This window comes from Chitinophaga silvatica (assembly GCF_003419895.1).
Classification (GTDB): domain Bacteria; phylum Bacteroidota; class Bacteroidia; order Chitinophagales; family Chitinophagaceae; genus Chitinophaga; species Chitinophaga silvatica.
Map to the genome: position 1 here is coordinate 346,029 of NZ_QPMM01000001.1, position 230,686 is coordinate 576,714.

Consider the following 230,686-nt stretch of genomic DNA (forward strand, 5'->3'; position numbering starts at 1 on the left):
TTTAAAGCAACATTCAATATCGAGAAACCTGGAGATACTTACATAGATATGTCGGGTTATGAGAAGGGAATGGTTTGGGTGAATGGCCACAACCTGGGCCGTTACTGGCAAATTGGGCCGCAGAAAAGGTTGTATTGTCCGGCGCCGTGGTTGAAAAAAGGTGAAAATGAGATAATGATTTTTGATCAGCATCAGCTGGTGGTGAAGGAAGTGACTTCGGCGAGGGAATTATAAAAGAAATATCAATCACAATAATAAATGCATCCGTACCAGGATGCATTTATTATTTTTAAATAATTAATTATCAATGTTTTATTAAATAAAATTGACAAATTTTGAAAATTATTTTCAAAATTTGTCAATTTTATTTAAATTCGAAGAAATGATTTTTGAATGTTTGTTAATGAGGTACAAACCGGTAATCTTATTGAAGTTGAAGTTGTTGAAATAGAAGAAAAAGACTTTGAATTTCTAAGTGAAAAGGATTCTCAATTCAAAGTATTTGTCTGGAAAGAATACAAGGGGAAAGAAGTTTACAAATTGAGATTAAAGGATAGCAAGGCAATTTTAGGTTTAATGCATATTGTGGACCACCTAAATCCCAATATCGATGCAATTGAAATTAAATTACTGGAGGTTAGAAATGATAATATTGGAAAGTCAAAAAAATACGATTTTATAACTGGTTGTCTCATTGCATTTGCATGTAGAATGTCATTTATACGTGAGCATAATGGCTTCCTCTTTCTAATTCCCAAAACCAGTTTGATTAAACATTATAGCCAAAATTATGGATTAGAATATATTCCTCCTTTTGGACCAAACAAGACAGGGATTATGATTGTAAATGAGAAGTTAGCATATAGGCTAATTAAACAATTTTTGAATGAATAATAAGAGTATGAAATCGCAAAAGAAGACTGATAAATTGTCTAAGTATAAACCTGAAGATCTTGCTTCTTCTATTGTATTTCCTGGACCTGAAAATGAGAATGAAAGCAGGTTAGAGTTGGTTAGTCAATACAGAAAAGAATGGGAATCAAAACGAACACCAAAAGACCGCTTAATTTCTCAATTACTGCAACTTAAGTTTCAAATTGAAGAGGTGATTAGGTCGGATAAATATGATAAGGAAAAGCATTTTGGTTATTTCCTTAAAGAATATATTTCCTGTTTAGAAAAAAAGAATAAAGAGTTCGCTGAAGAGGTAGATGTTGATCCTACTGAATTAAGCCTCTTTATTAATAGAAGAAGGGATCCCCCAGAGAAATTTATTATTAGGTTGGAAATCCATTCTAATAAAAATTTTCCTGCTATTATGTGGTATAAATTAATTGAGAAGGAGAAAGAATATAAGTTGATGTACAATAATGATATTAGAGCAAGTGAATATGGGCATGTTAAAGGAAAATTGCGGATTTCTATTTAATAAATTAATTTATAATATATAATATATTTATTGTAAATAATTTAATTATTTGGAGCCAAATTTACTAACGCTAATCGGCTCAAGATTTGCCAAATTTTGAGCCGATTAATCAAATTAATCGGCTCAAGTAATACATTGTATTCCCTTACATCACCTTCGCCTTCAGTACTTCAAGATCCTTTTTCATCTGTGCATTTTCCTCTGTTACTTTCAGCAGATAAAGGGTAAGCTCTTCAACTTTCTCCAGTAGTTTTCGGTTCATTTCTCCTAAATCAATATCATTCTCTTTTATCTCTTTAGCACTAGGCATACCAGGTAGATGTTTGTTTTCTTTGATGAATGTTTTGACAGTGGTTAATTCGGGTAGCTTGTAATCATCAGCAAATACATAATCCGGCCAGGCTCCAGCTGCTTTTATTTTTATTTTTGTAAAAATCGCATCCCCATTTACGGCAAATTTGTAGCCTTTAGTATCGTCTGTACCTATTCCAACATTTCCATCATAGTTTATAGACAATCTGGAAGCCCCATTAGTAAATAGTTTTATGCCGCCATATCCGGATGCCAAAAGGGTAGGGCCTGTGCCTGTCCAGCTATCAAAAGCCCATTGTAAACCATAATGTGGTTGAAATTTACCATCATAAGGAAAACGGGTTGCCAGAACAGTTCCCAGATGACTACCTATTGGTATGGCAATATTACCTTCTTCGTTGATACGTAAACGTTCTTCCACACCAACCTTCCCTTTAGCAACTGTCATAATTCTTAAATAAGTCGGGTAGGATGAATTTTCTGTCCAGGCTCCGCTGCTGCGAGCTTCAATATAAGCGGCAGTTCTATAATCATATCCCGAAGGGTTTGCTCCAAATAATATCCCCCCAAATCTTTGATCGGCGGCAGTAGGAAAACCAGCATTATAAAGTCGGATAAATGCACCATTTACGTCGTTTAGAGCTGCTGTACTTGTAATACCGATGCCTGTTACTCCTGTATTAGTCACTACATGCAAGGGAAAATAAGGTTTGCTGGTTCCTAAACCAACCCATCCTATTCCATTTGCATTCAAAAGGGTATTGTTGCCATCCAGGTTAATGTTTAATGGTTTAGAGTTGAAAGTTTGAATATAGGCATTGTTGCTATCTACTCCCAGTCCAATTTTGCCTGTTCCAAATGTTAAAGTGAAAGGAAAGGTATTAACCTGGTTATAGGTGGTGCTGGTTGGTGGTACAATTTGCAAGGGAATGGTCGGTGGATTGATACCAATTCCAACCTTATCATAACTTACAATCTGTGCCTGAACAAAAGTTGGCAATATGCATGCTGCAGCAAGAATAGGGATAATTCTTTTCATTTGATTTACTTAAAGTTGTGAGGATTACGGGTTGTTTAACAATGAGGTAATTTACCAATCTAATGAGGATTTTACAAGTACTATTGCATTTACAAGCAAAAATGCTTATCTTCAGAATGGTGGTTTTTCATTTATTTACTCTCTTAAATGCCTTGCAATGGGAAAAGTTCGTAACATCCTGCAGGTGAAGGGCCATGCAGTTTACTCTATCAAACCAGACAACACGGTATTTGAAGCACTTCAGCAATTAGTAGATCACAACATCGGCGCATTAACAGTAGTAGACGACCAAAACAATGTACTGGGTATCTTTTCAGAGCGTGACTATGCTCGCCGCGTTATGCTAAAAGGACGTACCTCTAAGGAAACACTGATTAAAGAAATTATGACCGGACATCCTTTCACCGTGTCAGAAGATGATTCTATCGAGTCCTGTATGCAACTAATGACGGACAAGCACATACGCCATTTACCTGTAATTGACGACAAAAACAGACTTATCGGGTTAATTTCTATCGGTGATGTAGTAAAATATATTATCGATGATCAGCGCCATATTATTACCAGTCTGGAGGGTTACATTAAAGGCACCCATACCTAAAAAAAATACCGGTCATCATGCTCTGACCGGTATTGTGCTATGTTAAGGAAATAAGGAACGATTTATCATCCAGCTCTCTTTTGTTCATCACTTGTACCAGTTTTTCTTTCTCTTGCTGCTTTAATGCTATTGCTACCAAAGCGGTATGCAAAATAAAGATTAACGGTTCTGAACTGCCATGTATTAAAGATTCCCAGGCGTACATTACCATACTCGGCAGCTCCTCGGTAGCTTTCATTACGAAGGATATTGTTTACGCTGACTTTTACTGTGGCATTCTTATTAAGAAACTGTTTCTGGATACCCAGGTTTAGATTATACTGGCTGTATCCCCTGAATATGCTATATACAAATGGAGAGTTATAGTATGCCATTACCTCCATTTTCATGTCCTTGGGCAGCGTAATTGTATTGGTGCTGTTTATATAATAGTTCACACTGGTTGTTGTAAATGCTACCTTATTTAGATCCTCAAATCTGTATCTGTTGTAGGAAGCATCTATATTATTAGTACTCGTCCACCATTTTGTCACTTCAAATGGAAGCGTAAACAACAGGCTACCTACATCAACATTATCATAGTTCCTTTGCGTACTGATCGAGGCTTTATTGACTTCATCAAAATAAATAAATTCTTCCATCATATCAGTGGTCCGTGTATATCTGAGGGTAGCTATATACTTCTCTCTGAAAGTATATGCAAACTCCGCGATATTACTGTACTGAGGCCTCAGATATGGATTACCCTTACCATATGTATATTTATCCAGGTAGAACATAAAAGGATTTAGCTGACCATAACCCGGACGCTCAATTCTTCTCGATAAAACCAGGGTAAGTTTATCTTTTGGGTTTAAAGCCTGTTCAATTGCAATATTCGGGAAGAAGTCGGTATATGACCGTGAAACTGTAGAATTTGTTGAAAATGAATGACCGGTAGAAGAGGTGTTTTCTACTCTAAGTCCTAATTGTACATTGGTTTTGTTGATCTGCTGCTTATAACTACCATATGCTGCATAGATATTTTCTTCATATTCAAATTGATCACTCAATCTGGGAATAGTTACAAAGGCTCCATGATACAGAGAATCAAACAACATTCTGTTGGTAGTAGTTACAAAGCTTGCTTTCAATCCCGCTTCCAGCTTGGTATTCTTGTTCAATGGCCAGCTAAGGTCCGTTTTTAGGCTTTTTATGATAACCTGGTTATTATTCAGATTGCGAATGCTGTTCGGACTACTATTGAATCCAGAGTGATTATCATACATGCTATCAGTTAGATTCAAAGTACGTTGACTATTAAACTGTGCATAATCTGCATCAAAACTAATTTCTCTACCTCCGGCAGAATCAATTACGCCTTTGTAATTGAGGTTAACTGTGATGTTATCGAATTTGTTCCTATTACTGGTAAGTGAATTTAATGTCGAATCAGTGGCTTTACCGGGGCGACCCAGGTAGGTTTGACTGTATAAATCACTACTAAAACTATTTTTATATCCACTTGCTAAAACTCCAATGGTATTTTTATCATTAAGGAAATAATCCATTCCTAATTTCAGATAGTTGTTTTTAAAACGATTACGTTGAAAAATATCCTGAAAAAGGCTAGTCTCGCCACCATCTGAATCTTTAACTACTCTATCATACTTTCTGGTAACCAGTCTTGGATTATCGCCCTGGTCCAGATTTCCGAAGAGGTTAAATTTCTCTGTTCTCCAGTTGAAATTTCCCGATACACCATAACGGCCATAAACAGACTGAGTAAGGGTGGTACTGATATTGCCATTTATACCAGTCATCTTTCCTTTTTTTGTTTTTATATTGATGATCCCACCATTTCCAGCTGCTTCGTATTTCGCTGATGGACTGGTGATAATCTCAATATTGGCAATACTTTCACCAGGCATTGTTTTAAGAAGGTTAGATAATTGCTCACCACTCAGGTAAGTTAATTTACCGTCTATCATCACTGTTACACTCTGACCTTTGAGCATCACATTTTCATTATTATCAACCTGTACACCTGGGGCCCTGCGTAAGAGATCTAAAGCAGTGTTACCTGCTGCTGTAACACTGTTCTCTATATTTAAAACTGTTTTACCGGCAGAAGTTTCGATGTATGGTTTTACAGCAGTAATGTTAACTGCTTGTAAGTTTTTGCCGGAATTTGAGAGTTTTAAAGTGCCTACTTCAATAGTTTTATGGGTAGCATCTATCTTAAATGCAGGTACAAACAACGTTGTATAACCAACTTGTGACGCCTGAATGAAATAGTGTCCATCTTTAATTTTCTCAAACTGGCAGTCACCTGCTTCGGTGGTCAACTCTCCTTTTACTAATACAGAGTCTTTCACCGATTTGAGCATGATGGTAGTGAAGGGCAGGGGTTTGCCTTCTGCATCCTGGATTTTAAGTGTAATTTTTCCAGTCGGATTTTGTTGTGCAACTGCGCTTATAGCGCAGAACATAGCAATGCTAAGGGATACGACGATCTTTTTCATACTAGTATTCCTAGTTAAAATTTTTTCTCAAAAACAATAAAACCAATAAAAAAACTGATATAAAATGAATGGGTGCCTTAATTCAACCTTTGGGTTTTAAAATATAATTCCACTGCGCTTTTTACTACCGTTTGAAGTAAGCCAAAACGAACTGATTCTCGTTCAGTCACATTACTACATTCATTTGAGGGAGCAGAAGGAGTATCCTGGAAAGATCCAGGTCCGATTAGATATATAGGCAGTTTATCAGGGTTGCAAGCCGAAACAGGGTTCCGTTCTGTCATGAAGCTTGCACACACCAGAAAAAGGGCGAGCAAACTACTTAGACATAAAACTATAGCAACTTTTTTCATACCACGTTTTTTCTAAAGACGTACGGGTATAAAAAAAGTTGCACAGCGAAATAAAAAAATATGAGTACTGGATAATTTTATTTTTTCCAGAGGCGCTGAATTGTTGCAGCAGAGCGTTGTTCAAGCAGTACCTTATGGCCATTACTCACTTCTTCCAGCATAGCCGGCTGGTAATAGCGTACTGTCAGGAGTTCCAACCCTTCATTGTAAGCAATCTTAAATTGCTGGTGCAGCGTTTTAATCAGGAGCTCTATCTTTTCCGGATTATTATCGATACAGCAGGAGAAATTGATGGCTCCATTTTGCATCAGGTTAATTTTAACCTTCAGACCATGGAATATTTCGTAGATATCGCTAATCTTATCTTCTGTAATGAAGGAGTAATCCTTAGATGTAACGGTAAGCAATACCTGGTTTTTCTTTAGTACAATAATAGGTGGAAGCGTTTTGGTATCGGCTTCTTCTTTAATTACAGTTCCAGGAAGGTTTTTATCCAAAAAGCATTTCACATACAGCGGAATCTGCTTGTTTTGCAGAGGCTTAATGGTTTTAGGGTGAATTACCTGAGCTCCATAATACGCCATTTCAATTACTTCTGCATAACTGATTTCCGGAATATTTACAGTATTTGGGAAAAGTTTGGGGTCGGCATTTTTAAGGCCTTCCACATCTTTCCAGATAGTCTGGCTCTCAGCATCCAACATATTGGCAAATACGGCAGCAGAGTAGTCGCTTCCTTCCCTGCCCAGGGTGACGCTTTCATTTTGATCGGTACTACCAATGAAGCCCTGCGCTATTATGATATTGGCACTGTTAAAAAGAGGGGCTACCTTTTCAGTTACCTGTTTTTGGGTATATGCCCAATCTATATTGGCATCCCTGAAGTTATCATCAGTTCTGAAAATATCCCTTACATCCAGCCACTGATTGGTAAGTCCTATTGTATTAAAGTAGGCACTTACAATAGCTGTACTCAATAACTCACCAAGCCCAACCAATTGGTCGTAATAATAATCATAAGTGCGCATTGGCTTTTCGCCCAAAGTCCATTCAGCTTCTGTAAAGAACTGTTGTAATTGCTGGAAAAGCGGATGTTCGCGTGTTTCGAGCAGTCCTTCTGCTACCCGAAGGTGATTTTGTTCTATATTAAACAGCAGCTGGGCAGCAATTTCCCGTTTTCTTAAATAAAAACTTTCGGCTACTTTTTCCAGCTCATTAGTGGTTTTAGCCATTGCAGAAATGACAATCAGGAGCTTTTCGTCAGGAAAAGACTGTACAATCTGGCCTACTTGCCGAATACGTTCAATACTTTCTAAACTTGCACCACCAAACTTGAAAACCTTCATATGATAGTTTATCTCTTTTTAAAAAATTATTTGGCAAAGTACGGCAAGTTTAGAATTGTTTTAAAATCTCTTTACACATAAATGACAGTTTCATTAAAATAATGGCAATTGACTTAATTTTGCCTCACAAGCTAACGTTATGAATCTTAAGCAAAAAGTAATGACACTGGATGAATTTACTATCCAGGAGTTGCGTAATTATCCCGGTGCCACCGGTCAGTTATCTGGTTTACTGCGTGATATAGGGCTGGCAGCGAAACGAGTGAATGTGGAGGTTAATAAAGCGGGGATTGCCGATATCCTGGGAGAAGCAGGACGTACAAACGTACAAGGTGAGTCGGTTAAGAAACTGGATGAATTTGCAAATGAGCAGTTTATTAACTCATTGGAAACCAGTATTTATTGCTGTGGGGTAGCCTCAGAAGAGAACGAAAACTTCATCCCTTTTACAGATGAGCATTCCATGAAATCTAAATACGTGGTACTGCTCGACCCGTTAGATGGTTCCAGCAATATCGATGTAAATGTTTCTATAGGAACTATTTTCTCTGTATACCGTCGTCTTTCACCCGAAGGTTCGCCTTGCGAACTGGAAGACTTCCTTCAGCCTGGTACTCAGCAAATTGCAGCTGGCTATATTATATATGGTTCTTCTACCATGATGGTTTATGCAACCAGAAGAAGTGTACAAGGATTTACGCTCGACCCTTCCATTGGTGAATTCTGTTTATCACATCCTAACCTGAAATGCCCGGTAGAAAGTGATATCTTCTCTGTAAATGTTGGTTATTATCACCTCTATGAAGCAAAGATTCGTAGGTCTATAGACCATTTCATGGCCAGAAACGAGAACGACAGAATATATCGTCATCGCTTTGTTGGATGCATGGTAGCAGAAATACACAGAACACTCATCCAGGGTGGTATTTTCATGTACCCTGCCTTCGGAAAATATCTGTCCGGGCGCTTAAGACTTTGCTATGAATGCAATCCTATGTCTTTCATCATGGAGAAAGCAGGAGGAGTAGCTATGGCAAATGGAAAACAACGCTTGCTCGAACTTAAACCTGCCCAGTTGCATCAAAGAATTCCAATTTTCATCGGATCAAAAAAGATGATGGATACCTGGCAGCATATTGTAAACGAATAACAAAATAAAGTCGTTAGCATAAAAAAAAGACGTAGTCTCTACTCAATAGAGCTACGTCTTTTTCGTTTTTATAAAAATTTGGTATAACACTTGATAAACCTGGCTCAATTTTATAAGTCTTTATATCAATTATCTTTTTAATCATTCTTTATTTTTAATTATTAACCAGTTGTATTCTATGTTGATTTTGAAGAACCGGAGGATCTTTGTATTATTTGTTGCTTTGTTCGCAGTATTTCAGGCTAGTGCCTGTTCGAGAAGCACAGTAGCTCGGGATAGCAGCACTGCCGGAAGAGGAAGCCTCGAAGAACAGATCCTTTTTTATACTAACAGGTTCCGTCAATCCAAAGGGCTTAAACCATTGCAGTTAGATGCAACCATTAGTCAGCAGGCCCGCAATCACAGTAAAGACATGGCCAATGGAAGTACAGGTTTCGGCCACGAAGGTTTTGAGGACAGAGTTGCCGTTATCTCCAAGAAAATGGGTAGAGTAGCCGGAGCAGCAGAGAATGTTGCCTATGGCACTCTGGATGCCGAATCTGTTGTGAACGGATGGATCAAAAGCCCTGGCCACCGCAAAAATATGCTGGGCGACTATACACTTATTGGAATAGGAGCTGCCGACAAAGGTCGTATTACCTTCTTCACTCAGGTATTTATTAAACAGTAGCTCGCAGGCTCGCTGTTTTCTCGCAGAGACGCAAAGAAGCAAAGAGGCAAAGGAATTTAATCTAAAATATTCGCTTTCATCCTTATATTTCTTAATAAATTCCTTTGCCTCTTTGCTTCTTTGCGTCTTTGCGTGAAACTCCGTAACTTGGCCCCATGGAAAAGAAAAAGATCATAGAGGTAGATAATCTGGTTAAGAAGTATGGAGATTTTACCGCTGTCAAAGGAATTAGCTTTGAAGTGTACGAAGGTGAGATTTTTGGATTATTAGGCCCTAATGGCGCCGGAAAATCTACAACTCTCGAAATCATCGAAACACTGAGAGATAAAACCTCGGGTAAAGTAACGGTAGGTGGCTATGATCTTGACAAATCCCCGAATGATATCAAAAAGCTTATAGGTGTACAGCTTCAAAGTTCAGGATATTACCCTGGCCTTAATTTGCTGGAACTGATAGAAATGTTTGGAGGCTTGTATAATCAACCGGTTAAACCAATGGAATTATTGGGCATGTTTAACCTGGAAGATAAAGCCAAAGCACAATACAAAGAATTATCAGGTGGACAGAAGCAACGCTTTTCCATTGCTACCACACTTATAAACAAACCTCAGATCATTTTCCTGGATGAACCTACTACCGGTCTCGACCCTCAGGCCCGTCGCAATCTTTGGGATCTTATCCAGGATGTCCGTAATCAGGGTACTACAGTAGTTATTACTACCCATTACATGGATGAGGCAGAATTCCTGTGCGATAGATGTGCAATTGTTGATAGCGGCCTCATTATCGCTATCGATTCGCCGGATGCATTAATCGATAAACTAGTTTCTTCAGGTTTTGAAAGAAGAAAAGAAGTGAAGAAAGCGAATCTGGAAGATGTGTTTATTCACCTGACAGGAAAAGACCTAAGGGAAGAATAAAATCTTGCTATGGAAGCATTACAATACCCTATCGGCAAATTTGATCCTCCAACTGAGATCTCTGATGCCCAGCTTAAAAAGTATATCGATGATATACACTATCTCCCTCAGCTTATTGAACTGGCGGTTCAAAACCTGGATGAATTTCAGTTGCAAACACCTTACAGACCGGGAGGGTGGACCGTTGCCCAGGTAGTACATCACCTGCCCGACAGCCATATGAATGCCTATATTAGGATGAAACTGGCATTAACTGAAGAGAATCCTGACATCAAACCGTATGAAGAACAACTTTGGGCAGAATTGCCGGAAGTTACGGTTACTCCGGTGAATGTTTCTATCACGCTATTATATGCCCTGCATAAGCGATGGGTCAATACCTTTGAAAGCCTCACAGCTGCTGATTGGAATAAAACATTCCGTCACCCCGCCAATGGTACTACACAAAATCTGAAGACCCATGCCGCTAATTATTCATGGCATGGCCGTCATCATCTCGAACATATTTTAAAACTAAAGGAAAGAATGGGCTGGTAATACCTCCCAAATTGCAGGATATGAGTAATATGGACTGGAAACTCCTTTCTTCGGAGTATTTATTTAAAGACGATTGGTTAACAGCCAGAATTGATACTTGTCAGACTCCTGGCGGAAAAGTGATTACCCCGTATTATGTGCTTGAATACAGAGATTGGGTGAATGGCGTGGCTATCAGAGAAGATGGAATGGTAATTATGATCAGGCAATATCGACAAGGTATTGGTAAAACTTTATTGGAAATTCCAGGCGGTACTATGGATGAATCGGACCCGAGCCCCCTGTTTGCCATGCAAAGAGAAATGCTGGAAGAAACCGGATACGAGTTTAAGGACTGGGTTTCCTTAGGGAAAATAGCTCCTAATCCCGCATCCAGTAATAATTATACTCACTTGTTCCTGGCTACCGGTGGTGTAAAAGTCACAGACCAGAAGCTGGACCATAATGAAGAAATTGAGATAGAATTGATTTCGTTGGATGAATTGCAACAATTGGTACTTGAAAATAAATTAGAGCAAAGCCTTCATGTTACCTGTATTTTTTATGCGCTATTGCATTTAAAGAAAATGAAGATGCTTTAAGTTCTTACATTACTTCAGCTACTATAAAAAAACTACCGCATACCAATATCATGTCGTCTTTCTGCGCATGTTGTTTTGCTGCGTGTAAGGCTGCCTGTACCGAAGGATAGGCATGGCCATTTAACCCATTCGCTGCTCCCATTTCAGCCAATGCCACCTCATCGAGCGCCCTTGGTAATTGTGCCTTGCAGAAATAATAATGTGCAGTGGTCGGAAATAGTGGTAATACTTTATCTACTTCCTTGTCTTTTACGAAACCTACTACGATATGTAACTGCTGATAGTTGACATGCCTCAGTTGTTCCATTATTTCTGATATACCGGCTTCATTATGGCCAACATCCAAAACAGTTAAAGGATGGAGGTCTACAACATCCCAGCGGCCTCTTAAGCCGGTTAACTTTTTCACATGCGACAGGGCAGTAATTACGTGTTGCCAGCTGATATGCCATCCCTGCTGCTGTAACTGTTTAACGGCCGATAATACACCCATCAGGTTCTTTTCCTGGTATTGTCCGCTAAGGTCCAGCTTCAGGGTTCTCATCTGTTGTTCGGCAGTATCCAGTATTTGCACATCTAAATGCGCTTTATTGATGGTGCTTTGAGCTTCCATCCATTCCTGATCTGCAAAAACAATAGGGGAGTTATTTTCTTTTGCTTTATTGATAAATACTTCAGCTACTTCAGATTGTGTTTCACTAATTACAACAGGTATATTGGGTTTAATGATTCCCGCTTTCTCACTTGCAATCTGTGGCAAGGTGTCTCCTAATATTTGTTTATGGTCATAGCTGATATTAGTGATTACAGATAGCTCAGGAGTGATAACGTTTGTACTATCCAATCTTCCCCCTAAACCTACTTCAATAATGGCTATATCTACCTGTTGTTGCTGGAAATAACTGAAAGCCATAGCTACGGTCAGTTCAAAGAAAGAAGGTGCTATTTCAGCAATAGCTGGTTTCAGATTTTCAGTAAAGCTTGTTACAAATTCTTCCGACACCATTTCTCCATTTACTCTGATTCTTTCCCGAAAATCTATCAGGTGGGGCGAGGTATATAAACCGGTTTTGTAGCCTGCCTGTTGAAAAATTGCTGCCAGCATGTGGCTGGTAGAACCTTTACCATTGGTGCCGGCAATATGAATGGATTTAAAACTTTTATGTGGCTGTTGCAATTGGTCTAACAGCGCTATGGTATTATGCAGATCAGTTTTATAGGCACTTGCTCCAACTTTGGTAAACATGGGCAATTGTGCAAAGAGATAATCAATCGTTTCTTTGTAAGACGCCATATGGGAAAATTACAATGCTTAGTAATTATTCACCGGGCACCCCAACTGACGTTTACGCATTTTGAAAATACCCCCACCGTTAGAGTCGCCCCGGTCGAACATATTAGAGTTCAGTCGCAAAGCTACGAAAGCTGCGCCATGATCGATGCGTCTTTCAAATAAGTTGGTGAAAAGTGATGCGGCTCCTATAATCAATGGGCCGATCCGCACAGCACCACCTATATCTGCCTGTCCGTTATGGTTGATCGTAAGAGGCAGGTAGGCCCCAAAAAGACTTGTTTCATAACGGGGAGTAATGTTGAGTTGCGTAAGCGCATGGGTTTTGGTAATATCACGTTTACCTGCATTTAGGGCAACTATTGCATTAACTCCAATAAAAAACCGGTCATCAATATTATAATCTCCCATTAAATTCAAGGATGCAGGTAAAGTCATATTGAAAGTAGTATCCGACGGTACTGGTGTAAAGTAGTTGTTGAGTCGGCGTGCATACTGTTGCAGGCTTTCATTTTTTCTGTAAGTAATGTCGGATGGCACTACATGGTCTTTTGTCAGCTGTAGTGTTGCATTGTTTGCACCTTTTTGATATTTAATTCTTCCGATGTCATTAACTGAAATGCCTATACGAAATTTATATTCGTCGGCATCGGAGCTTTCATAGGTACCAAATCCGCCATTGTCGGGCCGATATTCATAAATGAAACCAATATCGGCTCCAATTCCATTATTCTGAAAGAGTTGCAGATTATTGATTGGTGATTTCTGCCAATGATCCAGTTCGGTGTTATAGCCATAATAGAGTGTGCCACTGGTAATCGCAGCATCTCTGCTATTATTGAGCGCAAAGTTGACATCTTTAACTGTGGCGTATCCTGCAGCTACTCCGCTGAGCAGTTTTAAGGTGATACCACCTTTCAATCTGCTGGTAAAACCTTGTTTGATTACTCTGGCGTAGCTGAATCCTAATTCATGCCATATGTGAGAGGAAACACCGGTTTGAGGAATAGTTAAGCTGGTGCCGGTAAAGGATGGATTCGGAAAATTTACGCCAAAGAAATTTGCAATTGGGGTGGAAACATTACCGCCATTGCTGCTGCTGCGCATCCTCCATAGAAAGGAAACTGATTGTTTGTCATCAATACTGTATAATACTGAAGGGAGCACGATTTCAGCCATTTCCCATCCGTTTTGTTTTCTATTGGCTCCCTGATCCAAAAAGTAATCTCTGTTGAGTCGGAGAGTATCGGGCATATTGAACAGTACCGATTTCGGAACGCTGATATAAGTATTACCGGCATTGATGTCGGCGCCCATTATATTAAGATCCCATTTATAACGATAACCTGCGGCGGTGGCGGGGTTGGAAATGACGCCATAGATGCCGGCATAGTTGCTGGTATTATAGCCTGTGAAGCTTTGTGCCAACGCAATATTGGCCAGTAGCATAGCAGCTACGGTGCTAAAAAAGATACGGTTAAGATTGGTCATTGTTGGCAGTAAAAAACAGGTTTCTCGATAATGCACACGTAATCTGCACTTGATCATGCTCAAATTCATAGATAGTAAGGATGTAGGATCTATATTGCATTAGCACAGGTGGCACATATCCTGTTCCTCCTAGTTAAAAAGCCTGTTTGCTATTGCTGAGTATTATTATTCTGCTTTAAAATAAAAACGGATGGTGCCGAATTGCTCTTCCGGCGCATCTGGATTGGCATTGTACTTCAATTGCCCGCTTCTTGCTGCTTTCCTGGCAATTTCAATCAATTGTGGATTACTAATAGTGCTTCCTTTCATGCTAAAAGTGGCTGAAGTAACATTACCCTGCTGATCAACTTTAATGTTAATTGCAACATACCCGGTTTCAGTACCATCATAAGTCACCTGTGGGCGACCGATAAGGCTTCTGCCATTGAGGTGGAAGTCGGAACGTCCACCACCTAATCCACCACCTCCGGTATATCCGCTGGCGTTAGGATTGCCGTTTAGTTGCCCGCGGTCTCCTGGTTTGCCGGTATTTCCTTCACCGGTAGAGCTATTGGAACCATTGGCACCATTTCCACTATGAGCATTGGTGGTAGTTCCTCCTGCGAAAACTGCCTTAGGCTTCGGAGCCGGAGGAGCAGGTTGAGGAGGCGCTTCAGTTACTTTTTTAGTAGGTTGTTTAGTTGGCTTAGGCTCAACGATTTTCTTAGGTAATTCTTTTGGCTTCTCTACTGGTTTTTCCGGCTTTTTTACTTCCGGAGCCTCTTCTTCATCCTGAGTAACAATATCTTGCGGAGGTTCGCTTACTGTTTTTGCAACTTCAGGAACGCTTTCGGCAGGAGCAGGTTCTGAGGCGGCAGAACTGGGAGGGTTAGGGTTCAGTGGTTGTTCATTTCCCATCCCTTCATCGGAAGTTCCCAAATTCACTTCCATGCCCAGATCCTGGTTAGGAGGAGGCGGAGGAGCAGAAAAACTGGCAAATACTAATGCTATTAACAGCAAAGCATGTACGGCAATGGTAACACCTGCTGCCTGAATATTTTTTTTACCGTTGTTTTCCTCCATATAAGCCATATTGAGAGCCAGTTGAGGCCAAAGTTAATATTTTGAATATAAAAAATAGCTATCTTTCAAAAAGATGGATTGCAAAACTTTACAAAAACTATGCTACTTTCAATTCATCCCTTTTTATGAGATTAATTCAGCAGGCAATTCGCCTTTATCAAAACGCTTACACTGGTTTGTCCCCCGCTATCTGGTTACTTTCAGTGGTATTATTAATAAATCGTAGTGGCACAATGGTTATACCGTTTTTAACGGTTTATCTCACACAACAACTTCATTTTACAATTGCAGAAGCAGGATTGGTAATGGCCTGTTATGGTGCCGGCGCTATTGTTGGCGCGATGCTTGGCGGCTGGCTGTCGGATAAAATCGGCTTTTATCATGTACAGTTCTGGAGCCTCTTCTTAAACGGATTATTCTTCTTTTTATTGAGCCGGCTACATACTTTTACGCATATCTGTATGCTGGCTTTTATACAGGCCTCTGTTGCCGATGCATTCCGGCCTGCAAACAGCATTGCAATTGCTACTTATAGCTCTATAGAAAACAGAACCCGTTCGTATTCTCTGAATCGTTTGGCTGTAAATCTGGGTTGGTCTGTTGGCCCGGCCATAGGAGGGATTCTGGCAAGTATCAGTTACCAGTTTTTATTTTTTGCTGATGGATTCACCTGTATTCTTGCTGCTATAATTATGAGGATCTTTTTACCTCCTATAGCTGCTCCAAAGAAAACGCCTGAGAAAAAGGAAAAAGTGAAGTCAGATGGGGTGGCAAAAGATACTATCTACTTATGGTTCATCTTTTTTACGATGATTACTTCCATTTGTCTGTTCCAGTTTTCCAGCATTATTCCTCTTTATTTCAAGAATGTGCTGCATATGAAAGAGTGGCTGATAGGATTGAATATGTCGTTCAATGGTATTCTGATTGCGGTTGTAGAAATGGTAATGGTATACAGGCTGGAAGGCAAAAAGCCTAATCTCTACTATGTTGCCCGCGGAACAATGTTCGTTTCTATGGCTTATTTACTGATTAATTTATCACCCTATTTTCATCTGCTCACTATCGCATTCATGTTTGTAATTACGTTTGGAGAGATGTTTTGCCTGCCATTTATGAATAGCTTCTGGATAGCCAGAAGTAAAGATCATAACAGAGGACAGTATGCGGCTTTATTTACCATTGCCTACTCTGTGGCAAATATTGCTTCTCCTACTGCGGGTGCTTTTGTTGTAGAACATTTAGGATTTACCTATTGGTGGCTGATTACGGCTGCCACCTGTTTAGTAGCCGGAACCGGTTTCCTCTGGCTACAGAAAAAAGTGGCAAGCGCAGCAGTAACATACAAAAATTGTTAAACGATTATCAATAATTGCAAACTGATAGCGATTTTTGATATAAAAGTAGTAATATTGGTAAATGAAAGTAGTACAATTTACTGTTCCTGTTGCAGAAGAGGGTGCGGTAGTAGTGCAGGAAGACATTCTACCTTATTTCTATAACTACCTGCATAGACATAAGGAAGCACAGGTAACACTGATTATCAAAGGCGAAGGCACATTAATCGCAGGTAACTATACCCAACCATTTAAAGCGGGCGATATCTATGTAATCGGTGCCAATCAGCCTCATATGTTTAAAGGAGATGCCAAATACTTCGAAAATCTCCAGGAAAAAAACATCCATGCAATCCATATCTTTTTCGATCACGAGCAAGCCCTGAAAGGATTGTTCAATCTACCGGAAATGGAAGTTGTAAGGAAGTTTTTATTGCTGACAACCAACAGCTTGCAACTCCCTCAGGCACATGCCGAAAAAATGGGCGAAGAAATCCAAAGAATTGCCCTGCTTACCGGTCCTGAAAGATTGCTGGCTTTCATAAGCATGTTACTGTATTTTTCTAAACAGGTGAAGGATTGGAAATCTCTGTCTACCGGCTTCTCCCGTCATTCCTACAGCGAGTCCGAAGGTCTTAGAATGAATGATATTTACCAATATACACTTGAACATTACGGAGAAAACATCACACTTGGTAAAATAGCTTCTGTAGCTCATCTTACTACTTATGCTTTCTGTAAGTATTTCAAGAAGCATACCCGTAAAACCTATCTCGAATTCCTAAATGAAGTTCGTATCAATGCTGCCTGCAAGAAAATAATTAATGGCAATTTTGATAGTATAGCTGCTGTTGCTTACGCTACCGGCTATAATAACCCAATTACATTTAACAGGGTTTTCAGAAAGGTAACCGGAATGTCGCCCACCAATTACGCGCGACAATACAGATATGAAGAAGATGCTGCTATGCAGCGATAAATATTTCTATAAAAAAAGGAAAGCGTCTCTACTCAGTAGAGACGCTTTCCTTTTTTTATTCGTATACACTAATGGGCAAAATCTTTAGAATAATCGCCGGTAATACGTTCCATCGGCGGATTAAAGTATCCAAACTTCAGGTTCGGAAACTCTTCCTGTATGAGTTCCATTAATTGCTTAATGCCCATACATTCGCCGGTTTCTGTAATACCCATACGACCGAGGTACCAATCAGGATCAATATTGAAATTACGCCATTGGATCATATCCAGATCTGTATCTCTGATCAGTTTTCTCAAAGCTTCGTATTCTTCAATACTATCGGTCATTCCCGGAAATACGAAGTAGTTGATGGAAGTCCAGCCGCCAAACGATTTAACTACTTTCAGACTCTCTACTATATCTTCGAACTTATAGTTATTCGGGCGGTAGTATGGAGTGTAATATTTCTCCTGGGCAGAGTTCATACTCACTCGAATACTGTTCAAACCTGCTTCGCATAGGAATTTTACAGCATCGGGTTTACTTCCGTTGGTATTGATATTGATACTACCTTTTGGAGTATGCTTACGTATTTCAATAATAGATTCGCGGATAGTTTCCCACATCAGCAGTGGTTCACCTTCACAACCCTGACCAAAACTTACGATCGGATAAGGAGCTGTTTCGAGGTGCGGCACTGTATACTCCACGATTTCCGCAGCGGTAGGTTTGAAACGCAAACGATCCTGTGTAGATACAATCGTTTCTTCTTCCGGCTGAAAGGAAATACAGCCTACACAGTTGGCATTACATGCAGGGGAGGAAGGAATTGGGCATTCCCATCTTCCCATGAAGTAATTTCTGGCGGCCGGGCATTCGTAAGTTAAGGCACAATTTTCTGCCAGGTGTTGCACTAATCTGTTGTGAGGATAGGCCTGCAACAACGTTTTAACACCTTGCTTTACTTTTTTGGCATCAAAACCAGCACATTCCTGACGAATATCTGATTCAATTCTGGTAGCTGGTACATAAAATTTACCATCTAACCAGCCAACTGCTGTGTAACAGAAAAGTGGAAGGGTAGGAGCATCCGGCAATGTTTCGTATGCTGCCAGATAAAAACCGGTATGCGCAGGTGGCACGAATGCTGCTACTGCCCAGCCTTTATCACATAATTCCATATCTCCGGTTTCAGCATTGATACCAATGCCTCTTCTGCCAGGCAACTCATACAGGTTTCCGCCGTCAGGTAATTCTATCCATTCTTCCGGTTCAATAGGGTAAGCATCCCAACCACTTCTACCAGTAACAATCATACTGGTATCTTCAAAGATGTTTCCCTGTCCGTCGGAATATAATATGTAAGGTGTCTGTTTTAACATTGGTAATAATTAAATCAATCTTTAACGCGCTTTTGAAAGAAAGCGTTCAATTCTTCTCTTTGTGCCGGTGTTGGTTCGTCTAATACTTCTAACTGTAATATCTTATTATTCTTATAGTCGATCGTCAGTAAGTCGTTACGCAAAATTACGTTATTCAACTCGTTCCATCCTACCAGTTTGGTACTGAAAGTAGTTGGTAAGGTAATACCTATGGTATCGAATCTGGCGAAGGCTGGCTGAAATATTTTATATTCCATCCATCCAACATATATAAGTCCTATTCCCACCAGCAACAATAACAATCCTGTTATTGGCAGTTTGTGCGACAGGAAGTATAAGCAACCTGTGAGACAAACGAATGCTTCCACTACTCTGGCCAGACTGTTAGCTTCGCTAAACTTCTTAAACCTGCGCATCATAAACGGGAAGGCGATACAGGCTAATCCTAATACCAGAAAAAAGATAGCAAGAAACCAGTTTGGATGTTCACTGGTGTAAACACCGATGGTATTAAACAGAAATAAAATACCGGTCAGCCCATGCATGATTGGCAATAGTTTAATTCTGCTACTGGTATTGGGATGCAGGATTCTTAATTTATCCATTAGTTGTGGTGTTAGCGGCAACCAGCAGGTTACACAGTTTAAACAGTACACGAGCGCCTACGTTAGCATCCCATTCGTCGTGAGAGGTGCTTACTTCATTCAGATCGAAACCAATAAGTTTACGGCCACTTTCCAATACACGTTTAAAGAGGTAAAATACCTGTTCTGCCTCGAAGCCTCCGGCTACCGGAGTACCGGTATGCGGACATAACTTAGGATCAAGTCCGTCGATATCAAAACTAATATATACTTGCTGAGGTAAGGTCGCTACAATACTATCGCAGATCGATTTCCAGGTTTCTCCTTCGTACTGTCTTTCTTTAATTTGTTTATCAAAGAAAGTAACAACACGTCCTTCACTTTCATTAATATAATCTACTTCTTCTTCGCAATAATCACGGATTCCCACCTGCACCAGCTTTTTCAGTTCCGGTACTTCAGCGAGGGCATTGTACATAATAGACGCATGAGAATACTTGAAGCCTTCGTAAGCATCTCTTAAATCGCAGTGTGCATCGATCTGCAAAATGCCAAAATCGCCCTTATGCTCACCAATAGCTTTAAAAAAGCCTAATGGAGTGCTGTGGTCGCCACCAATAAGTCCGACTAATTTACCTTTTTCCAGTAATCCTTTAGTCTGATTATATACCCACTCGTTCATGGCTTTTGTGCCATTAGCAACATCTACCAGGGTCTTTTTAAGGAATTCATTTTCAGAGATATCTCCTCCTTCTGTCAGGAATTTAAGATATAATTCAGCTTCCTTACGCAGATAATCGCTGCGCAATAATAAATGCCTGTCGGGCTCCCTCATATAAAAGCCTTGTTTCCAACCATCTTTAACATCAGCATCATAAAGATCTACCTGTAAAGATGCTTTGAATATTTGTTCCGGGCCTCTGGCGGTTCCGTTGCTATAAGAAACGGTAACTTCCCAGGGAACTGGTAACAATACCAATCTGGCTTCTTCCTCCGTGAATGGTAAGCCAAAAATGTTGTTGGACAATAGGCCAACTGAATTAGGGTCAAATTGAGATAAATCTGCCATGATAGAGTCGTACTTTTCAAAATTCGCCCGCAAAGATACTATTATGTTCTCTTACTGCTGTTTTTCCTGGAAAAAGAATTGCCTTTTATATAAATTTTGTCCGATCAACAGCATTTTGACTTAATTTTGCGGATTAATCAGGAACAAATAATTAACGGCAAAAGAAGGGAAAAGTTAAAGTCGCACTGGTAGGGGTTTTTGCAGCTAGTATATATTCAATAGGAAGATAATTTTCATATGAAAAAAACAAATATAATTCTGTTGGTGGTAATTGCCATTGCAATTGGAGTGATTGTAACTATGGTCGGAGATTTCAGTACCTATGAAACTTTCGCCACCGCTCGCGAAAAAGAAGGAAAAGAATTTCATGTGATCGGAAAGCTCGATACCCTGCAGGTTATGCACTATGATCCCATCAAGGATGCCAACTTATTCAGTTTTTATGTGCATGATAAAACCGGTGAATCTCATAAAGTTATCTTCTACGGAGCTAAACCTACAGATTTTGAAAAAGCTGAATCATTGGTATTGACCGGCAAAATGGAAGGCAACGAATTCCATTGCAACAAAATATTGATGAAATGCCCGTCTAAATATAAAGACGACCAGGTTGCCATGGGCAACAAAGAACAACTTTAAAGTATTTGGGAAGGCCTGTTGCAGAACAGTCCATTTTTTAAGGATCCCGGATTAATTATTATCTCTTAGAGGAATTTTATGAAGTTTGTAGGGGAACATTTACTGCCTGGCCAACTGGGCCACTTTTTTGCCATATTGGCGTTTGTAGCTTCTATGGTTGCTACTGTAGCTTATTATAATGCTGTTAAAATAAAAGAACCACATTTACAGGATTCCTGGAAAAAACTGGCCCGCTGGTCTTTCGTTCTTCAATCAGCTGCCGTTATCTCTGCATTTGGATGCCTGTATTATATTTTACATAATCACTATTTTGAATATAAATACGCCTGGAGAAATACCTCCCGCGATCTCCCAATGCAATATCTGCTCTCCAGCCTCTGGTCAGACCAGGAAGGTAGCTTTATGCTCTGGAGTATCTGGAATAGTATTTTAGGTATTGTATTGATCAGAACTTCCAAAAAACTGGAAGCTCCGGTAATGACCGTATTCTCCCTGTCTCAGCTTATCATGGCCAGTATGCTGCTGGGCATTTATATCCTGGACTATAAAGTAGGAAGCAATCCTTTCTTATTATTAAGAGAAGCACCTGAAAATATGGCTGCACCAATTTTCAGGGAAGCTAACTATATGGAGCATATCCATGACGGTAACGGCCTTAATGTGACGCTCCAAAACTACTGGATGGTAATTCACCCTCCAATATTGTTCCTGGGCTTTGCTTCCATGATCATTCCTTTTGCTTTTGCTTTCGCCGGATTATGGACCCGCGATTATACCGGATGGGTGAAACCAGTGCAACCATGGGCACTTTTTGCTGTAATGCTTCTGGGAACCGGTATCATGATGGGTGCCGCCTGGGCTTACGAATCACTCAACTTCGGTGGATACTGGGCTTGGGACCCTGTAGAAAATGCCTCCCTGGTACCTTGGTTAACCATGGTGGCCGGTGTGCATACCCTGTTGGCTTATAAAGCAACCGGACATTCTCTCAAAACAACTGTATTCTTCTTCTTCATTTCATATGTACTGATTCTGTATTCTTCTTTCCTTACCAAGAGTGGTATTTTAGGAGATACTTCCGTACACTCCTTTACCGATATGGGAATGACAGCTCAGTTGCTTTTCTCTATGCTCGTTTTCACAGTGCCTTCTATCGCCCTGCTGATCATGCGCAGAAAAGATATTCCATCTGTCAGAAAAGAAGAAAGCAGCTATTCCCGCGAATTCTGGCTATTTGTTGGCTCACTGATCCTCCTGATCGCTGCCATTCAGGTAACCTTTACTACCTCTATCCCGGTTTGGAATAAGCTGTTAAGCCTCACAGGCTTGAAATCCCTTTTCAAAATGGATGATATTGCACCTCCTTCTGATGTAATATTCCACTACAACAAAATCCAGATCTGGATTGCCATTGTAGTGGGTGTTTTAACAGCGATTGTGCAATTCATGCGCTATAAAGACACTCCTAAAGGTGAGATCACTAAAAAACTGGCACTCCCAACCATCATTTCCCTGGTACTAACAGGATTGATTGCCTGGAAAGGTACCATCACTTACGATGCTTACGGAGCCGGATTCCTGACAGCGATCTACCTGATGCTCTTTGCAAGCATCTATGCAGTAGTAGGAAACCTCGTTTATATCTTCACAGGTCTTAAAGGCAAATTGAAAAGCGCAGGCGCTTCAGTTGCTCACATCGGATTTGGTTTGGTATTACTGGGCGTTCTGATTTCTTCCGCCAAAAAAGAAGTTATTTCTATCGACCGTATGAAGATGTTGAATGATGGCTTCTTTAGCAAGGAAAGTAAACAGAATCCGCGCGAGAATATTATGTTGCCGAAGAATGTACCGGTATCTATGGGCGATTACCACGTTACCTATACCGGCGATTCATTGGCTGCAGGAGATCCTAAAACATACTATGTTGTAGAGTATGAAAAGAAAGATCGTCAGTCTGGCAACACCCTTGAGAAATTTACATTGTATCCGGATGCTTTTGTGAATAGAAAAGAAAATGCTATCTCTTCCAATCCGGCTTCCAGACACTACCTGACTAAAGATATCTTTACCTATGTTTCTGCCGCTCCTAATAAGGAAGAACAAGCTAAAGCAGATACTACTCCGTATATTACACACCTGATGAAACAGGGCGACTCAGTATTCTTTTCCAAAGGATTTATTGTGCTGAAAGGATTGAATACCGCACCTAAGAGCCGCAATTACCTGTCAGAACCTGGTGATTTAGCGGTAGGAGCAGATCTTGAAGTGTATACGCAAACAGACGACCACTTTAAACTGCAACCTATCTACTTTATCCGCGACAGTAGCTATCAGTACAGTGTTGAAGATACATTGGCGCCTTTAGGACTGAATGTTAGATTCTCTAAAATAATACCTGCAGAAAATAAGATCGAACTGAAAGTGAAAGAGTCTACCGATCCTTCTGACTTTATTGTAATGAAGGCTTTGATATTCCCTTACATTAATGTTCTCTGGATAGGGATTATCATCATGGTATTGGGTACGGGAATGAGCATTTACCAGAGAGCCAGAAGACTTTAGAATTTTGGATAACTGAAATTAATATATACCCTGTTTAAGATACATTTTCTTAAACAGGGTTTTTTCTTTTATAGAATATCTCTTAATTCAATCAGATTAAAGTTCTCATCATTCTTGAGAAAATCCTTTATTCCCTCTCGCTGGTAAACTGCGCTCAAATAACAGCACAGTAAAAAGCACAAAAAGAGTTAGCAATCTTCCTGATTTGTTCTATATTGCTATTACTTTGAAATTTTTTTGGAAAACCTTCGGTAGCAATAGCAACTGAAGGTTTTTTATTTATAAATTCATGATAAGTTAAAATACCAAGTCGTCAGTCTGTCCTACTTTTAATAAACCATAATAATATTAATGTAATGCCCCGTTGGTTACGTATATTCCTAATCGTTATAGCTACGCTTTCAGTAGTTTATTTTCTTGGCCCTAAGCCAGCCGCACCGGTTTATGATCATCAATTGCCAGTAGTACCTTCAGCCGGTCCGGAGCTCGACAGTTTTGTAGATCATCGCGAAGCACAACACCGGCTCAAGCCAGATAATCAGGCAAGAATTGTATGGTACGATACAGCATATCATAAAACGCCATACTCTGTGGTTTATTTACATGGCTTCTCAGCAAGCCAGGAAGAAGGAAACCCGGTACACAGAGACTTTGCCGGAAGATTCGGATGTAACCTTTACCTATCGCGCCTCGACGGCCATGGAATTGATACCAGTGATCCTTTATTTACCATGACAGCATCCGGGCTTTGGAAAGATGCAGAAGAAGCCTTGAGTATAGGAAGGGCAATCGGGGAAAAAGTGATCCTGATAAGTACTTCCACCGGAGGAACCCTGGCTTTGCAGTTGGCAGCCAAATATCCGGGAGAAGTTTTTGCATTAATTAATATGTCACCCAATATCGAAATCAACGATAATCTGGCTTTTCTGGCCAATGATCCCTGGGGCCTCCAGCTGGCCCGCCTGGTGAGCGGAGGTGATTTTCGCAAAAGCAGTGATTCTACCCCCGAGGAAGCTAAATATTGGTACAACAGCTACCGCCTGGAAGCAGTAGTACAGTTACAAAACCTGCTGGAATCGACTATGACGGACGAAACATTTGCCCAGGTTCATCAGCCGGTGCTGAATCTTTACTATTATAAAGATGAGGAGCATCAGGATAAGACGGTGAGGGTAACGGCTATTTTATGTATGAATAGTAAGTTGGGAACACCTGCCAATCTTAAGGATGCAGTGCCAATGCCCAATGTAGGTGTGCATGTTATGGGATGTTCTCTTACCTCTAAGGATATTCCGGGAGTTGAAAAAGCTATTTTCAATTTTGCACAGGATAAATTGGGTTTAAAGCCAGTTCAATAACATGATTTAGTTAGCAGGAAGTCTGAAATCTTTTATAAATTGTGGTAACATTGTAATTATTCGCAACGTTTAAAGTATATGCGTTCCTGCATCAAACAACTAATTTTTAGTGTAGCCTTGTTTTCAGGGCTTTTCCTTTGCCTGTTTAGTGCAAAGGCCCAGGAAGCGCATGGGGCAGATAAAATACCCCTGCATGCGGTAGTTATAGGAAATGATACTATTCCTACCATCACTTTATCCATCGTTGAGGTAGTAGAAAGGTTGCCCAAGGCCTTGCGTAAGGAACGTGAGAGATGGACCCGCCTTAGGAATGCTGTTTATGTCACCTATCCATATGCCCGGTCGGCAGCCCGGATTCTCAAAGACGTTAATGCCCAATTAGCGAAAATGGACCGTAAAAAGGATCGTAAAGCTTTTCTGGCATCCAAAGAGAAGGAGCTAAAAGCTCAGTTTGGTGACAAATTGGAGAATTTATCGGTTTACCAGGGTAAAGTGTTGATGAAGCTTATAGATCGGGAAACCGGTCAGAATTGCTTTGAAATTATTAAAGAACTGAAAGGAGGATTTAACGCCAGAGTTTGGCAGACAGTTGCCTTCTTTTTTGGCGGTAATCTTAAAAGTGAGTACGACAAACAAGAGGATAGAGATATTGAAGCCATTGTTCAGGAATTGGAATTATACCAACATTACCGTGCCTACAATTAATCTGCTATCTTCATAATTATTCAATATTATGAAAGCAGGAATCTTAGTTATATTTCTCAGTTTATTTTTAGGAAACCTAAAAGCATTTGCCCAGGAAGAGGGAAATGATGACCCCGTATATGTGGTTGATAGTGTGGTTGCCAATAAAGATGCTTTAGAGAAAATGGCACCCGATCAGATCGGGATAATTACTATTTCCAGAGGCTCAAAGGCTGTGATAAAATACGGTCCTCAGGCAGAAAATGGGGTAGTATATATAGAAACCAAGGTTTTTGCCAGAAACAGGGTAAATAACCTGCTTCGTAAAACTTCAGCTGAGTACGATAAGGCATTTCAGAAATACGGAAATGACAGTAGCTTTTACTTTATAGTAAATACCAAGCCGGTAACCCCCACTAATGAATCGGCCCTTATGACAGTCGATAATAAAACCTTACGCAGTATTCAGGTGATCTATGCAAAAGAACTGGAAGATAAGTACCGGGTTACTGGTCATCCGGTTGGAGTAATCATTACCAGTTCGGAAGAATAGATTCAAGACTTCAGATAATCATCATTTGTTCGGAGGAATAAATACAATACTTCAGATATAAAGCGTATGATCATTACCAGTTCAGAAAAATAGATTCACGACCTCAAATCCAAAGCGTGTGATTATCACCAGTGCGGAAGATTAAATATTTTCCCATCTTTGCATCTCAATTTACAGCATATGAAACTGGATATTCTGGCAATAGCTGTGCACCCCGATGACGTTGAGTTAGGGTGTGCCGGCACATTGATGATACATGCGCAACAAGGGATGAAGGTAGGGATAGTAGATCTGACAAGAGGTGAATTAGGAACCCGGGGCACCCCTGAACTTCGGTTAAAGGAAGCGGCCGATGCGGCAGAGATTATGGGCGTGAGTGTGAGGGAAAACCTGGGCCTGGCAGATGGGTTCTTCCGCAATGATACTATGGAACAAATGGCCATTATAACTGCCATCAGAAAATACCGCCCTGAAATTGTACTGGCAAATGCGATGGACGACAGGCATCCGGATCATGGCCGGGCAGGTAAACTGATTGCCGACAGTTGTTTTTTAGCGGGTCTTAGAAAAGTGGTTACCACTGTAGAAGGGCAGGAGCAGGAAGCCTGGCGTCCAAAACAGGTTTACCACTTCATACAGGATCGTTACCACGAGCCAGATTTTGTAATAGACATTACCCCGGTGATGGAAAAGAAGCTGGAAGCTATCAAGGCATTTAGTTCGCAATTCCTGGCTGCAAAGGATAATGAGCCGCAGACCTATATTTCGGGCAGTAGTTTTTTTGATAGTGTGATCTATCGTGCAAAGATGATGGGTAAAATGGTGGGAGTAGAATATGCAGAAGGTTATACCTCCTCAAAAATGATAGGAATAAGAAGCATGGGGGATTTGATTAATGTAACTACATGATCTGCAATATTATAATGCAGGTTTCAAAACATAAAAAAAGGACTGACGATAACCGTCAGTCCTTTAATATTTTATAAGCATGCGAACATCCTGCCCCGTTGGGGAGCTTTCCGGAACGGTCTGCAGGACCCGCTAAACACTAAATGAATAGATCTTTTGTAGCGTCGAATTCATCGTGTTTGATGATGCTGTTTTTAATAAACGGAATCAAAGCAAGTCCAATCGTGATAACAACTAAGAAAAAGTACTTTTTTTTCATATCCATGCGATTTATAATTAAACACCACTTATATAACTAAATAGCGTGCCAAAAAGTTACAGAAATGGCATAAAAATGTTAACTCATCATAAATTTTTTTTCATTATCATCCCCGAATCTACTCGTTTTAGCTGCAGTAGTAACGGGAAAGCAGATATATAGAGAATCTCAATGCCATATTCTTAAAATCTATTTGATTAGTATAGAATGTAATGTGATCTTTGCGGCGTCAAAACCAACAAATCAGATTGTCTGTAAATCAAAAAGAGATATATTTTTTATGAAAAATGTCATTTTATCCGTAGGATCAGAGTTTCCGGAATTCAAGAAAACTTCTGTAGTATCAATCGAAAAAGGTAAGGAATTTTATGAGCTGTCTTCAGAAGAACTGAAAAACTCTGGAAAATGGATGGTAATGTTCTGGTGGCCTAAGGATTTCACTTTTGTTTGCCCTACTGAAATCGCTGAATTTAACAAGCATGCACAGGATTTTGCTGACCGTGATGCTGTATTGATCGGAGCATCAACCGACAGCGAATTCGTTCACGCTGCATGGAGAAGAGATCACGAAGATCTGCGTAACCTACAATTCCCAATGCTGGCAGATACTTCTAAATCATTAGCAACTGAATTGGGTATTCTGGAAGCAAACGAAAAAGTAGCTTACCGTGCTACTTACATCGTAGATCCTCAGGGTATTGTTCGTTGGGTATCTCTGTATGATTTGTCTGTTGGTCGTAGTGTGAAAGAAGTACTGCGTGTACTGGATGCATTACAAACAGATGAACTGTGCCCATGTAACTGGAACAAAGGCGAAGCTACCTTGACTGCTTAATTTATTGATAACATCATTTAATACGGGGATGCTGGTTATGAATCTGGCATCCCTGTATTCTAAATACAATATAAGTTTTATATGTTTGCAACAACAAATCAGGATACTGCGGCTCAGCTTATGGAAGCAGTAGGGTTAACAGGTGCTCAGGTATCCACCAGGCTTCAATCTTTGGTGAATGTAGATGCACGTTATCTGAAGGATCTGAAGATTAATGTATCGAATTCACTGGCTGCTGCGACTTTAAGTAAGAAAGAAGCGTATTTAATTGGTCTGGCGGTTGCAGTTAACGAAAAGAATAGTATTTTACAGGATTCGTTTGAAAAGCTGGCAATACAGGAAGGTGCGAATGAAAAAGAGGTAGCTGAAGTGATTAGCTGTACTTCTCTGATGAATGCCAACAACGTATATTATCGTTTCAGGCACTTTGTAAATAAGGAATTTTATACAGCTACGCCGGCTGGTATTCGTATGAGTATTATGGCGAATCCGGTAACAGGGAAAGAGTTTTTTGAACTGTTGAGTTTAGTGATTTCTGCACTGAATGGTTGTGAGATGTGTGTAACTTCCCATGAGGAAGCAGTGGTAAAGCATGGTACGGAGCCACAACGGGTGTTGGAAGCAGTGAGATTGGGAGCTGTTTTGCGTAGTTTAATTGTTTTGTTATAAAAATAAAGAAAGTGGACAGATGCAAAATTTGTCCGATAATCAATTGATTATCAATAATTTGCCTTGTGTTCACTTATTTAGTAGGGGCCTTTATCAAAAGGTTTAGACCTACTTGTGAATAAATTCATTTAATAATATTTGCAAAATCCATAAAATAGTTGGACTTTTGCATTCCTAAATTTTTAGATCATGGCAAGAGTATGTCAGGTGACAGGAAAGAAGCCGATTACAGGTCACCATGTTTCCTTCTCCAACATTAAGACTAACAGAAGGTTTCTTCCTAATCTGCAAAAGAAACGTTTTTTCCTGGCAGAAGAAGACAAATGGATAACATTGAAGGTATCTGCTGATGGATTAAGAACCATCAACAAGAGAGGTTTGTACGCAGTTGTGAAGGAATTGCGTGCTGCTGGTCAGGAAATTTAATTCACAGACTCACTTAATTTGTAATACACAATGGCAAAAAAAGGTAATAGAGTACAGGTGATCCTGGAGTGCACTGAGCACAAGGCTACTGGTCTTGCTGGCACTTCACGTTACATTACTACTAAGAACAAGAAGAATACTCCAGAACGTATGGAGCTGAGTAAGTACAATCCTATCTTAAGGAAAGTAACTGTTCACAAAGAAATTAAATAATAATTGTTGGTGGTGGTGGCTGATATGCAATACAGCCATATAGCCATTATTCCATAAAAAACAATACTACAATGGCAAAAGCAGCTTCAAAGAACTCGAAAGTAAAAGATGCTAAAGCAGCAGCTGAATCAAAAGTATGGACTAAAGTTATCAGAGCCGTTCGCTCTCCTAAAACTGGTGCCTACACTTTTAAAGAAGCTATCGTGCACAAAGACAAAGTTCTTGATCACGTAAACCAGAAGTAATTCGGCTTTACTAAATTATATTATAAAAGCTGTCTCTATTCAATAGAGACAGCTTTTTGCGTTTGTTGCTCGCAAAGAAATAAAGGAAGCAAAGATGCATAAGTTTTTTGTTTTTGTTTAGAGAGCAAGAAGTTTTTCGCATTAGCTAAAGCTAAGGAAGTCCTTTATAATGATTCTTTAAAACAGCCTGTTTCTAATGCTTCTTTGCCCCCTTTCCTCCTTAGCGAGCAACATTTAACACAAAAGGCGTATTTTAGCACCCTATTATAAGGTGCAATAAATTTTATTATGAGCTTTTTCAACAAACTATTTTCCAGGGAAAAGAAAGAAAATCTGGACCAGGGCTTACAAAAGACAAAAGAAAGTTTCCTGAGCAAAATAGGTCGAGCTATCGCCGGTAAGTCCACCGTCGATACAGAAGTGCTCGATAACCTCGAAGAAGCCTTAGTTTCGGCCGATGTAGGTGTGGATACGACAGTTAAGATAATAGACCGTATCGAACAACGAGTTTCTAAAGATAAATATCTGGGAACCAGCGAATTGAACAGGATACTGCAAGAAGAAATTGCAGCACTGCTCGTAGATGCCCCAGATAGTGGATACCGCGATTTTGATGTTCCGGCAGGCAAAAAACCTTATGTTATTATGGTGGTAGGCGTGAATGGTGTAGGTAAAACTACTACCATCGGTAAATTAGCCTACAACTTCAAAAAAGCCGGTAAATCCGTTATGCTTGGTGCTGCCGATACTTTCAGAGCCGCAGCGGTAGATCAGCTGACCATCTGGAGTGAAAGGGTAGGAGTGCCAATCGTAAAACAGCAAATGGGCTCCGATCCTGGTGCCGTTGCTTTTGATACAGTTCAGAGTGGTGCCGCCAAAGATGTAGATGTAATCATTATCGATACAGCGGGCCGTTTACATAATAAACTCCACCTGATGGATGAGCTGGGCAAAATAAAAAGAGTAATGAAGAAAGTGATTCCTGATGCTCCACATGAGGTTTTACTGGTGCTGGATGGCTCTACCGGACAAAATGCATTGGAACAAGCTCGTCAGTTTACCGCTACTACTGAAGTAACTGCCCTGGCAATTACTAAATTAGATGGTACAGCGAAAGGCGGAGTGGTTTTGGCCATCGCAAATCAATTCAGGATTCCTGTAAAATATATCGGAATCGGAGAAAAAATGGAAGATTTACAAGTCTTTAATAAAGAAGCTTTTGTAGAATCTCTCTTTAGTGCAAATGCTTGATTATTAGTGTAGTTACAATATATTAACTGCAATAAAAATTCAAAACTGTTTGAAATTTTACTTTAAGTATTTTTCAATATATCGGGCTCCTTTTTGGGAGCCCGAATTTTTTTACCAACATTCACCCCATTTCTTTGTTCTTATAGATATTATTATCACTGCATTATTTTTTACATTTGATTAATTGTTCCCTTTTTGTACCCTTTTAACCAATTCGTTAGTTTATGATTATACAGCATATAGATCGAGTTGAAGAAATAACACCCGCCGAATTTAAGAAACACTACTACACCCCACGTAAGCCTGTAATCATCTCCGCTAAAGGCCTTAGCAAAAATTGGCCGGCTTATGAAAAGTGGACCTGGGATTATTTTAAATCTATTGTAGGAGAACAAACTGTAGGGGTGTACAATAATGAAAGAGCCGGAGCTAATACACTGGTAAATGGCGCCGATGACTACATCACCTTCGGAGAATATCTGGATATGGTGAAAACCGGTCCTGTTGCCCTTAGAATTTTCTTATTCAATATCTTTCAGCATGCACCGCAACTGGTGGAAGATTTCAGCTGGCCCGACTTTTATGCAAAAGGCCTTTTGAAAAAATATCCAATGTTATTCGTTGGGGGAGCTGGTTCAATTGCTCATATGCATTACGATATTGATTTATCACATATCTTCCATACACAGTTTATCGGACGTAAACGCGTATTATTATTTGAAAACAAACAATCGCCCTACATTTACAGAATGCCATTTACGGTAGAGAGCGCTGCCAACTTTGTAAACTGGAGCGAAAATCTGGATACCGAACAATATCCGGCATTAAAACATGCAAAAGGATATACCACCATTCTCGAACATGGCGATACCATGTTTATGCCGGGAGGGTATTGGCATCATATGGAATATATGGACGGAGGATTTGCCATGAGTCTTCGTGCCCTGGATTCTTCACTAATGGGAAAATTAAACGGCCTCTATCATATAGTTGGATTAAGAGGAATGAATAATCTCCTTATTAAAATGGCGCCAGTTTGGTGGTACCATTATAAAAGAAAAGTGGCCAAACAACGGGCAGATAAGCTAATCGCGCAATTGAAATAATTTTTATGCTAAGTGGCTATTATGCAGTCACTTAGCATAAATTTCTAATTATCAATTCTTTTTGCTACCTTTGCACCTTCCTTATTTCAACCCCCACTAAGACTCAAGTCACATACAGTAAGTCTGCTGTAAAAATTACAATCAGTGTCTGGGTGTCTTCGTGGCGGTAGCAGTTCAGGAACTGCTGTTAAAAACATTCGCGCTTGAAGACAAAAACTTTAAAGAAAGACAAGGTTAATATAATTACGCTTGGTTGTTCCAAAAACATGGTGGATTCAGAGGTATTAAGCGGACAGCTTAAAGCTAATGATATCGATGTGGTGCATGAAAGTGCTAAACGCGACCATAACATTGTTGTAGTAAACACCTGCGGATTTATTGACAAGGCCAAAGAAGAATCAATCAATACAATTTTAGAGCAAGTAGAATTAAAACAACGTGGTAAACTGGATAAGGTTTATGTAACAGGTTGTTTAAGCGAACGTTACCGTGGTGATCTGGAATCAGAAATTGGCGGAGTAGACGCCTGGTTCGGTACTATGGAACTGCCGCTGATTCTGAAAAAATTTGATGCTGATTACAAAGCAGAACTTATTGGTGAAAGACTTCTAAGTACTCCTTCCCATTATGCTTATTTAAAAATTGCAGAAGGCTGCAATCGTACCTGCTCTTTTTGTGCCATCCCACTCATGAGAGGTGGTCATGTTTCCAAACCAATTGAAGAACTGGTGCTGGAAGCTGAGAAGCTGGTTAAATTCGGTGTAAAGGAAATTATGCTCATTGCACAGGAATTAACTTACTACGGGTTAGATCTCTACAAAGAACGCCGCTTAGGCGATTTAATGAGAGCATTGGCTAAAGTTGAAGGATTGGAATGGATTCGTTTACACTACGCTTACCCAACCAAATTTCCTATGGAAATATTGGACGTAATGAACGAATACCCTAATATCTGCAAGTATATAGATATGCCACTCCAGCATGCTTCCAATGCCATGCTGAAAGCAATGAAGCGTCAGATTACCCGTGAAGAAATTGAAGACCTGGTACATGCCATCCGTGCTAAAGTTCCGGGAATCTGTTTACGTACCACCCTTATCGCCGGTTTCCCTGGTGAAACAGAAGAAGATGTGGAAGAACTGAAAGGATTCCTCGAAAGGATGCGGTTCGACAGAGTTGGCGTATTTACGTATAGCCATGAAGAAGGTACCAGCGCTCATGCACTGGAAGATAATATACCTGCCGAAGAGAAAGAAAGAAGAGCTCAGGAAATTATGGAAGTACAGCAGGAGATTTCTCTCGAAAAAAATCAGGAAAAAGTAGGTAAGATCTTTAAAGTAATTGTCGATAAAAAAGAAGCAGGAAGATTTCTTGCGCGCACAGAATTCGATTCCGTGGAAGTGGATAATGAAGTGATCATCGATACAACTAAACGCCTTAAACCCGGCGATTTTGTACAGGTAAAAATCACTAAGGCTTACGACTACGACCTGGAAGGCGAACTCATTTAATAATCGAATAACGATTATGGGCCCAGGGCATTTAAATGCCGGCCAGAGTTAAAAATATTTCTAACAGCCGATAGCAAAAACGCTAAAAGCTTTTTATGGCTCCCGACGGAGCCCGATTAATGCAAATCAATGACAACATTTGAATCTCTAGGCTTACAAGAGTCTATCTTGAAGGGAATTACAGACTTAGGCTTTGTTTCCCCAACTCCAATCCAGGAGCAGGCAATACCGGTATTGTTAGGAGGTGACCGCGACTTCGTTGGTCTGGCCCAGACGGGCACCGGTAAAACTGCTGCTTTTGGCCTGCCTTTATTGCAACAAATCGATCTGAAATTAAATAAAGTACAAGGTCTGGTACTCTGCCCGACTCGCGAACTTTGTTTGCAGATCACTAACGACCTTAAAAACTTCAGCAAACATCTTGGTGAAGTCGGCATCGTAGCCGTTTACGGTGGCTCCAGCATTGTTCAACAGTTAAGAGAGTTGAAAAGAGGAGTACACATCGTAGTAGCTACCCCTGGTCGTTTACTTGATATCATCGACCGTGGGGCTATCAACTTTGAAAATGTACGCTATGTAGTACTGGACGAAGCGGATGAAATGCTGAACATGGGATTCCAGGAAGATATTAATAATATCCTTTCCAATACTCCCGAAAGCAAAACAACCTGGCTGTTTTCTGCTACTATGCCACAGGAAGTACGCAGAATAGCTAAAAAATACATGGAAGATCCATTCGAATTAACAGTTGGTACCAAAAACAGTGGCAACGTTAATATCGAACACGAATATTATGTAGTGCGCCCTCGTGAAAAATATGCTGCACTTAAAAGAATTGTAGATTATAACCCGGAAATCTTCGGTATCATCTTTACCCGTACTAAAATCGAGTCTCAGGAAATCGCTGAATCTCTCATTAAAGACGGTTATAATGCCGATGCCTTACACGGTGACCTCACCCAGCAACAACGCGATAAAGTAATGAAACGCTTCCGCGAAAGAGCGTTACAGGTGCTTGTTGCTACAGACGTTGCCGCTAGAGGTATCGACGTAGATAACGTAACCCACGTTATTAACTACGACTTACCAGACGACGTTGAAAACTACACTCACAGAAGTGGCCGTACTGGTAGAGCTGGTAAATCCGGTACTTCTATCGCTATCATCAGCGGAAGAGATATAGGTAAGATCCGTCAGATCGAAAGAGTAATCCAAAAGAAATTCGTAAAAGCAGAAGTGCCAGACGGATTTGCAGTTTGTGAAAAGCAATTGTTCGGTTTAGTACATAAAGTACATAACGTTAATGTTAATGAAGAACAGATTGCTCCATATATGGAACGTATCATCGAAGAATTTGCTGAAATGTCTAAAGAGGAGCTCATCAAACGCTTTGCTTCTCTCGAATTCAACCAATTCCTCGAATACTACCAGGATGCTCCTGATTTGAATGTCAAAGAAGATAGAAAATTCGGTGAAGAAAGAGGTACCCGCAGATCTGATGGTAAATTTACCCGTCTGTTTATTAACCTCGGTTCTGTAGATGACTTCAACCGCGGCGATATGCTTCGCTATCTATGCGATAATACCGGTGTTCGTGGTAATAAGATCGGACGTATAGACCTTAAAGGTGTTTACTCCTTCTTTGAAGTAGAAAATGACGAAGTTTCTAAAGTAACTGAAGCATTTAAGAAAGTAGAATATAACGGTCGTACCGTGAGAATTGAAATGTCTCAGGATAGCGACAGACGCCCACGCTCCGGTGGTGGTGATCGCGATCGCGGTCCTCGCTCCAACGACGGACGTAAGAGAACCTGGAATGGTGAAGGTGGCGGACGTCCCGGAGGCAATCGTGAAAGATCTTTCGGTGGCGGTAGCAAACCTCCCTATAAGAAGAAGTTCTAATAGCTAGCAGGCTCGCTTTTTTCTCGCAAAGGCGCAAAGATTAATATTAAGGGGCAAAGGATTTTTGTTTTAAATTTTAAAGATCGACGCGAATATTTTTAAGAATTGCTAATTAGCTTAACTCATTAATAGAGTAAATTAACAGTTCTTAGTACCATTCGCATTGATCCCTTAAAATCATAAAACAAAAATCCTTTGCCCCTTAATATTAATCTTTGCGCCTTTGCGAGAAAAAAACGATTTCCACTTTAAAAAAATTAAACTATCTTGTTTTATCCGACACCCTAATTCACACGTTATTTATGACAGCAGCAATTAATAACGCATTACAACAGTATGTAGAGCCCTTTACCCTCTTTTCACCAGGCGATATTACCCTATTTCAGTCTGGGTCACATTATCGGCTATACGAAAAATTTGGTGCGCATCCGGTAGAAATGGAAGGCGTAAGAGGAACTTATTTTGCTGTATGGGCGCCCGATGCCGCTTTCGTTTCAGTAATGGGTGATTTTAACGGTTGGGATCATTACAAACATACACTTTACCCACGTTGGGATAACTCCGGAATCTGGGAAGGATTTGTTCCTGCAGTGGAAACCGGACAACTTTATAAATACTTTATTCGCTCCAATAGCGGAGAAGAACTGATTAAAGGAGACCCTTATGCCAATTACTGGGAAGTAAGGCCCAAAACCGCTTCTGTTGTATGCTCACTCGATTATGAATGGGATGATAAAAAGTGGATGCAGCAACGGAAATCACATAATAGCCTGCATAGCCCGTTTTCTGTATATGAAGTCCATCTTGGCTCCTGGCGTAAGCCAAACCCTGAAGACCCTGAAAGCGTTTATTCGTACCAGGAAATAGCCGAAATGCTGGTGCCTTATGTTGTGGAGATGGGTTTTACGCATGTAGAATTGATGCCGTTAATGGAACATCCTTTTGATGGTTCCTGGGGCTATCAGATTACAGGATATTTTGCACCTACCAGCAGATACGGAACACCGCAAGACTTCATGGAGATGATTGAAGCCTTTCACCTGGCAGGTATAGGCGTAATCCTCGATTGGGTACCTTCGCATTTTCCGTATGATGGACACGGATTATACAGATTTGATGGATCGCATGTTTACGAATATGCAGATATGCGTAAAGGTTTTCATCCCGATTGGAACAGTTATATCTTTAACTATGCCCGAAATGAAGTAAGATCATTCTTATTAAGCAATGCCGTTTTCTGGCTGGATAAATTTCATGCCGACGGGCTCAGAGTAGATGCTATCGCTTCCATGATACATCTGGACTATTCCAGGAAAAAAGGAGCATGGGAACCCAATGAACATGGTGGAAATGAGAACCTGGAAGCAATCAGCTTTCTTAAGAAACTGAATGAAACTATTTATGCCTTATATCCCGATGTTCAGACAATAGCAGAAGATTCTACCTCGCATTACGGAGTATCCAGGCCTACATTTATGGGCGGATTGGGATTTGGTATGAAATGGATGATGGGTTGGATGAATGATACATTGGATTATTTTAAGAAAGATCCTTTGCATCGTAAATGGTACCAGAACGATATTACATTTAGTATGGTGTATGCCTTTAGTGAGAACTATATGCTACCGTTTAGTCATGATGAAGTAGTGCATGGCAAATCACCATTAATCTATAAAATGCCGGGCGATGATTGGCAAAAATTTGCGAACCTCCGGTTGATGTATAGTTATATGTTTACGCACCCGGGTACCAAGTTGTTGTTTATGGGAGATGAGTTTGCACAGACAAGTGAATGGAACTTCAAAGGGCAGCTCGACTGGCATTTGCTTGATCATAAGACTCATCAGGGGATTAAGCTATTGGTGAAGGACCTGAACGATTTATACAGGAATCAGGCAGCATTGTATGATCAGCAATTTGATGCAAACGGATTTGAATGGATTACAGTGAATGATTATGATAACTGTATTTTAGCATATATACGAAAAGGCAAACAGGCTGACGATGTATTGTTGGTTGTGATGAATATGACACCAATAGTCAGAGAAAATTATTTAATAGGATTGCCAATAGCAGGAAGCTGGGAGGAGATTTTAAATAGTGATGCACCAAAGTATTATGGTAGTGGAGTATTAAATACAGGATTACAGAAGACTTACCCTAAAATATATAATGGCCGAGATAACACGCTGGCACTGCGATTGCCACCATTAGCCGCAACAGTTTTAAAATTGATTGTGTAAAACAAAAATTTCATACCCCAAAGGATTAAACCTTTTTACATTTAATGAATCTATTATCAGACGCCGGTGAGATTGCAATATTCCGGGGGAGGAAAGCGTTTTTATAAGATTAATCTATTTTTCAGCCAGGTATAGTCACAATCTAAATTTAAAAAAAACCATTAATTTATGAAAAACTTTCTCCGTAAACCGGTGACTGTCATTGCAATGCTTGTAGTTGCAACACTGGTATTCATGGAAGCATGTAAGAAAGACAATTCTGCTTCCCCCGACCCCATTCCTGCTAATAAACAAAGAGTGAACCTCTATCTTTCAGATGATCCTGGCTATTTCGACAAGGTGCTTTTGGATATCCGTAAAGTTGAAGTATTAGTGGATACTTGCGGAGGAAAGGACGATAATTGGGATGATAAGGATCGTTGCTGGTGGGATGAAGATCATGATCGCGACCGTAAAGACACTTGTCAGGTATGGGATTCATTGAGTATTCATCCGGGAGTATACGATTTGTTGACTTTACGTAACGGCTCAGACACATTATTAGCAGGCGGTAACGTTACAAAAGGAACAATGAAACAAATTCGCATTACTATCGGAAATCAAAATTCTCTGGTAAAAGAAGGAGTGACTTATCCGCTGAAATCGATAGCCGGACAATCTAAAATCATTGTACGGGTACGTCACAACGAATGGGATCAATTAGATGCAGATAATCTGCAATTATGGTTGGACTTTGACATTCAACGTTCGATTATTAAAGTATGGAACAATCAGTTTGTGTTAAAACCATTCATTAATGTATTTACGGTATTGAAGATGGGAAGTATATCCGGTAAGGTTACACCATGGGAAGCCTATCCGATTATTTCTATTTACAATACAAGCAAGGATACTTTATATGCAATGCCATGGAGAAATGGTGAGTATAAAGTGCGTGGTCTGAAAGTTGGAGATTGGAGTGTATTTGTAAATGCATCCAATGGATATAAAGACACTACTATTACTGGTGTGAAAGTAGAGAGAGGAAAAGATACTAAGATACCGGATATTAAACTGCACAAGTAGTTAACCTCGGCATAATAACAACAGCCTCCTGGGAAACCGGGAGGCTGTTGTTATTTTTATATGATTAAAATATTTAAATTGTGATTAAAGAAATTAATATGAAGAAACTGATAGTCGGAATACTTAGTTTAATAATCGGGGGGCAGTTAATGGGGCAGCAGTTGAAAGTGAACCAGCGTGATGCGCAAAAAAGGAAGCAGGGGCCATGGATAGAGGAAGTTGGAGAAGTAAGAGGAGAGCCAGGTTATTCCTGGGAAGGAACTTATAAGAACGATCGTAAGGAAGGAGTATGGAAGAAGACTTCCCTGGCTGGCAATCTGATTGCAGAAGAAACGTATCGCAATAATGTGTTGGATGGATATTGCAAGTATTATTTATCCAGTGGCAAATTGATGGAAGAAGGAGCATATTTAGCAACGGAGATTGATGGGCAACGCGATACGATTATGGTAATTGACCCGGTTACGAATGCAGAAACGCCAACGGAGATTATTCGTAAGGGTAATTCTGTACGCAATGGAGTTTGGAAAGTTTTTGATGAGGATCTGGGAAAGATGGTGAAGCAATATTATAAGCGTGGGGAAGTAGTGACGCCGGAGGAATTAGGGGATAGTTCGGCGCCTGTGGAGGCACCAGTTAAAAAGCCGGCGATGCAGCTGCCACATGAGGCTTCAGGCAAATCGAAAAAGAAAGGTTAGGCTGGAAATTTAAAAATGAACAGGAAGGAGGGGAAAATGAATGAAATCTATTTGTCCTTTTCTGCTTTTTTTTTGTAATTTCATAAAACAAGTTTATCAACCCATATTCCTATAGTTAACCAATTGAGTATTAATCTCTAAATCCTTATTTAACTTGTTTTAGCATGAAGAGCCTGATTATTGACCAAGAAAATTCACAGGAATTACAGGGTATTGAATATACTACCGACAAGATGGAAATCCTTTTCAGGGGTATTTTCATTTTCCTGGTATTTTGTGCACTGACCTCCATCTTTTTTCTGTCGGTTTTCTATTAAGATTATTATATAACGCTTAGGCATAAACAATTAACGCTGTCGTGTTGCTTGTACTTTGTTACAATGCATTCGCGACGGCGTTTTGACTTTGTTGGCGTAGTGGGGGATTTAGCGAGAGAGTCGTCGATCGACTTTTTTTGAGAAGATTGATATAAAATTTATTGGCGTTTTGAATTAAGTAATTGGTTTTCAATAGTCGTCGATCTCCAGGGGATTTTAGGTTATTAATGATCGACGACTTGTACGGCTTATTTTGAGAGTTGAGTTGGTGGAGGAACGAGGGTTTAGCGAGAGAGAAGTGACGGGGAATAATCAAAGCATGATGCGATGGAAATTACTTCATCATCAAGGCACGAACCTTGATTTTTTTGGAATAATCGAAGCATGATGCGATGGAAATAGGGGATGGGGAATTTGTGATTGATCCAGTAAAGACGGAATAATCGAAGCATGATGCGATGAAAATGATTTTGCCAAAAAGATGCTAGAGTAAAAAAGTACGGGAATAATCGAAGCATGATGCGATGGAAATCAGCATAAACGGAAAGAGATAAATACCACCATTTTAGGAATAATCGAAGCATGGTGCGATGGAAATGGCTATGTTTTAGGGCTTTGTCTTTCTTTAATAAATGGAATAATCGAAGTATGATGCGATGGAAATTTGCAGTCTTGGTGTCGGGTATGCTTGCCGCACGGGGAATAATCGAAGCATGGTGCGATGGAAATTTGCAGGAATATAAACAACGGACGGGAACGACTCGCGGAATAATCGAAGCATAATGCGATGGAAATGAGGTAACAAAATTACATCGTTACGGCGGAGTACAGGGAATAATCGATGCGTGGTGCGGTGGAAAATTATAGCATTCATTTTTTTTGGATCAATAATACTCCAGGATAATCGAAGCATAAAGCGATGGAAATATTACTATATTGATAACTTTCGGAGTGATGATTCTTGGGATAATCGAAGCTTGACGCGATGGAAATCGTTATCTCTATGAGATACCTACCAAAATTTTCAGAGGGATATTTGATGCATCGTGTTATGGAAATAAGGTAAGTATTGAAGTCGGTCCACTGTGGTTTAATCGAAGCAAGATGCAATGGAAACAATCCAGCAGCCAAAAATCCCGCGTCATTTTACTCGAAGTATTGCGCAATAGAATATCAAACAACAGCATAAATTTCCCGAACCTGTTTTTATCCCACTGCCCCTAAAATTACTTCTCTTTAAATCAATAAGTTGCTTAATCAATTTAGCAGCATTTTTAAATACTGCTAAATTGATTTTGTATTCTGAAACCCTTTACAGTAAAAGGTTGTAGCGTTTTATAGAATCGAATCGATAATGTGAAAGTCTTAATTGAATGTTAAGAGTTTGTTCATTTTATTCATTGTCTTCAGGCATTTTGTTTAGTCCGTTTCACCTACTAATTTTGATACTCTAAAGTTGGCATAGGTTATGAAACCGGCGCGAGATCTCTATCTGTAGTGCCTTTCCTTTTTCCCTCTGACAACTAACTTCTACTAATCTGAAGTATCTCAAAATTCCTTGGAACAACAAATGTAACCGTACCATCCGCTCCCGCTGAATCCAACTTCATCGGCTTTCCATCTACCAACACTGTCTTTCCCGAAAATGGTAATCCATGTAACACAATACGATAATTACTGTAAGCTGTCTCATAATTAATATAACACTGCTTCTTCAAATAAAACTGATCCTTATCCGAACGCTGCTTAAAGCATATGATATTATATTGCCCGTTTTTGTAGCCATAATGATCTCCCGCATCTTCATACAAAATACTTCTCACTACTTCTTCCCCAAAATAAACATCCAACAACATCTCCGTTACCGGCGTCTCATGTGTATACTGCATTACAGGATATTGCGGCAATACCGCCCCTGCCTTTACAAATAAAGGCATTTCATCCAATGGTGTCTTTACTGTAACATCATCTTTTCCTGTATATAACTGATCATTCCAGAAATAATACCATTTACCTTCCGGTAAATAAATACTCTTCTCCGTCATTCCCTTTTCACTTACATGACTTAACAACAACGAATCGCCAAACATAAATTCATGCGTGCAATTATAAGTAGCTTCATCATTTTGCGCAACAAATGCCAAAGGCCTCAACATCGGCGTTCCATAGGTAGCATATTGCCAGAAGGTACTGTACAAATAAGGTATCAACCTATATCGCAGATTAATAAACTTTGTAACCACCTTTTCATATTCGGTTCCAAAGCTCCATGGCTCCTGGTTAAAACCTGTTTCATTACTCGCACTATGTGTACGCATCAGCGGATGAAACACTGCAAGCTGTATCCATCTGGTATATAATTCTCCGTCCGGTTCTCCAATAAATCCGCCTATATCGCTTCCGGTAAAAGAAATCCCGGATACTGCCAGCCGCTGACATTGCACACTCGCCAGCCATAAATGTTCCCAGCTCGAAACGTTATCACCTGTCCAAACAGAAGACCAACGCTGCGCCCCGGAATAACAAGACCTGGTAATCAGGAACGAGCGATTAGGCATCAGATATTTCTTCATCCCCGCTGCCGTTGCCTTACTCATCAAATGCCCGTAAATATTGTGTGCCTTACGATGGCTTACTTCTTCTCCGTCATAGTCGTGCCGCACATCTTCAGGAAATGATCCCATTTCAAAAACCGCTGGTTCGTTCATATCATTCCAAACGCCCCTTACTCCAACTTCCGCCAGGCTTTTAAATAAACTGCTCCACCAATCCCTGACAACCGGATTCGTAAAGTCGGGAAACACACATTTACCCGGCCAAACATCCCCTTCCATCAGCGCACCATCTGCACGCTTACAGAAATAGTTATTTTTTAATCCTTCCTGATATACTTTATAATCCGGGTCCACTTTAATCCCCGGGTCAATTATCACCACTACTTTAAAGCCTTCTGCTGCCAGATCCCTTATCAGACCTACCGGATCGGGAAACCATTCCTTGTTCCAGGTAAAGCAACGGAAACCCTCCATGTAATCAATGTCGAGGTAAATCACATCGCAGGGGATCTGACGTTTTCTAAACTCTTTGGCTATTTCCCTGACACGGGTATCCGGATAGTAGCTCCATCTGCACTGGTGATAGCCCAAGGCCCATAATGGAGGCAATTCCGGTGTACCGGTCACTGTAGTATACGCCCGGGCAACATCCAACAAATCCGGCCCATAAATGAAGTAGTAATTCATTTCTCCGCCCCTGGCCCAGAAACTGCATACATCGGTGCGTTCTTTACCAAAATCGAAAATGGTACGGAAGGTATTGTCAAAGAAAATTCCATATCCCTTCCCATGATGTAATCCATAATAAAAAGGAATGTTTCTGTATAATGGATCAGTATCTTTCTGAAAACCATAGGCATCGGTACCATAGTTCTCTAGTCGCTTCCCTCTTAGATTTAACTCTGTTGGCTTATCACCCAGTCCGTAAAAACATTCGTTTTCCTGAATAAGCTTACTACAGTATTGAATTTTTCCTCCCTTCAATAAATAGTGCTGCCAGTGATACCCCATTTCATCCTGGTTGATCACATGACCTTCCGTATCTGTAATGGTAATCCGGAGATTGTCGCGGGCAATAAATATCTTAAGGGCATCTGTATAAATCTCAAAGGTTTCTTCCCATTCCTTTATCCCAAAAGTAATCGGAGATTCTTCCAGCGTATCGCTGGTTGCATAAGAGAAATCGCGTTGAAAAGTGCCTTCTGCGGCATATCGGAAACGAATAATCTTATCAGCAATAACCCTAACCTCCAATGTAGTTTCAGAGGTCCAGAAACTAAAATAATTACCTTCTTTTTTCCATTCCCGGATCCCATCCGGGTAATGTTTTACACCATATTTACTTGACGAGGTTTCAACTTGCATAATCTCTATTTCTAAACCTGGTATTAACAACCATGGTCTTAAATTACATAAAAAATTACAGTAGTGTATTCATTTCAGCGTTAGACTAAGATAATCTTACGTTTACGATCTAAATCGTTTAACTGGCAAAAAATAATACAATTTGAAATTTTTACTTATTAACTTCAGCTTATTAATATACTTTTTGCTTTAACCTATTTAATGGTGCACCTTTCCAGGAGCACCTTTTTCTTAATATAAAGAAATCTCTAATCTGGCTACTTTGCTTCCAACCAAATAAACAGCCGTTCCATTTCTGGCTTTCGCCACTGCATTATAACCTTCCCCGATCCTACGCCAGTTTCTTCCTCCGTCTTCAGATATATCCGTTCCATTCGTTCCGGTGCTAATTAACAGTTTATCAGTCAAATAAGCAACACATGACCTGTATCCGCCCGGTCCTTTCCCGGCTGCCTTCCAGGTTTTACCTCCATCTTCCGTAAGTATGCAATTTTCTTTTTCAAACCCTGGCTGCTGGTAATCCCCTCCAACAATAATACCTCTGTGCTGGTCATAAAACGCAACTGAAAAGGCACCTTTCGTACTGCTTCCCTGAATCAGTGGTAGCGTGTAGGCTTTCCAGTTAGTTTCTTTTATCCAGAAACGGGAAACTGAACCGCCTGTTACAAAACAAGGCTTTTTGTCTGGCCTGATAATCAGACTGGTGCCGCTGGCTGCAAAAATCGCTTCTCCCTCCCTGGCTTCAGGAAGTAGTTGCGCTTTATCACGTTTCCAGCTATTTCCCTTGTTTTGTGTCTGAATGACAATAAATTTCCCATCTATCGGATCTCCAATAGCTATTCCTTGTCGCTGATCCATAAATTGTAGTCCATCGAAGAAGATCCCTGAAGTTGTATCCAGGTGTTTTTCTTGCCAGTTGCGGCCTCCATCGATCGTGGCATAAATATGTGCCGGGCTTCCGGCATTTAGAACAATAGCGCTTTTATCGTCGAATGCATATAATGATCTCCAATCACAGCTGTCACATGCTCCTATTTTATTCCATTCCCAGGTATTTCCTCCGTCGGTGCTTCTGCCTACCTGGCTTCCTGTTCCGGAAGCCCAAAGTACTGAATCATTAACCACACTTATTCCCCTGAGGCTTTTGGCAGGTGGGGCAGGTAAAGTTTTTATACTGTATTCCTGTGCTAAAACAGGAAATTTTGACAAAATCAGGAAAAACAACAAGCTTACTGTTATGCTTTTTTTCTTCATAAAAAACGGCCACCGTAGCGCAATCAGGAAGTCCGAACCAGAGTATATCATTTAAATTCAATTTATTAAAGGGAAGAAAATTACAAAATTGTAACAAAGTGTGAGCTAGATTTATATATTTGCAAGATTACCAAGACCTGCGTTTAATTACTAAAACATAGTGCGTCAACTGTCGTCAATTATACTGTTTGTCCTGTGCTGCTATTGGAGTATCTTCTCCGGGAAAGTAAGCGCACAGGAAAAGCCATATATTTTTGACAGCTACAGCGTAAATGAAGGGCTCTCTCAAAGTACGGTCTTCGATATTATGCGCGATGATCAGGGCTTTATGTGGATCGCCACCCGCGATGGGATCAACCGCTTCGATGGTTACACTTTCAATGAATACAGATATAAACCCAGCTCTCTTTTTAAAGCCGGGGAAGGAATGGGAGAATTGGTACCAAGGGGGAGCACAGGTGACAGAGCTGTAATCAATCGGTTCGACCTGAAAGGATACAAGGGATATTTATTTTATAAAGATTCCAGACACCAGTTGTTAGTGACCCATAATAATGGAATCAGTCTGTATAATAAATACAGAAACAGCTTTCAGACACTACTCGAAGATACCTCCAACGTTAGCGCTCAGGAGCGTGATAATAATGTCAAATATTCAATTCTGGGAGAAGATTTGCCAACCAATACATTATGGGTTTGGCGCCCAATGAAGGGAATATATGTATTGGACGAAAGTTCATATGCCGTTAAAAGAATCATTTTATACCCTACACAATTCTATAAAAACGGTAATTTACCAACAGAAGTAATAAAGGATGGGAGCAATATTTGGATGAACGGAGGGGTAGGTGAATTGTTTGTCCTGAATACCAAAACGCTTAAACTTACTTCCTACTGTATTCCGGGCATTGGTGAAAAACCTTTACTGAGAAGTCTGAACAAGGATTCGCTTATTATCGTCAGCACCGGACATATCATTATTTTCAATAAACAGCGGAATAAGTTTACTGACCTTGTTGTTAATGTGGTAAATGAAAGGAATGAACCCTTTGAGCCGGCTGTTTCGGAAATCGATCAATATGGTAATGTTTGGATTGGAGGAAGTGATGGTATTTTGATCTATAACATAGCAAGAAATGAGATAATAAGGCATATTGTAAGCTTTAATACATTTGAAACACGCTCATTCAATAATGTCAGTTGCCTGTATAGAGATAGCTCCGATAATATGTGGGTGGGAACTGATGGGGATGGATTAAAAAAATATAGTCCGCATAAGAAAGTCTTCAATCTCTACAGATCTCCGTATATCACTCATAATATGGTTCAGTCTGTATACAAGCATGATGACGGAAAGCTTTATGTAGGATTGATGCGTGATGGGCTAAATGTTTATGAAGACGGAGGCCGGTTTTTGGAGAGAATATCAAATGAATTGTATCCGGGCAAATTTCCGGCGAATGATCTTGGTGCTATTTGCAGGGAAAATGCCGATAATCTTTGGCTACACTTTACCAATATGCATATTGGCTTATTCAATGTGCAAACCAAAGCTTTTCAGGATCTTACATACAAAATAAAGGCACTGGGGTTACCAGTTCAGCGGGCACCTTTTCCTTTTCTATTTAAGAGAACAAATGGAGAACTGTATTTTAATTACGGAGGATATTTATTACAGTTCGAGGGAACAGAAAGAGGGTATGAAGTAAAAATAGTGCATGAATTTGCGAATGAGTTGCTAACCTGCTATTTTGAAGATTTTCTGGGTAACCAGTATGTGGGCACCAAATCGGCATTATATGTAAAGAATGCGTATGAGAGCAGGTGGAAACTGATTTCCTTACCTCCGGGAACTACCGTAAAATCAATCAATAAAAATGCCCATAAAGACCTGTTGGTGGCAACCAATAAAGGTTTATTTGTAATCGACGCATCAAATCATATCAAGCAGCATTACAATAGTTATGATAATCCCAAATTGATCAATGACTATATGTATGGGGTGTTGTTAGATGATAAAGATAAAATTTGGGTGAGTCACAATAAGGGGATATCACAGATTAATCCGTTAACAGGAGAGATTACCACTTATAATTATGAAGACGGGCTTCAATCAAATGAGTTTAATACCGGAGCATATCATAAATCGATAGACGGAGAGCTGTTTTTTGGCGGAATAAGAGGAGTTAATGGGTTTTATCCAAAAAATTTCCGCGACAATTTATCTAATAGTAAGGTGGTTATCAGGCGAATGGAAGTGCTGGACAAACCGTATGAATCTGATACCGCCATTTCTTTGCTTAAAAAAGTAGTACTACCATATAATCAGAATACTATTGCAATTGAATTTGTTCCACTGGAATTTACCAATCCTTTAAAAAATAAGGTGCAGTATAAACTGGAAGGTGCAGATGAAGATTGGGTGCAGGCAGGTACATTCAGGATGGCACGTTATACCAACCTGCATCCGGGGAGCTACACATTTAAGGTGAGAGGATCAAATAACGATGATATTTGGAGCGCAGCACCAACTACGCTTGAAATTGTGATAAAAATTCCTTTCTGGCAATCGTTGTGGTTCCGGTTCTTACTTTTATTGCTTTTGTTGGGGATAGCATATTATTTCTCTACTTTGTATCTCGATTATAAGATCAGACATGAGAAGCTGAAACTGGAGAAAGAGCAGGCTGTAGATCAGGAAAGAGCAAGGATTTCCAGTGATATGCATGATGATTTGGGATCGGGATTATCAACCATCCGATTATTAAGTGAAGTAGCCAAGCGAAAAATTAAAGATCCGGCTCAAACCAGGGAAGTTGAAAGAATTTCTGAGACGGCAGGAGAGATGGTCGATAAAATGAGCGAGATTATTTGGGCAATGAGCTCTGCCAATGATAGCTTGGCTAACCTGATCGCCTATATGAGAAGTTTTGCAGCCGAGTTTTTGGAACATGCACACATTACACATCAGTTTTATATCCCGGAAACAATTCCGAATATTAAATTAAGCGGTGGAACAAGAAGAAATATTTATCTCGCAGTTAAAGAGTCTTTGCACAATGTGGTAAAACATGCAAAAGCAACAGAGGTGATTGTAGAGGTAAAAGTTCATAAGAATATGACTATCATGATTAAAGACAATGGAAAAGGCTTCGATCAGGAGAAAGTAAGATTATTTGGTAACGGATTGAAAAATATTCAGAAAAGAATGATGTCGGTGGGAGGAAATGCTGATATAACGTCTAACAACGGTACAATAGTTTTTCTCGATATCCCGCTAAATTAGCATACATTTGTTGATCGTAACATTTAAGTGTTATAATTCCTTTTAAAAACATGACGGTATACTCTAAGAAAAAGTCCCAGGATCATATGGACACAATTACTATTGCTATTGTGGAGGATAACCATGACATCCGTACAGCGATGGAATTGCTCATTAATGGTTCTGATGGTTATGCTTGTGTAGGGACTTTTAACAATGCGGAAACCGCCGTGGAGCAAATCCCTCAATTGATGCCGAACGTGGTGCTGATGGATTTTAATTTACCAGGCGGGATGAATGGGATTGAATGTATTGCCCAGTTGAAAAGAGAACATCCGGATATGCAGTTTATGATGCTGACGGTTTATGAAGATGATGATAAAATCTTCATGGCATTGGAAGCCGGTGCAAGCGGATACATTCTGAAAAAAACTTCCCCGGGCGAATTACTGGAGGCAATACGTGATCTCTATGATGGAGGATCTCCTATGAGTTCCCAGATTGCCAGAAGGGTCGTTGCGTTTTTCCAGAAACAGGCAAAACCAAATCCTGCTTTAGAAGCATTAACTGCGAGAGAGAAAGAAATTTTAGATCAGTTATCCAAAGGTTATCTCTATAAAGAAATAGCGAGCAACCTCTTTATCAGTATCGAAACTGTTAGACGTCACGTTCATAATATCTACGAAAAGCTCCATGTTCGTAGCAGAACTGATGCCGTAAATAAATATTACAACCGATAAAAATAGTTAAGGGATTTTGACTACCAGAAATTTACAGAAACAGAAGTGTATTCTTAATCTGAAAATTTCTGATAGTCTAAATCCCTAAGCTTTTTTTGGTTTTGATAACAAATGCACAGATAATACAACAGCAGCAATTAATAAGCATGCAAGTTTGAAAAATATACCGGTTTTCATAAGATAGGTGTTTTCGGTTAATAGAATAATATCTTTCACAATCGAACATAACACTCCCTTACAGCCTTAATTACCAGTCTGTTGTCTCTTTTACAATAAAAATGAATGAGCGTGCAGGTTATCTTAGCATCTGCCAGGAATCAAATTTCCTGATCAATCTAAGAAACTTATTACCAATGTTATTTTCCTGCTCTTTTTTGATAAGATATGAAGCTACAATTGCTCCAAGTAATACGGCAGTAATAAAGATTAGAAATAGTATTTTCATAAGGACATAGGTTAGGTTTTCAGATAGTTGACTTAACGTAAATATAATGATTTTTTTGATATAAAAGTTTTTATAGATGTTTTTTTAAATATTTTTCGGGTTGATTGATCGAGTTTTGATTAGTATGTTGATTTGCAAATAATTAGATGCTTTTGCCTCTTAAATACGACTAATAATCGATTTAAACTTTTGAAAATTAATAGCTGCCGGATTACTTAAATCAATGAAATAATTTGTTTGCCACTCTTTAGTTTTTTCTGCTTGTTTATTTTCAGGAATATCCCAATCGGTGTAAACTCTGAAACCTCTTTTTCCCTCTTTATCGTTTGTTGTTAGTATTTGTTTCTCACTTAAGATTTGCTTCGGAAAAAGGAAGAATCCAAATTGGTTTTGAAGCGCTGCAGCGATGATATAAAAATCAAAATCATCATTCACGTTAAATGGTTCCGTTATTTTGGAGGCATTTCTTTTCCATAAGGTCACAAACTGTCCTACCTTCTTAGGGGTGATTTTTGCTTTTCTGAATTTTATTTGAAGATTTTCAAGTTGAAAGTTGAATCCAAAGTATTCCTCACATTCCAGGTCTTCAATCAGGTTTGAAATTTTCAGGTTGTTTACCTGAAATATTGAATTATCTATTCGGCTTAATACTTCATTCATTGTCTGGAGGAAATTGTGTGAACGAAATTAGCAACTTTTACATCCGGAACTCTCTAATAGAACATATTCCGTCTTTAATTGGTATTTTCAATGTTGAATAGCAGCGCTATCTTTTAATATGTATGTTAGTTCTTCAAAATAATACTTATAAAAGCCCCAAAAAAAGCAACCTCAAGCGATTTGATTCTACTTTAATGAAATTTAACATCTCTTAATTTGCTGATTTACAACTTTTTAGGTATATTGTCTAACTAATACTTGGGATGATTGGCTGAATCCTTTATTTTTGCCAGCATTCTGGTTTTGCTAAAAGATTTAGTATCGGAGCAAATCAATGATAAACCCTTGTAATAATAGTATTTAGGAAATTTTAATATATGGCAAACACGGACAAAACGGATAACAAAGATCTATTTGCTTCCTATACAGAAGACTCCATACGGTCGCTCGACTGGCGGGAGCATATCCGCCTCCGGCCTGGTATGTACATTGGTAAGCTAGGAGACGGTTCCAGTATGGACGATGGTATTTACATACTGTTGAAAGAGGTGACAGACAACTGTATTGATGAACATACCATGGGGTTTGGTAAACAGATTGATATTAAAGTAACCGAACATCATGTCACCGTACGCGATTATGGTCGTGGTATTCCTTTGGGAAAAGTAGTGGATGTTGTTAGTAAAATTAATACAGGAGCGAAATACGATAGTAAAGCCTTTCAGAAATCAGTTGGTCTGAACGGGGTAGGTACCAAGGCTGTAAACGCTCTTTCCAGCTATTTTAAGGTACAATCAGTGCGCGATGGCCGCATGAAAACTGCCGAATTCGAAAGAGGTGTTCTCATCAAGGAACATAAAGAAACCGCCACCACCGAACCAAACGGTACCATGGTGACTTTCACCCCAGACGACACCGTATTTAAAAACTACCGGTTTATTCCTGAATTCCTGGAAAACCAAATCTGGAACTATTGCTTTTTGAATGCTGGTCTGACCATCAGTTTCAATGGCAAAAAATATATCTCTAAAAATGGATTGCTCGATTTGCTGCAACGCAAAACAAATGAGGAAGATCTCCGCTATCCTATCATTCACCTCAAAGGTGAAGATATCGAAGTGGCTATCACTCATGAGAACCAATACGGAGAAGAATATTATTCCTTTGTAAACGGTCAGCATACCACTCAGGGTGGTACTCACCTGGCTGCTTTCAGAGAGGCATTTGTAAAAACAGTAAGAGACTTCTATAAGAAGGATTATGAAGCTACAGATATTCGTAGCTCTATCTGTGCTGCTGTTGCCGTACGGGTGCAGGAACCTGTATTTGAATCTCAAACTAAAACAAAACTCGGATCACAGGTTGTCTATGAAAATGGCCCTTCCGTAAAAGCATTTGTTTTAGAGTTCCTGGCCAAGCATCTCGACGATTATCTGCACAGAAACCCAACTATCGCAGAAGCCTTAAAGAAACGTATTGAGCAAAGTGAACGTGAACGTAAAGAATTGGCAGGTATTAAAAAACTGGCCAACGAAAGAGCTAAAAAAGCAAATCTTCATAACCGCAAATTGCGGGATTGCCGCCTACACCTCAATGATGAAATAACCGGTAAGGATAAAGCTGAACAGGAAGCCCGCCGCTTAAATTCTACCATCTTTATTACAGAGGGTGATTCTGCCAGCGGTTCCATCACCAAATCCCGTAACGTTGAAACTCAGGCTGTATTCAGTTTGCGTGGTAAACCTTTGAACAGTTTCGGCCTTACCAAGAAAATTGTATACGAAAACGAAGAGTTCAACCTGCTGCAGCATGCATTGAATATTGAAGAAGGACTCGAAGGCCTCAGATACAATAACATCGTTATTGCTACAGATGCCGACGTAGACGGTATGCACATCAGATTGTTACTGCTTACTTTCTTCCTCCAGTTTTTCCCTGATCTGGTAAAGAACGGGCACGTATATATTCTGGAAACTCCTTTATTCCGTGTTAGAAATAAACAACAAACCATTTATTGCTACTCTGAGGAAGAAAAACAAAGTGCAGTTAAGAAACTGGGAGGTAAACCAGAAATTACCCGATTTAAAGGATTAGGTGAAATTTCACCGGATGAATTCGGTCGGTTTATCGGGGAGGATATGCATATCGAACCAATTATCTTATCGAAAGATATTCATATCCAGAAATTGTTGGAATACTATATGGGTAAAAATACCCAAACCCGTCAGGAGTTCATTATAAACAACCTGCGTCAGGAAAAAGACCTGGTTGAAGAATTGGCATAATACCGAATTATAGCAATATGGGTTTAATACACCTAGTTTTTGGCCAGGCTTCAGTTCCGGTATTGGAAGAAGCAATAGCAATGGATGAGAAAATGATCGGAGAAATACTCTGTTTCGAAGATGATTTGTCCGTAGGGCCATTGTTTATTCTGGACACCCCGGAAGGACGAGCAAACAGAAAGATTTTCTGGCAGCAATTGGCAGGCATAGAAATTCCTGCGGCTGAAGAAACTGTTGCAACTACTCCTGCAGTAGAAACAACCGAAGATACTGAAGATATAGACCGGTTTCGTACTTTGAAAGCCAGACTTAAAGAAGATCCCGAATTGGAAGTATGGATCTGGGCCGGCCAGAATGCCCGCGATGTTAGCGGTTATTACTGGTTAGTAAATCAGCTGTACGACTTCTCTGGCAGAATCCATATTATCTATCTGAATAACCTTCCTTTCCTCAATGAGAAGAATGCAGTATACTATCCAACACATCTGCATCAGATTTTGCCTAAAGAATTTCTGAAAGCAAAAAAATTGGCCCGGCCGATTTCTCTGGCGGAGTATGAGTTGGATGGAGATGAATGGAGAAGATTAATGAACGAAAATGCAGGTATCCGCTTACTCGAAGGAGGAAAAAAACTGAAAGGTGAGCCTACCTTGTTTTATGATAAAGAATTGTTGGCCCAAAGTGGAAAAGAATTTGTAAAAGCCTGGAAAGTAGTGCAACAGGTAACCGGAAAACTTAAGTATCCGGTTATGGACCAGTTTCTGGGATGGAGATTGAAAGAGCTGATTAAAGAAGAAAAATTACAAAGCAGGGGTGAATTGAAAACCATCCGTGATTTTGAAATAAAACTTCCTGGAGAAACGATTGAAGACAACAATAGTTCAGCAACAGGAGCTTAAATTTAAAAGGCCAGTATGATCAAAGTAACAGCTTTAGAGCAATTTGCAGCCGATGACAGAGGTAGTGGATACTTCTGGGATAATAGCAGAATGGGGAACTTTTTACTATGCTACAGGAATGCAGGAAGCAGTAGCGGACAGCATTACCACGAAGGTAAAAGCCCTAATAAAGCACCAGAAATTCTGTATCTCTTTACCGGTGAAGTAGAAATACACTGGTGCCCATTAAATGAAAAGGAAATTAAGGTAACAACGGTTAAAGCACCGGCAAGACTCGAAATTCCTGTTAATGTATGGCATCAACTAATCGCTGTTACAGATTGTTGCTTTATAGAACTGAATTCTCTGGAAGATGTGCAGCAAGATAGTATAAGAGTCTGGAGAAACGACTTTGAAAAAATGATTAACGTAAAACCGTAAGAATATCGATACATGGATATGGAAAATAAAACATCAGACGAATCTCTGCATAATGTCACACACGTAGGTGGTATGTATGAGAACTGGTTCCTGGATTATGCATCCTATGTAATTCTGGAGCGTGCGGTACCCAGTATTGAAGATGGGTTAAAACCAGTACAGCGTCGTATCCTGCATGCCATGAAAGAAATGGATGATGGCAGATTCAATAAAGTGGCTAACGTTATCGGACAAACGATGCAATACCACCCGCATGGAGATGCCTCTATCAGTGATGCCATTGTAAACCTCGGACAAAAAGATATTTTAATCGAAACCCAGGGTAACTGGGGAGATGTACGCACCGGTGATGATGCCGCTGCTGCAAGATATATTGAGGCCCGCTTATCAAAATTTGCCCTGGAAGTTGGATTCAATGCGAAAACTACTTCCTGGCAACTGAGTTACGACGGCCGTAAGAATGAACCACTCGCATTGCCAATGAAGTTCCCGCTGCTGATCGCACAGGGCGCTGAAGGAATTGCGGTAGGTCTTTCTACCAAAATTCTTCCTCATAACTTCGTTGAAATCATCGACTCATCTATCAAATACCTGAAAGGCAAAAAATTTGAACTCTATCCGGATTTCACTACCGGAGGTATGATAGATGTTGCTAACTACAACGACGGTAAACGTGGTGGTAAGGTCAGAGTACGCGCACATATCGAAGAAAAAGATAAGAAAACATTAATTATCAAGGACGTTCCGTATGGTATTACTACCACCCAATTGATGGAGTCTATTGTTAAAGCAAACGACAATAGTAAAATCAAGATCAAAAAGGTAGTTGATAATACCGCTGCAGATGTTGAAATTGAAGTGCAGCTGGCGCCTGGTATTTCACCAGATATCACCATCGATGCACTATACGCATTCACCGATTGTGAAATCTCAATCTCTCCAAATGCCTGCGTAATTGTTGAGGACAAACCAAGGTTCCTGACAGTTTCAGATTTATTGAAATCATCTGTCGATTTTACCAAGGAACTCCTGAAACAGGAACTGGAACTTAAATTAGCTGAGCTCCAGGATAAATGGCATTACACTTCCCTTGAGAAAATCTTCTTTGAAAAAGGCATCTATAAGGAACTTGAACAAAAGCATAAAGACTGGGAAGCCGTATTGGTGGCTATCGATAAAGGATTTGGCCCTTATAAGAAGCAACTGAAACGTGAGGTAACCCGTGAGGATATCATTAAGCTTACAGAAAAGCCAGTTCGCCGCATTTATCGCCTCGATATCAATGAACTGAACGAACAGATCAAAGGTATTGAAGCAGAGATCAAAGAGGTTAAAAACCATCTGGCTAACCTTGTTGATTATACGATTGCTTACTTCGAGAATCTGTTGAAAAAATATGGTAAAGGTCGTGAGCGTAAAACTCTTCTGAAGACTTTCGATACTATTCAGGTTGCTCAGGTAGCGATTGCCAATACTAAATTGTATGTCAACCGCGCTGATGGATTTATCGGTACTTCCCTGAAGAAAGATGAATTTGTGGCCGATTGCTCAGATCTCGATAATATCATTGTATTCCGCCGAGATGGTAAGATGCTGGTAACTAAAGTTGCCGATAAAACATTTGTAGGAAAAGATATTATTCACGTAGATGTTTTCAGGAAGAACGATGAACGTACAACCTATAACATGATATACGTGGAAGGTAAAACCGGTGTTAGTTATGCCAAGCGCTTCAACGTTACCGGAGTGACCAGGGATAAGGAATACGATCTGGCTCATAAAGGCGAGAAGAACTCTAAAGTACATTACTTCAGTGCCAATGCCAATGGAGAGGCAGAAGTTGTAACTATCAAATTAAGTCCTAACTGTAATGCAAGGAACAAGGAATTTGATATGTACTTCGAAACCATTGCCATTAAAGGACGTAGCTCTATGGGTAATGTGGTTACCAAGTATCCTATCCGCAGTGTTAAGTTTAAGGAAAAAGGAGTTTCAACATTAGCCGGACAAAAAATCTGGTACGATACAGAAACAGGCCGGCTGAATACAGAAGAGCGTGGGGTATATATTGGAGCTTTTGAAGGTGAAGACAAAATATTTGTTGCCTTTAAGAATGGTACCTACGAACTCACTAATTATGATCTGACCAATCGTTATGAAAGTAACGATGTCGTATATATCGAAAAATTCAATCCTGAAAAGATTGTGACAGCCATTTATCTGGATGGAGATAAGAAACAGTACAATGTTAAACGTTTCCGGATCGAAACGCAGACATTGAATAATAAGTTCCTCTTCATTAAAGAAGGTGCAAACAATCATCTCGAAATGGTGACCACACATAGCCAGCCGATCATTTTACTGAAAACCGGTAAGAAACGTAGTCCGGAAGAAGAAGAAATTGATCTGTCTGAGTTTGTAGAGGTTACTGGTTGGAAAGCGGTTGGTACTCGTATTGCAGGTGAAGACCTGATCAGTGCAGAACTGTTATCGGAAGATGAAGATCCGGATCCAAATGAGGATGCAACGCCTTCAGGCCCTCAGGGTGAATTATTCTAGGATAGATATTGAAATTTTAAAGGCTGATCAAACGTGAGTTTGGTCAGCCTTTTCTTATTGGGTTTGGTAGTCGGTTTAAATACTTCCCCCCAAATTGACGATCATCTTCTCAAGGAACAATATGGTATTCAGATATTCTTCTTCAGATGCACCTTTGGTTAAAGCAACCTTGTTGGCTTCATGCTTAGCTGCCACTTCCAGAAAGATAGTTTTGCCAAGAGGAGTAAAGGCATAGTTATCATCTACTTTTTCGACCCAGTTTCTTTCTATCAGTGATTGAAAGATTTCTTCATATTCGGCAGGATTCACGAAGCGGTGAATCTGATGGTAAAGCAAATCCTTGCAGACTTTATCGTGGGTATTGATATTATTCATGATTTGCCAATGATATCTGCCGATATCATAGGTTTCTAAAGTCTGGTTCATGAATTTTGTAATAAGGCTATCAGCCTCTTTAAGGTACCAACCTATTGGCATTTTATCTTTAAGCACGGACGACATAGTTTTTTCTTTCATGGGATGATTGATAATGAATGACTTAACAGAACAAAATATAAATTTATTACATAGATAATAAATGAATGTTCGCTCAGTTATGAACAAAGGTAAATACGAACGATCATTTTTGATAAAAAATTTGAATTTTTTTGAAATCAGCTGGATTTCTTAACGGGTTTCTTGGGGGGAGGGGTATTTTTTCCCTCAGCCTGGTAGTCTTCGGCTGATTTTGGGTTACTCATGTTTTTATTCTTCTGTATCAGAGGTTGAGGGATGGGGGCACCTTTACCTAAAGGAATGGCATCATGAAAAATCTTATGCACATGCATCCATTTTCCAGCCTGCCATTTGTAGCCTTCGTAGTCCATATCAGACACATAGGTATACTTTTTTCCAGGCTCATTGGTTTCAGAAATGAGGTGATCATACACGATCATGTTCAATTCCTTATTGTAATTCATCGTAGCCGTACTTTCCTTCTTATATTCAATGATAAAGCGGTTTTGAGTAGGCTTTTTTACGCTATCTTCTGCAAAACTAAAGAATGGGCCTCCAAATACGGGTAATCCGTTTTTGAAGGTCAACATCTCAATTATTTTCTTCTGGCTGCGTGGATTATTAGCATCCCAGCCAAAAAGTGTATAGTAATCCTGATTGAAATAACGGCTATGGAGGAGATTATAATACAAACAGCCATACCACGATTTATTGTCGGTAATAGTATCTGTATTGGTCATAAAATCCGAGGCATCAAATAATGGAAAAAGCTTTAACTGGCCATCGGCGGTCTTCATTTGTATAGCACCGTAATGCCTGTAAAATCCGTTTTCTCTTTCCAGGGCCCATGTGAATACCCTGAAAGCAGAGTCCTGAGGGTAAAGAACCGAAACCGTTTTGAGTGAATCGAAGGTAAAGTGAAATGAGTTTTTAATCTTAAGTGCCTTTACCAGCATGGGTATAAAGTCTTCGTTTGCCTGTAACCGTCCATCATCTCCTTTTCCGCTAAATACTTCCTGGCTAAGCAGTTGGAGCGAGTCCTGGAACTTTCTCAACTGCTGTATCCCGGCTGCATCCGGCAACTGGGAAAAAGAACAGTAGGAACTTATTAAAAAGGAAAATAACAGTACGATTTTCTTAGTCATAACTATTAGACGGTTCCGAAGATGAATTATTGTATTGCCTGGGCAAATTGTAAAAGATTATCGTAACGCTGATCAATTAGTGGGTGTGGGAACGGTGTTTCGGGTTTGGTTGATGGAATAAAAATTGTTTTCATTCCCATACTTTTCCCGAACTGCATGTCACTCAACGTATTACCAACCATAATAGCGCTATTGAAATCGATATCCGGATACTCATTCTTTGCCTGCATAGCCATGCCCGTGGCAGGTTTACGACAAGGACTGGTATTATCTAAGTCCGGGCAAAAGTAAATCTGATCAATTCTACCACCATGAAGCTTAATTTGTTCCAGCATCTGCCGGTGAATCTCCGTTAATCCGGAAATTGTCAGCAGGCCTTTCCCGATACAACGTTGATTCGTAACTATAAGTATCCTGTTGAAACGGCTGGCCAATAAAGGCATTGCAGACAGTACTCCTTCGCTGAATTTAAACATCTCGGGCGAAAGAACATATCCATCCTTAATCTCTTCATTAATCACTCCGTCTCTGTCTAAGAATAAAGTCATGACGATACTAATACATTTTTAGCAGCTTCATAGTCAGAAGGGATGCCAATATCTATGAAATAGGTGTCGCTGATATAGCCATACAGGTTACCTTTAGCTACTCCGGGTTCCAGAACTTCTTTTTCAAAAGAGAAGGAAGTTGGTAATCCCTGGTTTTTTAGATAGCTGGTACTGGTAAGATAGATACCTCCATTGATAAGGCCTTCTTCACAATACTGCTTTTCCTTAAAGGCAATGATCTGTTGCTCAGCATTTAAACCGATGCTGCCATATCTTTCAAATTGCTGCATAGGTTTTAGTGCCAGGGAAATAGCTGCATGATGCCCGATGTGAAACTTTTCAAGCTCATTAAATGCTACATCGAAGTAGGTATCTCCGTTTACAATAAAAACCAAATCACCTTCTACCTGAGAAAGAGCATGCATAATGCCTCCTCCGGTACCTAAAGGTGTTTCTTCAACGCTAAAGGATACACGTAATGGCAGCGGATTATTCTGGCACCAATCTATAACCTGTTCGGATAAATAACCGAGAGATAAGATAGCATGACTAACATTTTGCTGATGCAGATACTGCAGCAGATAGTACAGAAATGGCTGATCTCCGATAGGAGCCATGCATTTAGGTTTATCAGCTACCACAGTACGAAGTCGTGTGCCTAATCCCCCGGCTAGTATAATACATTCGCGACTCATTCTCCAAATAAGTTGTTTTCAACCATTTCGCAGATGATATGTCCAACTGTAATATGAGACTCCTGAATTCTAGGCGTATCATTTGAAGGCATATTCAGCAGGAAATCGCATTGTTCTTTCATTTTTCCACCTGTATTGCCAGTCATACCCACTACTATCATTCCTTTTTCCTTGGCTGTTCTGATGGCTTCCAGGATATTTCCGGAGTTTCCGCTGGTAGAAATGGCCACCAGTACATCGCCGGCCTGACCAATTCCTCTCAGTATGCGTGAATATACCTGATCGTATCCGTAATCATTTCCTACAGCTGTCATATAGGAAGTATTGCAATGCAAAGCTTCGGCATACAGCGGCAGACGGTCTTTATAAAAACGTCCTGAAAATTCTGCTGCCAGGTGTTGAGCATCTGCAGCGCTACCACCGTTACCGCAAAACAGGATTTTGTGACCTGCCTGTAAGCTGCTGGTGATGGCTGTAGCGGTTTGTTGTATTGTATTTAATAACTGTTCGTCTTTTGCTATGGCTATTTTTACTTCAATACTTTCCTGAAGTTTCTTGGCAATAAACTGATTCATTTTTGCAGAGTATTTTGATTTATGTAACCTTATATGCTCCATGTCTGGATACCATGATGAGTAAAGGTATAGCGTTTTACATCACCACCAAAACTATTCAGCGCCTCAACAACAGCAAAGCGGGTATTTTTAGGACAGTAGAAGATCATGAACCCACCACCTCCGGCACCTGATATTTTACCACCAGATGCTCCGGCTTTACGTGCAGTTTCATAGATCTCATCCAATTGCGGATTCGTAATTCCCTTGGCCATTTTCTTTTTAAATTCAAAGCCATAGTCAAGGATTTCTCCTATTTTATCGATAGAGCCCCTCAGCAGTGCTTCCTTCATCATGATAGCCTGATCTTTGAGGTGATGCATAGCTTCAATGGAAGAATCCTTTTTCTCCGTAACATTCTTCTGTTGTTCAGAAATAATGCTGGAAGATAAGCGGCTGGTAGAGGTATAAAATAAAATTAAATTGTTTTCAAGTTCGTGCAGGTACACGTCTTTGATACGGAGTGGATTTACAATTACCTTATCGTCTTTATAGAATTCCATAAAGTTCACTCCACCGAAGGTTGCAGCGTATTGGTCCTGCTTTCCGCCTGCCTGTTGTAAATCTTCCCGTTCTATAGAGTAGGCGAGGTGTGCTAAGTCGTATTCTCCCAACGGAAGTTTCATCCATTCTGCAAATGCTCCCAGCACCGCTACCACGAGGGTAGAGGAGGTTCCTAAACCTGATCCTGCGGGTGCATCTACATATGTTGTTAGTTTGAAGCCATTGCCTGGTAATTTACCATAGTCTTTGTATACACGGTTTATTACACCTTTGAGAATATCCAGTTTACCATCTATCGGCAATGGATACACGGCATCATAGATAGCCGATTCATTTCTGTCGGCACATTCAAAAATTATCTGCCCGTTATTTAATGGTTCAATGGAGGCGCGGGCATACAAAGAAATAGTGGCATTCAGGATAGCACCACCGTAGAGATCAGAATATGGGCTTACATCTGTTCCTCCTCCTGCTAACCCTATACGCAAGGGTGCTTTACTTCTATAGATCATTATAATGGTTTCAGCTTTCTGCTAAGTTATGAATTTCATTGGCAAGCCTTGACCAGGAGTATTTCTTTTTCTCCTGTTGCAAAGCTGTTACCATGTCGGTTTCTCTGTTTTCTAAATAGTATTTTTCAATGGCGGCAGCAATGGATGCCGGATCTGGAGTGGCTTGAAATCCTACAACTCCATCTGGCACCATTTCCAATAGTCCACCTACCTTGGTTACTACCATTGGTTTTTCGAAATGGTAGGCAATTTGGGAGATACCACTTTGGGTGGCGCTTTTATATGGTTGTACTACTAAATCGGCAGCACAGAAATAGTTTTTTACAGCTTCGTTAGGAATGAAATCGGTATGCATCAATACTCTGTCGCCCAGGTTGAGTTGCTGCAATAATTCATTATAAGGAGCAGCATCCTCAAAGTATTCTCCGGCAACGATGGCATGAATGTCCAGCTTTTTCAGGCGTTCATCAGCCAATGCCTGCAACAGTAGATCGAGCCCTTTATATTGACGGATAAACCCAAAGAAAAGTATGTAACGTTTGTTAGGGTCCAATTTCAATTCTTGCCTTGCTTCGGCTTTAGGTATAATTGCACCGTAATTATCGTAGATAGGATGGGGGATCAGCGATGCTTTTTTATTTGGTTCAAAAACTCTGAGATCATTCAGCACAGATTGACTCATCGCAATGAAGGCATCCACTGGTTTAAGGAAGTATTTTGTGAATGGCACATCACCCGGTCTTTTTTCGTGTGGAACAACATTATCAAGTATTGAAATCACACGGGTTTGTTTGGTTTTACCTAACCGTAGAATAGTGCCCAGGGAGGGGCCCATTATAGGAAGCCAATATTTAACGATAATAATATCTGGTTTCCATTTTCTGACTTTTCTTCCTGTACTGATCCAGTTGAGTGGGTTTACGGAATTGATCAGTCGTTTAATTTTCAGGTGAGATGGTGGAGGGTCGGTAGAGAATTGACTTTTACCAGGATACAGGAACTCCGGATATTGAACAGTGAATGTCCAGATTTCAACTTCATCTGTTTGTTGGAATTCTTCTGCCAGACGCTCATTATAAGCAGCCAGCCCACCCCGGAAAGGGTAGGCTGTACCTAATATTAATATTTTCTTTTTGTTAGCCATAGTAATCAAGGTAAGAGAACAGGTTTACTCATGTACCTTTCTTTTGTAATTAACAGTTAGGTTGGTAAGGTCCATTTTTTCTTCAACCAGATAGGCATTTCTTTCAGGAGCATTGCGGGTCACCAGTTCACCTATAAATCCTGTTAGGAATAACTGGGAACCGATGATCATACATAATAGCCCCAGATAAAAGAGTGGCCTGTCGGTCATATTTACTTTATCGAAAGCGATTTTAGCAATGGCAAGATAAGCTGCAATGATAAATCCGACAAAGAAGGAAAATACTCCTAAAGCTCCAAAGAGGTGCATTGGGCGTTTACCAAATTTCCCAATAAACATGATGGTGGCGAGATCCAGGAATCCGTTTATGAAACGTTCTAAGCCGAATTTGCTGACGCCATATTTACGGGCTCTGTGTTCTACTACTTTTTCACCAATCTTTCTAAATCCGTTCCATTTGGCAATTACCGGTATATAACGGTGCATTTCACCATATACCTCTATGGATTTAATAACTTTCTTTTTATATGATTTAAGCCCGCAGTTCATATCATGAAGTTTTACTCCACTCATGCGGGTAGTAGTATAATTGTAAAGTTTGGAAGGCAGGTTTTTGGTAAAGGCGTTATCATAGCGTTTTTTCTTCCAGCCACTAACAATGTCGTAACCATCTTCCATGATCATCCGGTATAATTCAGGGATTTCATCAGGACTATCCTGCAAATCGGCATCCATAGTAATAACAACATCACCTTGTGCAGCATTGAAGCCTTCATTCAGGGCAGCAGACTTACCGTAGTTGCGCTGAAACTTAATGCCTTTGATATGAGGGTTTTGGGCAGCAAGTTGCAGGATTACATTCCATGAATCATCCGTACTCCCATCATCAATCATCCACACCTCATAGGTAAAATGGTGGTCATCCATTACCCTTTTTATCCATGCGGCTAATTCAGGTAATGATTCTTCTTCGTTTTTTAAAGGAACGATTACGGATATGTTCATTTTATAAAAATAGGATTAAAATTTATCTGCCTTGTGGCGCTTTTTTTCTAACGATTAGCGCCAGTATGACCGCCCAAACAAAGAATTTGATAAGGTTTTTCAGGTAATCCAGTACGGTAGATTTAATACTGATACTGTAATCTCCTGTTTGAATATCTTTTAATTGTTTGTCGATTTCTGCCTTTGGAGCCTTCATCCACTTCAACAACCATTCAGTATCTTTCATCAGATATTGTTTGGATGCTTCCTGTAAGGAAGGTTCAATAACCGTATATAGGATATATATGAATATTGCTACAAACAGATAACTGATCACATAAGTCGTGAATATAGGTTTTATAGCGGCTTTAAAGCCAATAAATCCCTGTTGTTGTTTTCTTGCCTCTAACCCTGCCAATAAGGCCAGCACAGCCCAGATTACCAGCGTTATCAGTCTAAGTTTGTAAGAAAAGAAGTACGAGAGTCCCATTTTCCATTCTATAACATGCCAGAGGACCATGACAACGCCTGCAATCAGGCCCCACTTAATACCTGGATTTCTATTCTCTTGCATCTCTATTTATTAATATGGAAAACTGGTCCGTTTACTGTTGAATGTACTTTACCCTTCAGTTGTTGTCCAAGATACGCTGAATTTTTTGACTTGGAAGCGATATGAGAATCGTTGAATTCCCATGTAGCAGCCGGATCAAAGATGGTAAGATTAGCTTGTGCGCCCTCTTTGATTTCAGGTACTGGCAAGTTGAAAATATTGCGTGGATGAACAGTCAGCATTTGAATCAACTGTTCGAGTGATAATTGTGGTAAATATTGACCGATTACCCCAAAAGCACTTTCCAATCCTATCATTCCGTTTTTAGCATATTCAAATTCAAGCACTTTGGCATCCCAATCCTGTGGCAGGTGGTGGGTGGCAAAGCAATCAACAACTCCGCGAACAATGGCCTCCTGAATTGCTTTGACGTCTTCCGCTGTTCTCAGAGGAGGGTTCACTTTCAGATTGGTATCATAGTTTACCAGTGAAGCATCAGTAAGGGAGAGGTGATATGGGGTTACAGAGCAGGTAACCTTAACTCCATCCGCTTTTGCAGCAGCTATCAGGTCAACCGATTTCCTGGTGCTGATGCCGGTAAAGTGGATGCTGGAATCTGTATATTTTGCAATTTCGATATCGCGCTGAATGATCAGTTCTTCTGAAAGGGCTGGTTTACCAGGCATACCCAGCTGGGTAGAATGAATTCCTTCATTCATAAGTCCATGTGCGGAGATGCTCTGATCGTCCGGTAATTGTATTAAAGTACCGTCAAAAGCTTTGATATATTGTAAAGCTTTTAAAAGTAAGCCAGGTGATTGTACTGGTTTTATACCATCAGAAAAGGCAACGGCTCCTGCTTCGCGCATTTCATACATTTCAGCGAGCCCGGTTCCTTCAATATTCTTTGTAACTGCGCCAATTGGCAGAAGGGTTGCAGCCGAATGGCGTGATTTGCTGATCACATATTCGATCTGTGGTTTGGTGTGCAGGGCTGGCTGTGTATTAGGGATGATCATTACCGTGGTAAATCCGCCGGTAGCAGCAGCCTGAATACCGCTATGAAGGTCCTCCTTATATTCCTGGCCCGGATCGCAGAAATGTGCGAAAACATCCATCCAGCCTGCAGAAACATGCAGGTTACTGCCTGAAATAACGGTTGCCCGGGCATCTTCCAATCCATCGCCTATTTGCTGGATAACACCGTTCTGAATTGAAATATCTTTTTGTTGCCCGTGAAAAGGGGAGGTAGGAGCTATGATCTGTACGTTCTTGAGTAATATGTGCATGCTTTTCTTTCTATTCAGTATCAAAACCTGTCTGAAAATACAGGGGCAAATGTAGCATAAAACTGTTAATTGGGGAAGGGGCAATCCAGCTTCTTCAGGTTGGTATGATAATTGAAAACAGGGGGGTAGCAGAAATTTGAAAAGCCATGATTGACTATCTTAATAACCTAATAGCACGGATATGCGATCGGTCGGAACAATTGCATAATGGCCAAACGGTGAGTTGGCAGGCCCTCAGAGAGGCCGAGCTACTGGCCAACCACGCTTATATTCCGGTTCTTTACCTGTATATCGAAAAAGAAAACGAAAAGGATAAACGTCGTGCTGCCGGCTATATCATCACTCAACTATCCAGAAATACCAATGATACCGAAGTAATTCGATTTTTGATCGACAGATTGAAAGCGGAACACGATGCCGACATGCAAACCGCCATCCAGCAAGATCTTGAGAGCGGTCTTTCTATTCCCGGATATATTAATCTCGAACCATTATTTAACAATACTTTATCAATTAATAACAACGTTAGACGATCAGCCTTGCTTGCCCTCAGGCAAACTTCCAACCCTGCGGTTGAGGACTGGGCGTTATCGCTCCTGAAAAGAACCGTAAACGAATACGATGTTTACTACCTTACACTGTTACTAAATAAAGTAGGTACCCGCAAAAGCCTTACAGCGCTCAGACGCCTGCTCGAATACCATCGTCAGGATGTTAAAAGCCTGGCCTTTGCTACCATTGCAGATATAGAAAAAGAAAAGGAATCACTTTTCTATACCAGATGCCTGTTGCGCGGCCAGCTTAAGTTTGAAGCTATGGAAGCTGTTTATAAGTATGCCGATGAAAATGCCATTCAGGCGGTTACTACCCGCATAACTGAGCTGTTATCCAAACGCCGTACTGATACCCGGATGACCATTGAAACCGTGAAGAACGGATTCACTGATTTGATGCTGGGCATGGAATTCCTGTTCCGCTTCCGAACTGCGAAAGCCGATGTCAAGAAAACTTTCTCCTGGATAAAAGACAAAAAAGCTGATTATCTGCTCCCCGAAGAGCAGGAGTGGGTGCGGCAACATATGGTAGAGTTTCCATAACTTCGCCCCAAAAAATAGGACATGAAGAAAGCTTTCCTGGTGCTTTTGACGGGATGGATGTTGAGCAGCGCTCATTTTGCCAATGCCCAACAACGACAGTTTACAATGGCCGAAGCAACGAACGGATTACGTGCGCAATTGGCCCCCGACAGAATAAAACAGTTTGAATGGATACCAGGAGAAAATGCCTATACTGTGCTCTCAACTGCCAATGGTACCACTACCTGGCTTAAATATACTCCCGGTAAAAATGGTCAGAAAACAACTGATACTTTACTGACTACTACCTCCATTAATCAGCAGCTATTCGCAAACAAACCTTTAAAAGGTCTGCCTCCTGTTAAATGGCTCTCTAATAACCAGGTTTGGTTTGCCCTTGGAAATCAGCTTTATAAAGGAGAAGTAAAAAATAATCAGGCTCAGTTTAGCTCCTGGTGCGAATTACCAAAAGAAGCTGAAAATATCACTGTTAATAAAAGCGGACAAATTGCTTTTACAGTAAAGAATAATTTATTTGTTCGCACAACTACCGGACAAATTCAGCCTGTTACCAATGATGCAGACGAAAATATTGTTAATGGTAAAACTGTGCATCGTGAAGAGTTTGGGATAGATAAAGGTATTTTCTTTTCCCCTAAAGGTGATTTGGTGGCTTTCTACAGAATGGATCAACGAATGGTAAACGATTATCCAATCATTGATTGGTCTGTTACGCCTGCAGTTAACAAAAATATCAAATACCCTATGGCCGGTGGTACTTCACATCAGGTTACATTAGGTGTATATCAGCCAGCTACCCGGCAAACCGTTTTCCTGAAAACTGAAGGTCCAAAAGATCAATATCTTACCTGTGTTACCTGGGCACCAGATCAGCAGTCGGTATACGTTGCTATTTTAAACAGAGATCAAAATCATCTGTCCTTAAATCAATATAATGCTTCAACTGGAGAACTGATTAAAACACTGTTTGAAGAACAAGACACCAAATATCTGCATCCTACACATCCACTAACTTTTGTTCCGGGAAAAGATGACCAGTTCATCTGGTGGAGTGACCGCTCTGGCTACGATCAATTATATCTTTACAACACAAAAGGTCAATTGCTGAAAGCTATCAACGACGGACCTTATGTAGTAAATGAGATCCTGGGCTTTAACACTCAGAAGAACGAAATTTTCTTTACATCGGCGAAAGACGGAGCAATGGAAAAGCATCTGTATAAATCAAATCTGCAACGACCAGCCGTTAAAAGATTAGACGCAGAAGCAGGTTGGCATGATGCGCAACTGAATTCAGAAGGTACTTATGTAATGGATGCATTCAGTTCAGAAAAGGTGCCTTATACAGCTAAAATCCTTTCTACTGCAGGTAATTGGGAAGAAACATTACTAACGTCTGCAGATCCCCTGAAAGATTTTCAACGCCCGATCATCAGACCTGTTACACTAAAAGCAGATGATGGTACTCCGCTTTACGGTAAACTGATGCTCCCAGCCAATTTTGATTCTACGAAAAAGTATCCTGTAGTGGTTTACCTGTATAATGGACCAAATGTACAATTGGTAAAAAATACCTTTCCATTCAGTGGTAACCTGTGGTTCGAGTATATGACTCAACATGGTTATATCATGTTTGTAATGGATGGCCGGGGAAGCTTTAACAGAGGTAAGGCTTTTGAACAGGCTACTTTCCGTCAGTTGGGCACCGTAGAAATGGACGATCAGCTCAAAGGAGTGGCTTATCTTCAGTCGCTGCCTTATGTAAATAAAGATAAAATGGGGGTTCATGGATGGAGCTTTGGGGGTTTTATGACTACTTCCCTGATGCTGCGTCATCCGGGTGTTTTCAAGGCTGCTGTGGCAGGTGGACCAGTGATCGACTGGAGCATGTACGAAATTATGTATACCGAGAGATATATGGATACACCCGCAACTAACCCTGAAGGATATGCTAATTCCAATCTCTTAACCAAAACCAAAAACCTCGATGGCAACTTGTTATTGATTCATGGTACCAACGATGACGTAGTGGTTTGGCAACATTCTATTAACTTTATCAGAGCCTGTGTTGATAATGAAAAGCAGGTAGATTATTTCGTATATCCGGGACATTTACATAATGTATTGGGTAAAGACCGAGTACATTTGATGCAGAAGATCACAGATTATTTTGATCAGCATTTGAAATAGTTGCTCGCAAAGGCGCAAAGATTAATAATAAGGAGCAAAGGATTTTTCTTTAAGGATATTAAGGATCGAAGCGGATATTATTAAGGGCATTGAATGGTTTCTATTCTTGTTGGAATCTATTGTAAGTCCTTAAAAACACGTGCCTTGATCCTTAATATTTTTAAAACAAAAAATTCCTTTGCCCCTTATATTAATATTAATCTTTGAATCTTTGCGAGAAATCTCCCCAAGCCATTGTATTTTGTAGCAAAAAAACAGTGAAACAATTATTACTAGCTACATGCCTGTTATTTGCCACTCTGGTACAGGCACAATCCGGAAAATCCAAAGTCTTATTTATTATTGCAGACGGTATTCCGGCAGATGTTATTGAAGCCCAGCCGGTTCCACATTTAAAAAGTATTGCCAAAGCTGGAGGCTATTGCCGGGCATACGTTGGGGGAGATAAAGATTCCTATTCCCGTACTCCAACTATTTCTGCTGTAGGATATAATAGTTTGCTAACCAGTACCTGGGTTAATAAGCATAATGTTTGGGATAATGAAATTACAGATCCTAATTATTCCTACCCAACGATTTTCAAATTATATAAAGACACTTATCCGAACGGGAAAACTGCAATTTTCTCTACCTGGCTGGATAATAGAACAAAACTGGTGGGAGATGGACTACCACAAACGAAAGGGCTGAAGATTGATTATGCAGTTGATGGATTAGAGCATGACACAGCACGATTTCCGCATGATAAGGAGAGTTGGTACATTCACCAGATTGATGAAGTTGTAGCAAAAGCAGCAGCCGACTATGTGAAAACTGAAGGGCCGGATATGACTTGGGTATACCTGGAATATACAGATGATATGGGTCATAGATATGGAACAGGAGAAAGGTTAGATACAGCGGTACGCATGCTTGATGATATGGTAGGAAATATCTGGGCAGCAATAGAATACAGGCAAAAGCAATTTAAAGAAGATTGGCAGATCTATATAACAACTGATCACGGAAGAGATGGCAATAAAGGTCATAATCATGGTGGGCAGTCTGACCGTGAGCGTAGTACCTGGATTATTACCAATGCCAAAGGATTGAATTCCTACTTTAAATCATCCGTACCTGGTATAGTAGATATTTTCCCGTCAATTACAAGATTTATGAAGATTCGGGTACCACAGCCGGTCAACAGGGAATTGGATGGAGTTGCATTAACAGGGGCAGTGAGTATTTCCAACCCGGCTGCTTCCATTTCAGACAATAAGATTGAGTTAAGCTGGAAAGCCTGGGAAAAGAAAGGTAAGGTAAAAGTATATGCAGCTATCTCAAACAACTTTAAGCAGGGTGGAACAGATGAATATAAATTATTGGGAGAAGTTCCGGTAGGAGCAGAAAGAGCAAATTTTGATGTGAAAAATATGACTTCGGGGTTTTATAAGATAGTATTGGAAGCACCAAATAATACAGTGAACAGGTGGATTGTATTAAAATAAGGGGAGAAATCCGGTTTACGCAAACGGTTGCGCATATAGCGCAACCGTTTGCGTAAACAAAATGTTAAAATAAAGCCTTAGACTTGTATCAAGCAATTAATAAGAAAAAATAATTACTGCTAGAAAAGCAGCATAGACAGCGAACAATGAAGTCATAAACCTGTGCCACGGCAGCTCTGCTGTGGCAGGGTTTACGATAAATACCTACCTATTTTCTTCATGGATGACCAACTGGGAAGCCATCACTTTATTCTGATATTCATTTAAGGCATGTTCACCCCGCAACAACGACAGCAACATATTTGTGGCTGCCTGGCCTTGTTCGTAAGGAAACTGCTCTACAGATGCAGCAGGAGGAAATGCCGTATAGCCACTTACAGGAGTATTGGCATAAGATACGAAGGTAATATCCTTATTAATAATCAATTGTTTTTTGAGTGCATACTGAACGGCATCCATGGCCACGTAATCGTTGAAAGTTACGATGGCGGTTACCTTACGTTTGAGCGCAAGGAGGTATTCCATTGCGTTATTGGTGCCTTCAACGGTTAAATCGGCATTTACAATCAGGTTAGGATCATATTTCAGCCGATGTTGCTGTAATGCTTTTATATAGCCAGCAGCTCTTTCTTTGCTGGCTACCATTGTTTCAGGGCCATTAATCATTCCAATGGCTCGATGTCCTTTTTTTAGCAGAAAATCGACGGCCTGGATAGTGCCGGATTCGAGATTGCAGGAAACGGCATGAATATCAGGAAGATCGGGTATCCGGTCGAAGAATACAACCGGAATTCTGGCCTGGCGCAGCATTTCGAAATGCTCGTAATTACTGGTATTTTTACCGATAGATACTATACAGCCATCTACCCGGTGTTGTTTCATGCTTTGAATGATTTGTTTTTCCCTGGCTTCATCATCGTGTGATTGGCCAAGTAAAACAGTATAATTATTACTATAAGCTGTATCTTCGATGCCGCTTATTGCACTGGCAAAAAATGCTTCCGAGAGTTCGGGCAGTAAAATACCGATAGTAAATGTTTTGCCTTGCTGAAAATAGATAGCAGTTTGATTACGTTCGTAATTAAGCTCGGCCGCCAAGGCTTTTACCCTGGCTTTAGTTCTCAGGCCTATACTATGATGATCATGTAAAGCTCTGGAAACTGTTGATACAGAGATATTCAACCTTTTGGCAATTTCCTTTATTGTAGGTTGACCCGAAGAAACCACCTTTTTCATACATTCAGCAATTAATAGAGAACAGTTTAACAATGCTCTGGAGCCAATTTACTTAGATATTATAAAACTCTGGTTTTTTTTTGTCGATAACTAACGGTATATGTCTAACGAAAATTTAATACCCTTATCGGCCAATGATTTCAACGGTTAATAGCGAGCTGAGGATTGATTCGGCCTGCTATTTGCAGTAATTGCGCATCACCATTGCTATTCCCTGAAAGTCGGACGCACACTCGTTTATATTATTAAAATATATATTTTTTATGAAACTAGCACAATTTGCCTTGCCTGTTGCTTTAGTAACAATTTTTGCTTCCTGTTCAGCGCCGCGTAAATTAAGAGAAACGCAGGCCCGTAATGCCCAATTAGATAGTTTATACAGAGCTACCTATGGTAAGCTCAGAACCTGTGAAGAAGATGCTGCACGTGCTGCAGCTTCCTACAAAGAGAAGGTAGGAAGTTTACAGGAACAACAAGCGCAATTAAAATCAAATAACTCTCAAATGCTTGAACACCTGAAAGAATTGTCAGTTATTTCAAGTTCTCAAGCCGAAAGTATTAAGAAGTCATTAGACAATATTGGTGCTAAAGATGCATACATTAAAGATCTGCAATCTGCTATCGCACGCAAGGATTCTTTGAATATGCAGTTAGTAATGAATTTGAAAGGTGCTATTGGTAACCTGGATGATAAAGACATCAATATCAAAGTGGATAAAGGTGTAGTATATATCGATATCTCCGATAAACTATTGTTCAAAAGCGGTAGCTATGATATCACTGATAGAGCAAAAGAAGTTTTAGGTAAAGTAGCGAAAGTATTATTAGCTCAACCAGATATTGAATTCATGGTAGAAGGACATACAGATAATGTACCTTATCGTCCTAATGTGTTGCAAGACAACTGGGATCTGAGTGTGAAAAGAGCTACTTCTGTTGTACGTGTTTTACAAAACCAGTATGGTATACCACCAGCTCGTATGACTGCAGCCGGTAGAAGTGAATATGTACCAGTAGCCTCAAACGAATCTGCAGAAGGAAAAGCTGCTAACCGCAGAACCAGAATTGTAATTCTGCCTCAACTGGATCAATTCTTCAAATTGTTGGAGAAACCAGCAAATTAATTGTGCTAGATTGACTTAGTATATAATCCCGGTTACACAGTAGCCGGGATTTTTATTTTGGTACTTCTGCCGGCTTCTTTTTACCAAAGTACCAGGTTAGGCTACCCATTAGATATTGAGTGAGATTATTAGTGTTTGTTTGCTCTATGTATGAGTAAGTTTGTAACGTAGAGAATGATTTGAACTTCTTTAAAAGATCGAAGCAGAATATTTTGGATTGAAGACTTTTATCTGCCAGCCAGGTCCTGGAAATCCAAAGATTTAAGAGAGTATTGGTTATGTGTTGTGCAGTGTTATAACTATAAGTTAATGACCCACCAATATTGAAGTTAAGCGGTAAATAGGTATTCAGGTTTATAGTAGCGCTATACAACAGAAAATCAAAGTAGCTTTGTTGAATAGAATAATTATTACCAGTATAGACCCAGTTGAGTACTGTGTTGGATTCGATAAGTTTTTTGTATGTCCAGTTGAGAACCAATCCCTGATTCAGAGTATATGCGGTGGTACTATTTTTTAATTGATTGATATAGTTTGTATTTCTGTCTACCATCGGCTCAAATCTGTAATTTATAGTCAACCCTGCATCATTTAGTCGTTTACCAATTGTAAAGATTGAACTTGTGGTAAAGTTGCCTTTAACGTTTACTGGTTTTGTAATTTGTCGGCCTATCGAATCGGAATAAACTGAATTTCCTATACCGTTTGTTTGTAGATTGAGAAAGGTTCTGATACCAAATGTGGTGCCCTTTATACTAAAGGAGCTATAATCGAGAATAGCGGTATTATTTGCCGGAGGTTTAAGATCTGGATTCCCAAGTTTAATATATAACGGATTACTTAAAGATACAATTGGGATAAGGAATTCCGGTTTTACCGGGATCGCATTTCTGCTTACGGCAACATTGAGTGTTTTGAAATTATTTATTTTATAGGTTAGCCCTAAGTTAGGTGACCAATAATTGATGTCCTGATTAAATGTAGTATTATTACTGAAGTTGGTACTGGTAGAATTTGTTATATTATATGCTATTGATAAAGCCCCAAAGATTTTCCCTTTATTGTATACTAGCCCTGATGTGAAAACATGCGAATTTAAGGTGTTTTTAAAAACATATGTAAGCGCATCATCTACCTTTGTATATCTCATTTTGAAATAGTCAAAATCAAAAGCATATTGTTCATTTCTGGTAACCGAATAGTTGAGCATATAGCTTAGGTTCAATACCAATGAGTTTGATATAGGTTCCTGATATACCGGAGAAACACTAAGAAGATTGTTGGTGGTCTTAGCATGAATATGTTGGTTGATGGTATCGGATGTATAGACTTGAGTTAATTGATTTAATGTGAAATTGTTTTGATCATTTACATTTCCCTGGTGATTGACAGAAACATTTAATGACACAAATCTTTTTTCTTTATTGAAGTTATGAATAAAGAAGCCACTGAACATATAGGAGTTCTTATCAGTGTTACTGGTATTATGTGTATGTCCATTATTTATGGTATCTGTTATAGTTTTACCAGTAGTTGTAAAGGTATTTGAATTAGTGTTGTCTACTTTGCCAAGAGAGGTACTTAAAGCAAGTGTAAGTGTAGATTTTTCGTCCAGCTTGTTTTCAGAGAGGAAAAAGAAGCTGGCCTCTTTATTTTTTGCGTCGGCTCTGTTATCACTATTGTATTGGAAGGTGCTATCAGGTAGTATGTTTGTTCTGTATGTATGGGTGGTAGTTAGATTATCTGCTTGTAATCCTCCTAAATTAAAATTGATCTTGTTATTTTTTGATAAATCAAATGAGCCATTACCCTGTAGTTTTTTAAATTCTGTAATACCCTGAAGTACCTGCATCATCATAATTTCATCATTTGATCCAACCGGGGCAATCATGTTATTGTTATTATTAGCCATTCCATTTAGCATGATTTGTTTATCGTTTCTAAACATATTGGCATTCAGGCTGCTTGCATACCTTCCATCAGTACCGTAGGCTCCGCCAAGCGTACCATTGACGCCTTTTTTCATTTCTTTTTTTATAGTGATATTAATAACTTTATCTGTATTTCCGGCCTGAGGAATACCACTAATTCCACGTTTATCTGCTATTTGAAATTTATCAATATTGCTTGCCTGAATTATTTGTGAAAGCATTTTCGGATCACCGGATCCACTAATACTTTGTGAGAATGCTGGTCGTCCATCAATATATAAATCTTCAATTTTTTTCCCCTGAAAATAAAAACTTCCATCATCGCCAACAGTCAGGCCTGGAATCTTTTGCATCAAACTTTTGAGTGAAGCATTTTCTGCAGTATAAAAGTCACTCGCCGAAAATTCAATGGTGTCTTTACGAATGTTTATTAATGGCTTTATTCCTTTAATATCTACGGTTGTTAATTTAATTATGTTAGGAGAGAGGCCGGTTTGCTTTAGGTCGAGCGCATAAACTTTTGTTTTACCTGTAACAGTGATGGCTATACGTTCGGCTTTGTATCCCATATAACTGATGATTAGATTGTAGTTTCCGTTCGGAGGATTGCTAATGGTGAAATGACCTTTGTCATCAGTAGTTGCATTGCCTTTGGGAATTGATTTATCGGCGGTGTAAATTGTTACACTGGCACCTGTAAGGGGTGAACGGGTATTTATATCATAAATGGTTCCTTTTATTTCCTGCTGAGCCACAGATATCAAAGATGATAGCAGTAATACTTTTATTAAAAGTATAGTAATTATCCGCATTACGTAGTTACAAACGTTAGTTTTGAAATAAGGTTATATAGAATATATGCAAGTTTAACGGAGAGAGAGCCTTTGCATGTGAACGAATTCTTAAGAATATTGTGCTTAGCAAATCATTAACAAAATTCCTGAAAACTTTTATTTATAAATCGTGTTTTCAGTTTAATAATTGGGGTTTCGTTATCATTTTGAAACGCAATATTAATAAGTTTTTTTGAAATTTTTAAAGTCATATGAAAAGTCAAAATGAAATAGTTAAGACCGTAAAGAATATGTTGTTGCATGCCAATGCTCATATTACATTTAATGATTCGGTAAAGGGCCTGTCTATACATGATTGTGCCAAAACACCAGACAATTTACCTTATAATATATGGCAGTTAGTAGAACATATCCGATTAACACAATTGGATATACTTAATTTCTGCAGAAATAAAGACTATGTAGAGCCTACATGGCCTGATGATTACTGGCCCGAAAAAAAGGCTCCTGAAAATGCAGCCGAACTAAAACACAGTATCTCATCTGTTGATCACGATTTGCATGAATTTATTAAATTGATTGAAGCGCCTGATGCTGATCTGTTCGCACCCATTCCCAAAGGAACCGGGCAGCATTTATTCAGAGAGGCTATTCTGATAATGGATCATACCGGCTACCATACAGCTGAAATCGTTGTTATCAGACGCCTTTTAGGAATCTGGAACTAACGACATTCCCACAAACAATCGGTAAACCAGCCTTTGCTATCAAAAAAATTATGTGTGGTTTCAAAACCAGATAGCTTTGCCAATTGTGCGATTTCAGATAAACTATATTTCTGCGAGATCTCCATATACAATGCTTCATGTTCTGAAAACATAATTGTCAGATCTCCGATATGCACTTCATGTGCTTCCAAGCTAATCAGATAACTTTTACAGGAGCCGGTACCAGGATCGTAGGTAGGAAAATGTTCAAACCTGCTTATATCAAAATCTGCATTTAACTCCCGGTTAATACGTTCCAGTAAATTGAAGTTAAATGCTCTTGTGATTCCTGCCGTATCATTATATGCACTCAGAATCATCTGCGGATGTTTCTTCAGATCAAAGCCTGTTAACAACATATCTCCGGTCAGGAGCATCTCTCTCAGATCTTTACAGAATTTTCTGGCAGAAGGGATGTTGAAATTACCAATATTAGCTCCCATAAACAGCAGTACTTTCTTTCGGTTACTGAGCTGCCCGGCTACTTGCAACATATCGAAGTACTCTCCATTTAATCCATGCATTTTTAAGCCAGGTACTTGCTGTGGCAATGTTTTTTCGAGTAGTGATATCACATTTTCAGAAATATCAATAGGATAGTATGTGTATGGTATATCGTTATCCGATAAATATTTCAGAAGATGAATAGATTTGGTAGCATCTCCTGCGCCCAGTTCTATTATATCAAATGGCTCTCCCAATTCATATAATGCTTCTGCTATTTTCGCTGATTGTGTACGAAATATTTCCATTTCACAGCCAGTTAGGTAATATTCATGACACTGCATTATTTCCTGAAAGAGTACATCTCCTTTTGCATCATAGAAATATTTTGAGTCGAGATATTTTTGCGGTGCCTGTAATCCGCGAACTACATCATTGTAAAATGTTTCTGTAGCTGTTAATACAGGGCGTGGATTTAGGGTAATTGGAATTACAGTCATAACTTTTGTTTGAAGTTCAAAAGTAGGTTTCAATTATCTGGCCAGTCTGATACCTGTAAACTGCCAGCGTAAGTATGGATGAAAAAAGTTTCTGTACGTGATTCTGCTATGATTGGGAGAGGTTACTTCCGATGCACCTCTTAATACCATCTGGTTAATCATAAATTTTCCGTTATATTCTCCTATGGCTCCCGGGGCTTTTGCAAATCCGGGATATGGTAAATAGGCACTTTCTGTCCATTCCCATCTCTGCCCCCAATTTAATTGAGGTGCAGCTATTTCCCACTCGGCTTCCGTTGGTAATCTATACCCTTTCCAGGCTGCAAAGGCTGCTGCTTCGTAGTAACTTACGTGTGCAAGGGGTGCATCAGGCATTAAGGGTTGCAAACCCTGCCAGCTGTAATGCAGCCATTGCCCTTCTATATTATACCAATACATAGGAGTTGTTATATGATTTGTTTTTACCCAATCCCATCCTTCAGCATGCCAAAAACGAAAATCCTGATAACCGCCAGCCAGAATAAAGTCGAGATACTCTGCATTACTAACAAGTTGTTCTCTGATCGCATAATCTCCCAAATAAACTTTATGTCTATTCAACTCATTATCAAAACAAAATCCTTCTCCTTCAAAGCCAATGGCATATAAACCTTCGCGTATATTTAACCATGAATCTCTTTGATTGTTCACCGTGTTAATTTCTTTGCGGGATGCATCATAGGCAGGAAACAGGGGGTTATGCCCCAGAATATATTTAATATCTGTATATAATAATTCCTGGTGTTGCTCTTCATGATTCAATCCCAGTACTATCAGTGAATGTAAATGCGGAGGCTGCTCTTCATCCAGAAATGCGATCATGGCTTCATCAACATATTGCCTGTAACGCATTACTTCTTCTACACTGGGTCTGCTTAGGTTTCCCCTGTCTGTGCGGATTACCCTCGCACCAACGGATTCATAATAGCTATTGAAAACGAAATTGTATTGAGAATCGAATTCAGTATACTCTTTTACGTTAGGCATTAAAATAAATGTTTCAAAAAACCAGGTAGTATGGCCCAGGTGCCATTTAGGAGGACTAACATCCACCACTGGCTGTACAACATAATCTTCTGTTTTCAGGGGGGCACAGATCAGTTCAGATCTTCTGCGTACTTCCTGATAGGCTTGTTTTAATATCATAACTGGTGGATGGGTTTACTTTTTCATAACAATCAATATTAATGCTGGTTTACATAATTTGTTAATGCACTGATATTTTGGATGTTCAATTGAGCCGCTTCTTCCTTTCTCATCATTAATGCATACGTATTATTAAACCCTATCGGTTTGAGCCATTTAATATTATATTGATTATGAAATTGTTTACTTACATATTCATACACTTTTTGACTGTCGGAAATAAGGCTGTCGACAATCTTTTTTGGACTAGATAAAATTACCAGCAACCCGGTACCGGTATATTCCGGGTATAAATCCAGCTGCTCATTCACCAGCGCATCAAACACAATCTTAGTGCCCCCAAGGCCTGTTTTGGTAGTAACTGTAAGATCTGTATACCCTTCAATCAGCATTTTATACATATTGGCTAATATGTATCCATCTCCAAATATTTTTGAGCCAATCCTTATTGTGCCTTTATTGCCGTTACGGGGCGTTTTATATAACTGATTAGCTACCAGGAAGTCTTTAGCTACCTTTTCCGGGCTTTGTTTCAGGTAATCGACCCGGTAGTTGAGCTCAGTCATAATGCTATCATTAATTGTACCAGACAAGCTGTTCAACACCGGTTCCAGTTCGGGATATTGATTTAATACGGCTTCTCTGACAATAGGTGCTGCATAATAGGGAGGGAAAATGTGCTTGTCGTCCCGGAGCACAAACAGATAGAATGCCTTAACCCTGCCATCTGTACTACTACCACTAATCACATCCAGTTTCTTTTCAGCTATAGCCTTATACATGATCATGTCGTTTATGACCACTGTTCGGATATTTAATCCATATACCGATTTTAAACCAAGATAGCCATCCTGCCGCCCCATAAATTCGGGAGTGAACCCGGCTTTCATTCTACTCTCGTAAGTATTTGGTAACAGGTAAAATGATGATAGTATTAACAGGATGATTGGTAGTGCAATAACCACTTTCCTTGATTTACGGAAGTTGATATGTTGAAGCCTGGAAAGCAGCCAGTCGAAAAGTAATGCAAGTAGTGCGGCGGGTATAGCTCCGGCCAGCATCATATTGGTGTTGTTGAGGGCAATGCCGCCGAAAATGAATTCGCCTAATCCACCTGCTGCTATATATGCTGCCAGGGTGGCAACACCTACGTTGATAACTGTAGCTGTTCGGATACCTGCCAATATAACAGACATGGCTAATGGTAGTTGTACTTTGTAGAGTAATTGACGATCGCTCATTCCCATTCCTATGGCCGCTTCAGTGACAGTTGGATCCACTCCTCTGATTCCCGTATAGGTATTTCTGATAATAGGCAAAAGTGCATATAGGAAAAGGGCAACGATGGCAGGTTTGGCACCAATTCCCAATAATGGTATCATAAATCCTAACAACGCTATACTTGGTATGGTTTGCATTACACCTGCGAAACCAAGTACCAGGGTCGCTAACTTCTTTTTGCGTGTTATCAGGATGCCGGCAGGGATTCCGATAGCCACAGCCAGAAGTACAGATATGAATGTCAACCCGGTATGGGTGATGGTTTGCTCTGCCAGTTTACCCGCCTGCTGGTGTACAAATTCCAGTAACGATTCATTTTCTTCCATGGCTGTAAGTATTTTTATAATTAGCTATTCCTTGGAGTAGAGTATTCCCGTTAATCAATTTTCTTTTTCCCTGAAGTTGAATAGTGGCAGGTTGATTGGAGACTTGTTCCAAGGCATCCCAGCAAGTATTTTCGGGTTGGAGGGAGGAAGGTTGATCTTCATTGTCCTCATCTGGCAACCATTCGGCAATATCATTCAGTATAACGGTCCTTAACTCCAGTTCCAATTGCTGGGGTTTCAGAAATGATTTTACAAAGTCGTTGGCCGGTTGAAACAGTAATTCCCCGGGTGTTCCCAATTGTTGCATCACGCCATTGTTCATTAGTCCTATTCTGGTTCCTAGCTCAAAGGCTTCTTCCACATCATGAGTTACAAGGATTACTATTTTATTATGAATCTCATCCAGGTTTTTAAATTCTTTTCTTACACTTATTCTGGTTAATGGATCTAAGGCACCAAATGGTTCGTCCATTAATAGAATAGGAGGATCTGCTGCTAATGCTCTGGCTAGTCCAACCCGTTGTTGCTGGCCCCCACTCAGCTGATGGGGATATACATTGGCATATTCTGATGGAGAAAGTCTTAGTTTTTCCATCAGTGAAACAGATCTTTTTTCTATGCTGGATTTATCCCACTGTAAGAGGGTAGGAACTACTCCAATATTTTCCAGAACGGTATAATGAGGAAACAATCCTGTATTCTGTAAAACGTACCCGATTTTGCGACGCAAAGAAATAGGAGAAAGTTGTTTAATATTTTGGTTGTTAATATAGATTTCTCCCTTGTCGGGATCAATTAATCGATTGATCATTCTAAGTGTGGTGGTTTTACCGCCGCCGCTAGTGCCCAGTAGCACCAGGGTTTCACCATCAGCAACATCAAAGGAAAGATCTTTTACAACTTCGGTACCTGATTCAAAAAATTTTGTTACATGAGAAAGTTTAATCATGATTGCTAACTGAGAATGAGGAAAAATCTACGCATAATGATGCGTTAGTGGTCTGGTGACCTAAAAAGGTTGTTTAAGGCTTCAGCATATAAAGGATGAGCAAAGATCATATCACGTATTTGCGTTGCCGTTATACCTCCAAGCATAGCCATTTGAATAATGCTCATAAGCTCTCCGCCTTCCTCGCCAATAACTGTGGCGCCGAGGATAGTATCATTATATTCGTGTACCAGCGCTTTAATAAATCCGGTTGTTCGTCCGTTTTCTACGGCCCTGGCGACCTTGGTCATAGGCAATTTATATACCTTATACGGAATATCCTGTTTCATGGCAGCTTGTTCGGAAAGTCCTATTCTTCCCAGCTGTGGGTCGGTAAACATGCAATAGGGAACTTGTCTTTGAGTGGTTGATAAATTTGCATTTTCAAATAAGTTTTTATAGATGATGATATAATCGTTGTAGGAAATATGCGTGAATTGCGGACCTCCGTTTACATCGCCGATGGCATAAATCTTTTCTGCACTGGTTTCCAGTCGATCATTTACCTGGATAAACCCTTTTTCATTAGTCAGTACATTGGTACGATGCAATTCCAATACGCTTGTTTGTGGTTTACGTCCTGTTGCAACCAGTAAGTGGGTGCCAGAGATTTTGTGTTCAAGTTTATCTATCTGTACATTTACAATAATTGAGTTGTCTTCTTTGTTTACAGATGTTGTATTTGCATTGGTGAAGATTTGCATGCCTTCGGCTTCCAGCATGCTCTTAATAGCGGCGGAAACATCAGGGTCTTCCCGGGAAACTAATTGTGGGCCGTTTTCGAGAACGGTAACGCTGCTTCCTAAACGCAGGAACATTTGTCCGAGTTCCAGGGCCACATAGCTACCACCAATAATCAGCAATTCTTTTGGTACTTTAATTTCTTCCAGTATGGTAGTGGAATTAAGGTAGGAGACCTGATCAATTCCTTTGATAGATGGTATTAGTGGAGTTGCTCCGGTATTTATAAAGATGTATTCTGCACTTAATTTATATTCTTCACCCAGCGCTTCTCCGGTAACCTTAATTGTTTTATGCCCGGTAAACACAGCTGTTCCCATAAATAGGCTCAGATTCTGTGTTTGCTCAATAGTCTGGCCTATTTTATTCCGGTAATTTTCAACGATGCTATTTTTTCTGCCAACTATATACGGCATATCAACGTTGAAGCCTACACTATGTATACCCCATTTGTTGCTATGTAATACGGTATTGGCCACATTGGAACAGGCAATCATTGCTTTGCTGGGAGTACAGCCATCATTAATGCAGGTGCCTCCAAGATATCGCTGTTCAATCAGCGCAGTTTTCCAACCTTTTGCTGCCAGCTTTACGGCTAATGGAGTACCGCCCTGTCCGGACCCAATGATTATGGCGTCGAATTTTTGCATGATTACCGGGGTTTAGGAACGCAAAAAGCCAAAGATTATACCAATGGAATGTAACTAAAAATTGCGAGAACCTGCGTTATTTTAGTATAAATACATGATGTTCTGTATCTTTGCAATTCTTAAAAAATATTGATTTGGTAAAAATTGATAATATACAACTGCCTGATTTTCCTTTGCTGTTGGCGCCGATGGAAGATGTCAGCGATCCGCCTTTCAGAGCTATCTGTAAGGATGCGGGTGCGGATTTGATGTATACGGAGTTTATTTCCAGCGAAGGGTTGATCAGGGATGCCATTAAGTGCAGAAGGAAGCTGGATATTTTTGAGTATGAGCGTCCGGTTGGTATTCAGATTTTTGGTGGGGATGAGGATAGCCTTGCAATGGCTGCCAAAATTGTAGATGTTACCCAACCCGATTTACTCGACATCAATTTTGGATGCCCGGTAAAAAAGGTAGCAGGGCGTGGCGCTGGCGCCGGCGTATTAAAGGATCTGGACCTGATGGTTCGACTCACCGCTGCCTGTGTTAAAGCCACAAGTTTGCCTGTTACCGTTAAAACCCGCCTGGGATGGGATGATGACTCAAAAAACATTGAGGAAGTAGCAGAAAGGTTGCAGGATGTTGGTATCAAAGCCCTCGCTATCCACGGCCGTACCCGTGCCCAGATGTATAAAGGCCAGGCCGACTGGGAACTGATTGGAAAAGTAAAAAATAACCCACGTATCAAAATTCCGATTTTCGGAAATGGAGATATTAATAGCCCCCAAAAGGCTGTAGAATACAAGAATAAATATGGTGTTGATGGAATAATGATCGGTCGTGCTGTTATCGGCTACCCATGGTTATTCCGCGAAATCAAACATTATGTAAAAACCGGCGAGTTAATGCCCGGCCCTACATTGGAAGAAAGAATTGCGGTTTGTAAAAAACACCTTCGCCTGTCGGTTGAGTGGAAAGGCCCGCTACAGGGAATCTATGAAATGCGAGGTTGCTATGCTAATTATCTTAAAGGATTGCCGGATATTAAGCAATTCAGAAGTCGCCTGGTAACTCTCCCTACCGTAGAAGAGGTATATGCAGTATTAGATGAAATTGAAGCCTATTACAAAGGAATTGAGATTGCTCATGCACCTATTGAGATGATAGATTATCATCAAAAATGCCCATTATAAAATATTTACATAAATCCATTAATAAATTCGCTCTGATCCTTAGGTTCTTAATATTAATCTTTGAGCCTTTGCGAGAAAAAGCGAGCTTGCGAGCTAGAAATTTATGATATAGCAAAACTTATTATTCGATTGTTTTGTTATATCATAAATTTCCACTGATGTATAAATTAGCTGTTCTTTTTGCATTAGCCTGCATATTTTCCTGTAATGCTCCTAATCAGGAACCCACCAAACCAGTTGTTGCTGATACCATTGCTTCCGGTGCCGCCTACACGAACAAAGTGAGATTTAAGGATAAACAACTAATTGAGCATGTGATTTACGGATTTTGTGAAAACTTTGATAATGGCAAGCTCGATGTTTGCCTCGAATACATGGATGACAGCATCCGGGGAACTATCGACAATATTCAGCTCAGAGGTAAAGAGAACTGGAAAGCCAAAATAGGTGCATTGCTGGAAAGCACTAAGAATTCTCATTATCAGCCTCGTCATATCCTTACCAATATGCAGCTCTTTCCCCTGGAGAATGATACCGTTAGTGTTAGTATGTACGGCTCCTGCTTCTGGACCGATTTAGTTACTGGTCAGATTCAACTTATGTCTATCGGCAACTATAAAGGGAAATTAGTGTTTAAAGATGGACAATGGCTCATTACTGTATTGAATACATTGCCAGATAGCAGATTGGTAAAGTATTATTACAAGGATGTAACGGTCGACAGCGCCAGGGCAATGTAAATCCAATATTTATACAAAAAAATCCCTCGAATTTACAGACCTTAAGTTGCAAGACTTTGTAGCTTTGCAAACGAGATTAATAATTTAATCAGAAAGAAATATTTATGCAGATAACAGACATTAACGGTACAGTTACCTTATCCAATGGTGTGAAGATGCCATATCTGGGATTAGGTGTATTTAAAACAAAAGAAGGTCAGGAAGTAGTTGATGCAGTTACTTATGCTTTGGATGCAGGTTACAGACATATCGATACTGCTGCAATCTATGGCAATGAAGAAGGTGTTGGAATTGCAATAGAAAATAATAAGGTCAACAGATCGGAAATATTTCTGACCAGCAAAGTATGGAATGCGAATCAAGGTTATGATTCTACTTTAAAAGCATATGATGAATCATTGGCTAAACTTAAAACAGATTATCTCGATCTGTATTTAATTCACTGGCCTGTTAAAGGAAAATATAAGGATACCTGGAAAGCCCTGGAAAAATTATATGCAGATGGCCGTATCAAAGCAATTGGAGTAAGTAATTTCTTACAACATCAATTGGAAGACCTGCTTCAAACTGCCAATGTAGTACCAATGGTAAATCAATTAGAATTCCATCCATACCTGGTTCAGCAGCCATTACTAGATTTTTGTCAACAACATAAGATTCAGTATGAAGCCTGGAGCCCGCTGATGCAAGGTAAAATTTTTGAAATCCCATTATTGAAAGAACTGGCAGATAAATACAAAGTATCTGTAGCTCAGTTAGTGCTCAGATGGGATCTGCAAAAAGGTGTGGTAACTATTCCCAAAAGCATCAAGAATGAAAGAATTATATCCAATGCAGATATTTTCAATTTTGAAATAAGCGCGGAGGATATTAAAAAGATTGATGGCCTGGATAGAGGAGAAAGAGTAGGACCAGATCCGGATACTTTTAATTTTTAAAATAGTAGCTGTGGTGCTATAAATCTAAGGATTAGATTTAGATATCTGATGTGGGGTTTATTTCTTTTACCGTAGATTGGGCGGGGGCAAGCCCCGCCCCTACAACGTTTCATCGTATGTTGATTTCTTAATTAAAGATTTATTTTTTTACAGAATTGGCTTTAACATGAAACTCAACTACATGATGAGAACTTAATATGATGAAACCCTGTAGGGGCGGGGCTTGCCCCCGCCCAACCTACGGTAAAGGAAATTTATCAACCCTTAGAAGACAATAAAATCGGTTCCCATTCCTCTTAACTTAATACCATTGGGCTTGCCCTCGCCTACAGTAAAAAAGTTTATTACCTATTTTGAACCCAATAAAAAATAGATTTCAATCTAAAAAAATACTCTACACCAATTTATCTACTACTTTCTTCAGCGTCAACCCTTGTACTATAATAGAAAATAATACTACAAAATAGCTGGCTGAAAGAATGGTCTCTTTATATGGAGATTCCGGTAATGATAAGGCCAATGCAACGCTGATCCCCCCACGAAGTCCGGCCCATACCAGAATTGAAATACTTTTATAGTTGGTTTTCAATGACCGTTTCAATACTACAGCCGGGATGGTAATACTTAAGGCACGGGCAATCAGTACAAATATGGTTGCCAGAACACCTACCAGCCAATAGTGACTGAAATATGGCATCACCACGATTTGAAGACCTATCATTACAAAGAGGATGGTATTCAGCAACTCATCGATCAGGCTCCAGACATTATGAAAGTAATGCTGCATTTCTTCGGATTGCCTGGCTCCCAACGAGGTATTTCCAAGAATCAACCCGGCGGATACAGCTGCCAGCGGAATGGATACATGCAACATGGCTCCGAGAACCGAGATTACCATAACCATAGATAATGATACCATTACGATGATTTGGAAATCATCTACACGTTTCATGGTCTGATAGGCAACGATAGCAGAAATCACTCCCAATACAATGCCTCCGAATACCTCCTGGGCAAAAACTTCAGCTGTATGGGCAAATGTTACATGCGCATTGGCCTGCTCTGCCACTTCCTTCAGAATTACAAATAATAAGATACCTGTACCATCATTAAGTAATGATTCTCCACCTATAATCGTTTCCAGCGAAGAGGGAACTTTCGACTTTTTAAGAATTGACAATACAGCCACCGGATCGGTAGGAGATATTAATGCTCCAAAAAGCAGACAGTAGATCAATGGGAGATCTATATGCAGGATGTTTGCTGCATAGTGTAATAAAAAGCCAAAGATAAAGGTGCTACCAACCACACCGATAGTACTTAGTACCAATACCGGGTAGCGTTGCTTCTTTAGTTTATTGATATCAAAATGCAAGGCACTCGCAAACAGGAGAAAGCCCAGCATAATGTCGAGCAGTGTGCCTGTAAAGTCTATACCCTGTGTCAGGTCCTTTATGAATGTAAAAGCACCCGGGAAAATTTTACCTGTAAGTGAAATTAATACCGAAAGTATCAGGGATACCACAATTACTCCAATTGTTCCAGGGAGTTTAATGAATCGGTTATTAATGTAAGAGATCAACGCACTAATAGTAACTAAAGCCGTGATTAACGTAAATGTGTTCATACGCAGTCGAATAATGCCGGTTAAATAATCTGGTTCCTAAATTTATGCTACAATACTAACTGAGGGTGTTAAAGTTAAATAAAAAATAGGGCAAATCCTTGACAGATCAGCGTTATGAAGTCATTTACCCTACCAATCCCAGTAAGTATGTCGAATTTTAACAGCATTTTAATACTTAGATGATGTAGAGATGTAGTGGTTCAAAAGACTTCTAATTCAGTGATTTAGAAAACCTGTAGTGGAAATGAAGGGGTAGCATTTCTTAGAATTTCAGCTTTAATTTTAGATCTTGGCTGGCAAAAAATTAGTATGGTAAGAAGATTCCACGTTGTAGCAATCTTAATTTGTTTATTCAGCACATCTGCCCGGGCTCAAGGGTTTTTAAAAGTCAGAGATACTATTATTGTTAATGAGCGGAATGAAGAAGTAATCCTTAGAGGTATGGGATTAGGGGGATGGATGTTGCAGGAGGGATATATGTTCAGATTAGGGAATATCGGACAACAACATAAAATCCGTGAGAAGATTCAGGATTTGGTAGGAGCAGAGAAAACCCAGGTCTTATATGACGCCTGGTTAGCGAATCACACTACCAAAAGAGATATCGATTCATTAGCAGCATGGGGATTCAATTCGGTGCGTTTACCCATGCACTTTAACCTCTATACGCTGCCAGTGGCAGATGAACCGGTAGCAGGAAAACAAACCTGGCTGGAGAAAGGGTTTGCCCTGACAGACTCATTACTGAACTGGTGCAAAGCGAATAAAATGTACCTGATCCTGGATTTGCACGCAACACTAGGTGGACAAGGAAACGACTTACCAATCTCAGACAGGCATCCCGATCAGCCTTCGTTGTGGGAGAGTGAAGCCAATCGTGAAAAAACAATTGCATTATGGAAGAAATTGGCAGAACGCTATGCAAATGAGCCCTGGATTGGTGGATATGATATCATAAATGAACCCAATTGGGGATTTGAAGACCCTGAAGATACACGAGGAACTAAAGAAAGCCAGAATAAACCACTGCGCCAGCTAATGCAGGACATTACCAAGGCGATAAGAGAGGTTGACAAGAAGCATATCATTATTATAGAAGGTAATGGATTTGGCAATAATTACAGGGGAATAATGCCAACCTGGGATGATAATATGGTGCTGAGCTTCCATAAATATGGAAACTTTGCTACAATTCCTACTATTCAGCAATTCCTGAATTTAAGAACAACCTACAGAGTACCGTTGTGGTTGGGAGAGTCGGGAGAGAATTCTAATACCTGGTTTACCAATACAATTCGTTTAGCCGAGGAAGAGCATATTGGCTGGGCATGGTGGCAGCTAAAGAAAATCGGGATCAATAATCCGCTGGAAATTAAAATGACCCCGGGATACCAGGCAATTCTTGATTACTGGAGCAATAAGGGATCTAAACCATCGGCAGATGAGGCTTACAGGGCATTAACAGAATTCTTCAATAATACCCGTGTAGAGAATAATATTTACCACCCTGATGTGGTGGATGCCATGATCCGGCAGGTGAAATCGGCTGAAGCAATTCCGTTTAAAAAACATCTGATCCAGGATAAGGCAATTATAAAGGCTGTTGATTTTGATTTAGGTAGAAATCTGATTGCCTATTCAGATGCAGATACTGCCAGCTATCATTATACCCCTGGAGTAAATACACAAGGTAACAGAGGCTATGCATACAGAAATGATGGAGTGGATATCAGGAAAGAAGAAACCGATTTTGTTGTTTTCCATACCGAAGATGGAGAGTGGTTACAATATACCACACATGCCCCGGCAAAGGGAACATATACTATCCAGGTTAAAATTGCTCGTGAAAATAAAGATAAACAGCCTGCCATAAAGGTTTCCGATAATGGAGTTGTATTAGCAGGAAATCTTGAAGTACCGGCATCGGGCAACGATTGGGAGACATTAACAATTCCAAATGTGAAGTTTTCTAAGGGAGCGCATAAACTGAGGATAGAATTTACAACAGGAGGAAGCAAATTGAAGGAGATTTTATTCGTTAAACAATAGCACTTCATATTATCTTAGCTGTAAATTTTACACTAGTTATGATGAAGCCCTTATTCCTGGTGGGCCTGACGCTAATTGTTAGCCTTACGGTTCAGGCCCAGCTTAAATTTACTACAGTCGACCCCTCAGCTACAGCAGCTGGGATTACAGAGGTACATTCTGGTCATCTGGTTGTACAACCTGCCAGAGAGAAGAATAAAAACCTGTTGATCATTATGATTCCGGGCACTGGTGGTAATGCTGCCGATCAGCGTTTTAAAACGCTGGATAGTAGTTTGGCAGTGGAAGGGTATTCTGTTATCAGTTTGGATTATGTGAACCAGGTTGTTACTACTGTTTGTTCCAAAAGCACTGATAGTACCTGCTTTGATAATTTCAGGCAGGAAATCTTTTATGGAACTCCGGTCAGTGATAAAGTGAAAGTAGATAGTGTAAATAGTATTTTGAACAGGATTACTAAACTATTGGTTTATTTAGAGAAGAATGATCCAAAGGGTGGGTGGGCCAACTTTATTCGTAATGGAAAGCCGAGATGGGATCGTATAATAGCAGCCGGGCATTCTCAGGGAGCCGGACATGCTGGATTTATCGGGCAGCATTATGCGGTGAAGGGAGTAATGATGTTATCTGGGCCACAGGATTATTTGCAGGAGTTTAATTCACCTGCAGCGTGGCAGCGTCAGAAAGGAAAAACTCCGGTAGATAAGTATTATGCGTTTCTGCATATCCGTGATCCTTATGTTTTTGATTATCAGTTGAAAGATGTGCAGGCATTACGACATACAGCGGCTATTGATACAGTGATGGTGCAGCCGGGAGTTCCGTTTAAAAGCAATCGTCATGTTATGGTTACAGATATTGAGAGTCAGAATCCGCATGGGTCAACGCTCGATACAGAATTTAATAATGTAAGGGCGCATATTCTGAATGCTATCGGGAAATAATTATAAAAGAAAACCGGTTCTCAGTGCAGAACCGGTTTCTTTTTCATCACACTAATCACACTATCAAAATAACACAGGAATGGTTTTAGTATGGTTCCTTTTTCCTTCTAATTTCACTATCAAACTTTCCTTTGTTGTAAGCGTATTTCCATTTACTTACTAATCACACAATCAAAATTCCACAGGATTGGTTTTAAGCATGGTTCCGTTTTCCTTCAGTCGGGTGTGCCAGCTAAGTGCCTCCTGTAAGAGATGAGGTGTTTGGCCTCCTGCTTTACAGGCGTTGTTAAAATATTCATTCAGTTCATCCCGATAGCTGACATGCGCGCAATTATTTATTATTAGCCTGGCCTTTTCTCTTGGTGCAAGTCCGCGCAGATCTGCCAATCCATTTTCCGTTACAAAAATATCTACATCGTGTTCCGTGTTATCTATATGTGAGGCCATTGGTACTATGTGTGAAATACCGGCCTTAGAGGATGACTGAGTTACAAACACGCTCATGTAAGCATTGCGTGCAAAATCGTTAGACCCACCTATTCCATTCATCATATGAGTTCCACCGATGTGGGTAGAATTTACATTTCCATAGATATCGCATTCAATGGCGGTGTTGATGCTGATTACGCCAAGGCGGTGAATAACTTCAGCGGCATTGCTGATATCCTGCGGGCGTAGAATAAGGTAAGGCTTGTAGCGTTCGAAATTATTGAAAACGCGCTGGTAGCATTCCTGTGATACGGTGATGGAAGAGGCAGAAGCGAAAGCCAATTTACCTGCATCAATCAGATTAAATGCACTATCCTGAATAACTTCAGAGTACATGGTCAGGTTATGGAAATTACCATCGATGAAGCCTTCCATCACGGCATTGGCAACTTTACCAATGCCAGATTGTAGTGGTCTGAGCGAAGGAAGGAGGCGTCCTTTTTTTATTTCGTGGTTAAAGAATTCCAGTAAATGGTTGGCAATAGCTCTTGTTTTTTCATCCCTTTCATTTATTTGTGCCGGGCTGTCGGTTGTTTCTGTAAGTACTATTGCTACAATTTTAGAAGGGTCTACCTGTATTGAGCTGTTACCGATACGGGTACCTGTTTCAGTTATCGGTATTATTTTCCTGGAAGGCCATATGCCAGCGGAGAATATATCGTGTACTCCTTCCAAGGATAAGGGAACAGATGTATTTATTTCAACGATGATTTGTTTGGCAGCTGCTGCGAAAGCAGGTGAATTACCAACTGAAGTTGTAGGAACAAGGCTTCCGTCTTCATTAATCTTCACAGCTTCAATAATTGCAATATCGATAGGTACAATTCCTTCATTTATCAGTTCTGCACTTTCGCCCAGGTGCTGATCTAAGAAGAGAACTTCTCCTTCATTGATAGATCTGCGTAAAACCGGATCTACCTGAAAAGGCATTCTTTTGGCTAATACATGATTAGCTGCCAGTAAGCCATCGGTACCATGACCCAGGGATGCGCCTGTTATTAAGGTAATCTGTAAGGGATCATTGGCGGCTCTGGCTGCTAGTGCCTTAAGCACAGCTTTACTGTCGCCTGCTTTCGTGAAACCGCTGGATGCTACCACCATCTTATCTTTAAATAAGCCGGCAGCATCTTCAGCAGTTTTAATCCTGCTGTGTAATTGCGGTATATTGATTCTGTTGCTGTGCATAGTATCGTGGAAATCAATTTTGAGGGTTCAAAAATACTTATTCGATTTGTGGCTTGGATGCGTATTTAAGTCAATTGTTTGTTAGAACCGGCCAGGTGTTTTTATGGAAACATCTTCATGAATATTTCCGCTTAAAATCATCAACCTAAAAAAATCATCAAATACATTTACTACATGCGTTATGATCTGATAATGTGTTTTTAAAATAGATTGTTGCTTTGCCGGAAGGAAGTAAACAAGTATCTTCGCCGCCGTTCGATTCATACTATGCCAAAAAAGAAGACTCAAGAGAAAGGTTTTAATAGTTTAGCCGTTCTACTTATACTCGCTGTTGCCACCTTTGTAGTTACTACGTGTAATAGAAAACTGACTGCCGATAAAGGGAAACCCCCTGCTGGCCAATCTAATTCAGATAAACCCAAGGCTGAGAAAAAAGCAAATAAATCAACCCGGCTTACTTTATTGAAAGAAGATTTTGAGTCTGGTTCGAAATCCAATTATAATTCAGAGGAAGTTGAGTTATCGTCTGGTAGCTGGACATTCAAGAACGCTGTGCTTGGAAACGGGGCGGAAGATAAGAAGGTTGGAAAACAATCGTTACGCCTCCGCGATAACGGTAGCGCAAGTATGAATTTCGATATTACGCATAATGGAACCGCTACTGTTACGGTTAAATATGCGTTATATGGAAATGATAATGGGGGGGAATGGGAACTTTGGACGTCTATCAATCGTGGACAGCGATTTGTGAAAGTAGGGGAAGCTGTTAAAGTAAGCAGCGGTAATTGGAATACAGCTACTTTTGTAGTTGCAGCCAATGGAAACATCCGTTTTCAGATCAGGAAAACTGATAAAGAGAATAGCAGGATTAACTTCGATTCCTTTGTAGTTGTAGCAGGAGGAAAGCTGGATGCTGAGAAGCCAACAGAAAAAACTACCCCGGGAGATAATGACAATATGCTGTTGGGTAACCCAAGTGGTGCCACCAGAGCTATTGTAATGGCCAATAATTTCCTGATGGATAAAGGATTCTATAAGATCTCTTATAATAGGGATAATGCAACCCCCAACTGGGTAAGCTGGCATGTCGACAGGCGAGATATTGGTAAGATGGCGAGGGCCAATAATTTCAGGGCAGATTTTGATTTACCTGGTGATTGGTATCAGGCCAATGAAAATAGCTATAAAGGGAGCGGATTCGATAGAGGGCATAACTGTCCGTCTGGAGATCGAACCAGTAGCAGAGCGGGTAATGAGGCTACATTTCTTATGACCAACATGATTCCTCAGGCCCCAAATCATAATCAGCATTTGTGGAAAAATTTGGAAGATTATACACGGGAACTTGTCATGAATGGCAACGAAGTGTATATTATCATGGGCAGTTATGGAACCGGAGGAAAGGGGAGTAATGGAAATAGTAAAAAAATTGATAGAAACAGAATTAATGTGCCAAGTAATATCTGGAAAGTAATTGTCGTATTATCTGATGGCGGGAATGATCTGCAGCGTATCAATAAAAATACCAGAGTAATAGCGGTGAACACTCCCAACAATAATGATGTTAATAGCAGGTGGTCGGCATATCTGACTTCAATTGAATCAATCGAAAAGGCAACAGGATATAAATTACTGGATAAAGTACCCGAAACCGTTAGGCAGGAGCTGATAAAAAAAATAGATAATGAGCAATAATTAAGTAGTTGAACAAAAAATTTAATTATGCATTTATTGATAATTATGTTATAAATTGTATAAATTTGTTATATTATTTTGCTATTGGCTTAATTTAACCTTGAAAAAAGTGATGATCAATTAGTAGTAAGACCAAATTGGCATAATTTTATTGAAAGTACCGTAGTGCATGTAACTTATTTCAATCGAGATCGTTTATTCTGATAACGTATTGCGAGAATAAGTAAACCAGATCGATTAATAGCAAATAACAAACCTACAATATGCTTGTTTTAAAGCTGAAAAGTTGCATGAATGATTCGAGAAATAATTTGCTACTAAGGGTCGTTATTAACCTGCAATATCATAGAAAAGCCTTAAACATTAATTATATATAACTATCTATATGGTGGAAAGAGTGTCGGTAGCTCTGCTTGTTACAACATATAACTGGCCTGAAGCCCTGAAATTAGTGTTAGACAGTGTTTTGGTACAAACCATTCTCCCCGATGAGGTAATCATTGCCGATGATGGCTCCGGAGAAGCCACCAGGCGTGTGATTGAAGCCTTTCAGGAAAAAACCAGCATCCCCGTTAAGCATTTCTGGCATCCGGATGAAGGTTTTCGTAAAACTGAAATTATCAACCAGGCAATTACAGGTACAGATTCACAATATATTATTGAAATAGATGGAGATATAGTGATGCACGAGTTATTCATCAGTGATCACTTGAAAGAGGCTGAAAAAGGCTATTATATCAGAGGTAGCCGTGTGCTGCTAATGGAAGATATCACAAGAGAATATTTGAAGAATGGATTCAAACCGGTTTCCAGCTTCAGACCAGGCATCAGAAACCGCTTTAACTCCCTCCGCATTCCTATTCTGGCACCATTAGTTATCAGAAGAACAAAAAGAAGCAGAAACTGGATAGGTTGTAATTGTGCCTTTTGGAAAGACGACTTTTTACGCGTAAATGGTTATAATAACGAATTGAGAGGATGGGGGCATGAAGATATTGAACTGGCAGCAAGATTTATTAATTCAGGCTTATTACAGAAGAAGATCAAACTGAAAGCTGTCTGCTATCATCTGCATCACCCTTATAACAGCAGAGCGCAGGAAAACATCAATTACAGGGTATACCTGGATACACTCAACAGGAAAATAGCCTATTGCTCCAATGGCTACTATCGCCACCAAAGCGTTTGATAGGCTCGCAGGCTCGCTGGTATTTCTCGCAAAGAAGCAAAGATTAATATTAAGATAAAAAAGATCTAAGCGAATATTTTAAGGACTTCCGTTTGGTTAATTAAACAAAAGAAACCAATCAGTAGTCCTTAAAATATTCGCTTCAATCTTTTTTATCTTAAATAAACCTTATGCCTCTTAATATTAATCTTTGCTTCTTTGCGAGAAATACCAGCGAGCCTGCGAGCTTAATTAATGACTAAAGGTCTGCATTTCTATTAATCGCTTATATACACCGTTATTGCTCAATAAATCGGTGTGTGTACCCTGTTCTATCACTTTCCCGTTATCCAGCACGATAATGATATCCGCGTTCTGAATAGTGCTTAATCTGTGGGCAATCACGAGCGATGTTCTGTTCTTCATCAGATTGTTGAGGGCTTCCTGTACCATTTTTTCGGATTCAGTATCCAGAGCAGAAGTAGCCTCATCCAGCAACATTAATGGCGGATTGGTTAAAACTGCGCGGGCAATACAAATACGCTGGCGCTGACCTCCTGATAATTTGGAACCTTTATCGCCAATATTGGTATCGTACCCGTTTTCGGTATTCATAATGAAATCATGGGCATTGGCAATTCTGGCTGCAACAACCACTTCTTCCATTGTAGCTTCCGGCTTGGCAAAAGCGATATTGTTAAATATGGTATCGTTAAATAGAATGGATTCCTGGTTTACTATTCCCATCAGCGAACGAAGCGATTCCATGGTCACCGACTTAATATCGTGCTGATCTACTTTTATGACGCCGGATGCCGGGTCCATAAATCTCGGAATCAAATCCATAAGAGTAGATTTACCACCACCGGAAGGACCTACCAGTGCAACTGAAGCCCCTTTAGGGATAGTAAGATTGATATCTTTAAGAATAGCCTTTTCGCCATAGGAGAAGTTGACATGCTCAAAGCGTATAGCATCCTTGAAATCTGTTAATACAGTGGCATTAGGAGCGTTAACAATTTTAGGTTTCTCATCTATCAGCTGCAATACTCTTTCTCCGGCAGCGATCCCTGAGTGAATATTGGTAAATGCACCGGAAATTGCTTTAGCCGGGCGCATAATCTGTGAGAAAAGTGCAATATATACAACGAAGGTAGATCCATCTATCGATCCTTCATTATTGATAATAAGTGATCCACCATAAAATACGATACCTGCTACCATCAGTACTCCTAAAGTTTCAGAAACCGGTGACGCCAGTTGTTGGCGTTTAGCCATGGAGCGGGTGATTTTCGAGTAAGTCCGGTTTTGTTTTTCAAACCTGTCTGTAATGAAATTAACTGCATTAAATGCTTTAATGATACGGATACCATTGAGCGCTTCATCCAGGTAACTGATCATTACACCATAAGTCTGGTGTGAAGCTGTAGCATCTTCTTTCAACCTTCTTACTATTCTTGAAATGATTAATCCGGCAACCGGAATAATCAGCATGGAGATAAGCGTAAGTTTATAGGAAATAATAAACAGCATTACTAAAAAGGCCAGTAATGTAGCCGGTTCCTTAATCAATACCTGTAAGGTGGCCGTAACTGTATATTGTACTACCTGTACGTCTGAGGCTATTTTTGAAATAATATCACCTTTCCTTTCATTATTGAAATAACCCAGGTGCAGATTCATTACATTATTAAATACAGATCGCCTCAGGTTCAGCAAAGTCTGAATCCTCAGGCTTTCCATAGTACGATCTGCGAAGTAGCGAAAGAGGTTTCCCAAAAGCACTGAGGCGGCAATAACCATACAAACAACTGCCAGGCTTCTCAATCTTCCATGTTCTATGGCGATTAAAGTGGAATAGTGTTTAAAGACTTTAAAGATCTCGAAATAGCTGTCGGGCATCGGAGATACCTCAGTAACTCCTTTATTGGAAAACAGCGTATCTAATAAGGGCGCTAATAATGCTAAATTCAGTGTACTGAAGATAACAGACAACAACGCACAAAGAAGGTAGGGGAGAGCGAATTTATTAATAGGTTTGGCAAAAGATAAAAGTCGGAAGTACGTCTTCATATTTAAAAAATATCATACAATAATCAATCCCTGGTGTTACGTACATAAAAAGAACCGCACCGTTGCTGATGCGGTTCTTTTAGCCCTAATTATTTATAGATCAATAATTTAACGACAAAATTGTCAGTCACACCTCATTTGCTTATTTTTTGCAAATCGGCTCCAAAAATAGACCTTTTACCTTAATTGACAAAACTCTTGACGATTTACTCCTGTTCAAGAATTTTCAGCGCATCTGTGTCCTTATATTGAATGATCAGTTGTTTTAATTTTCCTTTGAGAGATGCTGTTAGTTTTTCCAAACCTTTCTGACCATAAATATTATTCACCTGGTGCGGATCTTTTTTCAGATCATACAGTTCCCAGCTATTAGTCTGGTTATAGAATCTTACCAAAGTGTATTGTTCTGTCCGTAATCCAAAATGAGGATAAACATGGTGTGGAACAGGGAATTCGTAGTAGTGATAGTAGGCTTCTTTTCTCCAGTTCTTTTTATCACCACCGGATTTCACCAATGGCAGGAAGGAAGTTCCCTGAATATCGGCACCCGGTTTAATACCAGCAAGATCAAGCATGGTAGGCGCCCAGTCGATATTCAGCATCAGCTCATTGACCTGTGTGCCTGGTTTTACCACTCCGGGATATCTCATTACAAACGGAGTTTTCAGAGATTCTTCATAGATGAATCGTTTATCGAACCACCCATGTTCTCCCATATAGAAGCCCTGATCGGAAGCATAGATCACTACAGTATTTTCTGTTAGTCCGTTTTTATCGAGGTAGTCAAGGATTTCACCAATGTTACGATCCAGGGATCTGGCGGTTGCCAGATAATCGCGGAGATAGCGTTGATATTTCCATTCAACCAGTGCGTCGCCAGTCAGATTTTTTTCGTCAAACTCTTTGCTGACTTTATTCTCATAGTAGTTTTCGAAAACTTTACGTTGCTCCGGTGTGAAGCGGCCATAAATTCCCTTTTCATAACTGGCATGTACTTTCAGGTCTTCTTTTAATCGCATCGTTTTATCGATGGTCATATCCTGATTTTGTGCTGCCACTCTGTTGGTATATTTATCCCTGAACGTAGGAGGTAACGGAAAAGTGATATTGTCATAAGCTCCGAGGTCCTGCAGGTCTGGCAGCCATTCGCGGTGCGTGGCCTTTTCACCTACTACGAGGAAGAATGGTTTGGAAGTATCCCTGTTATTAAGCCAGTTGAGCGACATGGAAGTGATCAGATTGGTCACATATCCTTCCATTCTCACAGTATCTTTTGGCCCAATGATATCAGGATTGTAATACTGACCTTGTCCATTCAGGATTCTCCAGTAATCAAATCCTTTAGGCAGGTTGCCCAGATGCCATTTACCAACCCAGGCGGTCTGGTAGCCATTTTGTTGGAGAACCGCAGGGAATAATGATTGATCCACATTGAAGCGTTGTTCATTCAACGGATAGCCATTGACGTGAGAGTATTTACCGGTTAGCAAGGTAGCTCTACTAGGCCCGCAGATTGAGTTGGTAACGAGGGCATTGTTGAATTTTGCTCCCTGACGGGCAATACGATCGATGTTCGGTGTTTTTACAAATTTGTTGCCATAAGCACTAATAGCCTGATAAGCATGGTCGTCTGAGAAAATAAAAACGATGTTAGGCTTTTTCGGTTGTTGGGCATAGCTTCCCACTGCGAATAGCAGTAGCAGTCCCCATGTTTTCTTCAGGTAGCCTGCAGAGATTTTCATGTTCATTTATTTATGGAGAAAAAATTATTGTTGGTAACCCAGGTTTTGCGTCAATGCTTTATTGATATCCCTCTCCCGTTGCGGAATAGGAAACAATATATGATATTCCTTAATCATTTTATTGCCTTTTGCCTGTAATACTTTTAATAAATTATTGGTACGTACCAGGTCAAACCATCTCTGATCTTCAAACCCAAATTCCCAGCGTCTTTCATCTAAAATAGCATCTCTGAGAGCTTGCTGATCCAACCCTGCCAGGTCTGTTTTCGGATCAGGAGTATTAATGTTTTTCCCGTATGCCCGTCTGCGCACTTTGTTTATCGGTTCCAGGGCATTTGCCGGTCCATCCAGTTCATTGATAGCTTCTCCGTATGTGAGCAGCATATCTGAATAGCGAAGCACGTGATAGTTGAGAGTTCCTTCACCAAGGGTATTGATGGCTTTAGGATCGAAGTATTTATACCAATGAGGTTTGAATGTAACAGGCCCGGCTCCGGCATCGAAACTTGTAAAGAAAGTACGATCTCTTCTCAGATCGCCGGGTTTGAAGCTATTGTAAAACTCCTGGGTTGGAACATCTGCGCTGTTTCCACCAACCATTCCGCCTCCGGGTAATGGGATAGTATTACGTGGAATATACAAAGCCATTCCAAATCCATTTCCACTACCTGTATTGCCTTTATTCTGTACCGAGAAGAGTACTTCCTTATTGAACCTGTTTTCAGGAGTAAAAACATCAAAATAACTATCCAGCAAACCATATCCGCTCATATCCAAAACTGCTTTGGCTTTATCCCGTGCTTTAGTGTAATCTTTTAAAGTGAGGTACACTTTAGCCAGCAATCCACTTGCAGAGGCTTTGGTTGCTCTTCCCTGGTTGGCATTTGAATTATTCAGGTCGAGATATTGTTCTCCAAATTCCAGGTCACTGATGATTTGCTTGTAAACATCTGCTACCGGAGATCGGGGAGTATTGATGTTATTGAGAGAAGTAGTCTGATGTAAAACCAATGGCACATCTCCAAATAACCTTACCAGGTTGAAGTATAATAATGCACGGACAAATTTGGCTTCAGCCAGTAAGCGGTTCTTTTTGGTCTCATTAAACTGAATAGCCGGTATTTTATCTAAAGCCGTATTGGCATTTGCTATACATTTATAGAGCGCAGGATATAAAGTATACAGCCTGTCGTTTACCGGACCAAATGTATAATCGTGTAAGGCAAAAATATTGGCATTAGCCACACCTACGCCACATTCTGCATTATCGGTAGTGAGCTCTGCTACCAGATATAAACCTCTGTAGTAGATATCCCACTGGTTATTCAGTATATCGTAGGTGGCGGTAATAGCGGCATCTGCATCGGCTTCGGTCTTGTAGAAATTTCCTTCCACCATAATGGAAGATGGATTTTCCTCCAGAAATTTTTTGCAGGATGAAAGCATGATTGTTACTAACAGTAACGGGTATATTATTTTTTTCATTTTTACTTCTTAATTAAAATCCAACATTAATACCTACCATGTATGTTTTCGCGCTTGGATAAGCATCTGAATCTATACCTCTGAGAATATTGTCTTGCCCTGCCTGATTGGTTTCAGGATCATATCCCGAATAACTTGTGAGGGTAAAGAGGTTTTGTGCAGAAACATACACCCTGAGCCTCTCGATCTTCGCGGCCTGGGTCCATTTCCGGGGGAGAGTATATCCGAAAGCCAGATTCCCGAGGCGTAGGTAAGATCCATCTTCCAGTTGTGAATCATTAAAGAGGAAAGAACGATTCAGGCTGGCGCGAGGAATAGTATTACCTGGGTTGGAGGGAGTCCATCTGTCTTTAACTCTTGCAGAACTATTCTTGGCACCTGTAGGCAGGTCTAGCTCAATACGGCTGCTGTTAAGGATTTTATTACCGTATACCCAGTTAAAGGAAGCATTGAGATCAAATCCTTTCCAGGCAAGGTCATGCGACCAGCCTCCAAAGAACTTGGGAAGAGCATTCCCGATAAATTTTCTGTCGTTGGCATCGATTTTACCATCCGGAACGAGGTCCTTATATTTTCTATCGCCAGGTTGTGCAGTCGGTTGAGCGCTATGGGCGATGTCATCCTTCGATTGGAAAATACCGTCGCTCACATATCCGTAGAACGAATTGAGAGGCTCACCAGGACGTATTACAATAGGATCGGAGAGCTTAAGATATCCGTTGATTTCACCGGTAAGTATTTGCTGAACCGGTCCGAGATCCAGTACTTTATTTTTATTTGCTGCAATATTGAAGTTAGTAGACCAGGTAAAGGCTCTGTCTATAATCTTTGCATTAATGCCGAGTTCCAGACCCTTGTTTTCTACGCTACCAATATTCTGGAGAGCAGAAGCGAAACCGGTAGACCAGGGAACATTGATCCATAGCAGCATATCGGTTGTTTTCTTATAATACGCATCGGCAGTAATATTCAGGCGGCCACGGAAGAACGAAGCATCCAGTCCGATATCTGTTTGTGAGGTGCTTTCCCATTTCAGATCTTTATTCGGGATATTGGCGGGGGCATAGCCTTTTACTACGTTGTCGCCAATGATGTAGCTCATGTTGGATAAACCGGCGAGAGATTGAAAGCTGTTGATTTCCTGGTTTCCGGTTTTACCGTAACTGGCACGTAATTTTAGTTCATCAAAGATGTTTAATTGTTTGATCCATTCTTCTTCAGATAGTTTCCAGGCAACAGAACCTGAAGGGAAGTAGCCGAATTTATTGTTGGCACCGAACTTGGAGGAGCCATCTGCCCTGGCCGTTAGTGTAAGTAAATATTTGTTGTTGTATGCATAATTGATACGCCCAATAAACGAAGCAAGGCTCCAGGTATTGACATTCGTAACAGGAGAATTTACGATTGCTCCGGAAGCAAGATTGTCGGCCTTTAAGAGGTCATTTACAAATCCTGAAGCGGAGGCGGTAACAATTTCTCTTCTATATTGCTGCATAGTAAATCCTGCGAGAGCAGTCAGGCTATGCCTGTCGAATTTTTTATTGTAGGTAAGAGTATTTTCGTTTAGCCAGGAAGTTGAGTTAGCAGAAGAAACGGCGCCATAGCCCTGGCTATTGTACCCACGCAAAGTAGTTCTTGGGGCATAATATTTTTCTTTTACATTATAGATATCAGTTCCGAAGCTGGTTCTGAAATCGAGGTCCGGTATGATTTTATAATTTACGTAGATGTTTCCGAGTACTCTGTTATTGATACTGTTGTTGGTTAATTCTTTAGCAGTAGCAACCGGGTTTCCCATAGGTATACCTCTATCATTCTCCAATACATAAGAGCCGTCTGCTTTATAAACGGGGAGGATAGGGGAGAAGGCGAGAGCGGAAGCCATTACACCAATGGTACCTTCACCGCCACCGGTAGCACTTAAAGCCTGGTTGGCATCTGTGCGTGCGATAGTAATATTGCTACCATAGGAAAGCCTGTCGGTGGCTTGTCTTTCAAAATTGAATCTTGTGCTAAATCTTTTGAAGTCGGAATTAATGATAATACCTTCCTGGTTGAAGTAATTGAGAGAGACCATGTACTTTGTTTTAGCATCACCACCTGAAGCGGCCAGTTGGTAATTCTGTACAGGCGCGGTGCGCAATACTTCTTTCTGCCAGTCGGTTCCCTTTCCAAATCCTGCAATTTGTTCGGGAGTGAATACAGTGGTACCGTTGGCATCATTAACCAATTGAGCAAATTCGGTGGCGTTTAAAACCGGAATTGTTTTGGCAACTTGCTGAATACCATAGTAGGCGTTGAAATCGAATTTCGTTACACCATTCTGTCCTTTTTTCGTGGTAACCAATATTACCCCGTTGGCGCCTCTGGCACCATAAATAGCGGCAGCAGAAGCATCTTTAAGCACTTCTATTGATACAATATCATTCGGGTTGATCAGAGAAAGAGCATTGAGTTTTGGTCCGGCTGTTGCGCCAGCACCGCTGTTATCATTATATACCGGGAATCCGTCAATTACGTATAATGGTTCACTACCGGTATTTACACTGTTGCTACCTCTGACCCTGATAGAAGTAGCACCGCCGGGCTGACTGGAAGAAGTTGTAACCTGAACGCCTGTAGCGCGGCCACGGAGGCCCTGATCGAGAGATACGACAGGTGTTTTTTTGAATTGTTCCTCAGAGATGGAAGTAATGGAGCCGGTTAGGTCGCTTTTTTTCTGGGTACCATAACCAACAACCAATACTTCTGTAAGGGCGGTAGCATCATCGGTAAGTTGAATGGAGAGTTGATTTCGTCCATTGACCGGGAATTGCAAACTACGATAACCGATACCAGTAATTACAAGAGTATCATTTGAATTGGCGGCAATACTGAATTCACCGTTTCCATTTGTAGTAGTGCCTTTAGAGAGATGTTTGATTTTTACAGTTATACCTGGAAGAGGTTCCTGCCTGGTTGATTTAATAGTGCCTTTAATAGCAGGCAATGATTGGCCCACGCTCCATAGGGGAAGGGTAATAGCCCACCCTATGAACACAACAATTTGTTTCATATACAGTAATTAATTTTTCCGAAAAGACAATGAAATAGCTGGCCGGCCTTTCCTGCCGAATTGTTTCACTGAAGCGATTGTAAGCTGTTAGTTGATTTTCCTTGCGGGACTTAAATTTATAGTTGATGTACTGTATCGTAACAATGGTAAGTGTTGGTGGCTTTTACCGGAACGATGACGCAAAGATATTCTATTATCCTACAAATCCTATAGGATAATAGAATTATTTTTTGCCGAAGTTGAAGGAGCGTGGTGTTAGTATAAATTACAGTGATTGTTTATCGAGCCAGTTGATAGTTGTTTGATGGTTTAATTCATCTTTGGTTTGAACATATAGTTGGCGCACTACATTATTATTTTTTATTTCGAAGGCGATGTTGTCATAGCCAACGTAGGGCATAAATGAAACTAGTGATAGTTTTATTAGGATGTAATTTTTTTGTTTATGTGTGAGAAACTCGATGCTTTCAGGCAACATAATTTGCGAGTCACCAATTTTGAATTTAAGTGGGATTTTTTTGTTGTTAATAAATACTACATTTTCTTCCTGGTTAAACAGGTCGAGAAGTTGTGTATCATTTTCCGGATGTCTGGTTGAATCGATTGTTGAGATTTCGCTTTTCAGGTACATTTCAACATTAATATTGTGAATCTTTTCTTTAAAATAGAGTACCTGCAAGGTATCGTTTAAAGGCCAGATTGCCGGATGCAGGGCTTTGGTATTTGCTTCTTTTGCTACAGGTTTTTGCCCAAATGTAGGATTGTTTGGTTCGGCGCATGCAAATAGTGTGGCGGAAAGGATAATAGGATAGAGGCGTTTCATAGTTTAATGGTATAGATACTTAAAGTATTAGTAAAAATGATAATTTATGATAATAAATCAAAATAAAATTTTGAAAAGAATTAAAGAATAATCTCAGTATCTTTAACTAAGACCTTGTTTGTTAATTGAATAATTGATCCTGTAATCTTGCTTTATGAAAACTGAAAACCCGGAAGCTAACCATAAAACAGTAGCCGTTATCGTGGCACATCCTGACGATGAAACGTTATGGGCGGGAGGTACAATGTTGTATCATTCCAACTGGGAGTGGGTGGTTGTAAGTTTATGCAGGGCAAGTGATCCCGACAGGGCACCAAAATTTTTCAAAGTATTATCATCGTATCATGCAAAAGGAGTAATTGGGGACCTGAATGATGGACCTGAGCAGCATCCTTTACAAATTGCTGATGTTGAAGCAGCCATATTGGAGCTGTTACCAGCAAAGCATTACGATTTAGTTATCACGCATCATCCGTTTGGTGAGTACACAAGACATCTAAGGCATGAAGAAGTTAGTCAGGCAGTCATGAATCTATGGCAGCAGGGCAAAATTGATGCTGATGAATTGTGGGTATTTGCCTATGAGGATGGAATGCGGGCCTATTATCCTGAAGCTATACCGGAAGCAACTATTTATCATGTATTGGACAAGGAGATCTGGCAGCGTAAATATGCGTTGATGACGGAAACATATGGATTTAAGACCGATAGCTGGGAAGCTGCCACAACGCCCACAGCCGAATCGTTTTGGTGTTTTACTCACCCCGAGGAGGCTCAGCAATGGCTAAACAGTTTATCACGAGAACCATGAAAGTACTTTTGATGTATGATTATCCTCCAGCCCCGGGAGGACTAGCTACCCAAGGCGATCTGTTATTACAAGGGCTTAGATCTATTGGTGTGGATGTATATGCCGCACATTACGATTCTCCACTGGAAAAAGAGTGGTATTACCGACATTTTCAACCCGATATTGCAGTGGGGGTGGGATATTGGGGATATACTCCACAACTGATCCTGCATCCTCAGAACTATGGCATACAGCCTGTACCGTGGCTGGTTGCAAACGGTTACATTGCCAATTATCAGGATGTGCTAAATCAATTACCCCTGATACTGGTTACTTCAGAGTGGGTAAAGGAAATGTATGTCAGAGATGGTATAAGCGGCGATAATATTATTGTGTTGCCAGTGGGTTGTAACACCAGTAGTTTTGCACCCATGCCGCATTCACATCCGCAGGTAAAAGCTGTCAGGGATTCATTGGGTATTGCGCCTGATGAAATCATGTTGCTGACTGTTGGTGGCGATGCCTGTTCAAAAGGAGCCAGAGAAGTAATGCATGCCCTGGCCGCATTAAAAGGCAAGGTTCCCGCTTATAAATATATCTGCAAGGTTTGGCCTCAGCAACGCACCAGCGTGCAGAACGAGCTGGATAAAGCATTGGCTCAGGAACTGGGAATTGAAGATAAAGTACATTATGTAACGGGTATTGTTTCCCGTAACTATATGCCTTATCTGATCAATGCCTGCGATATATATGTTGGGCCTTCGAGATTGGAAGGATTTGGTATGCCACAGGTAGAAGCCGGAGCCTGTGAAAAGCCTGTAATTGGCATCAGGGCAATGGGAATGCTTGATACCCTCGTTCATGAAGAAACAGCGTTATTGGCAAATGTGGCAGAGAAGATAGTGGTAAACGAAGTAACACTGGGTGCCGAGTCTGGTTACGCTAATGGTCATAAGATCATATTTAATGCTCCAAGAACTGTCGACTATCGTGCCGATGTTAAAGATATTACGGAACATTTATTGAAGCTAATGAATGATGTAGCTTATTGCAATCAACTTGGCAAAGCAGGTCGGCAAAGAGTGGTGGAGCGGTTTGATTACAGAGCAGTAGCTAAACAATTTGTTAGGCTGATCAATGAAAAGTTAAATATCTATTGATATGAATGCAGAAAGGTGGTTAGAAGTCTATGCGGCCCGTGATGCGGCGATTAAAGTATTATTGCATAATGTAAACGGGCCGGTAGACGGACTACCCCGTACAGCAGGTTGGGGGTATCCCGAACCATATACCAGAGATTTATTGTTGTCTTTTTTTGGCGTGGTGGCTTCCGAAAATGAAGTGTTACTAAATAGTATACGCCGGGTTTTAGAAACACTGGCGCAAAACCAGACAAGACATGGGCATATTTCTTCTTTAGTTCATGATAAGGAAGATTTGGGCTCCAGCGACAGTACACCACTCTTTCTGCTTATCACCGGATTATATAGAAAATTGATTAATGACGATTTGTTCCTACACGAAGCAGTAGAACGTTCTCTCCGCTGGATGGAATATCAAAGTCCATCCGACAGAATTCTGGTGGCCCAGCAACCAACCAGCGATTGGAGAGATGAACAATGGGTACTGGGATACGGGCTCTTCGTAAATACCCTCGTATTTGGCTATCTGAAAGCTCTGGGCCAGCATGATAAAGCAGAATCGATGAAAAAGGAAATGTCCAGGTTTACAATTACCGGCGGCGTACAACATCAGGACGTACATGAAGGGTTGGCAATGGAAAACAAACCCTATTATGCACTGTGGTCATACAAGGTGTTAAGTAGTGAGCGGTTCGATTTGCTGGGCAATAGTCTGGCTATTTTATCAGGTATCGCATCTCCATCAAGAGCTGAAGAGATGGTTAGCTGGATTGAAGCAGAATGTGAAGCTCTCAGGAAAAATGATTTGCTGGCAGTTGATTTACCGCCTAACTTTTTCCCATATACGAAACCAGGAGATTACGATTGGCATGAAAGGTATCAACAATTTAATTTGCCAGGCGATTATCATAACGGTGGAATATGGCCTTTTATCTGTGGTTTTTATATCGCAGCCCTGGTCGCTGCAAAGCGTTATGAATTAGCAGAAGATAAGTTGATGGAACTTACCCGTGTAATAAAACTTTCCAAAGGAAGGGATCTTGATTATGGCTTTAATGAATGGATTAAAGCGCAGGATGGTGAACCTAAAGGCCAGGATTGGCAAACCTGGAGCGCTGCCCTATACATCTATGCTGTTAAATGTGTGGAGTTGAGAAGTACTCCATTTTTTGAAGAGATGAGATTGTATATGTAGAATTATTACATTTAGGATCTAATCTACTATATTTTATGAAATTCAGTAAAGTACTGTTAGTAACCCTTTGCTCAACCGCCATTTTTTCTTGTAAAAAAAGTAAAGATGCCAATATTATTGAAGGTAATTGGCGTTTTGTTGGCATACACGCTGATGCAAATACCCAGGCATCAGACCCTCCGGGAACTACATTCAGCAATTACACTTATGATGCACAAGTTAAGTCTGGAGATGTAACTATTGACGGAAGTAAATTCAGTACTTCTAAATTGAGTTATTCAATTAACACCGTCTTGCATATGACCTATGTGGAGGCAGGAGAAACGCCAATGACGATGGACATGCCATGGAACTTTGAAATGCCTGAATCAAGTAGTGCAATTAACTACCGTTTAATAGGTACTGATTCAATTTACTTTGAAAATGGCGTTGTTCCGGATCCTACTACTGGCGGAGCTACTACAGAGGCGTATGGAGCACGTATTTCATGGAGTAAAGATACGTTGGTATTAAAATCCAAATCTACAATTACAAAACCGGGAGCCTCGGCCACCGTATCTCTTATACAAAAATTAGTAAGAAGATAATTCTTTTAGAGGAAGGATGTACCAGAAGTAATTTTACTTCTGATACATCCTCTCTTTTTTATTTCAGTTTCTTTTGTTGCCAGATCGATTTAATTGTTTCTTCATCATTCATTCCATCCGGGCAATTTTCAGAGCGGGTATTTGCTCTGTATTTAAGTCTTGGCTTTTTGTAACCTAAAGTCACTACCCTGGTTACCGGCATTTGCAGGTGACCGTTAGGATCATTATCCCCAATCCATTTATCAGCATATCTCAACCAATTATTTCTATAGGTTTCAGTTTGCTGATAAAACCAACTGATCTCATCATAACCCCATGGATAAATAACAGTAGTATCCGGAACTCCGGGGTGATTACTGATTCCAAAGTTGTCTAATTCTACCAGATAAGGCATAGAAGAGGCTTTCCAGCCACTTGGAGAAATACCTCCCTTACTTCTTTTAAATAAAGCATCAGTAAAACCAATTTCCAATATACCATCCGTAGGCTTTTCAGGAACTGATTTAACTCTTAAAGGGAAGGAGTTGAAATCAAGCAGGCTTTTACCTTTATACAACATGCCACCAGATGGGGTATGTGCATCCAGCAAAACCCAATGATTTCTGGTATGGGTTTTTGCAAGATTGCGAAGCTTTTGAATAAAGGCAGCCCATTGACTGAGATCAGGGTCTTCCATACCAATCAATGCAATCTGTCCTAAGTGCAGCGCTTCACAACCCATATCCATATACGTACCGGCGAGGTAAATAAACCAGAGTTGTGTTTCAGTTCTGGTAATATCAGGTACGCTGTTCCCTTTGCTCCAATGATCTACCAGTTTGCCTTTGAGATTAAGCATGTCGTCATAGCGGAAGTTTCGTTGTTCTGCCGGTATATTCAATGCTGTAAAGGCCCAGGCTGGAATGGGAAGAGTATTTACCTGTTGAGAGATTTGCTCAAAGAGCGCGGCCTGAAAGATAACTTCAGGATCATTCTGATGTACCTGCTGAACCAGTTGCTTACCTTTGGCAAGGAAATCTTCGTTTTTGAGGATGCCTTCGCCACCCCAACGATAGATAGCCCTTCCGATGAATTTTGCACCGATATTCTTTATCAACCGGATATCATCTTCTTTATTCGGATAAGGAGCATCGCTGGCATAAGGATCAACCGCCAGGAATTCAGTCATGGTAACTGCATGGTCTAAATAGTAATTCAGATTTTTCAGGCTGATGCCGTTTTTAGTTGGCAAATGCTGAGCTTTCAGACCGGTGCATAAGATTAGAGATGCCAGCAATAGGATTGCCAGACGCTGAGTGTTTGAACGCATTTCGTGGAAAGTATTTTCAGAAAGATAATTTTTTTGAGAATGGATCTTATATCTTTTGGATGAAGGGAGAAAGACCGATGATGAAAGGAAATGGATAATTGCTTATCTTCAACACGGCTTTTAGCAATGCTGAAGTTTTAACCAAAGCAAACATGGCCACAAAAGATGTCATCATTATAGGAGGAGGGCTTGCTGGTTTAACCAGTGCAATTCATTTAGCAAAGGCAGGTTTGCAGGTTACCGTCCTGGAAAAAAATCATTTTCCAAATCACAAAGTTTGTGGAGAATATATATCCAATGAAGTATTACCTTATTTGCAATGGCTGGGAATTGACCCCATATCCTTAAAGTCAAGCAACCTTTCTAATTTAGTGTTATCCAATCATAGCGGTAAGCTGTTAAAAGCTACCTTGCCGTTAGGAGGATTTGGAATTAGCAGATATACATTCGATAATCATCTGATGCAGCAATTTCAGTCGCATGGCGGTGAGCTTATTGCTGATGCAGTCATTAATGTGAAGAGCATCAATGAGCAGATGATTGTAGAAACGAAGGAACACGGCAACCTGGTGGCCCCTGTAGTGATTGGAGCCTATGGTAAAAGAGGGTCACTGGATGCTAAACTGGAAAGAAATTTTATTCAGGAGAAGTCTCCCTGGCTGGCTGTAAAAGCTCATTATCAGGGGGAGTTTGACCCTGCTACGGTAGCACTACATAATTTCAACGGGGGCTATTGTGGCGTTTCCACAGTGGAAAACGGGATCATAAATGTCTGTTACCTGGTGCATTATGATAGTTTTAAGAAATATGCAGATATTGAAACCTTTCAGGAGAAAGTAATGTATCAGAATCCTCATCTTAAAGAGGTATTTACAAATAGCCAGTTACTGTTCGACAAACCGATTGCTATCAGCCAGATTTCTTTTGCCCGAAAAGAGAAAGTAACAAATCATATGCTGATGGTAGGGGATACTGCAGGATTAATACATCCGCTTTGTGGAAATGGGATGGCTATGGCTATTCATAGTGCTCAGATTGCAGCAAAGAATGTTCTTGACTATTTTTCAGGGGCAGACCGTAACAGAAACAGGTTGGAGGCTACATATACCCGGGAGTGGAAACAGGCTTTTAATACCCGGATTATGGCAGGAAGGATGCTTTCTGCATGTTTTCAAAGCGAGCGTTTAGCCATTACCATGATGAAAGGATTAACTTTATTTCCAGGGCTACTACCGCAGATTATTAGCCTGACCCACGGAAAACCTTTAACATGCTAATAGATACCAGAAATAGAAGTACTGAAGCTGAAATCATGGATGATTTCAATATGGAAGGGCAGATGCTAAAGGAAACCTTGCAGAAAATTGCGAAAATAAACCGAACATTAGGAGGTAATCGTGCAACTATTAGTGGGGTTTTGCAGTTAATTAGGAATAAAACGTCTGATCAGCCGATTATAATTGCAGATATTGGATGTGGAAATGGAGAGATGTTGCGGAAATTGGCTGAGATAGGAAGAAGGAAGAACCTGAATTTCAGCTTAATTGGAATAGATGCAAATGCTACCACCATTGATTTTGCGAAAGAGTTATCAGCAAACTATCCGGAGATTCAGTATTATTGTCAGGATGTGCTGGATCCCGCTTTCAGGAATGAACGATTTGATATTATTTTAGGTACATTAACCTTGCATCATTTCAAAGAATCAGAAATATTTGAATTAATGACCCTGTTTTGTCAACAAGCCAGAGTTGGGGTTGTTATTAATGATTTACATAGAAGTGCAGTTGCTTATCATTTATTTGGGCTGCTATGTATTTTGTTTAATTGGAACCCAATGGTAAGAACAGATGGCAAAATATCAATTTTACGGGGGTTTAAAAAAGCAGAATTAGAAAAGCTTTCAGAATCACTTCAGATAAACCGGTATTCTATTACCTGGAAATGGGCATTCCGGTATCAATGGATAATAAAGAACTTATGAGCGTCAAAATTCAAACTGTTGCGAAAGCATTACCACCCTATACTCGTACAACCGATGAAATATTACCTTTTTTAGATACCTGGCTGATGGGCCAGGAAGATAGATTTGTGAGAAAGGTGAAGAAGATTTTTGAAAATGCGGGAGTAGAAAGAAGATATTCTATCATGGGGCCGGAAGACGTGTTTGAGAAAACTTCCTTTGAAGAAAAGAATGCGCTTTATATGAAGGAGGGCATACGTTTGGGGCGTAAAGCGCTGGAAGCTGCATTAACAAAAGCCAAGCTACAACCTACAGAAATAGACTTTATTATTACAGTTAGTTGCACAGGTATCATGATCCCTTCTATGGATGCATATCTGATCAATGAATTACAGATGCGCCAGGATATTGTACGTTTACCCGTTACCGAAATGGGCTGTGCTGCGGGCGTATCCGGAATTATTTATGCCAAGAAGATGCTGGCGGCCAATCCAGGGAAAAGAGCGGCGGTAATAGCTGTAGAATCCCCAACTGCTACTTTTCAGCTCGACGATTATTCGATGGCCAATATAGTTAGTGCTGCTATTTTCGGAGATGGAGCAGCTTGTGTTATTTTGTCTTCACATGAAGAAGATAAAGGGCCGGAGATAGTGGGTGAGGAGATGTATCATTTTTTTGATGCTGATTATCTGATGGGATTTCAATTAACCAATAGCGGATTGAAAATGGTATTGGATGTTGAAGTGCCTGAAAAGATTGAGGCTCATTTCGGGGATATCGTTCATCCGTTTCTGGCTAAACATCAAACTAATATCAACGAAATAGACCACTTAATTTTTCACCCCGGAGGCAGGAAAATAATTAGTCTTGTTGAATCCTTATTTTTATCAATGGGTAAGCAACTGGAAGATACTAAGGAGGTATTGAGATTGTATGGGAATATGTCCAGTGCTACAGTACTGTATGTTTTAGAACGATTTTTGGAACGTAACCTGCCGGCCGGAAATAAAGGACTGATGTTGAGTTTTGGCCCCGGATTTTCTGCACAGCGAATTTTATTGCAATGGTAAATGAATTTAAAGGTTATTGGGCTTTAATATTGGGAGGCAGCAGTGGTCTTGGATTAGCGGCAATGAAAAAGCTGGCCGGACATGGTATGAATATCTGTGTCATACATAGAAATACAAGAGTGGAGCTTCCGGCAATTCAGCAGCAATTTGAAGAAATTCGCAGTAGCGGAGTAGAACTCATTTCGTTTAATGTGGATGTATTAAATGCAGAACAAAGAACCGAAATATTACAACAACTAAAAGATACGATGCAGGAGAAAAAGATCAGATGTCTGTTGCATAGTATAGCGAGGGGAACCCTAAAGTCGATCCCCGATTTAAAGGGTGAAGATATTGATTTAACTTTGCGTTATATGGCTACCAGCCTATATGATTGGGCGGCTGCTGTATTGGAACATCAGCTATATGCGCCAGATGCCAGGATACTTGCATTTACGAGTGACGGAAGTAGTAAGGCTATGAAACATTATGCAGCGGTATCTGTTGCCAAGGCGTCACTGGAGGCGATTATCAGGAGTATTGCTTTGGAAATGGCTCCATATGGTGTAAGAGCCAACTGTATAATGGCCGGAGTTACTGATACGGCTTCTTTGCAGCGTATACCCGGCAGTGAAGAGATTATTTCGTATAGTCAGTCTCGTAATCCATTTGGAAGAATTACAACGCCGGAGGATGTGGCCAATGTAGTATATTTACTTTGTAAGGATGAAGCTGCATGGATTAATGGTGCTATAATACCAGTGGATGGAGGCACACATATACATTAGGACTATGACTAAAGAAGAAGTACTATCATATTTACCCTATTCAAAGCCCTTTCTATTCGTTGATACGTTGGAGTATATCGATGAGAATAGTGTGAAAGGCAGCTATACTTTTGATAAAGATCTGGTGTTTTATAATGGACATTTTATAAACAATCCTGTTACCCCAGGGGTTATTTTAACAGAGACAATGGCGCAGATCGGATTAGCTTGTCTGGGAATTTATTTACTTAAAGATACAATTCAACAGCAACAACCGGGTATTGCGCTTACTTCTTCAGAAGTATCCTATTATTTGCCAGTTTACCCCGGCGAAGTAGTCAATGTAGTTGCAAATAAAGTTTATTTCCGATTTGGGAAATTGAAATGCCAGGTTGCTTTATGGAATGAAGCGGGGCAACTGGTTTGTGATGGAACACTTGCAGGAATGATTATTACTGACAAAAAATGAGCAATAGAGTAGTTATAACAGGTATCGGCGTGGTGTCTCCCAACGGAGTAGGGATACCTGCATTTCGTAAAGCATTGCAGGAGGGCGTTTCCGGAATCCGGCATAGTCAGCAGCTGGCTACAATGAATTTTTCCTGTCAGATAGCCGGTCAGCCTATTATTACCGAAGATCTGTTAGCAGAATATTTTGATGAACTGGAGTTAAAGTTATTATCGAGCTCCGGAATTATCTATGGAATTATGGCTGGAATCCAGGCCTGGAAGGATGCCGGGCTAACGATCCGTCATAAGGAAGAAGAGCCGGATTGGGATAGTGGAACGATCTTCGGAACCGGTACTTCGGGGGTGGATAAATTCAGAGAATCGATTTATAAACTGGATGAGGGGCAGGTAAGGCGTTTAGGGAGTGCAGTGGTTCCTCAAACTATGGCAAGTGGAGTAAGTGCCTACCTGGGAGGCAAATTGGGATTGGGGAATCAGATCACTACCAATTCTTCGGCATGTACTACAGGTACCGAAGGATTAATACTTGCTTATGAAAGGATTAAGAATGGTTCTGCAAAACGAATGCTCGCAGGTGCGGCGAGCGATAGCGGACCTTATATCTGGGGCGGATTCGATGCTTTAAAAGTTTGTACGTATAAGTATAATAGTGAGCCGGAGAAAGGATCAAGACCCATGAGTGCCTCGGCAAGCGGAATAGTTCCGGGAAGCGGAGCCGGAGCATTGTTATTGGAGTCGCTGGAAGAAGCGTTACAAAGAGGTGCAAACATTTATGCAGAAGTAGTAGGAGGACATATAAATGGAGGGGGGCAAAGAAACGGAGGATCCATGACAGCACCAAATAGCTATGCTGTACAACGTTGTATCCGTAGTGCTTTGGCAGATGCAAAGATAAAAGGCGATGAAGTGGATGTCATCAACGGACATCTGACAGCAACAGGTAAAGATGCAGAAGAAGTTAGGAATTGGAGTGAAGCATTGGATCTGAAAGGAAATCAGTTTCCATATCTCAATGCCCTGAAATCGATGACAGGACATTGTCTGGCGGCTTCAGGAAGTATTGAATTGGTGGCGGCCGCTTTACAATTAAAAGAAGGTTTTATATTTCCGAATGTAAATTGTGAGGATGTTCATCCTGAAATATTATCATTGATAGATAAAGAAAGAATTCCGCAGACATTATTATATAAAAGCATAAATTTATTGGCAAAAGCAAGTTTTGGATTTGGAGATGTAAATGCCTGTGTAATTCTGAAACGATACCTGCAACCTTAAAAAGTTACTGTCATGGAACCATCTATTTTTATTGAGCAAATTAGAGAAATTGTAAAACCTTACGCAAAGAACTCCGACGCACTGGCTACAATGAATGTTTCTACTGATTTTATCAATGATCTGAAAATTAATTCTGCGAATCTGGTAGATGTTGTATTGGATGTAGAAGAGAAATATGATATCGTAATTCAGAATGAAGAAATGGAGCGTATGCTAAATGTACAAGCCGCCATGGATATCGTTACAACTAAGCTGAAAGAAAAATGATCGGTAACGATATTGTAGACCTCCAACTAGCAGCAAAAGAAAGCAGAATTAACAGAAAGGGATTTCTGGATAAACTTTTTTTGCCAGAGGAAAAAAAACTAATTCAGGATGCGGTACAGCCTTCCCTCATGGTTTGGCTGCTCTGGAGCTGTAAAGAAGCTGTTTACAAAATAGTGAACAGGGCTACCAAAGAACGTGTCTATGCTCCGCATCATTATACTTGTCAGCTTCACCAATTAAGCAAAATTTCAGCTTCCGGAGTAGTCAGTTATCAAAGTCAATCTTTTTATTTTCAAAGCAGGCTCATAGGAGCAGCTATTCATACCCACGCTACATCCACTGCTGAATTGTTACCCAAGGTTAAGCCCGTTACAGCTTATCAGTTAACTCCTTCCTACACTGTGCTACTACAGCAAGTCGGTATCTTATCTTCCCAAAAAATTCTTTATAAAGATAAACAGGGCATACCCTATATCCTCGATCAGGATAACGGCCGTTTGGTACCCGTTTCCCTTAGTCATCACGGTAATTACATCGGGGTTGCCGTACTGCCAAATTTTTAATTTGTCCGAATGTATATACATATTGGTAAAATACTATTATCTTAGGCTAAAATTGGGGATAAACTGTATTGTTTATTGCCCGATCTTTATGTAAGCTATAGTATTTATATCGTTCGCATCGGATAAGTGAAACGTGAACAACAAATCTGATCAACCATGTTCCATCGTTATGTCGGACCAGCTATTTGTGGCCTGGGTTTGATGTTGGCTTGTAACAACAATCCTACTTCAGAACAACAGGCAGAAAAGTTACCCGAAACCGTAGATTACAATTTCCATGTCAGACCAATCCTATCTGATAAATGTTTTGCCTGTCACGGCCCGGATGCCAATAAACGGGAAGCCGGTCTCAGACTGGATATAGGAGATAGTGCATACAAAGCATTGAAAGAGTCGCCCAATGCACATGCAATTGTGCCAGGGAACCCAAAAGCTTCTGTGTTGTACCAACGTATTACCACTAAGGATAGTACGATGCGCATGCCTCCTCCTGCTTCAAATATTACACTAAGCAGTTATGAAATCAGCGTTCTCGAAAAATGGATTAAACAAGGCGCAAAATATAAACCGCATTGGGCATTTGTTCCTCCCGTTAAGCCTGCTCTACCTGCAGTAAAGGAAGCCGATTGGAGCCATAATGAAATTGACAAATTTGTCCTTTCAAAAATGGAGGAAAAAGGATTGGCTCCTAACGGCCAGGCCGACCATGAAAGGCTGCTGAAAAGACTTTGCCTCGACCTGACCGGATTACCTCCTTCACTGGAAAGAATGCAAAAATTCAGCAGTGACACCAGCTATCAGGGTTATGAAAGAATGGTAGATGAATTACTGCAAGACAGTGCTTATGGAGAAAAAATGGCAATACACTGGATGGATGTTGCCCGCTTTGCCGATTCTCACGGCTATCAGGACGATAACTATCGTAGTATGTGGCCCTGGAGAGATTGGGTAATCCATGCCTTTAATAAGAACTTGTCGTACAAAGACTTTATCACCTGGCAGCTGGCCGGCGATAAAATCCCTAATGGCACCAGGGAACAATTACTGGCATCAGGATTCAACAGAAACCATAAAATCACTGAGGAAGGTGGAGTAATAGATGAGGAATACAGAGTGGAATATGTGTCGGACCGTACTAACACCTTCGGAAAAAGCATGTTAGGTATTACTATCGAATGTGCCCATTGCCATGATCATAAATATGACCCTTTCTCACAAAAAGAATATTATGAGCTTTTTGCCTTCTTTAACAGCATAAAGGAAGTTGGACTCGAATCAACGGTCGGAGGTCCGAATACCTATGCTAAAACTCCGTATATGGAGATTTCGAAGGAAGACATGAAGGATGTGCTTCATTTTCTAAACCGCCAGGATTCAAATCGCCTTATCGTTTCAGTAATGGGGGATCTTGATAGTGCCAGAAAAACATTTATTCTGGGCCGCGGGAATTACGACAATCCAACTCTGGAAGTACACCCTGAAACACCTAAATCAATCCTGCCGTTTGATCTTAAAAAGTATGCTCCCAACAGGTTAGGCCTGGCAAACTGGTTATTTGATCCACGTAATCCATTAACCGCCAGAGTATTTGTGAATCAGCAATGGCAAGAGATATTTGGAAGAGGGATTGTGAAAAGTACCGGCGATTTCGGAATGCAGGGCGATTTACCATCAAACCCCGAATTACTCGATTGGCTGGCAGTAGATTTTATGGAACATGGTTGGGATATCAAACGGTTGGTAAAGCAGATGGTGATGTCGGCCACCTACAGGCAGTCGGCAGCGGTAACACCAGAAAAATTAAAGAACGATCCTGAGAATATTTATTTGGCCAGAGGACCGAGATTCCGCCTCCCGGCGGAGCTGGTACGTGATCTGGTGCTTGAAAGCAGCGGATTGCTGGTGCATACCATAGGTGGGCCAAGTGTTAAACCCTACCAGCCGAAAGGCCTTTGGGAAATGGCTACATCAGGAAGAGGAATTTTGGCATCCTATAAACAGGATCATGGTGAAAGCTTGTACAGACGCGGATTATATACGTTTATTAAAAGAACGGTTCCTCCTCCTTCCATGATGATGTTTGATGCCAGCAACAGAGATCAGTGCGAAGTAAAGCGGGTAAGCACAAACACTCCGTTACAGGCATTGATCATGCTTAATGATCCAACTGTTCTTGAAGCATCGAGAGTATTGGCTGCCCGGCTATTACAAAAGAACAGCAATGTAACAGCTAATATCAAACAGGCATTTCAGCTGATTGTTTGCCGTCAGCCTGGCTCAGGTGAGTTGAGTCTCTTGCAACAGTATTACAACAAACAACAGGAATTATATCAGAAGCAACCGGCAATGGCAACGAAGCTATTGAACCATGGAGAATATCCTATGGCAACGAATATGGATAATGCCTCCTGGGCCGCAATGATGCAGGTTATTACTACCATTTACAATCTAGAGGAAACCCTTTCAAAAACATGACGATGAAAAATGAATTTATTGAACATCATCTGAATATGAACCGCCGTAAGTTTTTGTCGAACCTCAGTGTAGGGGTTGGCAGTCTGGCGTTGGGTTCTCTTCTGATCCCTGATATATTTAGTAAGAATACAGATGAAGCAGCTTTTATACCAGGTGTTCCTCACTTTGCACCTAAAGCAAAGCGGATCATTTATTTATTTCAGAATGGCGCACCTTCTCAGTTAGAGAGTTTTGATTATAAACCTAAGCTCAGAGAAATGATGGGGCAGGAATTACCTGCATCTATCAGAATGGGTCAGAGGTTAACAGGTATGACCGCAGGTCAGTCTTCCTTTCCTTTGGTAGGATCGTATTACGACTTTAAGCAGTATGGTGCCTCACGGGCATGGATAAGTGATCTTTTCCCTCATACAGCCAAAATTGTGGATGATATCTGTATCGTGAGATCCATGTTTACAGAAGCTATTAACCATGATCCGGCACTAACATTTTTTCAAACAGGTGCCCAACAGGGCAACAGAGCCAGCTTTGGCTCCTGGATGAGTTACGGATTAGGAAGTGAGAATAAGAACCTGCCTGCTTTTTGTGTATTGCTTTCCCGCGGTAAGGGAAATGGACAGGGTGTTTACTCTAAGCTCTGGTCCAATGGCTTTCTGGATAGTATCCACCAGGGAGTTCAGTTTAGCAGTGGAGAAAGTCCGGTATTGTATCTAAACAATCCGGAAGGAATAGATATGGCGAACAGAAGGCAGATGCTTGACCAACTGGCAGCCCTGAATGACCAATCGTACAAGGAGTTTGGTGATCCTGAAATCAGTACCAAAATTCAGCAATATGAGATGGCATACCGGATGCAAACTGCGGTACCCGAACTTACTGATTTAAGTAAAGAATCAGATGATATCATCAAGCTTTACGGGCCTGAATGTTTGGTTCCGGGAACCTTCGCGGCAAACTGCCTCCTGGCCAGGAAGCTTTCTGAAAGTGGCGTACGTTTTATACAGCTATATCATCAGGGATGGGATCAGCATGGTAATCTGCCTAATGAAATGGCCGGTCAGGCTAAGGATGTAGACAGAGCATCTGCTGCACTCATTACGGATCTCAAACAGCGTGGATTACTGGATGAAACGTTAGTGATCTGGGGTGGAGAATTTGGCCGTACAAATTATTGCCAGGGTAAGATAGAGGCGAATAATTATGGAAGGGATCATCATCCCCGTAGTTTCTCTATCTGGATGGCAGGAGGTGGAGTGAAGTCTGGAATTGTATATGGAGAGACAGACGAATTCGGATACAATATTATCAAAGATCCGGTGCATGTACACGATTTCCATGCTACCGTACTACACCTAATGGGATTGGATCACGAGAAATTAACATACAAGCATCAGGGAAGACGCTACAGGCTAACCGATGTTGCAGGAAAAGTAATACCCGGATTAATGGCATAAATAAAACTTATTCTTATTATGGAAAGAAGAAAATTCATACAGGCATCAGCATTAGTAACAGCTTCGTTCTATATCTCCCGCGATTTATTTGCGAAGCCTAAAGGACCTGTTTACGGGCATAATGGTAAACGTTATGTATTGGATACAAAGTGGGGAACCCTCGACAGCAGCCGCTATCCTGTTAAGGATTGTCATGAAATGGTGCAGGATAAAAAGGGCAGAATTATTTTGCTGACCAATGAAATTAAGAATAATATTCTTGTTTACAATACATCCGGTAAGTTATTAGAGAATTGGGGGCATGAATTTCCGGGAGCACATGGGCTCACTCTTTCAAATGAAAACGGAACAGAATATCTTTTTATTACAGATACGGAGAAACACCAGGTTTACAAAACCACAATGGATGGTAAAATTTTACTGACCATTGATTATCCTGCGGAAACAGGCGTTTATAAAAAGAAGGAAGAGTTTGTACCTACCGAAACTACAATTGCACCTAACGGAGATATTTTTATTGCAGATGGGTATGGAGCCCAGTACATTTTGCATTATGATAGCCAGGGTAAGCTATTAGGATTTTTCGGAGGCAGAGGAGAAGGAAATGAACATCTTGATAATGCACATGGTATTTGTGTTGATTATAGAAATAACACACCTTCACTGATTATTACAGACAGAACCCGTAATTGCTTCAAGCGCTTTGGTTTTGATGGGAAGTTACAGGAAGTGATTTCATTACCTGGAGCTTGTGTTTGTCGCCCGGTTATCAAAGGAAAGTACCTCTATGCTGCGGTCTTGAGATCGCCGAATATGGATAAAAATGCAAGTGGTTTTGTAACTATTTTAGATAAGGATAATAAAGTTGTGTCGAATATTGGAGGAACTGCACCTACCTATGAAAACGGGGTACTACAGCCTATGCAGCAAGCCGAGAAAATTTTCGAGCACCCTCATGATGTGTGCGTGGATAATGATCAGAACCTATATGTAGCCCAGTGGAATGCTGGGAAAGTATACCCTTATAAATTGAAGAGAGTATAATGACAGAAACGAATGGTAAATGGTATCGTATTGGTGGCAAAGTATTGTTGGCCACCAATGTTTTTGTATTGTTCCTGGTATTTTTCAACAGTAAGATTGTATTACCGGCATGGATACAGGTAATTGGCCGCATGCATCCGTTAGTGCTGCATTTCCCAATTGTTTTATTATTGCTGGCGGGATTACTTTCGTTTATTCGTTTAAGTGATAGCAGGATAATTGCGTTAAAGGCAGAACTTCTGAAAATATTATTGCTTGCAGGTGCTTTGTTTGCCGCGGTAACTGTAATCATGGGGCTGTTTCTTTCCAAGGAAGGCGGATATGAGAGTGATGCTTTATTATATCATAAGTGGGGTGGGGTATTGATCCTCTGGCTTGCAACCACATTATATGGAGTGGCCGACAGGCCATTAAAATCAGAATGGTGGATTAAAGGTGGTACCATACTAACTGCTTTGCTGGTAATAGTTACAGGGCATTGGGGGGCTGATATTACTCATGGTAATAACTTTGTGTTGGCACCGGTTATTCCTAATAAAGGGAAGCAGGTTCCTTTAGAATCAGCAGTTGTGTATGCAGATCTGATCCAGCCAATTCTTGAAGAAAAGTGCATAAATTGCCATAGTGCTGGTAAAGCGAAAGGTGGTTTGGTATTGTCGCAGGCTTCCATGCTTTTAAAAGGAGGTAAAGGTGGTAAATCATTATTGGCCGGGCATCCCGATCAGAGTTTGTTGTTTCAACGATTGCTTTTACCGGAAGATGACAAGAAACACATGCCTCCGGCTGGCAAGCCACAGTTGACCGAAACAGAAACAGCGCTACTTTATCATTGGATTAAATCAGGAGCTTCCTTCAATTTAAAAGCTATCTCACTGGCTGCAAGCGACAGTTTAAGGATTATTGCTGCAAGTATGTTACAAAGTCCGGCTGCCGAACCAGTTTATGACTTCGCAGCTGCCGATGAAAAGCTGGTACAGCAGCTCAATAACAACTACCGGGTTATTTATCCTATAGCCCAGCATGCAGCACCTCTGGTTGTAAACTGCTACAATAAAAATGTATTTACCAGCAAATCGATAGAGGAGTTATTGCCTTTAAAGAAACAGATAATAGAAATGCATCTGCAAAAAATGCCGGTGCAGGATGCCGATTTAAAACTGCTGGCATCCTTCAAACAATTACGTACACTTAATTTAAGTTTTACAAATATTAAAGGCACAACATTAGGAGAGCTGGCTGCATTGCCTAATCTGCAAAGCCTTTCCCTTTCGGGTACTCCGGTTACTGTAGCGCAGTTACAGGTGCTTAAAAAAATGTCTTCCCTTAAAGAATTATTTATCTGGAACAGTGGACTTTCTTCCAATGATTTATCAACATTACAAAATCAACTCGCTCCAATCAATATAATAAAAGGGTTTATAGATGATGGTCAGCATCCTCTGAAATTGAATCAGCCTATTTTATTATCAGACCATCTGATTTTCCAGGGCAGGATGCAGCTCCAGTTAAAACACCCTGTCAGGGGTGCTGCCATTCATTATACATTAGATGGCTCCGCACCTGATACCGTTAATTCCCCTGTGTTTACTGATAGTATTTTATTGGAAAGTAATACTATTGTAAGGGCTATTGCTACGAAATCGGGTTGGTATGCCAGTGATCCGGTGCAGTATAATTTTGCTAGAACGACTTACGTACCTGATAGTATTGTGCTGATTACTAAACCTGATGGAAGTTATCCCGGAAGTGGTGCAATTACGCTGATAGATAAGCAAAAAGGAGGGGCAGAGCAAGGAAATGGTAAATGGTTGGGATATGTTAAAGAACCATTGGAAGCCTTGCTTTTATTTAAAAATCCGGCACCAGTTTCCAATGTGAGTGTAGGGATTTTAAGTAACGTAAACGGATATATATTTCCCCCTACCAGTATAGAAATCTACGGAGGGGCGGATGAAAAGCATCTTCGGTTGCTGAAGCGTGTAGTACCGACACCGGGCAAGAAAGATGATCCGAATATGGCAATGGAAGTAGATTGTAGTTTTGCCACTACGAATGTTTCATGTATGAAAATTGTATTGAATCCGGTTACCAAAATTCCGGACTGGCATCCTGGTAAAGGTAACAGAGGATGGGTTTTTGCTGATGAAGTAAGGATCAACTAATTGTGACGATAGGAAATAATTGAGTAGTTAATTATCTTGGCCTCAATTATTTCCACGTACAATTAAGTTTTATGACACTCAGAAGTTTTATTTGCCTGTTGGCAATTGGTTTTTGTTTGCCTGTTGAGGCACAAAATAAAAAGCCTGTAAAGATAGCTTGCCTTGGGGCCAGTATCTGTGCAGGTGCCAGATTGCAACATCCTGAAAAAGAATCTTATCCGGCTCAGATTGGTCGCTTACTGGGAGATGGTTACCAGGTTACCAATTATGGAGTTAGCAGCAGCACATTGCTTAAAAAAGGTGACTTTTCCTATTGGAATACAGGTGCTTTTAAAGAAGCATTGCAAAGTAATCCTGATATCGTTTTAATAGATTTGGGAGGAAATGATGCAAAGCTGGTAAATCGGGTGCATTTGGATGAGTATGAACAGGACTACCATAGCATGATCCAGCAGTTTAAATCCTTACCTTCCCATCCCCGTATTATTCTACTGCAACCTATTGTATCATTCGTAAAAGACACAACCGGAATCTGGAATCCTGCAATTGAAAGAATACTACCCAAAGTACGACAGGTGGCTTATGATGAGCAGGTAGAAATTGTGAATTTAAACGCCCTCTTAATTGGTAAGCCGGCACTGATGCCTGATGGAATTCATCCCGAACTGGAAGGAACAACGCTGATGGCTAAAACACTATTTGAAGTGCTGAATGCCAAAAGAGACAACAATTTTCAGATTGCAAAACATTTACCAGCCCCACAACAAATCAGCTCATTTTTTGGCTACAAATGTTATGATTTTACCTTTAGCGGTAGAAATTGTAAGGTAGTAGCTCCCAAATTTGCAGCTGCAGGACATCCATGGATCTGGAGAGCAAGATTCTGGGGCCATGAACCTCAAACAGATATTGCTTTACTGGAGCGGGGATATCATGTAGTATATTGTGATGTTGCAGAACTTTTTGGTAACAAAGAGGCAATAAGCATATGGAATGGTTTTTACAAACTACTGAAAAAAGGGGGACTAGCTCCGAAAGCGGTAATGGAAGGTATGAGCAGAGGAGCAATATATGTATACAATTGGGCTATTGAAAACCCGAATAGTGTAGCGGCAATATATGTAGATAATCCTGTGATGGATCTGATTAGCTGGCCTGGCAGTCAGTATACCAAACAACAGGCATCACGTACCGAATGGGAGGCATTTAAAAAAGACTATGGCTTTACTTCTGATGAGGAAGCAGTTAAATTTAAAGGCAGTCCGCTTTATCAGGCAAAATCTATTGTAAAGGGAAAGTATCCGATGTTGCATGTATTGGGAGATGCTGATACAGATGTACCACCTGCAGATAATACTTTGCCATTTGAAGAAGCCATTAAGAAGCAAGGTGGAAATATCACGGTAATGCATAAACCAGGATTTGCACATCACCCGCATAGCTTTCCTGATCCTACTCCTATAGTTGATTTTATATTAAAAGCAAATCAATAATTCGCAATGAAGTATTTATGGATTGTATGCTTGTTTTGTTGTGCCTTTAAACCAACAAAGGCGCAACAACAGGTAATAAAGATTGGTAAGACAGGCAGAATTGTTTATCAGCTCAATAATGGTAAATATGATATCTGGTCTGACGGAAAACTATTAATTAAAAATGTCTATGTTTCTTATGATGGATTAATTCCTGATACGGGAAAGGTTAAACGAAATTTTAAACAAATATCGGCGGAGCGTTATAGTATTACCCATACCAATAATGGATTTACCTATACACAACTATTTGAAGTGCCGGTAAATGGAGACGGTTTTTATACCAGGTTGATAGTAGAAGGCGAAGGAGCAAAAACAAGTAGGATAATTCCCTTTGCTACGAATTCATTATTGTTAAAAGGTGATCCGACGGTTGTTCAGATGCCTTTTGATAATGATGCATGGATTAAGTATAAATCCACAAAGCTTTCACAGGCAGATCTTACCAGCGCCGAGGTTACAGCCGTATTTGACGAGCAGACTAAAGGTGGCCTGGTAATCGGATCTGTAGAACATTCGGTATGGAAAACAGGTATAAAGATTTCAGGTAGTCGGGATCTGAGTGTAATTGCAGGATTTACAGATAGTATTATTACCAGAGATAAAAAGGAGCATGGAATTGTAACAGAGAGGGGTAAACGATATAGTTCTCCATTGCTTTATATTTTACCGGTGAAAGATTGGCAGCGAGGTTTGGAAAAGTATGCAGATGCTAATATTTCAACAGAAGGGCGCTTTATAGAAAAATGGCAAAAGGCGAAACCAGTAGGATGGAATAGCTGGGGCAGTATTCAAACTAAGCTATCACTCGCTAAAGCCAAAGGGGTTGTGGATTTCTTTGCAGATTCCTGCAAGGGTTTCAGAGCAGCAGATGGTACTATGTTCATTGATCTGGATTCTTATTGGGATAACCTTGCACCCGGTGGTATGAATGGCGATTTTAGTCAACTTACCGAATTCAGCAACTATTGTAAAGCAAAAGGACTGAAGCCGGGTATCTATTGGGCTCCGTTTGTTGATTGGGGTAAGTACCCTCGTAAGGTAGAAGGAGGCGCAAATAATTACGAAGAGGTATGGACAAAGGTAAACGGGCAGTATTGTGATATGGATGGAGGAAGAGCTATGGACCCTACACATCCGGCTACAAAGGCACGCATTGCTTTCCTGATAGGTAAATTTAAAGCAGCAGGTTTTGAAATGATTAAAATCGATTTCCTGGGCCATGCTGCAATAGAAGGCGACACCTTTTTTGATAAAGATGTAAAAACAGGGATGCAAGCCTACAAAGAAGGAATGGAATGGTTGGTAAAGCAACTGGATAACAAGATGCTTGTTTATGCCGCTATATCGCCTAATCTGGCTACCGCGAGGTATGCACATATGAGAAGAATTGCTTGTGATGCCTTCAGTAATATTACAGAATCCGCTTACACGCTAAACGGAACTACTTATGGTTGGTGGTTGAATCGTATGTATGATTACCTGGATGCAGATCATGTAGTTTTGAAGGGAGTAGGGCCGAATATGAACCGTGCAAGGATTGTTTCAGCACTTGTAACGGGTACTTTGGTTTTGGGAGATGATTTTACTGATTTTGATAAAAAAGATGTTTTGCCTTTGTTGCAAAATAAGGAGTTGCTGAAGTTGGCTGACGGACAAAATTGGGTTCCTGTAGACCAGGAAGCCAATATGGAGGCAGCTAATGTTTTTTATAAACCAGGAGCCGTAGCATTGGTAAATTATGGGAATGAGCCATTGGCTATAGATCTGAAAAAATACCTGCCTGTAAAGGTTAAAAAAATTAAAGAGGTTTTTTCGGGAAATGAGATCTTGTGGGAGGCAAACAAGCAAATTAATATACCTGCTGCCGATGCTGTAATTTTAACCTGGTGATTCGGGGTGTTAAAACAAAAATAAACAGCCAGCGTGAGATTACAGATGAAGTAACGTTGAAGAACGTACGTAAACTGATCGACACACTGGCTGCTATAGTTAAAAGGGGAAGAAACAGTATTCCTTTCTTCCCTCTGAATGAGATAGTCCTATAATTGAACGGTAAATTTGTTATTTTCTGTAACACCTTTCCAGCTGTCTGTTCTGAAAGGTGCGGCAGGGAAGCCTTCCTTGTTGAATAAATTGTCTTCCAGGTTATCATCTGCCCATCCAAAACGAACAGCAACTGGGTTGGTAACATCGTCAGAAAAAACTATTACCTTATTACCATCCAGGTATGCTTTAGCGTAGTGGAATTTCTGATCGGCACCGGCTACTTCAAATCCTCTGATATAACCGTATTTATCGCTCACTTTCAGACCACTACCAATATTTGAATAGCTGATAGTAGCTTTATTGCCATTAATAGCCATAGATTGGTAAGTTGGTCCGGCATTTACCTGTGGTACTTTATAGGTATCGTTTAGTGCTATAGCAGCTAATCTTTTACCTACGTCCTGTTTATTACGTGGATGGATATCTTTAGGATCACCGATATCAGTAATAACGGCCATGCCTGTATTAGGAAGTTGCAAAGTAAGTGTTTGTGCCTCTCTTAATTCGGCCCAGGTACTACCATTTTTGCTGGTACCATTATTGGCATTGAAGCTGGCCAATTGTACAAAGTAGAAAGGGAAATCTCCTTGCTGCCAGAGTCTTCTCCAGTCATTAATCATCAACGGGAATGATTGGCGGTACTCAAAAGCTCGTCCGGCGTTGGTTTCGCCCTGATACCAGATAGCTCCCTTAATGCCCATCTGCAAAATAGGATGGATCATAGCATTGTAAAGGAGGTTAGGGTAATTATTGGGTCCAACACTTGCGGTAGCCGGAGCAATTGATTCTATCCTGAATGGCCAGTCGCCTGCCAAAGATTGTTTATGACCGTTTACGTTAATAAACATATCGCCGCTATGTCCGCAGAAACCACCATTACCGGCATTGTCTGTAATTTTCACAGCAATAACATTTGTGCCGGCTTTCAGAATGCCTGCTGGTACCTGGTATACACGCAGGGCGCTATAATCGTTGGTACTTCCAACCTGGGTACCATTAATGTAGGTAATATCATTATCGTCTATGCTTCCGAGGCTGAGAGTGGCTGATTTGCCGGCATCTTCCGGTGCAATGGTGATTGTTTTCCTAAACCAAACAACACCGTCTATATCCTTTAACTGTCTTTCTTCCCAGGGAGACGGAACATTCATTTTAGCCCAGTTCCCATCATTTAAATCAGGGTTTTTGTAACTGGCGGCAGTTGCGGCGTCTGGTAATTGTCCTTGTAAGGTGTTAACTTTTTCGGCGATACGTTTACCGGTAACCTTGGCAACTGAATCGAGATTTAACACCGGGGTATTTTTCATTAGCTCTTTGAAGGTATTGCTATTTGCCATTCCTTCCCTGCTTATCCAGGTTTCAACCATTGTACCACCCCAGGAGGTATTTATAAGGCCTATAGGAACGTGTAGTTGTTCGTTTAAGGTTTTTGCAAAGAAGAAGCCAACAGCGGTAAAAGAGGCTGAGTTTTCAGGAGCGGCAGTTTTCCAGCCACTGGATTTAACATCTTCCTGCGGAGTAACTGAAATTTCTTTAGGTAAGTAAAAATGGCGGATGGCAGTGTTGCCCGATTGGGCAATTTCTTTATCGGCATTGATAACATTACTTAAAGGCCATTCCATATTTGATTGACCACTACAAACCCAAACATCCCCCATTAATATATCATGGAGGGTAATGCTGTTTTTTCCTTTAACAGTAAGTGTTAAAGATCCTCCTCCGGCCTGAACCGGATCAAGGACTACTTTCCATTCTCCGTTCTTATCAGCTTTCACTGTTTTAGTCTGGTTGTTGAACTGGACAGTAACTTTTTCATTTTTATCGGCCCATCCCCAAACCGGAATAGGTTTATCTCGTTGCAATACCATGTTGTCGCCGAATATATTAGGCAAACGTACGTTGGCAAAGGCTGCCGCTTGTAGGAGGCTGGCAGAAAGCAGTAGAACAGTTTTCTTCATGTCGTGGTACTTATTTGAATTGCGCTTAGAATATAAATGTAATAAAGACAATCTTAAAATTATATACAATTAATACTAAATAGTATAAAGCCCGACGGATGGGGCTGGGCTACATTTGTATAAAATTATTCAAAATGTCTACAGCCCAATCAACACCCCCACGGGTCTCTATAAATAAAAGAATTGTTAAGGAAACATATCCGGTATTGGAGATGACTTGTGCAGCCTGTGCCGTAAGCGTAGAATCAATGCTTAAATCAGTACCAGGAGTATCGTCGGCAGGCGTAAATTTTGCCAACCAAACAGCCTGGGTAGAGTACGATCCGGCACTGGCCAGTCCGGAAAGCTTACAAAGTACTGTTCGCAGTATCGGATACGATTTGCTTATAGATAAGGAAAACCAGGAAGAGGAACAGGCAAAAGCTCAGCAACAACATTATCAAAACCTTAAACGCCGGACAATCCTCGCAATTATCCTTGGGTTACCAGTAATGGTAATCGGAATGTTCTTTATGGATATGCCTTATGCTAATTTTATCATGATGGTATTATCCACACCTGTAGTATTTGTGTTGGGTCGCTCCTTCTTTGTAAATGCCTGGAAGCAAGCCAAACATCGTAAAGCCAATATGGATACTTTAGTAGCATTAAGTACAGGAATCGCCTGGTTGTTTAGTGCTTTCAATACTTTCTATCCTGAATTCTGGCACCAGAGGGGTTTACATGCTCACGTATACTTTGAAGCAGCAGCTGTTGTTATCGCATTTATTTCTCTCGGTAAATTACTGGAAGAAAAAGCCAAATCAAATACTTCTTCTGCCATTAAAAAATTAATTGGCTTACAACCTAAAACAGTATTGAGAGTTAAGGCAAATGGTGATACAGAAGAGATTCCAATTGCCTTAGTTCAACAATCAGATATTTTGGTCGTAAAACCAGGAGATAAAGTGCCGGTAGATGGTATGGTAACAGGTGGACAATCATATGTAGATGAAAGTATGATCACTGGAGAACCGGTACCTGTTTTGAAACAGGAAAACGAAAAAGTATTTGCAGGAACAATAAATCAGAAAGGAAGTTTTCAGTTTAAAGCCGAAAAAGTAGGAGCAGATACCTTGTTGGCACAGATTATTCGCATGGTGCAGGAAGCGCAGGGAAGTAAAGCACCGGTTCAGCAACTGGTAGATAAAATTGCCGGCATATTTGTTCCAATTGTAATTGGTATTTCCATCCTTACATTTTTAGCATGGATTGTATTGGGAAATGATAATGCTTTCACGCATGCATTACTGGCTGCAGTAACAGTGTTGGTGATCGCGTGTCCTTGTGCCCTGGGATTGGCAACTCCTACCGCCATCATGGTTGGAATAGGTAAAGGAGCCGAAAATAATATTCTGATAAGGGATGCCGAAAGCCTGGAGCAAGCCTATAAAGTAAATGCATTAATCCTTGATAAAACAGGAACTATTACAGAAGGTAAACCAACTGTTACAGAACTTTTCTGGAGCAATGATAAAGCCTCAACAGAAGCAAAAGTATTATATACAATAGAACAACAGTCGGAACATCCATTGGCCGGAGCAGTTGTTACTCATCTCGAAGGTACTGCCAGTGTAGCGTTGGAACATTTCGAGAGTGTTACCGGCCAGGGTGTGGTAGCGAGTTATCGGCATAAGAAATATTTTGTAGGTAATGCAAGATTACTGGCAGCAAACAACATCGTTGTAACGAAAGAGTTAGCAACTCAGGTAGCTGCATGGCAGGCAACAGCCCAAACCGTAATATTCTTTGCCAGTGAAGACGGAGTGTTAGGAATTATTGCGATAGCCGACCGCGTTAAGCCAGGGTCTGCAGCAGCAGTTGCAGCTTTGCAAAAAGCCGGAGTAACAGTGTATATGCTTACAGGTGATAATGAACATACGGCGGCCGCAGTGGCCAAACAAGTAGGTATAACACACTACAAAGCTGAAGTGATGCCATCAGAAAAAGCTGACTTTGTTAAATTATTGCAGGCAAAAGGAAAAGTAGTTGCAATGGCCGGAGATGGTATTAATGATTCACATGCATTGGCAGAGGCGGATGTAAGTATTGCCATGGGGAAAGGTTCTGATATTGCAATGGACGTTGCTAAAATGACCTTGATTACCTCAGATTTGAACAGTATTCCAAAAGCCTTGAAACTTTCTGGTAAAACCGTTAAAACAATTAAACAAAATCTGTTCTGGGCGTTTATATATAACGTTATAGGTATTCCAATTGCAGCAGGTATTTTGTATCCGGTAAATGGATTTCTGTTAGACCCAATGATCGCCGGTGCTGCAATGGCTTTAAGCTCTGTAAGTGTAGTAAGTAATAGCCTTAGATTAAAGATGGCGAAATTGTAAAAACAATAATTATGTAAGAGGATATATAAATTATATAACAATCTCCGCTATATATCAATCTACCTTTACAACATCAAATAAACATCAACATAAAATATTAAAAAAATAGAAAAATGGAAGCGAAATTCAAAACTAATATCAAATGTTCTGGTTGTGTAGCAACAGTTACTCCGGCATTAAACGAATTGGTAGGAAATGATAACTGGAATGTAGATACTCAACATCCTGATAAAATACTTACCATCAAAGGAGAAACCGATCTGAGTGAAGTCAGAAAGGCAGTAGAAAAAGCCGGTTATAAGGCTGTTTCAGTTACTGAATAGTTTTAACCCATTAATCATTTTTTATGAAAAAGATAATGCTTGCTCTGGTAGTGATGATAACAGCCCTCTTTCAAACAGCTGGGGCGCAACAGAGAGAAGTTTCTGCAACACTGGCTCCGATTCTTACACAATATTATAGTGTAAAGGAAGCTTTAGTGAATAGTGATGCTGCAACAACTGCCAGCAAAGCAAATGACCTGGCAGAAACTATACAGGCAGTAAGACTCAATTCCCTGCCAGCAGCCGAACAAGCAGCATTTGAACCAATTTCCGGTAAATTGCTTACAGATGCCCAGGCAATTGCAGAAACAAAAGATATCAACAAGCAAAGAGAAGCTTTCAAAAATTTATCTGATCATCTAACCACCTTAGCGAAAGCAGTTCCATTGTCTGTTAGCCCTATTTATCATCAATATTGCCCAATGAAAAAGGCATACTGGTTGAGCGACAACAGCACAATTAAGAATCCTTACTATGGTAAGCAAATGCAAACTTGCGGTAAGGTTACAGAAACTATCCAATAAGTATGAAAGCAGTATATCTGTATATCACATTAATGATCCTGTGCAGTGCTACCACTGCACAGGTTTCATCTCAGACCCCTCCAAAGGTTGTAAGATATGACCTTTACGTCGGTGATTCAATGGTGAACTATACCGGAAAAACAAAACATGCCCTCGTCGTAAACGGAACTACCCCAGGCCCCACACTTTATTTTACAGAAGGTGATACCGCCGAAATTCATGTTCATAATACTTTATCCGAAGAAACATCTATTCACTGGCATGGAATCAAACTTCCTAATCAATATGACGGAGTGCCTTATCTGACCACTCAACCTATTAAACCCGGACAAACACATATTTTCCGTTTCCCTGTTGTACAATATGGCACATACTGGTACCATAGCCACACCATGTTGCAGGAACAAAGTGGCTTACATGGAGCCATAGTAATGAGAAAACGTAATGAACAGCCGAAGAATGAATATACTTTATTATTGAGCGACTGGACCGATCTGCATCCTCATACCGTAAACCGTTATCTGCATAATGCCAATGACTGGTTTGCCATCAAAAAAGGATCTGTTCAAAGCTATGGAGAAGCCGCTAAAACCGGCTATTTCAAAACCAAACTTACCAATGAATGGAAACGTATGAATGCTATGGATGTTAGTGATGTATCCTACGAGCGTTTCCTGACAAACGGTAAGGAAACTGATGTACAACCACAATTTAAGAAAGGTGACAGTGTACACCTTCGGGTTGTTAACGGTAGTGCCTCTACGTATTTCTGGCTAAGATATGCAGGAGGAAAAATTACCGTAATTGCCAACGATGGAGCCGACGTAGAACCAGTGGTTGTAGACCGCTTGCTTATAGGTGTTTCTGAAACATATGATCTGATTGTGCCAGTACCGGAAAATATGCAGTATGAATTCATGGCTACAGCGGAAGACAGAACCAGATCAACTTCCCTCTGGTTAGGCGACGGTATGAAAATGCCACTAACGCCAATGCCTAAGTTGAAATATTTTGAGGGTATGAAGATGATGAATGGAATGATGAAAATGAATGGCGATCTGGATACCAGCTCAGGTATGCAAATGAGTAATCAGGTAATGGATATGAATACTGTAATGTATCCTGAAATGGATAATCCGATGCCTGCCAGTCATGAAGGACACGAAGGACATCAAATGGGAAACAGCTCCTCAGATATAGTAACATTGAATTATGGGATGTTGAAAGCTCCGGAAAAAACAACCTTACCGGAAGGACCTGTGAAGTTGTTGAATTTTGAACTAACCGGAAATATGAACCGTTATGTATGGAGCATCAACAATAAAACCGTTTCTGAAACTGATAAAATACTGATTAAGAAAGGAGAAATAGTGAGAATGGTCATCTTCAATAATACTATGATGCGCCATCCTATGCACTTACACGGCCATTTCTTCAGGGTATTGAACGGACAAGGAGAGTATTCGCCGTATAAAACAGTACTGGATATAATGCCTATGGAAGTTGATACGATTGAATTTGCGGCTACCGAAAGTGGTGACTGGTTCTTTCACTGCCACATTCTTTATCATATGATGAGTGGGATGGGTAGAGTATTCAGTTACGAAAACTCACCTCCAAATCCTGAAGTGCCAGATCCGAAAATGGCATACAGAATGTTGAAGAAAGACGACAGAATGCTGCATTTCATGGGAAGGGTAGGGCTGGAGAGCAATGGAAGTGATGGGGAGGTAATGTTGTCTAATACCCGTTATCGTTTATCCACAGAGTGGAGGATAGGTTTAAATGCCGATCATGGTTATGAAACAGAAAGCCATTTTGGTAGATATTTGGGTAAGATGCAATGGTTGTTTCCGTATATAGGCTGGGATTTTCGTTATCGCAGAATGAGAGCACCGGAAAAAAATCTGTTTGGTCAGATTAATACAAAAAACTATCGTCAGGTATTCCATGTAGGTCTGGAATATACATTGCCAATGCTGATTATTGCTGATGCGTCTGTTGATACAGAAGGAAAGTTAAGAGTTCAGCTTAGCAGAGAAGATGTTCCTGTAACAAGAAGATTGAGGTTTAACTTTATGGTTAATACGGATAAAGAATACATGGCCGGATTAAGATATATTGTTACAAGAAATTTGGCAATTTCAACACATTATGATAGTGATATGGGATATGGAGCGGGAGTAACTTTAAGCTATTAAAACTAACCTATATGAACCATCAGCATCACGAAATGCATAAGGATCACCAACATCATGAAATGCATAATGAGCAGCAAATCGATCATTCAGCACATGAAAATCATCACGATCATCATGCTATGATGATTGATGACTTTAGAAAGAGGTTTTATGTAGTGTTGGTTCTTACTATACCTATTATGTTATTGTCGAAGATGATTCAACATTGGTTAGGTATCAGTATTAGCTTTCCGGGAGATAAATATATTTTGCTTGCACTTTCCACTTTTGTGTTTGTATATGGAGGATGGCCATTTTTGAAAGGATTATGGGATGAGATTAAAGATCGTAATCCTGGCATGATGACCTTGATTGGGTTTGCTATTACTGTAGCTTATGTTTACAGTGTAGCTACAGTTTTGGGATTATCAGGGATGGATTTCTTCTGGGAACTTACTACTCTTATTCTTATAATGCTGTTAGGGCACTGGATAGAAATGAAATCTATTGTTAGTGCCAGCAGGGAGCTTGAGTTACTGGTGAAACTGATGCCCGATATCGCTCACCTGGTTCAGGGTAATCAGACTACCGATGTAAAGACAACCTCCTTAAAACCTGGTGATATTGTATTGATCAAACCCGGTGAAAAAGTGACAGCAGATGGTGATATTAGTGAAGGAACCACCTCTTTGAATGAAAGTATGCTTACCGGTGAGTCGAAACCCGTGCAAAAGCAACAGGGCGATAAAGTAATAGCCGGGTCTATAAATGGAAACGGTGCGATTAAGGTAACGGTATCGCATAGTGCTGCTGATTCATATCTTTCGCAGGTTGTGAAACTGGTACAGGATGCACAGAAATCGAAATCAAAAACTCAATTACTGGCCGATAAAGCAGCTCGTTGGCTTACGATTATAGCGATCGTTTCGGGTATTGTTACTTTCCTGTATTGGTGGTTCGATGGTAAGGATTTGTCTTTCGCTATTGAACGAATGGTTACAGTTATTATTATTTGTTGTCCACATGCCTTAGGATTAGCGATTCCTCTTGTTATTGCCAAATCAACGGCCTTATCTGCAAAACATGGATTACTAATTAAGAACAGAACTGATTTTGAGAACTCGCGTAAAATAACCACCTTGGTTTTTGATAAGACAGGAACATTAACAGTTGGGCGTTTTGAAGTATCCAGGTTAAAATCTCTGGAATCAGAATTTTCTGAAAATGAAATTGTAAGGTTAGCCGCAGCTGTAGAAGGAAGTTCCGAGCATCCTATTGCAACCGGAATAATGGAAAAGGCGAAAAGCCTGAAGGTTTCAGTGCCTGCGGCACAGAATGTAAGTGCAATTACCGGCAAAGGAATTAAAGGTAATGTAGAAGGAACAGAGGTATCAGTAGTTAGTCCGGCATTCATTAAAGAACAATTTCCTTCACTGCATATAGATGATAATATTCAAACAGGGGAAACAGTTGTTTACCTGGTTGTGGGTAAAACCGTAGCCGGGTATATAGCGTTGGCGGATCAGATCAGACCTGAATCTCCGGCAGCTATAGCATCATTGAAAAAGATGGGTATTAAAACTATTTTGCTGACAGGTGATAATAAAATAGTTGCTGAGAGTGTGTCTGATAGCTTAGGAATGGATGGATTTATAGCGGAGGTTTTACCACATCAGAAATTGGAAAAAATAAAGGAATTACAATCGCGGGGCGAATTTGTGGCTATGACTGGCGATGGTATTAATGATGCTCCTGCTTTAGCCCAGGCAAATGTTGGAATTGCAATAGGTAGTGGCAGTGATGTTGCTGCTGCCACCGCGGGCATTGTATTAGTGAATAGTAACCCGCAGGATGTAGTTAGCCTGATTCAGTTTGGAAAGGCTACCTATCGGAAAATGATTCAAAATCTTGCATGGGCAACCGGCTATAATGTAATAGCCATGCCATTGGCAGCAGGTGTTTTATATCATCAGGGTATATTATTGAGCCCTGCCGCCGGTGCTGTATTAATGACTGTAAGTACAGTTGTTGTAGCAATTAATGCCAGCACCTTAAAGGTTCGTAAATAAGTTACAGAGGGCCGTGGCTAACGAGCTTACCGGCTTTGTAGACCTCTGAAATCTTACGTGTATTGATTATGTTGTTTGATGGATTATCATTTAAGATGAGGAGGTCTGCAATTTTCCCTTTTTCTAGAGTGCCATATTTTTTCTGTATTCCAATGGCCATTGCAGCATTTTTAGTTGCAGCAGTTATGGCTTCCATAGGAGTTAATCCTGCAAGAACAAGTAATTCCATTTCCAGGTGTTCTGAAAATCCTTGAGTTCTGACATTATTGGCCCCGGAATCGGTACCCAGTGCAATGATTACCCCTGCATCATGCAGTTTTTTTACATTTTTTAAGGCTGTTTCAAAAGCGCGTTGATTCCTTGGATTTACTTGTTCCTGAAGGTTATTGACCAGGAAATCATAGACTCCGGGCTCCAGTGAATGCAGGAAGAACGGATCGTTTATCCAGGGTGGTAAATTCGTGTAGGCGACAGCGTATTTATCTAATGCGAGTGTAGGTATATAGATGATGTTGTGATGTTTGATTTGTTGGGCTGTTACGTCGTTTACCACCTGATCCCTAATGCTATGAGCCATAATATCGAGCCCGTCATTGAGCAATCTTTCTGCATCTGCAACATAGTAAAGATGTGCTGCAACTCTAATGTTATGGTCATGTGCCCTTTTAATAATAGCGCTGTAAATACTGCTATCCATTTTGGGAATTCCTCCGCCAAAATTATCTACCCAGATTTTTATCGCATCAGGATGTAGGGTTGCAAGGCTATCTACGGCTTTTATAGCATGTTCCTGGCTGGTTGGTCTGTAAAGGAATTTGCCAGAAGGAGGGCCGTTAGGAATGCTAAACCCATAACCGGCAGTAAATATTCTGGCTCCGGGGAGTTGTCCATTTATGGAGGAATCGCGTAATCCACTTTCGAATAGCATTGGTTCATCAGTTCCCATTACCAATACATTGGTAATGCCGTAATCGGTATATTTCTTTAATTGATTGAGAATATTTTCTCTGGTATAGGCAGGTTTCGGGCCAATCATTCCCAGATGTACGTGGGCACTGATAATGGCAGGCATAATAGTTTTACCGTTACAGTTGATAACCCGTGCATCTACTGCTTTAATATTTGGACCTATATCGATGATCTGATCATTTTTGATCAATATATCAGTGTGTAGTAAAGGTTTTCCTCCGTTACCATCAATAATAGTTGCATCTTTTAAGAGAAGCAGAACATCCTTGTTGGGGCTGAAGCTTAGCAAAGGAAGTAATAGTATTATTAATAGGAAATAACTCTTTTTCATACTAAAAGATAATTATTTCCACGCTTAAATTAAAATCAAAAAGGAGTTGCTCCAATTAGAAACAACTCCTTTAAGTAAAAGCACCTACTTTTCGTATTACCTTTCTCCGGGTATTACAGAAATAGTATGTCGGTGGCCTCCACGTAAAACGTCAACGGTTACTCTTTTTCCGATTTGTTTATCGGAGAGAAGTGAGTGTAGGACATCTACTGAGGCGACAGGCTGACCATCAAATATTACAATAATATCGTTGAGCCGAAGTTCGCTGTTATAAAAATTTCCGTCAGGTACGATTTCATACACATAAACGCCGGTACTGATCGTTAGTTTATTAGCGGCAATCATTCTGCTGCTTAAGGGAACCTGCTGGGCAGCAATTCCTAGCTGTGCTCTGCGGATTCTTCCGTTCAGGATCAGTTGTCCAACTATTTGAGCGGTAAGGTTAGAAGAAATGGCGAAGCATAACCCCTGGGCAGTAGAAATCATGGCAGTATTGACGCCAATTACCTGGCCTGAAGAATTGACCAATGGTCCACCACTGTTACCCGGATTTAGTGCGGCATCTGTTTGAATGACATTATCTATTAATCTGCCATTACTGGCGCGTAATGTTCTTCCCAGTGCACTAACTACACCGGTGGTTACAGTATATTGTAAACCCATTGGGTTTCCTATGGCAATGGCAATTTGTCCAACCTGTAAAGTGGATGAGTCGGCGAGTTGCAAGGCTTTAAGTCCGCTTTCATCAACTTTTAAAACGGCCAGATCGGTAGAAGGGTCTGTTCCTTTGATTTCGGCAGTGACTTTTCTACCATCTACAAAGGAGACTTTAATGCTATCTGCATTTTCTACAACGTGGTTGTTGGTAATAATAAACCCGTCGGAAGAAATTATAAACCCGGAACCGGATCCTGATTGAGAACGTTCTTGTTTGGTACGTTGATCTTTCACTTTTTTCTCAACGGAAATATGTACCACCGATTCAGCCACGGAGCCTACTACTCCTGTAACAGTTTGAGAGTAGGCATCTAATAATCCCGCATCCTGAGATGGGGTTTGCGACAAAAAAGAAATCAAGTGTTCCATAAGTTAGAATGCTTCAAATTTACTTCCAGAGGCAGATTGATGTCTTTTTGGCACTTGTGGGTGCAGGAATCTGACAATATTACTATTTGGTTAATAGGAAAATTCACTATTATTTGCCTATTTTGACGCTTTATGCGTTGCTCTAATCTAGTTGTATGTCAGGAGTAGAATATCAGAAATGGTGGGATGCTGTATGGAGGGAGGACGATCAGGCATCTTTTCGCCAACTTTTCAACCATTTTTATAAGGGGTTGGTACGCTTTGCGATAGACCTGGCAGCTGGCAGGGAAGCAGCTGAAGAAATTGTATCTGATGTATTTATTCAACTTTGGAAAAACAGACAACACAACGAAAGAATTCAACATATCAAAACCTACTTATATACTTCCGTCAGAAATCGTTGTTATAACCATCATAGAGATTCTTTTAAACACCAATGGCAGGCGATAGAGGATGTTGAAGAATCGTTGCCTGGCGAAATACACACCCATTTAGAGTATAAGGAAATGCAGGAGTGGCTGGATCTTGCTGTCAGAAAACTTTCTCCCCAGGCCAAAACAATATTCAGATTAATAAGAGAAGAAGGGTTTAAGTATAAAGAAGTAGCCACTATCCTCGATATTTCTCCAAGAACAGTTGAAACCCAATTGGTAAGAGCTACCAATAGATTGCGCCTTGCATTAGAGCAATACAATGCTCATATGAAGCAACTTTCCGCACGTTAAAAAAAATTTTTTGCCTTTGTAGGTAATCGCCATTTTTTCGGTGTCTCTACTTCTGAAGCATTACTGTTTTCAAATTAATCGGTATATGGAGAATCATCGGTTAGATGAATTGATAAGTGCAAAACTTGCCGGAGTACTGGATGAAGAAGGAAGTAAAGAACTGGAAGACTTACTTGCTAAAAATCCTGATCAATTGCTGATAATGCAGCAACTGGAAGAGTTCTGGCACAATAAACCTGCCATTGAAACACCCGATCCGGTTGTTTTTGAAGCGATACAGGAAAAGATATCCGAAAAGCCAGTACGAAGATTATGGATGAGGTGGGCCATTGCCGCTGCAATCATTGGGGTACTTGGCTTTGCTGGTTATCAACTGAAGCCTTCATCTGTTTCATTGCAGCAAGAACAGGTACAAACGGTGAAGGGGGAACGCCGGCAATTCATACTCCAGGACGGTACTAAAATTTACCTGAATGCAGAGAGTAAGATCACCTGTAACTTCACCAAAACCAGCCGCGAAGTATGGCTGACGGGTGAAGCTTATTTTGATGTAGCCAAAGAAGCCGCCCGACCATTTACGGTGCATGCCCGCACAATACACGTGACGGCACTGGGAACGGCATTCAATATTAAAGCCTATTCAAATGACCATGAGCTGGAAACTACTTTACTTGAAGGACTCGTTGAAGTATCAGAAGATCAGCATCCTGAAGAAAGGATAAGATTACAGCCACTAGAGAAAATTGCTTATAAAATCACATCAATAAACTCAAATAAAATCACTGCTACATCCCTTGGTGTTTTACCTGTAAAACATATAGTTCCGGATATTAAAAGCCAGGACAGTATTGTAAAAGAAACAGCCTGGATCAATAATCGTCTCGAATTTGATATGCTACGGTTTGAAGAACTTGCATCACTTTTTGAACGTTGGTATAACGTAAAAATTATCATCCAAAATAATAAAGCTAAAGACTACATTTTCAGCGGTTCATTTGCTACAGAAACTATTGATCAGGCATTATCCGCGTTACAACTAACAGAAGACTTTAGTTTCGAACACAAAGACACGCTAGTTATTATTCATTAAAAAAAATTGTTATTAACAGTTCTGGACGTATGAAAAGCTAAAAAAACAAAAACTGTTCAATGAAAAAAAACAGGAAATGCTGCGAACATTTCCTGCGAAAGGCTAATCAGCAATGTGCCCGCTCCATTGGCAAACGGACGGCAGGCCTTTGCTATTGTTTCACCTATTATCACAAATTTATGGAAAAAGTCAACCCGTCGGATACTTGCCGTCGAAGATCTGCTTTATGCAAGTACTTACTCATTATGAAGCTATCATTCTTTATTGTATTCCTTTCATGTATGCAAGTTGCTGCCGCTGGTTACTCCCAGCGGAAGATCAGTATTAAAATGAAGGACACAGAAATTAAAAAAGTCCTTGACCGTATTGCTAATCAGTCTGATGTCCATTTCCTGTATAGCAACAGGAAAGTGGATCTCCATCAGAAAATTAGCGTGTGGGCCAACGAAGAATCTCTTGATGTAGTCTTAAATAAAGTCCTGAATGGTTCCGGTTTTACCTGGCAGGAATTAGATAATCAACTGGTGGTTATCTTACCAAGTAGTACCGCCTGGGATAATATTAAAGTAAAAGGTAAGATTACAGGAGCTGATGATAATATTCCTCTACCCGGTGTAACCGTTCAGGTAAAAGGAACAACAATTGGTACGCTTACAGATGAAAACGGAAATTTTACACTTGATGCCCCGGCAGGTGGACAGCTAATTTTCAGGTATGTAGGATATGAAGTGCTTGAAATGCCTGTAAAGGCGAATATGGATGTACAGCTGAAAAAATCTTCCAGTGCACTTACAGAAGTAGTAGTAATCGGGTATGGAGTAACACAGAAGAAAGACCTTACCGGATCAGTGGTAAGTGTTACTCCCAAAGAGTTTAACAAAGGAATTATAAGTAATCCCGTACAGGTTTTACAAGGTAAGGTAGCCGGCCTGGTTATCAGCAAACCGGGTGGAAATCCTAATGGCAAAGTTAGTATAAGCCTCAGAGGAGCCTCTTCCCTCAGTGCCAGCAGTCAACCTTTATTTGTAGTAGACGGAATTCCGGGAATCGATATAAATGCAGTACCGCCGGATGACATTGTTTCGATAGATGTATTGAAAGATGCTTCCGCCGCTGCTATATATGGTTCCAGAGGCGCTAACGGGGTAATAATCGTAACAACCCGCCGCGGAAAAGATGGTGCGCCTCAGGTATCATATAGCGGATATGTGGGGATCGACAAAATTTCGAATACCTATGGAGTATTAAACGCAGATCAGTACCGTCAGTATTTGAAAGACAATAACATTAATCCAACCGGTTTCGATCTGGGTTCTTCTACCAATTGGCAAAAGGCTGTTACCCGCACCGGGCTTAGTCATAGTCATAATCTTTCGATGAGCGGAGGAAAAGATAATACCAGATACAGTGCCTCTGTTAATTACCTTAATAATGAGGGCATTGTAATAAACTCAGGTTTAGAAAGAATGATAGGCCGCATTACCCTGGATCAGGGAATGTTTGATAACCGTTTACGTCTGGGATTATCAATGAACTATGTTGGAGAAAAAAACAGATATACAGGACAGGACCCTGATGGAAATGGTGATAACAGAATCTGGGAACAAATGATTGCCTACAATCCAACTGCTCCTGTTTATAATGCAGACGGAACTTTTTTTGAGAAGCTGGATATTAATGACAACTACAATCCCGTAGCTCTAGCTAACCAGATAAAACATCAAAGGGCAATGAATAAATTCATAGGTTCTGCAAAAGCAACCTATGATATTACAAAACACCTGACCTATGATTTATTATTAGGGCTTGAAAGAGCATCCAGCGATCGTGGATTGTATTATTCTAAAGAATCTCCTGTTACCGAAGGTGCCGGAAGCAATGGTACTGCTACCCGTGCCTCAAAAACCTGGGATAACAAAACATTGGAAACCTATTTTACATACAACCAGCAATGGCAAAGGAGTATCCTGAAAGTAACCGCAGGGTATTCCTATCAAAACTTCTTTACAAACAGCATGTCGGCCGGCAATACGCAATTTGTATCCGATATCTTTAGCTATAATAACTTAGGAGCTGGACAGGGAGATCAGCCTGCCGTATCTTCCGGCGCGGAAGAGAATTCCCTCGTTTCCTTTATTGGTCGTGCCTTCTACAGCTACCACGATAAGTACTTGTTAACAGGTACCGTCCGAAGAGATGGTTCCACCCGTTTTGGTAAAGATCGTAAATGGGGAACATTTCCTTCAGCATCATTGGCTTGGCGCTTAACTCAGGAACCATTTCTTCAAAACAGTAATTGGTTACAGGACTTGAAATTTCGTGTAGGCTATGGCGTAACTGGTAACCAGGAAATCCAGAACTATAAATCACCTCTTACCTATGCACCAGGTGGTAAAGTTTTGGATAATGGTCGTTGGGTTACTTCTTACCAGATCGGACAGAACGAAAATCCTAATCTGCGCTGGGAATCAGCCGCCCAGTTCAACGCCGGGTTCGACTTCACCATGTTTAAAGGCCGGCTCAATGGAACTATAGAATATTACGATAAGAGAACCAAGGATCTCTTGTTTAATTACAACGTACCATCACCTCCTTATCTATTCCCTACAATGCTTGCCAACGTAGGAAAGATCAGTAATAAGGGGCTTGAGCTTTCTTTAAGCGGTGCAGTTATTGAACATAAAAACTTCAGCTGGAATGCTTCTTTTAACATCTCCCGCAACTTTAATAATATTGTCTCCATTGCCAATGATCAATTCAAAAGTGATGCAATTTATGATGGAACAGTTGGTGCAAGAGGGCTAACTGCCGTGCAGATTGTAAAAGTGGTACCCGGATATTCAATCGGTACTTTCTATATACCTCATTATATTGGAATTGATGCCAATGGTAATCAACAGTTCGAGGATATAGATAAAAGCGGTGGGTTCGATTTTCGTAGCGATAGCCGGGTTGCCGGTAATGGATTGCCGAAATACCAGGCTGGATTAGCTAATACTTTCAGATATAAAAACTTCGATTTAAACTTCCTGTTACGTAGCCTTTTCGGTTACCAAATATTTAATGCAACAGATCTGGTACTGAGCGACCGTTTCAGTCGCCTGCCTGGCCGAAATGCGATGGCCAGGTATGCCGACAGCAAAATTAAAGGCACTTATGTATCAGACAGATTTATTGAAAATGGTGCTTTCCTGCGTTTAGACAACTTCACATTTGGCTACAATATTCCGGCAGCCAATAGTAAGTTGTTCGCCAATCCAAGAGTATATATTTCTGGTCAGAACCTCTTTATCCTGACCAAATACACCGGCCTTGATCCAGAGTTACCCATTGATGGCCTTGCACCAGGCATCGATAACCGTAACGTATATCCAAAAACAAGATCTTTTGCAGTAGGCTTTACGGTTAATTTCAAATAATAAAACAGGAACAACATGAAAATCAAATCGCTTAAATATATACTGCTGGCTGGTATAGCCACTTCTTTCTTCAGTTGTACAAAACTGGATGAGACCTTTTACGACAGAGGAACAGATGAAAACTTCCTCAAAACCGAAGATGAGCTGAATGCCTTTGCAAACAATGCATATGCTAAATTAAGAGGATATCGCGATAGCTACTGGAAGATGAATGAGGTAACCACCGACGAAACTACGGTTCCTTCGAGAGGAGCTGATTGGAATGAAGGTGGGTTATGGCGTGTATTAATCAGCCATGAGTTTCCGATACCACATCAGTATATCAATGATATGTGGAACTTCATTTACAGGGATGGTGTAAATCCTGTGAATGCAATACTACAGAAACTGGAAGAGTCGACCGTTGTGCTACCGACTAAAGACCAGATCATAGCTCAAATGAAAGTATTGCGTGCATTTCATTATTATCTGGCTATGGATGCATTTGGAAATATTCCTATCGTAACTTCTTTTAAACAAACAGATCCACCGACTAATACACCAAGAGCGCAGGCCTTTACTTTTGTGGAGAAGGAAATCCTCGACAACATCAATGGTTTACCTGCTACCCTGAATACTAAAAACTACGGGAAAGTAACTAAGGGTATGGCTTTCATGTTACTGGCAAAATTGTATGCCAATGCGGAAGTATATACCGGTGCTGCCAGGTGGAACGACTGTATTAAGATGTGTGATTCCGTTACCAAACAAGGTTATCAGCTGGAAGCAAACTACTTCAATAATTTCTCTACTCATAATGAAGATTCAAAAGAGAATATTTTTGTAGTGCCTTACGATGCCATCAATGCAAAAGGTATGATGCTCCATTATCTTACACTACACTATAACAGCAGGTATACCTACGGGCTACCTAGTTCGCCATGGAATGGCTGGTGTACATTGCAGGCTTTCTATGAAGCGTATGAAGATACAGACAAGCGTAAAACCATGTTCCTGGAAGGACAACAATATTCACAGGATGGAGTTGCGCTTAAGACAGAACAAGGCGATCCGCTAATTTTTACCCGTACCATTAATGATCTGGCGGATGCAAAACAAACAGAGGGAGTACGTATTGTGAAGTATGAAATTCAGAAAAACACTCCTTATTCCGATCAGGATAATGATCTTGTAATTTTCCGTTATGCCGATGCATTAATGCTGAAAGCAGAAGCTTTATTACGTACCGGACAGGAAGGGGATGCGCTGATTTTAGTTAACAATGTGCGTGCCCGTAATTTCGAAGGAGCTAATCCATTAAAATCATTAACACCTGATATTTTATTGGCAGAGCGGGGCCGCGAATTTATTTGGGAAGGTTGCAGAAGACAGGATTTGATTCGTTTTGGAAAGTGGAATAGTGCATGGCAATTCCATCCGGCAGATGCAGAATATCGCAAATTGTTTCCGATTCCGCAGGCACAGTTGGATGCTAATCCTAATCTGAACCAGAACCCAGGTTATATTAAATAATAAAAATCCAAACAAGAAGGTGTTGGCTATAACATAGTCAATACCTTCTTTTGGTATGTTGATATTATTCTGTTCTCAGGTTTTTTACCGGATTTGAGAAAGCAGCTTTAATGGATTGTGTGCTCACAGTTGTGATAGTAATCAGCAGAGCCAGCAAAGCGGTACCAATAAATATAAAAGGACTGATGCTAATATGGTAGTCGTATTTATTTAGCCAGCTACTCATTATCCATAGTGCGATAGGAGAAGCAATGAGGCAGGCTAGTAATACTATCCAGATAAATTCTGTCGACAATAAAACCCATAAATGTAAAACAGAAGCTCCTAAGACCTTTCTGATTCCTATTTCTCTGGTTCTTCTGTGTGCAACATACATGGCCAGTCCAAACAATCCAAGGCAGGAAATTAGGATGGCCAGAACGGAGAAAATGATTGCCAGTTTGCCTACCTGTTTTTCTGTCTCAAATTTTTTGGCAAAATCCTGGTCTGTAAAAGTGTAGGAAAATGGTAGAGAAGGATCGTATTTTTCAAATATAGCTTTTACCTTATTAAGAGCCAGTGATGTATTTATAGTGGGTTTTATGCGTAATAGTATTGCATTGGAATGTTGTACACCAAACATGATAAAGCGGACAATGCTTCTGAATCGGAATGTATATCTTATGGCTATTCACCTACTCGAATATTTATTCGGATTTACTTAGGCCAGGCTTTCTTATAAGCTTTTATCTTCATTGGTAAAAATGTTTTTTTGTGCATATTCGGGAAGTCTGCATTATATAAAGTGAAAATATCATTATTGTGGCTAATAGAAGTTATTAATTTTGGAGATTCAACGATCTAAATTCTCTGTTATGAAAAAATGCTGGATAGGAGCCTTCCTGTTGTTGTTTAGTGTATCTCTCTCCGCACAGAAAAAATATGAGGCAAATTGGAATTCTCTGAATACGAGGGGAATACCTACCTGGTTTAATGATGCGAAATTCGGAATATTTATTCATTGGGGCGTATATGCGGTACCGTCATTTGCGGTAGTGGCACCGGGAGGATATTCTGAATGGTATTGGTATACATTAAACAGTGGTAATAAGGCGAATATTGAGTTCCACGAGAAGAATTTTGGTAAAAATTTCCCGTATCAGAACTTTGAAAAGCAATTTACTGCCTCTCTTTATAATCCTGAACAGTGGGCAAATGTTTTCCGCAGATCAGGAGCTAAATATGTAGTACTTACTTCCAAACACCACGAAGGTTATTGCCTGTGGGATAGTAAAGAGGCTGATGCAGCATGGGGCCGTCCCTGGAATGCAGTTACAGGAACACCGAAGCGCGACTTGTTGGGGGATCTTACTAATGCTGTAAGAAAAGAAGGATTGCGTATGGGCTTTTATTACTCTTTATACGAATGGTATAACCCTATCTGGCAGAAAGATAAAGCTAAGTATGTAGATGAGGTGATGACTCCACAGTTTAAAGACCTTGTTACAAAATACAAACCTTCTGTTATCTTCTCAGATGGAGAGTGGGATCAGTCGGATACTGCCTGGAAGAGCCCTTCCTTGCTGGCATGGTTGTTTAACGAATCACCGGTAAAAGATGAGGTAGCAGTTGATGATCGTTGGGGAAATAACACAAGAGGAAATAATAACGGATCTACCTATCTGACATCTGAATATGGAAGCGGAATGCAGCCAGGTGTAATCTGGGAAGAGAGCCAGGGTATCGGACAATCATATGGTTATAACCGTATGGAAAGTGCAGATGATTACAAAAAGAGTGCAGAGGTAATCCTGATGCTGGTTGATATTGTATCCCGTGGTGGCAACCTGTTATTGGATATAGGCCCAACAGCCGATGGACGTATTCCTGTTATTATGCAGCAAAAACTGTTAGACATTGGAAAATGGCTGGATGTAAATGGTGAAGCTATCTATAATACAAAACCATACAAGGTTTCCCGTCAATGGAGTAGCACAAATATTCCGGCAACAGACAAGGAAGCGTATATGTCGAAATACAAGGTGTCTGAGCTGGTGAAACCATCTAAAGAGCATGCAAATATCGAAATGTTCTTTACTGCGAAGCCAGGGGTTTTATATTGCTTCCTGCCTTCTTTCCAGGATAAGGTAGTGATTAAAGATTATCCTCAAACCAGCAAAAAAGCTACCATTGAGGTATTAGGTACTAAAAAGGTAATCAATTGCAATTCTAAGGGTAAAGATCTGGTAGTGGATCTGTCGAACTTACGACCAGGTGATATTGGAGAAGGGCCGATTGTGATTAAATTGAAAGGTTAGGCATTAAAGTATATTTAACTCAAAGGCTTATCAGAATTAAATTTCTGGTAAGCCATTTTTATTTTGGATATTACAAAAATGTTGTTGGGATCCAAAGTTGTCAGGCTTCTGAATATTGTAAATATGGGTGCCGCGAATACACGGAAAATGGATGAAAATGAAATCATTTACTAGTTTAAGCATATTGATTGCATGCATCGTTATATATACTTCAACTCAGGCACAGAGTGGCCGGCAGAGTAGGTGCAGCGTGATTATAGATCCCAGCTACAATGGCAAGGTTGGCATTTATAATAGCGCCTTTAAGTTAGTTAAATATCTGAAACACAGTGAAAGTAAAGAAGAAGACGATTGTTTGGTATTTAGTATTAAAGGTGAAAATGATAGTATGTTTTTCGGAACAATAGGTTATGCTATTGCGGGATCTAAACAGGATGGCTGGATAAAAAAAACAAAATACATTGGCCTATATTCCAGGGCATATAATGGTGATCTATTAGTTTATGAATTGCCGGATATAAAATCTAAGAAAACTGTCATAAAAGAATACCTGGTGGATTTATTACCGGTAATAAGTTGCAGAAATGGATGGGTTAAGGTTATTATAAAGTTGGATAATAAAACTATTTCGGGTTGGCTGCCTCCGGAGATGCAGTGTGATAATCCATTTACAACATGTAACTAGAAAAAAAGATTATTTTTTCTATATTTATTGAAAACCCAACTCCACGATTATGAATAGAAGAGATTTTCTTACCAAAGGTAGCTTTGCACTTGCCGGTCTATCTTTTACTTCCCGGTTATACGCTATGAGCGTATCTAAGCCAATATTAGGGGTACAGCTTTATTCTATCAGGGATGATATGAAGAAAGACCCTGCCAATACGCTGAAGCAGTTATCGGCAATGGGCTATAAATATGTAGAACATGCAGGATACAGAAACCGCCAATTCTATGGTTATTCGGCAAAAGACTTTAAGAAACAGTTAGATGATCTTGGCCTGTTAATGCCAAGTGGCCACACTGTTTTAGGGAAACAGCATTGGGATGCAGCCAAAAAAGACTTTACCGATGAATGGAAATATACTGTAGAGGATGCCGCTGCAGTAGGTCAGCATTATGTGATAAGTCCATGGTTGGATGAATCATTGCGCAATGATTATGATAGTTTCATGGCTTTCATGGATATTTTCAATAAAAGTGGCGCCTTATGTAAGCGTTCCGGAATGAAGTTCGGTTATCATAACCATGATTTTGAGTTTAGTAAACAAATAAACGGTAAAAAAATATTCGATCTGATACTTCAGAGTACAGATCCGACTTTAGTTACCCAGCAGTTGGATATAGGTAATATGTATCATGCTGGTGGGGTTGCCTTAGATATTATGAAGCAGTATCCGGGCAGATTTGAGCTGATGCACGTGAAAGATGAAATAAAAGCTGCAAAAGGTGGAGAAATGGGGCATGAATACGAGAGCACAGTACTTGGGAAAGGAATAATTCCGGTGAAGGAAATATTAGAGGTAGGAAAGAAGAATGGAACAAGATATTTTATCATCGAACAGGAATCCTATCAGGGGCAGGCGCCTATAGATGCTGTAAAAGATGATTTAATCGTAATGAAGAAATGGGGATTTTAATATCCCCATTTTTTTATCATCTTGTGGAATGAAAAAAATATTTCTTACTGCTTTTATTAGCCTATCCACAATGGCTACAATGGCTCAAAAAAGTTGTCCGGTTATTCCTCAGCCGCAACAATCAAAACACCTCTCAGGAGCCTTTACTTTAAGTGAACAAACAGTTATTCAAATTCAGGACACATCATTTTACGGCCAGGCTAAATATTTGCAACAGTGGATGCTGAATATGTATGGAGTAATGTTGCCAATAGGAAGGGCCAATAAAACAAGTACAATCCGACTTGAGAGGAAAAATGGTACCGGAAAACCTGATGCCTATACTTTGACGATGTTGCCCAACCAGGTAACGATAGGATCTGCCAGCGCAGAAGGGATCATTAATGGAATTGCAACCTGGATCCAGCTGTCGGCCTCCGGGAATTATCAGCAACATCAGCTACTGATAGACTGCTGGTCGATCACCGATGCTCCATTATACACCTGGAGAGGTTTATTATTGGATGAATCCCGCTTTTTCTTTGGCAAAGAAAAAGTAAAGTCAATTTTGGACTGGATGGCCATTTATAAACTTAATCGCTTTCATTGGCATCTGACGGATGCACCAGGGTGGAGACTAGAGATCAAACAATATCCATTACTAACTACGGTGGGAGGAATTGGTAATCATCATGACAGTAAAGCTCCGGCCACCTATTACACGCAGGAAGATATCAGGGAAATTGTAGTTTATGCTGCACAACGTGGTATTACTATTATTCCGGAGATCGATATGCCAGGGCATGCCAGTGCATCCAACAGAGCTTATCCGGAGTTTGATGGAGGAGGAACTGATAAATATCCTCAGTTTACCTTCAACCCGGGAAAAGAATCTACCTACCAATATTTAAGCAATATTTTGAAAGAAACCAGACAATTATTTCCAGGGGGTATTATTCACATAGGAGGTGATGAAGTTACTTTTGGCAATGCAGGCTGGGATAGCGACACAGGAATTATTCGCTTAAAAGCTGCGCAACAATTAAAGACAAGAAAAGAAGTGGAAGACTACTTTGTGCAGCGTATGGCCGATACAGTTATAAAACTAAACAGTAAGGTTATGGCCTGGGATGAAGTAGCAACAGCCTCTTTGCCGCCAGCTAATACTATTGTTACCTGGTGGAGACAGGAAAAACCAGAGAATCTGAAAATGGCTTTGGACAAAGGATACCAGGTGGTTTTATGTCCGCGTATTCCTTTTTATCTCGACTTTGTTCAGGATAGTACACATAAAATTGGACGTAGATGGAATGGAGGATATAATGATCTTAAAACAGTTTATAATTTTGATGCCAATCAGTTGCCTGTTGTGTCGCAGCATGCTGGCCAGATCTTAGGTATTCAGGCTTGTGTGTGGACGGAAACCGTACAAAACAGTAAGCGTCTGGATTTTCTACTGTTTCCAAGAATAGCGGCAGTAGCAGAAACAGCGTGGACTAATCCTTCTCAAAGGAATTATAATGATTTTGTAGTCAGACTTAAAGCGCATTTAGGATATTATGAAAAGGAGCATCTTTATTATTTTGATGCAGATCATCCGGAGAAGCATAAAGAGAATGGGGTAAATTAATTAAACAAAAGAGTGCGGGAATAATTTCCGCACTCTTTTTTAATAAACATTATTTTTTAGATGTATCATTAATATAAAAATAGGTGATGAAAAAAATTAGAATGCAAGCATTGTTAATTATCTTATTAATAGATTTTATATTAACTTTTCTCATAGTGAAAATTTCAATTTTTACTATGAAACCCTATATGCAGGAGATGTATGACAAACTTACAACTACTGATTATAAAGGGGTAATTAGTATGGGTGAAATATCGATGTTAATGTTGGTTCTGAACATAAGGTTTTTAATTGGGTTAAGTGTTTCCTCTTTATTAATGCTTCTTTTTTTACTGAGATTAAAGAAATACTATTGGGAACTATTGTTCTCATATTTAATATTGTTTGTTGTTCTTGTGGCATTGGTAAGATTTACCCATTGAAAGAAGAAAGTAATACATATTTTATCGGAGAAATGATACTACCTATGAAAATTGAAACCGTAAATTTTAATACTATATTTATCGAGTTTTATAAAATACAGGATATTGTATTTAAACCTTAAAAAAATAGTTAATTTTCGTAGCATGTAACTGTTTTTGCATTACGCATTGTATTTGTTGATTCCCTGGAGCATTGTTCCAATAATTATTGAATACTATATTACCTATACTTTTAAAGCACTAAAAATTATTACAGTTGAAATAAATTAAATGATCATTAAATGAAAAAATTATCCCTATTAGTTTGTCTTTTATCCCTTTTCTGCTTTAAATCAATTGCCCAGTCACCAAACCTCTATGAACGTACAATAGTATTTCCTCCAAACTATGCGGTTGGTGATTATGTACAGTTCCTTTCTGTTGCACCATATGGCGCTTGGGCAGGAGGATATTATGAAGTATCAATTGCCTATACACGTGGAAACGTTGCAGCTGCATCAACGCATATAGTTAGCATATCCCATTCAAATCCATCGCTTTGGAGAGAAGCCGGGAAAATAAACAGTAATCCTTATGCCTCTGGAGGGCAAACTAGTTTTACTGTGGATATAAATACTGCTTATACAGCTGCGGCACTACGTATCAGGGCAACAGCGGTAAGTGGCGTAACAACTGATACTCTTCGACTTTTTGTGAAAGTGCGTTCTGTAGGCGTCACTTCTTCATGGACGGCGCAGAATATCACTGGTAATGATATTAATCCGTTGCCTTTGGCTCCAATGACTGCAGAATGGAATTTGTGGGTAGGTAATCCATTTTTTGCTACTGCAGCTAAAGTGGCTATTAAAGCAGATGTAAATGGAAATGTAGGGATTGGAACATTAAATCCTCAGTCGTTGCTCTCAGTTGCAGGTACCATTACTGCACAGAAGGTGAAAGTTACATCTACTGGCTGGCCCGATTATGTATTCGGAAAAGACTATAAACTACCAACTTTACAGGAAGTAGAAAAACATATTCTGGAACATGGCCACCTGCCTGGAGTACCGTCTGAAGCTGAGGTGAAAAAGAATGATGTAGACCTTGGCCAGATGAATGAAATATTGCTGAAGAAGATTGAAGAACTGACGTTGTATCTGCTTCAAGAGAAAAAAGAGAGCAGTCTGCAATTTGAACAATTAAGAAAAGAAAATGAATTGTTGAGGAAGGAAGTAGAGGAATTGAAAATCAAACAACAGGTACATGAATAATGATCCTGTTGTTAATACTTTAAATTATATCAATAAATTGAATTTACATGGCCCAAGAATCTTTTGCAACAAGACTTTCAGCCATTTGGATAGGAGCTCTTTTTTTCTGGCTATTGAAAGGGTTTAAAGGGAAATTATCAGACGAGATTTCGGATCATGAAATCCGGAATATGTGGGTAGGATATTTAATATCTATAGTTTCTCTTTTTATAATAATATTTTGTATTTTATAAAAACCAAAGTATTTATATTATTGGATTTGAATGAAGATAATATTACTCTGAAGCTGCACCTGGTTGTGTCTGTAAAAAAGATGATAAACAGCTACGCCTCTTAAAGGCTTAAATATTAAACAATGTATTTGGATAAGCGCAACTTTCAACTGATACCATTTATTTCAATAATAATTATGGTCATTATCACGTGGTATAGTTTTTTTTTGAATGAAGTATCTCCAATAGTAAAACATAAAATAGCTTTAGCACTTATTATTGTAAATCTGATAATTTATTTTGTCAATTCCCGTATAGCTATTGCCTGTACGGGTTTAATTCTCATTTTGCTGATACTAAATTTCATTAGTGTAACTTATGAAACCAATACCCTTTCTTTTTTCCTAACCCTTGGAAAGCTGGAGATCTCGACACCTGATATTCAATGGATACCATTTTTAGTATTAGTTGTATATCTAATTCTAAATTTTAAAGTTGTGAAGTCCTTTTTTAAGTGAGTGAAGTTTTTGATGTTATCTCCAATTAACTGATCATCAACCGTTCTACCTTTTTTTTTCAAATTTTCCCCATTGCCGTATTGTAGCAGTTCCTTCTGTTAATTTAGAGACGCTATGCCGACTCAATGTGCCCTAATCAGAAACCCTCAATCAAATTAACTATATACGCAGGTCTTTGCCTGCACTTAATCTAAAAACTTCAAATAATGCAGGACACCTCAGGTAACTATCAACTATCAGAAATCTCAGCCAAGTTTAAAGAGTTTGTTGATTATAAAACCATTCTGGAAGAATTTGGTTTGACCTGTACCGATGCCGAATATTACTGGCAGGTTGGAGAAATTGATGCGGTTCAGGGTTGGATATTGCATTTATCCTGTGTTCGTGCCCAAACCCAGGAGCTTTTCCGTTTGGTAATTCCCGAATTGGTAAATGATGATGTACCATTTCGTTTAGTTAAGGATAGTGAAACTGCCAAGATGATTGATTATGCTAATTTGGGCATTGAGAGGATGGGAAAGATAATGTCTATCTATCCAAAACAACATACTGATATTGTATTACTGGCGCATAAACTGATTATATTAACTTCGGCATTTAGAGGCCCTGCAATCCTTACAGACCGAAAGTTGGGTGGAATAGTATATACGAGATATGGTAGTTATAATGGAATACGTAACAAAGAGAATCCGGCAGACCTTAACAGATATATTTATAGTCCAAGCGGTGAATTAGTGCCGGATGAGTATGCGATTCCATTTGCAGTACCCCAGCATTTAACCTGGCCATTTGAAGCTATTACAGACCCATACCCTAAACCGTTACCTAAGCTTTGGAATAATGCCTATAAGCCACTTTTTGTAGTAAGACAAAACGTTAAAGGATCTGTGTTTAAAGGAATCTACATGAAGTCTTTCCTCAATGTAAAATATTGCATTATCAAGGAAGGAAAAATGGGTATGTGGGAAGATGAATGGGGTAGAGACATACAGGATAGATTACAATGGCAATATGATCTGTGTAAAGATCTGAGCAATGATATTCCCTTCCCTAAGATTTTCGATCTCTTCAAAATGAACGATGATATGTATCTCGCTATGGAGTTCATAAAAGGGAAATCAATAGAAGAGATCGTGATAGCAAGTTACATGGGGAAAAGCTGGTCGGAACTTCCGAAGGCAGACAAACTTAAATTATGTGATTATCTGATAAGGATAGTTAATATAATTAAAAAATTTCACGAGCGTGGGTATGTGCATCGGGATATTAGCGGACAGAATTTTATGATTGATAAAAAAGACAGGATTAAGCTAATTGATGTAGAACTGGCATACTCATATAAGGATAACAGACCAGATCCTGCATTTAAATATGGATCAGATGGATTTGTATCTCCAGAGCAAGATGCGCATCAGGTACCAACAGTATATGAAGATATTTTTGCAATTGGAGGATTAATCACGTTAGTGTTGACAGGTATCCACCCCAATAAATATAATAAACTGCATAATACATATACCAAAGAACAATTCCTGGCAGTAAATAATGATGAAGGGTTAGCCGAAATAGTTGGAAGAACACAATTGTTTGAACCCACATCCAGGCCCGATATAGATGAAATTATACAGGAATTAAATAGATTTTACGCAGATGTAAAAGCACAGAAGGAATTTCCAAAAATTAAAGTAAACAGGTTGGATGATGAAACACTCACCACAATGATCAATAATGGAATTGAGGCATTGGGAACGGAGTCTTACAGTGCTCCGGATGCTAAATGGCACTCTCCTTTAATCATTAATGATGGTGGATTGGGTGTTCCACAAATGAGAAGAAGTTATTTGCCGGCGATGTATAATGGGATGACAGGTATAGCTTATCTCACAACTTTTGCAGCGGCGTTGGACTACGATATTTCACCAGTGGCCAACATTTATGAAAACTCGCTTGCTCATTTAATTAAAAAATATTCTACAGAGAAGAAAGAACTGGCTGTAGGGCTTTACGGTGGCTGGTCAGGAATTGCCCTTACCTTCCTTGAAGGTATGAAAGCGGGATTAATACCTGCAGATGAAGCCAATGTGGGTATGATTGCAAAAGCTTTTGAAAATATTTCTGAGTTTACAGATTTGAATAGTGGAGTAGCCGGACAGGGAGCAGCACTTTTGCAATGTGGTGAATTATTGGGAATGGAATCGATCCGGCCGCTGTTGGATCATTATGTGAAAGTGTTACTGGAAACGCAGCAAAGTGATGGAGCCTGGTATGGAATGCCGGGAACACCATTCGATAAATTAAAACATCCAGGGCTGGCAGTGGGGGCAGGAGGAATTGTTATTTTCCTGATGGCCTACACAGCGAGATATCCGGATGAAAAAGTTACCGCAGCTGCCAGAAAGGGCCTTTCCTGGATGATTAGCCAGGCTAAAAAGGGAAAAGATATTTATACGTGGGATTCATTAAAAGATGATGTTTGGATCAAACGTTATTGCAGAGACATTGGAATTCCTGGTATCGCACTTACTTTCATTTATGCCTATACGCATTTCAAAGATCCATTATATAAAGAAGTTGCAACGGGCTCATTGTTAGGCATCAATGCCCAACCTGTTTTAATGGATTCAACTATTGGAACAGGACTAGCCGGTTTGGGAGATGTATATCTGGAAGCGGTAAATGCATTTGGTGAAGACATCTGGCAGGAAAGAGCCGATTGGATTGCCAATCTGCTTAAATCTACCCATGTATATTCACAGGATAAATCAAAATACTGGATTACAGGTATTAATCCTGATAGTCCGGCAGAACTGATGACGGGATTCAGTGGGGTATTGTATTTTCTGCTTAAATACAAGCACGTAAATATGTTTAACAATCTTCTTTTGCCATAATATCAGTCTCGGCTCTATTTGTTGATGGGGGATCTGTTTCTGTTCTCAGAAACGATCCCCTTTTTTTGAGTTTAACATGGCATTTACAAATGACTAGCGCAATTGCCGTAATTTTTCGATCATTAATAGCATAAAACTTAAACAAATGATCATTGGAAATACCTGATATCTGAATACTATAGGAGAGGCAAGAATACTAAAGCCGCAATTGATAACCAGTAAAACAACGATTAGCCAGAGGGATTTATTAAATAGATGATCTGTAGCTAGTTTATGTCTGTTGGAAATCCAGCTTCCCAGTATTATTGCTCCGAATAAATTGATGGCCATAAAAATGGCAGGGAATAACAACAGTATTTTATCCTGGATAGTCCATGATATTGCGCGTACTTCCTGGCTGGGGTAATGGAACCAATTTGTTACCGAAGTTGGTACCATATTGGATCCCAGATTGTAAACCTTTAGTTTCTCCAGTGGAGGTAAGAAGTAATTGAGCGTATTGGGAAGTAAAAAATACCTGCTGAAGGCAATAGGATGATTTTTGATCAGGGAAGTGCCATAGCTACCATATACGGGTGCAACTGCTCCCCAGCTTTGAAATCCCCCTGTAGTATCAATAATTGTCTGAGATTTTTCTGCCAGGAAGGATTTTAATGGGGCATATGGGTATTTAATATAAAATGCTCCATCCCATGGACTGACATGCTTTAATTCTTCAGGAATACTATCGAAGTAGTTTCGGACAACTTTATGGAATTCTTCAGTTCCGGCAGGAGGTGCATCTGTAGCATTAATAAATGGATACATATAAAATGCATTGTTGGCTATTTGCCAACCACCAAAGACAGAGAATTGTGCATGCCCGGTTAATGTCTTAGCTGTATTGCGGGTATGTATTACAAAAGCACCTATTAATATTATGGGTAAAAGGATACCGGTAAGTTTCCAACCCATGCTTAATTTGCTAAGTGCATAGGCAATAATAGTAATCAATGGATAGTACATAGCATTATATCGCAATGTAAATGCCGCACTTATCAATAATGCATGTATAAATACCAGTGTTATGGTTGGTCGGTGAATTAATTGAAGCAGCTGAGTGGCCCAAAACAGGCTAATAGCAAGAAATAGGGAATCGCTGGAAATATAATTACTCAGATAAAGATGAAGCGGATTAAAGAACAAGCAAATAAATAAGGTATTGATTATCCACCTGGCAGGATGAAAATAGGTAGAGAGAATATGTAAAAAGTAGAAAACAGCACATTGTAGCACTAAATATTGAAATACTACTACTGCTGTATCTGAGGTGGTAATCAAATGAAACAAGGCAAGGAATTTTGAATAACCGATAGGCCAGATACTAACATCTATTCCGCTTTGTGCAGCATTGATATAGCTGAATGAATCCGAAAAGTAATCGGCATATGGGTAAAGGAGTTTGAATAGCGTAATCTGCAGAATACTGGCCAAAAGGGCAATAATAAGATACTTGCGGTTCATATGCGGTTTATTGAGGGGTGGTAATTGGTATATAAAAGGAGTTGGCTGCCTATTGTGGTAGCAGATATACTAACGTTGTTGGCTTTCCTGGTCTTTAATTCACGTATAGCCCTACTATTAATATACAAAATATACGTCATGAAATCTCTGTTTTATTGTTTTTTAATTCTAATCTCAAAACCGATTTACGCACAGGAAATCTGGTCTGTAGAGCAGGCCAATAATTGGTATCAGCAGCAACCCTGGATTACAGGTGCTAATTTCCTTCCTTCCACTGCGGTTAATCAGCTGGAGATGTGGCAAGAAGAAACTTTCGATACCGCTACAATTAACCGGGAGTTGGGATATGCCGCAGCTATTGGATTTAACACCATGCGTGTTTATTTACACCACCTGGCCTGGTTGGAAGATAGTACAGGATTTAAAAACAGAATACACCAATACCTGGCTATTGCGGAAAATCATGGGATCAAAACCATCTTCGTGTTTTTCGACGATTGCTGGAAAGACCATTATACTCCCGGGCCTCAGCCTCTCCCTATCCCTGGTGTTCATAACAGCCAGTGGCTCAAAGATCCAGGCAGCCTGATAGATCAGCAACCCGCGTTAATGGATACACTGGAAGTTTATGTAAAAGATATTATGTCCACTTTCCGAAACGATAACCGTATCCGTATCTGGGATTTATATAATGAACCAGGTCACTTCGGACATGGCGATAAAAGCTGGCCCCTGCTCCGTAACGTAGTTGCCTGGGCCAGAAGTATACATCCTTCCCAACCAATTACAATTGGCCTCTGGAACCCAAATTTTACTGCATTTAACGAATTTCAGATAGCCAATTCAGATATTATCACTTTCCATAATTACAGAGATACGGCTTCCATGCTTTCTGCTATAGATACACTACAATCCTATAACCGCCCTCTTATCTGTACAGAATATATGAAACGCCCCAATAACAGCACTTTTGCTACCCATATGCCTTTGATGAAAGCTAAAAAAGTGGGCGCAATCAATTGGGGATTGGTGGCTGGTAAATCACAAACCAATTATCCTCAAGGCAATAAAGGAGGGGAGCCCGTACCTGAACTTTGGTATCACGATATCTTCTACCCGGACGGAAGACCCTTTAATAGTGATGAAACAACCTTTATTCTTAAGATGAATACAAATCACTAAATCGATTTTTCCTAATTTCTAAAAAAAATTTCCCGTATTTATAAACACTCTCTTCGTTAGGTTATTATTTTTGTTTCATTGTTACCATCCTATGTTCACCCTGTAAATTATCAACGCAGGTTATCTTTAATGTGAATGGATCAGAATATCAACCAAAAATGGCTGTCGTTTAAAGAAGGGAACCAGCATGAATTTCAATGGATCTACGATAATTATTATCCGCATCTGTTAAATTATGCTCGCCGCTTCGGAAACGATACGCTATTATTGGAAGAATGTATTCAGGACCTATTCGTCAAACTGTGGCTAAATCGCGAAACATTAGGCAACCCAGTATCAATTAAACATTACCTATTTAAGTCTTTCCGCCATCTGCTTTACAATAAACTGGCCGGAAGAAGGAAACTATTGCCAATAGGAGGAAGCGACAACTTTCTACATTTCGACCTTAGCGTAGCACCTATCGAATTTAAAAACGAAATGAGTGAAAGAATGCAAGCCATGCTTAAAAAATTGACTCCCCGACAACAGGAAGCTATCTTCCTCTTCTACGTAGAAGATATGAGCTACCAGGAAGTAGCAGAGGTCCTGAATATGCAGGTTGGTGGAGCCTATAAACTAATTTATAGAGCATTGGACAGCCTTAAAGCTAATTCTGAATTGTATTTGCTTACTATACTTATCTCAACCCTCCGACTTTTATCCAACCCTGTATCTACCGAAATATAGGGTAAACGTTAAGCTGCTTTAATAACTCCAATTTCTTAATGCATTGATATGCAGCATTTTTCCTGCAATGAAAATTTTTTTTTCACCCGTGGGATAAAATGGGCTAATGCAACTGTATATCTATTAAAATAAAACCCGCCAGACTAGCTATGGGGATTAAAGACTATCAGCAATACGAATTGGCCGACTTCCTGGCAGACGAAGATTTTAAAAACTGGACTAACGGGAACACCGTAGATCTACAGCTCAATGCCCATTGGGAGAAGATTAAAATACAGTTTCCTGAAAAGGCTGTAATAATTGAAGAAGCAAGGGGTATGGTAAATGAACTACGATACCTGCCGGTTTTCCCTTCGGCGGAGTCACATCAACGTGTCTGGAATCAGATTAATAAGAATATAGAACAATCAATACCACATATCAATTCTGTTAAATGGTTCCGCTTTGCCTATAGATATGCTGCAGCTATTGTTGGTTTGGGTGTACTAACAGTTGGACTTACCTATTATAATAAACAACAGGCATTTATTTGCAAAACCGGTTTCGGTAAAGACACTACTTTCTTCCTGCCGGATGGCTCCAAAGTTATGCTGGCCGCTAACTCTGAAGTTATTTACCGAACCCCGAAAAACCCGAATCAATTAAGAGAAATCTGGTTAAAAGGAGAAGCATACTTCGATATACTACCCGTTGCTCATAATAGCTTTACTGTACATATAGACGGAGGCGTTGATGTAAGAGTACTTGGTACAGCCTTTCTGGTAAAGAACCGCCATGGACAAACCAGCGTATCTCTCGATAACGGTAAAATTCAGGTACAGATGCCGGGAGTAGCTCAACATCTTCTTCAACCAGGCGAAACAGTGGTTGCTGATACAAAAGCAAGAGTGATCACCAAACAAATTACTAGTCCGGCTGAAACACGGGAGTGGAAAGGTCATAACATCCTGTTACAGGAAACAACTGTAAAGGAAATCATTGCAATGTTTAAAGATTACTATAACAAGGAACTGATTATTTCTGACCCAATACTTTTAGAAAAGAAAGTGGATGGAATGCTGCCTTCAAATAATGAAACACAAGCCCTTAAAGCCCTTAGCGTGATTTTGAATGCAGAGATAACAGTACAGGATACCATAATACAGCTTAAAGTAAGAAACTGATAATGATAAAGAAATACGCCTATGCCTTCATTAGTTTTGGTTTGCTGACTTGTAGCTTACAAGCAGCTCAAGCTCAGTTTCAAACATCTCTATACGAAGCAAATGAACAGCAAACTATCTTCCTGGTAGATGCACTGAAAAGAATTACTCAGGAATGGAATACCCGTTTCGTTTATGAAAGCAGCCTGGTTAGAGAAGTAAAAGTAACCTATAACTGGAGAGACCTTCGTAAAAGCAATGCCGAAAATGTACTGCAGGCAATCCTAACACCTAAAGGACTGGTACCTGTTAATATAGGTGATAACTATTTCTCCATTATTAAGCTAGAACGTAATAATTCTCCACAACATAGTACCGTTAGTAATGTTAGCCTACTCATTCCTGCGGATACGATTCCGATTGCACCTGCAGCAATTAAAAGTTCATCTGGGGCTATAACAGGAAGGGTTACTGAAAAGAGTTCGGGCCGCCCGGTTATCGCCGCAAGTGTGAGCGTTCCGGAACTTGGATTATTTACAGTTACTGATACAACCGGAACTTTTTATTTTAAAGAAATTCCATTAGGTAAGGTCAGAGTTACCATTCAAAGTCTTAATACCGTACCCTCTGAAACTACGGTAATAGTAAATACTCCGCAGGTTTATAAACTAAGTCTGGAACTCGATAAACAAGCGTTGGCACTAAAGGAAGTACAGGTGGTTGCAAGTGAGAGTCGTGCCGGTAGTGCTACTGCCTCACATATTTCGCAAACAGCTATTGAACATTTACAGGCCACTAGTCTGGCCGATGTAATGCAGTTATTACCCGGTGCTTTGGCCAAAAACCCGGATATGTCGAAGGTGAACAGATTTGCAATCCGACAGATATCTCCTGATAATATGGGTAGTTTGGGAACCGCAGTAATTTTAAATGGTGCTCCTTTATCCAATAATGCAAATCTCCAATCACTTAATACAGCTAAAAGCGGTGCTTTGGCCGGTTTTGAAACCAGTTCAGGTGGCGGAACAGATTTAAGACAGGTATCTGCAGATAATATAGAATCAATTGAAGTGATAAGAGGTGTGCCTTCTGTAGAGTATGGCGACCTTACTTCTGGAGCAATCCTTGTTAAAACAAAAGCTGGTCCGACTCCCTATCACCTGAAAGCACGTATTAACCCAACGCTTACACAAATGTGGCTGGGCAAAGGATTTGCGCTGGGCGAAAAATATGGAAGTCTGAACCTGGATGTTGACTATACCAAATCATATAGCGATCAGCGGTATGATTATAACGCTTTTAACCGTGTAACTATTAACGCTTTACACTCCAAGAAATTTTTCAAAAACCAACCATTATTCGCAACAACCGGTTTTACATTCGCTACCAACCTCGATAATCAGAAACAAGACCCTGACGATTATGCACAGAAAATAGTGCGCCGATCAAAGGATATGGCCTTCAGATTTAATACCTCTGGTAAATGGAGCCTGCAACGGAAGTTTGCCAGAATGCTGAATTATACACTGTCGCTGAATTACAGTGTACAGGATGGGTTTTATCAGAAGCAAATCGGAGGAGGTATTACACCACTTATCAACTCCATGAAGGATACTACCATGTATTCCAGCTATTTGCAGAGTGAATACTTATCTAAATACTGGATCAACGGCAGACCTATGAATGCTTTCGCTAAAGTTACCAATAGCTTTTTCGGAAAAACAGGAGTATTCAAACATAGAGTATTGATGGGGGCTGAATGGAAGATGGATGCAAACTTTGGGGATGGAAAAACATTTGACCTGAATCTCCCTCCAGCTATTGGTAGTGATGGTAGCGTTACAAGACCCCGCCCGTTTAAAGACATTCCTGCATTGCAGCAATTATCTGCCTATGCAGAAGATAGAATTACTGCTAACTTTTTGCAACGCCAACTTACGATTCAGGCAGGTTTAAGATATGATCAGGTATCAAAAACAGGAGGGGTGTTATCACCTCGTGTTAATCTGGCTTATCCTCTGATGCCTAAGTTGTATTTAAGAGCGGGAGTTGGTATCACAGCTAAATCTCCGTCTTTATTATACCTGTATCCTGAGAATGCCTACTTCGATTATATTAATCTGAATTCCTACAGCGATGATCCCTCAAAAAGGGTAATGATTGCTACTACCAAGGTATATCAACCAGCTAATGAGCAGCTGAAAATGGCGGTTAATAACAAAAAGGAAATTGGCTTCGATTGGCAATTCGCAGATAATAAACGTCTTACTATCACAGCTTATCACGAGAAACTGAAGAATGGTTATAGTTTCTTAACCACGTTCAATTCTATTAATGTAATGCCTCTGCAGCTTTACAAGGTTGTAAATAATGGTGGTCAGCAAAGTGTTGAAACTGGTGCTGTGATTAATAGGATGCCTGCTTATGATATGCCGGTAAATGATGCGCTAAATACAAATAAAGGAGTTGAATTTGATTTAGACCTTGGCCGTTTTGAGGCATTACGTACCTCTTTTGTTTTCAATGGTGCGTATATGAACTCACAGAGCATCAGCACCAATTATTATATACTGAAAGGAAATCCTTACAGGGCCGGAGAAGTGGAGCCAGACAGGGTTGGAGTATATGCACCCGGCAGGGGAAAAGAAGATGAACAATTCAGCACAACGCTAAGAATGATTCACCATATTCCTCAGCTAAGGTTTGTAATTACATTATCTGCACAAACGCTCTGGGTTAGCAAAAATAAATACCTGAATTATGATAGTCTGGCTGTTGGATATATCAGTAGAACCGATGGAAGTATCAACTGGCTCAGCGAAGATGAGAGAATGCTGCTTTCGAGGAAAAACCTGGCCGACAGGGAAATTATTCTGCCGATTTCTCCTGCCAATTATATAACAGAATCCTGGAAGCCTTTATGGTTGTTCAATATGCGTTTAACAAAGGAGATTGGAAAGAATATTGGTTTCTCCTTCTATGCCAATAATGTGTTTATGAGTAATCCATTGGAGAGAAGCACAAGAAACCCAACTACCTATGATCGACGAAATCAACGATTATTTTTTGGAACTGAAATAAATGTCAAATTCTAAATCAAGAATGAGTATGAAAAGAATCCTTCAACAAGTGAGTGCCTGCATATGCGCTATGATTTTGGTGTTGAGCGCCTGCAAAAAAGACAGTCAAGCACCTACGGTAAATTATAATGTGAAAGTAAGTTACCCTGCTTCTTATACCAGCACGGTAGCGGTAGGAGTAAAGGTAACTTTAAAGAACTCTGTAACTAATACTACCTCCGTAGCAACAACGAATGCAGAAGGTGTTGCAACCTTTAACGGCATCTTACCAGGAAACTACCAGGTAATAGCGTCGAAAGACCTGACGGCTGAAGAAGCACTTAGTTTAACCGGGTATTCAACAGCTGTATATCTGAATGCTTCTGCTTTGAATCATGTAATTCAGATTGATGCAGCGCCGCTGGATTTGGTATTGAATGGATCGAAGGTAGGTGGATTGGTATTTAAAGAGGTATACTACGCCTGTTCAAGAACTCCGGGCGGAACCAACTATCTTATTGATCAGTTTTATGAAATCTACAATAACTCAACTGAAGTAGTGTATGCAGATAGTCTTTGTATTGCTGATGTTCACGGTAGTCCGGGCAACTCTGCTTCTTCAAAACCAACAGGTTTCCAGTCAGATGTAAACAATGTATATGTTCGTAATATCTGGATGGTTCCTGGAAATGGTAAATCACATCCTATTGAGCCGGGAAAATCTATCATCATTGCACAAACTGCAATTAATCATAAAACTGATCCTGCAGGCAATCCTAATTCTGTTGATCTCGGAACCGGAATTGCAGATTTTGAAGTTTATGTAAATGCTGCTGCTTCCAAGGATGTGGATAATCCGGATGTACCGAACATGATCCAGATCTATGCTCCAAATGCTGGCTTCTACTGGCAGACCTATGTATTCGGTGCGAGTATGATCATCTTTAAACATGCAGATCCGGCTTCTTTACCATTATTTACCGAACCAGGTACAACTTCATCAACTCAGCTGGCGCAGGTTCCTAATGCAAATGTAATAGATGCAGTAGAATTCCTGGCAAGTGCAACTGTTGGCGATAAGAAAAGAATTCCTGTTTCTCTGGATGCGGGCTTTGGTTATGCCGGAGGTACTTATACCGGTGAATCAATGGTTCGTAAATCAAAAGCAACTGGTACTAATGGTCGTCTTATTTACCAGGATACCAATAATACAACCGACGATTTTAAAGTAGTAGCGACTCCTACTCCTAAAAAATAAAACATAATTACATTGAAGCATATACGGATTATATTATGCTGTTGTGCGCTTTCATCGGCTGTCTATGCACAAAACGGGCAGCCGGTGCAACCGCAGCAAGTGACGTTGCTGAAGCCCTGGTTACAAACAGAGAATGCCAGCGGCTTGAAGTTGAGTAATGTGCCGGTTGCCGGGTATACTTATCTGGGGGCTAATCTGGAAAATGGAGATTTTAAAAAATCACAGCAGCCGGAAAAGGATAAACAATTCATGTTTCATTCTTCCCGCTATCAGCCATTGAAAGGAGGAGTGATTTATGGTAGCTTCAATTATGCTCAACAATACAGCGATAATGTGCGCTGGAATGATTTGCTGAACCCATACCGGGGAACTCCATATAACATGGTGGATTCTATTGGTGGCAACTGGAAAAAGCAATTGTTCGACATGGAAGTAAAAGCTGCCACTGGCCTGCTGGCCCATGAAAAGCTTGTTTTAGGTGCAGGTCTCCAATATAGTGTAGGTACCGGTGCGAGACAAAATGATCCAAGGCCTTTGAATAATTCGGGTGACTTCAACATCAAACCATCCTTAATCTATCTGTTAGGTAAAAAACATCAGATAGGTATTAACGGATTGTATGGTTTCTATAATGAAACTGTTTCTTTTGAAGTAAAGAATACAACAGTAACCCATAGCCTATATAAGTTATTGGGATTAGGACAATATGCTTCTCCTCCAACTATTTTATCTACCAGTGCAAACAGAAATTATAATGGAAAGCGCTATGGAGGCGCATTTCAATATAATCTTCAGGTTAATCGCTGGCAATGGTTAACAGAAGTTGCCTATACTTCCTATGAAGAAAATGTAACTGATGGTTCGGGACTCCCGGTTGCCGGCGGTACTTACAAACGTCAGGAATACGGAGGAACTTCTACCTGGCTATATACACCGGGAACCTTTGCTCATCGTGTTTCCGTGGGTTATCAAATGATTGATGGTAGTGGTATTGAGAGTCATCAGAAATTGATAGATGGATTCTGGAAAACCATACTTGAGGCTAAGTTCTATGCAGCTTCAGAAAGCAATGCCCGCCTGGAATATATGTTGGTGAAGAATAAAACAGCTTCGCAATATGCCTGGTATGCCAAAGCCGGAGTTTCCTGGAACGATGTAGAAAATAAATACCTGGTACCATATTCCCGCCAGCACTTTTCAAGTATACGCTATGATGTTACAGGGGCATATACCTGGAGCTTTGGTAAGTATAGTGGCCTGGAAGCTCAGGTATATGGTGCTTATCAATCGAACATCGACGGATATTTGAATTATTTACTTATGACTAGTGGTACTAATATAATTGCACAAAGAATGTTGTACCCTGATCACGATTATTATACAGCAAATATGCTTACTGCGGGTGCCGGTGTTCAGTATCATTTTAGCTGGAAAGAGGCTGCTGCTGCCCGTTTCTTTATTAAGCTGAATGGAATAACTACCCAGAGAACATCTGCTCCGTTGATTCCTACCGGCCCGGATGGAGGTCGCAACAGATTCGTATTTACAATAGGCGCTTTTTATTAAAAGATTTACAATGAAGAAACTCATTCTCAGCTTTGCCTGGTTATTTGCCTGCTCCCAACTATGGGCGCAAGCCCGGATCAATAAACCGGGTAAGCAATTTCCTACGGCAGTAGCTATAGTGATAGACGAACAAACATATATCCGTACGCAGGCCGATGTGGATGCCTACAAAGATATGTTGGAAACAAAAGAAGGGATAAGTGCCTACCTCATCATCAACCGATGGAATAATCCTGAAGAAGTTAAAACCATTCTTCAGCAACTACGCCACGAAAAACCTTTGCTGGAAGGTACTGTGTTAATCGGAAATGTTCCGATTCCTATGATCAGAAATGCTCAGCATATGACTACAGCATTGAAGATAGATGAGTTGAAATACGACCTCTATCGCAGTTCTGTGGCTTCCGACAGGTTTTATGACGATTCTCATCTGCAATTCAGATTTGTAAGTCGGGATACGAAAAACCCACAGCTCTTTTATTATGAGCTTACAGAAACCTCACCTCAGGTAATTCAATCTGATTTTTACAGTGCAAGAATTTGTCCGGGTCCTCATCCGGAAAATCAAAGTGTTGCCATCAGTCACTTTCTGAAAAAAGCAGTTGCAGCCCGGGTAAAGAAAGATGCGTTAGATCATTTGCTTACTTTTTCCGGTCCTGCTTATAATTCTGAGTCGATGAGTGCCTGGCTGGATGAGAATGATGCGTTGAAGGAACTATTTCCTTTAGCTTATCAAAGTCCTTATCAGCACCGGCATCTCAACTTCAGGATGGAAGATCATATGAAACCAAGACTATTGAGTGAGCTACAACGCAATAACCTGGATTTAGCCATCTTTACCAATCATGGTCTGGCTGCCCTGCAGCATGTGAATTCACTGAGTTCGACAGACGATATGGATGATGTGTTAGGTCATATGCAGCTGTTTATCCGTAGCGATTTCAGAAGAAGTGTAAAGCGTGGTCAGTCTCCAGACGCTGCAATAGCTGCTCTCACAAAAAAGTATAATATCACCGCTGCCTGGTTCGATAATGTTATTGGCAATGATTCGTTGAGAATTGCAGATTCCCTGGCAATTGCAGGAATGGATATTGTACCTGCTGATCTGGCAAAAATTGCAGTGAATCCTAAAGTTATGATCTTTAATGCCTGCGATAACGGGGCATATTATGAAGAACAGAACATGGCCAATTCCTATGTCTTTAATCCGGGGAATACACTCGTCGCCCATGCAAACACAGTGAATGTATTGCAGGATAAATGGCTGCATGAACAAATTGGATTACTGACGTATGGAGTACGTGCAGGTGTTTGGGCAATGCGTACCAATACCCTTGAATCGCAGTTGATAGGTGATCCTACATGGAGTTTCACAACTTCCGGTCAGGATCTTAATAAAGCGATTTTGTTTGATGGAACAAAACTGGCTACGTGGCAGGCGATGCTAAAGAGCAAGGACCCTAATACTCAATGCCTGGCCCTCAGTTCTATTTATCAGATCCAGGGTAAGGCAGCGGGTGATTTGCTGGCAAAGACTTTCAAAACATCTCTTTCTCCTAATGTAAGAATGCAGTGTCTTGCCCTGCTGGCCAATATAGGTAATGATACTTACAGGGAGATTCTGGAGCTGGCATTAATGGATAACTATGAAATGGTACGCCGTAAAGCGTCCGACTGGATTGCTAAAGACGGGAGCGACAGATTTATTCTTCCATTGGTCAGGAATGTAATAGAACGGCCAAACGATGAGCGCATAATGTATACCAACTATAAGGCTTTGGCACTTATGAATTGGGATAAAGTAAAAGCGGTTGTGGAAGCAGAAGTTAAAGCAGCCAATTTTATCTATGATAAAGATGCTTATCTCGAAAATTGGTTACAAAGAATAGCTAAAGATAAAGCTACCGCAGGAAAGGCTATTGTAAATATCCGTGACCGTAGTCAGAAAGACGCTACACGTTGGGCGGCTATAAGATCGCTTCGTAATGGCAACTACCATCTATATGTACCAACTTTAATCGAAGTTGCTAAAGATAAATCAGAAACCAACCAATACAGAACTGGCATCATTGAAGCACTGGGATGGTTTTCGACCTCCTACCAGAAAGATCAGATACTGGCGGCCTGCAAAGCTATCAGTGAAGATACTACCAATGATGAATCAATTGTAAAGGAAGCTATTCAAACGATTAATAGACTAACCAACTGGAATTTACACTAAAAACAAACTTATGACAGATATATATAAAAAATTGTCGGCAGGTTTGCTGATACTATCCTCATTTGCATCTACGTCGATTTATGCACAGCAAATTGAAGCACCCGGACTTAAAACAGCATCAACCTCATTTGCCATTGTAGTTGATGACGTGACACTCCAAAAATCCGGAGCTGCAATTAAGGCATACAAACAAGCCCTTGAAGCACAGGGATTGGCTACCTATATTGTTTCCAAAAAATGGGGGCAACCGGAGGAAATCAGAGCCGTACTCCAGAAGTTGTATAAGGCACCAATTAAGTTGGAAGGTGCAGTGCTGGTGGGAGATATTCCTGTTCCTATGATTCGTAATGCACAGCATCTTACCTCTGCCTTTAAGATGGATCAACGTCACGACTGGAAACGTTCTTCTGTACCTTCTGATAGATTCTATGATGATTTTGATTTGCAGTTCGAGTTTCTGAAACAGGATTCAATACAAAAAAATTACTATTACTACAATCTTAAAGCAACATCTCCACAAAATATCCAAATGGATATCTATACTGGTCGTATCAAACCACCGGTGCAAAAAGGTGAAGATATCTATGCAAAGATCAGTGATTACCTGATGAAGGTGGTTGCAGAAAAGAAACAGAACAATGAATTGAACGATGCAATGGTGTTCAGCGGTCAGGGTTATCACTCCGAGTCACTGAATGCATGGGCAGGAGAGCAGTTGGCATTGAAGGAACAATTCCCGCATCTCTTTGCATTTGGAAATTCAATTAAGTTCATGAACTTCAGGATGGCTACTTACATAAAGTTCAACCTGTTGTCTGAAATTCAGCGTCCGGAACTGGATATGGCATTGTTTCACGAACATGGAGATGAGGAAACTCAAATACTGAGTGCTTATCCTTTAGCTAATAATCCGCAACCTTCCATTGATAATATCAAACGTTTCCTGCGTTCCAAAATTCAAAGTGCTTCCCGTAAGAAAGGTGCAGATATCCAAAAGGTAAAGCAAGGATATGTAGAAAGCATGGGAGTGCCAATGAGCTGGATGGATGATGCCCTCGATCCGGCTGTTATGCTGGCAGATTCTATTAGCGATGCCAATAAGAATATAGTGATTGAGGATATGGTGAAAGTAGTTCCTAATGCCCGTTTTGTAATGCTGGATGCCTGCATCAACGGAGCTTTTCATCTTGATGATTATTTAGCCGGACATTATTCTTTTGGTAAGGGTAAAACCATTGTAACCATGGCTAACTCGGTTGGAGTAATCCAGGATCAGTGGTCGGATGAATTACTTGGGTTATTGCAATATGGAGTAAGAATTGGTAACTGGTTGCGTGAAACAGCTTGGTTAGAAACCCACCTGATTGGTGATCCTACTTTTGCATTCACTAATAATAATAAGGGAATACCAAATATTAATAATCTGATTGTAAAGAAAACTAATGATCCTGATACCTGGGTTGAAATGCTGAAGCGTAGCGAGCCGGATTTGCAATGCCTGGCTATGAAGCACTTATATAATATTCAGCATGAAAAGATTTCTTCAAATCTAAAAAATATATACTTCAGTTCTACCAGCATGATTGTAAGATTAGAAGCAATAAAATTGCTGCACAACTTCAATAATGCAGATTATCATATGGTATTAAAAGCTGCCATCAATGATCCTTATGAACTGACACGTCGTTTGGCTGCTACCTGGTTGGGCGATTGGGGTAGTGATGAAGCTGTTCCGGCATTGGTAAATCTTGCGATTGCAGACAGGCATTCACGTAGGGTTTCTTCTCAGGTGCGTAACTCGTTTGCTTTCATGAATCCAAAGACCGTTATTGACGAAGTGAATAAGCAAATATCAAATGATCACTACTTTGTTGATAGCAGTGAGTTTAGGACTAAGCTGATCGAAGATCAGTTGAGAACTGAAAAAAGCCTGAAAGATAATGTAAACGTAATGATGGATAAGTCTCAAAAACAAAAGGAAAGACTGTTCAACATCACAACTTTAAGAGCATATAATTACCATCAGGCATTTTCGAGTGCTATTCAGCTGGCTTCAGATAAAACTGAGGACGAAAAATTGCGTGTTGCTGTTATTGAAGCATTGAGCTGGCAGGAGCATTCGTATAAGAAAGCTGATATATTACAAATGTGTAAGAAATTATTGGCTGATGCATCAGAAAGCGCAGCAGTTAAAGAGCAGGTATTAAGAACGGAAGCCATCCTGTTACGATAGATCCTACTACTTCTTAGATGTAAGGGTTTATGAGCTATATGAATTTTTATTCCGAATTTTGGAACAGAAACTTATAGCATCATAAACCCTTTTTTATGTTATCCTCAATTATTGCTCCCTTAAAAGATTTGAAGCATGGCTTTAAGCCAGTTGTAGATGCAGGCAACAAAATATTGGCGAATGATGCGCTGATGCCATTGAATATAGCTATCTCACTAATGTCTTCCGGTGCTTATCAGGAAAGAAGTCTGGCGGTTTTTTTATTTGGAGAGATTGCTCCGCAGGAGCCTGTGGCTTTGGATTACCTGACAACGAAAGTCGTAGATGATCCGAGCTGGCAGGTACAGGAGATGCTGGCCAAAGCACTGGATAGCTATTCAGCGGCTATTGGATATGAAGCGGCGCTACCACAGATCAGGGAATGGATAAAAGCGAAGCATCCGGCCCTTAACAGGGCAGTAATTGAGGGGTTAAGAATCTGGACTTCAAGAAGTTATTTTAAAGAAAACCCGGAAGTGGCTGTAGGTCTTATTTCAAGTTTAGCCCCCAAACTCTCAAAGAAGGATAATGTGTATCTGACACGATCGGTAGGGAATGCATTGAGAGATATTAAAAAGAAGTATCCTGATTTGGTAAAAGATGCAGTGAGAAATTGGGATCACTCGGAAGTTGCTGTTCAGCAAGCATATAAGTTATTACAAAAAAAATAGTGGTTCAGATAAGTAACTCCTAAGCCTGGTTGTTCGTTTAAGTATTTTCAACCAAATAATTCCACTGATGAAAACAATTACCCAAGTACTGTTATTAGTAAGCATTGTTGTTGTTTCAAGTTGTAGAAAAAGGCATGTATACCCTGCGCCTCCCATTGGTAAATATGAATTAAGATCTGAATTTGCGGAAAATGGCCAATACGACTACCCGGCAAATAATGGAAACATACTTAGTTTTACTGGCAATAGAATTGAAATGTATGATAAAACCGGTCTTATAGATAAAGGTACTTTTGAGGTGAAATATGGGGAAGATGAATCCAGAGGGCAGGTTTCCCTGATTACAATTTCTGCCAGTGTGCAAAAAACAGCTATTTATCAGTTAAGCAGTGATACATTGAAGATGATAACTGATGCCGGAAATAATTTTGCAGGAGGAGGAGTGAAAACTTATGTAAAAGTCAATTAAAATAAAAAAAGTCATCCCGTAGAGGGGTGACTTTTTGCTTTACCAGGTGGATGTTAAATTCGTAAAGCAGGTTTCCGAGGCACAAAAGTGCTAAAAAGACACCTATCTCATTGTTAATTTTGTACTTATCTATAGCACATTTGTACCTGTATTTTCTGTGGCATTAGAAATTATGTTAAATTGGTTAAGGTAAAATACTGTTATGCCTGTAAAAAATTACTTGCAACAATTAGACCTTACGAATCCAAAATATCTGGAACGCTTAGTTGAAAACCGACGGATTTTCAATCTGAAGAATTGTGAGCTCAGTATATTTGAGAGCTATCAACAGGCCTACAGGATACCTTTAACTTTCAACGATTTTGTTATTACCAGCATGGTTCAGGGGAAAAAGATCATGCATTTATATGATAAACCTTCGTTCGAATACCTTCCCGGGGAAACGGTGATAGTACCGGCAAATGAGACCATGATTATAGATTTTCCGGAGGCAGATAACAGTACCCCAACTCAATGCATCGCGCTTTCTGTAGATGAAACGTATATACGAAATACCGTACATTACCTTAACGAATACTACAGACCAGGAGAGGGGGAGACCGCAAACTGGCGATTTCAGTTCGATAAATACCATTTTAATAACGATGCCGATTTGGCCGCGCTGATCAGTAAACTGGTGAAAATTTGCCGTAGTACTGAAGTGTCAAGAGATATTTTCGCTGATCTAAGCATGAAGGAACTTCTGATCCGGTTGTTTCAGAATCAGCAGCTACACCGGATTATTGAAGAGAAAGACTATAATAGTAACAATACCCGATTACATTTTGTACTGCACTATATAAATGAACACCTCACTGAAAATATTTCAGTGGATGTACTCTGTCGTAAGGCTTTCCTAAGCCGAAACCTTTTCTTTAAGTGGTTTAAAAACCAGTTTGGTCTTACTCCTCTGCAATATATTAACCGGGAACGCCTGAAACTGGCAAAACAACTACTGGCAAATACCAATTATAGCGTAAGCCAGGTTAGCGCTCAATGTGGCTTTAATGATACCAATTACTTCGTAAGGCTGTTCAGAAACTCCGAAGGAATTACCCCAGGAACTTACCAGGCTTTAACATCCTACCAGAAATAAAATCAAAATAAAATTTTTGAAATTTCATAAAATGCATACATTTACGTAATCAGTTACGTAATTAATTGTATTAAAATGGAATTCTTCAACAAAACAGGAAAAATGGCCATCGGAAGCCGACTACGCTTACTAACCGAACAAATAACCGATGACGCCGCCAATATTTATAAGGCTTATGGCCAGCAAATCCAGCCTAAATGGTTTCCTGTCTTTTTTGCCTTGTCAGAAAGTGACGCTAAAACCATTACCCAAATTGCAAAGGAAATCGGGCATTCTCATCCTTCCGTTAGTAAAATAATAAGAGAGATGACAAAAGCAGGCCTGATAGAGGAAGCTCAGCAGGAAACAGATGGCAGGAAAACAACTGTAAGGCTCTCTGCTAAAGGAAAAGAGAATATAGCCAGCATGGAAGATCAATATACCGACGTTGGTAATGCAATTGAAGAACTAAGTACCCAGGCCAATAATGACCTTTGGAAGGCGATAGAAGAGTGGGAATACCTCTTGGCCCAGCAATCGCTGTTCGACCGTGTTAAAGCCAAGAAAAAGGAAAGGGAAAGTCAGTATATTCAGATAGTTCCTTTCAGCAATGAATATCAGCAGGCATTTAGCGATCTGAATAAAGAGTGGATCAGCACCTGGTTTAAGATGGAAGAGTCAGATTTTAAGGCTTTAGATCATCCGCAGAGCTATATACTCGATAAAGGGGGATATATTTTTGTGGCATTATACAAGAACGAACCATTGGGTGTATGTGCCTTACAAAAGATGAATGATCCGGATTATGATTATGAACTGGCCAAACTGGCAGTATCCCCTAAAGCTCAGGGCAAAAATCTGGCCTGGCTGTTATGCCAGGCTATTATAGAAAAAGCCAGGTCTTTAGGCGCCCGTAACCTGTATTTGGAAAGCAATACCATTTTAGAACCAGCTATCAGACTATATCATAAATTAGGGTTTAAAAAGGTAGCCGGGCGCCCTTCTCCATATGAACGTTCCAACATTCAGATGGAATTAACACTCTAGTTTATTTTCTTTTTTTAGGTTGATGTTGCATTAGATAATTAATAAAATCGGTCACCTCTGCTGTTGGCAACTTTGGTATTAAATAAAAATGCCCGCTGCCATTATTATCCCAGTCGTTTGAGCCGGAGGCATAACAGATAATACGACCAGGTACCACATCAAAATAAGGAACAGGAGAAGTTACAGCCACTAATACAGCTGTCTGATCCCAGCTCATTCTGCCGGCTGCATCTTCAGCCGCTTTGGGGATGGCTATCGAAAATGCATCTTTAACAGGGCTATTCTTAATCTGCTGATTATGTATAAGCGGTAGCCCTGTTTTTATTTTTTCTCCGATTTCAAATCCACTAAACAGAATATTGGTAGGCCATTGCTGGAAAACTTCAACAGAAGCCGTACTATCTCTCAATACATTAAACTCCCGGCCTTTAGGAAAGTGTCCGGCCATGCTTACCAGCTGTTTCACTTTTCTGGCAACCAGTTCTTTGCCACTTAGCTTACTGTAGGTGTCAGGTTTCGAATTCAGTAAGTTAGCCAGATTGGTAAAGAAGCCTACAGTAACGATGGTAACACTTTTATCTGGCCTGCCTGCCAGGATTTTACGATACAGGGTAACAGCATCGGGTACTTCTTCATTGCTTTTGATGGCATGCGGATAACGTTGCAAAATTGTATCCGACCAATGCTGCCAATCGGCTTCACTAACTGCATTGCCTTTAGGTACTCCTATCGGAATGCCCGGTCTGTTGAAATAGGTATTGAAAACATTTAATACTCCCGCAATCCCCTGATATTTATTGCTGGCCATGGTAGCCAGAATATTGGCCTTACCGCTGTCGGCCAGTGCGTGCAAAACGGTGATTGCTCCTACATCATCATAATCGGGCCCCATATCTGTATCGAAAATAATATCGACTTTCTGGTTTTGATGCTGGCCAAAGGAAGAAACAGTGAATCCCAAAAACAGGCAACTGAGTAGCAAGTGTCTGAACTGCATAACTTTATTTAAAATGAAGGTGAAGCTGAGTGTAAGGAAGGTTGTTGATCTTTGATTTCCGGCCAGTCGTTTACCCATTCAATTTTATCGAGCAGCATTTCCCGGCCTATATTATTCTCCCGGCTAAAAGCATGATAAACCATCCAGGTTTGATGTTTTTTATCTTCGAAAATATCGCCATTGTGTCCTGGGCCTGCAAAAGCATCATTTCCCTTCAATAACAGGGTTCCACCACCTTCGAGCAGAGACTTCCCATCCTTATCCAGATACGGACCCTTCAGGGAAAGAGAACGCCCAACCTTTACATGGTAAGTACTCTTAATTCCTTCACAACAGGTGCCGGCAGATCCGAAATAATAGTAATACTTACCTCTTTTATAGATATAAGAGCCCTCGTATTGCCTGTCGGTCAGTTTAAACTTTTCTCCTGTAACTTTAGTACCATCCTTCGATAATTCAACTCCGTAGATGCCATGAAAACTGCCCCAGATCAGGTATGGTGTTTTTTTATCTACATACAAAAAGGGATCAATGGAATTGGCTACACCGATATCCTTGCTATAAAACAGGCTTCCTAAATCTGTAAACGGGCCTTCGGGGCGTTTGCTCACTGCCACACCAATGGCAGGATTAGGATCACCCCAGATGGACCAGGAGTAAAACATCAGGTATTTTTTCCTGTAATAGGTTACATCCGGAGCCCAGATACCACCACCATCTTTCTTCCAATCGGGGCGTTTCTCAAAAGCATCCCCAACGAAGGTCCAATGTACAAGATCTTTACTTTTAATAATCGGAATAGTGTATTTGCCTCCATTGGTGGCATACCCATAAAAGTACCCGTCTTTGGCTTTTACTAAGTTAGGATCAGGAAAATTACTTCTGTAAACAGGATTGGAGTATCCGGTGTCCTGAACCTGGGATTGGCCCGGGCTTTGAATCGATAACGTGCTGGCAAGTGCCAGAAATACTAGTGTTTTCATATGCTCGATGGAAACAAAATATAAATTTTTGCTTCGGCTATTACGAAAAATCCATGAATGGCAATATTTCGGCCCTATTTCAATTTCTGAAATGTAAGTGTATATTAGTGCTCTATTGCTAAAACGTTTTTCCACGTATCGGTCCACAAACAATTAAAAATTATTATGATGTCATCAGACTCTTTGGAACAGGAAACGGCACAAGTTTCTGCGCGCAAGTCAACTTCCCGGGGTATTACAGCTTTTACTGAGAAAAAATACTTTGTTACACTGGCTTTTGTAACGTCTTTATTCATGTGTTGGGGTATTGCACTAACAATGGGAGATGTGCTTAACCGGCACTTTCAAAATGTGTTGGGGCTTACCAAAGCTCAATCGGGGCTTGTTCAGTTTTCCATTTTCGGCGCTTATGCCATCATGGCTGTTCCTGCAGGAATCTTCATGAAGAAAATGGGCTACAAGAATGGAGTGTTATTAGGATTGTCGCTTTATGCCCTGGGAGCCTTTCTGTTTGTTCCGGCGGCAAATGCCAGTTCTTTCGGAATTTTCCGTATAGCCCTATTTGTACTGGCATGCGGAATGGCCACATTGGAAACTGTAGCCCATCCATTTATGGCGGCTTTAGGTGATCAGAGAAGTAGTGACCAGCGTATCAATTTCGCCCAATCATTTAATGCAGTGGGTGCGTTTATTGGTCCAACTATGGGAGCGCATTTTCTGTTGAGTGCCAGCCATGAGGCGGCAGGTACACTTTTACCTGTTAAGCAGCTTTATATATGGATTGGTGCTGTAATAGCGCTTATTGCCATAACTTTTGCTTTCGTAAAGGTGCCGGCTATTTCTGATCCGCATAGCGAAGATCAGCCAGCAGCAGGAACTGCGAATACAAAAAGTTTATTTGCCCATAAGAATTTTGTGTGGGCGGTTGTAGCACAGTTTTTTAACGTAGCTGCGCAAGCAGGCACCTGGGCATTTTTCATTAATTATGGTCATGAGAAGATGCATTTTAGTGATGAAAAAGCAGGTTACCTGATGTCGGTTTTTATGTTGATGATGCTGGCCGGACGTATTGTTGGTACTTCTTTAATGCGCTTTATTGCTCCAAATAAGTTGCTGGCAGCATTTGCTATAGGTAATGTGCTGATGTGCTTAATTGTAGCGCAGGATTGGGGATGGGTTTCGTATGGTGCTTTAATGATGATCAATTTCTTTTTCAGCATTATGTATCCTACCATTTTTAGCTTAGGATTGAAAGATCTGGGTCCTAAAACTCAGCAAGCATCTTCCTACATTGTTATGGGTATGTTTGGTGGAGCTGTATTCCCGTTTGTAATGGGGCATATTGCAGATACAGATGTAGCTATGGCTTATTATCTGCCTATCGTTTGTTACGTAGTAATCTTCCTTTATGGAGCAAGATTATATAAGTTGAGATAATTGTTTTTTTATATTGAAAAGCGGACGTCACATTTCTTATGTGACGTCCGCTTTTCTTTTATGTTCTTAGTCATCCAGGCCTTTCCCTTCCAGTATCTGAGGAATACTTTTTTCTACTCTGGCCATTCTGGTTTTAGATAGTTTAGGTGTTGAAAAGTGAAGGAGATAGGCTCTTTGCCGGCCTGGCGTTAAGGATTCAAAAGCCTTTTTAAGGCCTTTTACCTTTTCCAGTTGTTCCTTAAACTCTTCAGCCATTTCAAATTCTGCAGGCTTCTTCAGTTTAATTTCCAATCCTGCTTTTTCTACTTCTATTGCCTCGTAAACATATGATTTAATAACAGCAGCCTGTTGGTTAATTTCCTTTAAACTGGTGAAGCGCATTTGTCGTGGCCCCTGCACGTTTGGGGTTTGTTGAATGAGCAATCCTTCCGGATCACCCAGTAATACTCCTTTAAAAAAGAGTAATGCACAGTAATCCTTAAAACCATGAATAAGCACAATATTTTTTCCATTGTAAGAATAGCAAGGGCAGCCCCATTTCAATTCCTCTACCAGACCGGTATCAAGAATGATTTTCCTCAGTTTATTATACTCTTCCTGCCATTTGGTATCCTTACTGAAGAACCAGTCAACTTCCGGATTCATTACATGCTTGCTCATAATCTTCTATTTTAATTTTTCAACGATTTCCTGCAATCTGTCATGTGCCATGCTCATACCTTTACCCATACCGCGTTTCAACATTCCATCTCTATCATCAACAGATCTGTAAACTATATGCATAGTAAGTTTACTGGTATCGGCAGTCAGACTTTCAAACTCCATATATTCTATTTGTGCATCCCAGGGAGAATTGTCCATCTGAAAGGTTCTTGTAATTTTTTTATTGGGGATGAACTCATGAAATACACCGCTCATCTGAAATGTAAAAGTGCCTTTGGGATCACTTGTTTCGAAGATCCAGGCGCCGTATTTTTTATTTTCCAGTTTCAATACTTTGGTATTCATCCATTGCTCTACAATTTCAGGATCTTCATATGCCTTGAAAAGCAGTTCTACCGGTAACTCAAATTCTCTGGTTATCAATAGTTCCTGTTTGCCATCTTCCGCATTAACCTTGGTTTTCAATTCCATTCCAATTATTTTTTAGGCTTATAGTTTTTCATGATTTCTTCCAGCTTATTAAACCTGTCATCCCATAACTTCCTGAATGGTTCTATAAATTCAGCAATTTCTTTCATTTTATTAGCATTTAAATGGTAATAAATTTCTCTTCCATTTTGTTCCTGTTCCAATAATTCACATTCCGTAAGTATTTGGAGATGTTTGGAAACAGTTGGTCTGGCTGTATCAAAATTAGCAGCGATAGCCCCGGCAGTCATGGCCTGCGAGGCCACCAGTAAAAGAATAGCCCTTCTTGTGGGGTCTGCTATTGCCTGAAATACATCGCGCCTTAAATTCATTAGGTAGTCATTTGACTACAAATATATATGTAGCTACTTAACTACGCAAATTTTTCTTTTTTCAACCTAAAAAGCACCCACGAACAATAAAGCAATATTGCTTGTTCCTAACATTGATTAGCATTTCAAAAAATTATCTCTATGAATGCAAAAAGTATTGTTACCCATTTGCTATCCTCTGCCGGAATTACCATTAATGGCAATGCCCCATTTGATCTTAAGGTACATGACAACAGGTTTTTTACTGAAGCAATTACCAAAGGTTCCCTGGGAGTAGGAGAGAGCTACATGAAAAATTATTGGGATTGTGAAGCTGTTGATGAGTTCTTTACAAAGCTATTATTAGCAAATCTCGACAATAAAATAAAAAAGGATTTTGCTTTCAAAGCTCAGATTTTACTGGCCAGACTTACTAATCTACAACGTCCGGATAAATCATTTGAAAATGGCAGTCACCATTATGATATTGGAAATGATTTGTTTGAGAGAATGTTAGACAAACGTTTAACCTATACCTGTGCTTTTTGGGATAATGCCGCAACATTGGATGAAGCACAGGAAAATAAACTAGATCTTACCTGCCGCAAGCTCAATTTACGACCGGGAATGCATGTGTTGGATATTGGTTGTGGCTGGGGCAGTTTTGCTCATTATGCAGCCGCGCAATATGGAGTGAGGGTAACCGGAATCACTATTTCACAGGAACAGGTAGCTTTAGGAAAGGAGCGTTGCAAAGGCTTGCCGGTAGATATTCGGTTGATGGATTACCGGGCATTGAATGAAGAGTTTGATGCAATCGTTTCTTTAGGAATGTTTGAGCATGTTGGTTATAAAAATTACCGTACCTACATGGAAGTTGCTCATCGCTGTCTGAAAGATAACGGACTTTTCCTTTTACATACAATAGGAGGAAATGTTCCCAATGCCTTTACCGACCGGTGGTTGGATAAATATATCTTTCCTAACGCAATGATTCCAACAATGGGATTAATAGGACAAAGTTTTGAAGGATTGTTTGTTATGGAGCATTGGCAAAACTTTAGTGTCGATTATGATAAAACCTTATTGGCCTGGTATAATAATGTGCTTGGCAATTGGGATAGATTGAAATCTAAATACGATCAGCAATTTTTCAGGATGTGGAAGTATTATTTATTGTCATGTGCAGCTTCCTTCAGAGCAAGAAAAAGCCAGCTTTGGCAAATGGTTTTATCTAAGAATGGAGTGGCCGGTGGCTATCGGTTTAAAAATGCAAAGTCTGTATCTCCCAAATATTTATCAGCTACATATTAATATAAAAAACAAAAGGGTGTATCAAAAGTAATCTGAAGGTTATTGGAATTAAAGATCTGAAAATTCTCTTCATCCATTACTTTTGATACATCTTTATTTTTCTTACTTTTTCATATAATCAAAAGCCCCGGTACGAAGGTTGATGTTATACTCCAGATATGCTTTCATACAACTGAGAAAGTTAGACCAGCCAAAAGCGTTACTGTTAAGCCATTTGATGCCTTCCGCATTATTGTCGAGTTTTCCTTCGGTAAGATTTATTAAAGTAGCATTGCCGGGCCTTGAACTCAGTGTAATATTCACTTCGGTCTGATGCCCTTTCGCTCCTTCCCACTGGAAAGTTACTTGTTCATCTTCTTTTATTGCCAGAACTTTTATATTAAATTCATCATCGAATTCGGGGAATTGCCATTTGATAGTTTTGCCTGCCGACATAACATCAGAACCTTTTGAAATAAAGTAGCCCGACATTTTCTGAGGATCAATAATAGATTCAAATACCTCATGGATAGGCTTGCTTATTTGCATGGCACATTGAATTTCCAGTTTTTCCATAATGATAGCTTTTAAGTATACTGATAAATATCGAATATACTATTTATCCTTTTTATCCTGCATGTGCTTCTCGTAACTCTTCAGATTTACCAGGAATATTAGAAGGATGATCATGATTGCTACCAGTAAAAGATAGGCTACCATGAACGGAAAATTGTAAATGGTAAGAGGCATCAGATTGGGTTCCTTTTCCGTAGGTCTTGCAAACGGGGCTTCATCTGCCGGTGCTTTACTCGCTTCTTCTTTAACATAATCGAGAATATCACGAATCATATCATCTGTGAGATCGGGATGATCAGGCATTACCACCTGGTTATTCTGGTTAAATACTTCCAGGGCGTCGCGATCGCCGGCTTTGATCATTTTTTGGGAAGATTTCACAAAGTTGATAATCCATGTTTCACTATGTCTTTCTTCTACACCTTTCAGTGCCGGGCCGGTAAGTTTTTTATTTACATTATGGCAGGAGGCACAACGGGCTTGAAACAATTTCTTACCTTCTTCCGGGTTTGCGGCAAAACAATACACCTGAGTGAATACAAGTAATAGAAGTAGGGTTATTTTACTGTTCATGTTGAAGGTTTTTAATATCAGCTATTAAATCGTTCATTTCATTTTCGGAAGTACCCAGATAATATCCTCTGATTTTCTGTTGCTGATCCAATAATACGATATAGTTACTATGAATGAAGTCTGTTGGGCCACCATCTCCGTCTGTTGCTGTAATAAATAGTCCTTTCCTGGCGAAATAGTATAACGATTTTTTGTTGCCGGTAAGCAATTTCCAAGTAGTGGGAAGGTTATGCTTTTTGCTATACCGTTGAAGCACCGAAATACTATCGTGTTGCGGGTCTACTGTCAATGAAAGTATTATGAGAGTAGGTTGATTGCAAATATCAATAACGCGTTTTAATTGTGCCAACATTTTAGGACAAACGGTAGGGCAGGAGGTAAAGAAAAAATTGGCTAATACAATTTTGTTTTGAATAGATTGATTGTTAATCACTTCGTTGTACTGGTCCTGAAAAGTGAAATTGGGCAATCTTACTGCATTAGCTTGATCTGTAATTACATTGTTAGGCCCGTAGTAGGGCAGTGATGCATATTTTTTCTCTATCCAATGTACTATTCCGTATGCCACCAATGGCAAAATCAATAGCCCGGTCAATGCTATTTTCCATGAGTGGGTAATCTGTAAATATAACCTTTTCATATTCCTGGTTATTTTACTACAACGGGTGTTGGATCGCTGGGTTTATACGGTGGTGCTTTTTTAGTAGTATTATTTAAAGCATCACTTATTGCTGGTATATATGCCATTAGAAGGATTAACACCATAAGTGCCACCCAGGGTTTGAATGTATCAAATATCGGAATGCGTTTCTCCGGATGCAAACTTTCACTGACAGGCAAATCAATCATTGGTTCGGCTGTTCTTTTACGTAAGAAAGTACCAAAGAAAACAATAAAATACAGGAATCCGGCTACAAACATAATTCCTCCGCCTGCCAATCCCAACATACTGCTAATCACCCAGTAAGGATGATACAATTCATTTGCCGGATCAAGGTATGTAAGGCCCATATTAGTTCTCCGGGGTTCGCCCATTAATCCTCCCCACATCAGTCCGGCCGAAAAGATCAATACGCCTACCGTCCATAAATACGGAATAATCGTATTGATGGTAGGCATATAAATCTTCCGACCGGTTAATTGTGAAACTAAGAAAACAGACATCCCCAATATGGCTAAAAATACCGGTCCGGCCACCGTTAAATGAAAATGGCCCGGTATAAACGACGTATTATGCACTACATTATTTAATGAGTAGGACGCATTAACCAACCCTGTTAACCCTCCGAAAATAAAAAGAATAAGTCCATTGATCAGGTATCCAAACAGATAAACGTCTTTTCTGAAGAAGGGAAGTTTCCAAATCCATTTATATAATCCTTTTCCTCCTCTCATATAAGAGGCATGCTCCAGTGAGGCCGCAATTGTAAAAGCTGTAATAAAGCTGGGAATGGCCACCGCAAAGGTGAGGATAGACTGACTCAGCTTTATCCCCCTGCCAATAGATGGATCTCCGAACTGATGATGCACACCAATCGGTATTGAAAAAAGCAGGAACATAAAGAAAGCTATTCTGCCAGCCATGCCTGAGTATAATTTGCCGCCGGCAAGTTTGGGCAGCATAGTATAAAACATAATATATGCGGGCAATAGCCAGAAATACACCAGGGCATGCCCGAAAAACCAGAAAAGCGTACGTGCCAGCATTACATTTACTCCGGCCGTCCACCCCATACTCCAGGGTACTAACAATATCAGTACCTCATAAGCTACTGCAAGTGTACATACAAACCAGATAGTAAAATTCACCAGCGTACCTATTACGGCCAGGGGAGTATTAATTTCCCTGTTTTCCTTTTTCCAGCGGATGTATACAACTACCCAATCCCAGAATGCAACCCACGACCCAACAATGAGCATGGCGGTACCGATGTAAAAAGCCGGATGTGCTTTAAGTGGAGGATAGAAAGTATAGAGTACGGAAGCTTTTCCTGAAAGCATAGCTGCCGCGGCCATAAGTGTACCGATAACCATCAGCAATAATGATAACAGAGTGGCTTTTTTGCCGGGTTCTTTCTTTAAATAAAATGCGATAGTAGCATGTCCAAATGCTACTGCAAAAAAGGTTGTCAGCACAATTGCATTAATAACCCCATGAAGGGTTAATCCCTGATAATAATCCAGTTTTGCTACGGAGGCTTTATGTATCACACCAGAGCGGTAAATTACCTGCATAAGACCATGATAGATACCAACAGTTAATAACAGTACCGGCACAAATAATTCGATCAGTATCACGTTCTTCAGGAACCTGCTTACATTCATCATGTTTATTTTTTGGGATAGTTGACTATAATTTCTGCCTGCATATTTTGATGGCCGGTTCCACAGTACTCATGACAAATGACCTTATAAACTCCCGGTTCTTCAAACTTGATGGTTGTTTTGGCTACTCCACCAGGAACAGCCATTAGATTCACATTCTTGTTATAAATATCAAACCCATGTACTACATCCAATGACGTAGCAAAGAGATCTACTTCACTACCTACGGGTATATAGGCAATTGCCGGCTCAAAACTCCACATTCTGGCTACGTAAAATATCTGATAGGTGGTTTTATCCACCTGGTTTACTCTTGCCGTTTCATAAGACTTGTCGTAAGGCAAACAGGCAGTTACATCGGCCTTTTTAGCTCCCATTGCATAGAACAATGAAAAAATAAAAACCAGCGAAATGCAAAATGCAGTTATGATGACATTTTTCTCGAATTTATCGATCATAATAAGCCTTTTATATTCTCTTAAGCATTAAGAAATAGATACCAAACCAGATGATCAATCCCAAAACAGTCAACAATACAAAAAAGGCAATAGCCCCACGTGGAACGAATTTTTCCTGGTTGTTAGATTCTTCCATAAACGAAACAAGTTTGTTAATCTTAATACACTTAACGAGCTCTAAGTGTTTGGTGTTATTGATATTAAAATAATGCTCATGTGATTGGAGTGTTATATTTTCTCATATCTGCCGGTCCGTTCACTGATCCGTATCCTGTAAATAATGGGTCTGAGAATCTGATCGGAATTTTCAGGGTTTGTTAGTTCCTGGTGCATTTCCTGCATCCCAACGGTTTCGCTTACGTGTAAATGCGTTAGCCGGCTTACCAGGAATTTCATGGCATAGTATCTTTCTTTTTGATTGGTAATCTCTTCATAATCACCCCAACAAATAACGCTGCGCCAGTTCGACAAATCTTTAATTTCATCTACCTGGAAACAGATCCCGGGATGTTCCCTCATCATTTCTATTTTCATTCCTTCTTTGGAATGGGCTATCAGATAGGTATCATTGTATGCATAACTAACGGGTACAATGTATACTTTCTCACCATCTGTACAACCGATTCTGCCGGTTACATTATGTTCAAGTACCTGATTGATTTCTTCTATACTTAGTTTACCCAGCATGATTTTTCAGTTTAGGATTCATATTGCTAACAGTTGATTCAATCTATTGTTGCTGTTTTTTAAATTAATTGCTTCAGTTGATTGAGTATCTGATTCATATTGATTCCCTTCCCTAAAAGACCTTTCAACAGATCGCCCACCGATTCTACTCTGTCTAGCATATTAGTAATGTTGAAATCTGAAATTTTTAATCCTTTCCTTACTTCTTCCCACCTTAACGGTGCGGAAACGGTTGCACCGGGTTTGGGGCGTAGGGAATAGGCTACAGCCATAGTTTGGATTTGCCGGTTTTGAAGATAATCGAGATATATTTTCCCTTTTCTTTTAGCCGGGCTTCTTTCAATACTTGTATATTCAGGGATGCGTTTGAATACAATTCCAACAATAAGTTCAGCCAGCATCCTCGATTGTTCGAAAGTGTATTCCGCTCCCAGCGGAATAAGTATATGCATGCCCGTAGATCCGGAAGTTTTTACGAAAGCCGGAGCCCCAATACTGTCCAGCACCTCTTTAACAACTTGTGCACAGGTGATTACTTCGTTGAATGTGTTCGTGTCTGGGTCCAGATCTATCAGGCAGTAATCCGGGTAGTCGGGCTGCTGGATTCTGCTATGCCAGGGATTCAGCTCAATACATCCAAGGTTTGCCATATAAAGCAAGGTTGCCAGGTCTTCACAGACGAGGAATTCCTTTTTTTCTCCTTTAGATTCGCTGGTATACGGAAATCTTGGAATCCAGGCTGCCACTTTATCCACTACATTTTTCTGATAAAAATTGAACCCCTTTATCCCTTCCGGAAAGCGATTCAGGGATTGTGGTCTGTCTTTCAGGTACGGCAAAAGATAGGGAGATATAGCAGCATAGTAATTGATCAGATCCCGTTTGGTAATTCCTTCATCCGGCCAGTACAATTTATTCAGATTGGTGAATTTCAGTAGCTTCCCGGCCACTTTGGTTTCTACAGTTTCGCTATCACCGGTAAGAAACTGGTTAGACTTTTTCTTTACCGGGGGCTTTACTACTTTTTCATTTTTTTCACTGGTGGCTTTTTTATCTTCCCGCAGTCCAAGAAAAATAGGCTGGCGGAGGATGCCGTCCTTTGTTGCTTCTGTAAATTTTACTTCACAAACCAGTGCTGGCTTTAGCCAGGTTGCTGGCATATTGGTTTTCGGAGTTACGGGAAAAGGACTATGGCTGGTGATTAAAGGCTGAAATTTTTTATAAAGTGTTTGCAGTTGTGTGTCTGTAAATCCGCCACCGGTATGGCCTATATATTTCAATTTATCCCCTTCATACTTACCTAAAATTATGGCGCCGAAATGTTTACGGCTATTACGGCCTTTTGTATACCCGCATATAATAGCTTCAGTTCTTTTAAGATGTTTGATCTTCAACCAGGAAGCAGTACGCCGATCTATGTAGTACAGACTTTCCATGGACTTACCCATTACTCCTTCCAAACCTTTGTCTACTGCCGCGTTATAGAAATCGATTCCCCTGCCAATAATATGATCACTGTAGGAAATTAAGGGATTGTTGACCGGCAGAATACTTTCCAGTATTTGTTTCCTGGTAACCAGAGGAAGGGAAGTAAGTAATTTTCCTTCATACCAGATGATATCAAATACATAGTATTTGAGTGGGGCATTTTGTTTTCGCTTCAGGTAATTTTGCAAAACCTGAAAGTTTGGATTACCTGTTTCGTCGAGCGCTACTATTTCTCCGTCCAGTACTGCATTCAATTTTAGCTCTTCCAGTGCTGTTTTAACAATTTTGAATTGTTGATTGAAAGATTGAAGATTTCTTGAAAACAGGTTTACATTCTTTTGCTCCAGATATGCGACGGCACGATAGCCATCCCATTTAATTTCAAATAACCATTCGTCGTTATTAAAAGGTTGACTGGTAGCTGTTGCCAGCATTGGCTTAAAAGGCTTAGGCATTTTAGAAGGCACACTGCCTTTTAGTAATGCTGTAGTTTTTCTGCTTGCCATTTTTTATTTTTTCAACCTGATAACAACACCTTCATCTCCACCTAAAGCAAAGGGAACAGTAAGAATATTACCTTCTCTGATCAATTCGGTGGCAACTACCACAGTGCCGGAATAGTTCTCTGCTATATTGAGATATGCGGGTCGGTGTGTGAAATTCAATACAATGAGAAAACTATCCTCGTTTTCAACTTTTCGTATATACGCTAAAAGCTGATTGTCGGCATATACCTGTGTATAGCTGCCAAGAGAAAGCGATAGTTCACTCTGCCGAAGTGTTATAAGTCGCTTGTAAAGCATAAGCAGGCTATAGGGCTGGAGTTGTTCTGCCGCTACATTATAGCGTCTGTAATCGATACTCAGGGGAAGCCATGGCTTTCCTTTTGAGAAGCCTGCATTGATGCTATCGTTCCATTGCATGGGAGAGCGAACGGGGTCTCTGCTTATTTGTTTGTCGGGCATCCTTAAACCTTGTGGGTCCTGAGTTTCTGTTGGAAGTACAGGAACGTCCTGCATGCCAATTTCTTCGCCATAATAAATGGTAGGAGTGCCTCTGAGTGTTAATAAAAGGATGGCGGCAATGGGAGTTTGTTCTCTGCCTATGCGTGTAGCCAGTCGGGGCCTGTCGTGGTTTCCTAAAACCCAGTTTGGCCATCCATCGGCGGGTAGATGCTGTTCATAATCCGAAATAGCTTCTGCAATTGTAGTGGCTGTCCAGGGAAGTGACAGTAACATAAAGTTGAACGGCAAATGGGCCCCCGACTGATTGATGCCATAGTAGAGCATCAGTTTGTCTAACGGCAGATATACTTCCGCAATCATAACCCTGTTAGGGTATTCGTTAAATACGCGACGCATTCCGTTGACTATATCGTGTACTTCGGGCTGATCGGTAGAGTATAAGGGAAGTAGTTCATCATATTCGGGCATGGATGAAACGTAGTCGGGGTTCAGCGGATTATCGGGCCAGGTATCATCTTTTATTACATGCCATAATACATCAATTCTGAAACCATCTACTCCCTTAGTCATCCAGAATCTAATAACATCGTACATGGCTTGCCGTACTTCTTCGTTGCGCCAGTTGAGATCGGGCTGTTCTTTCAGGAAGCCGTGATAGTAATATTGGTGGGTATTTTCATCCCATTCCCAGGCACTACCACCAAATACGCTTCTCCAGTTATTGGGAGGAGAGCCATCTTCGTTGGCATTGCGCCAGAGGTACCAATCTCTTTTGGGGTCGGAACGGGAACTTTTAGAAGCAATAAACCAGGGATGTTGATCGGATGTGTGGTTGGGAACAAAATCGAGGATTACTTTGATATTACGTTTATGCGCGGCTGTTAGTAACATATCAAAGTCTTCCATTGTTCCAAATAAGGGATAGATGGAGGTATAATCGGAAACATCGTATCCAAAATCGGCCATTGGAGAAGGGAAGATAGGAGAAAGCCAGATGGCGGTTACGCCTAGCCACTGGAGGTAATCGAGTCGTTGTATTATTCCCTGTAAATCGCCGATTCCATCATCGTCACTATCCTGGAAGGAGCGTGGATAGATTTGATAAATAACACCTGATTGCCACCAGTAAGTTAACTGTTCCATAGCGCTATGATTATATAGGATGGAACGAATAAACAGGGGGCTTTGTTTATATTATATCAAAGCAATTTTTTTTAGCTTTTTTTCCTGTAATACCTGTATTATTTTTCCATCTACCGTGATGAGCTTTTCCTGAATAAATTCCTGCAGATTCCTATAAACTGTTTCATAGGTAGTGCCTGCATAAGAAGCAAGATCCTGGCGGCTGATAGCAAAGGGTTGAAGTTGGGAGAGCTGGCTTAATTCAAGAATGGCGGCGGCTATTCTGCCTTTTACTTCCTGATGAACCAGACTGTTCATTTTCTGCTCTACCTTTTGTAGTTCATCGGCAAAGAATTCCATAAGTTTTACTGAAAGGGCGGGATTAACTTTTAGGGAGGCTTCAAAAAATGAAAGCGGTACAAAGCATACTTCGGTATCTTCCAGGGCAGTGGCGGAAACCGTGTAGATTTTTTGTGTACTGGTTAAGCCTCTATGTCCGATTATATCTCCTTTTTGGGCAAAGCGGAGTATCAGTTCTTTATCAGTTCCCCAGGGTTTATGCACTTTAACTTTTCCACTGTATAGGAAGTAAATTCCAGTCACGGGATCTCCTTCATTAAATATCAGGGCATTTTTCTTAATCTGGATATGTTGCCTATGTTCAGCAATTGCAGGTTTCCATTCTGAAATGCTTTCACGGCAAAGGAAACAGGTTTGCAGATCGCATTTACTGTTTTTTTTCATGAGAGCAATGTTAATGTTTTTTTCAATTATTTTGATTGAAAATCTTGATTTATATGATTTAGATCATATTTTTGATGTAAAGTTGTAAATGTTATTGTAATTTTGATTGTATGGATCATGTTGTAAGTGCTCCCTATAAGAGAGTGTTTTATGTTAGTTTTCAAGCAGTTTGTAATGCAATAGTTATTGGATTGGTAGCCAAAGGCCTGGTAATGCTGATAAGTTTGTTTACCAACCTGTTTTTTTACGGTAAGTTTTCCTTTGCAGAATCTTCACCTGCATTTAATCATTTAGGCGTTTACGTTATACTGATTCCTATAGCTGGTAGCCTGATAGTAGGGTTGTTGGCCCGATTTGGTAGTAAAGCAATCAGAGGGCATGGGATACCGGAGGCGATGGAGAACATTATTCTTAATGAAAGCAAGATTCCGCCAAAGATAACCTGGCTTAAACCTTTGTCGGCCGCTATTTCCATTGGAAGTGGAGGGCCATTTGGAGCAGAGGGGCCAATCATTGCTACTGGCGGAGCCATTGGTTCTCTTACGGGTCAGATTATTCATATTTCTGTTGCAGAGCGCAAAGTTATTTTGGCTGCGGGAGCCTGTGCAGGTATGTCGGCCATTTTCGGTAGCCCACTTGCTGCTATTCTCCTGGCCATAGAATTACTGTTGTTTGAATTTTCACCCCGCTCCATAGTTCCGGTGGCACTGGCCTGTATAACAGGCGCGGGTATGCATTTATGGTTATTTGAGCATAGTCCTGTTTTTGCAATGCCTGAAATACCTGTTGTATCTACTACTGCACTGGTGGCATATACTGTAATGGGTGTATTAACCGGGATATTGGCTACTTGTATATCAAAGTCGGTATACTGGGTGGAAGATATGTTTGAAAAGCTCCCTGTTCACTGGATGTGGTGGCCTGCAATAGGTGGAGCGGTAGTAGGGATTATAGGATATTTTGCTCCACATACTATGGGTGTGGGTTATGATAATATCAGAAATTTATTGACCGGTACCTTACCTTTAACGATTCTGTTTGCTTTGTGTGTACTGAAATATCTTTCCTGGGTAATTGCATTAGGTAGTGGTACTTCCGGCGGAACGCTGGCCCCGTTGTTCACTATTGGTGGGGCCTGGGGGGCTTTACTGGGTGTATTGGCCAATCGTTTCTTTCCTGAGCTGGAAGTTAATATCGCGACAGCGGCCCTCATTGGTATGGCTGCTTTGTTTGCTGGTTCATCCCGTGCCTTATTAACTGCTATTGTATTTGCGCTCGAAACTACCGGTAAGGCAAACGGATTGCTACCACTGGTAGCTGCCTGTAGCACTGCCTATTTTGTTTCCTTTTTTCTGATGCGTGGAAGTATTATGACAGAGAAGATCCGTCGCAGAGGAGTAGATACACCTTTACATTATTTACCAGATCCCTTACAAACTTTTCTGGTAAACAGCGTAATGAATAACAAGCCTTTCACGATTTACGATAACTACTCCAAAAATGAAGCTGTTTCTATATTAGAAAAACATTCTTCCTATTATTTGCAATACATACCTATTATAACTGCAAACAATACTTTTACAGGATATTTAAACAGGGATACATTAAATAGCAGTGACAGAGAAGCCAGGATTGAAGCTGCTGAATTGTATGTAAAAGCTTCTGATAGTTTATTGAAAGTAGTGAAGCTATTACATTATAACTGCCTGGATTTACTAGCTGTAGTAGATGATAATAAACAACTCATAGGTACTATCAGTGCTGCCAATGTTATAATGATCTATGAACAAAAACTGAAAGCTGAAAACCGATACCATTCGGCCTTTTTTGGAGATAAGCAATTATTGCGAATTATGGCCAAAGGAAAAAAACTTCTCACAATAAGATAAAATGTAAAAGGATGTATCAAAAGTAATTCTATTCGGGAACCTGAAAGAAAGAATTTATATCTACTTAATTCTTTCATAATTATCAGATTACTTTTGATACATCTTTTTATTATTTGTGTAATTACAAGATAGAATTTTAATCTTCGTTTATTTTATTCTCAGGATGATTTATTTAAAATATCCTGCAGAGATCATATCCTCAAATAGCCCGGGTTTAATTGGATTCCAACCTACTGATTGGCGGGTTAATTCACTGCTTGCCGGACAATTTAGTTCGATAAAATGTCTGATCCAGGTGAAATGTGCATCTGCCTCAGCACCGGTTTTACTAACAGTAGGCAAGCCCAATCCATTTCCAATGGCTTCGGCGATCTCCCTGAATGGAATTCCTTCTTCCGCAACGGCATGAAAAACTTTTAGTGTAGGCTGCTTTTCAATTATCAATCTATATAAAACAGCTGCATCCAAACGATGAACTGCCGGCCATCTATTGGAACCATCATTTAAGTAAGCCGATTCTTTCTTCTCTTTTGCCATTTCAATAACAGCAGGAACAAACCCATGGTCGCCCTGGCCATGAACTGTTGGAGGGAGCCTTACTATAGAAGCATTAATACCTTGTTCTATAAGTGCATTTACGGCAAGTTCAGAAGCCTTACGTGGATGGGTACTGCCAGCAACCGTAACGTTTTCGGTGATCAGACCGGTGGAATTTATTATCCCTATTCCAGAAGTCACAATTAACGGTTTTTGGGTATTGGCCAATGCCTCGCCAAAAGCCATAATTACCTTACGATCGTCATCGCAACTGGTGGCAAATCGGGAAAAATCGTGATTGAAGGCTGTATGAATAACTGCATCACATTGAGATGCTCCATCCTTCAGGCTTTGGAGATCTTCCACATTGCCTGAATGTACTTCTGCACCGGCTTCCAAAATTTTGGCTGCAGACTGTTCGTTGCGGGCAAGTCCTAGTACCTGGTGTCCTGCCTGTAACAGCTCATTAACTATAGCGGAGCCTACAAATCCTGAAGCTCCTGTAACAAATACTCGCATAATGATTGACTTAATTTATATAACAAATTTGAGCCAATACCGGTTGAAAAATATGGTCATTTGACCATATTTAGCGATGTAATTGAGCGTGACGGATACGTGTTAATGTTTTAAGTGAAATCCCCAGATAGGAGGCAATCATATGTAGCGGTAATCTGGAAAGCAGATCAGGCCATTGCTGGGTAAATTCATTATACTTTTCCTCAGGGGTTGCACTTAAAGTAGAAAAAAGGCGGTTCCGGACATTGTAGCTGCTGCTGGTAATCAGCAGCATGGAAAGTGAATTTAATTCGGGTATTTCGGATAACAATCTGTTAAAATCCTCTTGAGTCCAGCAAAGAATTTCACAGTGGTTGATTGCCGCTATATTATAAAGGGAAGGTTGTTTGCAATTATAGCTTTCAGCATCCAGAACCCAGGTATTTTCTGTAGAAAAGTGTAAAATATGCTCGCTACCATCCTCCACAATTCCATAGGTCCGCATGAGCCCTTTTATAAGGAAGGTTTTATGCCTGCAAATTTGCCCCTGCTGTAATAATAGTTCATTCCGCTGAAGCGTTCTGGCTTGTGCAGGAGCCAGAATTTTTTCAATATCTTCCTTGCCCAGATTAGTATTATTGCGAATATATGTTTCAAATCCGGTAATCATATCCTCAAAAATAAGATATCCCGGATTATCCGACAAGCAGTCGTAATCCGGGATATCATTTTAGGGATTAGCCCTTGAGTATTATCTATGCAAACCTTTTTTACGCAGATAGAGTACTAATTTCTCCGGGAAGTCGGTTTGGATCACATTTGCCAGTGGAGCATCCTTCATTAGCAGATCGAAGCCTGAATCTGGCGTCTCTTTTTCCATTTTGTCGTATTTGCCGAGTGCATTAATCCATACGCGGGTTCCTTTTTGTAATACTGGTTTCATGATATCATCAGCATAAAAGGAATCATCCACATGGATTACCGGAAATTTGCCGGTTTTGCTACCCATTTCCAATACTTCATTTGTTTCTTTGGCATCATGAACCCTTGGCATAATAGGAATTTTAGGGTTCAGTTTTCGCAGTCCGACAGCTTCTGTATGATCATAAATAAAGAACAATACCTGATCTTCCATTTTATATTTTTGGATCAGTGCATAGGTTGCTTTTGTTGCTGCCTCGCCTTCTGCTTTAAAATCAATATCAATCATGATATTATTTTTCGCCACTTTAAGTACTTCTTCAAAAGTGGGGATTTTTTCGGCAGTAGGTTTACCATCAAAAAGTAAATTACATTTCTGCAATTCAGCATAGGTAAGTTCTTCTACCTTACCTGGCTGGCCGGTTGTTCTGATGATTTTTTCATCGTGCATAATAACCAGAACACCATCTTTGGTAGAGCGAACATCTATTTCAGCAATGTCGATCCCCTGTGCTATGGCTTCTTTAATAGCAGCAATGGAATTTTCAGGAAATTTGTTGTGAGCAGCCCGGTGCGCGGCTACCATCACATGACCCGGTTTTTGGTGAAATTCAGTTAGAATAGCATCTACTGGCCTTTTTTGTGCATTGGCATAGAGAGAAGCAGCACAAAATAATAATAAGAAATAGCGCTTCATTTTCCGTGTTGTGTTGATTAAGTGTGTTGATAATACGTTTTAAAAAATGAATATCAAGACAGGCACGGACAAGATAGTAAATATTTTAATTAAGTTTTTTTAGATTGATGAATGGAAGACAGAGCTTCAGTAAGGAAGGGGCGTTGCCGCTCATTAATTAATTGTAAAGCTTCCTCATAGCCGAACCAACCTGCCTTGTCTATTTCCGGAAAGGATTGTTGTTTTCCGGAGTGAGGTGGCCACTCAATTTCAAAAGTGTTACAGACAATATTTTCAGCTTCAATTTCTCCAAAGGCCATCCAGCACCAAACTTTCTTGTTACTTTTCTGTACAATTGGTTGCAGGGCTGTAAAAGGGGCGGAAACTGTAAAGCCGGTCTCCTCTTCAAATTCCCTGAGAGCAGTTTCTAGTAGTTCTTCTCCTTCTATGGGCTCTCCTTTTGGAATAGTCCAATATCCGGCATCCTTATTTCTGAAATATGGACCGCCGGGGTGTACCAGGAAGAATTCAGGTGTTTGGGGTTTCCTGACCAGCAATATTCCTGCACTTTGTTTCATAATATAAATTTATCTAGTTGCTGAAGGATTTACATTAAATGTTTTACTATGATAAATATCATCTTTTAATTGATGCGGGGCATGTAGATTTGTTTCAGTGTTTCAATTTTAAGCATTGGTTTAATAACGTTTAGGAGTATATAACAAAAAGGAATTGCAAGTTTCATAAGATAGGATTAAGAAAAACAGGTTAGTTAAGTGCAAGCATTTGAAGGTCCATTCGCCATACGGATGGGCCTTTAATTTGTTTATTGCCTAAAAGATTCTACCTTTGCCCCTCATTATTTAAAATCTCCAAACATTGAGCCATGTAAGGTTAATAACATACAATAATCCCCTTAGCTTCATCTATTGAGGCCCGAATTGTTATTTCCTTTACTTAAAACTTTAAACATGGCTATTTCAAGGAAGTATGGCCGCACTTATCATTATCCGTTTTCACCGGGAACAACCAGTGATGATCGTATTGCGGCTGATTACTGGTTGGCAGTTCAACAAATTCCAGCAATTATACATACAGAAAAATTAGATGGCGAGAACAATTGTTTGTCGAGATACGGTGTATTTGCCCGTTCTCATGCGGCTCCAACCACCAGCCCCTGGACGGAAAGTTTGCGTCGTTACTGGCAGCTGATAAAAAATGAGCTGGGCGATCTGGAAATATTTCTGGAAAATCTTTATGCTATTCATTCTATTGAATATGGAAAAATTGACCATCATTTTTATGTATTTGCAGTACGTGAACAGGACCGATGGCTAAGCTGGGAAGAAACCGTTTTTTATGCGGGAATGATCGACCTGCCGGTTGTACCAGTTGTTGCTGAAGTTGCCAATACGGCTGATAAACAAATTTTTGAGCAGTCTCTGATTACAGCCGCACAAGGTAGTGGGGCTTTTGAACCCAGAGACGCAATATCGGGAACACCTACCACTATGGAAGGTATAGTAACCAGAAACGTTAATGGTTATCCTGTATCAGCATTTGCGGAAAACGTATTTAAATATGTAAGAAAAGGGCATGTAAAAACAGACGAACACTGGACCCGTAACTGGAAACGTGCCCCATTAAATTTAGAAAGGAGGTAAGCATGTATACAATTATTAATAATAGAGATTGGAATGCGGCGGAAGCCGAATTTGAGTTTATAGCTCAAATGGGCGAAACACCGCAGGATCCCAGGCATCATGCCGAGGGTAACGTAGCTGTGCATACGCAAATGGTATTGCATGAGCTGGAGAAAAGTGCAAAATTTAAGCAGTTGGAGCCTAAAGATCAAACTACCATATGGGCGGCTGCTTTATTGCACGATATAGGAAAAATATCTACCACCATCACAAATGATGACGGCAGTATTTCTTCTCCTGGTCATTCAAGGATTGGCGCTACCATGGCGAGACAATTAATGTACAGAAGCGGAGATATTCCTTTTGAACAGAGAGAGGAAATTGTATCATTAATCCGCTATCATGGATTGCCGCTCTGGGTTTTCGAGAAACCCGATCCTGCAAAAGCATTGATACAGGCAAGCTTGGAAGTGAATACCCAGTTGCTGACTTTATTGGCCAGAGCAGATGTATTGGGCAGGTGGTGTGAGGATATGGACGTATTGCTCTATAGATTGGACTGCTTCGAAGAATTGTGCAAGGAACAAGGCTGCTGGGGTGCCCCTAAATCATTTCAAACACCCGAGGCGAAGCTGCACTATCTGACGAAGGAAAATTCGGCAGTTGATTATGTACCATTTGAGCAACCGACAACTCATGTAATCATGATGAGTGGCTTGCCAGGTGCAGGGAAAGACTTTTTTATCAAAAAGATGAAAGACTGGCCGGTCATTTCTTTAGATCAGATCCGTCGTGACTGGAAAATAGATCCAACAGATAAATCGGGAAATGGTAAGGTAGTACAGGAAGCAAAAGAAATTGCCAGACAGTATTTACGTAAGCAACAATCTTTTATCTGGAATGCTACTAACGTTACCAGACAAATGCGTACACAACTGATTGAATTATTTATGACGTACGACGCATTTGTAGAAATTGTATATGTTGAAACTCCTTACCGGCAGCTAATTAGCCAGAATAAAAGCAGGGCAGAAGCAGTGCCTTTGGCGGTGGTTGAAAGATTAACAGACAAACTGGAAGTACCGGTAGCCTGGGAGGCTCATAAGATAACGTATATAGTATAACAGACAGGGGGAGTATCAAATTACTCCCTCTTCTTTTAAATTTCAATATGTTTAATAATGATAGTTTCAGGAATTGCTGAAGCAACATGGCATCTGTAGCCATTAAACAGATCTACCGGCATAATATGCCATTGTTTATTCATAAAGGTTACCCTATCCTTTACAACTGAAATATTGGCAAACTCACCTGTAATGCCTACCCCGGCGGCCTTTACTACTGCTTCCTTGGCCGTCCAGTAGCCATAGAATACGGCAAGGGGGTCGGGGGCTTTGAGCAGGTTTCTCCATTCCTCATCAGAAATATAATCTTTATACTCCTCAATATTCAGAGGCTTACATTCTTCTATATCCACTCCCACAGCCGGCAGATTTCCCAGAGCACATACTACCAAATTTCCAGAATGCGACAGATTGAAATCGTAATGTGTATCCAGGACCGGACGATTATAGCTGTTGTACCGGATATCACTGAGTTGCAAATGAGGGAAAGTTTCCTTTAATGCATATTGGAGTAATAATCGACCTGCTATAAATGCCTGTCGGGCATTTTCATGCTTGTATCGCTTTGCTTCTTCCTGCACAATTGGCGGGATGGCATGCAATTCAGAAGAAATCAACTTTGTTATTTCAGCATTATAGAAGTAAATCATTTTCAGTGCTTTCCCAAAGTGGGGGTCCAACAAAAGTACTGTTATTTTAATAGGAGGATAGGGGCAAAAATTAAATTTTCAAAAATTTTAGGGAACAGACTAGTTCATTTCATTTACCTCGGTGTTTTAGTTTCATTAGGTTCAATTTAATAGCCAAAATTTATACTGCTTCGAATGAATAAATTATTGCTTGCGGGAGCTATTGCACTTTTCTGCAGTGCCACTTTAATGAGTTGCTTGCCAGGTCGGAAGCATGCGCCAGGAGGGGTAGCCGGTTTACCTGAAAGGCCTAAGCTGCCGGATAATGAATATCCTACTGCCGGTACAATGCACCTTCCTGAAGGTTTTGAAACTGGTAATGCTGCTTTCCCATTTGCCGTGAACTATATCACACTTCCTGTGAAAGGTGAGAGTAAGGAATTTGTATTTATTTCTTTACCAAACAACTATTCAGATTCACTAGCCGGAAAGCTGGCAAACAACTATCAAAATATTGCCGGTACATTGATTGATCAGTGGGCTGGCAGAAACACAGGCATAATGGTAGACCTGCGGACTAATGGTAAAAAATCTGCGAAAGCAGATTTCATAGTTAACTCTGCCAAGGGGTCATTTCCTGTAATATTAGTATGGGACGCCACATCTATAGAACGTTTACCATTGTATGTGAGCATGCTTAAATCGGTTCCTGGCATCCAGGTACCCGATTCTGTAGTAGTTAATGATACAGATCTTCAAATTTTGCCCGATAGTCATCTTACATATGATCGCTTGCTCCTTGATGAGTATCCTGCCATTAAAGATTGCTTTCGCTAGAACATCCATTCTCGCTTATCCCCATACTATTTCCAACTACAATTCTATTAGCAATGAATCGCTATGTGTATATTCCACTGGTAGCAGTGCTGGCTTCCTGCGCTGTTTTTAAAGGTGGTAAGAAAAAAACTGCTAAAACGTCTGCATCCCAAACTGTGCAGCCACCAGCAGTAGGCAAAAATGGAGTTAAACCCTATAGTAATGTGGTTACTCCCGGTATGATCACACAGAAGGGCCTTATTACCGTTCACAGTACACCTGAAAGAGATACTATCCTTTTAGAGATAGATAAACAGTTGTTGGGCCGGGATATGCTGGCCTTAACCTATCTGAAAAAAATATCCAGGGATATTGGAATATATCCGGGTGAAGAATTGGACGATAAAGCAGTGTTCTTTGAAAAAGGAACAAACGACAGGATATTGTTGAAGAGAAGAATAACCCTGGCAGATGCTGCTCCGGGAGATATTATTTCAAAGGCTGTAGAAGGGGCAAACAATAATCCGGTTATGGCTACTTTCCCTATTGCGGCTTATGGAAAGGACTCTGGCAGTTATGTGATTGATATCACCGGGTTATTTAAAGATGGTAATAGTTTTTTAAATAATTATGATAATGAGAATTTTACCAGAAAGATGATGGTAAATATGGGAACTGATCATAATGTGGAAGATATCCGCACATTCCCTACAAACATCATGTTCTCATTTAGCCGGACCAGCAGCGTGAAAATGAACGATACAGCTTCTCTGATACCATGCGCGCTGGAAACCAGTATCTCCTTATTACTGCTTCCCGAACAGCCAATGGCCAGAAGGATTAAAGACCCTCGTGTTGGTTATTTTGAAATACAGTCACTGAATTTTCAGGATACTGTTCATCATGTTAATAACTTGTCTTTTGTGAAACGCTGGAGAATGGAACCTAAGCCGGAAGATGTTGAGAAATACATGCGCGGCGAATTGGTAGAACCAGCGAAACCTATTGTTATTTACATAGATCCTGCTACTCCTAAACAATGGCGTTCCTTCCTGATTCAAGGGGTGAACGACTGGCAGCCGGCATTTGAACAGGCTGGGTTTAAGAATGCAATTTCTGCAAAAGAATGGCCGGAGAATGATTCGACATTCGATAAAGAAGATGTACGTTACTCTTTCCTCTGCTACCTGCCATCCAAATTAGAAAATGCATACGGACCGTCGTTTGTTGATCCACGTAGCGGAGAGATTGTTCAAACCCGTATAGGATGGTATCACAACATTGCTGGTCTGTTAAACAGCTGGTATAAAATACAGGTTGGGGTGAATGATAAAAGAGCGCAGCAGGATAAGCTAGATACAGAGTTGATGGGGCAACTGATCCGCTTTGTTTCCAGCCATGAAATTGGCCACACCTTGGGTCTTTCACACAACTTCGGCAGCAGTAGCCAGACCCCGGTAGATAGTCTTCGTAGTATTACTTTCCTTAAAAAATACGGTCATACCGCCAGTATTATGGACTATGCCCGTTTCAACTATGCTGCCCAGCCTCAGGATAATATTCCACCTGAGCTTTTATTCCCAAGAATCGGAGATTATGATAAATGGGCTATTGAATGGGGGTATAAATACTTTGATAAAAAGGATGTGAATGCAGAAAGGAATATCTTATTTGATATGACAACCAAACGCCTGGCTGCCAATAACAGGCTGTATTTTGGAGATGGAGAAAGAAAGGAGGATCCGGACCCGCGTAATCTCACAGAAGACCTTAGCGATAACGTAGCTGTAGCTGATAGTCTGGGGTTTGCCAACTTCAGAATAGTGATGAAAAATATGCTTAAGTGGACGTATAATGAATCTAACCCTGAGCTTTCTGCATTTAAATTTTATGATAAGCTGGTTGGAACGTTTATGACTTCAATGTTCCATATGCTTCCTAATATCACACTTAATTATACTGATATTAAAACAACAGATTCTCAGGACCCGGCATACAGACCTGTACCCAAATCCCTTCAGCTGCAAAGCTTAAGATTTGTTTGCAGAGAATTGCTGGAAGATTATGCCTGGATAGATGATCCGGAAATCATAAACCATTTCTTTATACCACTAACGGAATCTTTTATAAAAGATATGCAGCGTAAAGCTATGTGTCTTTTTGTAAGTCCGGAAGTGCTTGGCTCCATTTACATTAATGAAGTAAGGTTCGGCAAGGAGAATACACTATCCATGCAGGAGTATATTGATGAACTACACAATTCAGTTTGGAAAAATATGAAGAGTGTAGACTCTGACCATCGCAATATTCAACGCTCCTATGTAAATAGCCTGCTTGATATTCTCGTAGTGAATGGTGAAATGGAAAATTCAGACATAATAGCTGTGACCAATGGGGAACTGAATAAATTGATAGCAATGATTAAGAAATCTATGCCATTGGCCGATAGTCAGACCAAAGATCATCTGCTGGATTTACAGGAAAGAATTTACAGGCTTACTAAAAAGAGCTGATATTATTCTCATAAGCAAAAACCCCCTAAAGGACCATAACGGCGCGGTTCTCCGCGCTGTAACGGAAAATGGGGGAGATCAACCAAACTACTTCAACATGCCTATCTATATAATGAGCAAATCAAAAAAAGATACGCAGGAACTAGTTCAAACACTATAACAACGTGTTTTAATATTCAACCAGGTAATTCAATTAGCAACTTTTTCAAATCGTTTAATATTAACTGATGAAACGTTACGTTTATATCCCACTTGTGACAGTAATGGCATCCTGTGCTGTGTTTAAAGGTGGAAGTAAAAAGTCAAAGAAAGCAGCTGCACCGGCTCCGGCGGCTACAACTGCTACACCTGCGAACGCAGCTGCAAAAGGAACAAACACTAAAACAGGTGTAAAACCATATGCCAGCGTAGTTACAAAAAATCTGATCACCCAAGAAGGTTTATTTACTGTTCACTATACCAAAGAAATGGATAGTGTACTTTTTGAAATTAACCAAAGTCTGTTAGGTAAAGATATCCTGGTTATCAATCGTATTAAAAAAGCACCGGGAGGATTGGATATTTATCCTGGTGAGGAGATGGAGAATAACATGATCGTCTTCGATAAAGGGCCGAATGATGTAATTCGTATGCGCCTTCGATTGATTATCAGTCAGGCTGATAGTACCGATGCCATCTTCCGTTCTGTTAAAGAGTCGAACCTTGATCCGATTTTAGCTACGTTTCCAATTAAAGCATATGGAAAGGACTCTGCCAGCTATGTAATTGATGCAACTAAGTTCCTTAAAGATGCCAATTCAATTGTAAACTCAGGAGAAAATAAAGCAGATATTAAGAAATTTCTGGATGTTAAATCCATGAAAGATCATGAAGTAACCTCTCTTTTAGCATTCCCTCAGAACGTAGAAATTTCAATTTCAAAAAATGGTACAATAAGAGGAGCAAGCCCAATTATGCAAGCATTGGGCGCTGGGGCAACCTATACTGGTCCGGCTACCCTGGAAACCAATACATCTTTTATAGCATTGCCAGAGAAGCCAATGCAGTCGCGTATCTTCGATCCACGCGTTGGGTACTTTGCAGATCAGCATCTCAAATATGGTGATGATCAGCAACACGCAGAGATGCGCAAGTTTGTTACCAAATGGAGACTGGAGCCTAAACCAGAAGATCTGGAGAAATATAAAAGGGGCGAGCTGGTAGAACCACAGCAACCAATAGTTCTGTATATAGATCCGGCTACTCCCAAGCAATGGAGAAAATACCTGATATTAGGAGTAAACGACTGGCAGAAGGCATTTGAGCAGGCTGGATTTAAGAATGCAATTTCAGCTAAAGAATGGCCGGAAAATGATACCACCATGCACATGGAAGATGTACGTTACTCGTTCATCAACTATTTTGCATCCCCTGTCTCTAATGCATATGGTCCGGAAGTTCATGACCCACGTACCGGTCAGATTATTCAAACCCATATTGGTTGGTATCACAACGTAATGCAGGTACTGAATGATTGGTATATGATTCAGGCAGGACCAAATGACCCGATGGCTCGCAAAGCGAAGTTCGATGATGAGCTGATGGGGCAACTGATCCGTTTCGTATCCAGCCATGAAGTAGGTCATACACTGGGCTTGCGCCATAACTTCGGAAGCAGCAGCCAGACTCCGGTAGATAGTTTACGTAGCATTACCTGGTTAAAAAAACATGGTCATACTGCCAGTATCATGGACTATGCGCGTTTTAACTATGTAGCTCAACCGGAAGACCGTATTCCACAGGAGTTATTATTCCCTAGAATTGGTGAATATGATACATGGGCGATTGAATGGGGATATAAATTTACCGGCGATATTACTTCTGAAGAAGATAAGAAGCAAATGCGTAAATTGGTTACTTCCCGAATTGCAGCCAATAATCTGTTATGGTTTGGAGATGGAGAAGACCGCAGATTTGATCCGCGCTGTCAGACTGAAGACCTGGGTGATGATGCGGCGAAAGCAGGTACCTATGGTATTAAAAACCTGAAAAGAGTAGTAGAACACTTACCAGAATGGACCTACGAAGAAAATGCATTACGTGGCGGACTTAAAAATAAATACGAGCAGGTAACACAACAATACACCCGCTACGTGGTACACGTATTAAGATATATTGTTGCCATCAACTATGAATCACGTATAGATGGAGATACCAGACCTTCATATGGTATAATTCCGAAAGCAAAACAACTCAGCGCTTTGGAATGGCTGAATACAGAAGTATTTAATACTCCTGACTGGCTTACCAATAAGAAATTGCTGGATATGGTTGTTTCACCGGGCGACAAAACAGTTGGCGCCATGCAGATAAGCCTGGTAAATTCGTTGCTCGATTACAAGCGTTTGAACTACATGGTAGAGTTACAGAAGCGTTATGGAAAGGATGCATTGACCAATGACGAATTCTTCGCTTCTTTACATAAAGGTGTTTGGAGTGATCTGAAAAATGGTAGTATAAAGATTGATGCATTCCACAGAAATATGCAGAAAGCTTATATTGGTGCATTGGTTAAGATCATAAAAGATTCAACTCCTGAGATTAGTGAGAGTGAAGCATCAGGTATTGCAAGCTCAGAAATCCGTAATCTGCGCAGTCAGATCAAGCAAGCTATTGGTAAATCGGCAGATGAGGCTACCAAAGCACATCTGATCGCATTGGATGAGAGAATTACCATGTTATATCAGAAATTCTAATTGTCCTTCATTATACAATTTGCTGAATATCGGGGCGGCTTTTTAAAGGCCGCCCTTTTATTTTTAATATAATCAGAATTCCTGGCTGGTAGGTCTGAAAAGGATTTCATTAATATCTACCTCAGCAGGTTGACTTATTGCAAAAGCAACAACTCTTGCAAATGATTCGGCCGGAATAGCCTTTTCATATAGCTTTTTCATTGCAGCAGCAATATCCGGTTCTGAAATAGTATTAGGAAGATCAGTATCTACAGCACCGGGAGAGATGATTGTAGTTCTGATATTATATGGTTTAACCTCCATTCTGAGGCCTTCAGATATAGCTCTGACAGCAAACTTGGTAGCAGCATATACAGCTCCGCCAGCACTAACCTTATGTCCGGCAACTGATGCAACATTAATAATATGCCCGGATTTTTGTTCCTTCATATATGGTAAAGCGGCTGCAATGCCATATAAAACGCCTTTAATGTTTACGTCGATCATCGCATTCCATTCATCAATTTTAAGTCGATCTAAGGGCGAAGAAGGCATTAATCCGGCATTATTGATCAGCACATCTACCCGGCCAAATGATTTTACAGTAGTATCCAGCAGGTTTTTAACCTCCAGGTAATTGGTAACATCGGTAGTGATTGCAATTACCTTATACCCTTGTTTGGTAAGTTCTTCCGCCAGGGATTCGATTTTTTCTGCTCTTCTGGCAGCTAAAACTATGATAGCTCCCTGTTCGGCAAGCAGTCGGGCGGCCGATTTTCCTAAACCGCTACTGGCTCCGGTAATGACAATAACTTTTCCAGAAATATGTAGACTCATAGCTGTAAGTTTCAGGTTAAATAAAACTCTTTAATACCATGAAGGTTTATCTCCGTCTGTATTTGGTTTGTTTACTCCCCAGCTTTCCCGGATTCCAAGTTTAGGGCTATGTACCATTTTTACAATCAATGCAGCAACACTTTTTCGCGAAACTTCAGTGCCTTTAAATGGTTCGCCTTTCTGAGTGATTTCGTAATCAATTTCGTCGTTATCGGTAAGCCAGGCAGGTCTGAGGATCGTATAGTCGAGATCTGAAGCTTCTATAATCTGAGCGGCCTTTATGTATGGTTTAAGGTATTGATCAATCATTTTATGGTTCCATTTTCCGAAAGCTCCCGGTACCTCATCGTAAATGCCTAAGGAGGTAATGAAGATCAACCGCTTAACTTTCGTTTCATCCATAGCCTTAATAATGTTAGCCGCTTGTTTATCGATATCGCCGGCCAGGTTGGCGTAAACCACGTTTTGTCCGTCGATGGCCTTTTTCAATTCTTCGAAATGCATTACATCCCCTTTCAGGATTTCTACATTTTCGGCTTTGAAATGCTCGATTTTCTTTGGATGTCTGGCAAAGAGAGTGAGTCCTATATTTTTTTCTTTCAGGAATAATGGAATGGCCTGTTGAGCTATCTGCCCGGAGGCACCTAAGATCAATACCTTTTTCATACCCTTGGTTTTATTTTTTCAGAGAGGCCATATCAATTACAAACCGATATTTAACATCCCCTTTTAATAATCGATCATAAGCTTCGTTGATCTGATCAATATTGATCATTTCTATATCGGAAGTGATATTATGTCTGCCGCAGAAGTCCAGCATTTCCTGAGTTTCAGCGATGCTGCCGATAGTAGATCCGGCGAAGCTAATTCTTTTAGGGATCAGGCTAAAAGCCGCTACAGGTAATGGGTTTTCAGGAGCACCAACTAAAGCCAGCGTACCATCTACTCTAAGAAGAGCCAGGTAGCTGTTGATGTCGTGAGACGCGGATACACAGTCGAGCACAAAGTGCAGTTTGTGTCTGTATTTTTTCATTTGTTCCCGATCTGTTGATAATACAACTTCGTCGGCCCCTAATCTTTTAGCATCATCAAATTTAGATTGGGAAGTAGTAAATACAACAACCTGAGCGCCCATTGCTTTGGCAAACTTAATACCCATGTGACCTAAACCGCCTATGCCTACGATACCTACTTTTTTACCAGGGCCAACCTGCCAGTGGCGAAGTGGCGACCAGGTAGTGATACCAGCGCATAACAGCGGAGCGGCAGCAGCTAAATCGAGGCTTTCGGGCACGTGTAATACATAGTTTTCGTCTACCACTATTTTCTCGGAATAGCCTCCGAATGTTTGTCCACCGAGGTGCTTATCGGGAGAGTTGTAAGTAAGTGTGTTACCTGGTTCGCAATATTGTTCCAGGCCTTCCTTACAGTATTCGCATTCGCGGCATGAATCTACCATACAACCAACGGCTGCTAGGTCGCCAACTTTGAATTGGGTAACGTGATCGCCTACACGAGTAACCTTTCCAACAATTTCGTGACCTGGTACTACCGGGTAAACGGAGTTATGCCATTCGTTGCGGGCAGTGTGGAGGTCGGAGTGACATACACCACAATAAAGGATTTCAATTTCTACATCGTGGGGAGTTGGCTCTCTTCTTTGAATATTTAGTGATCCTAATGGTTTTTCGGCCGCCTGTGTGCCGTATGCTTTTGTTTTAGCTTCGCTCATTGTGTTTTGAAATTTATTTTTTGAGAGATAGATATTCTTCGTCAGTTACTTTATCGAGCCATACCACAACACCTTTTTCGGTATTTGGGTTGATGGCAATATGGGTAAATTCGCTATCCGGAGTAGCACCATGCCAGTGAATAACATCCGGGGGTATACGAACAACATCACCTGGCCGGAGTTCCTGAATGGGTTTGCCTTTTTCCTGGTAATATCCGGTACCATTGGTGGCAATGAGAATCTGGCCGGAGGGATGGGTATGCCAGTTATTTCTTGTTCCGGGCTCAAATACGACATTACCGACCGATAAATTATACAGATCATCGACTTGCACCAATGATTTAACCCAGGCGACACCAGTAAAATAGTCGGCGGGTGCCTGATCCCCTTTTTCGAAGATGGGTGTGTTGTTACTCATTGTAATTGTCTTTATTTCAATATACTAGATATAATAATTGTGAACTCTTTGGGCATTAAATAAGGATTGGGAAGAGTATAATTATTATTGTTAGGTAATAACATTCATTCCTGCAATTAGTTTGCTGGCTATTAATAACAAACTGTGGGTTACAAAATTATTATGGGGAAGGGATTGGTTGTTAAAGAAATTCAAACTAATATCTTAACATATCAAACATTTTGGGTACGGAAAGAGGTCGGACTTTTACCTGTTATTTTTTTAAAATATGTATTGAAGTAAGTAGGTTAGTCAAATCCTAAACTATAGGCAATGTCGGCAATTGGCCTGTCGGTATGCCGGAGCAGGTCTTTAGCTTCAGCAACGATACGTTCGCTGATATGGGAAGAGGTAGATTTGCCGGTTATTTCTTTGACAGCCCTGTTGAGATGGTTTACGTGGACGGAGAGATGTAAAGCAAAATCGTGGGGCGATTTTATGGCAAGTTGATTTTCTTTTCCGACAACGGGGAATTGTCTTTCCAGTAGTTCGAGAAATAAGGAGGTAATGCGGGAAGAGGCATTTTTCTGGGTGTAGTAGCTGTCGCTGGGTTGAAGTTTCAGGGCTTCATGAATAATCAGATTGATACAATTGCGAAGCAGTTCATCTTTAAATGGGTAATCGCTGTTCTGTTCGGCAATCATTTTCCTGAAAATACCAGCTATATATTCTCTTTGTTCGTCTTTCAGGAAAAAGATAGGGGTACCTCCGATTTTGAAGAAAGGCGATTGAAGAAGGCTTTCAGAATTATTGCCGGATTTAAGGAATTGTTCAGTAAAAAGTATAGTATAGCCGGTTTGCTCTTTAGTTACTATTTCCCAGGAATAGGGAATATGGGGAGTACCAAAAAAAAGGGTGGTGCCATATGTTTGTATGCCCCGATCAGCGTATTCTATAAGATTTTTGCCTGTTACGAGGCATATTTTGTAGAAGTCTTTCCTGCTGTATTCTTTTGTTTTGCCTGTTCCATCAATCTCATAAATGATATAGCCCTGGGAAGGAATGCTTTTGATATGCTGGCTCATGGTGTAAAGGTAGGGGAAACTTTCATTGTTTGATTCAATTTGTTGGAACTGATTTTTCGGGAAATTTATTTAAAAACTTGTGACCTGAGCACCATTTTTACTGTCTTATGTTAAAGAATTTTTAAAAAGAATCTGGATATAGATCCTGGGTGCCTAACTCCAGAAACACAACAGAATTGAATATTAGGTTTGTTAACAGAAAGAGGAACATTTTATGAAAAAGTCTCTATTAGTTTTATCAACAGCTTTGCTATCAGTTACTATAGCATTTGCGCAGCAGAAGAACGCAGCTGTGCCTACAGTTGCCAGACAGGCATTTGAAAAATCTTTCCCGGGAGCCACTAAAGTTAAATGGGAAAAAGAGAAGAGTGATTACGAGGTTAACTTTATGATGTCTGGCAAACAAATGTCTGTACTATATGACAACGCCGGAACATTAAAGGAAACAGAGGAAAAGATTGCTATTTCTGAATTGCCTGCTTCTGCTGTTGCTTATGTTAAGCAGCACCATAAAAATGCAGCTATAAAAGAAGCTGCAAAAATCAGTAAATCTGACGGTACCTTAAATTATGAGGCAGAAGTTAACAAAACGGATTTGATCTTTGATCAGGCGGGTAAATTCATCAGGCAAGAAAAGTAACAGACTTTAACCTACAACTGTTTTATCGAACTGAAATCAGTGTGTTGTTGGGCAATGAAATAATTGCTTTACCTTTAGAGTATGATTGCAGGTAGTTTCATAGAAAGCTCTTCATTGCTCAACGACACTTATTTTGAAGATGCAAAACTTATCATTACGGAAAGTAATGATAAAGGAGCTATGGGATTTATAGTAAACCGACGTTTTCCCAGGGCGATTAATGAGTTAGTGGAATTCAGTTACTGTAAACCTTTTCCGATTTTTGAAGGTGGCCCGGTAGATCAGGAACACTTGTTCTTTATACATCAGCGCCCCGACTTAATAAAAGGTGGTGACTTAATAGAAGGGAATTTATATCTCGGGGGAGATTTTAAAACTGCATTGCAATACATTAACGATAATAGTATAGGTGAAAACGATATAAAGATCTTTATAGGTTATTGCGGTTGGGATTATTCAGAACTTGAAGCGGAGATTGAGGAAGGCTCCTGGATAGTTAGTGATAAGATCGAGTTATTTTAGTAAGACCGAGTTATTTTAGGAGATTGTTGCGATCGTAGTGTGTTTTGTTTTATTGGTAGCAAGATGTTGTTTACGAAATTTTTGGGAATAGCATTGATGGAGCGATAGGTTCAGGTATTGAAATAACCCTTTGTCTTAATGTCAATGCAACAATTTAAAGATATTAGTAGATTAATTAGCCCCCACAGTCCAATTCATACAATCATAAACCTTTATTATAAGCTTTTATTTCCGATATAGGTATTTCGGTGCTCAATACCCCATTTAATCATTGCATCCAGAATAGGGCTGATGTTATTCCCTGAAGGGGTGAGATGATATTCGACCCCACTATTTTCCATACGAGAAATAATTCCATTGATTTCAAGGTCTTTCAATTCTTTGGAAAGCATTCTTGGAGTAATACCTGGAATGGTTTTCTCAATTTCACTGAATCTCCTCTTACCGGATAATAGCGCCCCAATTATATGAAGTTTCCATTTACCGGTAAATACATTCAATGCATCCGATATTGCCAGCATATATGTACGCGGACAGGTTTCAGGTGAAATCCGAAAATCGGTCCATTGCTCAAAAGGTACTTGCATAAAAAAAAATTATACTATACTAAAGTATAGGACTATACTAATTAAAACGAAAGTAATATAGTTTCGTGAAATTAAACGACCACTGCATGCAAAGCATATCAAAACCCTTGAACATTGGCCTATGGACCCTGCAAGGGCTACTTTCAATATTATTCATCACAGGTGGAATAATGAAGTTATTTCAGTCAATTCCCCAACAGCAGGAAATGTATCCATGGACCGGCCAGGTGCCCGAACTCTTTGTCAGGTTACTGGGAGTGATAGATCTATTGGGAGGAATTGGAATTATTATTCCCGCACTGCTTAAAATACGACCACAATTAACAGTTTTGGCTGCTATTGGCATCATTATGTTGATGATCGCTGCAACTGTTTTTCACATTAGCAGAGGCGAAGTTAATGTAGTAGGGTTTAATATCGTTGTAGCTATATTGGCTGCAGTAATAGTGTGGGGAAGGAGTAAGTATAAACTGTATCAAAAGTAACTCAATCGTCTGCAAGAGAAATTTACTTTAAATATATTAACTGCACTATAAAATTCGTCTTGAAAAAACTTCTAAGTACAATCCATAAAAACATTGCAGTTAATACAATTGACTGGTTACTACAAAACGGATGGTTAATCGTCTGAAGGTCAGAATAGATTCAAGCTCCATAATCAACGGGGGCTTTGCCCGTCCACCGCTTGAAGGCCCTGCTGAATGCACTTAAATCATTATATCCCAACATCCAGGAAATATCTTTTAAGGCAAAGCTACCACTAGATACATAATGCTCAGCAAGAGAGCGTTTAGCCTCCTCTGCAATCAGCTGATAACTGGCTCCTTCTTCTTTAAGCTTCCTTTGTAAAGTACGTGGACTCATATTGAAATTAGCAGCGATGTCATTTAAGGATGACAAGCCCAGATAGGAGTTAGCTATAAGGTGATTGAAAATCCTGGTTTGAAACGTTGATGAAGTACTTTTAGGACTGGGTAAACTGCTTATCTTCTTCAAAAGCAACTCCTGTAATTCATGATTAGCAGTAAGTATAGGTTCGTTCCAGTACTGTTGATGGAAAGTGATACTAAATTCATCTACAGACTTACCTGGTTTACATCTGAAAACTCTTTCATATTCAGCTGGGTCTATAACCCGGTATGGCAGCAATACAGATTTTGGAACAATTTTCTTTAGCATTAATCCATCTAACTCATGGATAACAATTACCATCAATAATTCGGTTAATTGATGATTACCAAATGCTGTATGATTTTCTGGATTAGCAGCGGGGAGCAGATGTACTTTAAATGTACCCTTACCCTGATCTATTTTCATGCTGCACTGATTAGTAATTAAATGAACTAAAGCAGCTGCATGGGTTAAGGCTTCTCCTACAGTGGCACTACTTTGAACAAGATTGCCAACTATTCCTAAAGCTGTAGCACGCAAGGATTCGCCCAGATGCAACCCAAACAAGGAGTCGTTTGTCAGATGCACTGCATTGGCCCATAGGTGTTGTAATTGAGTATGCGTAGGAGTTAGATTTTTCAAAGATCCGGGATTGATGCCGGATAATTTGCAAAGTTGAGAAACATCAACATCCCGCTGTGCTGCATATGCAATTATATTCAATACCAGATCTTTCATATTGTAAATATAAATCCTCTTTCTTTTATAAAAATCTTATTGTCGTAATATGGTAAATGATTGTCGTGTAATGATAAGTATTTGGGTTGCTCCTTCAACTAGTTTTGTGTTATCAATTTTGAAAAACAATTAAACTAATACATCATGGAACAACAATCATTAAGTGTAGTAACTGAATTTATTGAAGCCGTTAAATCTTTAAACCTTGAAAAGGTTGGTAGCCTGTTACATCCTGAAGTAATATGGGAACAGCCGGGAACTAACCGTTTCTCAGGTTTAAAACAATCCAGCAATGAGGTATTTCAGATGGTGGGAGGTATGTTTGAAGTATCTCAAAATACCATGACTCTGGCACAAGTAAAATCCTATGCTGTAAACAATAACCAGGTGGCTGTTTCAATGGTGTGGAAAGCTGAAAGACCTGGAGCTGCACTAAATAGCGAAAATATAGATCTGTATACTGTTAAAAATGGTCAGATTGTTGCCGTTACAGTCTTTGCAACAGATATTCAGCAGGAAAACAATTTCTGGGGAAATTAAAATCCATCTAAAATATTTCAAATAATAATTGTCTAAATAACAATCTATTATTTCTATATTGGTAATTGGATCTTTTTTCTGAATCTGGTTTTCAGGATTAAAAAGTATTCGATTACCAATATATTATGATACGGGCAAGATTAATATATAGTGCTATTGCATTAGTAGCATGTTGTCAGATAGCCATTGCTCAGCCTAATCCCAAAGGGTTGAAAGACTATTACAATAATTATTTTCCAATAGGCGTAGCTGTTTCACCACAAGCATTGAAAAGTGATGAAGCTGCATTAATTACGCAGCAGTTTAATAGCATGACACCTGAAAATGCTATGAAAATGGGTGTAATACATCCCAAAGAGCATGAGTACAATTTTGAAGGAGCGGATGCGATAGCGGATTTTGCAGGCAAAAACCATTTGAAATTACGTGGACATACCCTTTGCTGGCATAATCAGGCGCCGGCCTGGATTTTTAGAGATGAGAAAGGGGATACTGTTTCAAAGCAGGTATTAATGCAGCGCCTAAAAGAACATATTACTACTGTAGTAACCAGATACAAGGGCCGCATTTATGCCTGGGATGTAGTAAATGAAGTGATCAGTGATAAGAAAGACGAATTTTATCGCAACTCTCCCTGGTTATCGATATGTGGACCAGAATATATTGAGATGGCCTTCCGCTGGGCGCATGAAGCCGATCCCAAAGCCATTTTGTTTTACAACGATTATAATGAGATTGATGCGGTAAAACGTGGAAAGATAATAAAGATGGTGAAAGACCTCAGGGCTAAAGGAGTACCGGTACAGGCAATTGGGTTACAGGCTCATTGGGCTATAAATCTGCCTTCTGCCAAACAGCTTGACCAAACTTTAAACGATTTTGCGGCATTGGGATTACCAATTCAGATTACAGAACTGGATATTTCCGTTTATCCCAAAGAACATGAAGCCAGAGCAGGAAAAGCCAGCGATATCGACACTACTTTCTCTGCCGATAAGGAGACTCAACAAATTAACCAGTATTCAATGTGCTTTGAAAAATTCAGAGCATATAAACAGATAATTACCGGTGTAACCTTTTGGAATATTTCAGACAGACATAGCTGGCTGGATAACTTCCCCGTACGTGGAAGAAAGGATTATCCCCTGCTTTTTGATAGCAAGCTGAATCCTAAGAGAGCATATGCACACGTAATAAGTTTTTGATTATTTGGGTAGATGTATTTTCTCGCCACTAGCATACAATGTACCGGTAAGGCTGGCGGTATTTTTTGGCGTTTCCCCGACTTACTACATCGCAATCAAATAAAGACATCAAACTATCAATTAATGTCACATTTCTGAAAATTTCGTTTAGGTATTGAAGATAGTTTAAAGAGACCCGATGATATATTATAATATTTGAATTTATGTATTTGATAGTCCTATGCGCAAGTTGATAATATAATTCTTATTTTCGCAGAAGTACAAATCACCCCATGGATCAAATTCAAGTAGGTAAATGTGTTTATATTCTTAGCACAGGCAAGAACCTGTATAAGATTGGTAAAACCCAGGATTTGCATAAGCGTCTGGCGGTTTATCATACTCATTTGCCTGTAATGTTCCGGGTAATCAGGCAATATGCAGCCCTCAATATGTCTGATCTTGAAGAAAGTCTGCACATCGTTTTTCAACATAAAAGAGTAAAAGGAGAGTGGTTCGAACTCAATAAGAGCGACCTGATTATTTGTGATAATATCGCTCGTAATTATGCCTTGCGATCACTCCAAAAGCAACATCGTAAGTATAAAGACATTGTTTTTAGCAATAATCCCTTATTGCAGGTAATGGAAGCAAATGAGAAGTACCTGTTCGATTATTCCCGTATCGTAGATGATGTGCAATTGGGGCTAAACAACGACGAGATCTTTGAATTGCACGAAGGTACTGTTAGCAAAGTGATTATTGAAACCGTCAGAAGGCTGTTGAAGTATCGGACCCCTAATTCAGAGTTCCTGGGCAAATGGCTCAATGTAGTGAACGAACTAAGCAGAGGTACCAGTGAGGTGGTGATTTTGCGCAAGTATAAAAACGAAATTAGTCGTAGTACCATACAAATGATAAAAAGGATATTACGTAATCAACTATACTAACTTTTGTTTACTCTCCGTTTTAGAAGTTTCCTAAAATAAATAGAATTTCATTTCCGTGAATAAGAATCTATCCCTGATTACTGGTGCCAGTAGTGGTATTGGCTATGCTATAGCCAAATCATTGATGCAGGATCAAACGAAGCCTTGTCTGATATTTAAACAGTAAGAGATTTATTCTCTTACTGTCATTCATCTTTCAGACTTAATAGCGGATTTACTCTCGCGGCTTTAATTGTTTGCAAACCAATACTAAACCAGGCAATGGCTAAAGCAACCAGTGCTGCTATAATAAAGTAAGAGGCTGATAGGTTGATTCTATAAGCGAAAGAATTAAGCCATTGCCTTGTTATAATAAAGCTGATTGGTAATGCAATTGTTATAGCGACTATAATTATTTTCAAAAAATCGGCCGACAATAAGTATACTATATTGGCAGCACTGGCACCCAGTATCTTCCGCATTCCTATTTCCTTAGCTCTTCTTTCGGCTGTGAAGGCTGCCAGTCCAAATACCCCAAGGCAGGATATAATTATGGCTAATCCGGCAAAGTATTTTGATAAGGAAGCTACAAGTTTTTCAGAAACATACTGTTCCTGATAGGCCTTGTCTAAAAATTGATAATTGAAAGTATAGCCAGGATTAAAGTTTTTATAGAAGTCCTGAATTTTCTGAATAGTTTCACCGGATTTTCCGGCTGAAACCCTTACCATTGCGAGCATGGTGGAGGCGGGATCGAGTCGGAACACAAATGGTTTAATCTCGTCATGCAATGAATTGAAGTGAAAATTTTTGGTAACCCCAATAATTCGTGTAATCGTACCATTTAAACTAACGGCTTTACCGATGGGGTCTTCATTCAGGTTCATCGCTTTAATAGCAGCTTCATTGAGGATAATTCCACCACTATCAGTAGCAAAGTCTTTGGAGAAAGACCGCCCCTGTGAAATATTAATGCCCAGTGTTTCGATCAGGCCATAGTTTACAGGCATTTCATAAAACCTGATGCTATTATCCTGATTTTTTCCATCCCATTGAATGGCTGAATTGGGAATTATGCTTGGTAATATTACCTGTTGCTGAATACTTGAAGCATGAATAACGCCCGGGATGTTGTTTAGTTCCGTAAGGAAAGTTTCGCGTTTATCGGCTGTTCTACCCTCTAATTCAAAATAAAGTACATTATCTTTATTGAACCCCAGATCCTTCGTTTGTACATATTTAATCTGATTATAGATAACCATCATGGAACTAACAAACAAAACGGATATAGCAAATTGAAATACTACTGATCCTTTTCTTACCCATAGTTCACCTATCGAGCTGGTGAATTTACCTTTTAACGTAATCGCAGGATTGAATCGGGAAAGGTAAAAAGCTGGATAACTACCGGCTATAAGTCCCGTAAGTAATGTGATACCTAAAGTTATCAGAATCAGTCGGGTATCCGGGATAAATGATATCTGCTTTCCGGTTATATTATTGAACTGTGGAAGGAGTAGGAGCACCAGCAGGATGGCGATTATTAATGAAATAAAGCTCATCATAACTGATTCTCCAAGAAATTGTAGAATGAGTGTATGAACTCTTGCACCCAGTGCCTTTTTTAGTCCAACTTCTTTCATTCTTTTAGAAGCCCGGGCAGTAGAGAGGTTCATGAAATTAATACAGGCAATAAGGAGAATAAAGATGGCTATTAAGGAGAATAGTTTGATATATTCTATTCTTCCACCCCTTTGTTTGCCATTTTCATACTTCCCATGCAGGTAAGCATCTGAATATTTTCTTAAAAATAAGGAGGCTGTAGAAGCCTTGAACTTATTGCTGATAAATGGAGATATTTTATCATTGAATGAATCGAAATCAGTTCCTGATTTGAGAACTACATAGGTCATGAATGGCCCGCTGCCCAAATCATTGGTAGCCGGAACAATCTCTTTCCAGGCATCAAGTGGTAATACAAAATCGTATTGTTGGGTGGAGTTGTGGGGCATGTCTTTATACACACCTGTTACCATACATTCTTTGGAGAGGGCGGCCCATTTCCATTCCAATACTTTTCCTATAGCATTTTCCGGATTTTTAAACAGTTTTTTGGCCAGCGTTTCAGATACAACAATCGCACTTTTATCTGCCAACACTTTATCTTTATTACCTTGAATCAGATCATAAGAAAATACGGAGAAGAATTCCTGACCTACAAAATTTCCATTAGCGCCAACAGTATTTTCTTTGTTTGTGATATTGAATTTCTGAAACCAGGTGGGAGGAGCAGTGGTTAAAGCAGCTTCAATTTCAGGAATCTCTCGTTTTAATGTTTCACCTAAAACGCCTCCTGTTCCCTGATCGGTATTAATTGTTCCTGATTGTGGAGTATTTACCATTACCTGATACAGCCTATTATCTCTTTCGTGGAACCTGTCTATACTTAATTCATCATTAATCCAGAGAAAGATTAACAATGCAGCTGCCAGACCAGTAGACAGGCCAATCAGGTTGATAAAGAAAACGGTTTTAAAACGTTTTAGGTTTCTTAGAATAAGGCGAAGATTGTGTTTTAACATAACGCTAGAAGATTTTTATGGTGTTCATTTTCGGACACTTTTTTTCCTCTGAATCGGCTTCCATACGTAATTTACAACTTCTTTGAAGTTATCAAATATTTTTGTGGGCTAGATAAAAAAAGAAAGCCGGCTCTTCTTTTGAGCCGGCTTCTCTTTTACATTATTTGTATATCATTTTTCTTTAGAAAAAAAACAGAATTTAAATAGATAGAACAAAGGAATACTTAATGTAATCCATGAAAATATATCCCATATTCCATCTCCGGTTAGTGCGGCTATAAGGCCGGCAATAGAAAGGAGTCCAATAAGTATTGGTTTGCCCCACATACGTAGATTAAAGTAATTATTCATACTCTTCAACTGTTTTTTCAATTCTGTTCCATTGTTGTTTTGTCGCTTTTCTTCTTTCTACCCATAGATAAAGGCCGGTAATTAGGACTACTATTGTAGCTATATCAAAAATTGCCCAGATAATTTTTAAGGGCATGCCTCCGTAATCTCCAAAATGCAGTGGTTCAGATAAAAAAAGTGTATTTACATACCAGGGCATTTTGCGAAGGTCTGTTAGCCTACCGGTTTTGGCATCTATCAGTGCAGGAGTCAGGAGTCGGGACGTGAGTGCAGTATTTCCCTTCATAAAAACCGCATAGTGATGCTTACTTGAGAAAATGGTGCCAGGAAAGGTAATAATACGAGGCTCCATATTGGGAGCTGCAGCTTGTGCTGTTATCATAGTACTATCGAGCGACGCTAATTGACCAGTCACTGGTTGCTGGTTGGCATAAGGAGCTACCATTTCCTTTAACTGCCCCTGCTGCCAGGTATAGAGCACTACATCAGATAATGTATTGATTATACCGGTTAAGCCAACTACACTGGCCCATACCAATGTAATTATTCCAATCAGGTTATGTGTATCCAGCCATTTTAAACGTTTGGACTTATATTTTCTGATCATACCGAAATCGTACTTTTTCATTATCCTGCCATATAATACCACACCGGATATAATTGCGATAACGAACAAGATTCCCATCAGCCCTAGAAATAATTTGCCTCCAATACCAAGGAACATATTCATATGGATTTTCAAAATAATGTCCATAACTCCATCGGTAGTAGGTTTATCTAATATCTCGCCGGTATATAAGTTTAGCATCGCATATTTGCTGCTTTCAGGAGGGGCATCGGGTTTAGGAGCCAGATCAAAAATGACTTTATTTTTATCATCTTCGCTCCAGAAAATATACCTGATTTTGTTGGTGGGATATTGAGATGATGCAATAGCGGCAAGGGTATCAAGACTTTGTGGTTTGGCCCCTTCCGGAATTATTGCAGTCACTTGTTTTTCCAGTACTTTGTCTAATTCTTCATGGAAGATAAGAGGTAAGCCTGTTATACATAGCATCAGGAGGAATATCGTACATATGAGGCTCGTCCATTTATGCCAGTTAAACCACCTTTTGGCTGTCTGAATATTCATAACGATTAGTTATCTAATTTGAAGAAGCCTGAGACCAATCCGCCGTCTGTAACATTAAAAGCAGGAGCCGCAGTATTATTTGATTCATTCAGTAGATAATATCCATTCTCTTTTGTGTTGGCATTAGCCATCCACAAATAGATTTTACCATCTATTTCGACGATTCCCTGCTCATTTGAATGTACATATCTGGTAGCTGGCATCCCGGTTATTTTTGTTTGTTTTAAAGTAGATATGTCTATTGCATAATAATTCCAAATTGGAGTGCCCAGGTTCCCAAAATCAGCTGTAAGTTTAACAGATGGAAGTTGTATATAGATTTTACCATTTTTAACCAGTGATATTCCTATGCTACTATGTTCCTGATAAGTATCAGCTTTAAGTATCCAGGTTTTATCAAAGTCTGTTTCATTTTTCTTAATTCTAATAATTGAACTATTGGTAATGCCTTCATTGAAACCGGTATAATAAAGGTATAAAGCACCATCATCGCCAAGAGTCCACATTTTATTGGCACTGGCGCCCCAGCCTAGAGATTTTAATCCATTGTACTGAATCGTTTTTTCGAGCTTGTTGGTAGCAATATCTATTACTGCCAGTTTTACATAATCTACTACATCATCTCCATAACCACCTCTTTGAAGAGTACCATAGGTGATGCTTACATAAAGTTTTCCTTCTTTGGATGCAATAATATGCTGTCCGGCAGCCTGATATTCTACTCCTGTTATTTTCAGTGATGACAGGTCAATTTCTCCAGTTCGCTGCATGGTAGTAGGATTAAATATTTGCAAGAGCATAGTGCCTTTAACAGGATCGAAGTAATATCCTACAGTGCTGCTAACAATATGAAACATTCCGCCATTGGCGATAAATCCGGTTCCACTGATTTTACCATTATCATTAACTTCCAATTTTTGAATACCAGCTTCTCCTGCAATACTGGTTCGATTGAAAATCCAATTGCCAAATTTGGTAAAGCCGAAGGCGGTTTTCATCTGGAGTGTATTGCTGGTAATGTTGCTTAGATTTCCAGAAGGCATTTTAGAATAGGCACTCATATAGCCGGCAGTTCCCAGATCTTGTTCATTCGTGAAAAGAATATATGCTGGTTTAGTTTTATTTTCGGTATCAGGAGCCGGATTATTACTTTTACTACATGCGGAAAAAAGCAAAGCAACAGATATTACTCCGATTGCTACTTTAGTTAATCTGAACATAATATTGATTTTATAATGAATAGGATAATTTTATTGAAAAGCTTCTTCCAGGATTTTGAATTCTGAAATTGTCATATACCGGTATGTCAAAAATATTTCTGACAAGAAATCCAATCGCAAAGAGGTTGTTGTACGGGTAGTAAGTGAACCCAAGGCTATGGATCTGTTGATCCGGTATTATATTTTGCGCGTCAATTCCTGCTTTACCAAATAGACCAAGAAAACCTGTAGGCTCTACTTTTTTAGGCAGATAATCCACATAATATTCTCTTACAAATGAGTAGTACCAATAAATTTGTAGTTTGTCTGATTTGGACAATACCTTATTAAGCTTAGCATTTAAACCAGCATTTGCGAAGAAAAATGGAGTGTTCCGTAGTCTGGATTTATTTACAATACTATTGTTTTCGTTGACTAATCTCAGATCCTGGTAAGTGAAGTTGCCATTGGCTTCCAACCAGGAAAATATATTATAACTACCATCTGCATCAATTCCAACACCCTTTACTTTTTCTACATTCTGACTTTGGGCATACATTAAATTTATGGGGATAAGTAGAATAAGGTCTTTGGTATTGCGATAAAAGGTATTTACTTCTACTTTATATTGGTTTGCCCTGGCTATTTTATAACCTAGATTAATGTTAAGGCTTCTTTCTGGGGCCAGGTTAAAGTTTGAAAGTTTTAGATTTCCATCGCCGAATAGTTCATCCTGATCAGGTAATCTTAATGCGGTTTCTACTGAAGCCTGCAGATAGGATGAAGTGTTGATCTTATAACGTATGCCTTCTGCCATTCCCCATGCCGATTTATTGTTTCTGGTAGTAATTTTATTGCCCAGATAGTCGGCATCACTGGCATCTGTTTTATAATGATAGTATTTGCCTGAAATGCTGTTTTCCAGTCTTTTATTAAAGAAGTTAGAAGTAAGTCCGAATGCCACAATTGCTTTTTTATAAGAGGCAGGAGACTGTAGTACATCTGCACCATTTGTAAACTTATATCCGTACGGATCTTTTCCTTTTCGATTGAAGTTGTTAAATACCAGGTTAAGATGTAGTGTCTGGGAAGCGGATAAATTATAGGTAAGTCCGGTTCGGGAAATCAGATATTTATAATTTATGTCTGAAAATGCACCGGTATTACTGATTTCTCCTTTTTGAGAAGTTGAAGGAAAATAATTCCCCAACCAATCATAGCGGCCATGAGCAGTGTCGGTAGTACCGCTATTTAGCGTGCTAAATACAATAAACTGATTTATACTTAGTTTATCATTAAAAAGTTGCTTTTTATAGAGTAAGCTGGGAGCTACAGCATGTTGGTTTCCTTTGGCAGCTCCATAAGGTTTATCCATTGTAGAACCAAATTGAAACTCCCGAAAGATAGAAAATCCAGTAAGTGTGAAACGGAGCTCATCGGTCCAGGGCTTTTCTTTTAACCCTATAAACCCTTCTACATAATAGTTTGAGAACTTGTTATGAAACAGTCTTACTGTCCGTGCATTTTTAATACCTGTTGCTGTATCTACCTGCTGAATATCTGCTTTATAGTTGTTGTCTGAGTAATTGTAAAACGCGTTGATACCTGTGAAGTATCCGTTTTTGCTATAGTACGCGTTTACCGAAGCTCTATGAGTATTAAATGATCCAAATTCATATGATGTATTCAAGAAATTGTTTTGATTACGTGCAGTAATCATATTTACGGCACCTCCGAGTGCATCTGCTCCCAAAGAAAAAGGCAGAACGCCTTTATATACTTCTATTTTTTCCAACATATTTGTGGGAACCAGTGATATATCAAAACCTCCACCCAAATAATCTAAAGGAATACCATCTTTAAAGTACCTGACGGCCCTGTTTTGGAAGCCATTTAACATCAGATTACTTCGGGCACCAAGTCCACCGGTCTGACGTATACGAATGCCGGCCGTTCTGTTCATTAATTCAATTAAGGTCGCAGGTTGATCCTTGTAAATATTTGTATTTATAGTTTGTGTTTTAATAGGAGAGACATTCTGATATCCCTGAACTTCAATTACTTTAAGCTGCTTTGGTATTGAGTCCTGCGAAAATACAGGCACAGAAAGTAACGTGCATACCAGAAGTACGCATAAATTAAGCGATTGATTGGTCGACATATTTATTTAGCTATATCAGCTACAAAAATCATATAATAGCGTGTGAATGAGGTTGCGATATTGGGAATTTAATTTATGGAATCGGGAAAAATAGGGTTGGATTTGGATTCCTAATCAGGTCAGATATGGTTTGGGGAACTAATATAGTAAACTGAAAATATCTTACAATGATTTATTCCTGTTGTTCGGGTATTTGTAATAAAGAGCCGGTTATATATAGTGTAACCGGCTCCTTTAGCTTTATTTAGTCACTACTTCTATTGTTCCTCCATTTTTGAAGAGATCATGCGACACAAAGTAACTGTTAATAGATCTGCCGTTTACTTTAATTTCTTTTAGATCTCTGGTTTTTCCAGAATGGGTAATAGTTATAGTTTTGCCACTGCTTGTATTCCATTTTACTTCATCAAACAATGGAACGGTCACCAGATATTCCGGATCGGTAGCTGAGAAAGTATAAAGGCCTAATGCACTTAATACGTACCAGGCCGACATTTCACCCGCATCATCCATACCGCATAATGCAATACCTTCTTTTCCTATACCATACAGACTATTTAAGATGGTATCGATTACTTTCTGTGATTTTTCAGGTTTATTGATAAAATAATAAGAGAAAGGAGCTTCGTGATCCGGTTGGTTGCCATGGCAATACTGACCTATCATACTTTCCACGTTACGGGCAATATAATTCGGGTTCCATGGAACGGTAAACAGGGAGTCGAGCTTTGCTTCAAAAGGAGCAGCGCCACCGTATAATGCAATCAGTCCGGGCATATCATGAGGAGCAAAGAAGGATACCTGCCAGGCGTTTGCTTCGCGGTACATATACTCGTAGTAAGGATATTGCGGATTGAAAGGAGTGATCCAGCTCCCATCTGCTAAACGGCCGCGCATAAACTTGGTAGATGGATCGAACATATTCTTATAGTTTTGAGAACGAGCCATGAGTATACGATAGTTGGCTGTATCGCCCAGTTTTTTCGCTATTTGAGCTAGGGAGTAGTCGTCGTACGAATACTCCAGTGTTTTTGAAACACCAGCAGCCGCTTTGGTTTCTACATGCGGGTTCGGTACATCCGGATCAGAGATATAGCCCTTTTCTATATACTCTTTTACATGAGCCCTGGCGCCTGGTTCGATATTGGCATTACGCAGGAGGAGTTTATAGGTGGCTTCAATATCGAAATTATCGATACCTCTCAGGTAAGCCCCGGCAATGGAAGAAGCCCCGTGATCGCCATGGAAGAAGGTAGGAATAAAGCCCGTTTTTTCACCCACATCCTTCATCGATTTAATAACATCTAAAGCAACATCCGGGGAAATCAGTCCCAATAACACATCTTTATTACGATAGGTATCCCAGAGTGAAGGTTCTGTATAATAATTGAAATCTGCTTTTACAACATTTCTTTTAGCATCTGTATATTCGCCGTTCACATCACTGCGTAGGGCGGGCCATAACAAAGAGCGGTAAAGGCTTGAATAAAGCATTGTTTTTTGCTTTGTAGTACCACCTTTCAGTTGAATGGCAGATAAGGTTTTTTCCCAGGTCTGAATAGCTCTGTTGCTGATAGTTTCAAAGCTTGCATTGCTGATTTCCTTCTCGAGATTCAGCTTCGCATTGGCAGTGCTCACATAGGAAATTCCAATTTTTACTGTAACGGGTTTATTGCCGTCTGCAAGATGCACAATCGCATATCCCTGTTGCTTACCCTCTTCAGTTTTATTAAGTTTGGTGATGGGGGTATTGAACTCTGCATAGAAAAAAATACGCTCACCGGTTGTTTGAAATCCCTCAACGGTATTATCATTTACCTGTTCAATTTTCCAATCCCTGATTTTATTATTTGCTTTGGCAAGATCGAAAAGAATCTGACGATCCTTATTATCGGCATACGTGTATTTATGATAACCACATCGGAGGGTGGAAGTAAGCTCTGCTTTTACTTTGTAATCGTCGAGATATACCTGATAATAGCCGGCAGTAGCCTTTTCATTTTTGTGGCTGAATTTAGAACCGAATTTAGCACCGGGTTTCGACAGTGGAAGAAGAGGAATATTACAAAGGTTCCAATGGCCTTTGTTGGTATGAGTGAATCCGTAAATTACATCATCTTCATACTCATATCCTGCACCTGACCCGTATTTGGTCATTGGGCTCAACTGCACCAGGGCATTAGGAAGTGAGCTGCCGGGAAAGGTAAGCCCAGACCAGGGTCTCCAGTCTTTTGGCGGTTCATAGCCAAGGATTTTGGCATCAGTTACAGCCGCTGTTCCGATAAAGGTATTGACATACGGAGTATATTTTAGTTTTTGTCCATAACTCGAGTTGGTACAAACTACAGCTAACAATAAGGCTCCCGATAATTTCATGAGCGATTTCATAACACGGATAATTTTCGTTGCTAAATCGATTTATTGAATGATAAATATAATAAAATGGAGTTTAGAAAGGCATTTATTTGTGATGAGCGAGAGAAATAGGGGATAAGCTAAGCTGGCGATTTTTAGAATACTTAAGAGGATGTAAAATGATAACAGATTATCAGGTACCCAAATAAACAGAGGCTGCATCATAAATGATACAGCCTCCTTACTCATTAAATTGGCGGTTAATTAATATTCTCAGCTTTTGGCTTCATAATCTCAGGGATTCTTTCGGCCATAAAACGGAAATGGTTTTTAATGATAGGGTCGGTACTAACTGCAGCTGCTTTTTTAAACTCCTGCTCCAGGTTTAGTAAATATGCTTTTACGATGGAGTAAGTATCATTAGTGCGAGGCACCAATCCCTGCGGCAGCAATACATTTACATCCAGGCTGGTGATTTCCGACATTTTCATCGTTTTTACATTCAGCATAGAGTTGAATTTCTCCAGATATAATTTTTGGAGATTACGCTGATAAATGTTGGAGGCATTTTGAACCATATTATCGAGCCCTACTGCTTTATGCAGATCTGCCAGATAGGTTGTCAGTGGATAAGCATTCTGTGGCTGTGCAGTTTCAAATTGGAGCAAACGATCCATCATAAACCCATTTATCAGTTTATTAAGAACTGGCCCCTGCATGTTTAGAATATTATCTGCGGGGAAAGTGGCAGCAATTGAAATGATTTTTTGATCAAATAACCAGGTAGGTGCTTTGAATAGTTGCTCTTTCAGGAAAGACAAGGCCTCTTTCTGAGTGGCGGCCGATACTGGCGTTATCTGCGCACCAGGTTGTTCTACCGTTTTGGTATCTACATATATTCCACCAACATTTTTGGCCACATGGTTTATGTATCTGACATATTGTTCCTTTACCTGGTCATACATGAAAGACAGATTGGTATAGTCCTTATTTGGAACTTTAGTCCATTCCATCAGGTTTTTCATAACAACCTGCAGGTTCTTTATGCCATAGGCATTTGCCTTCATGACGTTATCACTGAGGTCTTCATTCTGGCAGCGAGGGTCGATTTGTTCTGTTTCTGAGCCAAACCAGAGTCTTTTATCTTTCAGTTTCTCTATGGTCAGTTTATTGAGGTAAGGAATTTCCTCTTTGGAAGAAGAAAACTGTGGTAACCATTTATAACCCCATTCAATAGCCCATTTGTCGTAATCTCCGATTCTTGGGAATAATCCTTTTTCACTGATATTATCTTCAGGTTGGGCTACATAATTGAAACGGGCATAATCCATGATACTGGGAGTATGACCATGTTCTTCCACCCATTTTTTGTTGCGTAGGTTTTCTACCGGTACAGTGGAAGAAGAGCCGAAGTTATGGCGTAAACCAAGTGTATGTCCAACCTCGTGAGAAGATACAAATCTGATCAGTTGACCCATCAGCTCATCATCGAGTTCCATTGTACGGGCGCGGGGATCTACGGCTGCACATTGTATGAAGTACCAGTTATGTAACAACTGCATGACGTTATGATACCAGTTGATATGTGTTTCCAGTATCTCACCGGTTCTTGGATCTGCCACATGCGGACCACTGGCATTTGGCACAGCAGAAGGTTTGTAAACGATGGCCGAATACCTGGCATCATCTATACTCCAGGTGCTATCTTCTGCTTTGGTTGGGGCACGACGGGCCTGAATAGCGTTCTTAAAACCGGCTTTTTCGAAAGCTGCCTGCCAGTCATTCACCCCCTGAATTAAATAAGGAACCCATTTTTCCGGGGTAGCCGGATCAATATAAATAATAATAGGCTTCTTAGGCTCTACCAGTTCGCCTTTGAGATATTTCTCTACTTCCCCATCTTTCGGTTCCATACGCCAGCGGCGTACATAATATGTTGCTTTTACAGCCTGTGGATCTGTTTCAAAATCATAGAATCCACCGGCGAAGAAACCTACCCGTTTATCGTATTCGCGTGCCTTCATTGGTTTCTCGGGCAGCATTACAATGCTGGTATTGATTTCCAGGGTAACATTGCTGGAAGCACCATTATTACCAGATCGACCGTAGGTTTTTACAGTGCGTACTTCCACGTTCATTGGATAAGTACGGATAGTATCGATATAGGATTTGTCTGATGAAATACCACCCAGCTTAAGTTGACTTTTAAGTGACGGGTCAAATGCTACGAGTTCATTATCTCCATTTACAAAATCAGTAACATCAATAACGCTGGCTTTACCATCAGCGCTATATGTTTTGATATCGAAGCTGGCTGTAATAGGCTGGACGTTGGAATTCATTACAGAACGATACATCGGAGCCGACGAGTCTTTCATATAGTTGAGATAGGAAACAGTGCGGATAAACATCTTATTCCCCGGTCCTTTTTCCAGTGTAATCACATTTTCATTGATCTCGTCACCTGCATAACCAAACATCCCTGCCCGTAATCCGGAAGAAGATTTAGATATACGCGTTACTGATAGGATGTCTTTCCCTAAAACCTTATCAGGAATTTCAAAGAAATACCTGTCTTCCACTTTATGTACTATTACCAGGCCCCTGCTGGTTTTGGCGGAATCAGGTATTACTTCTTTATATGGTTTAAGCTTTTGCTTTACTGCTGTTGGCTTAGAAGTAGTATCTTTTGTTATACCTCCGTCTTTTTGTTTTATGGAGATTAATTGAGCATTAGCTGAATAGGCCATCAACATGCCCGCAGTAATACCAAAAATCAATTTGAATCTTCTCATTTTTTATTTAATTAAGCTGGTTTCTATAAGTTTACGGTAGGCAGGTTCAGAGGGTTTAGGACCATAACTCTCCACTACCTTTCCTTCTTTATCGATGATGATATATCTAGGAATACCTACAATGCTAAAACCTTTCATAAAGTTTTTTCCTTTCTCTCCGTTGGCAAGCAGTTCAATTCCATTCATATTCTTTTTATGTAAATAATCTCTCCATTTTATTTCATTTCTTTCGTCATCAATCGACACAGTTACGAATACAATGTTGTTATTGGTTTTGAACTCTTCTCTCAAAGCAAGGAAATCGGGTTGTTCTTTAATGCAGGCCGAACACCAGGTTGCCCATACATCAATAGCTACAACTTTTCCTTTGTAATCTGAAAGTCTGAATATTTGGCCATCAGCACCCGGTAGCTCGAAGCTGGGCGCTTCAGTATTTTTGGAAATCTTTAGCAATCCGGCTTCTTTGTCAACAATCTGCTGAAGGAGTTCTGGATTTTGGATCTTACTTTTAGCCAGAGGTAGTAAAGAGCTTACTTTTTCATCTAAACCTTGTTTGGTTAAGTAGTACAGGATATTATGCCCGGCAATTTCACTTACTCTGTAGCTATTGAAGTGCTCTAACTGGTATTTCGTTTTTACCAGTTCGTTAGTTTTAGCAGAACGAATTGATAATTCTGTATAAGCATTTATATAATTGGATAGTAACAACCTGTCGAAAACATTTGTAAGGGTATCGTTGGGCGAAGAGGTTTTTAAGATATCATAAAACCCTGCAGGAACAGAAACCCCTTCCTGCTTACGAATCCAGGCAGCACGGTTAGTCACAGACATTGCCTGGCTATAAACTCTGCAGAACTTCAATGCATCCTTTTCCCCGGCAAATTTTTTCAGCATAGCGGCAATACTGCTTTCCTGTTGTTGGAGGGAGGCGTAGAAATCATTTCCGGATTGACGATCAAATGCGGCCCAGGATCTCTGAATATTTAACAAAAGCGATTGTTGCTCCTTGTTATTTCCTGTTACTGTTATTGAGTTACCATCACCACTTACAGAGGCAATACCTATTACCCCACTTTTGCTGCTTTGTTCCGGGAATTCAAGAGATATTGCTTCATTTGCAGCCAGGTAGAAAGGCGTATTGCCGATCCAATACACGGTTGAATTAGTAGCAGTAATATGCAGATCAGTTTCCCCCTTTTCATTGAATTTCAGTTGTTGTGAGAACAGGGTTCCTTTTTGTCCGTATACCATTACCTGTACTCCGGCACTTGCGGCATTGGCATTCTTTTTTACAATATGTATATCAACAGCGTATAAGCTTTGGCTTAAGAAGGTGCCTATCACTACACTGCTCAATAACGATTTCATAATTATCTGGTTTATGGTTTCAGCGAATTGTTACCAATTTCCTGCAGATCGATAGCATAGGCAGATTTGAAATAATCTGTCAATGCTTTGTATTTAGCTCTTATCAGTCCATTTACATCATTGGATGGTTTTAGAATTGTATCATCCAACTGAGTTTTACTATTACTGATAATAGCCATGATGTAATTGATTATATCTGTATTGAGAGGAATGGCGGCACTGCCTACACCAGGGGCAATAAAGCCCAGGGAATACATATTAGCAGCAGTAACTCCTGTTTTCGTGTAATTACTAACGTTGGTAAAGGAAGTAGGGAAACTCACCAGATTTTTAGATAAGATCCAGTTCCAGTATTCTTTATGGATTTCTCCCCTGAACGAAACTTTAGTAGTATTTTTCATTGTGTCAAATACAGCTGAAAAATTGCTGATGATAAAGCCGTTGTAAAAAGGAGTGGTGTTCTGTAATTTATTGCTGACAGTATTTTTAAGATTGGCTCCCAGAATTACCTTATATGGTAAAGTTTTCTTTAAAAAAGCATCAGGGTAGCTACTCAACCAGTTTTGTTGAATAAACTCCAGCATCTTAGGAACATAATTTGGGTCTGCATTCTCGCAGCTATAGTTATAGCCGGCGGCTGATGCAATACTCGACGATTCTACCGGCTTCCAGGCATAATCCTGTCGGGAAAACCTGTACAGGAAATAAGTACCGGTAGTATTGAATAATGATACCAGGTCCTGGTCGAATGCGTTGTTGCCTTGTGGCAAAGTATAAGTATGCACTGGCTCACTTGGTGTAAGCGTTTCATTTTTTGAGCAGGATGAAAGGGCAATAGCGGCCAATGCTAATATGAAATATCGTTTCATGTTGGATCTGATTTTAGCGGATTATGGATTTTGGATCAGATTTTCATTTCTTGTCATTACTTCTGTTGAGAAGTGTAAAGTATATCTCGGATCTCCCTGGCTCAGGGTAATGATTTGCGGGCCAGAGGCATCCAGCTGGATTTTATGGGAGATAGAAGGCATTCCCCATCTACGCAGATCAAACCAACGTTGATCTTCCAGGCAAAGCTCTCTTCTTCTTTCAGCTTTATAAAAGCTAAACAGCGATTGTACATCAGTAAGGCTGATATCCTGGTAGGTACTGGCTTTGATCCTGTTTTTTCTTACTTTATTGATGTCTTCTATCGCCTTGGCAAGAGCGCCACCTTCTCCATGTATTGCTTTCTGAATATTCGCTTCAGCTCTGTTCAAATAAATTTCTGCACTACGGAATGCCTTCCCGGTGACTGCGTTTCCTGAGCTTGGATCTTTGGTTTTACCGCTTCCTCCTTTATAGCTGATAACAGCAAGAACCGGATCAAACTGGATATAGGAAGGATTACCGAAATAGTATTTATAGCGGATATCGTTGGTCTGATCATAACTGTTTACGAGGTCTTCAGAGAGTCCGTATGGCGAAACATAAGGATCAATTACCGGGGTAGTTTCCAGTAATGTAGTTTCTTTAGTTCCATAAGCCCAGATTACTTCATTACCGGCTAATGTTGGATTGGCAATACCCCAATAGGTATCTGTAACAACATTCAGATCTTTCATTGGAGGTGCCGATTCTTCAGCGATATTGGCATATTGAATAGCTTTATCCCAGTTGTCCATGTAGAGGTATAAACGGGATGCAAGTAGGGCAGCAGCCGGCTTATTCATCCGATAGATGCTATTGGTAGTAACCCCTGCAGGCAGTAGTTCAACTGCTTTTATCAGATCAGTTTCAATTTGTTGGTATACGGATCGGATAGTGGCTCTGGGAGCCGGTTTATGTATGGCGCCATCAGAAACTCCTGAAGTAAGAACTAAAGGAACTCCCAGGTCTTTATCCGGGTCGGTAGCCGGATTATTAATTGGTTTACCAAATAAATTTACTAAATGGAAATAGTAGAAGGCACGTAATGCAAGCGCCTGGCCTTTGATGTTCTGTTTATCAGTTTCACTGCCCGTTGCCGCATCAATGTATTCGAGTACTACATTACAACCTTTAATTTTCGTATAGTACTTTTCGTAAGTAGAGTAATAATCTGAAGCCCCCAGCTGACGGTATTTATCAAACAACTCCGGATCCCAGTTGTAACCAGGCAGGTATTGTGTTAGCATAGCCGTGTACGTTGCTGAGTTATAAAAGTTTGCCTGTACGTCGTCCGTCAGTAACTCTATAAAGGGATGTACAGAGAAGTTATCTCCATTACTGATAGGGTATGCTTCACCCATCAGCAGCTCGTTCATACTACTCACTGTAGTAGGTTTTACGAGGTCTGTACTGGTTTCTTTCAGAAAGTCCTTGGAGCAGCTGCTGAATATAGCAGCGCTAGTTAATGTTATATACAGAAGTGATTTTTTCATGGTTGCACAGATTAGAATCCAACATTTACGGTCAGCGAATAATTTCTTGGAATAGGCAAACTATTTCCGTTTACTTCCGGATCTACACCATGGAGATCCTTGCTGGCGATATAGAAAAGGTTAGAGGCACTCAACATAAGGTTGGCTTGTCTGATTACTTTTGTTTGTTTCAACCAGCTACCAGGAATATTATATCCCAGCATTAGATTTTGTAGTCTTACAAAACTTGCATCCACGACACGCAGGTTGGAATAGTCATACATCAGGTATGGTGAGGCCAGGCTTCCTGAACCAAATGGGAGGGAAACGTTAGGAACCAATGCAGTTGGCAGTGATGGAATATTGGTATTTTTTTCATCACCTGGTTGTCTCCAGCGATTCACCAGCTCATTCGACAGGTTTTTGGCTGGATATGGTGCCGATCCATACATGGTTTCATAAATTCGTGGTAAGAATTTCTTATGTCCTAATGCTACGTTGAAAAGCACGTTTAATGAAAACCCTTTATATTGGAAGTTATTGCTGACACCACCAGTAATTTTAGGGTCCAGTTGCCCCATGTATACCATTCCACTCGTTGCATCAATTGTTTTCTCAGCAGATTTATCGAGGTTATTGAATTGAGGAATACCTTTTTCATTCAGGCCTGCATAATCAAAAGCCCAGAACGCTGAAATAGGGTACCCTTTTTTATAAATACTTCCAGATGCTGCCATTTGCCAGTTGCTTAATACAGTAGCACCGGATTCCTTTACTTCATTGAAGTTACGGCCACTGTTGATGCGTAAATTCCAGCTAAAGTTTTTATTCCTGATAGGAACTATATTCAAAGTAACCTCATACCCCTTATTTAAAAGGTCGCCACCATTAACGGGTACACCTGTGAGCATCCCAAACTCAAATGGTACCTGCAACATGATAATTGCATCCGATGTTTTCTTGTAATAACCTTCTACAGTACCGGAAACACGGCCTTTCAGAATGGAGAAGTCTAATGCCAGGTTACTGGTTTTACTTCGTTCCCATCTTAAATCCTCATACGCAAGGCTATAAATCTTTAAAATTGCTTCTTTGGTGGTAGCAGAGTAAGCGCTGTTGCCACTGGGGATTTGAGCAATTAAATCCGGACTAAAATTCTCGGCAACATTACCCTGAAAACCATAAGAAGCACGGAGAGAGAGTTGATTGAGCCAGGAGTTGGATTTCAGAAAGTTCTCTTCTGCCAGATTCCATTGTCCACCGGCTGCCCATACAGGCAGGAAGCGATGGCGGGTATCCTGACCAAATCTGTTGGAGGCATCGGTACGTATGCTTGCATTAAAAACATATTTGTTATTAAGATTATAGCTGGTAGTTCCGAAGTAAGAGAGATAATTGTTTAGTTTATCTGTTAGCAGCGGCACCATATTGTTATACAAAGAATTGGTAGTTGTACCACCGGTGCTTAATGCTACATTGAGCGGAGGCATTACAATGGTTTTACCTCTATCCGGCATATAACCATAGCTGGTTTGACTTACACCATCATACTTAACGCTACGGATTTCCACACCTGCCATTGCATTAAATCCATCTCTGTTTCCAAAGAAGCGATTGGTATAGGAAAGCATATTTCTGAAAAGGTAACTTTTCATTTCAGCGCTCATTTTGTTTAATTGTCCACCTATCGGGAGGCTCGACTGCTGATATTTCAGGCTGCTGGGAGTATATTGTCCGAATTCATAACCTCGTAAAGAAGAGATGTAAGCTGAACGTTCAGTAGCAAAAGACTCACCATTGCTGTTGGAGATACCATAGTTACCAACAGATTGAAAACTGAAACCTTTTCCTATAGCGTAATCGATATTATAGGTTCCGTTAATAAATCCGGCTTTAGACAAGGAACCGGTATTATTACGTTCGTTGATGACGTTATATTTATAGGAGGCAGGTATGATTCCACCACTGGAAGCGGAGTTATTGTTGATGTAGAAGTATTGACTTCCATTATCATCTAAATAAGGAATAGCCCTGCTGGTATTAAAGGCATATTGAAATGGCTCGAATTTATAGAAGCCCTTAAGATTGCTGGTGCTGGCATTTAGGTTGAAAGTCAGGCGTACTTTATTTGACAAGGCGGTTGTTACTTTAAGCAAGGCATTATAACGACGTTGCTCATTGCCTATAGTATTACCGATTTGCGACATCATACCTACAGAGCCATAGTAGCTTGTACGATCTGCACCTCCGCTGAAGCTGAGTGATTGGTTATTGCTTACAGGGTTTTGATACAGTAATCCAAACCAATCAGTGTTCATGGTTTCGAATTTGCTTACTTCCCTATCAAATTGTTCCTGAGTAATCTGTTTATCGAAGAGTCGTTGTAAGGCTCCTTCATAGGAAACGGCATCCGGAGTTTGCTGGAAGTTCAACCCTCTGGCATATATTTCCCTGGATACATCAATTCTGTCTTTAGAATTCATCAGGTTGAAGTCTCTGTACGAAGGGCGTTGAGATATGGTTGTATTGGAGGAAAAGTTAATAGCAGTTCTGCCAGCTTTTCCTTTTCGGGTG

General features: G+C 40.1%; 188 protein-coding genes (2 of these 188 only partly in view). 107 read left to right on the forward strand and 81 right to left on the reverse strand.

What is annotated here, in order from left to right:
- From DVR12_RS01300 to DVR12_RS01310, 3 genes are all read left to right on the forward strand, one after another.
- Positions 1-234 carry the 3' portion of a glycoside hydrolase family 35 protein gene (locus DVR12_RS01300; RefSeq protein ID WP_116973646.1) on the forward strand. Its footprint begins 1,578 nt before the window's first position, so 234 of the gene's 1,812 nt are visible here — the last part of the coding sequence; the start codon falls outside the window, past its left edge; it ends in the stop codon at positions 232-234.
- A gap of 159 nt (positions 235-393) precedes the next feature.
- Entirely contained in the window at positions 394-894 is a 501-nt protein-coding gene (locus DVR12_RS01305; RefSeq protein WP_116973647.1) for a hypothetical protein, read from the forward strand.
- A gap of 7 nt (positions 895-901) precedes the next feature.
- The gene (locus DVR12_RS01310; protein WP_158563176.1) at positions 902-1,429 is read left to right on the forward strand and encodes a hypothetical protein; all 528 of its coding nucleotides are present in this window, start codon (positions 902-904) and stop codon (positions 1,427-1,429) included.
- A 145-nt stretch (positions 1,430-1,574) separates the two neighbouring features.
- On the opposite strand, the gene DVR12_RS01315 is transcribed toward DVR12_RS01310, so the two are convergent.
- Positions 1,575-2,780: a hypothetical protein gene (locus tag DVR12_RS01315; RefSeq protein WP_116973649.1), complete on the reverse strand. Its 1,206-nt coding sequence runs from the start codon at positions 2,778-2,780 to the stop codon at positions 1,575-1,577.
- Positions 2,781-2,937: 157 nt separating this feature from the next.
- Between DVR12_RS01315 and DVR12_RS01320 the strand changes: the two genes are divergently transcribed.
- Positions 2,938-3,381, forward strand: a complete 444-nt coding sequence (locus tag DVR12_RS01320) for a CBS domain-containing protein (protein ID WP_116974221.1) — start codon at positions 2,938-2,940, stop codon at positions 3,379-3,381.
- 65 nt (positions 3,382-3,446) lie between these two features.
- Here DVR12_RS01320 and DVR12_RS01325 read toward each other — a convergent pair whose 3' ends face one another.
- Both DVR12_RS01325 and DVR12_RS01330 read right to left on the reverse strand, forming a co-directional pair.
- On the reverse strand, positions 3,447-5,885 hold the full coding sequence (locus DVR12_RS01325; protein WP_116973650.1) for an outer membrane beta-barrel protein: 2,439 nt from the start codon (positions 5,883-5,885) through the stop codon (positions 3,447-3,449).
- A 430-nt stretch (positions 5,886-6,315) separates the two neighbouring features.
- Positions 6,316-7,584, reverse strand: a complete 1,269-nt coding sequence (locus DVR12_RS01330) for an aspartate kinase (RefSeq protein WP_116973651.1) — start codon at positions 7,582-7,584, stop codon at positions 6,316-6,318.
- Between the two features lie 139 nt (positions 7,585-7,723).
- Here DVR12_RS01330 and fbp point away from each other — a divergent pair, with 139 nt between their 5' ends.
- The 5 genes from fbp (at position 7,724) to DVR12_RS01355 (ending at position 11,442) form a co-directional block, all read left to right on the forward strand.
- The gene (fbp, locus tag DVR12_RS01335; protein ID WP_116973652.1) at positions 7,724-8,734 is read left to right on the forward strand and encodes a class 1 fructose-bisphosphatase; all 1,011 of its coding nucleotides are present in this window, start codon (positions 7,724-7,726) and stop codon (positions 8,732-8,734) included.
- Positions 8,735-8,912: 178 nt separating this feature from the next.
- A complete protein-coding gene (locus DVR12_RS01340; RefSeq protein ID WP_116973653.1) occupies positions 8,913-9,404 on the forward strand; it encodes a CAP domain-containing protein in 492 nt (163 codons plus the stop codon).
- A 155-nt stretch (positions 9,405-9,559) separates the two neighbouring features.
- On the forward strand, positions 9,560-10,324 hold the full coding sequence (locus DVR12_RS01345) for an ABC transporter ATP-binding protein (protein WP_116973654.1): 765 nt from the start codon (positions 9,560-9,562) through the stop codon (positions 10,322-10,324).
- A 9-nt stretch (positions 10,325-10,333) separates the two neighbouring features.
- Positions 10,334-10,861: a YfiT family bacillithiol transferase gene (locus tag DVR12_RS01350; protein ID WP_116973655.1), complete on the forward strand. Its 528-nt coding sequence runs from the start codon at positions 10,334-10,336 to the stop codon at positions 10,859-10,861.
- A gap of 20 nt (positions 10,862-10,881) precedes the next feature.
- The gene (locus tag DVR12_RS01355) at positions 10,882-11,442 is read left to right on the forward strand and encodes an NUDIX hydrolase (RefSeq protein ID WP_116973656.1); all 561 of its coding nucleotides are present in this window, start codon (positions 10,882-10,884) and stop codon (positions 11,440-11,442) included.
- 4 nt (positions 11,443-11,446) lie between these two features.
- On the opposite strand, the gene DVR12_RS01360 is transcribed toward DVR12_RS01355, so the two are convergent.
- The 3 genes from DVR12_RS01360 to DVR12_RS01370 form a co-directional block, all read right to left on the reverse strand.
- Complete coding sequence (locus DVR12_RS01360) at positions 11,447-12,736, reverse strand: bifunctional folylpolyglutamate synthase/dihydrofolate synthase (protein ID WP_233522110.1); 1,290 nt, start codon at positions 12,734-12,736, stop codon at positions 11,447-11,449.
- Between the two features lie 18 nt (positions 12,737-12,754).
- The gene (locus DVR12_RS01365) at positions 12,755-14,224 is read right to left on the reverse strand and encodes a DUF5723 family protein (protein WP_116973657.1); all 1,470 of its coding nucleotides are present in this window, start codon (positions 14,222-14,224) and stop codon (positions 12,755-12,757) included.
- A gap of 165 nt (positions 14,225-14,389) precedes the next feature.
- Positions 14,390-15,286, reverse strand: a complete 897-nt coding sequence (locus tag DVR12_RS01370; RefSeq protein WP_158563177.1) for a hypothetical protein — start codon at positions 15,284-15,286, stop codon at positions 14,390-14,392.
- A 125-nt stretch (positions 15,287-15,411) separates the two neighbouring features.
- Between DVR12_RS01370 and DVR12_RS01375 the strand changes: the two genes are divergently transcribed.
- Both DVR12_RS01375 and DVR12_RS01380 read left to right on the forward strand, forming a co-directional pair.
- Positions 15,412-16,644, forward strand: coding sequence for an MFS transporter (locus DVR12_RS01375; RefSeq protein WP_116973659.1), 1,233 nt, complete (start codon positions 15,412-15,414; stop codon positions 16,642-16,644).
- A 61-nt stretch (positions 16,645-16,705) separates the two neighbouring features.
- Positions 16,706-17,602, forward strand: coding sequence for an AraC family transcriptional regulator (locus tag DVR12_RS01380; RefSeq protein WP_116973660.1), 897 nt, complete (start codon positions 16,706-16,708; stop codon positions 17,600-17,602).
- 68 nt (positions 17,603-17,670) lie between these two features.
- Here the strand turns inward: DVR12_RS01380 and DVR12_RS01385 are convergent, their stop codons facing one another.
- Genes DVR12_RS01385 through DVR12_RS01395 form a run of 3 tightly spaced genes read right to left on the reverse strand, consistent with a single transcriptional unit; the run spans position 17,671 to position 20,619 of the window.
- The gene (locus DVR12_RS01385; RefSeq protein ID WP_116973661.1) at positions 17,671-18,966 is read right to left on the reverse strand and encodes a radical SAM protein; all 1,296 of its coding nucleotides are present in this window, start codon (positions 18,964-18,966) and stop codon (positions 17,671-17,673) included.
- Positions 18,967-18,980: 14 nt separating this feature from the next.
- Entirely contained in the window at positions 18,981-19,571 is a 591-nt protein-coding gene (locus tag DVR12_RS01390; protein WP_116973662.1) for a hypothetical protein, read from the reverse strand.
- The gene (locus tag DVR12_RS01395; protein ID WP_116973663.1) at positions 19,564-20,619 is read right to left on the reverse strand and encodes an agmatinase family protein; all 1,056 of its coding nucleotides are present in this window, start codon (positions 20,617-20,619) and stop codon (positions 19,564-19,566) included. Before DVR12_RS01395 ends, DVR12_RS01390 begins: the two co-directional genes overlap by 8 nt.
- A 237-nt stretch (positions 20,620-20,856) precedes the next feature.
- Between DVR12_RS01395 and DVR12_RS01400 the strand changes: the two genes are divergently transcribed.
- The 19 genes from DVR12_RS01400 (at position 20,857) to DVR12_RS27520 (ending at position 40,064) form a co-directional block, all read left to right on the forward strand.
- A complete protein-coding gene (locus DVR12_RS01400) occupies positions 20,857-21,258 on the forward strand; it encodes a cytochrome c maturation protein CcmE domain-containing protein (protein WP_116973664.1) in 402 nt (133 codons plus the stop codon).
- A 78-nt stretch (positions 21,259-21,336) separates the two neighbouring features.
- Complete coding sequence (gene ccsA / locus DVR12_RS01405; protein WP_116973665.1) at positions 21,337-23,820, forward strand: cytochrome c biogenesis protein CcsA; 2,484 nt, start codon at positions 21,337-21,339, stop codon at positions 23,818-23,820.
- 356 nt (positions 23,821-24,176) lie between these two features.
- Positions 24,177-25,178 carry an alpha/beta hydrolase gene (locus DVR12_RS01410; protein WP_116973666.1) on the forward strand — a complete coding sequence of 334 codons (1,002 nt, stop codon included), beginning with the start codon at positions 24,177-24,179 and terminating at the stop codon, positions 25,176-25,178.
- Positions 25,179-25,256: 78 nt separating this feature from the next.
- A complete protein-coding gene (locus DVR12_RS01415) occupies positions 25,257-25,883 on the forward strand; it encodes a DUF4294 domain-containing protein (protein WP_116973667.1) in 627 nt (208 codons plus the stop codon).
- Between the two features lie 28 nt (positions 25,884-25,911).
- On the forward strand, positions 25,912-26,415 hold the full coding sequence (locus DVR12_RS01420; protein WP_116973668.1) for a hypothetical protein: 504 nt from the start codon (positions 25,912-25,914) through the stop codon (positions 26,413-26,415).
- A gap of 180 nt (positions 26,416-26,595) precedes the next feature.
- Entirely contained in the window at positions 26,596-27,324 is a 729-nt protein-coding gene (gene bshB1 / locus DVR12_RS01425; RefSeq protein WP_116973669.1) for a bacillithiol biosynthesis deacetylase BshB1, read from the forward strand.
- A 539-nt stretch (positions 27,325-27,863) separates the two neighbouring features.
- Positions 27,864-28,418: a peroxiredoxin gene (locus DVR12_RS01430; RefSeq protein WP_116973670.1), complete on the forward strand. Its 555-nt coding sequence runs from the start codon at positions 27,864-27,866 to the stop codon at positions 28,416-28,418.
- Between the two features lie 81 nt (positions 28,419-28,499).
- The gene (locus DVR12_RS01435) at positions 28,500-29,087 is read left to right on the forward strand and encodes a carboxymuconolactone decarboxylase family protein (RefSeq protein ID WP_116973671.1); all 588 of its coding nucleotides are present in this window, start codon (positions 28,500-28,502) and stop codon (positions 29,085-29,087) included.
- Positions 29,088-29,276: 189 nt separating this feature from the next.
- Positions 29,277-29,513: a 50S ribosomal protein L28 gene (gene rpmB, locus DVR12_RS01440; protein WP_116973672.1), complete on the forward strand. Its 237-nt coding sequence runs from the start codon at positions 29,277-29,279 to the stop codon at positions 29,511-29,513.
- A 30-nt stretch (positions 29,514-29,543) separates the two neighbouring features.
- On the forward strand, positions 29,544-29,726 hold the full coding sequence (gene rpmG, locus DVR12_RS01445) for a 50S ribosomal protein L33 (RefSeq protein ID WP_116973673.1): 183 nt from the start codon (positions 29,544-29,546) through the stop codon (positions 29,724-29,726).
- Positions 29,727-29,797: 71 nt separating this feature from the next.
- Positions 29,798-29,971: a DUF4295 family protein gene (locus tag DVR12_RS01450; RefSeq protein ID WP_116973674.1), complete on the forward strand. Its 174-nt coding sequence runs from the start codon at positions 29,798-29,800 to the stop codon at positions 29,969-29,971.
- Positions 29,972-30,259: 288 nt separating this feature from the next.
- The gene (gene ftsY / locus DVR12_RS01455; protein WP_116973675.1) at positions 30,260-31,222 is read left to right on the forward strand and encodes a signal recognition particle-docking protein FtsY; all 963 of its coding nucleotides are present in this window, start codon (positions 30,260-30,262) and stop codon (positions 31,220-31,222) included.
- A gap of 224 nt (positions 31,223-31,446) precedes the next feature.
- Positions 31,447-32,328 (forward strand): cupin-like domain-containing protein, encoded by an 882-nt coding sequence (locus DVR12_RS01460; RefSeq protein ID WP_116973676.1) that lies wholly within the window; start codon positions 31,447-31,449, stop codon positions 32,326-32,328.
- 203 nt (positions 32,329-32,531) lie between these two features.
- Entirely contained in the window at positions 32,532-33,839 is a 1,308-nt protein-coding gene (gene rimO / locus DVR12_RS01465) for a 30S ribosomal protein S12 methylthiotransferase RimO (RefSeq protein ID WP_116973677.1), read from the forward strand.
- Between the two features lie 129 nt (positions 33,840-33,968).
- On the forward strand, positions 33,969-35,741 hold the full coding sequence (locus DVR12_RS01470) for a DEAD/DEAH box helicase (RefSeq protein WP_116973678.1): 1,773 nt from the start codon (positions 33,969-33,971) through the stop codon (positions 35,739-35,741).
- Positions 35,742-36,043: 302 nt separating this feature from the next.
- Positions 36,044-37,984: a 1,4-alpha-glucan branching protein GlgB gene (gene glgB / locus DVR12_RS01475; RefSeq protein ID WP_116973679.1), complete on the forward strand. Its 1,941-nt coding sequence runs from the start codon at positions 36,044-36,046 to the stop codon at positions 37,982-37,984.
- A gap of 168 nt (positions 37,985-38,152) precedes the next feature.
- The gene (locus DVR12_RS01480) at positions 38,153-39,049 is read left to right on the forward strand and encodes a DUF4382 domain-containing protein (RefSeq protein WP_116973680.1); all 897 of its coding nucleotides are present in this window, start codon (positions 38,153-38,155) and stop codon (positions 39,047-39,049) included.
- 98 nt (positions 39,050-39,147) lie between these two features.
- The gene (locus tag DVR12_RS01485; RefSeq protein WP_116973681.1) at positions 39,148-39,747 is read left to right on the forward strand and encodes a toxin-antitoxin system YwqK family antitoxin; all 600 of its coding nucleotides are present in this window, start codon (positions 39,148-39,150) and stop codon (positions 39,745-39,747) included.
- A 164-nt stretch (positions 39,748-39,911) separates the two neighbouring features.
- Entirely contained in the window at positions 39,912-40,064 is a 153-nt protein-coding gene (locus DVR12_RS27520; RefSeq protein WP_158563178.1) for a hypothetical protein, read from the forward strand.
- A 1,523-nt stretch (positions 40,065-41,587) separates the two neighbouring features.
- On the opposite strand, the gene DVR12_RS01495 is transcribed toward DVR12_RS27520, so the two are convergent.
- Complete coding sequence (locus DVR12_RS01495; protein ID WP_116973683.1) at positions 41,588-43,984, reverse strand: glycoside hydrolase family 31 protein; 2,397 nt, start codon at positions 43,982-43,984, stop codon at positions 41,588-41,590.
- A 231-nt stretch (positions 43,985-44,215) separates the two neighbouring features.
- Positions 44,216-45,289: a beta propeller repeat protein gene (locus tag DVR12_RS01500; RefSeq protein WP_116973684.1), complete on the reverse strand. Its 1,074-nt coding sequence runs from the start codon at positions 45,287-45,289 to the stop codon at positions 44,216-44,218.
- Between the two features lie 109 nt (positions 45,290-45,398).
- Here DVR12_RS01500 and DVR12_RS01505 point away from each other — a divergent pair, with 109 nt between their 5' ends.
- Together DVR12_RS01505 and DVR12_RS01510 are read left to right on the forward strand one after the other, a co-directional pair.
- Entirely contained in the window at positions 45,399-48,524 is a 3,126-nt protein-coding gene (locus DVR12_RS01505) for a ligand-binding sensor domain-containing protein (protein WP_116973685.1), read from the forward strand.
- An 86-nt stretch (positions 48,525-48,610) separates the two neighbouring features.
- The gene (locus tag DVR12_RS01510) at positions 48,611-49,243 is read left to right on the forward strand and encodes a response regulator transcription factor (RefSeq protein WP_225889514.1); all 633 of its coding nucleotides are present in this window, start codon (positions 48,611-48,613) and stop codon (positions 49,241-49,243) included.
- Positions 49,244-49,538: 295 nt separating this feature from the next.
- Here the strand turns inward: DVR12_RS01510 and DVR12_RS27525 are convergent, their stop codons facing one another.
- The gene (locus DVR12_RS27525) at positions 49,539-49,688 is read right to left on the reverse strand and encodes a hypothetical protein (protein WP_158563179.1); all 150 of its coding nucleotides are present in this window, start codon (positions 49,686-49,688) and stop codon (positions 49,539-49,541) included.
- A 159-nt stretch (positions 49,689-49,847) separates the two neighbouring features.
- Positions 49,848-50,348, reverse strand: coding sequence for a MepB family protein (locus DVR12_RS01515; RefSeq protein WP_116973686.1), 501 nt, complete (start codon positions 50,346-50,348; stop codon positions 49,848-49,850).
- Between the two features lie 377 nt (positions 50,349-50,725).
- On the opposite strand from DVR12_RS01515, the gene DVR12_RS01520 reads away from it, so the two are divergent.
- Genes DVR12_RS01520 through DVR12_RS01535 form a run of 4 tightly spaced genes read left to right on the forward strand, consistent with a single transcriptional unit; the run spans position 50,726 to position 56,511 of the window.
- A complete protein-coding gene (locus DVR12_RS01520) occupies positions 50,726-52,633 on the forward strand; it encodes a DNA topoisomerase IV subunit B (RefSeq protein ID WP_116973687.1) in 1,908 nt (635 codons plus the stop codon).
- A 17-nt stretch (positions 52,634-52,650) separates the two neighbouring features.
- Positions 52,651-53,532, forward strand: coding sequence for a DUF1835 domain-containing protein (locus DVR12_RS01525; RefSeq protein ID WP_116973688.1), 882 nt, complete (start codon positions 52,651-52,653; stop codon positions 53,530-53,532).
- Between the two features lie 15 nt (positions 53,533-53,547).
- Positions 53,548-53,952, forward strand: coding sequence for a hypothetical protein (locus DVR12_RS01530; RefSeq protein WP_116973689.1), 405 nt, complete (start codon positions 53,548-53,550; stop codon positions 53,950-53,952).
- 18 nt (positions 53,953-53,970) lie between these two features.
- Positions 53,971-56,511, forward strand: coding sequence for a DNA gyrase/topoisomerase IV subunit A (locus DVR12_RS01535; protein WP_116974223.1), 2,541 nt, complete (start codon positions 53,971-53,973; stop codon positions 56,509-56,511).
- 75 nt (positions 56,512-56,586) lie between these two features.
- On the opposite strand, the gene DVR12_RS01540 is transcribed toward DVR12_RS01535, so the two are convergent.
- From DVR12_RS01540 to DVR12_RS01585, 10 genes are all read right to left on the reverse strand, one after another.
- Complete coding sequence (locus DVR12_RS01540) at positions 56,587-57,027, reverse strand: hypothetical protein (RefSeq protein WP_116973690.1); 441 nt, start codon at positions 57,025-57,027, stop codon at positions 56,587-56,589.
- Between the two features lie 137 nt (positions 57,028-57,164).
- The gene (locus tag DVR12_RS01545) at positions 57,165-58,151 is read right to left on the reverse strand and encodes a hypothetical protein (protein WP_116973691.1); all 987 of its coding nucleotides are present in this window, start codon (positions 58,149-58,151) and stop codon (positions 57,165-57,167) included.
- Positions 58,152-58,177: 26 nt separating this feature from the next.
- Positions 58,178-58,699, reverse strand: a complete 522-nt coding sequence (locus tag DVR12_RS01550) for a D-glycero-alpha-D-manno-heptose-1,7-bisphosphate 7-phosphatase (protein WP_116973692.1) — start codon at positions 58,697-58,699, stop codon at positions 58,178-58,180.
- The gene (locus tag DVR12_RS01555; protein WP_116973693.1) at positions 58,696-59,394 is read right to left on the reverse strand and encodes a nucleotidyltransferase family protein; all 699 of its coding nucleotides are present in this window, start codon (positions 59,392-59,394) and stop codon (positions 58,696-58,698) included. The genes DVR12_RS01550 and DVR12_RS01555 overlap by 4 nt, the downstream gene beginning before the upstream one ends.
- Positions 59,391-59,969, reverse strand: coding sequence for a D-sedoheptulose-7-phosphate isomerase (locus DVR12_RS01560; RefSeq protein WP_116974224.1), 579 nt, complete (start codon positions 59,967-59,969; stop codon positions 59,391-59,393). The genes DVR12_RS01555 and DVR12_RS01560 overlap by 4 nt, the downstream gene beginning before the upstream one ends.
- A gap of 29 nt (positions 59,970-59,998) precedes the next feature.
- On the reverse strand, positions 59,999-61,024 hold the full coding sequence (locus DVR12_RS01565; protein WP_116973694.1) for a GHMP family kinase ATP-binding protein: 1,026 nt from the start codon (positions 61,022-61,024) through the stop codon (positions 59,999-60,001).
- A 10-nt stretch (positions 61,025-61,034) separates the two neighbouring features.
- Positions 61,035-62,168: a glycosyltransferase gene (locus tag DVR12_RS01570; RefSeq protein ID WP_116973695.1), complete on the reverse strand. Its 1,134-nt coding sequence runs from the start codon at positions 62,166-62,168 to the stop codon at positions 61,035-61,037.
- Between the two features lie 24 nt (positions 62,169-62,192).
- Complete coding sequence (locus tag DVR12_RS01575) at positions 62,193-63,173, reverse strand: glycosyltransferase family 2 protein (protein ID WP_116973696.1); 981 nt, start codon at positions 63,171-63,173, stop codon at positions 62,193-62,195.
- A gap of 22 nt (positions 63,174-63,195) precedes the next feature.
- Complete coding sequence (locus DVR12_RS01580; RefSeq protein ID WP_116973697.1) at positions 63,196-63,726, reverse strand: DUF4199 domain-containing protein; 531 nt, start codon at positions 63,724-63,726, stop codon at positions 63,196-63,198.
- Between the two features lie 2 nt (positions 63,727-63,728).
- Positions 63,729-64,994: a dihydroorotase gene (locus tag DVR12_RS01585; RefSeq protein ID WP_116973698.1), complete on the reverse strand. Its 1,266-nt coding sequence runs from the start codon at positions 64,992-64,994 to the stop codon at positions 63,729-63,731.
- Between the two features lie 146 nt (positions 64,995-65,140).
- Between DVR12_RS01585 and DVR12_RS01590 the strand changes: the two genes are divergently transcribed.
- The 3 genes from DVR12_RS01590 to DVR12_RS01600 all read left to right on the forward strand — a co-directional run bounded on the left by DVR12_RS01590 (position 65,141) and on the right by DVR12_RS01600 (position 69,768).
- A complete protein-coding gene (locus DVR12_RS01590) occupies positions 65,141-66,091 on the forward strand; it encodes a hypothetical protein (RefSeq protein ID WP_116973699.1) in 951 nt (316 codons plus the stop codon).
- A gap of 21 nt (positions 66,092-66,112) precedes the next feature.
- The gene (locus DVR12_RS01595) at positions 66,113-68,281 is read left to right on the forward strand and encodes a S9 family peptidase (RefSeq protein ID WP_199417015.1); all 2,169 of its coding nucleotides are present in this window, start codon (positions 66,113-66,115) and stop codon (positions 68,279-68,281) included.
- Between the two features lie 257 nt (positions 68,282-68,538).
- Positions 68,539-69,768 carry an alkaline phosphatase family protein gene (locus tag DVR12_RS01600; protein ID WP_116973700.1) on the forward strand — a complete coding sequence of 410 codons (1,230 nt, stop codon included), beginning with the start codon at positions 68,539-68,541 and terminating at the stop codon, positions 69,766-69,768.
- 204 nt (positions 69,769-69,972) lie between these two features.
- Here DVR12_RS01600 and DVR12_RS01605 read toward each other — a convergent pair whose 3' ends face one another.
- Positions 69,973-71,004, reverse strand: coding sequence for a LacI family DNA-binding transcriptional regulator (locus DVR12_RS01605; protein WP_116973701.1), 1,032 nt, complete (start codon positions 71,002-71,004; stop codon positions 69,973-69,975).
- 263 nt (positions 71,005-71,267) lie between these two features.
- Here DVR12_RS01605 and DVR12_RS01610 point away from each other — a divergent pair, with 263 nt between their 5' ends.
- The gene (locus DVR12_RS01610) at positions 71,268-72,128 is read left to right on the forward strand and encodes an OmpA/MotB family protein (protein WP_116973702.1); all 861 of its coding nucleotides are present in this window, start codon (positions 71,268-71,270) and stop codon (positions 72,126-72,128) included.
- Between the two features lie 52 nt (positions 72,129-72,180).
- On the opposite strand, the gene DVR12_RS01615 is transcribed toward DVR12_RS01610, so the two are convergent.
- Positions 72,181-74,814, reverse strand: a complete 2,634-nt coding sequence (locus DVR12_RS01615; protein WP_158563180.1) for a TonB-dependent receptor — start codon at positions 74,812-74,814, stop codon at positions 72,181-72,183.
- A 290-nt stretch (positions 74,815-75,104) separates the two neighbouring features.
- On the opposite strand from DVR12_RS01615, the gene DVR12_RS01620 reads away from it, so the two are divergent.
- Entirely contained in the window at positions 75,105-75,581 is a 477-nt protein-coding gene (locus DVR12_RS01620) for a DinB family protein (RefSeq protein WP_116973704.1), read from the forward strand.
- On the opposite strand, the gene DVR12_RS01625 is transcribed toward DVR12_RS01620, so the two are convergent.
- From DVR12_RS01625 to DVR12_RS01645, 5 genes are read right to left on the reverse strand one after another with little or no spacing between them, the layout of a single operon-like run.
- Positions 75,578-76,564, reverse strand: coding sequence for an L-histidine N(alpha)-methyltransferase (locus tag DVR12_RS01625; protein WP_116973705.1), 987 nt, complete (start codon positions 76,562-76,564; stop codon positions 75,578-75,580). The two genes, DVR12_RS01620 and DVR12_RS01625, sit on opposite strands and share 4 nt — an antisense overlap.
- Positions 76,565-76,597: 33 nt before the next feature.
- On the reverse strand, positions 76,598-77,749 hold the full coding sequence (gene egtB, locus DVR12_RS01630; RefSeq protein ID WP_116973706.1) for an ergothioneine biosynthesis protein EgtB: 1,152 nt from the start codon (positions 77,747-77,749) through the stop codon (positions 76,598-76,600).
- A gap of 38 nt (positions 77,750-77,787) precedes the next feature.
- The gene (locus DVR12_RS01635; protein WP_116973707.1) at positions 77,788-79,356 is read right to left on the reverse strand and encodes an ABC transporter permease/substrate-binding protein; all 1,569 of its coding nucleotides are present in this window, start codon (positions 79,354-79,356) and stop codon (positions 77,788-77,790) included.
- The gene (locus tag DVR12_RS01640; protein ID WP_116973708.1) at positions 79,343-80,305 is read right to left on the reverse strand and encodes an ATP-binding cassette domain-containing protein; all 963 of its coding nucleotides are present in this window, start codon (positions 80,303-80,305) and stop codon (positions 79,343-79,345) included. The genes DVR12_RS01635 and DVR12_RS01640 overlap by 14 nt, the downstream gene beginning before the upstream one ends.
- Before the next feature lie 44 nt (positions 80,306-80,349).
- Positions 80,350-81,735, reverse strand: coding sequence for a mercuric reductase (locus tag DVR12_RS01645; RefSeq protein ID WP_116973709.1), 1,386 nt, complete (start codon positions 81,733-81,735; stop codon positions 80,350-80,352).
- A 134-nt stretch (positions 81,736-81,869) separates the two neighbouring features.
- Here DVR12_RS01645 and dusB point away from each other — a divergent pair, with 134 nt between their 5' ends.
- The 3 genes from dusB to DVR12_RS01660 all read left to right on the forward strand — a co-directional run bounded on the left by dusB (position 81,870) and on the right by DVR12_RS01660 (position 84,585).
- Positions 81,870-82,907, forward strand: a complete 1,038-nt coding sequence (dusB, locus tag DVR12_RS01650; protein ID WP_116974226.1) for a tRNA dihydrouridine synthase DusB — start codon at positions 81,870-81,872, stop codon at positions 82,905-82,907.
- A gap of 158 nt (positions 82,908-83,065) precedes the next feature.
- Positions 83,066-83,647, forward strand: a complete 582-nt coding sequence (locus DVR12_RS01655) for a nuclear transport factor 2 family protein (protein ID WP_116973710.1) — start codon at positions 83,066-83,068, stop codon at positions 83,645-83,647.
- Between the two features lie 104 nt (positions 83,648-83,751).
- On the forward strand, positions 83,752-84,585 hold the full coding sequence (locus DVR12_RS01660) for an aldo/keto reductase (protein WP_116973711.1): 834 nt from the start codon (positions 83,752-83,754) through the stop codon (positions 84,583-84,585).
- A 394-nt stretch (positions 84,586-84,979) separates the two neighbouring features.
- Here the strand turns inward: DVR12_RS01660 and DVR12_RS01665 are convergent, their stop codons facing one another.
- Entirely contained in the window at positions 84,980-86,212 is a 1,233-nt protein-coding gene (locus DVR12_RS01665; protein WP_116973712.1) for a cation:proton antiporter, read from the reverse strand.
- A 309-nt stretch (positions 86,213-86,521) separates the two neighbouring features.
- On the opposite strand from DVR12_RS01665, the gene DVR12_RS01670 reads away from it, so the two are divergent.
- Complete coding sequence (locus DVR12_RS01670) at positions 86,522-88,261, forward strand: cellulase family glycosylhydrolase (RefSeq protein ID WP_116973713.1); 1,740 nt, start codon at positions 86,522-86,524, stop codon at positions 88,259-88,261.
- A 38-nt stretch (positions 88,262-88,299) separates the two neighbouring features.
- Positions 88,300-89,205, forward strand: a complete 906-nt coding sequence (locus tag DVR12_RS01675; RefSeq protein WP_116973714.1) for a BPSS1187 family protein — start codon at positions 88,300-88,302, stop codon at positions 89,203-89,205.
- 171 nt (positions 89,206-89,376) lie between these two features.
- On the opposite strand, the gene DVR12_RS01680 is transcribed toward DVR12_RS01675, so the two are convergent.
- Both DVR12_RS01680 and DVR12_RS01685 read right to left on the reverse strand, forming a co-directional pair.
- Positions 89,377-90,879, reverse strand: a complete 1,503-nt coding sequence (locus DVR12_RS01680) for a succinate CoA transferase (RefSeq protein ID WP_116973715.1) — start codon at positions 90,877-90,879, stop codon at positions 89,377-89,379.
- Positions 90,880-90,960: 81 nt separating this feature from the next.
- On the reverse strand, positions 90,961-91,143 hold the full coding sequence (locus DVR12_RS01685) for a hypothetical protein (RefSeq protein ID WP_116973716.1): 183 nt from the start codon (positions 91,141-91,143) through the stop codon (positions 90,961-90,963).
- 3 nt (positions 91,144-91,146) lie between these two features.
- Between DVR12_RS01685 and DVR12_RS01690 the strand changes: the two genes are divergently transcribed.
- Both DVR12_RS01690 and DVR12_RS01695 read left to right on the forward strand, forming a co-directional pair.
- Complete coding sequence (locus DVR12_RS01690) at positions 91,147-92,574, forward strand: DNA/RNA non-specific endonuclease (protein ID WP_116973717.1); 1,428 nt, start codon at positions 91,147-91,149, stop codon at positions 92,572-92,574.
- A 385-nt stretch (positions 92,575-92,959) separates the two neighbouring features.
- The gene (locus DVR12_RS01695) at positions 92,960-93,763 is read left to right on the forward strand and encodes a glycosyltransferase family 2 protein (RefSeq protein WP_116973718.1); all 804 of its coding nucleotides are present in this window, start codon (positions 92,960-92,962) and stop codon (positions 93,761-93,763) included.
- A gap of 231 nt (positions 93,764-93,994) precedes the next feature.
- Here DVR12_RS01695 and DVR12_RS01700 read toward each other — a convergent pair whose 3' ends face one another.
- The 5 genes from DVR12_RS01700 to DVR12_RS01720 form a co-directional block, all read right to left on the reverse strand.
- Positions 93,995-95,815: an ABC transporter ATP-binding protein gene (locus DVR12_RS01700; RefSeq protein ID WP_116973719.1), complete on the reverse strand. Its 1,821-nt coding sequence runs from the start codon at positions 95,813-95,815 to the stop codon at positions 93,995-93,997.
- A 206-nt stretch (positions 95,816-96,021) separates the two neighbouring features.
- Positions 96,022-97,557, reverse strand: a complete 1,536-nt coding sequence (locus tag DVR12_RS01705; RefSeq protein WP_199417016.1) for a sulfatase family protein — start codon at positions 97,555-97,557, stop codon at positions 96,022-96,024.
- 24 nt (positions 97,558-97,581) lie between these two features.
- Positions 97,582-99,042 (reverse strand): RagB/SusD family nutrient uptake outer membrane protein, encoded by a 1,461-nt coding sequence (locus DVR12_RS01710; RefSeq protein ID WP_116973721.1) that lies wholly within the window; start codon positions 99,040-99,042, stop codon positions 97,582-97,584.
- Positions 99,043-99,055: 13 nt separating this feature from the next.
- The gene (locus DVR12_RS01715) at positions 99,056-102,097 is read right to left on the reverse strand and encodes a SusC/RagA family TonB-linked outer membrane protein (protein WP_116973722.1); all 3,042 of its coding nucleotides are present in this window, start codon (positions 102,095-102,097) and stop codon (positions 99,056-99,058) included.
- A gap of 265 nt (positions 102,098-102,362) precedes the next feature.
- Positions 102,363-102,920, reverse strand: a complete 558-nt coding sequence (locus DVR12_RS01720) for a hypothetical protein (RefSeq protein ID WP_116973723.1) — start codon at positions 102,918-102,920, stop codon at positions 102,363-102,365.
- Between the two features lie 154 nt (positions 102,921-103,074).
- On the opposite strand from DVR12_RS01720, the gene DVR12_RS01725 reads away from it, so the two are divergent.
- Genes DVR12_RS01725 through DVR12_RS01740 form a run of 4 tightly spaced genes read left to right on the forward strand, consistent with a single transcriptional unit; the run spans position 103,075 to position 106,634 of the window.
- Positions 103,075-103,731 carry a PIG-L deacetylase family protein gene (locus DVR12_RS01725; RefSeq protein WP_116973724.1) on the forward strand — a complete coding sequence of 219 codons (657 nt, stop codon included), beginning with the start codon at positions 103,075-103,077 and terminating at the stop codon, positions 103,729-103,731.
- The gene (locus DVR12_RS01730) at positions 103,728-104,870 is read left to right on the forward strand and encodes a glycosyltransferase family 4 protein (RefSeq protein WP_116973725.1); all 1,143 of its coding nucleotides are present in this window, start codon (positions 103,728-103,730) and stop codon (positions 104,868-104,870) included. The genes DVR12_RS01725 and DVR12_RS01730 overlap by 4 nt, the downstream gene beginning before the upstream one ends.
- Before the next feature lies 1 nt (position 104,871).
- On the forward strand, positions 104,872-106,047 hold the full coding sequence (locus DVR12_RS01735; protein ID WP_116973726.1) for a glycoside hydrolase 100 family protein: 1,176 nt from the start codon (positions 104,872-104,874) through the stop codon (positions 106,045-106,047).
- Positions 106,048-106,082: 35 nt separating this feature from the next.
- Positions 106,083-106,634 carry a hypothetical protein gene (locus tag DVR12_RS01740; protein ID WP_116973727.1) on the forward strand — a complete coding sequence of 184 codons (552 nt, stop codon included), beginning with the start codon at positions 106,083-106,085 and terminating at the stop codon, positions 106,632-106,634.
- A gap of 58 nt (positions 106,635-106,692) precedes the next feature.
- On the opposite strand, the gene DVR12_RS01745 is transcribed toward DVR12_RS01740, so the two are convergent.
- Positions 106,693-107,943, reverse strand: coding sequence for a hypothetical protein (locus tag DVR12_RS01745; protein WP_199417017.1), 1,251 nt, complete (start codon positions 107,941-107,943; stop codon positions 106,693-106,695).
- 152 nt (positions 107,944-108,095) lie between these two features.
- Between DVR12_RS01745 and DVR12_RS01750 the strand changes: the two genes are divergently transcribed.
- The 14 genes from DVR12_RS01750 (at position 108,096) to DVR12_RS01815 (ending at position 124,858) form a co-directional block, all read left to right on the forward strand.
- Positions 108,096-109,220 (forward strand): NAD(P)/FAD-dependent oxidoreductase, encoded by a 1,125-nt coding sequence (locus DVR12_RS01750; protein WP_116974228.1) that lies wholly within the window; start codon positions 108,096-108,098, stop codon positions 109,218-109,220.
- Positions 109,214-109,927 carry a methyltransferase domain-containing protein gene (locus DVR12_RS01755; protein ID WP_116973728.1) on the forward strand — a complete coding sequence of 238 codons (714 nt, stop codon included), beginning with the start codon at positions 109,214-109,216 and terminating at the stop codon, positions 109,925-109,927. Before DVR12_RS01750 ends, DVR12_RS01755 begins: the two co-directional genes overlap by 7 nt.
- Positions 109,924-110,976 carry a type III polyketide synthase gene (locus tag DVR12_RS01760; protein WP_116974229.1) on the forward strand — a complete coding sequence of 351 codons (1,053 nt, stop codon included), beginning with the start codon at positions 109,924-109,926 and terminating at the stop codon, positions 110,974-110,976. Before DVR12_RS01755 ends, DVR12_RS01760 begins: the two co-directional genes overlap by 4 nt.
- Positions 110,970-111,743: an enoyl-ACP reductase FabI gene (locus DVR12_RS01765; protein WP_116973729.1), complete on the forward strand. Its 774-nt coding sequence runs from the start codon at positions 110,970-110,972 to the stop codon at positions 111,741-111,743. Before DVR12_RS01760 ends, DVR12_RS01765 begins: the two co-directional genes overlap by 7 nt.
- Positions 111,744-111,747: 4 nt before the next feature.
- Positions 111,748-112,191, forward strand: a complete 444-nt coding sequence (locus DVR12_RS01770) for a 3-hydroxyacyl-ACP dehydratase FabZ family protein (protein ID WP_116973730.1) — start codon at positions 111,748-111,750, stop codon at positions 112,189-112,191.
- A complete protein-coding gene (locus tag DVR12_RS01775) occupies positions 112,188-113,468 on the forward strand; it encodes a beta-ketoacyl-[acyl-carrier-protein] synthase family protein (RefSeq protein WP_116973731.1) in 1,281 nt (426 codons plus the stop codon). The genes DVR12_RS01770 and DVR12_RS01775 overlap by 4 nt, the downstream gene beginning before the upstream one ends.
- Positions 113,469-113,480: 12 nt before the next feature.
- Complete coding sequence (locus tag DVR12_RS01780) at positions 113,481-113,735, forward strand: acyl carrier protein (protein WP_116973732.1); 255 nt, start codon at positions 113,481-113,483, stop codon at positions 113,733-113,735.
- Complete coding sequence (locus tag DVR12_RS01785; protein ID WP_116973733.1) at positions 113,732-114,298, forward strand: 4'-phosphopantetheinyl transferase family protein; 567 nt, start codon at positions 113,732-113,734, stop codon at positions 114,296-114,298. Before DVR12_RS01780 ends, DVR12_RS01785 begins: the two co-directional genes overlap by 4 nt.
- A gap of 156 nt (positions 114,299-114,454) precedes the next feature.
- Entirely contained in the window at positions 114,455-116,773 is a 2,319-nt protein-coding gene (locus DVR12_RS01790; protein ID WP_116973734.1) for a PSD1 and planctomycete cytochrome C domain-containing protein, read from the forward strand.
- A gap of 2 nt (positions 116,774-116,775) precedes the next feature.
- A complete protein-coding gene (locus tag DVR12_RS01795; RefSeq protein ID WP_116973735.1) occupies positions 116,776-118,227 on the forward strand; it encodes a DUF1501 domain-containing protein in 1,452 nt (483 codons plus the stop codon).
- Positions 118,228-118,245: 18 nt separating this feature from the next.
- Entirely contained in the window at positions 118,246-119,271 is a 1,026-nt protein-coding gene (locus DVR12_RS01800) for an NHL repeat-containing protein (protein ID WP_116973736.1), read from the forward strand.
- Positions 119,271-121,433, forward strand: a complete 2,163-nt coding sequence (locus DVR12_RS01805; RefSeq protein WP_116973737.1) for a c-type cytochrome domain-containing protein — start codon at positions 119,271-119,273, stop codon at positions 121,431-121,433. The genes DVR12_RS01800 and DVR12_RS01805 overlap by 1 nt, the downstream gene beginning before the upstream one ends.
- A 71-nt stretch (positions 121,434-121,504) precedes the next feature.
- On the forward strand, positions 121,505-122,926 hold the full coding sequence (locus DVR12_RS01810; RefSeq protein WP_116973738.1) for a GDSL-type esterase/lipase family protein: 1,422 nt from the start codon (positions 121,505-121,507) through the stop codon (positions 122,924-122,926).
- Between the two features lie 6 nt (positions 122,927-122,932).
- Positions 122,933-124,858: an alpha-amylase family protein gene (locus DVR12_RS01815; protein ID WP_116973739.1), complete on the forward strand. Its 1,926-nt coding sequence runs from the start codon at positions 122,933-122,935 to the stop codon at positions 124,856-124,858.
- A gap of 149 nt (positions 124,859-125,007) precedes the next feature.
- On the opposite strand, the gene DVR12_RS01820 is transcribed toward DVR12_RS01815, so the two are convergent.
- A complete protein-coding gene (locus DVR12_RS01820) occupies positions 125,008-126,972 on the reverse strand; it encodes a sialate O-acetylesterase (RefSeq protein WP_116973740.1) in 1,965 nt (654 codons plus the stop codon).
- A gap of 134 nt (positions 126,973-127,106) precedes the next feature.
- Here DVR12_RS01820 and DVR12_RS01825 point away from each other — a divergent pair, with 134 nt between their 5' ends.
- The 5 genes from DVR12_RS01825 (at position 127,107) to DVR12_RS01845 (ending at position 134,452) form a co-directional block, all read left to right on the forward strand.
- Positions 127,107-129,356: a heavy metal translocating P-type ATPase gene (locus tag DVR12_RS01825; RefSeq protein ID WP_233522111.1), complete on the forward strand. Its 2,250-nt coding sequence runs from the start codon at positions 127,107-127,109 to the stop codon at positions 129,354-129,356.
- 113 nt (positions 129,357-129,469) lie between these two features.
- The gene (locus DVR12_RS01830) at positions 129,470-129,679 is read left to right on the forward strand and encodes a heavy-metal-associated domain-containing protein (protein WP_116973741.1); all 210 of its coding nucleotides are present in this window, start codon (positions 129,470-129,472) and stop codon (positions 129,677-129,679) included.
- 23 nt (positions 129,680-129,702) lie between these two features.
- Positions 129,703-130,203: a DUF3347 domain-containing protein gene (locus DVR12_RS01835; RefSeq protein WP_116973742.1), complete on the forward strand. Its 501-nt coding sequence runs from the start codon at positions 129,703-129,705 to the stop codon at positions 130,201-130,203.
- Between the two features lie 2 nt (positions 130,204-130,205).
- The gene (locus DVR12_RS01840; protein ID WP_116973743.1) at positions 130,206-132,404 is read left to right on the forward strand and encodes a multicopper oxidase domain-containing protein; all 2,199 of its coding nucleotides are present in this window, start codon (positions 130,206-130,208) and stop codon (positions 132,402-132,404) included.
- 11 nt (positions 132,405-132,415) lie between these two features.
- On the forward strand, positions 132,416-134,452 hold the full coding sequence (locus DVR12_RS01845; protein WP_116973744.1) for a copper-translocating P-type ATPase: 2,037 nt from the start codon (positions 132,416-132,418) through the stop codon (positions 134,450-134,452).
- A 1-nt stretch (position 134,453) separates the two neighbouring features.
- On the opposite strand, the gene DVR12_RS01850 is transcribed toward DVR12_RS01845, so the two are convergent.
- A complete protein-coding gene (locus tag DVR12_RS01850) occupies positions 134,454-135,752 on the reverse strand; it encodes an amidohydrolase family protein (RefSeq protein ID WP_116973745.1) in 1,299 nt (432 codons plus the stop codon).
- 96 nt (positions 135,753-135,848) lie between these two features.
- On the reverse strand, positions 135,849-136,838 hold the full coding sequence (locus tag DVR12_RS01855; protein WP_116973746.1) for a S1C family serine protease: 990 nt from the start codon (positions 136,836-136,838) through the stop codon (positions 135,849-135,851).
- A 155-nt stretch (positions 136,839-136,993) separates the two neighbouring features.
- On the opposite strand from DVR12_RS01855, the gene DVR12_RS01860 reads away from it, so the two are divergent.
- From DVR12_RS01860 to DVR12_RS01875, 4 genes are all read left to right on the forward strand, one after another.
- Entirely contained in the window at positions 136,994-137,563 is a 570-nt protein-coding gene (locus tag DVR12_RS01860) for an RNA polymerase sigma-70 factor (protein WP_116973747.1), read from the forward strand.
- Positions 137,564-137,648: 85 nt separating this feature from the next.
- Entirely contained in the window at positions 137,649-138,653 is a 1,005-nt protein-coding gene (locus tag DVR12_RS01865) for a FecR domain-containing protein (RefSeq protein WP_116973748.1), read from the forward strand.
- A 245-nt stretch (positions 138,654-138,898) separates the two neighbouring features.
- The gene (locus tag DVR12_RS01870; protein WP_158563181.1) at positions 138,899-142,072 is read left to right on the forward strand and encodes a TonB-dependent receptor; all 3,174 of its coding nucleotides are present in this window, start codon (positions 138,899-138,901) and stop codon (positions 142,070-142,072) included.
- Between the two features lie 15 nt (positions 142,073-142,087).
- Positions 142,088-143,584, forward strand: a complete 1,497-nt coding sequence (locus DVR12_RS01875; RefSeq protein ID WP_116973750.1) for a RagB/SusD family nutrient uptake outer membrane protein — start codon at positions 142,088-142,090, stop codon at positions 143,582-143,584.
- A gap of 64 nt (positions 143,585-143,648) precedes the next feature.
- On the opposite strand, the gene DVR12_RS01880 is transcribed toward DVR12_RS01875, so the two are convergent.
- Positions 143,649-144,206 (reverse strand): ABC transporter permease, encoded by a 558-nt coding sequence (locus tag DVR12_RS01880; RefSeq protein ID WP_116973751.1) that lies wholly within the window; start codon positions 144,204-144,206, stop codon positions 143,649-143,651.
- Between the two features lie 232 nt (positions 144,207-144,438).
- On the opposite strand from DVR12_RS01880, the gene DVR12_RS01885 reads away from it, so the two are divergent.
- From DVR12_RS01885 to DVR12_RS01920, 6 genes are all read left to right on the forward strand, one after another.
- On the forward strand, positions 144,439-145,881 hold the full coding sequence (locus DVR12_RS01885; protein ID WP_116973752.1) for an alpha-L-fucosidase: 1,443 nt from the start codon (positions 144,439-144,441) through the stop codon (positions 145,879-145,881).
- Positions 145,882-146,038: 157 nt separating this feature from the next.
- Positions 146,039-146,566: a hypothetical protein gene (locus tag DVR12_RS01890; protein ID WP_147323392.1), complete on the forward strand. Its 528-nt coding sequence runs from the start codon at positions 146,039-146,041 to the stop codon at positions 146,564-146,566.
- Positions 146,567-146,615: 49 nt separating this feature from the next.
- Positions 146,616-147,521: a sugar phosphate isomerase/epimerase family protein gene (locus DVR12_RS01895; protein ID WP_116973754.1), complete on the forward strand. Its 906-nt coding sequence runs from the start codon at positions 146,616-146,618 to the stop codon at positions 147,519-147,521.
- Positions 147,522-147,549: 28 nt separating this feature from the next.
- A complete protein-coding gene (locus DVR12_RS01900) occupies positions 147,550-149,130 on the forward strand; it encodes a beta-N-acetylhexosaminidase (protein WP_116973755.1) in 1,581 nt (526 codons plus the stop codon).
- Between the two features lie 703 nt (positions 149,131-149,833).
- A complete protein-coding gene (locus DVR12_RS01910) occupies positions 149,834-150,802 on the forward strand; it encodes a hypothetical protein (protein ID WP_116973757.1) in 969 nt (322 codons plus the stop codon).
- Positions 150,803-151,738: 936 nt separating this feature from the next.
- On the forward strand, positions 151,739-154,423 hold the full coding sequence (locus DVR12_RS01920; protein ID WP_116973759.1) for a class III lanthionine synthetase LanKC N-terminal domain-containing protein: 2,685 nt from the start codon (positions 151,739-151,741) through the stop codon (positions 154,421-154,423).
- Between the two features lie 93 nt (positions 154,424-154,516).
- On the opposite strand, the gene DVR12_RS01925 is transcribed toward DVR12_RS01920, so the two are convergent.
- Positions 154,517-155,926 (reverse strand): hypothetical protein, encoded by a 1,410-nt coding sequence (locus tag DVR12_RS01925; protein WP_116973760.1) that lies wholly within the window; start codon positions 155,924-155,926, stop codon positions 154,517-154,519.
- A gap of 138 nt (positions 155,927-156,064) precedes the next feature.
- Between DVR12_RS01925 and DVR12_RS01930 the strand changes: the two genes are divergently transcribed.
- From DVR12_RS01930 to DVR12_RS01985, 12 genes are all read left to right on the forward strand, one after another.
- A complete protein-coding gene (locus tag DVR12_RS01930) occupies positions 156,065-157,108 on the forward strand; it encodes a glycoside hydrolase family 2 TIM barrel-domain containing protein (protein WP_116973761.1) in 1,044 nt (347 codons plus the stop codon).
- Positions 157,109-157,243: 135 nt separating this feature from the next.
- Entirely contained in the window at positions 157,244-157,837 is a 594-nt protein-coding gene (locus DVR12_RS01935) for an RNA polymerase sigma factor (RefSeq protein WP_116973762.1), read from the forward strand.
- Between the two features lie 149 nt (positions 157,838-157,986).
- Positions 157,987-159,000: a FecR family protein gene (locus DVR12_RS01940; RefSeq protein WP_116973763.1), complete on the forward strand. Its 1,014-nt coding sequence runs from the start codon at positions 157,987-157,989 to the stop codon at positions 158,998-159,000.
- Between the two features lie 2 nt (positions 159,001-159,002).
- Positions 159,003-162,074, forward strand: a complete 3,072-nt coding sequence (locus tag DVR12_RS01945; protein WP_116973764.1) for a TonB-dependent receptor — start codon at positions 159,003-159,005, stop codon at positions 162,072-162,074.
- Between the two features lie 13 nt (positions 162,075-162,087).
- Positions 162,088-163,296, forward strand: coding sequence for a DUF4876 domain-containing protein (locus DVR12_RS01950; RefSeq protein WP_158563182.1), 1,209 nt, complete (start codon positions 162,088-162,090; stop codon positions 163,294-163,296).
- Positions 163,297-163,308: 12 nt separating this feature from the next.
- Positions 163,309-164,862: a DUF6850 family outer membrane beta-barrel protein gene (locus tag DVR12_RS01955; protein WP_147323393.1), complete on the forward strand. Its 1,554-nt coding sequence runs from the start codon at positions 163,309-163,311 to the stop codon at positions 164,860-164,862.
- Between the two features lie 10 nt (positions 164,863-164,872).
- Positions 164,873-167,083: a HEAT repeat domain-containing protein gene (locus DVR12_RS01960; RefSeq protein ID WP_116973767.1), complete on the forward strand. Its 2,211-nt coding sequence runs from the start codon at positions 164,873-164,875 to the stop codon at positions 167,081-167,083.
- A 10-nt stretch (positions 167,084-167,093) separates the two neighbouring features.
- On the forward strand, positions 167,094-169,316 hold the full coding sequence (locus tag DVR12_RS01965) for a HEAT repeat domain-containing protein (protein WP_116973768.1): 2,223 nt from the start codon (positions 167,094-167,096) through the stop codon (positions 169,314-169,316).
- Positions 169,317-169,411: 95 nt separating this feature from the next.
- Positions 169,412-170,026, forward strand: coding sequence for a DNA alkylation repair protein (locus DVR12_RS01970; RefSeq protein ID WP_116973769.1), 615 nt, complete (start codon positions 169,412-169,414; stop codon positions 170,024-170,026).
- Positions 170,027-170,093: 67 nt separating this feature from the next.
- Positions 170,094-170,495: a hypothetical protein gene (locus DVR12_RS01975; protein WP_116973770.1), complete on the forward strand. Its 402-nt coding sequence runs from the start codon at positions 170,094-170,096 to the stop codon at positions 170,493-170,495.
- Positions 170,496-170,697: 202 nt separating this feature from the next.
- Positions 170,698-171,630 carry an AraC family transcriptional regulator gene (locus DVR12_RS01980; RefSeq protein WP_116973771.1) on the forward strand — a complete coding sequence of 311 codons (933 nt, stop codon included), beginning with the start codon at positions 170,698-170,700 and terminating at the stop codon, positions 171,628-171,630.
- A gap of 75 nt (positions 171,631-171,705) precedes the next feature.
- A complete protein-coding gene (locus DVR12_RS01985) occupies positions 171,706-172,656 on the forward strand; it encodes a bifunctional helix-turn-helix transcriptional regulator/GNAT family N-acetyltransferase (RefSeq protein ID WP_116973772.1) in 951 nt (316 codons plus the stop codon).
- A 1-nt stretch (position 172,657) separates the two neighbouring features.
- Here the strand turns inward: DVR12_RS01985 and DVR12_RS01990 are convergent, their stop codons facing one another.
- The gene (locus DVR12_RS01990; RefSeq protein ID WP_233522112.1) at positions 172,658-173,731 is read right to left on the reverse strand and encodes a nucleoside hydrolase; all 1,074 of its coding nucleotides are present in this window, start codon (positions 173,729-173,731) and stop codon (positions 172,658-172,660) included.
- Entirely contained in the window at positions 173,662-174,636 is a 975-nt protein-coding gene (locus DVR12_RS01995; protein ID WP_116973774.1) for a family 43 glycosylhydrolase, read from the reverse strand. The genes DVR12_RS01990 and DVR12_RS01995 overlap by 70 nt, the downstream gene beginning before the upstream one ends.
- A 168-nt stretch (positions 174,637-174,804) precedes the next feature.
- Between DVR12_RS01995 and fucP the strand changes: the two genes are divergently transcribed.
- Positions 174,805-176,073: an L-fucose:H+ symporter permease gene (gene fucP / locus DVR12_RS02000; protein WP_199417019.1), complete on the forward strand. Its 1,269-nt coding sequence runs from the start codon at positions 174,805-174,807 to the stop codon at positions 176,071-176,073.
- A gap of 66 nt (positions 176,074-176,139) precedes the next feature.
- Here fucP and DVR12_RS02005 read toward each other — a convergent pair whose 3' ends face one another.
- From DVR12_RS02005 to DVR12_RS02015, 3 genes are read right to left on the reverse strand one after another with little or no spacing between them, the layout of a single operon-like run.
- Positions 176,140-176,733, reverse strand: coding sequence for a YdeI/OmpD-associated family protein (locus DVR12_RS02005; RefSeq protein WP_199417020.1), 594 nt, complete (start codon positions 176,731-176,733; stop codon positions 176,140-176,142).
- Between the two features lie 6 nt (positions 176,734-176,739).
- Positions 176,740-177,207, reverse strand: coding sequence for an SRPBCC domain-containing protein (locus tag DVR12_RS02010; protein WP_116973776.1), 468 nt, complete (start codon positions 177,205-177,207; stop codon positions 176,740-176,742).
- A gap of 5 nt (positions 177,208-177,212) precedes the next feature.
- Positions 177,213-177,536, reverse strand: coding sequence for an ArsR/SmtB family transcription factor (locus DVR12_RS02015; RefSeq protein WP_116973777.1), 324 nt, complete (start codon positions 177,534-177,536; stop codon positions 177,213-177,215).
- Between the two features lie 141 nt (positions 177,537-177,677).
- Between DVR12_RS02015 and cfa the strand changes: the two genes are divergently transcribed.
- Positions 177,678-178,829, forward strand: coding sequence for a cyclopropane fatty acyl phospholipid synthase (gene cfa, locus DVR12_RS02020; RefSeq protein ID WP_116973778.1), 1,152 nt, complete (start codon positions 177,678-177,680; stop codon positions 178,827-178,829).
- A gap of 102 nt (positions 178,830-178,931) precedes the next feature.
- Here the strand turns inward: cfa and DVR12_RS02025 are convergent, their stop codons facing one another.
- The 10 genes from DVR12_RS02025 to DVR12_RS02070 all read right to left on the reverse strand — a co-directional run bounded on the left by DVR12_RS02025 (position 178,932) and on the right by DVR12_RS02070 (position 187,746).
- Positions 178,932-179,384, reverse strand: a complete 453-nt coding sequence (locus tag DVR12_RS02025) for an SRPBCC domain-containing protein (protein WP_116973779.1) — start codon at positions 179,382-179,384, stop codon at positions 178,932-178,934.
- Between the two features lie 39 nt (positions 179,385-179,423).
- Positions 179,424-179,957 (reverse strand): c-type cytochrome, encoded by a 534-nt coding sequence (locus tag DVR12_RS02030; RefSeq protein ID WP_116973780.1) that lies wholly within the window; start codon positions 179,955-179,957, stop codon positions 179,424-179,426.
- A complete protein-coding gene (locus DVR12_RS02035) occupies positions 179,947-180,597 on the reverse strand; it encodes an SCO family protein (RefSeq protein ID WP_116973781.1) in 651 nt (216 codons plus the stop codon). The genes DVR12_RS02030 and DVR12_RS02035 overlap by 11 nt, the downstream gene beginning before the upstream one ends.
- Positions 180,598-180,605: 8 nt before the next feature.
- Positions 180,606-182,285: a cbb3-type cytochrome c oxidase subunit I gene (locus DVR12_RS02040; protein WP_116973782.1), complete on the reverse strand. Its 1,680-nt coding sequence runs from the start codon at positions 182,283-182,285 to the stop codon at positions 180,606-180,608.
- Between the two features lie 2 nt (positions 182,286-182,287).
- The gene (locus DVR12_RS02045) at positions 182,288-182,740 is read right to left on the reverse strand and encodes a cupredoxin domain-containing protein (protein ID WP_116973783.1); all 453 of its coding nucleotides are present in this window, start codon (positions 182,738-182,740) and stop codon (positions 182,288-182,290) included.
- Between the two features lie 10 nt (positions 182,741-182,750).
- Positions 182,751-182,876 carry a cytochrome c oxidase subunit 2A gene (locus DVR12_RS02050; protein ID WP_116973784.1) on the reverse strand — a complete coding sequence of 42 codons (126 nt, stop codon included), beginning with the start codon at positions 182,874-182,876 and terminating at the stop codon, positions 182,751-182,753.
- A gap of 92 nt (positions 182,877-182,968) precedes the next feature.
- Positions 182,969-183,427 (reverse strand): pyridoxamine 5'-phosphate oxidase family protein, encoded by a 459-nt coding sequence (locus DVR12_RS02055; protein WP_116973785.1) that lies wholly within the window; start codon positions 183,425-183,427, stop codon positions 182,969-182,971.
- A 59-nt stretch (positions 183,428-183,486) separates the two neighbouring features.
- Positions 183,487-185,421, reverse strand: a complete 1,935-nt coding sequence (gene ligD / locus DVR12_RS02060) for a DNA ligase D (protein WP_116973786.1) — start codon at positions 185,419-185,421, stop codon at positions 183,487-183,489.
- Between the two features lie 3 nt (positions 185,422-185,424).
- Positions 185,425-187,023, reverse strand: coding sequence for an alpha-amylase family glycosyl hydrolase (locus DVR12_RS02065; RefSeq protein ID WP_116973787.1), 1,599 nt, complete (start codon positions 187,021-187,023; stop codon positions 185,425-185,427).
- A gap of 51 nt (positions 187,024-187,074) precedes the next feature.
- Positions 187,075-187,746 (reverse strand): Crp/Fnr family transcriptional regulator, encoded by a 672-nt coding sequence (locus tag DVR12_RS02070; RefSeq protein WP_116973788.1) that lies wholly within the window; start codon positions 187,744-187,746, stop codon positions 187,075-187,077.
- 110 nt (positions 187,747-187,856) lie between these two features.
- Here DVR12_RS02070 and DVR12_RS02075 point away from each other — a divergent pair, with 110 nt between their 5' ends.
- On the forward strand, positions 187,857-189,635 hold the full coding sequence (locus DVR12_RS02075; RefSeq protein WP_116973789.1) for a chloride channel protein: 1,779 nt from the start codon (positions 187,857-187,859) through the stop codon (positions 189,633-189,635).
- A gap of 168 nt (positions 189,636-189,803) precedes the next feature.
- On the opposite strand, the gene DVR12_RS02080 is transcribed toward DVR12_RS02075, so the two are convergent.
- From DVR12_RS02080 to DVR12_RS02095, 4 genes are all read right to left on the reverse strand, one after another.
- Entirely contained in the window at positions 189,804-190,691 is an 888-nt protein-coding gene (locus tag DVR12_RS02080; RefSeq protein ID WP_116973790.1) for an SDR family oxidoreductase, read from the reverse strand.
- A gap of 70 nt (positions 190,692-190,761) precedes the next feature.
- Positions 190,762-191,340 carry a Crp/Fnr family transcriptional regulator gene (locus tag DVR12_RS02085; RefSeq protein ID WP_116974232.1) on the reverse strand — a complete coding sequence of 193 codons (579 nt, stop codon included), beginning with the start codon at positions 191,338-191,340 and terminating at the stop codon, positions 190,762-190,764.
- Positions 191,341-191,421: 81 nt separating this feature from the next.
- Positions 191,422-192,288 carry a glycerophosphodiester phosphodiesterase family protein gene (locus tag DVR12_RS02090; RefSeq protein WP_116973791.1) on the reverse strand — a complete coding sequence of 289 codons (867 nt, stop codon included), beginning with the start codon at positions 192,286-192,288 and terminating at the stop codon, positions 191,422-191,424.
- Positions 192,289-192,377: 89 nt separating this feature from the next.
- Positions 192,378-192,845: an NUDIX domain-containing protein gene (locus tag DVR12_RS02095; RefSeq protein WP_116973792.1), complete on the reverse strand. Its 468-nt coding sequence runs from the start codon at positions 192,843-192,845 to the stop codon at positions 192,378-192,380.
- Positions 192,846-193,238: 393 nt separating this feature from the next.
- Here DVR12_RS02095 and DVR12_RS02100 point away from each other — a divergent pair, with 393 nt between their 5' ends.
- A complete protein-coding gene (locus tag DVR12_RS02100) occupies positions 193,239-193,931 on the forward strand; it encodes an RNA ligase family protein (RefSeq protein ID WP_116973793.1) in 693 nt (230 codons plus the stop codon).
- 2 nt (positions 193,932-193,933) lie between these two features.
- A complete protein-coding gene (locus tag DVR12_RS02105; protein WP_116973794.1) occupies positions 193,934-195,034 on the forward strand; it encodes an AAA family ATPase in 1,101 nt (366 codons plus the stop codon).
- 35 nt (positions 195,035-195,069) lie between these two features.
- On the opposite strand, the gene DVR12_RS02110 is transcribed toward DVR12_RS02105, so the two are convergent.
- On the reverse strand, positions 195,070-195,684 hold the full coding sequence (locus tag DVR12_RS02110) for a 4'-phosphopantetheinyl transferase family protein (RefSeq protein ID WP_147323394.1): 615 nt from the start codon (positions 195,682-195,684) through the stop codon (positions 195,070-195,072).
- 174 nt (positions 195,685-195,858) lie between these two features.
- Here DVR12_RS02110 and DVR12_RS02115 point away from each other — a divergent pair, with 174 nt between their 5' ends.
- The 3 genes from DVR12_RS02115 (at position 195,859) to DVR12_RS02125 (ending at position 201,727) form a co-directional block, all read left to right on the forward strand.
- Positions 195,859-196,500: a hypothetical protein gene (locus DVR12_RS02115; RefSeq protein WP_116973796.1), complete on the forward strand. Its 642-nt coding sequence runs from the start codon at positions 195,859-195,861 to the stop codon at positions 196,498-196,500.
- Positions 196,501-196,553: 53 nt separating this feature from the next.
- On the forward strand, positions 196,554-198,992 hold the full coding sequence (locus tag DVR12_RS02120) for a zinc-dependent metalloprotease (RefSeq protein WP_116973797.1): 2,439 nt from the start codon (positions 196,554-196,556) through the stop codon (positions 198,990-198,992).
- A gap of 227 nt (positions 198,993-199,219) precedes the next feature.
- Complete coding sequence (locus DVR12_RS02125; RefSeq protein ID WP_116973798.1) at positions 199,220-201,727, forward strand: zinc-dependent metalloprotease; 2,508 nt, start codon at positions 199,220-199,222, stop codon at positions 201,725-201,727.
- 72 nt (positions 201,728-201,799) lie between these two features.
- Here DVR12_RS02125 and DVR12_RS02130 read toward each other — a convergent pair whose 3' ends face one another.
- The 5 genes from DVR12_RS02130 to DVR12_RS02150 form a co-directional block, all read right to left on the reverse strand.
- A complete protein-coding gene (locus DVR12_RS02130) occupies positions 201,800-202,543 on the reverse strand; it encodes an SDR family oxidoreductase (RefSeq protein WP_116973799.1) in 744 nt (247 codons plus the stop codon).
- Between the two features lie 30 nt (positions 202,544-202,573).
- A complete protein-coding gene (locus tag DVR12_RS02135) occupies positions 202,574-203,209 on the reverse strand; it encodes an SDR family oxidoreductase (RefSeq protein ID WP_116973800.1) in 636 nt (211 codons plus the stop codon).
- A 10-nt stretch (positions 203,210-203,219) separates the two neighbouring features.
- Positions 203,220-204,275, reverse strand: coding sequence for an NAD(P)-dependent alcohol dehydrogenase (locus DVR12_RS02140; RefSeq protein WP_116973801.1), 1,056 nt, complete (start codon positions 204,273-204,275; stop codon positions 203,220-203,222).
- 13 nt (positions 204,276-204,288) lie between these two features.
- Complete coding sequence (locus DVR12_RS02145) at positions 204,289-204,693, reverse strand: (R)-mandelonitrile lyase (RefSeq protein ID WP_116973802.1); 405 nt, start codon at positions 204,691-204,693, stop codon at positions 204,289-204,291.
- A gap of 287 nt (positions 204,694-204,980) precedes the next feature.
- On the reverse strand, positions 204,981-205,757 hold the full coding sequence (locus DVR12_RS02150) for a helix-turn-helix domain-containing protein (RefSeq protein ID WP_116973803.1): 777 nt from the start codon (positions 205,755-205,757) through the stop codon (positions 204,981-204,983).
- A 214-nt stretch (positions 205,758-205,971) separates the two neighbouring features.
- Here DVR12_RS02150 and DVR12_RS02155 point away from each other — a divergent pair, with 214 nt between their 5' ends.
- Both DVR12_RS02155 and DVR12_RS02160 read left to right on the forward strand, forming a co-directional pair.
- The gene (locus tag DVR12_RS02155) at positions 205,972-206,397 is read left to right on the forward strand and encodes a PepSY-like domain-containing protein (protein ID WP_116973804.1); all 426 of its coding nucleotides are present in this window, start codon (positions 205,972-205,974) and stop codon (positions 206,395-206,397) included.
- Positions 206,398-206,478: 81 nt separating this feature from the next.
- Positions 206,479-206,919, forward strand: a complete 441-nt coding sequence (locus DVR12_RS02160; RefSeq protein ID WP_116973805.1) for a YqgE/AlgH family protein — start codon at positions 206,479-206,481, stop codon at positions 206,917-206,919.
- Positions 206,920-207,134: 215 nt separating this feature from the next.
- On the opposite strand, the gene DVR12_RS02165 is transcribed toward DVR12_RS02160, so the two are convergent.
- The gene (locus tag DVR12_RS02165; RefSeq protein ID WP_116973806.1) at positions 207,135-207,506 is read right to left on the reverse strand and encodes a winged helix-turn-helix transcriptional regulator; all 372 of its coding nucleotides are present in this window, start codon (positions 207,504-207,506) and stop codon (positions 207,135-207,137) included.
- Positions 207,507-207,592: 86 nt separating this feature from the next.
- Between DVR12_RS02165 and DVR12_RS02170 the strand changes: the two genes are divergently transcribed.
- Positions 207,593-207,991: a DoxX family protein gene (locus tag DVR12_RS02170; protein ID WP_116973807.1), complete on the forward strand. Its 399-nt coding sequence runs from the start codon at positions 207,593-207,595 to the stop codon at positions 207,989-207,991.
- 160 nt (positions 207,992-208,151) lie between these two features.
- Here the strand turns inward: DVR12_RS02170 and DVR12_RS02175 are convergent, their stop codons facing one another.
- Positions 208,152-209,135 carry an AraC family transcriptional regulator gene (locus DVR12_RS02175; RefSeq protein ID WP_233522113.1) on the reverse strand — a complete coding sequence of 328 codons (984 nt, stop codon included), beginning with the start codon at positions 209,133-209,135 and terminating at the stop codon, positions 208,152-208,154.
- 144 nt (positions 209,136-209,279) lie between these two features.
- Here DVR12_RS02175 and DVR12_RS02180 point away from each other — a divergent pair, with 144 nt between their 5' ends.
- The 3 genes from DVR12_RS02180 to DVR12_RS02190 all read left to right on the forward strand — a co-directional run bounded on the left by DVR12_RS02180 (position 209,280) and on the right by DVR12_RS02190 (position 211,809).
- Complete coding sequence (locus tag DVR12_RS02180; RefSeq protein ID WP_116973809.1) at positions 209,280-209,675, forward strand: nuclear transport factor 2 family protein; 396 nt, start codon at positions 209,280-209,282, stop codon at positions 209,673-209,675.
- Between the two features lie 125 nt (positions 209,676-209,800).
- A complete protein-coding gene (locus DVR12_RS02185; protein ID WP_116973810.1) occupies positions 209,801-210,880 on the forward strand; it encodes an endo-1,4-beta-xylanase in 1,080 nt (359 codons plus the stop codon).
- Between the two features lie 272 nt (positions 210,881-211,152).
- The gene (locus DVR12_RS02190; protein WP_116973811.1) at positions 211,153-211,809 is read left to right on the forward strand and encodes a GIY-YIG nuclease family protein; all 657 of its coding nucleotides are present in this window, start codon (positions 211,153-211,155) and stop codon (positions 211,807-211,809) included.
- Between the two features lie 185 nt (positions 211,810-211,994).
- Here the strand turns inward: DVR12_RS02190 and DVR12_RS02195 are convergent, their stop codons facing one another.
- From DVR12_RS02195 to DVR12_RS02245, 10 genes are all read right to left on the reverse strand, one after another.
- The gene (locus DVR12_RS02195) at positions 211,995-214,370 is read right to left on the reverse strand and encodes an ABC transporter permease (protein WP_116973812.1); all 2,376 of its coding nucleotides are present in this window, start codon (positions 214,368-214,370) and stop codon (positions 211,995-211,997) included.
- Positions 214,371-214,713: 343 nt separating this feature from the next.
- Positions 214,714-215,853, reverse strand: a complete 1,140-nt coding sequence (locus DVR12_RS02205) for a PepSY-associated TM helix domain-containing protein (RefSeq protein ID WP_116973814.1) — start codon at positions 215,851-215,853, stop codon at positions 214,714-214,716.
- Between the two features lie 5 nt (positions 215,854-215,858).
- Entirely contained in the window at positions 215,859-217,073 is a 1,215-nt protein-coding gene (locus DVR12_RS02210; RefSeq protein ID WP_116973815.1) for a hypothetical protein, read from the reverse strand.
- 10 nt (positions 217,074-217,083) lie between these two features.
- Entirely contained in the window at positions 217,084-219,213 is a 2,130-nt protein-coding gene (locus DVR12_RS02215) for a TonB-dependent receptor (RefSeq protein WP_116973816.1), read from the reverse strand.
- A 240-nt stretch (positions 219,214-219,453) separates the two neighbouring features.
- The gene (locus DVR12_RS02220) at positions 219,454-221,601 is read right to left on the reverse strand and encodes a GH92 family glycosyl hydrolase (protein ID WP_116973817.1); all 2,148 of its coding nucleotides are present in this window, start codon (positions 221,599-221,601) and stop codon (positions 219,454-219,456) included.
- Positions 221,602-221,828: 227 nt separating this feature from the next.
- On the reverse strand, positions 221,829-224,363 hold the full coding sequence (locus DVR12_RS02225) for a zinc-dependent metalloprotease (RefSeq protein ID WP_116973818.1): 2,535 nt from the start codon (positions 224,361-224,363) through the stop codon (positions 221,829-221,831).
- Positions 224,364-224,366: 3 nt separating this feature from the next.
- Positions 224,367-225,731, reverse strand: coding sequence for a TlpA family protein disulfide reductase (locus tag DVR12_RS02230; RefSeq protein ID WP_116973819.1), 1,365 nt, complete (start codon positions 225,729-225,731; stop codon positions 224,367-224,369).
- 11 nt (positions 225,732-225,742) lie between these two features.
- Entirely contained in the window at positions 225,743-226,600 is an 858-nt protein-coding gene (locus tag DVR12_RS02235; protein ID WP_116973820.1) for a putative zinc-binding metallopeptidase, read from the reverse strand.
- Between the two features lie 21 nt (positions 226,601-226,621).
- Positions 226,622-228,133 (reverse strand): RagB/SusD family nutrient uptake outer membrane protein, encoded by a 1,512-nt coding sequence (locus tag DVR12_RS02240; protein ID WP_116973821.1) that lies wholly within the window; start codon positions 228,131-228,133, stop codon positions 226,622-226,624.
- 11 nt (positions 228,134-228,144) lie between these two features.
- A protein-coding gene (locus tag DVR12_RS02245) for a SusC/RagA family TonB-linked outer membrane protein (protein ID WP_116973822.1) crosses the window boundary here: on the reverse strand, positions 228,145-230,686 show its 3' portion. 1,073 nt of this gene lie beyond the right edge of the window; the window shows 2,542 of its 3,615 coding nt (coding positions 1,074-3,615); its start codon lies off the right edge, out of view; its stop codon occupies positions 228,145-228,147.

Bases quoted from the DNA above. Each gene is read 5' to 3' on its own strand.
- DVR12_RS01470 (WP_116973678.1), top strand. From the start codon at position 33,969: ATGACAACATTTGAATCTCTAGGCTTACAAGAGTCTATCTTGAAGGGA.
- DVR12_RS01635 (WP_116973707.1), bottom strand. From the start codon at position 79,356: ATGGAAGAAAATGAATCGTTACTGGAATTTGTACACCAGCAGGCGGGT.
- DVR12_RS01480 (WP_116973680.1), top strand. From the start codon at position 38,153: ATGAAAAACTTTCTCCGTAAACCGGTGACTGTCATTGCAATGCTTGTA.
- DVR12_RS01745 (WP_199417017.1), bottom strand. From the start codon at position 107,943: ATGCGTTCAAACACTCAGCGTCTGGCAATCCTATTGCTGGCATCTCTA.
- DVR12_RS02055 (WP_116973785.1), bottom strand. From the start codon at position 183,427: ATGCTGGGTAAACTAAGTATAGAAGAAATCAATCAGGTACTTGAACAT.
- DVR12_RS01525 (WP_116973688.1), top strand. From the start codon at position 52,651: ATGGGTTTAATACACCTAGTTTTTGGCCAGGCTTCAGTTCCGGTATTG.
- DVR12_RS01720 (WP_116973723.1), bottom strand. From the start codon at position 102,920: ATGAAACGCCTCTATCCTATTATCCTTTCCGCCACACTATTTGCATGC.
- DVR12_RS01675 (WP_116973714.1), top strand. From the start codon at position 88,300: ATGATGAAGCCCTTATTCCTGGTGGGCCTGACGCTAATTGTTAGCCTT.
- DVR12_RS01930 (WP_116973761.1), top strand. From the start codon at position 156,065: ATGAAATCTCTGTTTTATTGTTTTTTAATTCTAATCTCAAAACCGATT.
- DVR12_RS02115 (WP_116973796.1), top strand. From the start codon at position 195,859: ATGAATAAATTATTGCTTGCGGGAGCTATTGCACTTTTCTGCAGTGCC.
- DVR12_RS02160 (WP_116973805.1), top strand. From the start codon at position 206,479: ATGATTGCAGGTAGTTTCATAGAAAGCTCTTCATTGCTCAACGACACT.
- DVR12_RS02015 (WP_116973777.1), bottom strand. From the start codon at position 177,536: ATGAATTTAAGGCGCGATGTATTTCAGGCAATAGCAGACCCCACAAGA.
- DVR12_RS01660 (WP_116973711.1), top strand. From the start codon at position 83,752: ATGCAGATAACAGACATTAACGGTACAGTTACCTTATCCAATGGTGTG.
- DVR12_RS01825 (WP_233522111.1), top strand. From the start codon at position 127,107: ATGTCTACAGCCCAATCAACACCCCCACGGGTCTCTATAAATAAAAGA.
- DVR12_RS27525 (WP_158563179.1), bottom strand. From the start codon at position 49,688: ATGAAAATACTATTTCTAATCTTTATTACTGCCGTATTACTTGGAGCA.
- DVR12_RS01360 (WP_233522110.1), bottom strand. From the start codon at position 12,736: ATGGCGTCTTACAAAGAAACGATTGATTATCTCTTTGCACAATTGCCC.
- DVR12_RS01900 (WP_116973755.1), top strand. From the start codon at position 147,550: ATGAAAAAAATATTTCTTACTGCTTTTATTAGCCTATCCACAATGGCT.
- DVR12_RS01560 (WP_116974224.1), bottom strand. From the start codon at position 59,969: ATGAATCAGTTTATTGCCAAGAAACTTCAGGAAAGTATTGAAGTAAAA.
- DVR12_RS01760 (WP_116974229.1), top strand. From the start codon at position 109,924: ATGAGCGTCAAAATTCAAACTGTTGCGAAAGCATTACCACCCTATACT.
- DVR12_RS02155 (WP_116973804.1), top strand. From the start codon at position 205,972: ATGAAAAAGTCTCTATTAGTTTTATCAACAGCTTTGCTATCAGTTACT.
- DVR12_RS01735 (WP_116973726.1), top strand. From the start codon at position 104,872: ATGAATGCAGAAAGGTGGTTAGAAGTCTATGCGGCCCGTGATGCGGCG.
- DVR12_RS02185 (WP_116973810.1), top strand. From the start codon at position 209,801: ATGATACGGGCAAGATTAATATATAGTGCTATTGCATTAGTAGCATGT.
- DVR12_RS01940 (WP_116973763.1), top strand. From the start codon at position 157,987: ATGGGGATTAAAGACTATCAGCAATACGAATTGGCCGACTTCCTGGCA.
- DVR12_RS02220 (WP_116973817.1), bottom strand. From the start codon at position 221,601: ATGAAATCGCTCATGAAATTATCGGGAGCCTTATTGTTAGCTGTAGTT.
- DVR12_RS27520 (WP_158563178.1), top strand. From the start codon at position 39,912: ATGAAGAGCCTGATTATTGACCAAGAAAATTCACAGGAATTACAGGGT.
- DVR12_RS01710 (WP_116973721.1), bottom strand. From the start codon at position 99,042: ATGAAAAAAATAATATACCCGTTACTGTTAGTAACAATCATGCTTTCA.
- DVR12_RS01775 (WP_116973731.1), top strand. From the start codon at position 112,188: ATGAGCAATAGAGTAGTTATAACAGGTATCGGCGTGGTGTCTCCCAAC.
- DVR12_RS01685 (WP_116973716.1), bottom strand. From the start codon at position 91,143: ATGAATCGAACGGCGGCGAAGATACTTGTTTACTTCCTTCCGGCAAAG.
- DVR12_RS01910 (WP_116973757.1), top strand. From the start codon at position 149,834: ATGAAAAAATTATCCCTATTAGTTTGTCTTTTATCCCTTTTCTGCTTT.
- DVR12_RS01810 (WP_116973738.1), top strand. From the start codon at position 121,505: ATGACACTCAGAAGTTTTATTTGCCTGTTGGCAATTGGTTTTTGTTTG.
- DVR12_RS02005 (WP_199417020.1), bottom strand. From the start codon at position 176,733: ATGAGCAAGCATGTAATGAATCCGGAAGTTGACTGGTTCTTCAGTAAG.
- DVR12_RS01985 (WP_116973772.1), top strand. From the start codon at position 171,706: ATGGAATTCTTCAACAAAACAGGAAAAATGGCCATCGGAAGCCGACTA.
- DVR12_RS01695 (WP_116973718.1), top strand. From the start codon at position 92,960: ATGGTGGAAAGAGTGTCGGTAGCTCTGCTTGTTACAACATATAACTGG.
- DVR12_RS01840 (WP_116973743.1), top strand. From the start codon at position 130,206: ATGAAAGCAGTATATCTGTATATCACATTAATGATCCTGTGCAGTGCT.
- DVR12_RS01605 (WP_116973701.1), bottom strand. From the start codon at position 71,004: ATGAAAAAGGTGGTTTCTTCGGGTCAACCTACAATAAAGGAAATTGCC.
- DVR12_RS01740 (WP_116973727.1), top strand. From the start codon at position 106,083: ATGAAATTCAGTAAAGTACTGTTAGTAACCCTTTGCTCAACCGCCATT.
- DVR12_RS01725 (WP_116973724.1), top strand. From the start codon at position 103,075: ATGAAAACTGAAAACCCGGAAGCTAACCATAAAACAGTAGCCGTTATC.
- DVR12_RS02125 (WP_116973798.1), top strand. From the start codon at position 199,220: ATGAAACGTTACGTTTATATCCCACTTGTGACAGTAATGGCATCCTGT.
- DVR12_RS01310 (WP_158563176.1), top strand. From the start codon at position 902: ATGAAATCGCAAAAGAAGACTGATAAATTGTCTAAGTATAAACCTGAA.
- DVR12_RS01950 (WP_158563182.1), top strand. From the start codon at position 162,088: ATGAAAAGAATCCTTCAACAAGTGAGTGCCTGCATATGCGCTATGATT.
- DVR12_RS01375 (WP_116973659.1), top strand. From the start codon at position 15,412: ATGAGATTAATTCAGCAGGCAATTCGCCTTTATCAAAACGCTTACACT.
- DVR12_RS01885 (WP_116973752.1), top strand. From the start codon at position 144,439: ATGAAAAAATGCTGGATAGGAGCCTTCCTGTTGTTGTTTAGTGTATCT.
- DVR12_RS01315 (WP_116973649.1), bottom strand. From the start codon at position 2,780: ATGAAAAGAATTATCCCTATTCTTGCTGCAGCATGCATATTGCCAACT.
- DVR12_RS01410 (WP_116973666.1), top strand. From the start codon at position 24,177: ATGCCCCGTTGGTTACGTATATTCCTAATCGTTATAGCTACGCTTTCA.
- DVR12_RS01870 (WP_158563181.1), top strand. From the start codon at position 138,899: ATGAAGCTATCATTCTTTATTGTATTCCTTTCATGTATGCAAGTTGCT.
- DVR12_RS02105 (WP_116973794.1), top strand. From the start codon at position 193,934: ATGTATACAATTATTAATAATAGAGATTGGAATGCGGCGGAAGCCGAA.
- DVR12_RS02195 (WP_116973812.1), bottom strand. From the start codon at position 214,370: ATGTTAAAACACAATCTTCGCCTTATTCTAAGAAACCTAAAACGTTTT.
- DVR12_RS01920 (WP_116973759.1), top strand. From the start codon at position 151,739: ATGCAGGACACCTCAGGTAACTATCAACTATCAGAAATCTCAGCCAAG.
- DVR12_RS01540 (WP_116973690.1), bottom strand. From the start codon at position 57,027: ATGAAAGAAAAAACTATGTCGTCCGTGCTTAAAGATAAAATGCCAATA.
- DVR12_RS01850 (WP_116973745.1), bottom strand. From the start codon at position 135,752: ATGAAAAAGAGTTATTTCCTATTAATAATACTATTACTTCCTTTGCTA.
- DVR12_RS02130 (WP_116973799.1), bottom strand. From the start codon at position 202,543: ATGAGTCTACATATTTCTGGAAAAGTTATTGTCATTACCGGAGCCAGT.
- DVR12_RS01370 (WP_158563177.1), bottom strand. From the start codon at position 15,286: ATGGAGGAAAACAACGGTAAAAAAAATATTCAGGCAGCAGGTGTTACC.
- DVR12_RS02225 (WP_116973818.1), bottom strand. From the start codon at position 224,363: ATGAGAAGATTCAAATTGATTTTTGGTATTACTGCGGGCATGTTGATG.
- DVR12_RS01665 (WP_116973712.1), bottom strand. From the start codon at position 86,212: ATGAACACATTTACGTTAATCACGGCTTTAGTTACTATTAGTGCGTTG.
- DVR12_RS02215 (WP_116973816.1), bottom strand. From the start codon at position 219,213: ATGTCGACCAATCAATCGCTTAATTTATGCGTACTTCTGGTATGCACG.
- DVR12_RS01415 (WP_116973667.1), top strand. From the start codon at position 25,257: ATGCGTTCCTGCATCAAACAACTAATTTTTAGTGTAGCCTTGTTTTCA.
- rpmB (WP_116973672.1), top strand. From the start codon at position 29,277: ATGGCAAGAGTATGTCAGGTGACAGGAAAGAAGCCGATTACAGGTCAC.
- DVR12_RS01705 (WP_199417016.1), bottom strand. From the start codon at position 97,557: ATGAAAATCTCTGCAGGCTACCTGAAGAAAACATGGGGACTGCTACTG.
- DVR12_RS01990 (WP_233522112.1), bottom strand. From the start codon at position 173,731: ATGGGTAAACGACTGGCCGGAAATCAAAGATCAACAACCTTCCTTACA.
- DVR12_RS01640 (WP_116973708.1), bottom strand. From the start codon at position 80,305: ATGATTAAACTTTCTCATGTAACAAAATTTTTTGAATCAGGTACCGAA.
- DVR12_RS01485 (WP_116973681.1), top strand. From the start codon at position 39,148: ATGAAGAAACTGATAGTCGGAATACTTAGTTTAATAATCGGGGGGCAG.
- DVR12_RS01845 (WP_116973744.1), top strand. From the start codon at position 132,416: ATGAACCATCAGCATCACGAAATGCATAAGGATCACCAACATCATGAA.
- DVR12_RS01830 (WP_116973741.1), top strand. From the start codon at position 129,470: ATGGAAGCGAAATTCAAAACTAATATCAAATGTTCTGGTTGTGTAGCA.
- DVR12_RS01875 (WP_116973750.1), top strand. From the start codon at position 142,088: ATGAAAATCAAATCGCTTAAATATATACTGCTGGCTGGTATAGCCACT.
- DVR12_RS01330 (WP_116973651.1), bottom strand. From the start codon at position 7,584: ATGAAGGTTTTCAAGTTTGGTGGTGCAAGTTTAGAAAGTATTGAACGT.
- DVR12_RS02140 (WP_116973801.1), bottom strand. From the start codon at position 204,275: ATGAGCGAAGCTAAAACAAAAGCATACGGCACACAGGCGGCCGAAAAA.
- DVR12_RS01780 (WP_116973732.1), top strand. From the start codon at position 113,481: ATGGAACCATCTATTTTTATTGAGCAAATTAGAGAAATTGTAAAACCT.
- DVR12_RS02045 (WP_116973783.1), bottom strand. From the start codon at position 182,740: ATGATCGATAAATTCGAGAAAAATGTCATCATAACTGCATTTTGCATT.
- DVR12_RS01585 (WP_116973698.1), bottom strand. From the start codon at position 64,994: ATGCACATATTACTCAAGAACGTACAGATCATAGCTCCTACCTCCCCT.
- DVR12_RS02205 (WP_116973814.1), bottom strand. From the start codon at position 215,853: ATGAATATTCAGACAGCCAAAAGGTGGTTTAACTGGCATAAATGGACG.
- DVR12_RS01820 (WP_116973740.1), bottom strand. From the start codon at position 126,972: ATGAAGAAAACTGTTCTACTGCTTTCTGCCAGCCTCCTACAAGCGGCA.
- DVR12_RS02165 (WP_116973806.1), bottom strand. From the start codon at position 207,506: ATGCAAGTACCTTTTGAGCAATGGACCGATTTTCGGATTTCACCTGAA.
- DVR12_RS02235 (WP_116973820.1), bottom strand. From the start codon at position 226,600: ATGAAACGATATTTCATATTAGCATTGGCCGCTATTGCCCTTTCATCC.
- DVR12_RS01680 (WP_116973715.1), bottom strand. From the start codon at position 90,879: ATGCACAGCAACAGAATCAATATACCGCAATTACACAGCAGGATTAAA.
- DVR12_RS01535 (WP_116974223.1), top strand. From the start codon at position 53,971: ATGGAAAATAAAACATCAGACGAATCTCTGCATAATGTCACACACGTA.
- DVR12_RS01750 (WP_116974228.1), top strand. From the start codon at position 108,096: ATGGCCACAAAAGATGTCATCATTATAGGAGGAGGGCTTGCTGGTTTA.
- DVR12_RS01575 (WP_116973696.1), bottom strand. From the start codon at position 63,173: ATGAACATATCCGTAATCGTTCCTTTAAAAAACGAAGAAGAATCATTA.
- DVR12_RS01550 (WP_116973692.1), bottom strand. From the start codon at position 58,699: ATGACTTTATTCTTAGACAGAGACGGAGTGATTAATGAAGAGATTAAG.
- DVR12_RS01345 (WP_116973654.1), top strand. From the start codon at position 9,560: ATGGAAAAGAAAAAGATCATAGAGGTAGATAATCTGGTTAAGAAGTAT.
- DVR12_RS02190 (WP_116973811.1), top strand. From the start codon at position 211,153: ATGGATCAAATTCAAGTAGGTAAATGTGTTTATATTCTTAGCACAGGC.
- DVR12_RS02070 (WP_116973788.1), bottom strand. From the start codon at position 187,746: ATGAAAAAAAACAGTAAATGCGATCTGCAAACCTGTTTCCTTTGCCGT.
- DVR12_RS02120 (WP_116973797.1), top strand. From the start codon at position 196,554: ATGAATCGCTATGTGTATATTCCACTGGTAGCAGTGCTGGCTTCCTGC.
- DVR12_RS01380 (WP_116973660.1), top strand. From the start codon at position 16,706: ATGAAAGTAGTACAATTTACTGTTCCTGTTGCAGAAGAGGGTGCGGTA.
- DVR12_RS01770 (WP_116973730.1), top strand. From the start codon at position 111,748: ATGACTAAAGAAGAAGTACTATCATATTTACCCTATTCAAAGCCCTTT.
- DVR12_RS02050 (WP_116973784.1), bottom strand. From the start codon at position 182,876: ATGGAAGAATCTAACAACCAGGAAAAATTCGTTCCACGTGGGGCTATT.
- ligD (WP_116973786.1), bottom strand. From the start codon at position 185,421: ATGGCAAGCAGAAAAACTACAGCATTACTAAAAGGCAGTGTGCCTTCT.
- DVR12_RS01385 (WP_116973661.1), bottom strand. From the start codon at position 18,966: ATGTTAAAACAGACACCTTACATATTATATTCCGACGGACAGGGAAAC.
- DVR12_RS01555 (WP_116973693.1), bottom strand. From the start codon at position 59,394: ATGAGTCGCGAATGTATTATACTAGCCGGGGGATTAGGCACACGACTT.
- DVR12_RS02175 (WP_233522113.1), bottom strand. From the start codon at position 209,135: ATGAAAGATCTGGTATTGAATATAATTGCATATGCAGCACAGCGGGAT.
- DVR12_RS01970 (WP_116973769.1), top strand. From the start codon at position 169,412: ATGTTATCCTCAATTATTGCTCCCTTAAAAGATTTGAAGCATGGCTTT.
- DVR12_RS01355 (WP_116973656.1), top strand. From the start codon at position 10,882: ATGAGTAATATGGACTGGAAACTCCTTTCTTCGGAGTATTTATTTAAA.
- DVR12_RS02095 (WP_116973792.1), bottom strand. From the start codon at position 192,845: ATGAAACAAAGTGCAGGAATATTGCTGGTCAGGAAACCCCAAACACCT.
- DVR12_RS01975 (WP_116973770.1), top strand. From the start codon at position 170,094: ATGAAAACAATTACCCAAGTACTGTTATTAGTAAGCATTGTTGTTGTT.
- DVR12_RS01755 (WP_116973728.1), top strand. From the start codon at position 109,214: ATGCTAATAGATACCAGAAATAGAAGTACTGAAGCTGAAATCATGGAT.
- DVR12_RS01800 (WP_116973736.1), top strand. From the start codon at position 118,246: ATGGAAAGAAGAAAATTCATACAGGCATCAGCATTAGTAACAGCTTCG.
- DVR12_RS01865 (WP_116973748.1), top strand. From the start codon at position 137,649: ATGGAGAATCATCGGTTAGATGAATTGATAAGTGCAAAACTTGCCGGA.
- DVR12_RS02180 (WP_116973809.1), top strand. From the start codon at position 209,280: ATGGAACAACAATCATTAAGTGTAGTAACTGAATTTATTGAAGCCGTT.
- DVR12_RS01515 (WP_116973686.1), bottom strand. From the start codon at position 50,348: ATGAATGAAGTATTAAGCCGAATAGATAATTCAATATTTCAGGTAAAC.
- DVR12_RS01960 (WP_116973767.1), top strand. From the start codon at position 164,873: ATGAAGAAACTCATTCTCAGCTTTGCCTGGTTATTTGCCTGCTCCCAA.
- DVR12_RS01530 (WP_116973689.1), top strand. From the start codon at position 53,548: ATGATCAAAGTAACAGCTTTAGAGCAATTTGCAGCCGATGACAGAGGT.
- DVR12_RS01350 (WP_116973655.1), top strand. From the start codon at position 10,334: ATGGAAGCATTACAATACCCTATCGGCAAATTTGATCCTCCAACTGAG.
- DVR12_RS01305 (WP_116973647.1), top strand. From the start codon at position 394: ATGTTTGTTAATGAGGTACAAACCGGTAATCTTATTGAAGTTGAAGTT.
- DVR12_RS02025 (WP_116973779.1), bottom strand. From the start codon at position 179,384: ATGGAAAAACTGGAAATTCAATGTGCCATGCAAATAAGCAAGCCTATC.
- DVR12_RS01890 (WP_147323392.1), top strand. From the start codon at position 146,039: ATGAAATCATTTACTAGTTTAAGCATATTGATTGCATGCATCGTTATA.
- DVR12_RS01855 (WP_116973746.1), bottom strand. From the start codon at position 136,838: ATGGAACACTTGATTTCTTTTTTGTCGCAAACCCCATCTCAGGATGCG.
- DVR12_RS01690 (WP_116973717.1), top strand. From the start codon at position 91,147: ATGCCAAAAAAGAAGACTCAAGAGAAAGGTTTTAATAGTTTAGCCGTT.
- DVR12_RS01365 (WP_116973657.1), bottom strand. From the start codon at position 14,224: ATGACCAATCTTAACCGTATCTTTTTTAGCACCGTAGCTGCTATGCTA.
- DVR12_RS01945 (WP_116973764.1), top strand. From the start codon at position 159,003: ATGATAAAGAAATACGCCTATGCCTTCATTAGTTTTGGTTTGCTGACT.
- DVR12_RS01715 (WP_116973722.1), bottom strand. From the start codon at position 102,097: ATGAAACAAATTGTTGTGTTCATAGGGTGGGCTATTACCCTTCCCCTA.
- DVR12_RS01935 (WP_116973762.1), top strand. From the start codon at position 157,244: ATGGATCAGAATATCAACCAAAAATGGCTGTCGTTTAAAGAAGGGAAC.
- DVR12_RS01320 (WP_116974221.1), top strand. From the start codon at position 2,938: ATGGGAAAAGTTCGTAACATCCTGCAGGTGAAGGGCCATGCAGTTTAC.
- DVR12_RS01510 (WP_225889514.1), top strand. From the start codon at position 48,611: ATGGACACAATTACTATTGCTATTGTGGAGGATAACCATGACATCCGT.
- DVR12_RS02065 (WP_116973787.1), bottom strand. From the start codon at position 187,023: ATGGAACAGTTAACTTACTGGTGGCAATCAGGTGTTATTTATCAAATC.
- DVR12_RS01645 (WP_116973709.1), bottom strand. From the start codon at position 81,735: ATGCAAAAATTCGACGCCATAATCATTGGGTCCGGACAGGGCGGTACT.
- DVR12_RS02040 (WP_116973782.1), bottom strand. From the start codon at position 182,285: ATGATGAATGTAAGCAGGTTCCTGAAGAACGTGATACTGATCGAATTA.
- DVR12_RS01700 (WP_116973719.1), bottom strand. From the start codon at position 95,815: ATGAAGACGTACTTCCGACTTTTATCTTTTGCCAAACCTATTAATAAA.
- DVR12_RS02080 (WP_116973790.1), bottom strand. From the start codon at position 190,691: ATGCGAGTATTTGTTACAGGAGCTTCAGGATTTGTAGGCTCCGCTATA.
- DVR12_RS01790 (WP_116973734.1), top strand. From the start codon at position 114,455: ATGTTCCATCGTTATGTCGGACCAGCTATTTGTGGCCTGGGTTTGATG.
- DVR12_RS01610 (WP_116973702.1), top strand. From the start codon at position 71,268: ATGAAACTAGCACAATTTGCCTTGCCTGTTGCTTTAGTAACAATTTTT.
- DVR12_RS01980 (WP_116973771.1), top strand. From the start codon at position 170,698: ATGCCTGTAAAAAATTACTTGCAACAATTAGACCTTACGAATCCAAAA.
- DVR12_RS01500 (WP_116973684.1), bottom strand. From the start codon at position 45,289: ATGATATACTCTGGTTCGGACTTCCTGATTGCGCTACGGTGGCCGTTT.
- DVR12_RS02210 (WP_116973815.1), bottom strand. From the start codon at position 217,073: ATGTTCAGATTAACTAAAGTAGCAATCGGAGTAATATCTGTTGCTTTG.
- DVR12_RS01595 (WP_199417015.1), top strand. From the start codon at position 66,113: ATGAAGAAAGCTTTCCTGGTGCTTTTGACGGGATGGATGTTGAGCAGC.
- glgB (WP_116973679.1), top strand. From the start codon at position 36,044: ATGACAGCAGCAATTAATAACGCATTACAACAGTATGTAGAGCCCTTT.
- DVR12_RS02035 (WP_116973781.1), bottom strand. From the start codon at position 180,597: ATGAAAAGGTTATATTTACAGATTACCCACTCATGGAAAATAGCATTG.
- DVR12_RS01785 (WP_116973733.1), top strand. From the start codon at position 113,732: ATGATCGGTAACGATATTGTAGACCTCCAACTAGCAGCAAAAGAAAGC.
- DVR12_RS01835 (WP_116973742.1), top strand. From the start codon at position 129,703: ATGAAAAAGATAATGCTTGCTCTGGTAGTGATGATAACAGCCCTCTTT.
- DVR12_RS01435 (WP_116973671.1), top strand. From the start codon at position 28,500: ATGTTTGCAACAACAAATCAGGATACTGCGGCTCAGCTTATGGAAGCA.
- DVR12_RS01880 (WP_116973751.1), bottom strand. From the start codon at position 144,206: ATGTTTGGTGTACAACATTCCAATGCAATACTATTACGCATAAAACCC.
- DVR12_RS01730 (WP_116973725.1), top strand. From the start codon at position 103,728: ATGAAAGTACTTTTGATGTATGATTATCCTCCAGCCCCGGGAGGACTA.
- DVR12_RS01965 (WP_116973768.1), top strand. From the start codon at position 167,094: ATGACAGATATATATAAAAAATTGTCGGCAGGTTTGCTGATACTATCC.
- DVR12_RS02100 (WP_116973793.1), top strand. From the start codon at position 193,239: ATGGCTATTTCAAGGAAGTATGGCCGCACTTATCATTATCCGTTTTCA.
- rpmG (WP_116973673.1), top strand. From the start codon at position 29,544: ATGGCAAAAAAAGGTAATAGAGTACAGGTGATCCTGGAGTGCACTGAG.
- fbp (WP_116973652.1), top strand. From the start codon at position 7,724: ATGAATCTTAAGCAAAAAGTAATGACACTGGATGAATTTACTATCCAG.
- DVR12_RS01325 (WP_116973650.1), bottom strand. From the start codon at position 5,885: ATGAAAAAGATCGTCGTATCCCTTAGCATTGCTATGTTCTGCGCTATA.
- DVR12_RS01390 (WP_116973662.1), bottom strand. From the start codon at position 19,571: ATGGATAAATTAAGAATCCTGCATCCCAATACCAGTAGCAGAATTAAA.
- DVR12_RS01400 (WP_116973664.1), top strand. From the start codon at position 20,857: ATGAAAAAAACAAATATAATTCTGTTGGTGGTAATTGCCATTGCAATT.
- ccsA (WP_116973665.1), top strand. From the start codon at position 21,337: ATGAAGTTTGTAGGGGAACATTTACTGCCTGGCCAACTGGGCCACTTT.
- DVR12_RS02135 (WP_116973800.1), bottom strand. From the start codon at position 203,209: ATGAAAAAGGTATTGATCTTAGGTGCCTCCGGGCAGATAGCTCAACAG.
- fucP (WP_199417019.1), top strand. From the start codon at position 174,805: ATGTCATCAGACTCTTTGGAACAGGAAACGGCACAAGTTTCTGCGCGC.
- DVR12_RS01815 (WP_116973739.1), top strand. From the start codon at position 122,933: ATGAAGTATTTATGGATTGTATGCTTGTTTTGTTGTGCCTTTAAACCA.
- bshB1 (WP_116973669.1), top strand. From the start codon at position 26,596: ATGAAACTGGATATTCTGGCAATAGCTGTGCACCCCGATGACGTTGAG.
- DVR12_RS01420 (WP_116973668.1), top strand. From the start codon at position 25,912: ATGAAAGCAGGAATCTTAGTTATATTTCTCAGTTTATTTTTAGGAAAC.
- DVR12_RS01340 (WP_116973653.1), top strand. From the start codon at position 8,913: ATGTTGATTTTGAAGAACCGGAGGATCTTTGTATTATTTGTTGCTTTG.
- DVR12_RS02230 (WP_116973819.1), bottom strand. From the start codon at position 225,731: ATGAAATCGTTATTGAGCAGTGTAGTGATAGGCACCTTCTTAAGCCAA.
- DVR12_RS01895 (WP_116973754.1), top strand. From the start codon at position 146,616: ATGAATAGAAGAGATTTTCTTACCAAAGGTAGCTTTGCACTTGCCGGT.
- DVR12_RS02090 (WP_116973791.1), bottom strand. From the start codon at position 192,288: ATGAAGCGCTATTTCTTATTATTATTTTGTGCTGCTTCTCTCTATGCC.
- egtB (WP_116973706.1), bottom strand. From the start codon at position 77,749: ATGATATTAAAACAAGCCTATCAGGAAGTACGCAGAAGATCTGAACTG.
- DVR12_RS01460 (WP_116973676.1), top strand. From the start codon at position 31,447: ATGATTATACAGCATATAGATCGAGTTGAAGAAATAACACCCGCCGAA.
- DVR12_RS01795 (WP_116973735.1), top strand. From the start codon at position 116,776: ATGAAAAATGAATTTATTGAACATCATCTGAATATGAACCGCCGTAAG.
- ftsY (WP_116973675.1), top strand. From the start codon at position 30,260: ATGAGCTTTTTCAACAAACTATTTTCCAGGGAAAAGAAAGAAAATCTG.
- DVR12_RS01580 (WP_116973697.1), bottom strand. From the start codon at position 63,726: ATGCAAGAGAATAGAAATCCAGGTATTAAGTGGGGCCTGATTGCAGGC.
- DVR12_RS02110 (WP_147323394.1), bottom strand. From the start codon at position 195,684: ATGATTTACTTCTATAATGCTGAAATAACAAAGTTGATTTCTTCTGAA.
- DVR12_RS02170 (WP_116973807.1), top strand. From the start codon at position 207,593: ATGCAAAGCATATCAAAACCCTTGAACATTGGCCTATGGACCCTGCAA.
- DVR12_RS01570 (WP_116973695.1), bottom strand. From the start codon at position 62,168: ATGGCTAACAAAAAGAAAATATTAATATTAGGTACAGCCTACCCTTTC.
- DVR12_RS02240 (WP_116973821.1), bottom strand. From the start codon at position 228,133: ATGAAAAAATCACTTCTGTATATAACATTAACTAGCGCTGCTATATTC.
- DVR12_RS01995 (WP_116973774.1), bottom strand. From the start codon at position 174,636: ATGAAAACACTAGTATTTCTGGCACTTGCCAGCACGTTATCGATTCAA.
- DVR12_RS01545 (WP_116973691.1), bottom strand. From the start codon at position 58,151: ATGACTAAGAAAATCGTACTGTTATTTTCCTTTTTAATAAGTTCCTAC.
- DVR12_RS01860 (WP_116973747.1), top strand. From the start codon at position 136,994: ATGTCAGGAGTAGAATATCAGAAATGGTGGGATGCTGTATGGAGGGAG.
- DVR12_RS01565 (WP_116973694.1), bottom strand. From the start codon at position 61,024: ATGATCTATAGAAGTAAAGCACCCTTGCGTATAGGGTTAGCAGGAGGA.
- DVR12_RS01520 (WP_116973687.1), top strand. From the start codon at position 50,726: ATGGCAAACACGGACAAAACGGATAACAAAGATCTATTTGCTTCCTAT.
- cfa (WP_116973778.1), top strand. From the start codon at position 177,678: ATGAATGCAAAAAGTATTGTTACCCATTTGCTATCCTCTGCCGGAATT.
- DVR12_RS01450 (WP_116973674.1), top strand. From the start codon at position 29,798: ATGGCAAAAGCAGCTTCAAAGAACTCGAAAGTAAAAGATGCTAAAGCA.
- DVR12_RS01655 (WP_116973710.1), top strand. From the start codon at position 83,066: ATGTATAAATTAGCTGTTCTTTTTGCATTAGCCTGCATATTTTCCTGT.
- DVR12_RS01805 (WP_116973737.1), top strand. From the start codon at position 119,271: ATGACAGAAACGAATGGTAAATGGTATCGTATTGGTGGCAAAGTATTG.
- DVR12_RS01620 (WP_116973704.1), top strand. From the start codon at position 75,105: ATGAAAAGTCAAAATGAAATAGTTAAGACCGTAAAGAATATGTTGTTG.
- DVR12_RS01765 (WP_116973729.1), top strand. From the start codon at position 110,970: ATGGTAAATGAATTTAAAGGTTATTGGGCTTTAATATTGGGAGGCAGC.
- DVR12_RS01495 (WP_116973683.1), bottom strand. From the start codon at position 43,984: ATGCAAGTTGAAACCTCGTCAAGTAAATATGGTGTAAAACATTACCCG.
- DVR12_RS01430 (WP_116973670.1), top strand. From the start codon at position 27,864: ATGAAAAATGTCATTTTATCCGTAGGATCAGAGTTTCCGGAATTCAAG.
- DVR12_RS01395 (WP_116973663.1), bottom strand. From the start codon at position 20,619: ATGGCAGATTTATCTCAATTTGACCCTAATTCAGTTGGCCTATTGTCC.
- DVR12_RS01670 (WP_116973713.1), top strand. From the start codon at position 86,522: ATGGTAAGAAGATTCCACGTTGTAGCAATCTTAATTTGTTTATTCAGC.
- DVR12_RS02010 (WP_116973776.1), bottom strand. From the start codon at position 177,207: ATGGAATTGAAAACCAAGGTTAATGCGGAAGATGGCAAACAGGAACTA.
- DVR12_RS02075 (WP_116973789.1), top strand. From the start codon at position 187,857: ATGGATCATGTTGTAAGTGCTCCCTATAAGAGAGTGTTTTATGTTAGT.
- DVR12_RS02030 (WP_116973780.1), bottom strand. From the start codon at position 179,957: ATGAACAGTAAAATAACCCTACTTCTATTACTTGTATTCACTCAGGTG.
- DVR12_RS01590 (WP_116973699.1), top strand. From the start codon at position 65,141: ATGATTGACTATCTTAATAACCTAATAGCACGGATATGCGATCGGTCG.
- DVR12_RS02150 (WP_116973803.1), bottom strand. From the start codon at position 205,757: ATGAGCCAGCATATCAAAAGCATTCCTTCCCAGGGCTATATCATTTAT.
- DVR12_RS02085 (WP_116974232.1), bottom strand. From the start codon at position 191,340: ATGATTACCGGATTTGAAACATATATTCGCAATAATACTAATCTGGGC.
- DVR12_RS01625 (WP_116973705.1), bottom strand. From the start codon at position 76,564: ATGACTGTAATTCCAATTACCCTAAATCCACGCCCTGTATTAACAGCT.
- DVR12_RS01925 (WP_116973760.1), bottom strand. From the start codon at position 155,926: ATGAACCGCAAGTATCTTATTATTGCCCTTTTGGCCAGTATTCTGCAG.
- DVR12_RS02145 (WP_116973802.1), bottom strand. From the start codon at position 204,693: ATGAGTAACAACACACCCATCTTCGAAAAAGGGGATCAGGCACCCGCC.